199 protein-coding genes, 1 tRNA gene and 2 pseudogenes (1 of these 202 only partly in view) are annotated in these 230686 nt (G+C 63.4%); 112 read left to right on the plus strand and 90 right to left on the minus strand.

Annotation, left to right across the window (positions count from 1 at the left end):
• A protein-coding gene (locus JAB6_RS01145; protein ID WP_070301067.1) for an SGNH/GDSL hydrolase family protein crosses the window boundary here: on the plus strand, positions 1-1116 show its 3' portion. It extends 270 nt beyond the left edge of the window; only the last 1116 of its 1386 coding nucleotides appear in the window; the start codon falls outside the window, past its left edge; the stop codon is at positions 1114-1116.
• A 98-nt stretch (positions 1117-1214) separates the two neighbouring features.
• The gene (locus tag JAB6_RS01150; protein ID WP_083292464.1) at positions 1215-1901 is read left to right on the plus strand and encodes an OmpW family protein; all 687 of its coding nucleotides are present in this window, start codon (positions 1215-1217) and stop codon (positions 1899-1901) included.
• A gap of 40 nt (positions 1902-1941) precedes the next feature.
• On the opposite strand, the gene JAB6_RS01155 is transcribed toward JAB6_RS01150, so the two are convergent.
• On the minus strand, positions 1942-2448 hold the full coding sequence (locus tag JAB6_RS01155; RefSeq protein WP_034746143.1) for a flavin reductase family protein: 507 nt from the start codon (positions 2446-2448) through the stop codon (positions 1942-1944).
• Positions 2449-2625: 177 nt separating this feature from the next.
• Between JAB6_RS01155 and msrA the strand changes: the two genes are divergently transcribed.
• A complete protein-coding gene (gene msrA / locus JAB6_RS01160) occupies positions 2626-3159 on the plus strand; it encodes a peptide-methionine (S)-S-oxide reductase MsrA (protein WP_070301068.1) in 534 nt (177 codons plus the stop codon).
• A 22-nt stretch (positions 3160-3181) separates the two neighbouring features.
• Here msrA and JAB6_RS01165 read toward each other — a convergent pair whose 3' ends face one another.
• The gene (locus JAB6_RS01165) at positions 3182-4429 is read right to left on the minus strand and encodes a cyclopropane-fatty-acyl-phospholipid synthase family protein (RefSeq protein WP_070301069.1); all 1248 of its coding nucleotides are present in this window, start codon (positions 4427-4429) and stop codon (positions 3182-3184) included.
• A 127-nt stretch (positions 4430-4556) separates the two neighbouring features.
• Positions 4557-5756 (minus strand): pyridoxamine 5'-phosphate oxidase, encoded by a 1200-nt coding sequence (gene pdxH / locus JAB6_RS28270; RefSeq protein ID WP_083292465.1) that lies wholly within the window; start codon positions 5754-5756, stop codon positions 4557-4559.
• 112 nt (positions 5757-5868) lie between these two features.
• On the opposite strand from pdxH, the gene JAB6_RS01175 reads away from it, so the two are divergent.
• Positions 5869-6726: a ThiF family adenylyltransferase gene (locus JAB6_RS01175; protein ID WP_070301070.1), complete on the plus strand. Its 858-nt coding sequence runs from the start codon at positions 5869-5871 to the stop codon at positions 6724-6726.
• On the opposite strand, the gene thpR is transcribed toward JAB6_RS01175, so the two are convergent.
• Complete coding sequence (gene thpR, locus JAB6_RS01180; RefSeq protein ID WP_070301071.1) at positions 6723-7241, minus strand: RNA 2',3'-cyclic phosphodiesterase; 519 nt, start codon at positions 7239-7241, stop codon at positions 6723-6725. The genes JAB6_RS01175 and thpR overlap by 4 nt on opposite strands.
• 95 nt (positions 7242-7336) lie before the next feature.
• On the opposite strand from thpR, the gene JAB6_RS01185 reads away from it, so the two are divergent.
• Both JAB6_RS01185 and cysK read left to right on the plus strand, forming a co-directional pair.
• Positions 7337-7801, plus strand: a complete 465-nt coding sequence (locus JAB6_RS01185) for an FKBP-type peptidyl-prolyl cis-trans isomerase (RefSeq protein WP_034746152.1) — start codon at positions 7337-7339, stop codon at positions 7799-7801.
• A gap of 99 nt (positions 7802-7900) precedes the next feature.
• On the plus strand, positions 7901-8833 hold the full coding sequence (gene cysK, locus JAB6_RS01190) for a cysteine synthase A (RefSeq protein ID WP_070301072.1): 933 nt from the start codon (positions 7901-7903) through the stop codon (positions 8831-8833).
• Here cysK and JAB6_RS01195 read toward each other — a convergent pair.
• Positions 8794-10086 carry an SGNH/GDSL hydrolase family protein gene (locus tag JAB6_RS01195; RefSeq protein WP_254671409.1) on the minus strand — a complete coding sequence of 431 codons (1293 nt, stop codon included), beginning with the start codon at positions 10084-10086 and terminating at the stop codon, positions 8794-8796. The genes cysK and JAB6_RS01195 overlap by 40 nt on opposite strands.
• A gap of 99 nt (positions 10087-10185) precedes the next feature.
• Here JAB6_RS01195 and JAB6_RS01200 point away from each other — a divergent pair, with 99 nt between their 5' ends.
• The gene (locus JAB6_RS01200) at positions 10186-11091 is read left to right on the plus strand and encodes a LysR family transcriptional regulator (protein WP_070301073.1); all 906 of its coding nucleotides are present in this window, start codon (positions 10186-10188) and stop codon (positions 11089-11091) included.
• Between the two features lie 100 nt (positions 11092-11191).
• Entirely contained in the window at positions 11192-11593 is a 402-nt protein-coding gene (locus JAB6_RS01205) for a DUF2809 domain-containing protein (RefSeq protein WP_070301074.1), read from the plus strand.
• Between the two features lie 6 nt (positions 11594-11599).
• Here the strand turns inward: JAB6_RS01205 and JAB6_RS01210 are convergent, their stop codons facing one another.
• The 3 genes from JAB6_RS01210 to JAB6_RS01220 form a co-directional block, all read right to left on the minus strand.
• Positions 11600-14419, minus strand: coding sequence for a pitrilysin family protein (locus JAB6_RS01210; RefSeq protein ID WP_070301075.1), 2820 nt, complete (start codon positions 14417-14419; stop codon positions 11600-11602).
• 90 nt (positions 14420-14509) lie between these two features.
• The gene (locus tag JAB6_RS01215; RefSeq protein ID WP_070301076.1) at positions 14510-14851 is read right to left on the minus strand and encodes a hypothetical protein; all 342 of its coding nucleotides are present in this window, start codon (positions 14849-14851) and stop codon (positions 14510-14512) included.
• A complete protein-coding gene (locus tag JAB6_RS01220; RefSeq protein WP_034746168.1) occupies positions 14852-15580 on the minus strand; it encodes a hypothetical protein in 729 nt (242 codons plus the stop codon).
• 191 nt (positions 15581-15771) lie between these two features.
• Here JAB6_RS01220 and JAB6_RS01225 point away from each other — a divergent pair, with 191 nt between their 5' ends.
• Positions 15772-17544, plus strand: a complete 1773-nt coding sequence (locus JAB6_RS01225; protein ID WP_254671410.1) for a GGDEF domain-containing protein — start codon at positions 15772-15774, stop codon at positions 17542-17544.
• Here the strand turns inward: JAB6_RS01225 and JAB6_RS01230 are convergent.
• Positions 17534-18016 carry a CinA family protein gene (locus JAB6_RS01230; protein WP_070301078.1) on the minus strand — a complete coding sequence of 161 codons (483 nt, stop codon included), beginning with the start codon at positions 18014-18016 and terminating at the stop codon, positions 17534-17536. The two genes, JAB6_RS01225 and JAB6_RS01230, sit on opposite strands and share 11 nt — an antisense overlap.
• A gap of 223 nt (positions 18017-18239) precedes the next feature.
• On the opposite strand from JAB6_RS01230, the gene JAB6_RS01235 reads away from it, so the two are divergent.
• From JAB6_RS01235 to JAB6_RS01245, 3 genes are read left to right on the plus strand one after another with little or no spacing between them, the layout of a single operon-like run.
• Positions 18240-18857 carry a YfiR family protein gene (locus JAB6_RS01235; RefSeq protein ID WP_175444472.1) on the plus strand — a complete coding sequence of 206 codons (618 nt, stop codon included), beginning with the start codon at positions 18240-18242 and terminating at the stop codon, positions 18855-18857.
• Entirely contained in the window at positions 18858-20888 is a 2031-nt protein-coding gene (locus JAB6_RS01240; RefSeq protein WP_070301079.1) for an ATP-binding protein, read from the plus strand.
• Positions 20885-23473, plus strand: coding sequence for an EAL domain-containing protein (locus JAB6_RS01245; protein ID WP_034746182.1), 2589 nt, complete (start codon positions 20885-20887; stop codon positions 23471-23473). The genes JAB6_RS01240 and JAB6_RS01245 overlap by 4 nt, the downstream gene beginning before the upstream one ends.
• 1 nt (position 23474) lies before the next feature.
• On the opposite strand, the gene thiL is transcribed toward JAB6_RS01245, so the two are convergent.
• On the minus strand, positions 23475-24455 hold the full coding sequence (thiL, locus tag JAB6_RS01250; protein WP_070301080.1) for a thiamine-phosphate kinase: 981 nt from the start codon (positions 24453-24455) through the stop codon (positions 23475-23477).
• Positions 24456-24544: 89 nt separating this feature from the next.
• Here thiL and JAB6_RS01255 point away from each other — a divergent pair, with 89 nt between their 5' ends.
• Positions 24545-25150: a hypothetical protein gene (locus tag JAB6_RS01255; protein WP_139143240.1), complete on the plus strand. Its 606-nt coding sequence runs from the start codon at positions 24545-24547 to the stop codon at positions 25148-25150.
• Here JAB6_RS01255 and JAB6_RS01260 read toward each other — a convergent pair.
• Positions 25147-25668, minus strand: a complete 522-nt coding sequence (locus JAB6_RS01260; protein ID WP_070301458.1) for a MarR family winged helix-turn-helix transcriptional regulator — start codon at positions 25666-25668, stop codon at positions 25147-25149. The two genes, JAB6_RS01255 and JAB6_RS01260, sit on opposite strands and share 4 nt — an antisense overlap.
• Positions 25669-25788: 120 nt before the next feature.
• Here JAB6_RS01260 and JAB6_RS01265 point away from each other — a divergent pair, with 120 nt between their 5' ends.
• The 4 genes from JAB6_RS01265 to JAB6_RS01280 all read left to right on the plus strand — a co-directional run bounded on the left by JAB6_RS01265 (position 25789) and on the right by JAB6_RS01280 (position 30479).
• A complete protein-coding gene (locus JAB6_RS01265; protein WP_070301082.1) occupies positions 25789-26982 on the plus strand; it encodes an MFS transporter in 1194 nt (397 codons plus the stop codon).
• Positions 26983-27022: 40 nt separating this feature from the next.
• Positions 27023-27616: an SMI1/KNR4 family protein gene (locus tag JAB6_RS01270; RefSeq protein WP_070301083.1), complete on the plus strand. Its 594-nt coding sequence runs from the start codon at positions 27023-27025 to the stop codon at positions 27614-27616.
• Positions 27609-27962: a hypothetical protein gene (locus JAB6_RS01275; RefSeq protein ID WP_217494592.1), complete on the plus strand. Its 354-nt coding sequence runs from the start codon at positions 27609-27611 to the stop codon at positions 27960-27962. Before JAB6_RS01270 ends, JAB6_RS01275 begins: the two co-directional genes overlap by 8 nt.
• 198 nt (positions 27963-28160) lie before the next feature.
• Entirely contained in the window at positions 28161-30479 is a 2319-nt protein-coding gene (locus JAB6_RS01280) for an NADP-dependent malic enzyme (protein WP_070301084.1), read from the plus strand.
• 243 nt (positions 30480-30722) lie between these two features.
• Here JAB6_RS01280 and JAB6_RS01285 read toward each other — a convergent pair whose 3' ends face one another.
• Entirely contained in the window at positions 30723-31742 is a 1020-nt protein-coding gene (locus JAB6_RS01285) for a two-component system response regulator (protein ID WP_070301085.1), read from the minus strand.
• Positions 31739-35086 (minus strand): MHYT domain-containing protein, encoded by a 3348-nt coding sequence (locus tag JAB6_RS01290; RefSeq protein ID WP_070301086.1) that lies wholly within the window; start codon positions 35084-35086, stop codon positions 31739-31741. Before JAB6_RS01290 ends, JAB6_RS01285 begins: the two co-directional genes overlap by 4 nt.
• 294 nt (positions 35087-35380) lie before the next feature.
• Here JAB6_RS01290 and JAB6_RS01295 point away from each other — a divergent pair, with 294 nt between their 5' ends.
• A complete protein-coding gene (locus JAB6_RS01295; RefSeq protein ID WP_070301460.1) occupies positions 35381-36184 on the plus strand; it encodes a class I SAM-dependent methyltransferase in 804 nt (267 codons plus the stop codon).
• Here JAB6_RS01295 and JAB6_RS01300 read toward each other — a convergent pair.
• The 4 genes from JAB6_RS01300 to JAB6_RS29535 all read right to left on the minus strand — a co-directional run bounded on the left by JAB6_RS01300 (position 36181) and on the right by JAB6_RS29535 (position 38777).
• Positions 36181-36681, minus strand: a complete 501-nt coding sequence (locus JAB6_RS01300; RefSeq protein WP_070301087.1) for a hypothetical protein — start codon at positions 36679-36681, stop codon at positions 36181-36183. The genes JAB6_RS01295 and JAB6_RS01300 overlap by 4 nt on opposite strands.
• 133 nt (positions 36682-36814) lie before the next feature.
• Positions 36815-37453 carry an HNH endonuclease gene (locus JAB6_RS28275; protein WP_083292468.1) on the minus strand — a complete coding sequence of 213 codons (639 nt, stop codon included), beginning with the start codon at positions 37451-37453 and terminating at the stop codon, positions 36815-36817.
• A 176-nt stretch (positions 37454-37629) separates the two neighbouring features.
• Complete coding sequence (locus JAB6_RS01305; protein ID WP_139143241.1) at positions 37630-38361, minus strand: M56 family metallopeptidase; 732 nt, start codon at positions 38359-38361, stop codon at positions 37630-37632.
• Entirely contained in the window at positions 38361-38777 is a 417-nt protein-coding gene (locus tag JAB6_RS29535) for a GNAT family N-acetyltransferase (RefSeq protein WP_070301089.1), read from the minus strand. Before JAB6_RS29535 ends, JAB6_RS01305 begins: the two co-directional genes overlap by 1 nt.
• 128 nt (positions 38778-38905) lie before the next feature.
• Between JAB6_RS29535 and JAB6_RS01315 the strand changes: the two genes are divergently transcribed.
• A complete protein-coding gene (locus JAB6_RS01315; protein WP_070301090.1) occupies positions 38906-39298 on the plus strand; it encodes an Imm10 family immunity protein in 393 nt (130 codons plus the stop codon).
• A gap of 110 nt (positions 39299-39408) precedes the next feature.
• Here JAB6_RS01315 and JAB6_RS01320 read toward each other — a convergent pair whose 3' ends face one another.
• From JAB6_RS01320 to JAB6_RS01335, 5 genes are all read right to left on the minus strand, one after another.
• Positions 39409-40458, minus strand: a complete 1050-nt coding sequence (locus tag JAB6_RS01320; RefSeq protein WP_070301091.1) for a hypothetical protein — start codon at positions 40456-40458, stop codon at positions 39409-39411.
• Complete coding sequence (locus tag JAB6_RS01325; protein ID WP_070301092.1) at positions 40445-41875, minus strand: MBOAT family protein; 1431 nt, start codon at positions 41873-41875, stop codon at positions 40445-40447. The genes JAB6_RS01320 and JAB6_RS01325 overlap by 14 nt, the downstream gene beginning before the upstream one ends.
• A 4-nt stretch (positions 41876-41879) precedes the next feature.
• Positions 41880-42941, minus strand: coding sequence for a radical SAM protein (locus tag JAB6_RS01330; protein WP_139143242.1), 1062 nt, complete (start codon positions 42939-42941; stop codon positions 41880-41882).
• A gap of 489 nt (positions 42942-43430) precedes the next feature.
• Positions 43431-44567 (minus strand): acyltransferase, encoded by a 1137-nt coding sequence (locus JAB6_RS28280; protein ID WP_139143243.1) that lies wholly within the window; start codon positions 44565-44567, stop codon positions 43431-43433.
• Positions 44568-44962: 395 nt separating this feature from the next.
• Positions 44963-45049: transfer RNA gene (locus tag JAB6_RS01335), tRNA-Leu, on the minus strand.
• Positions 45050-45222: 173 nt separating this feature from the next.
• On the opposite strand from JAB6_RS01335, the gene JAB6_RS01340 reads away from it, so the two are divergent.
• Complete coding sequence (locus JAB6_RS01340) at positions 45223-45987, plus strand: SDR family oxidoreductase (protein WP_070301094.1); 765 nt, start codon at positions 45223-45225, stop codon at positions 45985-45987.
• A 68-nt stretch (positions 45988-46055) separates the two neighbouring features.
• On the opposite strand, the gene JAB6_RS01345 is transcribed toward JAB6_RS01340, so the two are convergent.
• Together JAB6_RS01345 and JAB6_RS01350 are read right to left on the minus strand one after the other, a co-directional pair.
• The gene (locus tag JAB6_RS01345; RefSeq protein WP_070301095.1) at positions 46056-47372 is read right to left on the minus strand and encodes a hypothetical protein; all 1317 of its coding nucleotides are present in this window, start codon (positions 47370-47372) and stop codon (positions 46056-46058) included.
• A gap of 273 nt (positions 47373-47645) precedes the next feature.
• Entirely contained in the window at positions 47646-50003 is a 2358-nt protein-coding gene (locus JAB6_RS01350) for a DNA polymerase II (RefSeq protein WP_070301096.1), read from the minus strand.
• Positions 50004-50136: 133 nt separating this feature from the next.
• Here JAB6_RS01350 and JAB6_RS01355 point away from each other — a divergent pair, with 133 nt between their 5' ends.
• Positions 50137-51816, plus strand: a complete 1680-nt coding sequence (locus tag JAB6_RS01355; protein ID WP_070301097.1) for an AMP-binding protein — start codon at positions 50137-50139, stop codon at positions 51814-51816.
• A 73-nt stretch (positions 51817-51889) separates the two neighbouring features.
• Here JAB6_RS01355 and JAB6_RS01360 read toward each other — a convergent pair whose 3' ends face one another.
• From JAB6_RS01360 to hutC, 8 genes are all read right to left on the minus strand, one after another.
• Positions 51890-52870 carry a choice-of-anchor A family protein gene (locus JAB6_RS01360; RefSeq protein WP_070301098.1) on the minus strand — a complete coding sequence of 327 codons (981 nt, stop codon included), beginning with the start codon at positions 52868-52870 and terminating at the stop codon, positions 51890-51892.
• 197 nt (positions 52871-53067) lie between these two features.
• Positions 53068-54792, minus strand: a complete 1725-nt coding sequence (locus tag JAB6_RS01365) for a glycosyltransferase family 39 protein (RefSeq protein ID WP_070301099.1) — start codon at positions 54790-54792, stop codon at positions 53068-53070.
• Between the two features lie 151 nt (positions 54793-54943).
• A complete protein-coding gene (locus JAB6_RS01370; RefSeq protein ID WP_034746247.1) occupies positions 54944-55213 on the minus strand; it encodes a type B 50S ribosomal protein L31 in 270 nt (89 codons plus the stop codon).
• Between the two features lie 305 nt (positions 55214-55518).
• On the minus strand, positions 55519-56781 hold the full coding sequence (rho, locus tag JAB6_RS01375) for a transcription termination factor Rho (protein ID WP_034746249.1): 1263 nt from the start codon (positions 56779-56781) through the stop codon (positions 55519-55521).
• A 155-nt stretch (positions 56782-56936) separates the two neighbouring features.
• Positions 56937-57263: a thioredoxin TrxA gene (gene trxA / locus JAB6_RS01380; RefSeq protein WP_034746251.1), complete on the minus strand. Its 327-nt coding sequence runs from the start codon at positions 57261-57263 to the stop codon at positions 56937-56939.
• Positions 57264-57577: 314 nt separating this feature from the next.
• Positions 57578-58036: a response regulator gene (locus JAB6_RS01385; RefSeq protein WP_051990864.1), complete on the minus strand. Its 459-nt coding sequence runs from the start codon at positions 58034-58036 to the stop codon at positions 57578-57580.
• A 70-nt stretch (positions 58037-58106) separates the two neighbouring features.
• Positions 58107-61430 (minus strand): PAS domain S-box protein, encoded by a 3324-nt coding sequence (locus tag JAB6_RS01390; RefSeq protein ID WP_070301461.1) that lies wholly within the window; start codon positions 61428-61430, stop codon positions 58107-58109.
• A gap of 331 nt (positions 61431-61761) precedes the next feature.
• Positions 61762-62481 carry a histidine utilization repressor gene (gene hutC, locus JAB6_RS01395; protein ID WP_070301100.1) on the minus strand — a complete coding sequence of 240 codons (720 nt, stop codon included), beginning with the start codon at positions 62479-62481 and terminating at the stop codon, positions 61762-61764.
• Between the two features lie 229 nt (positions 62482-62710).
• Between hutC and ada the strand changes: the two genes are divergently transcribed.
• The 12 genes from ada to JAB6_RS01455 all read left to right on the plus strand — a co-directional run bounded on the left by ada (position 62711) and on the right by JAB6_RS01455 (position 77592).
• Entirely contained in the window at positions 62711-63766 is a 1056-nt protein-coding gene (gene ada / locus JAB6_RS01400; protein WP_070301101.1) for a bifunctional DNA-binding transcriptional regulator/O6-methylguanine-DNA methyltransferase Ada, read from the plus strand.
• Positions 63763-64452: a 2OG-Fe(II) oxygenase gene (locus JAB6_RS01405; protein ID WP_139143244.1), complete on the plus strand. Its 690-nt coding sequence runs from the start codon at positions 63763-63765 to the stop codon at positions 64450-64452. The genes ada and JAB6_RS01405 overlap by 4 nt, the downstream gene beginning before the upstream one ends.
• 75 nt (positions 64453-64527) lie before the next feature.
• Entirely contained in the window at positions 64528-66183 is a 1656-nt protein-coding gene (locus JAB6_RS01410) for a mechanosensitive ion channel family protein (protein WP_070301102.1), read from the plus strand.
• 134 nt (positions 66184-66317) lie between these two features.
• Positions 66318-66944 (plus strand): N-acetyltransferase, encoded by a 627-nt coding sequence (locus JAB6_RS01415; protein ID WP_070301103.1) that lies wholly within the window; start codon positions 66318-66320, stop codon positions 66942-66944.
• Positions 66945-67002: 58 nt separating this feature from the next.
• Complete coding sequence (locus JAB6_RS01420) at positions 67003-68676, plus strand: amidohydrolase (RefSeq protein WP_083292470.1); 1674 nt, start codon at positions 67003-67005, stop codon at positions 68674-68676.
• Positions 68677-68802: 126 nt separating this feature from the next.
• Entirely contained in the window at positions 68803-70512 is a 1710-nt protein-coding gene (gene hutU, locus JAB6_RS01425; RefSeq protein ID WP_034746271.1) for a urocanate hydratase, read from the plus strand.
• A gap of 8 nt (positions 70513-70520) precedes the next feature.
• Positions 70521-72080 carry a histidine ammonia-lyase gene (gene hutH, locus JAB6_RS01430; protein ID WP_046684340.1) on the plus strand — a complete coding sequence of 520 codons (1560 nt, stop codon included), beginning with the start codon at positions 70521-70523 and terminating at the stop codon, positions 72078-72080.
• 20 nt (positions 72081-72100) lie between these two features.
• Entirely contained in the window at positions 72101-72889 is a 789-nt protein-coding gene (gene hutG, locus JAB6_RS01435) for an N-formylglutamate deformylase (RefSeq protein WP_070301105.1), read from the plus strand.
• Positions 72890-72897: 8 nt separating this feature from the next.
• Positions 72898-74250, plus strand: coding sequence for a formimidoylglutamate deiminase (locus JAB6_RS01440; RefSeq protein ID WP_254671411.1), 1353 nt, complete (start codon positions 72898-72900; stop codon positions 74248-74250).
• The gene (locus tag JAB6_RS01445; protein WP_034746284.1) at positions 74250-74825 is read left to right on the plus strand and encodes a HutD family protein; all 576 of its coding nucleotides are present in this window, start codon (positions 74250-74252) and stop codon (positions 74823-74825) included. Before JAB6_RS01440 ends, JAB6_RS01445 begins: the two co-directional genes overlap by 1 nt.
• 13 nt (positions 74826-74838) lie before the next feature.
• Positions 74839-76065 carry an imidazolonepropionase gene (gene hutI, locus JAB6_RS01450; protein WP_070301107.1) on the plus strand — a complete coding sequence of 409 codons (1227 nt, stop codon included), beginning with the start codon at positions 74839-74841 and terminating at the stop codon, positions 76063-76065.
• 81 nt (positions 76066-76146) lie between these two features.
• Entirely contained in the window at positions 76147-77592 is a 1446-nt protein-coding gene (locus tag JAB6_RS01455; protein WP_070301108.1) for a glycine betaine ABC transporter substrate-binding protein, read from the plus strand.
• Positions 77593-77603: 11 nt separating this feature from the next.
• Here JAB6_RS01455 and JAB6_RS01460 read toward each other — a convergent pair whose 3' ends face one another.
• Entirely contained in the window at positions 77604-77783 is a 180-nt protein-coding gene (locus tag JAB6_RS01460) for a hypothetical protein (RefSeq protein WP_034746290.1), read from the minus strand.
• Between the two features lie 221 nt (positions 77784-78004).
• On the opposite strand from JAB6_RS01460, the gene JAB6_RS29210 reads away from it, so the two are divergent.
• Positions 78005-78142, plus strand: coding sequence for a hypothetical protein (locus tag JAB6_RS29210; RefSeq protein WP_161781466.1), 138 nt, complete (start codon positions 78005-78007; stop codon positions 78140-78142).
• Positions 78143-78367: 225 nt separating this feature from the next.
• Here the strand turns inward: JAB6_RS29210 and JAB6_RS01465 are convergent, their stop codons facing one another.
• The 4 genes from JAB6_RS01465 to JAB6_RS01480 all read right to left on the minus strand — a co-directional run bounded on the left by JAB6_RS01465 (position 78368) and on the right by JAB6_RS01480 (position 81149).
• A complete protein-coding gene (locus JAB6_RS01465; protein WP_070301109.1) occupies positions 78368-78874 on the minus strand; it encodes a GNAT family N-acetyltransferase in 507 nt (168 codons plus the stop codon).
• Positions 78871-79815, minus strand: a complete 945-nt coding sequence (locus JAB6_RS01470; RefSeq protein WP_070301110.1) for a DMT family transporter — start codon at positions 79813-79815, stop codon at positions 78871-78873. Before JAB6_RS01470 ends, JAB6_RS01465 begins: the two co-directional genes overlap by 4 nt.
• A gap of 318 nt (positions 79816-80133) precedes the next feature.
• Entirely contained in the window at positions 80134-80583 is a 450-nt protein-coding gene (locus tag JAB6_RS01475; protein ID WP_034746298.1) for a glycine zipper 2TM domain-containing protein, read from the minus strand.
• 137 nt (positions 80584-80720) lie between these two features.
• On the minus strand, positions 80721-81149 hold the full coding sequence (locus tag JAB6_RS01480) for a DUF962 domain-containing protein (RefSeq protein WP_070301111.1): 429 nt from the start codon (positions 81147-81149) through the stop codon (positions 80721-80723).
• A gap of 93 nt (positions 81150-81242) precedes the next feature.
• Between JAB6_RS01480 and JAB6_RS01485 the strand changes: the two genes are divergently transcribed.
• Complete coding sequence (locus JAB6_RS01485; RefSeq protein WP_083292471.1) at positions 81243-81767, plus strand: DNA-deoxyinosine glycosylase; 525 nt, start codon at positions 81243-81245, stop codon at positions 81765-81767.
• A gap of 3 nt (positions 81768-81770) precedes the next feature.
• On the opposite strand, the gene JAB6_RS01490 is transcribed toward JAB6_RS01485, so the two are convergent.
• Entirely contained in the window at positions 81771-82979 is a 1209-nt protein-coding gene (locus JAB6_RS01490; protein WP_070301112.1) for a hypothetical protein, read from the minus strand.
• Between the two features lie 107 nt (positions 82980-83086).
• The gene (locus tag JAB6_RS01495; protein ID WP_034746307.1) at positions 83087-83953 is read right to left on the minus strand and encodes an HDOD domain-containing protein; all 867 of its coding nucleotides are present in this window, start codon (positions 83951-83953) and stop codon (positions 83087-83089) included.
• A gap of 289 nt (positions 83954-84242) precedes the next feature.
• On the opposite strand from JAB6_RS01495, the gene JAB6_RS01500 reads away from it, so the two are divergent.
• Positions 84243-84821: a DNA-3-methyladenine glycosylase gene (locus tag JAB6_RS01500; protein WP_070301113.1), complete on the plus strand. Its 579-nt coding sequence runs from the start codon at positions 84243-84245 to the stop codon at positions 84819-84821.
• Here the strand turns inward: JAB6_RS01500 and JAB6_RS01505 are convergent.
• Together JAB6_RS01505 and JAB6_RS01510 are read right to left on the minus strand one after the other, a co-directional pair.
• Positions 84818-86512 (minus strand): methyl-accepting chemotaxis protein, encoded by a 1695-nt coding sequence (locus tag JAB6_RS01505; RefSeq protein WP_070301114.1) that lies wholly within the window; start codon positions 86510-86512, stop codon positions 84818-84820. The genes JAB6_RS01500 and JAB6_RS01505 overlap by 4 nt on opposite strands.
• 68 nt (positions 86513-86580) lie before the next feature.
• Positions 86581-87039 (minus strand): cache domain-containing protein, encoded by a 459-nt coding sequence (locus tag JAB6_RS01510; protein ID WP_070301115.1) that lies wholly within the window; start codon positions 87037-87039, stop codon positions 86581-86583.
• Between the two features lie 282 nt (positions 87040-87321).
• On the opposite strand from JAB6_RS01510, the gene JAB6_RS01515 reads away from it, so the two are divergent.
• From JAB6_RS01515 to JAB6_RS01535, 5 genes are all read left to right on the plus strand, one after another.
• Positions 87322-88686: a KamA family radical SAM protein gene (locus JAB6_RS01515; protein WP_070301116.1), complete on the plus strand. Its 1365-nt coding sequence runs from the start codon at positions 87322-87324 to the stop codon at positions 88684-88686.
• Between the two features lie 2 nt (positions 88687-88688).
• A complete protein-coding gene (locus tag JAB6_RS01520; RefSeq protein ID WP_175444473.1) occupies positions 88689-90038 on the plus strand; it encodes a nitrate/nitrite transporter in 1350 nt (449 codons plus the stop codon).
• A complete protein-coding gene (locus JAB6_RS01525) occupies positions 89983-90831 on the plus strand; it encodes a fumarylacetoacetate hydrolase family protein (RefSeq protein ID WP_070301118.1) in 849 nt (282 codons plus the stop codon). The genes JAB6_RS01520 and JAB6_RS01525 overlap by 56 nt, the downstream gene beginning before the upstream one ends.
• Positions 90831-91397: a carboxymuconolactone decarboxylase family protein gene (locus JAB6_RS01530; protein ID WP_070301119.1), complete on the plus strand. Its 567-nt coding sequence runs from the start codon at positions 90831-90833 to the stop codon at positions 91395-91397. The genes JAB6_RS01525 and JAB6_RS01530 overlap by 1 nt, the downstream gene beginning before the upstream one ends.
• 104 nt (positions 91398-91501) lie before the next feature.
• Complete coding sequence (locus tag JAB6_RS01535; RefSeq protein ID WP_254671412.1) at positions 91502-93055, plus strand: S1C family serine protease; 1554 nt, start codon at positions 91502-91504, stop codon at positions 93053-93055.
• 56 nt (positions 93056-93111) lie between these two features.
• On the opposite strand, the gene JAB6_RS01540 is transcribed toward JAB6_RS01535, so the two are convergent.
• The 3 genes from JAB6_RS01540 to yjgA form a co-directional block, all read right to left on the minus strand.
• Positions 93112-93780, minus strand: a complete 669-nt coding sequence (locus JAB6_RS01540) for an alpha/beta hydrolase (RefSeq protein ID WP_070301121.1) — start codon at positions 93778-93780, stop codon at positions 93112-93114.
• Complete coding sequence (mog, locus tag JAB6_RS01545; RefSeq protein ID WP_058048219.1) at positions 93777-94406, minus strand: molybdopterin adenylyltransferase; 630 nt, start codon at positions 94404-94406, stop codon at positions 93777-93779. The genes JAB6_RS01540 and mog overlap by 4 nt, the downstream gene beginning before the upstream one ends.
• Positions 94407-94482: 76 nt before the next feature.
• Positions 94483-95082, minus strand: coding sequence for a ribosome biogenesis factor YjgA (gene yjgA / locus JAB6_RS01550; protein WP_034746337.1), 600 nt, complete (start codon positions 95080-95082; stop codon positions 94483-94485).
• A gap of 96 nt (positions 95083-95178) precedes the next feature.
• On the opposite strand from yjgA, the gene pmbA reads away from it, so the two are divergent.
• On the plus strand, positions 95179-96531 hold the full coding sequence (gene pmbA / locus JAB6_RS01555; protein WP_070301122.1) for a metalloprotease PmbA: 1353 nt from the start codon (positions 95179-95181) through the stop codon (positions 96529-96531).
• Between the two features lie 37 nt (positions 96532-96568).
• Here pmbA and JAB6_RS29845 read toward each other — a convergent pair whose 3' ends face one another.
• Entirely contained in the window at positions 96569-98272 is a 1704-nt protein-coding gene (locus JAB6_RS29845) for a methyl-accepting chemotaxis protein (RefSeq protein WP_070301123.1), read from the minus strand.
• Between the two features lie 378 nt (positions 98273-98650).
• The gene (locus tag JAB6_RS01565) at positions 98651-99775 is read right to left on the minus strand and encodes a M14-type cytosolic carboxypeptidase (RefSeq protein WP_070301124.1); all 1125 of its coding nucleotides are present in this window, start codon (positions 99773-99775) and stop codon (positions 98651-98653) included.
• Positions 99776-99915: 140 nt separating this feature from the next.
• Between JAB6_RS01565 and JAB6_RS01570 the strand changes: the two genes are divergently transcribed.
• The gene (locus tag JAB6_RS01570) at positions 99916-100170 is read left to right on the plus strand and encodes a hypothetical protein (RefSeq protein ID WP_070301125.1); all 255 of its coding nucleotides are present in this window, start codon (positions 99916-99918) and stop codon (positions 100168-100170) included.
• A gap of 97 nt (positions 100171-100267) precedes the next feature.
• Here JAB6_RS01570 and paaX read toward each other — a convergent pair whose 3' ends face one another.
• Complete coding sequence (paaX, locus tag JAB6_RS01575; RefSeq protein WP_070301126.1) at positions 100268-101197, minus strand: phenylacetic acid degradation operon negative regulatory protein PaaX; 930 nt, start codon at positions 101195-101197, stop codon at positions 100268-100270.
• A 267-nt stretch (positions 101198-101464) separates the two neighbouring features.
• Between paaX and paaA the strand changes: the two genes are divergently transcribed.
• The 18 genes from paaA (at position 101465) to JAB6_RS29640 (ending at position 119412) form a co-directional block, all read left to right on the plus strand.
• Positions 101465-102454 (plus strand): 1,2-phenylacetyl-CoA epoxidase subunit PaaA, encoded by a 990-nt coding sequence (gene paaA / locus JAB6_RS01580; protein ID WP_034746354.1) that lies wholly within the window; start codon positions 101465-101467, stop codon positions 102452-102454.
• Between the two features lie 28 nt (positions 102455-102482).
• Positions 102483-102767 carry a 1,2-phenylacetyl-CoA epoxidase subunit PaaB gene (paaB, locus tag JAB6_RS01585; protein WP_034746356.1) on the plus strand — a complete coding sequence of 95 codons (285 nt, stop codon included), beginning with the start codon at positions 102483-102485 and terminating at the stop codon, positions 102765-102767.
• Complete coding sequence (gene paaC, locus JAB6_RS01590) at positions 102767-103534, plus strand: 1,2-phenylacetyl-CoA epoxidase subunit PaaC (protein ID WP_302622636.1); 768 nt, start codon at positions 102767-102769, stop codon at positions 103532-103534. Before paaB ends, paaC begins: the two co-directional genes overlap by 1 nt.
• The gene (gene paaD / locus JAB6_RS01595) at positions 103534-104067 is read left to right on the plus strand and encodes a 1,2-phenylacetyl-CoA epoxidase subunit PaaD (protein ID WP_070301128.1); all 534 of its coding nucleotides are present in this window, start codon (positions 103534-103536) and stop codon (positions 104065-104067) included. The genes paaC and paaD overlap by 1 nt, the downstream gene beginning before the upstream one ends.
• A gap of 40 nt (positions 104068-104107) precedes the next feature.
• Positions 104108-105187 carry a 1,2-phenylacetyl-CoA epoxidase subunit PaaE gene (gene paaE / locus JAB6_RS01600; protein ID WP_070301129.1) on the plus strand — a complete coding sequence of 360 codons (1080 nt, stop codon included), beginning with the start codon at positions 104108-104110 and terminating at the stop codon, positions 105185-105187.
• A gap of 75 nt (positions 105188-105262) precedes the next feature.
• Positions 105263-106054: a 2-(1,2-epoxy-1,2-dihydrophenyl)acetyl-CoA isomerase PaaG gene (gene paaG / locus JAB6_RS01605; RefSeq protein ID WP_034746364.1), complete on the plus strand. Its 792-nt coding sequence runs from the start codon at positions 105263-105265 to the stop codon at positions 106052-106054.
• Between the two features lies 1 nt (position 106055).
• Complete coding sequence (gene paaH, locus JAB6_RS01610) at positions 106056-107624, plus strand: 3-hydroxyacyl-CoA dehydrogenase PaaH (RefSeq protein WP_034746366.1); 1569 nt, start codon at positions 106056-106058, stop codon at positions 107622-107624.
• A 1-nt stretch (position 107625) separates the two neighbouring features.
• Positions 107626-108072, plus strand: coding sequence for a hydroxyphenylacetyl-CoA thioesterase PaaI (gene paaI / locus JAB6_RS01615; RefSeq protein ID WP_070301464.1), 447 nt, complete (start codon positions 107626-107628; stop codon positions 108070-108072).
• Between the two features lie 68 nt (positions 108073-108140).
• Positions 108141-109469, plus strand: a complete 1329-nt coding sequence (gene paaK / locus JAB6_RS01620; protein WP_034746368.1) for a phenylacetate--CoA ligase PaaK — start codon at positions 108141-108143, stop codon at positions 109467-109469.
• Between the two features lie 22 nt (positions 109470-109491).
• Positions 109492-110697: a 3-oxoadipyl-CoA thiolase gene (gene pcaF / locus JAB6_RS01625; RefSeq protein ID WP_070301130.1), complete on the plus strand. Its 1206-nt coding sequence runs from the start codon at positions 109492-109494 to the stop codon at positions 110695-110697.
• A gap of 90 nt (positions 110698-110787) precedes the next feature.
• Positions 110788-111939 (plus strand): ABC transporter substrate-binding protein, encoded by a 1152-nt coding sequence (locus tag JAB6_RS01630; RefSeq protein WP_070301131.1) that lies wholly within the window; start codon positions 110788-110790, stop codon positions 111937-111939.
• Positions 111940-112024: 85 nt separating this feature from the next.
• Positions 112025-112903 (plus strand): branched-chain amino acid ABC transporter permease, encoded by an 879-nt coding sequence (locus JAB6_RS01635; protein ID WP_034780386.1) that lies wholly within the window; start codon positions 112025-112027, stop codon positions 112901-112903.
• Positions 112900-113883, plus strand: coding sequence for a branched-chain amino acid ABC transporter permease (locus tag JAB6_RS01640; protein ID WP_070301132.1), 984 nt, complete (start codon positions 112900-112902; stop codon positions 113881-113883). Before JAB6_RS01635 ends, JAB6_RS01640 begins: the two co-directional genes overlap by 4 nt.
• 1 nt (position 113884) lies before the next feature.
• Complete coding sequence (locus tag JAB6_RS01645; protein WP_070301133.1) at positions 113885-114640, plus strand: ABC transporter ATP-binding protein; 756 nt, start codon at positions 113885-113887, stop codon at positions 114638-114640.
• Positions 114640-115371, plus strand: a complete 732-nt coding sequence (locus JAB6_RS01650; protein ID WP_070301134.1) for an ABC transporter ATP-binding protein — start codon at positions 114640-114642, stop codon at positions 115369-115371. Before JAB6_RS01645 ends, JAB6_RS01650 begins: the two co-directional genes overlap by 1 nt.
• 77 nt (positions 115372-115448) lie before the next feature.
• Positions 115449-116063, plus strand: coding sequence for a phenylacetic acid degradation protein PaaY (paaY, locus tag JAB6_RS01655; RefSeq protein WP_070301135.1), 615 nt, complete (start codon positions 115449-115451; stop codon positions 116061-116063).
• A gap of 62 nt (positions 116064-116125) precedes the next feature.
• Positions 116126-118177, plus strand: a complete 2052-nt coding sequence (paaZ, locus tag JAB6_RS01660) for a phenylacetic acid degradation bifunctional protein PaaZ (protein ID WP_070301136.1) — start codon at positions 116126-116128, stop codon at positions 118175-118177.
• A gap of 119 nt (positions 118178-118296) precedes the next feature.
• Positions 118297-119412 carry an acyltransferase gene (locus JAB6_RS29640; protein WP_070301137.1) on the plus strand — a complete coding sequence of 372 codons (1116 nt, stop codon included), beginning with the start codon at positions 118297-118299 and terminating at the stop codon, positions 119410-119412.
• 7 nt (positions 119413-119419) lie between these two features.
• Here JAB6_RS29640 and JAB6_RS28285 read toward each other — a convergent pair.
• The 13 genes and pseudogenes from JAB6_RS28285 to JAB6_RS01735 all read right to left on the minus strand — a co-directional run.
• Positions 119420-120514: pseudogene (locus tag JAB6_RS28285) on the minus strand (glycosyltransferase family 4 protein); the annotation flags it as partial.
• Positions 120515-120795: 281 nt separating this feature from the next.
• The gene (locus JAB6_RS01680) at positions 120796-122019 is read right to left on the minus strand and encodes a Xaa-Pro peptidase family protein (protein ID WP_070301140.1); all 1224 of its coding nucleotides are present in this window, start codon (positions 122017-122019) and stop codon (positions 120796-120798) included.
• A gap of 45 nt (positions 122020-122064) precedes the next feature.
• Complete coding sequence (locus JAB6_RS01685) at positions 122065-122601, minus strand: type II secretion system GspH family protein (protein ID WP_070301141.1); 537 nt, start codon at positions 122599-122601, stop codon at positions 122065-122067.
• On the minus strand, positions 122588-122971 hold the full coding sequence (locus JAB6_RS01690; protein WP_139143245.1) for a type IV pilin protein: 384 nt from the start codon (positions 122969-122971) through the stop codon (positions 122588-122590). Before JAB6_RS01690 ends, JAB6_RS01685 begins: the two co-directional genes overlap by 14 nt.
• Positions 122972-122976: 5 nt before the next feature.
• A complete protein-coding gene (locus JAB6_RS01695) occupies positions 122977-123447 on the minus strand; it encodes a type II secretion system protein (RefSeq protein WP_302622637.1) in 471 nt (156 codons plus the stop codon).
• Positions 123444-125324, minus strand: a complete 1881-nt coding sequence (locus JAB6_RS01700; protein WP_070301144.1) for a secretin and TonB N-terminal domain-containing protein — start codon at positions 125322-125324, stop codon at positions 123444-123446. Before JAB6_RS01700 ends, JAB6_RS01695 begins: the two co-directional genes overlap by 4 nt.
• Positions 125325-125341: 17 nt before the next feature.
• Positions 125342-125884 carry a hypothetical protein gene (locus JAB6_RS01705; protein ID WP_070301145.1) on the minus strand — a complete coding sequence of 181 codons (543 nt, stop codon included), beginning with the start codon at positions 125882-125884 and terminating at the stop codon, positions 125342-125344.
• Complete coding sequence (gene pilO, locus JAB6_RS01710) at positions 125881-126501, minus strand: type 4a pilus biogenesis protein PilO (protein WP_070301146.1); 621 nt, start codon at positions 126499-126501, stop codon at positions 125881-125883. Before pilO ends, JAB6_RS01705 begins: the two co-directional genes overlap by 4 nt.
• Positions 126489-127031, minus strand: coding sequence for a hypothetical protein (locus JAB6_RS01715; protein WP_070301147.1), 543 nt, complete (start codon positions 127029-127031; stop codon positions 126489-126491). Before JAB6_RS01715 ends, pilO begins: the two co-directional genes overlap by 13 nt.
• Positions 127022-127810 (minus strand): hypothetical protein, encoded by a 789-nt coding sequence (locus JAB6_RS01720; RefSeq protein WP_139143246.1) that lies wholly within the window; start codon positions 127808-127810, stop codon positions 127022-127024. Before JAB6_RS01720 ends, JAB6_RS01715 begins: the two co-directional genes overlap by 10 nt.
• Positions 127797-129494 (minus strand): GspE/PulE family protein, encoded by a 1698-nt coding sequence (locus tag JAB6_RS01725; RefSeq protein ID WP_070301149.1) that lies wholly within the window; start codon positions 129492-129494, stop codon positions 127797-127799. The genes JAB6_RS01720 and JAB6_RS01725 overlap by 14 nt, the downstream gene beginning before the upstream one ends.
• Before the next feature lie 10 nt (positions 129495-129504).
• The gene (locus tag JAB6_RS01730; protein ID WP_070301150.1) at positions 129505-130701 is read right to left on the minus strand and encodes a type II secretion system F family protein; all 1197 of its coding nucleotides are present in this window, start codon (positions 130699-130701) and stop codon (positions 129505-129507) included.
• A gap of 248 nt (positions 130702-130949) precedes the next feature.
• Positions 130950-133481, minus strand: a complete 2532-nt coding sequence (locus JAB6_RS01735; RefSeq protein ID WP_070301151.1) for a M4 family metallopeptidase — start codon at positions 133479-133481, stop codon at positions 130950-130952.
• A gap of 674 nt (positions 133482-134155) precedes the next feature.
• On the opposite strand from JAB6_RS01735, the gene JAB6_RS01740 reads away from it, so the two are divergent.
• Positions 134156-134812 carry a hypothetical protein gene (locus JAB6_RS01740; protein ID WP_034746413.1) on the plus strand — a complete coding sequence of 219 codons (657 nt, stop codon included), beginning with the start codon at positions 134156-134158 and terminating at the stop codon, positions 134810-134812.
• 93 nt (positions 134813-134905) lie between these two features.
• Positions 134906-135874: an IS1595 family transposase gene (locus tag JAB6_RS01745; protein ID WP_070301152.1), complete on the plus strand. Its 969-nt coding sequence runs from the start codon at positions 134906-134908 to the stop codon at positions 135872-135874.
• A 59-nt stretch (positions 135875-135933) separates the two neighbouring features.
• Here the strand turns inward: JAB6_RS01745 and argH are convergent, their stop codons facing one another.
• The gene (argH, locus tag JAB6_RS01750; protein ID WP_070301153.1) at positions 135934-137331 is read right to left on the minus strand and encodes an argininosuccinate lyase; all 1398 of its coding nucleotides are present in this window, start codon (positions 137329-137331) and stop codon (positions 135934-135936) included.
• A gap of 265 nt (positions 137332-137596) precedes the next feature.
• On the opposite strand from argH, the gene JAB6_RS01755 reads away from it, so the two are divergent.
• Both JAB6_RS01755 and JAB6_RS01760 read left to right on the plus strand, forming a co-directional pair.
• Complete coding sequence (locus JAB6_RS01755; protein WP_034746421.1) at positions 137597-137803, plus strand: hypothetical protein; 207 nt, start codon at positions 137597-137599, stop codon at positions 137801-137803.
• Positions 137804-138146: 343 nt separating this feature from the next.
• Positions 138147-139097: a GSU2403 family nucleotidyltransferase fold protein gene (locus JAB6_RS01760; protein ID WP_034746423.1), complete on the plus strand. Its 951-nt coding sequence runs from the start codon at positions 138147-138149 to the stop codon at positions 139095-139097.
• A 132-nt stretch (positions 139098-139229) separates the two neighbouring features.
• On the opposite strand, the gene JAB6_RS01765 is transcribed toward JAB6_RS01760, so the two are convergent.
• Positions 139230-140618 (minus strand): YfcC family protein, encoded by a 1389-nt coding sequence (locus JAB6_RS01765; protein ID WP_034746426.1) that lies wholly within the window; start codon positions 140616-140618, stop codon positions 139230-139232.
• A 9-nt stretch (positions 140619-140627) separates the two neighbouring features.
• Entirely contained in the window at positions 140628-141764 is a 1137-nt protein-coding gene (locus tag JAB6_RS01770; protein ID WP_034746429.1) for a succinylglutamate desuccinylase/aspartoacylase family protein, read from the minus strand.
• Between the two features lie 238 nt (positions 141765-142002).
• On the opposite strand from JAB6_RS01770, the gene JAB6_RS01775 reads away from it, so the two are divergent.
• From JAB6_RS01775 to JAB6_RS01785, 3 genes are all read left to right on the plus strand, one after another.
• Entirely contained in the window at positions 142003-142965 is a 963-nt protein-coding gene (locus JAB6_RS01775) for a MurR/RpiR family transcriptional regulator (protein WP_070301154.1), read from the plus strand.
• A gap of 33 nt (positions 142966-142998) precedes the next feature.
• Positions 142999-145788, plus strand: a complete 2790-nt coding sequence (locus JAB6_RS01780; RefSeq protein WP_070301155.1) for a TonB-dependent receptor — start codon at positions 142999-143001, stop codon at positions 145786-145788.
• A 149-nt stretch (positions 145789-145937) separates the two neighbouring features.
• Complete coding sequence (locus tag JAB6_RS01785; RefSeq protein ID WP_070301465.1) at positions 145938-147191, plus strand: cyanophycinase; 1254 nt, start codon at positions 145938-145940, stop codon at positions 147189-147191.
• Positions 147192-147199: 8 nt separating this feature from the next.
• Here the strand turns inward: JAB6_RS01785 and JAB6_RS01790 are convergent, their stop codons facing one another.
• Both JAB6_RS01790 and JAB6_RS01795 read right to left on the minus strand, forming a co-directional pair.
• Entirely contained in the window at positions 147200-148396 is a 1197-nt protein-coding gene (locus JAB6_RS01790) for a DUF418 domain-containing protein (RefSeq protein WP_139143247.1), read from the minus strand.
• Between the two features lie 8 nt (positions 148397-148404).
• A complete protein-coding gene (locus JAB6_RS01795; RefSeq protein ID WP_070301157.1) occupies positions 148405-149007 on the minus strand; it encodes a TetR/AcrR family transcriptional regulator in 603 nt (200 codons plus the stop codon).
• Between the two features lie 195 nt (positions 149008-149202).
• Between JAB6_RS01795 and JAB6_RS01800 the strand changes: the two genes are divergently transcribed.
• From JAB6_RS01800 to JAB6_RS01855, 13 genes are all read left to right on the plus strand, one after another.
• Positions 149203-150645 (plus strand): IgA Peptidase M64, encoded by a 1443-nt coding sequence (locus JAB6_RS01800; protein ID WP_070301158.1) that lies wholly within the window; start codon positions 149203-149205, stop codon positions 150643-150645.
• Between the two features lie 428 nt (positions 150646-151073).
• The gene (locus JAB6_RS28815; RefSeq protein ID WP_139143248.1) at positions 151074-151259 is read left to right on the plus strand and encodes a hypothetical protein; all 186 of its coding nucleotides are present in this window, start codon (positions 151074-151076) and stop codon (positions 151257-151259) included.
• Positions 151256-152038, plus strand: a complete 783-nt coding sequence (gene fabI / locus JAB6_RS01805; RefSeq protein ID WP_175444485.1) for an enoyl-ACP reductase FabI — start codon at positions 151256-151258, stop codon at positions 152036-152038. The genes JAB6_RS28815 and fabI overlap by 4 nt, the downstream gene beginning before the upstream one ends.
• Before the next feature lie 10 nt (positions 152039-152048).
• Positions 152049-153497, plus strand: coding sequence for an efflux transporter outer membrane subunit (locus JAB6_RS01810; RefSeq protein WP_070301467.1), 1449 nt, complete (start codon positions 152049-152051; stop codon positions 153495-153497).
• A gap of 18 nt (positions 153498-153515) precedes the next feature.
• Positions 153516-154589: an HlyD family secretion protein gene (locus JAB6_RS01815; RefSeq protein ID WP_070301159.1), complete on the plus strand. Its 1074-nt coding sequence runs from the start codon at positions 153516-153518 to the stop codon at positions 154587-154589.
• A 2-nt stretch (positions 154590-154591) separates the two neighbouring features.
• Positions 154592-157336 carry a ribosome-associated ATPase/putative transporter RbbA gene (gene rbbA / locus JAB6_RS01820; protein WP_302622638.1) on the plus strand — a complete coding sequence of 915 codons (2745 nt, stop codon included), beginning with the start codon at positions 154592-154594 and terminating at the stop codon, positions 157334-157336.
• A gap of 1 nt (position 157337) precedes the next feature.
• Positions 157338-158462: an ABC transporter permease gene (locus tag JAB6_RS01825; RefSeq protein ID WP_070301161.1), complete on the plus strand. Its 1125-nt coding sequence runs from the start codon at positions 157338-157340 to the stop codon at positions 158460-158462.
• Positions 158463-158620: 158 nt separating this feature from the next.
• A complete protein-coding gene (locus JAB6_RS01830) occupies positions 158621-160774 on the plus strand; it encodes a DUF3141 domain-containing protein (protein WP_254671449.1) in 2154 nt (717 codons plus the stop codon).
• 9 nt (positions 160775-160783) lie between these two features.
• The gene (locus JAB6_RS01835) at positions 160784-162199 is read left to right on the plus strand and encodes a bifunctional enoyl-CoA hydratase/phosphate acetyltransferase (RefSeq protein ID WP_070301163.1); all 1416 of its coding nucleotides are present in this window, start codon (positions 160784-160786) and stop codon (positions 162197-162199) included.
• The gene (locus tag JAB6_RS01840) at positions 162196-163419 is read left to right on the plus strand and encodes an acetate/propionate family kinase (RefSeq protein ID WP_070301164.1); all 1224 of its coding nucleotides are present in this window, start codon (positions 162196-162198) and stop codon (positions 163417-163419) included. The genes JAB6_RS01835 and JAB6_RS01840 overlap by 4 nt, the downstream gene beginning before the upstream one ends.
• A 214-nt stretch (positions 163420-163633) precedes the next feature.
• Entirely contained in the window at positions 163634-164110 is a 477-nt protein-coding gene (locus tag JAB6_RS01845; protein WP_070301165.1) for a hypothetical protein, read from the plus strand.
• Positions 164111-164273: 163 nt separating this feature from the next.
• Entirely contained in the window at positions 164274-166595 is a 2322-nt protein-coding gene (locus JAB6_RS01850) for a M43 family zinc metalloprotease (RefSeq protein WP_217494594.1), read from the plus strand.
• 13 nt (positions 166596-166608) lie between these two features.
• Positions 166609-166956 carry a hypothetical protein gene (locus tag JAB6_RS01855; protein WP_128141885.1) on the plus strand — a complete coding sequence of 116 codons (348 nt, stop codon included), beginning with the start codon at positions 166609-166611 and terminating at the stop codon, positions 166954-166956.
• Here the strand turns inward: JAB6_RS01855 and JAB6_RS01860 are convergent.
• From JAB6_RS01860 to JAB6_RS01880, 5 genes are all read right to left on the minus strand, one after another.
• Entirely contained in the window at positions 166953-167141 is a 189-nt protein-coding gene (locus tag JAB6_RS01860; protein ID WP_034746472.1) for a helix-turn-helix transcriptional regulator, read from the minus strand. The two genes, JAB6_RS01855 and JAB6_RS01860, sit on opposite strands and share 4 nt — an antisense overlap.
• 188 nt (positions 167142-167329) lie before the next feature.
• Positions 167330-169684, minus strand: a complete 2355-nt coding sequence (parC, locus tag JAB6_RS01865) for a DNA topoisomerase IV subunit A (protein WP_070301167.1) — start codon at positions 169682-169684, stop codon at positions 167330-167332.
• A 48-nt stretch (positions 169685-169732) separates the two neighbouring features.
• Positions 169733-171532 (minus strand): J domain-containing protein, encoded by a 1800-nt coding sequence (locus tag JAB6_RS01870; RefSeq protein WP_139143249.1) that lies wholly within the window; start codon positions 171530-171532, stop codon positions 169733-169735.
• Between the two features lie 12 nt (positions 171533-171544).
• A complete protein-coding gene (locus tag JAB6_RS01875; RefSeq protein WP_070301169.1) occupies positions 171545-173254 on the minus strand; it encodes a molecular chaperone HscC in 1710 nt (569 codons plus the stop codon).
• A complete protein-coding gene (locus JAB6_RS01880) occupies positions 173254-175251 on the minus strand; it encodes a DNA topoisomerase IV subunit B (RefSeq protein ID WP_034746481.1) in 1998 nt (665 codons plus the stop codon). The genes JAB6_RS01875 and JAB6_RS01880 overlap by 1 nt, the downstream gene beginning before the upstream one ends.
• A 462-nt stretch (positions 175252-175713) precedes the next feature.
• On the opposite strand from JAB6_RS01880, the gene kdpF reads away from it, so the two are divergent.
• The 7 genes from kdpF (at position 175714) to JAB6_RS01915 (ending at position 184795) form a co-directional block, all read left to right on the plus strand.
• Entirely contained in the window at positions 175714-175803 is a 90-nt protein-coding gene (kdpF, locus tag JAB6_RS01885) for a K(+)-transporting ATPase subunit F (RefSeq protein WP_034746483.1), read from the plus strand.
• Positions 175803-177608 carry a potassium-transporting ATPase subunit KdpA gene (kdpA, locus tag JAB6_RS01890; RefSeq protein ID WP_070301170.1) on the plus strand — a complete coding sequence of 602 codons (1806 nt, stop codon included), beginning with the start codon at positions 175803-175805 and terminating at the stop codon, positions 177606-177608. Before kdpF ends, kdpA begins: the two co-directional genes overlap by 1 nt.
• 9 nt (positions 177609-177617) lie before the next feature.
• Positions 177618-179702 carry a potassium-transporting ATPase subunit KdpB gene (gene kdpB, locus JAB6_RS01895; protein WP_070301171.1) on the plus strand — a complete coding sequence of 695 codons (2085 nt, stop codon included), beginning with the start codon at positions 177618-177620 and terminating at the stop codon, positions 179700-179702.
• A 10-nt stretch (positions 179703-179712) separates the two neighbouring features.
• Positions 179713-180288 carry a potassium-transporting ATPase subunit KdpC gene (kdpC, locus tag JAB6_RS01900; RefSeq protein ID WP_070301172.1) on the plus strand — a complete coding sequence of 192 codons (576 nt, stop codon included), beginning with the start codon at positions 179713-179715 and terminating at the stop codon, positions 180286-180288.
• A gap of 175 nt (positions 180289-180463) precedes the next feature.
• On the plus strand, positions 180464-183205 hold the full coding sequence (locus JAB6_RS01905; protein ID WP_070301173.1) for a DUF4118 domain-containing protein: 2742 nt from the start codon (positions 180464-180466) through the stop codon (positions 183203-183205).
• Entirely contained in the window at positions 183202-183900 is a 699-nt protein-coding gene (kdpE, locus tag JAB6_RS01910; protein WP_034746496.1) for a two-component system response regulator KdpE, read from the plus strand. The genes JAB6_RS01905 and kdpE overlap by 4 nt, the downstream gene beginning before the upstream one ends.
• Positions 183901-184045: 145 nt before the next feature.
• A complete protein-coding gene (locus tag JAB6_RS01915; protein WP_070301174.1) occupies positions 184046-184795 on the plus strand; it encodes a TorF family putative porin in 750 nt (249 codons plus the stop codon).
• A 56-nt stretch (positions 184796-184851) separates the two neighbouring features.
• Here JAB6_RS01915 and JAB6_RS01920 read toward each other — a convergent pair whose 3' ends face one another.
• The 3 genes from JAB6_RS01920 to JAB6_RS01930 are packed head-to-tail and all read right to left on the minus strand — an operon-like array spanning position 184852 to position 186705.
• Positions 184852-185394: a ParA family protein gene (locus tag JAB6_RS01920; protein ID WP_070301175.1), complete on the minus strand. Its 543-nt coding sequence runs from the start codon at positions 185392-185394 to the stop codon at positions 184852-184854.
• Entirely contained in the window at positions 185372-186409 is a 1038-nt protein-coding gene (dapA, locus tag JAB6_RS01925) for a 4-hydroxy-tetrahydrodipicolinate synthase (protein WP_070301176.1), read from the minus strand. Before dapA ends, JAB6_RS01920 begins: the two co-directional genes overlap by 23 nt.
• Complete coding sequence (locus tag JAB6_RS01930) at positions 186406-186705, minus strand: hypothetical protein (protein WP_254671413.1); 300 nt, start codon at positions 186703-186705, stop codon at positions 186406-186408. The genes dapA and JAB6_RS01930 overlap by 4 nt, the downstream gene beginning before the upstream one ends.
• A gap of 219 nt (positions 186706-186924) precedes the next feature.
• Between JAB6_RS01930 and JAB6_RS01935 the strand changes: the two genes are divergently transcribed.
• Entirely contained in the window at positions 186925-187932 is a 1008-nt protein-coding gene (locus tag JAB6_RS01935) for a gamma-glutamyl-gamma-aminobutyrate hydrolase family protein (protein WP_070301177.1), read from the plus strand.
• Entirely contained in the window at positions 187929-189008 is a 1080-nt protein-coding gene (locus JAB6_RS01940) for an alginate lyase family protein (RefSeq protein WP_139143250.1), read from the plus strand. Before JAB6_RS01935 ends, JAB6_RS01940 begins: the two co-directional genes overlap by 4 nt.
• On the opposite strand, the gene JAB6_RS01945 is transcribed toward JAB6_RS01940, so the two are convergent.
• The 8 genes and pseudogenes from JAB6_RS01945 to JAB6_RS01980 all read right to left on the minus strand — a co-directional run bounded on the left by JAB6_RS01945 (position 189009) and on the right by JAB6_RS01980 (position 198473).
• Complete coding sequence (locus JAB6_RS01945; protein ID WP_083292520.1) at positions 189009-191480, minus strand: TonB-dependent receptor; 2472 nt, start codon at positions 191478-191480, stop codon at positions 189009-189011. It lies immediately after the preceding gene.
• A gap of 95 nt (positions 191481-191575) precedes the next feature.
• Positions 191576-192220 carry a FecR domain-containing protein gene (locus tag JAB6_RS29645; RefSeq protein WP_254671450.1) on the minus strand — a complete coding sequence of 215 codons (645 nt, stop codon included), beginning with the start codon at positions 192218-192220 and terminating at the stop codon, positions 191576-191578.
• A 189-nt stretch (positions 192221-192409) separates the two neighbouring features.
• Positions 192410-192892: pseudogene (locus tag JAB6_RS29650) on the minus strand (sigma-70 family RNA polymerase sigma factor); the annotation flags it as partial.
• Positions 192893-193160: 268 nt separating this feature from the next.
• Positions 193161-194291, minus strand: a complete 1131-nt coding sequence (locus tag JAB6_RS01955) for a YbdK family carboxylate-amine ligase (protein ID WP_070301178.1) — start codon at positions 194289-194291, stop codon at positions 193161-193163.
• Positions 194292-195479: a cation:proton antiporter gene (locus tag JAB6_RS01960; RefSeq protein WP_034746513.1), complete on the minus strand. Its 1188-nt coding sequence runs from the start codon at positions 195477-195479 to the stop codon at positions 194292-194294.
• Positions 195480-195792: 313 nt separating this feature from the next.
• On the minus strand, positions 195793-196962 hold the full coding sequence (locus tag JAB6_RS01970) for a VWA domain-containing protein (protein WP_070301179.1): 1170 nt from the start codon (positions 196960-196962) through the stop codon (positions 195793-195795).
• The gene (locus tag JAB6_RS01975) at positions 196956-197594 is read right to left on the minus strand and encodes a GNAT family N-acetyltransferase (protein ID WP_034746520.1); all 639 of its coding nucleotides are present in this window, start codon (positions 197592-197594) and stop codon (positions 196956-196958) included. The genes JAB6_RS01970 and JAB6_RS01975 overlap by 7 nt, the downstream gene beginning before the upstream one ends.
• Positions 197595-197603: 9 nt before the next feature.
• A complete protein-coding gene (locus JAB6_RS01980; RefSeq protein ID WP_034746522.1) occupies positions 197604-198473 on the minus strand; it encodes a MoxR family ATPase in 870 nt (289 codons plus the stop codon).
• Positions 198474-198706: 233 nt separating this feature from the next.
• Between JAB6_RS01980 and JAB6_RS01985 the strand changes: the two genes are divergently transcribed.
• Positions 198707-199036 (plus strand): cytochrome c, encoded by a 330-nt coding sequence (locus tag JAB6_RS01985; protein ID WP_034746524.1) that lies wholly within the window; start codon positions 198707-198709, stop codon positions 199034-199036.
• A gap of 11 nt (positions 199037-199047) precedes the next feature.
• Complete coding sequence (locus JAB6_RS01990) at positions 199048-199389, plus strand: cytochrome c (protein ID WP_034746527.1); 342 nt, start codon at positions 199048-199050, stop codon at positions 199387-199389.
• Positions 199390-199403: 14 nt separating this feature from the next.
• Here the strand turns inward: JAB6_RS01990 and norR are convergent, their stop codons facing one another.
• On the minus strand, positions 199404-200960 hold the full coding sequence (gene norR / locus JAB6_RS01995; RefSeq protein ID WP_070301180.1) for a nitric oxide reductase transcriptional regulator NorR: 1557 nt from the start codon (positions 200958-200960) through the stop codon (positions 199404-199406).
• 150 nt (positions 200961-201110) lie between these two features.
• Here norR and nirK point away from each other — a divergent pair, with 150 nt between their 5' ends.
• From nirK to JAB6_RS02010, 3 genes are read left to right on the plus strand one after another with little or no spacing between them, the layout of a single operon-like run.
• The gene (gene nirK / locus JAB6_RS02000) at positions 201111-202595 is read left to right on the plus strand and encodes a copper-containing nitrite reductase (protein ID WP_070301181.1); all 1485 of its coding nucleotides are present in this window, start codon (positions 201111-201113) and stop codon (positions 202593-202595) included.
• A gap of 26 nt (positions 202596-202621) precedes the next feature.
• Positions 202622-203299, plus strand: a complete 678-nt coding sequence (ytfE, locus tag JAB6_RS02005; RefSeq protein WP_034746535.1) for an iron-sulfur cluster repair protein YtfE — start codon at positions 202622-202624, stop codon at positions 203297-203299.
• A gap of 14 nt (positions 203300-203313) precedes the next feature.
• Positions 203314-205587, plus strand: a complete 2274-nt coding sequence (locus JAB6_RS02010; RefSeq protein WP_034746538.1) for a nitric-oxide reductase large subunit — start codon at positions 203314-203316, stop codon at positions 205585-205587.
• A gap of 47 nt (positions 205588-205634) precedes the next feature.
• Here JAB6_RS02010 and JAB6_RS02015 read toward each other — a convergent pair whose 3' ends face one another.
• Genes JAB6_RS02015 through JAB6_RS02030 form a run of 4 tightly spaced genes read right to left on the minus strand, consistent with a single transcriptional unit; the run spans position 205635 to position 208069 of the window.
• On the minus strand, positions 205635-206018 hold the full coding sequence (locus tag JAB6_RS02015; RefSeq protein WP_051990782.1) for a DoxX-like family protein: 384 nt from the start codon (positions 206016-206018) through the stop codon (positions 205635-205637).
• The gene (locus tag JAB6_RS02020; protein WP_034746541.1) at positions 206015-206485 is read right to left on the minus strand and encodes a DUF2269 domain-containing protein; all 471 of its coding nucleotides are present in this window, start codon (positions 206483-206485) and stop codon (positions 206015-206017) included. Before JAB6_RS02020 ends, JAB6_RS02015 begins: the two co-directional genes overlap by 4 nt.
• Positions 206482-207600, minus strand: coding sequence for a saccharopine dehydrogenase family protein (locus tag JAB6_RS02025; protein WP_034746544.1), 1119 nt, complete (start codon positions 207598-207600; stop codon positions 206482-206484). The genes JAB6_RS02020 and JAB6_RS02025 overlap by 4 nt, the downstream gene beginning before the upstream one ends.
• 46 nt (positions 207601-207646) lie before the next feature.
• The gene (locus JAB6_RS02030) at positions 207647-208069 is read right to left on the minus strand and encodes a DUF1841 family protein (RefSeq protein WP_034746547.1); all 423 of its coding nucleotides are present in this window, start codon (positions 208067-208069) and stop codon (positions 207647-207649) included.
• Between the two features lie 443 nt (positions 208070-208512).
• Here JAB6_RS02030 and mqo point away from each other — a divergent pair, with 443 nt between their 5' ends.
• Positions 208513-210111 carry a malate dehydrogenase (quinone) gene (gene mqo / locus JAB6_RS02040; RefSeq protein WP_070301183.1) on the plus strand — a complete coding sequence of 533 codons (1599 nt, stop codon included), beginning with the start codon at positions 208513-208515 and terminating at the stop codon, positions 210109-210111.
• A gap of 100 nt (positions 210112-210211) precedes the next feature.
• Here the strand turns inward: mqo and JAB6_RS02045 are convergent, their stop codons facing one another.
• Positions 210212-210844 (minus strand): RNA pyrophosphohydrolase, encoded by a 633-nt coding sequence (locus JAB6_RS02045; protein WP_034746553.1) that lies wholly within the window; start codon positions 210842-210844, stop codon positions 210212-210214.
• Between the two features lie 204 nt (positions 210845-211048).
• Between JAB6_RS02045 and JAB6_RS02050 the strand changes: the two genes are divergently transcribed.
• Together JAB6_RS02050 and JAB6_RS02055 are read left to right on the plus strand one after the other, a co-directional pair.
• Positions 211049-212788, plus strand: a complete 1740-nt coding sequence (locus tag JAB6_RS02050) for a proline--tRNA ligase (RefSeq protein WP_070301184.1) — start codon at positions 211049-211051, stop codon at positions 212786-212788.
• Positions 212785-213402 (plus strand): lytic transglycosylase domain-containing protein, encoded by a 618-nt coding sequence (locus JAB6_RS02055; RefSeq protein WP_070301185.1) that lies wholly within the window; start codon positions 212785-212787, stop codon positions 213400-213402. The genes JAB6_RS02050 and JAB6_RS02055 overlap by 4 nt, the downstream gene beginning before the upstream one ends.
• A 148-nt stretch (positions 213403-213550) precedes the next feature.
• On the opposite strand, the gene JAB6_RS28290 is transcribed toward JAB6_RS02055, so the two are convergent.
• Both JAB6_RS28290 and ffh read right to left on the minus strand, forming a co-directional pair.
• A complete protein-coding gene (locus JAB6_RS28290; protein ID WP_071650146.1) occupies positions 213551-213946 on the minus strand; it encodes an SWIB/MDM2 domain-containing protein in 396 nt (131 codons plus the stop codon).
• 344 nt (positions 213947-214290) lie between these two features.
• Positions 214291-215658, minus strand: coding sequence for a signal recognition particle protein (ffh, locus tag JAB6_RS02065; RefSeq protein WP_034746567.1), 1368 nt, complete (start codon positions 215656-215658; stop codon positions 214291-214293).
• Between the two features lie 239 nt (positions 215659-215897).
• Between ffh and JAB6_RS02070 the strand changes: the two genes are divergently transcribed.
• From JAB6_RS02070 to JAB6_RS02110, 9 genes are all read left to right on the plus strand, one after another.
• A complete protein-coding gene (locus JAB6_RS02070; RefSeq protein WP_070301186.1) occupies positions 215898-216407 on the plus strand; it encodes a sigma-70 family RNA polymerase sigma factor in 510 nt (169 codons plus the stop codon).
• Positions 216404-217408, plus strand: coding sequence for a FecR domain-containing protein (locus JAB6_RS02075; RefSeq protein WP_070301187.1), 1005 nt, complete (start codon positions 216404-216406; stop codon positions 217406-217408). Before JAB6_RS02070 ends, JAB6_RS02075 begins: the two co-directional genes overlap by 4 nt.
• 94 nt (positions 217409-217502) lie before the next feature.
• Entirely contained in the window at positions 217503-219701 is a 2199-nt protein-coding gene (locus tag JAB6_RS02080; RefSeq protein ID WP_217494595.1) for a TonB-dependent siderophore receptor, read from the plus strand.
• Positions 219702-219811: 110 nt separating this feature from the next.
• Positions 219812-220093 (plus strand): hypothetical protein, encoded by a 282-nt coding sequence (locus tag JAB6_RS02085; RefSeq protein ID WP_080698408.1) that lies wholly within the window; start codon positions 219812-219814, stop codon positions 220091-220093.
• On the plus strand, positions 220090-221793 hold the full coding sequence (locus JAB6_RS02090; protein ID WP_070301188.1) for a PepSY domain-containing protein: 1704 nt from the start codon (positions 220090-220092) through the stop codon (positions 221791-221793). The genes JAB6_RS02085 and JAB6_RS02090 overlap by 4 nt, the downstream gene beginning before the upstream one ends.
• The gene (locus tag JAB6_RS02095; protein WP_034746576.1) at positions 221790-222131 is read left to right on the plus strand and encodes a DUF3325 domain-containing protein; all 342 of its coding nucleotides are present in this window, start codon (positions 221790-221792) and stop codon (positions 222129-222131) included. The genes JAB6_RS02090 and JAB6_RS02095 overlap by 4 nt, the downstream gene beginning before the upstream one ends.
• 91 nt (positions 222132-222222) lie before the next feature.
• Positions 222223-223410 carry an efflux RND transporter periplasmic adaptor subunit gene (locus JAB6_RS02100; protein ID WP_070301189.1) on the plus strand — a complete coding sequence of 396 codons (1188 nt, stop codon included), beginning with the start codon at positions 222223-222225 and terminating at the stop codon, positions 223408-223410.
• Between the two features lie 5 nt (positions 223411-223415).
• The gene (locus JAB6_RS02105; RefSeq protein WP_070301190.1) at positions 223416-225410 is read left to right on the plus strand and encodes a MacB family efflux pump subunit; all 1995 of its coding nucleotides are present in this window, start codon (positions 223416-223418) and stop codon (positions 225408-225410) included.
• 184 nt (positions 225411-225594) lie between these two features.
• Entirely contained in the window at positions 225595-226533 is a 939-nt protein-coding gene (locus JAB6_RS02110; RefSeq protein ID WP_223278890.1) for an ABC transporter substrate-binding protein, read from the plus strand.
• Between the two features lie 68 nt (positions 226534-226601).
• Here the strand turns inward: JAB6_RS02110 and JAB6_RS02115 are convergent, their stop codons facing one another.
• Complete coding sequence (locus JAB6_RS02115) at positions 226602-227141, minus strand: hypothetical protein (protein ID WP_070301191.1); 540 nt, start codon at positions 227139-227141, stop codon at positions 226602-226604.
• On the opposite strand from JAB6_RS02115, the gene JAB6_RS02120 reads away from it, so the two are divergent.
• From JAB6_RS02120 to ampD, 5 genes are all read left to right on the plus strand, one after another.
• Positions 227140-227439 carry a hypothetical protein gene (locus tag JAB6_RS02120; RefSeq protein WP_070301192.1) on the plus strand — a complete coding sequence of 100 codons (300 nt, stop codon included), beginning with the start codon at positions 227140-227142 and terminating at the stop codon, positions 227437-227439. The two genes, JAB6_RS02115 and JAB6_RS02120, sit on opposite strands and share 2 nt — an antisense overlap.
• A gap of 34 nt (positions 227440-227473) precedes the next feature.
• Positions 227474-228277: an inner membrane protein YpjD gene (gene ccsA, locus JAB6_RS02125; RefSeq protein WP_046684240.1), complete on the plus strand. Its 804-nt coding sequence runs from the start codon at positions 227474-227476 to the stop codon at positions 228275-228277.
• Positions 228274-228534, plus strand: a complete 261-nt coding sequence (locus JAB6_RS02130; protein ID WP_034746591.1) for a PP0621 family protein — start codon at positions 228274-228276, stop codon at positions 228532-228534. Before ccsA ends, JAB6_RS02130 begins: the two co-directional genes overlap by 4 nt.
• A 119-nt stretch (positions 228535-228653) precedes the next feature.
• The gene (locus tag JAB6_RS02135) at positions 228654-229733 is read left to right on the plus strand and encodes a sigma 54-interacting transcriptional regulator (protein WP_070301193.1); all 1080 of its coding nucleotides are present in this window, start codon (positions 228654-228656) and stop codon (positions 229731-229733) included.
• The gene (gene ampD / locus JAB6_RS02140; protein ID WP_070301194.1) at positions 229711-230322 is read left to right on the plus strand and encodes a 1,6-anhydro-N-acetylmuramyl-L-alanine amidase AmpD; all 612 of its coding nucleotides are present in this window, start codon (positions 229711-229713) and stop codon (positions 230320-230322) included. Before JAB6_RS02135 ends, ampD begins: the two co-directional genes overlap by 23 nt.
• Positions 230323-230686: the final 364 nt, after the last annotated feature.

A 230686-nucleotide genomic window follows, 5' to 3' on the forward strand; every position in this document is an offset into this window, starting at 1 on the left:
GCCGCGCCATGCGCCGCCGAGACGGGGCTGGAGGGGAATGCGGCGCAAGGCCTTTCCGTACCGCGCGTCAAGCATGCCGGCTGCTACGGCTACGCCATGGGCGGTTCGCGCGTCACCAACCCCGTCGGTCCGAACAACAAATTGACGGGCAGTCCGCTGGGCGCCCTGACCGTCCCCGTGGTGACGCAGATCGCGAACCACCTGGCCGTTTCCGGCGGCAAGTTCAGCGGCACGGAAGCCGTTTTCGTGATGGCCGGCGGTAATGACGTGCTGTTCCAGCTGGGCGCATTGCAAGCAGGCGCGACCGCTGCTGGCCAGGCTGCAGGCGCGGCCGCAGGCGCCCAGGCTTTCGCCACCAACCTGGCCATGGCTCTGGCCGCTGGCGCCACCAACCCTGCGACGGCAGCGGCTGCCATCGGCGCCGCCATCAAGACGGCCAGCGCCGCGCCGGGCGCCACGTCGACGACCATCGTCGGCGCCGCCGTGCAAGCCGCCGTGATTGCCGGCAATACGAATGCCCCAACCCTGGCCCCTGCCCTGGCCGCCAAGGCGCAAGCCGATGCGACGGTGACGGGTAACGCTGCCGGCGCCAAGGCCGGTGCCGATTACGCCGTGGCTCAGGGACCGACGCTGGTTGCCGCCATGAAACAAGCGGGTACCGAACTGGTGGCGCTGGTCAAGGACCAGATCATCGCCAAGGGCGCCAACTATGTCATCGTCAACAATCTGCCTGACGTGGCCGGTACGCCGTCGGGTCTGAGCAAGGATGCCAATACCAAGGCGCTCATCAACGCCATGGTCAGCGCCTTCAACGGCGAACTCAGTGGCGGCCTGAACGGCAACGCGAAAGTCTTGCTGGTCGACGTGTTTGCCGTCAGCCATGACCAGGCCACCAACCCTGGCCCGTATGGCTTGACCAACGTCAGCGAGACGGCGTGCGACTTGAGCGCGCCAGGCAATATTCTGGGCAGCTCGCTGGTCTGCAATGGCACGAACCTGAAAGCGGGCGACGTCAGCCACTACTCGTATGCCGATGATGTGCATCCTACGCCGTTCAACAACCTGCTGCTGGCACGTTATGTGGCCAAGGACATGGTTGTGCGGGGCTGGCTGTAAGGATGGCCGCGCCAGCTGCGTCCCCGGGGCGTGGCTGGCGCTGGCAGCGACAAGACTCGATAGCGGAACACTCCGCACACAATGAATCAGGAGACAAGATGAAGAATCGTTTGAATACCGCTGTACGCGTGCTGGCCGTGGCCGCCGCGATGGCCATGGCGACGGGCGCTTCGGCGCAAAGCGCAGGCACCTGGATGGTCAAGGCCGGCGTCAACAAGATCACGCCGCACGTCGACAGTGGCGACATTTCCGCGCCGGCATTGCCGAACACCAAGGCCGACGTCAAGGCGGACACCAAGCCCATCCTGACCTTTGCCTACATGATCACGGACAATATTTCCGCTGAAATGATCCTGGGCGTGCCGTACAAGCATGAGCTGGTCGGCGATGGTTCCATCAAGGGTACGGGCAAGCTGGGGACGGCGGAAGCCTTGCCGCCGACGGCCTTCATCCAGTACCGCTTCTTCCAGCCCAATGCGATGATCCGTCCTTACGTGGGCGCGGGTTTGACATATGCCTATTTCCAGAAAGAAAAAGGCTCGGGCCAGATGACGGCCTTGCTCGATCCGGGTGGAAAACCGGTCACCTACCGCCTGGACAACAAGCTGGCAGGCAGCCTGGTGGTTGGCAGCACCTTGGCGATCAACGAGCGCTGGTTTGCCGACGTGGCCGTGGTCAAGACCTTCCTGAAAACCAAGGCGAAATTCTCGACGGGGCAGACGCAGAGCATCACGCTCGACCCGCTCGCCGTGAGTGTCAGCATCGGGTATAACTTTACCCTGTAAAACAAAAAATCCGCCTCGGCGGATTTTTTTTTTGTCCCGCTCAGGCTGGCGGTGTATTGAACTTCCCATTGTGGAAGATCAAGGGCGGTTGCGCGGCAAACGCGCATTGTTCCACTTCGCCCACGAAAATGACGTGGTCGCCTTCCGGATAGCGGCTGCGGTTGTGGCATTCGAACCAGGCCGACGCGCCTTTCAGGATGGGCTGGCCCGTGCGCGACAGTTCGTATTCGACGTCGTCGAATGGGTTCGGGGTGCGGCGTGAAAAGCGCGTGGCCAGTTCCGCCTGCTCGGCACCGAGCACGTTGATGACGTAATGCGAGTTGCCGCTGAAGATGGGCATGCTGTTCGCCACGGAACCGAGGCTCCACAGCACCAGCGGCGGCGACAGCGAGACGGAATTGAAGGAACTGGCCGTCAAGCCGCGGAAACTGCCGTCGGCCAGGCGCGTCGTAATGACCGTCACGCCGGTGGCAAACTGCGACAGCGCCTGGCGGAAATGTGCCGTATCGAATTCTTGCGCTGGCGCGCGGGGAGAGCGTGTGTTCATGGGTGACCTGTCTATTTGCTGACATTATGCCAAAAATCGGCCACGCCAGCGCAATCGTGGCCGGCATGCCCCTTATGTGCGGTGCACCACGCACCGTTTCAAGCGGCACTGCAGGCCATGGCGCTTTGCGTTACAGTAATGAAATGATACGTCGCAGAGGCGTTGCGGGAGGACATCATGCATCAACAGACGGAAGTGGCGGTATTCGGCGGTGGCTGTTTCTGGTGCCTCGATGCCGTGTACGGGGAAGTGCGCGGCGTGACGCGCGTCGAGGCCGGCTATACGGGCGGCAGCGTACCCAACCCCACATATGAACAGGTGTGCACGGGCGAGACAGGCCACGCGGAAGTGGTGCGCCTGGAATTCGATCCCGCCGTCATCAGTTATCACGACTTGCTGGAAATCTTTTTTACTTTGCACGACCCCACCACCATGAACCGGCAAGGCAACGATGTCGGCACGCAATTTCGCTCCGTCATCCATTACCAGTCGGCGGAACAGGAAAAGGTGGCGCGCAAGGTGCTCGCCGAGATGGCCGGCGTGTGGGATGCGCCCATCGTCACGCAGCTGGCGTCGGCCGCCACCTTTTATCCGGCCGAGGAGTACCACCAGAATTATGTCGAGCAGCATCCCTTGCAGGGCTATTGCGCGCTCGTCGTCGCGCCCAAGGTGGAGAAATTCCGCGCCATGTATGCGGGGCGCCTGAAGTAAGCGCCCCGCACGTGTCCGTCTGTCAGGGCGTGAGCACGGGCGCCGGCCTTGTTTCCTGCGTATTCTCCTGCGCATACATGTAGTTGCGCGACCAGGGCAAGGTGGACGAACGCCGCCCCGCCTTCACGCAGACGATCTGGTACAGGCTGATCAAATCTTGCTCGAAGGCATAGGCGCAGCCGGCCAGGTAGACGTGCCAGATGCGGAAGCGCCGTTCGCCCGCCAGCGGACGGATCTGCTCGGCATGGGCTTCGAAATTTTCCGTCCACAGGGCGCACGTGCGCGCATAGTGGCGCCGCAGGTTTTCCACGTCCAGCACTTCCAGCCCCCCCTGCTGCATGGTTTTCAGGACATTGCCGATGTGGGCCAGCTCGCCATGCGGGAACACATATTTTTCGATGAATTCGCCGCCGCCGTACGGCGTTTCGCCATTGTCCGGATCGGTCGAGGTGATGCCGTGGTTCATCGCCATGCCGTCCGGCGCCAGCAGCTTGTTGATGATGGAAAAGTAGTTGGGCAAATGTTTCAGGCCCACATGCTCGAACATGCCCACGCTGGTGATGCGGTCGAACTGGCCCGTCACGTCGCGGTAATCTTGCAGGCGGATATCGATCAGGTGCGCCAGGCCGGCCGCCGCCACGCGCTCGCGCGCCAGCGCGTACTGGTTTTCCGACAGGGTCACGCCCACGCAACGGGCGCCATATTGCTGCGCGGCACGCATGACGAGCGCGCCCCAGCCGCAGCCGATGTCGAGCAGGGTCTGACCCGGCTGCAGCTGGATTTTTTTCAGGATATGGTCGATTTTCTTGACTTGCGCCTGCGCCAGGGTTTCATCGCCCTGTTCGAAATAGGCGCAGGAATACACGAGGCCGGGGTCGAGAAACTGCTCATAGAAGGCATTCGACACATCGTAGTGATAGCGGATGGCTTCCGCATCCTTGCTCTTGTCGTGCGTAAAGCTGCGCACGATGCGGGCCAGCTTGCCTTCCGGCTTCAGGGTATTGCGTGCCAGGGCATTGCAGATGGAAATCATGTCCTGGGCCGTGCCCTTGACTTCGATATTGCCTTCCACATAGGCCGAACCCAGATTCGCCAGCGACGGGTTCAGCAGATAGCGGGCCGAGGCGACGGTTGGCAGGCGGATGGTGACTCTGGGCGCTTCGCTGGACAGGTCGACGTGCTGGCCGTTCCACAATTCTATGCGTAGCGGCAAGGCGGTTTTGCTGCGGATGCTGGCGATCCAGGACTTGAGTTGGTTTTGTACAAACAAAATGGCCTCCAATGAAGCGGCCCCGGCTGGAGCCGCAAATTGAGAAACAATGTCATTTAGTAACTTCTAACGTCATAGCCTACACCGATATTGACCAGCTTGCTTTGCGCCGCCTTGGCTATCCTGCTTACGGTTGCAAGCGCTGCATGCTCCATTGCCCGTCGGCACCGCGCGTAAACACGATGCGGTCGTGGAAGCGCGAACGGCGCCCCTGCCAGAATTCGATGCGCTCCGGCTGCAGGCGGTAGCCGCCCCAGTGGGCCGGGCGCGGCGGCTGCGCGTCGCCAACGGCGGCGGCCACGGCTTCGTAATTGCTTTCCAGCGCGGCACGGCTGTCGATGGGCGCGCTTTGCTGCGAGGCAATCGCCGACAGCCGGCTTTGCAGGGGACGCACATTGAAATACTCGTCGCTCTCGGCCGCCGTGGTTTTTACCACCGTGCCCTCGATGCGCACTTGCCGCTCCAGCTCGCGCCAGAAGAACAGCAGCGCCGCGTGCGGGTTGTGTTCGAGATGCTGGCCCTTGTCGCTGTGGTAATTCGTGTACCAGGTAAAGCCCCGCTCGTCGAACTGCTTGATCAGCACGATGCGCGAGCTGGGCTTGCCATCAGGGCTGACGGTGGACAAGTCCATGGCGTTCGGCTCCATCACTTGCGCGTTGACGGCCTCGGCAAACCATTTCTGGAACTGGGCGATGGGATCGGCCAGCACGTCCGTCTCGCTCAGGCTGGACTGGACGTAATCGGTGCGCATGGCGGCCAGCACGGCGGCCGCGTCCGCCACTTCTGGCAGATCGGGCGCGATGCCGCGGCGGCGCTGCATGGCCGTGCCCAGCTGCTCCATCTGCTGCGCGCTGAACAGGCGCTTGGCCATGGGCGCCAGCTGGCCCTCTTCCTTGCTCATATGGGCATGGTAGGCGGCAACGTAGGCGGCCACGCCATCGGCGGACAGCTGCGTGCCCGTACCGGCCGCGATCGCGTCCAGTTCCGGGCGCAGGGTCAGCCAGGCCTGGTCCATGCGCTGGTGGTCGGCCAGGATTTCCGGCACCAGGGTCGTCAGCAGGGCGGCATCGTCGCCCGTGGCGGTCGCTTGCAGCATCGGCATCAAGTCCTGCTCTTCATCGTCATGGTGCAGATGGGCGGCTTTATTGAAATATTGCAACACCGCCTTGGCCGCCTGCTGCGCATCCGCCGTGTTGCCGTGCTGCGCCAAATGGCCCAGCAGTTTTTGCAGGGTCGTCAGCTGCTTGCGGATCTTGTCGTGACAATGCTTGAGCACGGCGATGGGCTGGTCAAAGCCGGGAACGGAGTCGAACAGGGGAGAGGTCATGGCGAGTTCTCGTGGTGGGCGGTGTGGGGGCGTGGCGACAGTGCGGCTTGTCGCTGTGTCAATTCGGCTATTTTAGAATATCCGTCAGCGCAGTGTCCGTTAAAATGGCGCCATGCATACCTCCACCAATGAACTAATTTCCATGGACTTGACCGAGATCGATTTTGAGCGGCGTTTCGGCGGCATCGCCCGCCTGTACGGCGCGCCCGCGCTGGAGCGTTTCCGCGCCGCCCATGTGTGTGTGATCGGCGTGGGCGGCGTCGGTTCCTGGATCGTCGAAGCGCTGGCGCGCAGCGCCATCGGCCGCCTGACCCTGATCGATCTCGACAATGTTGCCGAATCGAACATCAACCGCCAGATCCAGGCCATGAGCGACACCATTGGCCAGGCCAAGATCACGGCCCTGGCCGAACGCATCGAGCTGATCAATCCGTTTTGCCAGGTCACGCAGATCGAGGATTTTATTACCCCCGATAATCTGGACCAACTGCTGGGCGGGCGCGATTTCGACTACCTCGTTGATGCCATCGACAATGCCAAGGCGAAAGCGGCCGTGATCGCATATTGCCGCGCGCGCAACATTCCCATGCTGACCATCGGCAGCGCGGGCGGGCAGACGGACCCGACCCTGATCGCCGTGCGCGACCTGTCGAAAACGGAACAGGAACCGCTGCTCAAGCGAGTACGCAAACTGTTGCGTACCGAATATGGTTTTCCCCGTGGCGTGAAAAACAAATTCAATGTCGACGCCGTGTTTTCCATGGAACCGTTGAGCACGCCCGAGAGCGCCGAAGCGTGCGCCATCGATGGCGGCGCGCCCGCCGGCGTGACGGGCCTGAACTGCGCCGGCTTCGGTTCCAGCGTGGTGGTGACGGCCAGCTTCGGCATGGTGGCGGCTGCGCATGCGCTGAAAAGCTTGCGCCAGGACAAATTGTCCGAGGTGCCCGTGTCGATACCGGACGCCGCCTAGCTTAATTTCCTGCTGGCCAGGATGCGGTAGTCGCCGCTGCTCTTGAGCGATTCCACCAGCACCAGCTCGTCCGCCAGCCAGGCGATGGGCGCGAAGTCCCCGATGGCCGGCGGCGGCGCTTGGCGCGCCAGGGTCACGTGCGGCGTAAAACGGTCGTGCTCGAAGCGGGGCGCCAGTCCCTGTTCCGCCAAGTTACGCATGCAGGCCGCGCGCAAGTCCAGCAGGGCGGGCGACGGCTGCGCCAGGGCGGCCCAGGCCAGCGCCAGCTTCGTAAAATGGCTGGCGTGATCGAACAGCAGGGGCATGGGATGCGCCGGTGTGTGCGCCAGAATGTCCAGCAGGGGCGGCAGGTCGCTGGCCGGGCGCTGGCCCAGGAAGGCCAGGGTCAGGTGCAGCTTGTCCGGACGCACGGGTTTGCCTTCCAGGCGCGCCTGCCAGGCGGCCAGGGCCGCGCGCGTGGCCGCATCGGGCCACAGTGCGTAAAACAGGCGGGGGCAGTGTGTATCGGGCGACAAGTTTTTCCTATCGTTGCGGCGGTTTGCTATTATTGACGTTCCCTGCCCACTTGCACTGGCAGGGATCTTACCGAAACTCACTGAAAGAATACATCATGACGCGTAGCTCCGTTTTGTTTGCCCTGATCTGCTCCGTCGCCGCGTCGCTGGCGCAGGCACAGGCGCCAGCGCCTGTTCCCGCCTCGGCCGTCTCGCTGAGCCCCGGCCCTGTCGCCGATAAATTGATCCTGATCGACAACAAGGTCGGCACGGGCAAGGAAGCGTCCGTCGGCAGTAACGTCACCGTGCACTACACGGGCTGGCTCTACCGTCCGCTGGCGAAAGATTCGCGCGGCAAGAAGTTCGACAGCTCCGTCGGTCGTGGCCCGTTTGACTTCCCGCTCGGCAAGGGCATGGTCATCAAGGGTTGGGACCAGGGCGTGGCCGGCATGAAAGTGGGCGGCAAGCGCACCCTGATCATTCCAGGCGAACTGGCCTACGGCCCGCGCGGCGCCGGCAATGGCGACATTCCGCCGAACTCGGCACTGATCTTCGACGTGGAATTGCTGGACGTGAAGTAATTGTTCAGTTTGGCGGCGGCGCATGCCCGCGCCGCCGCCATTTACGCTCTGAAACGCGGTAGACTGGGTTCTCCTGAAATTGCTGTGGAGACCACCCCCATGAACATCGCCAACGACGTCACTGAACTGATCGGCAACACCCCCCTGGTGCGCATCAACCGCATCGCCGCCGGCAGTGTGGCCACCATCCTGGCCAAACTCGAATTCTACAATCCCGCGCACAGCGTCAAGGACCGCATCGGCCTGGCCATGATCGTCGCCGCGGAAGCCGCAGGCAAGATCCATTCCGATACCGTCATCGTCGAGCCCACCAGCGGCAACACGGGCATCGCGCTGGCCATGGTATGCGCCGCGCGCGGCTACCGCTGCACCCTCGTCATGCCCGACACCATGAGCCGCGAACGCCGCATCCTGCTGCGCGCCTATGGCGCCGAGCTGCTGCTTACGCCCGGCAGCGAAGGCATGCTGGGTGCCATCCGCAAGGCCGAGGAACTGGTGGCGGCCGACCCGCGCTACCTGATGCTGCAGCAATTCAACAATCCCGCCAATCCCGCCATCCACCGCGCCACGACGGCCGAGGAAATCTGGCGCGACACGGATGGGCAAGTGGACATCGTCGTTGCCGGCGTGGGCACGGGCGGCACGATTACCGGCATCGGCGAAGTGCTGAAGGAACGCAAGCCCGGCCTGCAAGTGATCGCCGTGGAACCGGAAGCGTCGCCGATGCTGTCGAAGGGCACCAAGGGACCGCACCCGATCCAGGGCATCGGCGCCGGTTTCGTGCCGCAGATTTTGAACACGGCCATCTACGACGAAATCATTTGCGTCAAGAACGACGACGCCTTCGCCACGGCGCGCCTGGCCGCCAGCGATGAAGGCTTGCTGGTCGGCATCTCGTCGGGCGCCGCCCTGTGGGCTGCCCTGCAAGTGGCGCGCCGTCCGGAAAACGCGGGCAAGCACATCGTCACCATCATCCCGTCGTTCGGCGAGCGCTACCTGAGCACGGCTTTGTACGCGGGCTTGGGCGACTGATTTGTAAATAGTAGGGACAGATCTGTCCCTTCCGCCAGCGCCCGGTTGCCTGCGTCGCCCGGGTGCAGGTGGTCGCCCGAGTCGTAAGCGGGCAGCAGGCGCAGCGGGTGCGCAGGGTCGCGCGCCAACGCGTCGAAGTCGAGCACTGCATCAAAGCTGCCGCTGGCGCGTATCCACGCATTCAATTGCTGGCGCAGCGCATCTTTTTCCGGCTGATAATAGTTGCTCAAGGGCGTGCCGGGCAGGGCGCCGGCGAACGGCGTCAGGGTGGCAGCGATCACGCGCACGCCGCGGCTGCGTGCCTGGGCGACCAGTTGGGTGTAGCCGTTTGTTAACTCCTCCAACGTCGGCCGTTTTGACCGTGGTGCAAACGCCGTGCCGGGCCAGCTGATGTCATTGATTCCCAACAAGACGATCACCGTGCGCACGCCTGGTTGCGCCAGCACGTCGCGCTCGAAACGGGCCAGGGCATTGTCTCCCATGCCATCGGACAACAGCCGCGCACCGGAAATGCCCGCATTGATCACGGACACGCCGTGCGGCGCCAGACGCTTGGCCAGGAAATCGGGCCAGCGCGCATCCATCCCCAGGCCGGCAGTGGCGCCATCGGTAATTGAATCGCCGAGGATGGCCACGGCTTGCGCCCCCGGCGCCGCCTCCACCTGAATCGCACTGAGTAAAAGGCGCGCCGTGGTGGTCTGCATGCCAGGCGCGTCATCGATGCGCGCGGCCCGCGTCTGGTCCTGCGGGGCGATCCACGCCGTCTCGCGCCCATCCCAGTGAAACGTGGAGACGGGACTGGCTTGCGGCAGGTGGATGCTCACCGTCAGGCGAGCCAGGTCCGGCACGGACAGGTCGACGGGGTCGCTGACGAGCGGCGCGCCCGGCGCCACGCTGGCCGCCGGCTGGCCGGAAAACGTCAGCGTGCGCAGGCTGCCCGCTTCGATGGCCGAACCGGAAGAGGCCAGCGCCACGGTGGCCGCGCCGATGCGTAGCGGCACCTTGCCATACGCATTCGACAGCACGATGCGCACGCGCGGGCCGCCCACGCTGAGGCGCGCCACCTGGCGCACGGTGTGCCCGTGCAGCACGGCGGGCACATTGCTGGGGAACAGGAAATCGCTGCTCCACACGGCTTGGGGGCTGGCCGTCCAGCTGGCCAGCCAGGAGGTATCGCCATTGGCTGCCTGGACGGGGCTAGTGCTCAGCGCCAGGCTCAGCAGGATGGCGGGGAAGAGGGACAATCGTTGCATGGCGGCTCGCTTCATCAAGGGGAATGTCAGCATGATGAAAGCAAAGCCATTTATGCACTAGACTATCTCATCGAAGAACATTTATGAGTTGAATTCACAATGGCCAGATTGGAAGTGAACCGCTCCGGCGAGCTGGAAGTGTTCGTGCGCGTGGTCGAGCTGGGCGGCTTTTCCGCCGCCGCGCGCGCTTGCGGCATGACGCCGTCGGCCGTCAGCAAGCTCGTCTCGCGGCTCGAAGAGCGCCTGGGCGCGCGCCTGCTGAACCGCTCCACGCGCCAGCTGCAGCTGACGGCCGAGGGTTGCGGCCTGTACGAACGGGGACAGCACGTGCTGGCGGCGCTGGACGAGGCGGAGCGCTGCGCCGGCGTGCAGGATGTGCCGCGCGGCAGAATCAAGGTCAATGCGAACGTGCCCTTCGGCCAGCATTTCTTGTTGCCGCTGGCGCCGTTGTTTCTCGAACGCTATCCGGAGGTGACGCTCGACATCGTGCTCACGGACGCCGTCGTCGATATCCTCGAGCAGCGCACGGACGTGGCCGTGCGTGCGGGGCCATTGAAAAGCTCCAGCCTGCTGGCGCGCAAGCTGGGCCAGACGCGCATGGTCATCGTGGCATCGCCAGCCTACCTGGCGCGGCGCGGCACGCCGTTGACGCCTGCCGAGCTGGCCGCGCACAACTTGCTCGACGCCAATTACGCGCGCGCCCGCTCGGGCTGGCCGCTGCGCCTGCCCGAGGGCGACATCGTCGTGCCGGTCACGGGCAATGCACAGGCCAGCGATGGCGAAGCCTTGCGGCAACTGTCGCTGGCGGGGCTGGGACTGGCGCGCCTGGCCGCCTTCCAGGTGCGATCCGATATCGCGGCTGGCCAGCTGCAGGCCGTGCTGGAAGAGTGCAATCCCGGCGACAGCGAGGAAGTGCATGCCGTGTTCGTGGGGCAAGGCGGGCATGTGCCGCTGCGCGTGCGCGTGTTTCTCGATTTCCTGGCGCAGCACGTCGAGCTGGGCTGAGGTTGTCCAAGCGCATTAGGCTACAGGCAGGCACGGCCGCGCAGTACAATATCGGACGGGCCGCAATGGTTCGGCCCGTATTGTGCCTTTGAATGGAAATATGTTCCTGGTAAAACCTGAACGCCGCCGCCTGCTGCAGGTGGGCGCAACCGTGGCTGTCATCGCGCTGGGCCTGGCCTCGCGCGCCTTTCCCCAATTCGTCCCTGCCGCGCTCGGCAAGTATCCGGGCGACGCCCTGTGGGCCATGATGATCGTCTTTGCGCTGGGCATTGTCGCCACGCGCATGCGCACGTGGCAGCTGGCGCTGACGGCCTTGCTGATCTGCTTTGCCGTGGAATTCGGCCAGCTATACCAGGCGCCGTGGATCGTCGCGTTGCGCGCGCATCCGCTGGGACACCTGGTGCTGGGCTCCGCCTTCGGCTGGGTCGACCTGATCGCCTACACGGCGGGCGTGGCGATCGCGGCGCTGGTGGATCAAGCGGCGCTGTTCAAGCGCCGCTAATCCTGATTACTTGACGTTACCTTCCGCGTCGCGCAATTCGACGGGCGCCAGCTTCAGCTTCGACAATTGCGGAGCGATCTTCGCCTTGTCGCCCACGCCGATGACGATCAGCTTTTCCGGCTGCAGGTATTTCTTCGCCACCTGCTGCACCTGCTTGTCCGTCACGCTGGCAAAGCGCTGCGGCAAGGTCGTGTAGTAGTCGAGGCCCAGGCCGTAGATATACGTGTTGGCCATGCTGGCGCTGATGCTGGCATTCGTGTCGAACTGGCCGGGCAAGGACAGCACTTGCGAGTTGCGCGCATTCGCCAGTTCTTGGCGAGGCAAGGGTTTTGCGATCATGGCGCGGATTTCCCTGACGGTTTCCGATACGGCCGGGCCCGTCACATCGGTGCGCACGCTGGCGGCAATCGAGAACGGTCCAGGCTGATTGCGGTACTGGAATTGCGAACGCACGCCATAGGTGTAGCCCTTTTCTTCGCGCAAGTTGGTGTTCAGGCGGCTGGTAAACAAGCCGCCCAGCGCCGCGTTCATCACTTGCAGCGGTGCGTAATCAGGCGTGGCGCGCGGCACGGCGATGGTCGACAGACGCACGGCCGTTTGCGGCGCGCCTGGCTTGTCGACCAAAATCAATTTTGCCTTCGTCGTCTGCGGCGCTGCGGCCACGGATGGCGCCACCGTGCCTGCCTTCCAGCTGCCAAACTTCGCTTCGGCCAGCGCCTTCAATTCCGCCTCGCCGATATCACCCGAAACGATCAGCGCCGCATTGTTCGGCAGGTAATGCTGCTGCCAGAAACCTTGCAAGTCGGCGCGGCTGGCCGCTTTCAGCGCCGCTTCCGTGCCCAGCTGAATGTAGCCATACGGATGCTGCGGGCCATACAGCGCCGCCGCTTCCACTCTGGCCGCCACCGCGCCCGCGTTTTCGCGCTGCTGCGCCAGTTCGCCGATGCGGCTGGCGCGCTGGCGCTCGACTTCTTCCTGCGGGAATTGCGGATGCAGCACCACGTCGGCCAGCACGTCGAGCGCTTGCGGGAACGTCGCTTTGAGCGACGTCAGCTGGGCGAACGAGGCATCCACGCCGGAGCCGGTATTGAGCAGCGCGCCCAGCTGCGCCACGTCGTCGGCGATCTGCGGCGCGCTGCGCGTGGCCGTGCCTTCCTGCAGCAATTGCGCCGTAAAGCTCGACAAGCCCGGCTGCGCCAGCGGATTGGCGCCCGAGCCGCTTTTCACCACAAGCTGGCTGGACACGAGCGGCACGGCCCCGTTGTAGTGGTGGATCACGGTCAGGCCGTTCGCCAGGGTGAACGATTTTCCTTGCGGTAAAACAATCTTCGGTGCGGGACCGGCCTTCGGCACGGCATTGCGCCATGGTTCGTCCGCATTGATGGCCGTGCCAGGCGCAGGCTTGACCTTGCCCGGCGCCGGCGTCGGCACTTCCGCGCCCAGGTCCGGCGTGCCGGGCACGCCATAGACCACCACGCGCGACTGGTTCTTCAGGTACTGGTCGACGGCGCGCTGCACGCCAGCCGCCGTCACCTGGCGGTAGCGTTCGATATCCTTGGCCAGGTAGCCGGGGTCGCCCACGTACTGGTTGTATTCGTTGAGCAAGTTGGCCACGCCGTGGCCGCCCATTTTTTCCACCTGGCTCAGCATGCTCGTCTCGATGCTGTTGCGCGCGCGTTCCAGTTCCTTCTCGGTCGGGCCCTTGGCGCGCAATTGTTCCAGCTCCGCCTGCAAGGCTTGCTCGATTTCCTCGGGCTTGCGGCCCGGGCGCGCCGTCGCGTCGATGGTGAAAATCGACGTGAGAGCGTTCGAGCCCTGGCTGGCGCCCACGTCCTGCGCGATCTGCTTGTCGTACACGAGGGATTTATATAAACGGCTGGACTTGCCGCCGGCCAGGATGTGCGCGGCCATCGACAGTTCCGCGTCGTCCCTGGTGTAGGCGGACGGCGTCAGCCAGGCCATGAAGACGCGCGGCAACTCGACCCGGTCCTGTACCACGATGCGGCGTTCCTGCGTGATGGGCGGCGTCACGACATTCGGTTTCGGCACGGCCGGGCCGCTCTTGAAGCTGCCGAAGTATTTATTGACCAGTTCCTTGGTCTTCGCCTTGTCGATGTCGCCCGCGATCACGAGGCTGGCATTGTTGGGCCCATAGTATTTGCTGAAGAAATCCTTGATGTCGGCCAGCTTCGCGTTCTGGATGTCCGCGTGCGAACCGATGACGCTGGCGTAATACGGGTGGGTCTTGGGAAACAGCTGGTGGTACAGCGCTTCCTGCACGATGCCGTACGGCGCATTCTCCACGCTTTGGCGGCGCTCGTTGCGCACGACGTCCTGCTGGTTCGTCAGCGCCGTCTGGTCGAGCACGTCGAGCAGATAGCCCATGCGGTCGGAATGCGTCCACAGGGCCAGTTCCAGCTGGTTCGACGGCACCGTGTCGAAATAATTGGTGCGGTCGAAATCCGTGCTGCCGTTGGAATCGGTGGCGCCCGCGCCTTCGAGCAACTGGTCGGCCATGCCGCGCGGCACGTGCTTGGTGGCGGCAAACATCATGTGCTCGAACAAATGCGCAAAGCCCGTCAGGCCCGGCGCTTCATTCGCCGGTCCCACGTGGTACCAGATGTTGACGGCCGTGACGGGCAATTTATGGTCTTCCACGAGAATCACGTCGAGGCCGTTCGGCAAAGTGTATTTTTCGTAGGCGATATGGGGCACGGACGTCGCCCCTGTCGTGACGGCGGCATCGGCGACATGGGCGAGGGTGAGCGGGGCGCCGTACAGCGACAGCAACAGGGCGGGGAGGGCCAGCAGTTTGATCGGTTTCATGCATGCTTCCAGGGATGGGTGGAGAAGACGCTGCGGCTCGCTCGTGGCTGGCGCAGCGCGACGGTGCTACGGTCGTTACTACGGCCGGTGCTACAGTTTATACAGGAGGGCCGCGCCGCCCAGCACCAGCAGCGCGCAGGCGACGGAGACGATGGCCGCCGCGCCCAGCAAGCGCCATTCGCGCGGAGAAAACCAAGCGGCGGACAGGGGCGCTTGCGGCGCAGGCTGGGGCACGGCCGCAGGCAAGCCGCCAGCCGCGCGCGCCTGGACCGCCAGCGCCTGCGTGGCGGCGTCGAGCAGGGCCAGCTGGCGCTCGACGGTTTCCGCCAGCACGGCTTCGTTCAGCGCCACGAGGGCGAATATCGGGTCATCGACGTCGACCTTGATGCCCGTCTTGTCGAACACGTGGCTGCGCAGTTTGTGCTGGTCCATCTACCACTGCACCTTGTCGAGCTGTTCGAAGATGTCGCGGTAGACGACCTTGATGCGCTGCTTTTCCATGATGTTGAACTTGTCGTTCTGCAGTACTTCCTGCATCGTCAGGCGCGCCGTGTTCATTTTCTTGACGTCCGCGCCAAAGGTGTCGGGATTGCGCTGGCTCAGAGTGATGCTGCCTTTCACGCGCGCGCGGTTGTCGCTGTACGACTGCGATTCGACGAATTGCTTGCCGGACGCCGATTGCAGCAGGCCGAAGTGTTCGTTTTGCCACAGCACCAGCGGCACCTTCGTCGATTGGGCTGTCGCGACAAAACCCGTGGCCGTGTCGTGCAAGGTATCGCCGCCGCCGACGATGGTGTGGATGTAGACCTTGCGGCCCGATTCTTCCAGCAGCGAAAAACAGTCGTTTTCCAGCAGGTAGCCCATCAGCGGCGAAAACGTGTTCGCGCCATTGTCGATCACGCAGTTGCCGTCCGTGTCGAGAATGTCGATCATCAGCGCGTCGAAGCGTTTCGGGTCGATGTTGCGCGCATCCGTCATCACGGGCACGTGCTTGACGTTCATCGCCTTGTAGCGCGAGAACGTGGCGTTTTCCTGATCGGTGTCATAGCAGCGCAAAGGCGTGTCGTCCTTGCCGCCTATCCACTGGGCCAGCAGGGTCGAGACGAGGGTCTTGCCGATGCCGCCCTTGCCCTGCAGGATGAAATGTACCGTGTTTTGCATTGCGACTACTCCAAGTTGTTGCGTCAGTGACAATCAAAGATCCGTGACAGCGGCGACTGGCATTTTTACCACAATCCTTTGCAAATATGCCATGCGGAACAGCGAATCTGGTTATGATGTTAATCAGGATACCATTGATGTAGAGCAAGTTTTGTGTGAAAAATCCACCCCAGAGTGTGAACGAGGACGCAGTGCCGATCTCCAGTCTCGATAAAGCCGACATTGACCGTCTGAATCAGCAAGCCCTGTCTTGCCTGGTCGGCAACCGCCGCCAGGCGCGCCGGCTGGCGCAGATGGCGCTGGCGGCGGCGCAACGGCAACAGTATGCGCGCGGCGGTGCGTATGCGGAACTCAATCATTGCTGGCTCGCGTATTACGCGGGCGAGGCCGAACCGTCATGCGAGCGCCTGGGCGCGTATTTCCAGCACAGCGGCGACCTGGAAGGGGGCATGGAAGTGGCCGCCCTGCAGGGCGCGTATGCGAGCCGGCGCGGCGATTTTGCCGATGCCGAGCAGCATTTCCTGCAGGCGCGCAGCCAGGCCGCGCAGATACCCGACTCGCTGCACAAATTCATGCTGTACGCGCGCCTGGGCGTCGATGCCCTGAACCGTGGCGATACGCAGGACGGCCCGCGCAATTTCCTGCTGGCGCTGGACATCGCCGAGCGCTTCGGCAGCCCCGCGCACCGGGTCAACAGCCTGTCAAACCTTGCGTCGTCGCAGCATGACCTGGGCAACGATGAAGACGCGATTCCCCTGCTGGTCGAGGCGCTCGAAATCATCGGCACGCAAAAGCTCAAATACCAGCAAACCATCGTGTCGGCCAACCTGGCCATGTGTTTCTTGGCCACGGGCAAGCCGGCCGAGGCGCTGGCGCTGGTGGAACCATATTACGAGTGGCCGGAAGAAGACTTGGCCGTGCGCGCCTTTCTTTTCTGCATTGCCGCCCACGCCGCGATCCTGTTACGCCAGCCCGACAGTGCCCTGCAACTGCTGTTGCGGGCCGAAGAGTACGCGCGCCGGGGCCAGGACCTGGAAGAGCAGATGCATGCGTGGCTGGTGCGCGGCAAGCTCGACTTGCACGCGGGCCAGACGGCGCAGGCGCTGGCGTCCCTGACGCAGGCGCACAGCCTGCTGAGCTGGACGCGCAATCCGTTTCACCAGCAGCAGATCCTGCGCGGCTTGTCCGACATCAATGCCCAGCTGGGCGAATGGCAGGCCGCGTATGGTTTCCTGCAGCAATACCAGGCCGCGTACGAGGCCAGCAGCAAGTCGGCGCGCGCGTCGCGCAGCCTGATGCGCAATCTGGAAAAGGAAATGCACAGCCTGAAGGCCGAGCGCGACAAGGCGCTGGAGCTGCAGGCGGCGCGCGAATCGGAAAACGTCAAGCTCGAACACCTGAACCGCGAACTGGCGCACCAGATCCTGCACGTCAATTCCCTGCAGGACAGCCTGAAGGAGCAGGCCATGCGCGACCACCTGACGGGCCTGTACAACCGCCGCCATTTTGAAACCTGCCTCAATGCCATCCTGCACGAGGCCGACGCGGATGCGCCCGTGGCCATCGCCATCATCGACCTGGATTTTTTCAAGCGCGTCAACGATACCTACGGGCACAACTTTGGCGACGAAGTGCTGATCCAGTTCGCGCGCCTGGTGGAAGGCCAGCTGCGCGGCACCGATATGGTCTGCCGCTATGGCGGCGAGGAATTCTGCCTGCTGTTGCGCGAAGCCGACAGCCTCATCGCGGCGCACAAGATCGACGATATCGCCGCGCGCTACCGCCAGTTGCTGATCCAGCAGGCGCCGCACAGCTTGACGGGCTGCACCTTTTCGGCCGGCATCGCCGAATATCCGCGCCACGGCGCCGGCCGCCACGAATTGCTGATGCGCGCCGACAGCGCGCTGTATGCGGCCAAGCAGGCGGGCCGCGACCGCGCCTGCATCGCCGACGCTACTGGATAAAGCGCAGCAGTTCGCGCAGCGCGTGCGCCACGGCCTGCTCGCGCACGGCCTGGCGGTCGCCGGCAAACACGAGCCGCTGCGTCTGCACGCGCCCGTCCATGGCCCAGCCGAAGCAGACGGTGCCGACGGGCTTGCCCGGCACGCCGCCCGTGGGGCCGGCGATGCCCGTGGTCGAGACCGCCACCTGGGCTGCACTGTGGGCCAGGGTGCCTTGCGCCATGGCGGCGGCCACTTCCTCGCTGACGGCGCCGTGTGCGGCGATCAGTTCGGCAGGCACGCCCAGCATGCCGCTCTTGGCCCCGTTGGAGTACGTAACGAAACCCCGTTCGAACCAGGCGCTCGAGCCCGGGATATCGGTGACGGCCTGCGCCACGCCGCCGCCCGTGCACGATTCGGCCGTGGCCAGCAGCAGGCCTTTCGCCTGCAAGGCCAGGCCGACTGCGGTGGAGAGGGGGACGAGTTCCTTGCTCATGGATGACTCCTGCATGCGGTGAAAATGGTGGCAAGACTGTAGCATGGCCGACGGCAAAAGAAACTTTCCCCGGTACCAGCGAAAATGCGTACACTCTTTTATACATTTGCTACCACTTCGGGCCGGCAGGCGCTCTGTCGCTGCGCCACCCAGGTGCGCATCGCTCGAACAGGCAAGCGGCATGGTGCCGCGCCTTCGTATGCATTATCTTTACTCGGTTGTCATGGTAATTCTGAACTGGACCTGGTGGCGTCATCCTGGCCCCTTGCGCCGCCCCGCGCGCGGCGCCGCTTGCCGTTCCCTGCGCTGGGGCTGGCTATTGCTGCTTTTGGGCGTGCTGTGCGCCGATGCGCGATCGCAGGTGCCGGGGGAGCTGGAACGCCAGGTCAAGGCCGGGTATCTGTACAAGTTCGCCGGCTATGTCGAATGGCCCGACGGCAGCTTTGCCCGGCCCGACTCGCCGCTGGTGATCGGCGTGGCGGGCGCCGATGCGCTGGCCGAGCAGCTCGAACAGAGCGTGGCCGGGCATAGCGTCAACGGCCGTGCCGTGCAGGTGAAGAAAGTACGCCGCGGCGAAGCGCTGGCCGGGCTGCACGTGCTGTACCTGGGCGCGCTGGAGAAAACGGCGCTGCAGGAAATGCTGGCCGCCAGCCGTGGCCTGGCGTTGCTGACGGTGTCCGATTCGGATGAGGTCTACGCGATGGGCAGCATGATCAATTTTGTGATGGCCGAAGACAAGGTCCGCTTCGACGTGGCCTTGAAACCCGTGGCGCAGGCGCATATCCGCATCAGCGCGCGCATGCTGCTGGCCGCCTACCGCGTGCAGACTGGGGGCGCCTAGATGATCAGACTGCGTTCCATCCGCCACAAGCTGATGTCGGTGGTCTTGCTGACCACCCTGGTGGCGCTCGTCATTTCGCTGGGCACCATCGTCGTCTACGACTTGCGTGCCTACCACCGCAACCTGGTGGCCGACATCAGTACCCAGGCCGAGCTGCTCGGGCATATGAGTTCGGCCGCGCTGGCCTTCGACGACGAACGCCTGGCGCTGGAAAACCTCAATTTGATGCGCATCCGTCCGCGCGTGACGGCCGGCGCCCTGTACAAGGCCGACGGCAGCCTGTTTGCCAGCTACCGTGCGCATCAGCACGTGGGCGAGCTGCCGGCGAAGGCGGGCCAGGAAGGCGTCAGCATCGCGGGCAAATCCGTCGAATTGTTCAAGCCCATCGTCGACAATGGCGAATTGCTGGGCACCGTGTATCTGCGCGCCGATTACGAGCTGGCCGGCCGCACGGCCGATTACCTGGCCATCGCGCTGGGCGTGACGGTGCTGGCGCTGCTGGTGGCCTTGCTGCTGCTGCGCCGCCTCGATTTCGTCATCACGCAGCCGATCCTCGACATCGCCGACGTGGCGCGCGAAGTGATCGAGACGGGCGATTATTCGCGCCGCGCGCGCAAGCTCAGCGTCGACGAAGTGGCGCAGCTGGTCGATTCCTTCAACAAGATGCTGGCCGAGATCGAGCTGCGCACGCAGGCGCTGGAGCGCTCGAACGGCGAGCTGGCGCGCGAAGGCGAGCAGCGCACCGAGGCGCAGCAGGAAGTCATGCGCCTGAACCAGGAACTGGAAGTGCGCGTGCACGAGCGCACGATGCAGCTGGAAATGACGAATGGCGAATTGGCCATGGCGATGGAAGAGGCGCGCAGCGCCAACTACGCCAAGTCGGCGTTTTTGTCGTCGATGAGCCATGAATTGCGCACGCCGCTCAACGCCATCCTGGGCTTCGCACAAATCCTCAGTTCCGACCGCCTGCCGTCGACCCTGGAACAAAAGAAGGAGTTCGCCGGGCATATCCTGAAATCGGGGCGCCACCTGCTGACACTGATCAATGAAATCCTCGACCTGGCCAAGGTGGAGTCAGGCACGGTCAGCCTGTCGCTGGAACCGGTGGGTCTGGACGCCATCTTGCAGGAATGCCGCGACATGATCGCGCCGCTGGCCAGCCAGCGCGGCATCGGCATGACCTTCCCCGACGCCTGCCCCCTGAACGTGCTGGCCGACCGCACGCGCCTCAAGCAAATCCTGTTGAACCTGTTATCGAATGCGCTCAAGTACAACCGCGAGCAGGGGCAGGTGGCCATCGATTGCGCGCCGCAGGCGGGCGGCCGGGTGCGCATCAGCGTGCGCGATACGGGCGTGGGCCTCGACGGCGAGCAGGTGGCGCTGCTGTTCCAGCCGTTCAACCGGCTGGGGCAGGAGGGCGGCACGGAAGAAGGCAGCGGCATCGGCCTGGTGGTCACCAAGCGCCTGGTGGAGCTGATGGATGGCAGCATCGGCGTGACCAGCGCACCCGGCGAGGGCAGCACCTTCTGGATCGAGCTGCGCGTGGTCGATGCCTTGCCCATGCCTGCGGCACCCGCCTTGCCGCGGCCGGACCTGGCCGGGGCGCTGCTCGATCACAGCGCCCCCGTGACCTTGCTGTACGTGGAAGACAATCCCGCCAACCTGACCCTGGTCGAGGAAATCGTGCGCTACTGCCCGCAATTGAAGCTGCTGACGGCCACCGACGGCCGCCTGGGCGTGGAAATGGCGCGCACGCACCTGCCGCAGCTGATCCTGATGGACATCAATCTGCCGAACGTGAACGGCACGGACGCGCTGAAACTGCTGCGCGCCGATCCGCGCACGGCGCACATTCCCGTCATCGCCCTGACGGCCAACGCCATGCCGGGCGACGTCGAGCGCAGCATGGCGCTGGGCTTCTACCGCTATCTGACCAAGCCGATCAACCTCGATGAATTTACCGAGGCGATCAACAGCACCCTGGCCTATGTGGCGCAGCAGCGCCGGCAGAAGGGAACGGGCGCGCCATGATCAGCCAGGCCGATATATACGCGGCGAAAATTCTCCTCGTCGATGACCAGGAAGTCAATCTGCGCCTGCTCGAGCATTTGCTGCAAAGCGGCGGCTACACGGCCATCACCAGCACCCTCGACGCGCGCGCCGTGGCTGGCCTGCACCAGCGCCACCAGTTCGACCTGATCATCCTCGACCTGGTGATGCCCGGCATGAGCGGCTACGAGGTGATGGATGCCCTGCGCCCGCTGGAACTGGAAGGCTACCTGCCCGTGCTGGTGATCGCGGCCGACCCGGACGCCAAGCTGGCGGCGCTGGAAGCGGGCGCGCGCGACTTCATCAGCAAGCCCTTCGACGCGCTCGAGGTGCTCACGCGCATCCGCAACATGCTCGAAGTGCGGCTGCTGCACCGCGCCGCGCGCCACTACAACACCCTGCTCGAACGCACGGTGGGCCAGCGCACGGCCGAACTGCAGCGCTTTCGCGGCGCCATGGATGCCACCACGGACGCCATCTTCCTCGTCGACGTGCTGGGCATGACGCTGGTCGACGTCAACGACGGCGCTTGCCGTTTGCTTGGCTATGCGCGCACCGAACTGCTGGCGCTGGCGCCGGGCACCTTGCTGCCATCGCCGCCGGCCCCGCCGCTGGCCGCGCTGCCGGGCGGCGCGGCCCATCTGGCCACGGAAGTGACGGAGTGCGAACTGGTGCGGCGCGACCTGAGCCTGATCCCCGTGGAACTGGGCTGGCACTGGTATGCGCAAGCGCCCGTGACGGGCGGCTATTCTGGCACCCCTGGCGCGGGCGGCCTGCTGCTGATCGCCGTGGCGCGCGACATCAGCGAGCGGCGCCAGGCGCAGGAGCGCCTCAAGCACCTGGCCCATTACGATGGCTTGACGGGACTGCCGAACCGCAGCCTGTTCTACCAGACCCTGGCCCAGGCCGTGGAACTGGCGCAAGAGAAAAGCTGGCGCATCGTGGTGCTGTTCATCGCGCTCGACCGTTTTAAAAGCATCAACGACACCCTGGGCGCGGCGCTGGGCGACGAATTGCTGCGCCAGTTCAGCAACCGCCTCGTCGAATGCGTGCGCCTGCGCGACACGGTGGGTCGATTGGGCAACGACGAATTCGCGCTGATATTGACGATGAGCCGCAACCAGCAGGAAGCCGTCGCCGTGGCCAACCAGGTGCGCGAAGCCCTGAGGGCGCCATTCGACTTGCGCGGCCATGCGGCCACCCTGACGGCCAGCATCGGCATCGCCATGTATCCGGACGACGCCACCGACCCGGAAACCCTGATCAAATACGCGAATACGGCCATGGGCGGCGCCAAGCAGGCGGGCCGCGACGGCTACCGCTTTTTCACGGCCGGCATGAACGTACAGGTGCTGGCGCGCCTGGACCTGGAACTGGCGCTGCGCCATGCGCTCGAACACGACCAGTTCATCCTGTACTACCAGCCCAAAGTGGATTTGCGCACGGGCCGCATCAGCGGCGTGGAAGCGCTGCTGCGCTGGCGCCGTCCCGGCTACGGCCTGGTGGCACCGGCCGAATTCGTGCCCGTGCTGGAAGACACGGGGCTGATCGTGCGCGTGGGTGCCTGGGTGATCCAGGCCGCCTGCCGCCAGATCGCCGATTGGCGCGACAGCGAAGTGGGACCCGTGCACGTGGCCGTGAATGTGTCGAGCCGCCAGTTTGCCGAAGGCGACCTGGAAGGCGAAGTGACGCGCGCGCTGGCGCATCACAACGTGGCGCCGGAATTGCTGGAACTGGAATTGACGGAAACGGCGCTGATGTCGAACGCCGAGCGCACCATCGTCGTGCTGGGCAAACTGAAGAAAATCGGCGTGAAGGTGGCCATCGACGATTTCGGTACCGGTTATTCGAGCCTTGCGTATCTGCAGCGCTTCCCCATCGACAAGCTGAAGATCGACATCGCCTTCGTGCGCAACATCACCAGCAACCCGAACGACGCGGCCATCGCGCTGGCCATCGTCAGCATGGCGCACAGCCTGAAACTGAGCGTCGTGGCCGAGGGCGTGGAATCGCGTCCGCAGCTCGAATACCTGCGGCGCAACCGCTGCGACGAGATCCAGGGTTTCTATTTCAGCCGCGCCCTGCCGGCGCTGGAACTGGGACAGATGATCGTCGCCGGCGCCGGTCTGCCGCCCGGCCACGACCCGGCCGCCCAGCCCGCGCAGACGCTGCTCATCGTCGACGACGACGTCAACGTGCTGTCGTCATTGCACCGCCTGTTCCGTCCCGAGGGCTACCAGATCCTGACGGCCAGCACGCCGGCCGAAGGGTTTGAAATGCTGGCCCTGCACAGGGTCCACGTGATCGTCTGCGACCAGCGCATGCCGAGCATGAGCGGCACGGAATTCCTCAGCAAGGTGAAAGAGCTGTACCCGGAAACCATCCGCATCATCCTGTCCGGCTACACGGGCCTGGAAGCCGTGCTCGACTCGATCAACCGGGGCGCCATCTACCGTTTCTATACGAAACCGTGGGATGACACCCAGTTGCGCGACAACATCCGCCTGGCCTTCCAGCACTACTGGATGGTGAACCAGCCGGGGCTGGCGCGGGTGGCGGTGCGCTAGCTCAATCGGTGAAGTGGTCGAAGGAAGACAGCTGCAGATCGAGCGGCTGCCCGGCCGCATCCACCAGCCGCAAGCCCGCATGCGCCTCGATGCTGCCCACGCGCGTGGCTGGTGTGGCGCAGCTGGCCGCCAGGGCGGCGATGGCGTCGCGCGAGGAAGCGGGCGCCGTGAAGCACAATTCATAATCGTCGCCGCCGGCGGCCGTGTAGCGGCGGCGCAAGCCTGTTTCCTGCTGCGCCAGCACGGGGCCGGCCGGCAGGGCGTCGACGTCGAGCGTGGCGCCCACCTGTGACGCTTTCAAGATGTGGCCCAGATCTCCCACCAGGCCGTCCGAAATGTCGATGGCCGCATGCGCGAGACCCGCTTCGGCCAGCGCGCAGCCGAGCGCCACGCGCGGCGTCGGCGTGTGCATGCGCGCGCCTGCCATGGCCAGGTCGGCTGGCGACAATGCCTGTTCCTTGCGGTAGCCGGCCAAGGCCAGGCGCGCGTCGCCTAAGGTGCCGCTGACCCAGATGTCGTCGCCCGCCACGGCCGCGCTGCGGCGCAGGGCCTGGCCCGGCGCCAGTTCGCCGAACACGGTGATGCAGATATTCAAAGGGCCCCTGGTGGTGTCGCCGCCGATCAATTCGCAGCCGAAGGCGTCGGCCAGCGCAAACAGGCCGTCGGCAAAGCCGGCCAGCCAGGCGCGCTCCGCTTGCGGCAATGCCAGGGCCAACGTAAATGCCACGGGACGCGCGCCCATGGCGGCCAGGTCGGACAAATTCACGGCCAGGCTTTTGTGGCCGAGCATGCGGGCGTCGGCGCCGGCAAAGAAGTGCCGGTCCTCGACCAGCATGTCCGACGAGATGGCGATCTGCTTGCCGGCGCCGGGCGTAATCAGCGCGCAATCGTCACCGATGCCCAGGGTGGCGCGGCCGGGGCACTGGCGAACGAAATATTGTTTGATCAGGTCGAATTCGGAAAGCGCGTCGTGTGGGGCCATGGCGTGGTCAGTTCGTTGAGTGAGGGTGTGGCCCGGCTATTATAGGCTGGCATACAATAGGCGCCTTTGCCACTGCCGAACAGCTTGCCATGCCCCTCCCCGATATTCACGTTCTGTTGCAATCCTGGCTTGATCACGGCTGGCTGCGCGACCCGCAAGCCGTCGGCTTGCGCACCTTCGAGGCACAGGAGCTGGCGGCGCGCGGCTTCGACGCCATCAGCGACGGCAACCAGCTGTGCCTGTATGAAGATGCGCGCCTGTTCCGCCGCGCCGGCCGTCCCGTGCCGGCGTCGTTCAAGGTGTATCTGCAGCGCGGCCAGCTGGGCGCGAATGGCCTGGAACTCGGTTATCAGGTGCATCTGGCCGGTTTTCTGCGCGCGGCGCGGCAGCCCTTGCCGGCGTGTCGCGTGCTGCTGGAACAAGGCGGCCGCAGCGGCGCCCTGCTGTTCGACAACGGCCTGGTGCTGCAGTTTTGCGCCAACTTGCGTGGCAAGCCGCGCCATTACTACCTGACCCTGGTCGAGGGACATGTGGCCGATGCCCAGCTTCCGGACCGCGACAGCGATATCGACTTGCGCGCGGCCAGCGCGCGCCATGTCCAGGCCATCTACGACAGCCGCGACCCTGCCGAACTGCGGCGCCTGGCCCGGCGCGGCAATGCGGCGCTGCGCGAACTGGCGAGTCTGTTCGCCTAGGCTTTCTTCGCCTGCGCCATGCCGTGCAGCAGCTTGGCCAGCAACTGGTCGAGCTGGCGCTGCTCGTCCGCGCTGAGCGCCGACAGCATGGCGCGCTCGTTCTCCACGTGCAGCAGCACCAGCTTTTCTATCAATTCCAATCCCCTTTGTGTCAGGGCCACCAGCACGCCGCGCCGGTCCGTCGGGTGCTTCTGTCGCTCGATCCAGCCGGCCGCTTCCAGCCGGTCGATGCGGTTGGTCATGCCGCCCGAGGACAGCATGGCCGCTTCGTACAGGGCCGTCGGCGTCAGGCTGTAGGGCGCGCCCGAGCGGCGCAAGGTCGCCAGCACGTCGAATTCGCCCGGCTGCAAGCCGTGCTCCGCGAACAGCGGATTGAGCCAGTCGCGCGCCATCAGCTGCGCCACCGTGCTCAACTGGCCCACCAGCTGCATGGCGCGCGTGTCCATCTGCGGCAGCTCGCGCTGCCATTGTGCGGCGGCAAATTGCGCGCGCGTGTGTTCTTGCGGGGTAGTTGTCATGGGCATCCATTTATCTTGACCTCAAGATAGATTTCTATCTTTATGTTAAGATACTTTTCATCGAGTCATATTTGATGACGCATTAAACCATGTGCCTCCCAGCGAGGCAAGGACTATCCCATGCCTTCCGCCCGACCTGCCGCATCCCTTTCTGCTTCAGCTTCTTCGGCCCTGCTGGTGGCCGCCATCATCCTGCTGGGCTTGAACTTGCGGCCCATCCTGGCCGCCATCGGCCCCTTGCTCGACAGTATTCAGGCCGGCACGGGCCTCAGCAATGCCGATGCGGGCTTGCTGACCACCGTGCCCGTGTTCGCCATGGGCCTGTGCGCGCTGGCGGGCGCGCAGCTGCAGCGCCGGCTGGGCGTGGCGCGCGGCATCTCGCTGGGCATCGCCATCATCGCTGCCGCCTGCGCGCTGCGCTGGCCCTTGCATGGCAGCGGCGGCCTGATCGCCACGGCGGCCCTGGGCGGCCTGGGCATCGCGCTGGTGCAAGCCTTGCTGCCCGCCTTCATCAAGCGCCATTTCCCCGAGCGGGCAGGCCAGTTGATGGGCTTTTATACGACGGGCATCATGGGCGGCGCCGCCATTGCCGCGGCGTCCGCTTCACCGTTGGCGCAATCGCTGGGCTGGCAGGTGCTGCTAGCCCTGTGGGCGCTGCCGGCCGTTGCCGCCGCGCTGCTGTGGCGCCGGGCAGCCGCTTCGCGCGTGGAGGTATCCAGCGGCGCGGGCGCCAGCCTGCCCGTGGGCAGTGGCCGCGCCTGGCTGCTGATGGTGTTCTTTGGCATCGGCACGGGCGCGTACACCCTGGTGCTGGCCTGGCTGCCGCCGTTTTATACGGAGCTGGGCTGGAGCGCGGCCGACAGCGGCTTGCTGCTCGGTGGCCTGACCCTCGTGGAGGTGCTGGCGGGACTGGTGATTTCCAGCGTCATCCACCGTTTCCCCGACCGCCGCATCCTGTTGCTGGCCGTCCTGCTGGCCGTGCTGGGCGGCCTGGCCTGCCTGATTGTGGCGCCCGCGCAACTGGCGTTGCCCGCCGTGATATTGCTGGGCTGCGGCATCGGCGCTTTGTTCCCCTTGTCGCTGATCGTCAGCATGGACCACGTGGTTGAGCCGGCCGGCGCCGGCGCACTGCTCGGTTTCGTGCAGGGCGGCGGCTACATCATCGCCAGCAGCATGCCGTTCATCGCCGGCCTGATACGCCAGCACTCGTCCAGCCTGGCCCAGGCGTGGATGGTGATGGCGGCCGGCGTCGTGGTGCTGCTGCTGATCGCCGTGCGCTTCGCGCCCGGGGCGCGGCTGGCCAATGCACGCTAAGGTGCGCGTGCCGTGTGCCGGCAGCTGATATATTTCGCCCATGCACATCGTCGACCACTATTTGGCAGGATTGCGCCAGGCCTTGCCACCAGAGCCGCTGGCGGAGCTGGCACTGGCCAGCGGCGCCAGCGCGGCACAACTGGCCAGCTTGCGCCACGCGTATCCACTGTGCCCGGACAGCCTTCTGCGCTTGCTGGGCCAGTACAACGGCACCTATTATCAGGAGTACGCGGGCGGCATGGTGCTGGTGTACATGCTGGGCTCGGACGTGTTCGAGTATCCGTATTACCTGAGTTCCGTCGAGCAGATCCTGCAGGACGGGCAGGCGAACCAGCGCAGCATCGCCGATATCTACGGCCATTACCTGGAGGAAGATCCCGGCATCGTCGACGCCCGCATCGACGCCGGTATCCAGCAAGGCCAGCGCCTGTGTTTTTCGCATTGCATGAACAATGGCGGCTCCTCTCGGCTGTATATCGATTTCACGCCCACGGTGTCGGGCAAGGTCGGGCAGGTCGTGCGCTTCCTGCATGACCCCGACAATTACCAGGTCATCGCCGACAGCTTCGACGCTTATCTGCAAATGCTGATCGATGGCGACTATGCCTTCCTGATCGAGGACTATTTTGAATAGTCGCGCCACGCCGCCATCCCTGCTGCCCGCCAACCGCCGCATCGTGCTGTCCGGCGAGGATGCGCTGCGCATCCTGCGCGAGATCGAATTTTTGTTAATGTCGCTCAATAACATCGGCCGCCATTATTATCCCGACGGCGATGATGACGGCGCCGATGCCCAGCGCCGCGCGCAGTATTGCGCGGAGACAACGCGCTTCATCGACGCGCAGCAAGCGACGACGCGCCTGGCGCTGATGCGCCGCATCCTGTCCGCGCCGTTCGACGACACCCTGGGCGCGGATGACATGGACGATATCGAGCGCGCCGTCGCCGCGCTGCCGCTGTGGCGCGCTCCCGGTAAGTGATCATAAAAACTAATTGAAATATAAAATTTGATAGTTTTTCCTGTTGAGGACGTTTGTGCCGCCGGACGGCCTTACAATGCTAGGTTATGCGTTTTCGTGATATCAGACTGTGGCTAGCGGAAAATACCTAGCTAATTGAAAGAATCGGTCTGATAAAATCCGGAACACCCGATCGACCAAACAGGAAGGCAGCACAGCATGGATTCGTCATCTGATAAAAAAGAAGAATTGCGTCAACAATTGCGCTTGGCCGCACTCGAGTATCACGAGTGCCCGCGCCCCGGCAAAATCAGCGTGACGCCGACCAAACAACTGACCAACCAGCGCGACCTGGCACTGGCCTACTCGCCAGGCGTGGCGGCACCGTGCGAAGAAATCGTCATCGATCCGGCCAACGCCTATAAATACACGGCGCGCGGCAACCTGGTGGCCGTCATCACCAACGGCACGGCCGTGCTGGGACTGGGCAATATCGGTCCGCTGGCCGCCAAGCCGGTGATGGAAGGCAAGGGCGTGCTGTTCAAGAAATTTGCCGGCATCGACGTCTTCGACATCGAAATCAACGAATCGGACCCGGACAAACTGGTCGACATCATCGCTTCGCTGGAACCGACCTTCGGCGGCGTGAACCTGGAAGACATCAAGGCGCCCGAGTGCTTCTACATCGAGCGCCAGCTGCGCGACCGCATGAAGATTCCCGTCTTCCATGACGACCAGCACGGCACCGCCATCATCGTCGGCGCGGCCATCCTGAACGGCCTGAAAGCCGTCGGCAAGAAAATCGAGGACTGCAAACTGGTCGTCTCGGGCGCGGGCGCCGCGGCGCTGGCCTGCCTGGACCTGATCGTCGACCTGGGCTTCCCGCTGAAAAACATCTACGTCACCGACCTGGCCGGCGTCGTCTACAAGGGCCGCACGGAACTGATGGACCCGGACAAGGAACGCTTCGCGCAAGACACGCCGCTGCGCACCCTGGCCGAGATCATCCCGGACGCCGACATTTTCCTCGGCGTCTCCGCCGGTGGCGTGCTGAAGCAAGACATGGTGCGCAAGATGGCGCCGAACCCGTTGATCCTGGCGCTGGCCAATCCTAATCCGGAAATCCTGCCGGAAGAAGTCAAGGCCGTGCGCAGCGACGCCATCATCGCCACGGGCCGTTCGGACTATCCGAACCAGGTCAACAACGTGCTGTGCTTCCCGTACATCTTCCGTGGCGCCCTCGATTGCGGCGCGACGACGATCACGCGCGAAATGGAAATCGCCGTCGTGCACGCGATCGCCGACCTGGCGCATGCCGAGCAGTCCGACATCGTGGCCACCACGTATGGCATCAGCAACCTGTCGTTCGGTCCTGAATACCTGATCCCGATGCCGTTCGATCCGCGCCTGCTGATCAAGATCGCGCCAGCGGTGGCCAAGGCGGCCGAGGATTCCGGCGTCGCCACGCGTCCGATCAAGGACTTGCAAGCGTACGCGGACAGCCTGCAGCAATTCGTCTACCGCAGCGGCACCTTCATGAAGCCGCTGTTCCTGATGGCCAAATCCACGCCGGCCGAACTCAAACGCATCGTCTACGCCGAAGGCGAAGAAGAGCGCGTACTGCGCGCCGTGCAAGTGGTGGTCGATGAAAAACTGGCGCGTCCTATCCTGGTCGGCCGTCCACCGGTGCTGGAAGCGCGCATCCAGAAGTTCGGCCTGCGCCTCAAGCAAGGCGTCGACTTCGACGTCATCAACCCGGACTTCGACGAGCGCTATCGCGATTACTGGAACACGTATTACGCGATGACGAGCCGCAAGGGCGTCACCGAGGAATACGCGAAGCTGGAAATGCGCCGCCGCCACACCCTGATCGGTTCGATGATGATCCACAAGGGCGACGCCGACGGCATGATCTGCGGCACCTTCGGCACCACCCAGCTGCACCTGAAATACATCGACCAGGTGCTGGGCAAGCGCGCCGGCAGCAATGTCTACGCCGCCATGAACGTGCTGATCATGCCGGAGCGCCAGCTGGTGATGGTCGACACGCACGTCAATGAAAACCCGGACGCCGAGCAGCTGGCCGAGATCACCATCATGGCCGCCGAAGAGATGACCCGTTTCGGCCTGTCGCCGCGCGCGGCCCTGCTGTCGCACTCGAACTTCGGTTCCAGCGACAGCGCCTCGGCGCAAAAGATGCGCGCCGCCCTGGCCATCGTCAAGGAACGCGCGCCGGACCTGGAAATCGACGGCGAAATGCACGGCGATACGGCCCTCGACAGCAAGCTGCGTCAAAAACTGATGCCCAATTCGGCACTGAAAAACGACGCCAACCTGCTCGTCATGCCGAACATCGAGTCGGCCAACATCGCCTACAATCTGGTGAAAACGGCCGCCGGCAACGGCATCGCCGTGGGCCCGATCCTGCTCGGCTGCGCCAAGCCCGTGCACATTCTGACGCCATCGGCCACCGTGCGCCGCATCGTCAACATGACGGCGCTGTGTGTTGTTGACGCCGTCGCCCAGCGCAAAGTCTAAGGCTGTCGCTGTCAGTTAAAAGCCGCGCCATCCGCAAGGGTGGCGCGGCTTTTTACGTCAGTGCGCCATCGGCAAGGCTATCGCGAGGAAAGTGCAAGTTATTTGATGTGCATCAAAATGCTTGGCCCGCTGCCGGCCATAATGGCATCGAGCTCCTTGCCCTTCCAGTGGTCTGCATCGGTGCCGGCGTCATCTGTCCGGCACTGTTTTGTGTGACGCAACAACGCTGGCCGTGGCGGGAGTTCACTTTTCAGGCGGCCGCGTGGCTTCCTCTTTCTCTGCCCAGCGCAGCCGGATGGCGTCGATGGCGGGCAGTTGCTGCACAAACAGCTCGACCAGCCGCGCATCGAAATGGCTGCCTTGTTGCGCTTGTAAATAGCCCACGGCGTCCGTCACCGGCCACGCGCGCTTGTACGGGCGCACCGAGGTCAGTGCGTCGAAGACGTCGGCCACGGCGATGATGCGTCCCGCCAGCGGGATCGCCTCGCCCGCCAAGCCGTTCGGGTAGCCGCTGCCATCCCATTTTTCATGGTGCGACAGGGCGATCTCGCGGGCCAGCGCCAGCATGCCGCCTGCGGCATGTTCGCCGATGATGTCGGCGCCGATGCGCGCGTGCGTCTGCATGATGGCCCATTCGTCCGCGTCGAGCTTGCCCGGCTTTTGCAGGATGCGGTCGGGGATGCCGATCTTGCCCACGTCGTGCATGGGCGCCGCGTGCAGCAGGTCGTCCGCGGCGGCCTCGTCCATGCCGGCGGCCACGCCCAGCAGGCGCGCGTAATGGCTCATGCGGATCACGTGCAAGCCCGTTTCATTGTCCTTGTACTCGGCCGCCAGGCCCAGGCGCTGGACGATCTGCAGCCGCGTTTCCTTCAATTCGTCGATGCGCACCAGCGACAGATGCGTGCGCACACGGGCACGCACGATGGCAGGGCTGAGCGGCTTGGTGATGTAATCGACGGCGCCCGCTTCAAAACCGCTCAGTTCATCGCGCATGTCGTTCAGGGCCGTGACGAAAATGACGGGGATGGCGGCCGTCAGCGGCGCTGCTTTCAGCTGGCGGCAGGTGTCGTGGCCGCTCATGCCCGGCATCATCACGTCGAGCAGGATCAGGGCCGGGCGTTCCTGCTGCGCCAGTTCCAGGGCCCGCGCGCCATCCTTGGCGAACAGCAGCGCGTAGTCGTTCTGCAAGATCTGGCGCAGCAATTGCAAATTGGCCGCTTCATCGTCGACGACGAGAATCACGGGCCTGGCTTGTGCATTCATGGGGACTCCGGGGCGAAGGTGGGCAGCAGGCCGTGCAGGAGCGACTGTGCCAGGGGAAAATCAAAGTCGTCGATGGCGTGCAGCAGCGGCGCCAGCGCATCCGCTTGCGCGCCCATGGCGTGCTGCAATTGGGCTTGCGCCGCGTCATCGAGTTCGCCGCGCTGCAAGGCCTGCAGCAGGGCGCTGGCCGCTTGCCGGGCGGCGGGCGCGTCGATGGCGCTCGTCGTCGTTGCCGCCGGCAATGCAGGCGGTGCCAGCCGGGCGATGGCGGCCAGGGCCGCTGGCCATTGCGTCAGCAGCTTGCCCAGCGTCTCATCGAGCTGCGGCGCCGTGGCGAGGGCTGGACTGGCGCACGCTTGTTCCAGGGCCGCCAGGCTGGCGGCCAGCTGTTCCAGGCCGAGGTTGGCCGCCGCGCCGCGCAGCCGGTGGCTTTGCGGCAGGAGCACCGCGTGGTCGCGTGCCTCGATGGCGGCCAGCAGGGCCGGCGGCAAGCGGGGATGCTCGTGGCCGAAACGGGCCAGCGCCGCGCGGTAGGCGCTGTCGTTGCCGGCCCAGCGCTGCAGGGCGCCCGCATGGTGCAGCACTCTTCCTCCGGCGGGCGCGTGGCTGTCATCGGCCGGCTCCGCCGCCAGGCCCAGCACGCGGGCGATTTCCTGCGACAGCGCTTGCCATTCGACGGGCTTGGTGGCGAAACCGTCCATGCCGGCTGCCCGCGCCGCCTTGCGGTGCGCGTCGAGCACGCTGGCCGTCATGGCGATCACGGGCACGCGCGGGCGGCCATCGCGCAGGGCGGCGGCGCGGATAGCTTGCGTGGCGGCCAGTCCATCCATGCGCGGCATTTGCAAGTCCAGCAGCAGAATGTCGAAGTCGTCCTGCTGCGTCAGCTGCAAGGCTTGCACGCCATCGCCTGCCATGATCACCGTGTGGCCGCGCTTGCCCAGCAGCAGGCTCAGCAGTTCCAGGTTTTGCGGCACGTCGTCGGCGGCCAGCACGCGCAGGGGCGGCAGGCGCACGCTGCGGCGTTCGCTGGCGGGCAGCGCCGCCTGGCGTGCCGGCAGCAAGGGCAGCATGACGTGGAATACGCTGCCGTGCGGCCCGCTGGCGTCGGCCCAGATGCGCCCCTGCATCAGGGTCACCAGCTGCCTGCTGATGGTGGTGCCCAGGCCCGTGCCGCCAAAGCGCCGCGTGGTCGAAGCATCCGCCTGCACGAAGGGATCAAAAATGGCGTCGCGCCGTTCCGCAGGGATGCCGATGCCGCTGTCCCGTACCAGCAGGTGCAGCTGGCCGTCGTCGCGGCGCGCCGTCAGGCTGACACCGCCGCTGGGCGTGAACTTGATGGCGTTGTCGAGCAGGTTGCCCAGCACTTGCCGCATGCGCAATTCGTCGCCATGCAGCACGGCCGGCAGTTGCGGATCGTACTGCACCTCCATGCGCAAACCCTTGTTGCGCGCATGGATGCCATACGTGGACGCCAGTTCATCGACCAGCGCCAGCAGGCTGTAGTCGCGCATTTCCAGCGCCACGGCGCCCTTGTCCAGCTTGGCCGTATCGAGCACTTCGTTGAGCAGGCGCAACAGCGAGCGTCCGGACTGGCGCACGGTGTTGAGGTGGCGCCGCTGCTCCGGCGCCAGCGGCGAGTCGAGCAGCACATCGGTGAAGCCGAGGATGGAGTTCATCGGCGTGCGGATTTCATGGCTCATGTTGGCGACAAAGCTGGCCCGCGTGGCGGCCGCCAGCTCCGCTTTTTCCTTGGCCTTGCGCAAGTCTTCCTCCATCTGCCGCCGTTCGCTGATATCGAGGATGACGCCGTCGACCCAGCGTACGGCGCCCGCCGCATCGTGCACGACGGTGCCACGCTCCCACAGCCAGCGCGCCGTGCCGTCGGCATGCAGCAGCCGGTATTCCAGCAGGTAGGGCTCGCCGCTGGCCACGCTGCGGTTGAAGACGTCGACGACGTAGGCGCGCTCTTCGCTGGCGATCAGGCCCGTGATGCTGCGGCGCGGTGCGGCGCCGAGAAAGTCGGCGGGCGGATAGCCGGTGACGGCTTCCACGCCATCGCTGATGAACAGCATGGGCTGGTTTTCCGCCGTGGTGCAGCGAAAGGCGATGCCCGGAATATTGCCGATCAGCGAGCGCAGCTGTTGCTCGCTTTCGCGCAGGGCGGCCAGCATGGCGCGCCGTTCGCTGATGTCCGTAATGAACAGCACATATAAATCCTGGTCGGCCAGACGCGCACTGGCCACCGAACGCTGCACGGCGACCGGCACGCCATCCTTGCGCAGGTAGACGATTTCCTCGCTGGACTGGAAAGCGTCAGCCTCGCCCGTGCGCAGGTAATGCAGCAGGCCGTGCTGTTCCGACTGGCGCACGTCGCTGACCAGCACACTGACATGGCGACCGACAATTTCCGCCGACCGCCAGCCGAGGATGCGCTCGGCGGCGCCGTTGAAGTCGATGATGCTGCCGTGCCGGTCGATGGTGATGACGCCGTCGACCGTGCTTGTCAGCAGCGAACGGGTCCAGTGTTCGCTCTGGTTCAGGTGACGAAACAGTTCGCGGTAGCGCAAGATGCCTACGGCCGAGGCGACCAGGATCGTCAGGGCAATGGTCAGCAGGGTCACGCTGATCACCAGCATGGGCCGGTTGGCATCGGCATCATTGCCCGGGGGGATCGTACCCACGAAGCGCGCCGCCTGCATGCCCATGTAATGCATCCCGGTAATCGCGCAACCCATGACGCAGGCGCTTATCAGCGTGCGCTGCGACGAGGGCACGCGGCTGCTCCAGCCGCGCAAGCCGAAACGTATCCACAGGGCCAGGGTGGCCAGCGCCACGGCAACGACGAGCGACAGCGCGAACAGCAGCGGATCGTAGCGCAGCGACAGGCCCACACGCATGGCCTGCATGCCCGTGTAATGCATGGCGCCGATGCCCAAGCCCACCAGCAAGCCGCTGCGCAGCAGCAGCGGCGCCGTGACGGCGCGCCGGCTGATGGTGGCCAGGGCCACGAACGAGGCCGCCACGCTGGGCACGATGGACAGCAAGGTCAGGCCCGGATCGTAGGCAACGCTGGTGCCCAGCTCGAAGGCCAGCATGCCGATGAAATGCATGGCCCACACGCCGCAGCCCAGTGCCAGGCTGCCGGCCAGCAGGCACAGCAAGTGCAAGCGGCGGCTGATGCTCGCCTGGGCGCGGCTGTACGCCGTCATCTGGAAAGCCATCCACGACGTGAAAATGGCGATCACGAGCGACAGCAGCACGAGACCCGGCGCATGCTGGCCGTGGTGCAGCTGGGCCGGATCGGCGGGAAGGTGGAACAGGTGCTGGACGCTGGCAGGTATCATCGTAGGCAAACGGGTGGCGCGTTGGCGCTGGCATGGGCGCCTGCCGCCACTGCGGGTGATCGATGCGAATTACCTTACCAGATTTCAGGAAACAAATATCTTAATTGTAATTATTTTCCCTGTCGTGCAAGCCATTCCCGAGCGGGATAGGTGGGTCGCGGACTTGTCGTGCCCGTGGGATGGCGATGCCGGCGGGGAAGTTGCCATCAAGAATTGTGTGGTTTTTTTGCAAGGTGCGACGCCTTGCCGGGTGTCATGCTACATTCGCGTCCTGTTTTTTCTGAAAGGATGACGATGCCTTTAAGTGACAACTTCTTGCGGCATAATCAGCAAGCCTGGGATGCCCAGGCTGTACAGAACAGCCCATGGTCGCAGCCTGTCGACCGCGCCACCATCGCCGCGGCGCGCGCCGGGCAGTGGCAAATCCATTTGACGCCCGGCTCCTTGCCGGCCGGCTGGCTGGGCGATGTGCAAGGCAAGCGTATCTTGTGCCTGGCCGGTGCCGGCGGGCAGCAGGCGCCCGTGCTGGCCGCGGCCGGCGCACACGTGACCGTCTTCGATTTATCTGGGCAGCAACTGGCGAAAGACCGCATGGTGGCTGAACGCGACGGCTTGCACCTGGCCACTGTGCAGGGTGACATGCGCGACCTGCGCCGCTTTGCCGACGCCAGTTTCGACCTCATCGTGCACCCCGTGTCGAACCAGTACGTGCCCGACATTGCTCCCGTGTGGCGCGAATGCGCGCGCGTGCTGGCGGACGGCGGCGTGCTGCTGAGCAGTTTCTTCAATCCGGCCGTGTTCATCGGCGACCGCGATCCGCAATGGGCAAAGCAGGGATTGATACGTCCCCGTTTTGTGCTGCCGTATTCGGATGTGGAGGATATGCCAGCCGATGCGCTGGCGGCCCGCATGGACAGGGGCGAGGCGCTGATCTTCGGCCACGGCCTGGACAGCCAGATCGGCGGCCAACTGGCGGCGGGGTTCGTGCTGGCAGGCTACCACGAGGAAATGCATCCACACCCGCGCTTTGAAATTGAAAAATACCTGCCCAGCTTTATCGCCACGCGCGCCGTCAGGCTGGCGCGCGCGTTAGCTTAATTGTAGGGCTGCAGATCGAGCCATACGGCGTACGACAGGCGCTTGCCATTCCACAGGCCGCCGCCGCGGATGACGGCGTCGCACGAGGTCAACTGGCCCACCAAGTCCATGCGGCCCAGGTTGCGGCGCAGGCGCAGCGCGTCGTTGTGCGACAGGTAGCCGACCAGCAGGCCATCGATGAAGACGGCGATGGCCTTGTCCTGGAACGGATTGGCGTTGTCGCAGACGAGCAGTGCCAGGCATTTTTCTTCCGCATTGCCGGGACCATGTTCGCCGGCCAGTTTGGCGATGGCGGGCTGGTACATCGCTTCGTTTTCCACTTCCGACGCAAAGCGGCCCTCATCGCTCCAGTGGTGCGCGGGTGCGCCGGGAGGAATCGCCGGCACGTACTGGCGTACCGAGACGAGCGGCTTGTGCAGCGGTTTGACGGGCGTGCGGCCACTGAAGACGTAGTACAGCAGGGCGGTGACGATCACGATGGCAAGCAGGTAAAGCATGGTATCTCTCTGATTTCTAAGGGGGGAGCCGGGCTCGCGGGCGCGCCGCGCCGCGTTGCCGCTACTATAGCAAGTTCGCCGTCCTTACCGCCATCAGCATGCTCAGAGCGACCAACAAAAGAAATATCTACTCTTAACAAGATTTGCGGATTTGAGCGTTATGGTAATCAATATATCCTTGACCGATCGTATGGCCATTTTTCTTTACTAATTCTTTTGGATCTAATTCTATTGAGAAATAATCAAGTTTGACATGGCAGTTAGGGCAAACAATGACGATATTTTCTGCAATGTCAGGGCCAAAATGTGGCGATCCAAGGGGCTTAATATGATGCGCTTCCGCATACGACTCACCAGATAAATTTATTCTGGTCAAACATAGTTGACATTGATTTTCATGCAACATCTTAATTTTTTTTGCAAGGATTCCTTCTCGTAAAATACGATAAATTACTTGTTCCCTCTTTTCAGGCTGCATTGTCCCTACAGGTAAAGGCTCCAAATCGTTTGCCAAGCGTGTGAGAGGGATACTGGAGCGGAGTCCCCAAATTCCAGCGCCTAGTCCATGTACGGAAAAGAATAAATCCTTGCCACCGAGATGTGCCTGTGAGTCAGCGGAGTTACGCTCGATTGCCCCTCGGATTGTGGCTTCTATTGCTACGGGGTGAGGTAAGGGTCGAATTCTTTTTACCTCGGCATAAATGGAAGATAAAGGTGCAATGCCAGAAAGATTATTCAGTGCGGTAGTTATGTCTTCAACCCAAGTGGCCATTTATTCTGAATCCCCATATGTATACATTAATATTTGAGGATGATATATCAAGATTTATGTTAAAGCATATTTCCGATGGAATCGAAAGTGCCGTGATGTGAAAAAGATAATCGAATGATCAATTTTTAAGAATTTTTTGAATGGTGGTCCTTAAAAATATAATCATTAATGGCTGGCTAGGACTTATCTATCGTTCTCTGCATGATCTTCCGCCGGCGCCGCAGTGCCAGCGGGTCGCTCAGCACGATGGGCGAGGCGCCCGTCAGCCCCGAATAATACTGGCCGTGTTGGCGCAGCACGATGGCATAGTCGCGCAGCGCGTGGCCGTGCGCCAGCATGCGCGCGTCGCAATCGACTTCGATGGCAAAGCGCAGCCGGTGCAGTTGCCACCACAGGGGCAGGTTCCACGGCATGAGAATAATCAATGCGTACGCCACGGCCAGCAGCAGCGGATCGCGCGCGGCCAGCCGGCATTGTTCGTGCGCCAGCAGCAGCGCTTGTTGCTGCGGCAGAATCAATCGCAGCCAGACGGGCATCACGATGCGGGGCCGCAGCAGTCCCGCCACGCAGGGACCGATGCCGCCGCTCAGGAAGACGGGGGTGCCCAGCAAGGTGCTCTTTTGCCAGCGGCGCTGGTGCGACAGCAGCCAGACGCTGCGCAGCAGCAATATCAACAGCATGCCCATCGACAAGACAAACCAGCCCAGCTTCAGCTGCGCCTGTTCTGCCGGCATGACCGCCAGCACGCCGGGCAGCCATGCCAGCGGCAAGAGGACGGACGCGGCGATGGCCGCCAGCCACAGCCAGCGCGTCGTTCGTCCGCGCCGCTGCAGCAGGCGCTCGGCGCCGCAGGCGGCAGCGCTCAACAGCAGCGCCAGCGCCATGCTGCAAACCAGCCAGACTGGCACTAGCGTGTCAGCGCCATGCCGACCGAGGCGGGCGCCGTGTGCTTGAAACCGAATTGCGCATACAAGTCTTGCGCCTGGCCATCGGCGATCAGGCTGACGTACGCGCTTTCCGGTACCTCCGTCTCGATGAATTGCATGATCTCGCCCATGATGCGCTTGCCCAGGCCCTTGCCTTGGTGGGCCGGCAGCACGGCGATATCGGTGACCTGGAAGAAGCAGCCGCCATCGCCGATGACGCGGCCGATACCCACCACCTCGTCGCCATGCAGGATTTGCACGGCAAACAGCGAGTTCGGCAAGCCCTTGGCCGCCGCCGCCGTGCTTTTCGCGCTCATGCCGGCGGCGACGCGCAGGTGCTGGTAGGTGGCGCTGGAGGGGATGGCCAGGCGGGTGGTGTAGGACGATGCTGCGGTCAAGGCGGTCTCCTGTGCAATATGGATCGAATGGCCATTATAGGCGGCACGCTTTATTCGCCGCGCGCTATGTTGTCCGCAGCGCTTTTGCGCTATGGTGGCGTCATCCATCCATTTGTTGAAAGCACGCCATGTCCGCAGGATTTACCGCCACCGAGTTGTCCGTCATTAATGAAGACGATGCCCTGATCACCACCCTGGCCGCGCCAGCCGGCAAAGGCGAACCCGTCTACCTGATGCTGCAGCGCGCCGAAGAATATGACGAGCAGGACGTGGCCATGGGCATGGACGAGCCCTACATCGAATACGGCGGCCAGGAATTCGCCTGGTATGGCCACATGCACGCCGTGATTTTGCATCCGAACCGATTGTCCGTGCAGATGGATGCCGAGGCCGCCATGCAGATGGATGACGATGGCCAGATCGACGTGCGTTTCAATTTGACGCCAGAGCGCTACGCCCAGCTGCAGCAGGCGCTGCGCACCACGTTCGAGGGTTGCGATTATTATCGCGAGGAACGCTGACGCGTAAATCATGCGATGCAGCCAGGCTAGCGCGGCCAGCTGGCCGGCTTGCTGTTCATGCGAGCGGCCGCCGAAGGCCAGTCGTGGAACATGAGCATGACCACGATGCCCTAGCGCGTGTGGGGAAACCTGCCTACAGGGCTGGCGTATGCCATGTCGTTCAATATATGGTCTCCCAAGCGGTTGGAGAAATGGATTTCATCCCAAAACATGGGCATGGCATGGTTGCTGTTTTCAGCGAGGGTGCTCAAGTCGTTACGCTGTTCATAATCGAGTACTTGCACGTGAAATTGTGATGCGAGCCCAGTGATCTCCGTTTTCCATTGTGCCGCACGTGCTGACAGCCCCACTTGCTGGATGCGTGCTTGCCATCTTGCCGTGACAGGTAAAATCAGCAAAATGACTTCCGTTTCTTCGGTTTTTGCCCGCTGAAACATGTCTGTCAAGTCCTTGATGTCGGCGGCATTGGCTGCGCGACCTTTGCAAGCGCCTATCCTCGTCTGGATGATACGGTTGTAGCGCGATTCATCTATTTCGACTCCTCCAGCATGCGTAGTCCCGTTAACGACCTGGTCATGGAAACGTCCTTGCGCGTCAAAGTAGCTGTCGTAAGAGCTTATATGCAACAGATTTGTTTTCAGCGTTTTTAAGCTTTGCTTGACGGCATCCTTGGGCGAAAGATAATCGAATGGAAAGGCGAGTTTGTTTTTCCCTGTTTCATCGTCATTTTTCGCTTCGCAGGCATTGGATGTCAGGTAACTGACTTCCAGATACAGTCTTTTAATTCGTCCCTGTTGGCTGATGGCAAAAAACAGATCCCTTGCATTTGATAGCGGCAAGGCATCGACGCCAACGACTTGGACGTCGCTGCGGTATAAGCGGGAGGCGAGACGCTCGTTGAAACCGCGCCGCACCCGCGAGGAGCCAAGAATCAGCACGTCAGGTGTGTGCAGCGCGCTGCGCAATACCGCCGAGCCTCGCTGGCTGGCAGATGGGGGTTCCAGTTTGATGGCATTGATCTTGTGGCTTTCCTGCCGCCAGATGGCATATGGATCCACGATAAATACGAATCCGGCAGTCATGAGCAGCAATGCGACCGCAATGAAAAAAATGCAGGTGAAAAAGCGCGCGACGGGGATTTCTTGATTAAAACCCTGCATATTTGAACTCTTTGACAGCGGATAAATTGATGAGCGCCAGACCAAGGCCCAAGGCCACCGCTGTCGCCCATGCCAGGCTGGGTTTCCAGGCCAGCTTGCTGGTAGCCGATTTTTTCAGCTGTATGCTCCAGGCGGGGAGTTCCTTTGCCACCAGGTCGATCATGGAAGGGGCAGACCAGTTGAAAGCAATGGCTGCGAGGATGGCCGTCATGCCAAAGAGGCCAGCTGGCCAGGCTGGAGCGTGGCCGGCACCCAACAAGCCACGGATAATGTGGATGGCTTCATGCCAGTCTGGCGTGGCCCACAGGCTGACGGAAAAGGTGATGGCGGCCAGTGTAAAAACTCTGCCAGCCCAGTGCTGCAGCTTGCCGCCTTTGCGTGATACGAGATTCCAGCGCCGCAAGGCGTGATTGCCCGTGACCAGCAGGCCCTGATAGATGCCGAAGACCAGGAGGGGAATGGTGGCGCCATGCCAGATGGCGACTGCCATCATCACCACGAACAGGGCCGCGTAATGCCGCCATACCTGGCGTTTTTTTGTCAGGGGACGATACAGATAGTCGCGCATGAAAGCGCCCAGCGTCACATGCCAGCGCGTCCAGAATTCGACCGGGCTGGAAGACTTGAAGGGGGCGTGGAAATTGACGGGCAGGTGAATGCCGAACATGCGGCTGATGCCCATGGCCATTTCCGAATAGCCGCAAAAATCGTAGTACGTCTCAAACAGGAAGCCCAGGCAGGCGATCCAGGTCTCGACCAGGCCGATGGGGTCGCCTTGTCCTGCGCGCAGGAAAACGTCTCCTTGGGCATAGTGAAAAATGGGGGCGATGCAGGATTTTTTAAACAGACCCATGGTGAACAGGGTGAGGCCGACGGCGTAGTCGCGCGGTGCCGGACGCAAGGTGGATGATATGACTGGCGCGGCCAGGAATTGCGGCAGCATGTCCTTGTGGGAAAGCAGGGGGCCCGATGGAAGGTGGGGAAACCAGGCCACGAAGAGCGCATATTCGAGTGGGTTGGTGCTGCGGGCTTGCCCCCGCGCCGTATCGATCAGGAAGGCGATTTGCGTAAATGTGAAATACGAGATACCCAGAGGGAGGGCGGGAATCGCCGTGCCGGGCACGGCGAAGAATGTCGCATATTTATAAAACGCGAGAAAACATAAATTCCCCGCAATGGCCAGCGCCAGGTAGCGGGTTTTCTCGCGGTGCCGGCCAATCACGCCGGCGAGCAGCCAGTTGGCGCCCATCGATGCGCAAAACAGCAGCAGGTTTTGCGCATCATTGAGGTAATAAAAAACCAGTGAAATCAGCAGCGGCAGCAGCAGTTTGAAATGGCTTGTTGACAGCAATTGGCGATAGCCGTACGCGGACAGGGGCAGGAAGGCAAGGGCAAACCAGTACGAAGTAAAACTCATCGTATTACAGGCGTGCCTTGGTCGAGTTGTTGGCGTTTAAAAACAGCTTGGCCCAGATTTCTCTTACTTCCAGCCATTTGGCGAGTTCGTCCGGTTTTCTGACGGCTTCGCGGATGCGCGACAGATAGGTCGACTGTCCCATGGCATAAGCGCGACAGTTGCTGCAGTCGATATTCGAACTGCAGCACTTGCCCTTGCCCGGCTGATGATCGACATGGACATGTACTTGCTTGGTAACGCGGAAACCGCAGTTTTTGGCGATCTTGGTAACGGGATCGATGTCATATAGCTTGTCGCCCGTGACCCAGTCGTCATAGTGGAGGGAATATTGCACCGTTTCCGGATAGGCCACCATGGCGCGCATAATTTCCGCGCGCGCATGGGCAAAATCGGCTTGCGTCAAGGCCAGGCTTTGTGTGGCGCTACTGATGCGGAAATATGCCTTGTCGTTATCCACCTTTTTTTCCAGCTTGTCCAGATAGCGGGTGGTCGGGCTGAAATAGCTGAAGGTGAGCGGTAAGCCATGATTATTGGCAAGCTCTGCCATGATCATGATCTGATTGATATTCAGGGATGTAATGGTAAATACGCAGACGGCACGAGGGTCGTTGCGATAATTTTTCATTGCCTTGGTCAGCACGTCGCCGGCGCGCAATGAGCTACCGATTTCATCGACTCCCCAAGAGGAGATATGGATACGATAAAAGATATCGTCCGGCAAGCGTATCGTGCCATTGGTAAACACAATGCCATGTGGGATGTATTTTTGGGCCGCGCGCAGCCTGTCGGGCACCAGGCTCGGTTCCGCGCCCGCCATGTAGGCCAGCGTGACGCCACGCGCCGCATCGGCGGCAAACAGGGCATCCCACTCGGCAAGCGAACGGCTATCTTCGTGTCCCTCGTTTTCCTCGCCTTCAAAGAACAGGCAGCCCTCACAGCGTAAATTGCATTTTGACGCCACGTCATAATTAGCCGCCTTGAGGGTACCCAGTCGTGCGTTCAGCTCACGAAAATAAGCAAAGTCATCTTGCCTGGTGGCGGATGCAAGTTCAGATAGGGAATTCATAAGCACCGGAAGGTAAGAGTGAAAATATTACTGAACATTGGATAACGCATCCTGCGCGAACAGGCATGACAGCAGCTTGTATACTCAGGCGCAAGCCGTAAAGTGGACAATTGCCTGTGGCGCTAGTATGCCGCGTACACAGGCAAAATGAAATATTGGCTTTAAATTAGTTAACTTTTCCGCCACATATTTTTAGCCTAGTGCAAGATTTTCTTGACAGCATGAAATATGCTGTTTTGTATCAACTGCGAGGATCGCGAGGATCGCGATGGCTGGGGCTGTGGCGAAAAGCTGAGATTCATGGGAGGCGTAGTGTGCTTCTGGTTGCCTACCTTGTACGGTAGCGACCTGAACCTGGGAACGTGCAGGCAATGGGTGCATTTCAAAAAGCGCGGCTTGCGGCAGATCACTGGCCGCGCTCATTCTGCCACCTGTCGTGGGCGCTGAACATGGTGAGCGGTCCTTGTTTTGGCCGCTCACCTCATCATGTCAGGTAGCTTTTTCTTTGGTTTTCAATTCACCCTGAAGGGATGTGTCTATATTTGAGATATTAATTTTTGATTTCATTTTACTTTTTATTCTTAGGAAGGGCATTTCTATCAACCAGTAGCTCAGGCTTGCTGCAGCAATAGCTTGCATTATATTGAATGGAAATTTAAATGCAAACGGCGAATTAATGCCAAGGAAAATTTGTTGCCAAAGATATAGGCTAAATGAAATTGTTCCAATGAATATGAATATGCGAGTTCTTAGGATTTTTGATAGCCAAAAATCTTTAATGTTGATAACTGACAACATGAGTATGCTTGCAAGTATTGCTTCAATTGTTCTTCCATAAGTCGCGTTCCAGTAGCCTCCATAATTATTTGCAATTGGTGGGATGGCAAACAGCAAGATGAAAATTGAGATGGTGCAAATGGTGGAAGTATATTTTGAAGAGTCCATGATGCTATTTATTTTATCTTTCTTCATGGCGACATAACAGCCAATCAGCATCGCATCTACACTGGTGTGTAACATCATGCCCAAGTAGTCACGAAGGCCGGGGAACAGTACATAGGTTCCCATGCGCACAAGGGGGATTGTGATAATGAGAGCCGGTAAAATTTGATCATTCTTACGGCGTAGCAAAAAGATCAGCAAGGGAGGCCAGACCCAATAGAACTGCTCTTCTAATGCAAGACTCCAAAAGTGGCCGAAGTACCACACGCCATCTGGATGCGATGCATGTATTTCTTTTAAACCCAAGGGGCCAGAATAGTTCCATAAGTGAAGGGCTGCAAATATTGACTGCTGCCATGCGACATTAATGAATCCAATCGCCGAAAAAATGACGATGACCAGGATGACGGCATAAGAGGCCGGCCAGATTCTTAACGCTCTACGGTAATAAAACCGTGCGTAATCAATTTTCCCGGATAGCGTATATTCTGATTTTAATATGTTTGTAATTAAGAAGCCGCTCAAAACAAAAAATATTAAAACCCCCTGATACCCGTTTGCAAATGGTTTTAGTGGCGATAACCATCCACTATATCCTCCTTGGATTGTTTGTTGGGCATGACCAATCACAACCATCATGACGGCCAGGCATCTCAAGCCTGTTAATTCGGTAATTTTCTTCAAAATTCAATCCAGGATATGGGGATGGTGGACTACTTGCAGGCGTTATCGTAAAAATGCATGCTAGTGTTGCTTGCTTAGGAGCTTACTGCACTTGATAGTCTGAGGCAATTTCTAGCAAGCTTATGTCGTTTCTTATGCGTGCGCTGGCTATCTTCCGATCCCTGGGGTGCAGATTGAAAGCCGCCTGTGGGGCTCGATGGCAGCAACTTGATCGCTCCAGTTCGGCTCAACCAGAATATCTACCGCGTTGCCCTGAGGCCTGGTGTGCTTCGCGTGCTTCCGCCCCGGTGACACTTATTGCTTTTTATCGAGAAAGTACGGATCGGTTGGACAAAAAAAAGCCACTAAATCCTTTTGATTTAATGGCTTTACCTGTACTACTTTGAATTGTTCTGTGGTGCCGGGAGCCGGAATCGAACCGGCACGCTGTTTCCAGCGCGGGATTTTGAGTCCCGTGCGTCTACCTATTCCGCCATCCCGGCAACGCGAGACGCATTATCACTGATTTGTCACAATCTGGCAAGTTTTATGCTTGGCGTGTGTTTTGCACAAGCGTTGAAAGTCTTTGAACGCGCCGATTCCAGCGCAAGAAGCGGAGTGCTGCGCCTGGCCTGCCGTTCTATCGTGTCCCTTCATTCACCTGGAGGGATATCCCATGAAGCAACTGGACAACAAGGTCGCCATCATCACGGGCGCCAGCTCGGGCATCGGGTATGCGGCGGCGCGGCTGTTTGCCCGCCATGGTGCGCGGCTGGTGCTGGTGGCGCGGCGGCGGGCGGAGCTCGATGCGCTCGTGGCGCAACTGGCGGACGGTGGCGCGCAAGCCGTGGCCTGCGTGGGCGATGTGGGCGACGCCGCGTGTGCGCAAGGGGCCGTGGCGCTGGCGCTGCAACGCTTTGGCGGCCTCGATATCGCTTTTAATAATGCGGGCACCCTGGGGCCCATGGGGCCCACGCAGGAAGTTGCCCTGGAAGACTGGCGGGCGACGGTCGATACCAATCTCACGAGCGCCTTCCTGGCGGCAAAATACCAGTTGCCAGCCATGGCGGCGCGCGGCGGCGGCTCGCTGATTTTCACCTCGACCTTCGTCGGCCATACCTTGGGCATGCCCGGCATGGCGGCGTATGCGGCCAGCAAGGCGGGCGTGATCGGCTTGACGAAGGCCCTGGCGGCCGAGTATGGCGCGGCGGGCATCCGCGTGAATGCCTTGTTGCCGGGCGGTACCGATACACCGTTGGGGCGGCAAGTGGCCAGTACGCCCGAGGCGCAGGCCTTCGTGGCGGGACTGCACGCATTGAAACGCCTGGCCACGCCGGACGAGATCGCCCGCTCGGCGCTGTACCTGGCGTCCGATGCATCGAGCTTTACCACTGGCACGGCGCTGCTGGCCGACGGTGGCGTATCCATCGTACGGGCATAACGGGGCGCCGAAAACGCCGACGGCCCGGGGATGAGCCGGGCCGTCGGTGCTGTGCTGCTAGATCAAGCTCAGTTGTGAGCCGAGTTCAGCTGGCGCGCGATGATGTCGTGGTTGAGCCAGACGACCGGTGCCGGCGGTTCCGACATGGTGTGGAACATCAGCGGGCCCGTGCCTTCCAGTACCAGCGAGCTCAGGTGGTCGGTGATCAGTTCCTTGCGGTCCTTGTGCAGCTTGGTGATGTCGTCCGAGGTACCGATCATGACGTCGGCCAGCTCTGGCGTGTTGTCCATCGGCCAGGCGGCGAAGTTGCGGAATTGCACGCTGGTCGCGTCGCCATTGTAGGCGGCGATACGGTCGAGCAAGTCTTGCAGCGAAACGCCATCTTCCAGCAAGCCCTGGCAGATTTTCCATTGCTCTTCGGCCCAGGCGCTGCCGCCTTCTTTTTTCAGCGCGTCGAGCAGCGGGAACAGCGACAGTTCCACGCCGACGAAAATGTCGGACGAGTTCGTGCGGATTTCCGGGCAATTGAAGACGGTGGCCTTGATGCCTTTGTCCCACGCGGCCTTGGCCACGTTTTCCAGGCGCATCTTCGCCAGGCCTTGCGTGTAGTTGCTGTAGGTTTGCCACTGGTACTTGCCGTCAATCAGGATCTCGGTGCCGTGGTAGCCGTAGGCGCTGTAGCGCACCTGGCCGCCCGTTTGCTCGATGCGGGCGCGGATGGCGGCACTGCCGTCGATCAGGTGCTGCAGGGTGTTGGCCGTGACTTCGTCGAAGTTCATCAGGATCAGCTTGCCCAGGTCGCTGTCGAGCAGGGCGCGCGAGGACATGAAGCGCTCGCCGCGGCCTTTGTAGATGCGGTTGGCGATCGCCAGGAAGACTTTGACTTTCGGAATGCCGCCAGCCATGGTGTGGGCGAAATACACATTGCTGCCGTCAGGAATCAGGCTGTCCAGCTCGGCCATGGCTTTGGCCACGGAAGCGCTGAAGCGGGCGATGCCGGCTTCGCGGCAGCGTTCGATCTGCGCCCAGTCCAGCTTGTCTTCTTGCCAGCTCTTCAGGGTCATGTCGGCCAGCAGTGCCGTCGGCGTCGGTTCGCCGGCTGGCGCGTCGAGGTCGAAACCGGCCATCAGCGGCACATTGATGATGCGGCCGCCCAGGTTGGCTTCCGCTTCGGCCAGCTCTTCCGCGTTCAGCGGGCGCAGCGCCATGTTTTCATCGCGGCGGCCGACCGTCATGCCGACGATATTCATGCCCGCCTTGCGTGCTTCGTCCAGCAAGCCATTTACATAGCCGCGGCCGAACAGCTCGCCGAACAGCACAAAGGTGTCGCCCTTGCGGAAGATATTTTTTTGCGGGATGTCTCTTAAGGACGTGATCTCGGTCATGGTGTCAATTCATTCTAAAATTAGCAGGGCAGATGGCTGGTGCGACTGCCCGCTGGTTCAACATAGTTGTAAATTATGCGCCATTTCAGCGAGGAAAATTCTGTTGCGAACGATTCTCGTCTGGAATGGCATCTTCTTCTGCATGCAGCTCTTATTCTTTCGCCATGGCGTATTTTACGCTGCCACGGCGCACAGCGCCCGCGGACAGGGTCAGATAAGCCCGGAAGGCGCCGATATTACCTCAGCTTGGCCGCCCAGGTCAGCAAAATTGATCTAAAACAAATCCTGCTGGCCCGACACGAGGCGCGAAAAATCGTCGCCGAGGAAGGGCAGGATGGCGTCGGCCACCGGTTGCAGCTGGCGCGTCAGGTAATGGTGGTAGTCGATGGGCGAGCGCTGCGTTTCCAGCGGTTCCGGCCCCGCCACCGTGATCACATAGCTGATCCAGCCGCCGTTCTGGTATTGCAGCGGCCGTCCCTGCGCCAGGTTATAGGCGTCGGCCGTGCGCGCCGCGCGCACGTGGGGCGGCACGTTGCGCTGGTAATCATCGAGCGGACGGCGCAATCGCTTGCGGTAGACCAATAAAGCGTCGAACTCGCCGCGCACGGTACGCGCCACGTAGTCGCGCACATAGTCCTGATAGGCGGCGCGCTGGAAGATGCGGCGGTACAAGTCCTGCTGGAATTGCTGCGCCAGCGGCGTCCAGTCGCTGCGCACGGTTTCCAGACCCTTGTAGACCATGTCCTCGCTGCCATCGGGTTTGCCGACCAGGCCCGCATAGCGCTTCTTGCTGCCTTCTTCCGAGCCGCGGATGGTGGGCATCAGGAAACGCCGGTAATGCGTCTCGAATTCGAGCTCCAGCGCATTCTCGAGGCCGAACTCATCGCGCAGATAGGTATTCCACCAGGCATTCACGTGCGCCACCAGGGCGCGGCCGATCTTGCCCGCCTCTTCATCCGTATGCGCCGTTTTCAGCCACACGAAGGTGGAATCCGTGTCGCCGTAGATCACTTGATAGCCCTGCTCGGTGATCAGCTCGCGCGTGCGGTGCATGATGTCGTGGCCCCGCAAGGTGATCGACGAGGCCAAGCGCGGATCGAAAAAGCGGCAGCCACTCGATCCCAGCACGCCATAGAACGCGTTCATGATGATTTTTAAGGCTTGCGACAGAGGCGCGTTGCGTTCGCGCTTGGCCGTCTCGCGCCCCTGCCACACCTGCTTTACGATGGCCGGCAGGCAATGTTTAATGCGTGAAAATTGCGCGCCCCGGTAGCCGGGCACGGTATCGGCTTCATCGCCACTGGTACCCACCACCAGGCCCACGGGATCGATGAGGAAGGTGCGGATGATGGACGGATACAGGCTTTTGTAGTCGAGCACGAGCACGGAATCGTACAGGCCCGACTGGGAATCCATGACGAAGCCGCCCGGGCTGTTTTCGCCGGAGACGTCGCCCAGGTTGGGCGCCACGTAACCTTGCCGGTGCATCAGCGGCAAATACAGGTGCTCGAAGGCGGCCACGGAGCCGCCGCTGCGGTCGGCCGCCAGGCCCGTCACGCTGGCCCGTTCCAGCAAGAAGGTCAGCAGCTCGGTCTTGGCGAAGATGCGCGTGACCAGCTCGCAATCCTTGAGGTTGTAGCGGGCCAGCGCCGGCTTGTCTTCGCGGAAACGCCGGTCGATCTCGGCCATGCGCTGATAGGGATTATCGATGGACTTGCCTTCGCCCAAGAGCGTCTGCGCCACGTTTTCCAGGCTGAACGAGGAAAAATTCCACGTCGCCGATTTCAAGGCTTCGATGCCGTCGATGATCAGACGCCCCGCCGCGGCCGCAAAATAGTGTTCCTGCTTGCCGCCGTGTTCGCGCCATTCCATCACGGCGCCGCCGCGTCCCAGTTTCAACGGTACCTGGCAGCGCTCGGCGTGCTGGCGCAGCACGCGCAAGTCGAATTGCACCAGGTTCCAGCCGATGATGGCGTCGGGATCGTGGCGCTCCATCCATGTGTTCAGGCGTTCGAGGATCTGTGCGCGCGTGTCGCAGTATTCGAGGTCGAAGTCCAAGGCGTCATCGCCGCCGTTTGGCGGCCCCAGCATGTAGACCTGGCGCTGGCCGCAGCCTTCCAGGGCCAGCGAATACAGCTCGCCATGGGCCGTCGTCTCGATATCGAGCGACACCAGTTTTAATGTGGGGCGGTAGCCGGGCGCCGGTTTCAGCTGTACTTCCGTTTCTCCACTGAACGATACCGGTGCCGTGATGAAACGCTCCATCAGGTAGCGCTCGGGCGGGCGGATGTCGGCTTCGTACACGTCGACGCCTTGCGCGCGCAGCTGCTTTTCCAGCTTCAGCAAATGCCGGTATTGCTTGCAGTACAGACCCAGCACGGGGCGGTGGTGAAAATCGCACAGCGACAGGGGACGCAGCTCCGCATGGCGCTCGCCGCGCAGCAGCTGTTGCGCCTGTTCCTGCTGCTCCATGGGAAGGAAGGCGACGGCCGTCTGCACGGGCAGGCGCACGTGGCGGGGCCCGGCATCCGTTGCCAGCCAGAAATCGACTTCCGTGCCGGCGCTGGTATCGCGCCAGTGGCGGGTCAGGATGAAGCCCTGTTCGGGCGTGTGCTCGGTGTTGCCTGTCATGGTGCCGTGAGTGTCGGATGTGCTGGCCTGCACATTACAGCAAGCTGACGCAGGGCGGGGGCGGTTGCGGCTATAATTTTCTGCATCGAAGACGATAACAAGAGCGCGCCGCGCCACCCACCCCGGAGACAGCATGCAAGCAATCAGTTATGTACACGGCGCCCACGAGACGCCGTTGATCGGTGCTACCATCGGTGCCTACCTGGACGGCATCGCCGCCCGCTATGGCCAGCACGACGCCCTCATCGTGGCGCACCAGAACGTGCGCTGGACCTATCTTGAGTTCCAGCAGCGCGTGCACCGGCTGGCCGCCGGCTTGCTGAAACTGGGCTTGCAACCGGGTGACCGGGTCGGCATCTGGTCGCAGAACTGCGCCGAATGGGTATTGACCCAGTTTGCCACGGCGAAAGCCGGCTTGATTATGGTCAACATCAACCCCGCCTACCGGCGCTCGGAACTCGAATACGTGCTCGACAAGGTGCAATGCAGCGCGCTGATCCTGTCGCCCAGCTTCAAGTCCAGCGATTATCTGGCCATCGTGCAAGACGTGGTGCCGGACATCGCCCGTTCGCGCGCCGGCGCCCTGCAATCGCCGCGCCTGCCGCAATTGCGCCACGTCATCCGCCTGGGCGCGGCCGCCACGCCGGGCATGCACAACTTCGACGCCCTGATGGACGGTATTGCCGATGCCGACCTCGCGCACCTGGAAGAAGTGAGCGCTGGCTTGCAGTTTGACGACGCCGTCAACATTCAGTTCACGTCCGGTACGACAGGCGCGCCGAAAGGCGCCACCTTGACGCACCACAATATCCTGAACAACGGCTTTTTCATCGGCGAAGCCATGCGCCTCACCGAACAGGACCGCTTGTGCATTCCCGTGCCCCTGTACCACTGCTTCGGCATGGTGCTGGGCAACTTGGCCTGCGTCACGCATGGCGCGGCCATGGTGTTTCCCGGCGAAGGCTTCGATCCGAAAGCCGTGCTGGAAACCGTGCAAGCCGAGCGCTGCACGGGCTTGCACGGCGTGCCGACCATGTTCATCGCCATCCTCGACCATCCCGACTTCAAGCAATACGATCTGTCGAACTTGCGCACCGGCATCATGGCCGGCTCGCCGTGCCCGATGGAAGTTATGACGCGGGTCATCGAATTGATGCACATGGCGGAAATCACGATTGCCTATGGCATGACGGAAACGTCGCCCGTCAGCTTCCAGACATCGATCGAAGACCCGCGCGAAATGCGCGTGTCGTCCATCGGCCGTGTCCACCCGCACCTGGAAGTGAAAATCATCGATGCGGAAGGCCTGATCGTGCCGCGCGGCGAAAAGGGCGAATTGCTCACGCGCGGCTATTCCGTGATGCAGGGCTACTGGGGCGACCCTGAAAAAACCAGCGAAGCTATCGACGCGGCGCGCTGGATGCACACGGGCGACCTGGCCGTGATCGATGACAACGGCTTTTGCAGCATCGTCGGGCGCTCGAAGGACATGGTGATACGCGGCGGCGAAAACATCTACCCGCGCGAAGTCGAGGAATTCCTGTACCGCCACCCGAGCGTGCTCGACGTGCAATGCGTGGGCGTACCGGACGCCAAGTATGGCGAAGAGTTATGCGCCTGCATCATCTTGCGGCCCGGCACGCAGGCCACCAGCGACGATATCCGCGCCTTCTGCGATGGGCAGATCGCCTATTACAAGATTCCCCGCTACGTGCGTTTCGTCGAGGAATTCCCCATGACGGTGACGGGCAAGATCCAGAAATATGTCTTGCGCAAGCAGGTGGCGACGGATCTGGGCTTGAGCGTGGAATAAGTTTTTCGTCAGCCATAAAAAAACACCGGGACGCTCGCGCGGCCCGGTGTTTTGCATTGATTCAGCGTAAAGCTCAGGCCATCGCGGCTTGCGGTGCGCGCGCTGGCGTACGGCGGCGCATGAAGGCCAGCAAGCCCAGGCCGGCCAGCAGCATGGCGTAGGTGCCTGGTTCCGGCACGGCCGACACGTTGACCGTGTTGAAGCCGGCGCCGTTCATCGCCACGTGGCCATAATTGACCGAGCTGACGGAATTGGCGATCAGGGTGCCGTTCATGTCGCCCGAACCCGAGAACGCGCTGTTCGGCGCCAGGATGCTGCCGTTGATGCCGACGTTCTGCAAGTTGGTGGTGGTGGCGTTGGCGAAGTTGAACAGCGTACGGTTGGCGAAGCTGGCGAAATTGTCGAAGCCGCCGCTCAGGGTGATGTTGCTGGCCGTGCCGTTGATGATGATGCTGGCCGTGCTTTTCAGCGAGGACAGGTCCAGGGTCAGGTTATGCAGGTTCGACGCATCGATGTTGAAAATGTTCACGTCGGCGTTGACGTTGCCCACCAGGGTCATGTTGCCGTATTGCGAGATCACGGTACCGTTCGACTGCAGCTTGGCCACGTCGCCCGACAGGGTCGTCAATTGCTGCTTGGCGCCCGCGAAGTCCAGGGTGGACGCGTTGCCTTTGCTGATGTTGTTGGTTGGGAACCACTGTGGCGCCGTCAGGGTGGCGTTGGGGTTGCTGACGCCGTACACGGCCGAACCGCCTAGCGTGCCCCAGCCCGTGTTCAGGTTGCCGCCAGCAACGACGGAATTGACGGCGCTGCCTGGCTTTTTGTTCGTGCCAACGTTGTAGTTGTCGAGGTAGATATTGCCGCCAGCGGCAATGCTGCCACCGACGCTGGTAAAGCCGCTGGCGCCGCTGCTGCCGATGTTGCCGAAGATGAAGGCCGAGTAGCCATTGGCGACGCCAAGGTCAACCACGGTGGCCTGGGCCGACGCGCTGAAGGAGAAAGCGAACAGGGCGGCGCTGATGAGCGGCAAGGTGCGGGTAGCAAATAATTTCATGGACAATCTCATAGTAAATTGGGGACGATTAGGGCGGGAAAGCAAGACACCGCCATCGCGCAGTCCGCTATTATAATATAAAAAACAATTCTAGTTCAATTTAGGTAATTAACTATATTTTAAGGCAACACTTTTCTTACGGGCAGCAATTGTCTGGCGGACATAAAAAAACCGGGCTGGCCCGGTTTTTTTACTGCTTACCTGACGCGCTGGTACAGGCGGAAACGTTCCACGTCATCCGTGGGGCGGCGCCCTTCCCATAGCTTGATCCAGTCCGCGCCGTGATGCTCGGGCAGCTTTTCCTTGTTGTCGGGAACCTTGATGCTGTCTTGCAACAAGAACACATCGCATTCCTGCTGCCCCACGCTGGCAAACGGCAGGTGGCCGAAGTAGGCGAACGAGGCGCGCTGGGCGGCGCCGACGTTGCTGTTGATGCACTTGCTGCCTGGCGGCAGGTGGACGGAAATCTGGTGCGCCACGCTGGCGTAGCTCTTGCTGTAGTTCAGCGGCGGCAGGAACAAGGTCATGATCAGCACCCAGATCAGGATCAGGCCGCCGGACGACAGCACCACGGCGCGCCACAGCACGGCCGGCTGGCGCGAGATGCGCCAGTGCACGAGCGCCACCCAGCCTGCGCTGGCGCAGGCGGCGACAAAGAAGGCCAGCAAGTCCAGCTCGGGCTTGAAGCCTGGCATGAGTTTCAATGCGTTATGCGACAGTTTCGGCGGCCAGCCCGTCAGGATGGCGAACCAGAACAGCCACAGCGCGAGGGCGCAGATGGTCAGCACCATCACGGAGAACCAGTCGATGGCGTTGATGGCGCCCCGTTTCATGGTCAGCAGGCCGAACGCGGCCATCACGGCCAGCGGCGGCAGCAGCGGCAGCAGCTGGCTCGGGTCCGGATCGGGATGGCACAGGCCCAGGATGGCCAGCATGGCGACAAAGGTCAGCGGCACGACGATGTGCAGCACGTGGTGCTGGCGGCGCCAGGCATACACGGCCCAAGCGGCGAACGGCCAGGCGGGCCAGAAGAACCAGATGCCGACACGCAAGAAATACTGGAGGCTTTTCAGGCTCGGGGCGCTGAACTGGCGGCAATTCCATTCCATCCATGCCTGCAGCGGCGAATGGCCATACGGACGCAGCCATTCGCCCGGCAGCAGCCAGACGAGGGTCAGCGCGGCGCCGATCACGATGGCCAGCGCCAGATGGCGCACGCTGCGCAGCAGCGGCAGGCGCAGGAAGACGGTGCACAGCAGCAAGGCGATGCTCAGCGCCGCCGGCGTGATCCAGCCGCGCGCGAGGGTCAGGCCGCCCAGCGCCAGGCCCAGCAGGGCCGCATTGCGCACGGAAGGGCCTTCCACGTAGCGCACGGCGCGGTACAGCAGATAGGCCATCAGGGACACGTACAGGGCTTCGGCCGTGATGTCGTGGCTGTGCTGCAGCAGACCCAGGCAGCCCAGATAGATGAGCACGGCGGCATCGGCCAGGGTGCGGCCGAAGTCGTCCGGCTCGGGCTGGCCGCCGAAGGCCAGGCGCAGCGGCTGGGCGTCGTTGCGGCGGCCCAGGTTGAAGGCCGTGTACCAGACGGACAGGGTGCTGACGACGAAGATGCCGATGGTCGACATGCGCGCGCCGAAGACGTCGCCGTCGATCCAGCCGAACAGCTTGATGAAGATGGCGCCCAGCCAGAAGGCCAGCGGGCCTTCATCGGGCAGCGACAGGCCGGCGATGTTGGGCCACAGCCAGTCGTTCAGGCCGCCATGCGCCATGGTCCACATGATGCCGAAACTGGCGGCGTCATCGTTCTTCCACGGTTCGCGGCCGATCAGGCCAGGCAGGATGTACAGCAGGCCAAGCGCAAACAAGGCCCATCGTGGCAGCGCGAGTGTGGCAGCGGCGGGAAGGCGGACTGGCTTCATCGATAGTTGTATCAGAATAGTGGCAAGACGCGACGAATGGCGTCGGGTATGCGCGAGTATAAAGTAAAGCGGCCAAAGACAAAAAAGGCAGCCGTGGCTGCCTTTTCTCTGGTAGCCGAAGCTGCCCTTTTTTGCCGCAAAGCGGCAAAAATTAGCCTGCTGCGACTGCGGTTTTCGAACCAACCGAACCGAACTTCTGACGGAACTTCTCGACGCGACCAGCGGTATCGACGATTTTGTGCTTGCCCGTGAAGAATGGGTGCGATTCAGCCGAAACCTCGATCTTCACCAGTGGGTATTCTTTACCGTCGTGGGTGATTTTTTCGCGGGTTTGGATGGTCGAGCGGGTAACGAATTTGAAATCGCACGACAGATCGTGGAAAACAACTTCGCGGTATTCTGGATGGGTATCGACTTTCATGGGATTCTCTCTAAGTAGGTAGCCAAACAGCACTTCGTCGGTCGTCTTGCTTCTTGACCCGATTGCCGATCACTTGCCAGGGTTTAAAATAATGCAACCGTCGATTATATAGCGCTTTCGGGCCGGCGGCAATAAAAAAGCCGCCCGAAGGCGGCTTTGCATGATCGCGTGTGGTCGGCGTGGCGCAACGTAGGTCGGATTAGCGCGCGAGCGCGTAATCCGACAACACCACCGCCTTCGCCAACAATGTTGTCGGATTACGGCCCTGCGGGCCTAATCCGACCTACGATACACGACAGGCGGATTTAGCCACCGCGGCGCATCATGTCGAAGAACTCGGCGTTGTTTTTCGTCGCTTTCATCTTGTCCAGAATGAACTCCATCGCCTCGATCTCGTCCATCGAGTACAGCAACTTGCGCAGGATCCAGATTTTTTGCAGTTCGTTCGGCTTGATCAGCAGTTCTTCGCGGCGGGTACCCGATTTGTTCAGGTTGATTGCCGGGTAGACGCGTTTTTCGGCCAGGCGGCGCTCCAGATGCACTTCCATGTTGCCGGTACCCTTGAATTCTTCAAAGATCACGTCATCCATGCGCGAACCCGTTTCGATCAGCGCCGTGGCGATGATGGTCAGCGAGCCGCCTTCTTCGATATTGCGCGCGGCGCCGAAGAAGCGTTTTGGACGTTGCAGCGCGTTCGCGTCGACACCACCGGTCAGGACCTTGCCCGAGGCAGGGATGACGGTGTTGTAGGCACGGGCCAGACGGGTGATCGAGTCGAGCAGGATGACCACGTCTTTTTTCATTTCGACCAGGCGCTTGGCTTTTTCCAGCACCATCTCGGCCACTTGCACGTGGCGCGTGGCCGGCTCGTCGAAGGTTGAGGCGACGACTTCGCCGCGCACGGAGCGTTGCATTTCGGTCACTTCTTCCGGACGTTCGTCGATCAGCAGCACGATCAGCGTGATGTCCGGGTGATTTGCCGTGATCGCATGCGCGATGTGCTGCAGGATCACGGATTTACCGGATTTCGGCGACGCCACCAGCAAGCCGCGCTGGCCTTTGCCGATCGGGGCGATCAGGTCGATGATGCGGCCGGTGATGTTTTCCTGGCCATTCATTTCACGTTCCAGGCGCAGCGGCTCGTTCGGGTGCAGCGGCGTCAGGTTTTCAAACAGGATGCGGTGTTTCGACATCTCCGGCGATTCGCCGTTGACCTTGTCGACTTTGACCAATGCGAAATAGCGTTCGCCATCTTTCGGGGTCCGTACCTCGCCTTCGATCGAATCGCCGGTGTGCAGATTGAAGCGGCGGATTTGCGAAGGGGAGATGTAAATGTCGTCGGTGGACGCCATGTAGCTGGCGTCGGGCGAGCGCAGGAAGCCGAAGCCGTCAGGCAGCACTTCCAGGGCGCCATCGCCAAAAATCTGTTCGCCGGACTTGGCGCGTTTTTTCAGGATAGCGAACATCAGCTCCTGTTTGCGCAAGCGGGCTGCGTTGTCAATGTCAAGACCGATCGCCATCTCAAGCAGGGCGGATACGTGTAGGGCCTTTAGTTCGGATAAATGCATATGTGTTGAGTGTCCCGAGACGGGATGTAAAGGTAGGGGAGGGGACTGCGTGGCGTTGATTAATTATTGGGGAAGGCTGTGCACGAATGAGGGCAAAGCCGCTTCCCGGTTGTTCAGTCAGGCGGCGCTGCGGGCGCAGCGCTGCCCATCATACATTAAATGTTGCTGTCGACGAAAGCGGTCAACTGGCCCTTGGCCATGGCGCCTACTTTTTGAGCAGCTGCAACACCATCCTTGAACAGGATCAGGGTCGGGATGCCGCGGATGCCGAACTTGGCAGGCACTGCCTGGTTGGCGTCCACGTCCATCTTGGCGATCTGGATGCGGCCGGCGTATTCCTTGGCCACTTCTTCCAGGATCGGAGCGATGGCCTTGCAGGGACCGCACCATTCTGCCCAGAAGTCGACCAGTACTGGCAACTCGGATTGCAGGACGTCTGCTTCAAAAGATGCATCGCTAATGTGTTTGATATTTTCGCTCATATTTTCCTCAAATGAGGGTGGGATCAATAATGCCTGGAATTAACCATACGCTGGTTCGCCATCCATGCTTCCTGGAATGCAATGAGAAGATGGGGACAATGGGCACGAATTCAATGTTCTTGGAAGGTGCGACCAGAGGTATGCAGGCGGGGATGGCTGAAATAATAACCCATTTTTTCAAAGCGTGGCGATTATTGCAGAAAAACTTGAGGCATATCGCCAGCATATCGCTTCCGCGCGTGCTTGCAGGGTGGCAAAGCCGCATGCCTGCTGGCCTGCGGCGCCGTGCCCTCCTCTTCGGCCTGGCCTTGAGATCAGGCTTGGGCGTTGGCTTGACGCGCCGTGTGTTGCAGTTGCAAGTTCACCATCAGCTGCAATTCCGCGCTTTCCATCGGCTTGCGGAAGGTGCCCAATATATGCAGGCCGTTGGCCATGGCCAGGCGCTCGGCCGCCAGGCGCACGGCCGAATGCAGGCCCGACAGCAGGACCACGCCGCCGCGGAAGCCGTTTTCAGCCGCCATGCGCAAGAATTCGATGCCGTCGATGTCGGGCATGGACAGGTCGCAGATCAGCAGGTCGGGCTGGTGCTGCTTCAGGGTCGACAGCGCCTGTTCGCTGTGCGACTCGCAGCGGATGTCGAACGGGCCCATTTGCTCGAGCATGTCGCTGAGCACGTCGAGCATGAAAACGTCGTCGTCCAGCAGCAGCACGCGCAACGGTGCCAGGCCTGCTTCATTGTGCTCCTGGCTTGCTTGGTTTGATACAGTATTCATCGTCATGTCTTTCTGTTGATATGCATCGCTGTCGATGCCGATACCTTGCCATAGCGTAATTTGGCGGTAGCTAATCGTCATTGGCAAAGCTGGTGTTATTCATGATTTGTTCGGTAATCTGTTCCAGCAGGGGCCACAGGCGCTCCACGATGCGCCGTGCCCGCTCCGCCTCGTCGGCCGGTTCGCCCGGCGCCAGGGTTTCCAGGTTGTGGCACAGTTCGGCCAATCCCAGGGCGCCCACGGTGCGCGCCGACGACTTGATGCGGTGCCCCAGTTCGCGCACCTGGTGCACGTCGCCGCGCGCCAGGGCCGCATCGATGTCGCCAAAGCCATCCTGCGTGGTCTGCAGGAACTTGAAGGCGAACTTGCGCACCTTTTCCGGGTTGTAGCCCAGCAACTTGGCCAGGATGGACAGGTCGATCACTTGCGGGTCGCCGGCCAGGGTGGTCTTGAAGGCGGGCGCGGCGCGGCTGCGCGCCGGTGGCGGCGGCGTGTCGCGCGCCGGCAGCCAGCTGGCGATGGTCTGGTACATCATGGCCGGCTGGATGGGCTTGGAAATGAAATCGTCCATGCCCGCGTCCAGGCAGCGCACGCGGTCTTCGCTCGTGGCCGTGGCCGTCATGGCCAGCACGCGCAAATGCGCCAGTTGCGGGTCGGCGCGGATGTGGCGCGTCGCTTGCAAGCCATCCATCAGCGGCATCTGCACGTCCATCAGCACGCAGTCGAACTGCGTCTGGCGCAGCAAATCGAGCGCTTCTTCGCCATTGTTGGCCAGGCAGACGGAAGCGCCCGCTTCTTCCAGCAATTCCAGCGCCACTTGCTGGTTGAACGTATTGTCTTCCACCAGCAGGATGCGCGCATGCTTGAGCGTGCGCATCACCAGGGCCGCGTCGGCGCTGGCGCGCATGGCGGCCGCCGTCTGCACCATGCTGTCGAGCATGGCCGGCGCCGCCTGGTCGGAAATGCCCAGGTTGGCCGTGAACCAGAAGGTGCTGCCGGCGCCGGGACGGCTGTCGACACCCACGTCGCCGCCCATCAGCTGCGCCAGCTGCTTGCAGATGGCCAGGCCCAGGCCCGTGCCGCCATATTCGCGCGTGGTGGAGGTGTCGGCCTGCTGGAAGGACTGGAAAAGCTTGCTCATTTCATCCTGCGACAGGCCGATGCCGTGGTCGCACACTTCAAAGCGCACCAGGCAGTGCTTGGCATCCGCCACCACCTTGCGCACTTTCACGGTAATGCTGCCCTGTTCGCTGAACTTGATGGCGTTATTGGCGTAGTTGATCAGCACTTGCCCCAGGCGCAGCGGGTCGCCCACGAGCACGGCTGGCAATTGCGGGTCGATTTCAAACAGCAATTCCAGATTCTTGCCGGCGGCGCGCGGCGCCACCACCGTCATCAGGGTTTGCACGACATGGTCGAAACTGAAGTTGACGCGCTCGATCTCCAGCTTGCCCGCCTCGATTTTCGAGATGTCGAGGATGTCGTCTATGATGCCCAGCAAGTGTTCTCCGGCAAAGCGGATTTTTTCCAGGTAATCGCGCTGGCGCGGTTCCAGATCCGTTTTGAGGGCCAGATACGCCATGCCGATCACGCCATTCATCGGCGTGCGGATTTCATGGCTCATGTTGGCCAGGAATTGTCCCTTTGCCAGGCTCGCTTCCTCGGCCACCTGCTTGGCCTGGTCGAGCTGTTCGGTACGCTGCGCCACGCGCTCTTCCAGATGTTCATTGAGTTCGCGCAAGGCGCTTTCGCTGCGCTTGTGATACGTGATGTCCGTCAGGCTGGCCACCACCATGCCCACCTTGCCGTACTCATCGCGGATGGCCTCGGTATTTACGGACAGCCACGACAGGCTGCCGTCCGGCTGCTGCACGCCCATCAGCACGTCGCGCATGGCGACACCCGTCGACAGGGTGATGTGCACGGGATGGCTGCGCTGGTCGAAGGGGGAGCCGTCCTCGTGGATGGCTTGCCACAGGCTGTTGCCGGCAGGACTGGCCGCCAGCATGCGCTCGGCGGCGGCGTTGCTTTCCAGAATGTGGCCGTGGCTGTCCTGCACTACCAGGCCATTCGTCACGGCGCCGAAGACGGACGCCATGCGCTGGCTCGAGTTCGACAGGGCGATCGATGCCTGGCGCCGTTCCGTGATGTCGGTGATCATCGCCAGGGTGCCGCCCGGCTCGCCATTGTCCGACTGGATGCTGGTGCTCGACAGCAAGCCCCACAGGCTGGACTGATCCTTGCGGAAGAAGCGGAAATCGACCTGGTCCGGCTGGCTGGCGAAGCTGCCATGGCTGGCCAGGCGGCGCTGCATCAGCAGCTGGCTGTCGCGGTCCATGAAGTCGAGCAGGGGACGGCCCAGCATTTCCTGTACCGTGTAGCCGAGCATGTGCGCCATCTTCGGATTGACAAAGGTGGTCTTGCCGTCCGCGCCCGTCATCCAGATGCCTTCGGCGGCCGTCTGCACGATCAGGCGGTAGCGTTCCGAACTCGCGTGCAGCGCTTCCTCGGCGCGTTGCCGCTGCGTCATGTCGCGCAGCGAGACGATGGAAAACACCTGGCCGGCCATGCGCAGCGGCGACAGGCTGACCTTGGCGGGGAAGTGCGTGCCATCGCGGCGGCGCGCCATCATTACCCGGCCCGGCAGGCTGTGCCGCGCTTGCGGGTCGCCCACGGAATGGCTGGCCGTGCTTTCCGGCACCAATTGTTCCAGCGACATGCCCGTCAATTCGGCCAGCGGATAGCCGAAGCAGCGCGCGCCGATCTGGTTGGCGTAATGCACCTTGCCCTCGACGTCGGCCACCAGCATGGCTTCGGGCGCCGCTTCCAGCATCGAGCGCATGCGCGATTGCTCATCCTGCTTGCGTTCGCTGATATCGCAGATGATGCCGCTGGCCTGCGTGGCGGCGCCATCCGAAGCGCGTGTCAGCACGGCGCCGCGCGCCAGCAGCCAGCGCCAGTGGCCGTCGCTGTGGCGCAAACGGAATTCGCAATTGAAGGTGCCGGGCGCCTGGCCGTCCAGATGCTGGCGAAATGCCAGGCTCAGGCGCGCGCGGTCGTCGCGGTGCACTTCGGCCAGCCACTCGTCCAGTGTATGGTCGAGCTTGGCGCTCTTGTCGCCCAGCACGTCCTGGTACTGGGGCGCGAACTGCAGCCGCCCGGACTGGCGCCGCCAGGTCCAGCCTGCCAAGGCCGCGCCGCGCAAGGCTTGCCCCGCATCCTGTTCGGCCAGGGCGTGCGCGGGCAGGAGCAGGCGGCGCAACTGTTGCCGCAGCCGCCATGCTTGCCAGCAAGCCACTCCCGCCAGGGCGCTGGCGCTGGCGGCAGCGTACGGCCACAGCACTGTTGGAGCCATGCCGTGTACCGCCGCCTGCACCGGCAACGAAAGCGCCATGCCTGCCGCCAGCATCGTATGAGCGAGCCGGTGCAGCGCAGGGCGCCGAGGGCGTGGTGCGCTGAAACTCGTGTGGCTGCAATACGACAAATGCATCCCTTTCTGGGGCATGATGGAACTGGGCTGACAGTGCATGATGCGCGCTCAAATAAACGCCTGCGGCGCTTTCTGGCGGCAACTATAGCATCGAATATTTGCTCGCAGTAGTTAAGTTCAGAAACGGCCAAAACGGGATTTTTTTTGCCCCGGAATGGCTGTTTTTTTCGCGATTTGGTGAGAATCTGAGAGAAAGTTGGCGCGAAATCGTGCTACGGAATGGCGTTGTATGACCTCAGGTAAAACTGCCGGCGAACTGATATCGGTGTCCGGGATGCCACATGGTGGCGATCGAGGCGATCTTGCCGCCTGAGCGCGTCTGGCGGCGCAGCACCAGGCATGGCTGTTTCGTGTCGATGGCCAGCATTTCGGCGATGTCGCGCGGCGCCGACAGCGCTTCGATGCTGTAGGTGGCGCCTTGCAGGGGCGCGGCCGCCATCAGGTATTCGTTCGGCGTGATGCTGGAAAAATCCTGTGTCATGTAATCGGGCGCGCACTCGGGATTGACCCAGCGGTCTTCCACCTGGATCGGTACGCCGTTTTCAAAATGCACGATCAGCGAGTGGAACAGCGGGTGCTCGGGCAACAGGCCGAATTGCTTGGCCAGCAAGTCGGACGCCTTGGTGCGTTCCAGCAACTGCAAGCTGCTGCGGTGGATATGTCCACGCGCGCGCACTTCATCGGCGATACTCTTGATTTCCAACAAGGTCGCCTGGTATTTTTGCTGCGCCACATAGGTGCCGGAACCCTGGCGCCGCGTCAGCACCTGTTCGCTCGTCAGTTCGCGCACGGCGCGATTGACCGTCATGCGCGAGACGCCGAATTGTTTTACCAGTGCTTGCTCGGATGGAATCACGTCGCCTTCCTTCCAGCGTCCGGCGGCGATACCGGCCAGCAGAAAATCCTTGATGCGCTGGAAAATGGGCGTATTTTCTTGTGTATTGTGATCGTCCAATGCGGTTTCTCCGGGGCGCGGGCAGGGCACGCCGCCGGCTGGAGGCGCGATGGCCGATTTTAGCACCGAGCACGATGCCTGCCGCCAGCCTTTTTTTGAATTCAAAAGCAAGCGCCGGAGTGTGGCGCGCGCGCGTGCTGGCTATGCTGGTGACTTGGAGCCTATCCCAGCAGGGGATGTATTCATCTACAGGGATAGGCTCTTAATATTGACTTGCACGGAGTTCGCCATGGAACACGCTTACCTGACTGACGATGAACGCTGGGATGCCCTGCAGCGGCGCGCGCCCGATGCCGACGGCGTCTTTTATTACTCGGTGCGCACGACGGGCGTGTATTGCCGGCCTTCCTGCGCCGCGCGTCCCGCCTTGCGCCGCAACGTGGCTTTCCACGCCAGTTGCGAGCAGGCGGAGGCGGCCGGCTTTCGCCCCTGTTTGCGCTGCAAGCCGAATTTGCCGCCGCTGGCCCAGCGCCAGGCGGCCATCGTGGCCGACATCTGCCGGCTGATCGACGCCAGCGACGAGCTGCCCGACCTCGACAGCCTGGCACAGGCGGCCGGCATGAGCCGCTTTCACTTCCACCGCGTCTTCAAGGCGCACACGGGCATCACGCCGAAAGCGTACGCGGCGGCGCGGCGCGGCGAGCGCCTCAAGGCCGGCTTGCAGGGCGAAGCGAATGTCACGGAAACCTTGTATGCGGCCGGCTTCAATTCCAGCGGCCGCCTGTATGCGGCCACGCCCGGCTTGCTGGGCATGACGCCGGGCGCGTTTCGCGCCGGTGGCAGCGGCGCCGTGATCCGCTTTGCCATCGGTGCCTGCTCGCTGGGCGCCATCCTCGTGGCCAGCACGGACAAGGGCATTTGCGCCATCCTCATCGATGACGATCCGGAAGTGCTGCTGCGCGACTTGCAGGACCGCTTTCCGCAAGCCGAGCTGCGCGGCGCGGAAGCCGACTATGAACAGACGGTGGCGCAAGTCGTCGGCCTGGTCGAGGCGCCGGGCCTGGGGCTGGACTTGCCGCTCGACGTGCGCGGCACGGTGTTCCAGCAGCGCGTGTGGCAAGCCTTGCGCGAGATTCCCGCCGGCAGCACGGTCAGCTATGCCGAGCTGGCGCGGCGCATCGGCGCCCCGCAAGGCGCGCGCGCCGTGGCCGGTGCCTGCGCGGCCAATGCGCTGGCCGTCGCCATCCCCTGCCACCGGGTGGTGCGCAACGATGGCGCCTTGTCCGGCTACCGCTGGGGCGTGGAGCGCAAGCAGGTGCTGCTCGAGCGCGAGGGCGAGCGGTGAAGGCGCTTGATTGGCAGCGGATCGAAGATGAGCTGAATGCGCATGGCTGCGCCGTCGTGCCGGGCTTGCTCGATCCCGCGCAGTGCGCGCCGCTGGCGGCCCAGTATGACGACGCGTCGGGCTTTCGCAGCAAGGTCGTGATGCAGCGCCACGGTTTTGGACAGGGCGAGTACCAGTATTGGGCGCATCCATTGCCGGACGTGGTGGCCGCCTTGCGCGCGAGCTTGTATTCCCCCTTGGCGGCGATTGCCAACCGCTGGCACGCCGCCATGGGCATCGGGACGCGCTTTCCATCCAGCCACGCCGATTTCCTCGCGCGCTGCCATGCGGCCGGGCAAACCCGGCCCACGCCTCTGCTGCTGCGCTACCGCGAAGGCGATTACAACTGTTTGCACCAGGACCTGTATGGCGAGCACGTGTTTCCGCTGCAGCTGGCCGTGCTGCTGTCGCGCCCGCAAGACGATTTCACGGGCGGCGAGTTCGTGCTGACGGAGCAGCGCCCGCGCATGCAGTCGCGCGCCGAAGTGGTGTCGCTGGCGCAGGGCGACGCCGTCGTCTTTCCCGTCGCGCTGCGCCCCGTGAACGGCACGCGCGGCACTTACCGCGTGAACATGCGCCATGGCGTGTCGCGCTTGCGTTCAGGCTTGCGCCACACCCTGGGCATCATTTTCCATGATGCGAGCTGAGCAGTACGTGTGATCCTTGAGTTTCCAGGATTACATGGCATGATGGCTACTCCTTGTCACTCTTTCATTTCCGCCATGTCCGCGTTGCTCCGCCTGTTGTGCCTGTTGACCATTTTCCTGCTGCCCGCAGCCCATGCGGACGATGGCGTGCCCGCGCTCGTTGCGGAGGCCGGGACCGTCGTGGCGCCATCGCAAACCGCAGCCAGGACGGCGCCGCTGATGTTCGCCAATCGCAAGGTATTTGTCTTTCGCGCCGCGCTGGCCGGCTATCCGCCCGATGAGCGGGCCATCGGAGCGCAGCGCCGCCTGGAAAGCGTGCTGGCAAAAAACGGCCCCTTGCAGGCGAGCACGCGCACGATTTCCGAAGGTACACAGGTGCTGCTCGATGGCGTGCAGCTGTTCGTCGTCGTGCCCGGCGACGTCAACCTGCTGGCCGGCGACACGACGGAAAGCGTGGCGAAAGCGGCGGCCGGCGAACTGAGCAAAGCCGTGTTTGACTATCGCGAGCAGAGCAGCTGGCGCTACCTGGCCATCGCCGCCGCCGTGTGCGCGGCCGCCACGCTTGTGTTCTGGCTGGTATGGATGGGCTTGACGCGCTTCTATCGCTGGGCCAAGCGCCGCAGCGGTATCCTGCTGGCCTCGCGCCTGCGCGACGTGCGCCTGAAGAATGTGCGCGTGCTCGATGCCGAACACTACATCGCCTTTGCGTATCAACTGCTGAGCGCCGTGCTGTGGGGCTTGCGTCTGATGGCCACGTATCTGTGGGCCGCCTTCGTGCTGGGCCGCTTGCCCTACACGCGTTCCTGGGGCGAAAGCCTGAACGGCTATCTGTTCGACGTGGCGGCCGACGTCTTCCACGCCATCATCGGCGCCTTGCCGGGGCTGGTGCTGGTGTGCGTGATCTTTGCCATCGCGCGCCTGATCGCCGCCACGGCCGCCTCGCTGTTCAAGCGCGTGGAAAGCGGAGAATTGCAAATCGGCTGGCTCGACAAGGACACGGCCCTGCCGACGCGCCGCATCGCTAGCGTGGTGATCTGGCTGTTCGCGCTGGCCATGGCGTATCCGTATCTGCCCGGCTCGCACACGGCGGCCTTCCAGGGCCTGTCCGTGCTGGTCGGCCTGATGGTGTCGATCGGCGCGTCGAGCATCGTGGGGCAGGGCGCCAGCGGCCTGATCCTGATGTACACGCGCGCCCTGCGCAAGGGTGAATATGTGCGCGTGGGCGACAGCGAAGGCACGGTGGTCGACGTGGGCATGTTCGAGACGCGCTTGCGCACGGGCCTGGGCGAAGAGGTCGCCTTGCCGAACGCGTGGGTGATGTCGCAAACGACAAAGAATTACTCGCGCGCCCAGCCCGGCGGCGGCTTCGTGCTCGACTCCACCGTCACCATCGGCTATGCCACGCCATGGCGGCAAGTGCACGCCATGCTGGAACTGGCGGCCTCGCGCACGCCGGAACTGTCCACTTCGCCAAAACCGTACGTGATGCAACTGGCCCTGCAAGACTATTATGTGCAATACCGTCTCGTTGCCTACGCCAGCGCCGAAGTCCCCCGCCAGCGCGCCGAAGTGCTGAACCGCTTGCACCAGAACATCATCGACGTCTTCAACGAGTTCGACGTGCAGATCACCTCGCCGCACTACATCGATGATCCGAAAGAATCGCAGGTGGTGCCGCCGGAGGAATGGTTCAGGGCGCCGGCGCAAAAGCCGGAGGACGGGGCCAGGTAAGGTCGCGTGACATGGTGCTCGGCCATGGTGCTCCACATGAAATACCAGTGCAGGCCTGTGGTGATATTGGCCAGGCGCAAGGCCTGCGCGCTTGCGCTAAGATGCCGGGCGTTTCCAAAAAAAGAAAGAGAACCATGTCCAGCCCATTTCCTGCCGAAACCTCCCGCACCGCCCGCAGCCTGGCCGCCGCCCTGATCGGCGACCCTTTCTACCGCACCGTCACGGTGGCGTGCGGCGAGGACGAAGCGGCGCGGCTGGCGATGCTGGAAGCGTACTTCGCGCTGGCGCTGGCCGAGGGGGAGCAAGCGGGCCGTGTAGACCTGGCCGGCGATGTGTGCAATGAGGTCGGCAATGGTGCCGCGATCTGGACGACGGACACGCCGACGGCCCTGCGCCAGGCTGCGTATGCGCAGCGCGAAGCAGCTTTGCGCGCGCTGCTGGGGGAGCGCGGCTTCGCCCATTTCACGGCCATCGTCGAGAATATGGAACACGCGCTGGCGCCGCATGGTCTGCAGGATGCGTGGTATCTGTCGATCGCCGGCATCGATCCCGCCGCACAGGGCCGGGGGCTGGGCGCATCCGTGCTGGCGCCAGGCCTGGCGGCCGTCGATGCGGCGGGCGCTGCGTGCTTTCTGGAGACGTATAACGAACGCAGCCTGCCGTTCTATGCCCGTCTGGGTTTCGTGGTGGCGGGGCGGTATGGGGAAGCCGTCACGGGCTGCGATTATTGGCTGATGCTGCGGCAACCCTCTGCTGCCTGATTGACCATTTTGCCAATTTCTATACACTCGTCTTTTCATTCAAGACTTGGAGATGGAAATGCCGATCCCGCGCCGCACCTTGCTCGTTCTCGCCTGCCTGGGCGCCCTGCCCCACGTTTCCGCCCACGCCGACACGGTCATCGACAACGCCAACGGCTACACGCTCGATGCAAACGGCAAGGTAGTGCGCTTCACGGCGCTGGCCTTTGACGATGCGGGCAAGCTGCTTGCCGTCGGCAGCGCCGCGCAGGTAAAACGCAAGGCGGCCAAGGGCGCGACCCACGTCGACGTGCAGGGAAAAACCGTGCTGCCTGGCCTGATCGACGCGCATGGCCACGTGTTCGGCCTGGGGACGATTGCCAGTGGCGTCATGCTGTACGGTTCCGCGTCGCTGGCGGCCGCCGTGCAGGCCGTGGGCGACTTCGCCAAGGTGCACCCCGAACGCAGCTGGGTCGTCGGCAATGGCTGGAATCAGGAAATATGGAAGCTGGGGCGCTTCCCCACGGCGGCGGAACTCGATGCGGCGGAAAGCGCGCGGCCCGTGTGGCTGCGCAGGGTCGATGGCCACGCGGGCTGGGCCAACAGCCGCGCGCTGGCGCTGGCCGGCATCACGCGCGATACGCCGGATCCTGCCGGCGGCAAGATTGAACGCGATGCACAGGGCAACGCCACCGGTGTGCTGGTCGACAGCGCCATGGACTTGATGGATGCCGTGCTGCCCAAGCCGGGCGACGTGGAAAACCGCGCCGCCCTCGATGGCGCGCTGGCGCAGCTGTCGCAAGTGGGCCTGACCAGCGTGCACGATGCGGGCATCGGCCAGATGCAGGACCGGCTGTTCCGCGACTATGCGGACCATGGCAAGCTGACGGTACGCGTGTACGGCATGATTGCCGATACGACGGAAGACTTCGACGCGCTGGCGAAAAATGGTCCCTTGACCAGCTATGCGCGCGATATGTACGCCTTGCGCGCCGTGAAACTGCTGTCCGACGGCGCCCTGGGCAGCCGCGGCGCTGCCTTGCTGGCGCCGTACAGCGACGATCCCTCTACCAGCGGCCTGCTGTTCTACCCGGACGCCGCCATGCGCGCGAAGATGGAAAAAGCCATGCGCGCCGGCTACCAGGTGAACGTGCACGCCATCGGCGACGCGGGCAACCATCAAATCCTCGACGGCTATGCAGCCTTGACCGCGCAATACCGCAGCGTGGGCCTGCGTCACCGCATGGAACACGCGCAGGTGGTGCAATTGAGCGACATCCCCCGTTTCAAGGCGCTGGGCATCGTGCCGTCGATGCAGCCGACGCACGCCACCTCGGACCAGAACATGGCGGAGCAGCGCGTGGGGCACGAGCGCATCAAGGGTGCGTATGCATGGCGCACCTTCCTCAAGCAAGGTTCGCGCATCGCCTGCGGATCGGACTTCCCCATCGAGTCGCCAAACCCGTTCGAGGGCATCCACGCGGCCGTCACGCGGCAAAACAGCGAAGGATTCCCGGCTGGCGGCTGGTACCCGCAGCAAGCCATGACGGTGACGGAAGCGCTGCGCTGTTTCACCCTCGACGCGGCGTGGGCGGCGCACCAGGAAAAGGTCATCGGCACCCTGGAAGCGGGAAAATGGGCGGACTTTATCGTCGTCGACCAGGACCTGTTCACCGTGGCTCCAGCGGCGATTGGCAAGACGCAGGTGCTGCAGACGTGGGTGGCGGGCAAGCGCGTGTTCGAGAAAAAATAAAGGCTGGGGTCAGACCCGCCGGGTCTGACCCCAAAGAAAACCTGTTGACTTGGTTGTATAGACAACCTATGCTGGGAGCACCAGAGCGGACCACGCATGTCCGCTCGCACCCTACGAGGAGACAGCATGAACAGCACAATGGACACCGATCCACGCTTTGATGCCAGCCGTACCATCCGCGCCCCGCGCGGCACGGTCATGGCTTGCAAGAGTTGGCAGGCCGAGGCGGCCTACCGCATGTTGCAAAATAATCTGGACCCGGAAGTGGCGGAAAATCCGCAGCATCTGGTCGTCTACGGCGGCATCGGCCGCGCCGCCCGCAACTGGGCCTGTTTCGACCAGATCCTCGCCTCGCTGCGCGAACTGGAAGACGACCAGACCTTGCTGATCCAGTCCGGCAAACCGGTGGGCGTGTTCCAGACCCACGCGGATGCGCCGCGCGTGCTGATCGCGAACTCCAACCTGGTGCCGAAATGGGCGAACTGGGAACACTTCAACGAACTCGATCGGCAAGGCCTGTTCATGTACGGCCAGATGACGGCCGGCAGCTGGATCTATATCGGCACGCAGGGCATCGTGCAAGGCACGTATGAAACCTTCGCAGAGGCGGGCCGCCAGCATTTCGGCGGCGACTGGGGCGGGCGCTGGATTCTGACGGCGGGCCTGGGCGGCATGGGCGGCGCGCAGCCGCTGGCCGCCACCATGGCGGGCGCTGTCTCGCTCAATATCGAATGCCAGCAAAGCAGCATCGACTTCCGTCTGCGCACGCGCTACCTGGACAAGCAGGCGGCCAGCCTGGACGAAGCCCTGGAACTGGTCAAATATCATACCGAACGCAAGGAAGCGATCTCCATTGGCCTCTTGGGCAACGCGGCCGAAGTGCTGCCGGAACTGGTGCGCCGCGCGAAAGCGGGCGGCCTGGTACCGGACCTGGTGACGGACCAGACGTCCGCGCATGACCTGGTCAACGGCTATCTGCCGCGCGGCTGGAGCGTGTCGGACTGGAAGGCGGCGCAGCAGGATCCGCAGCGCCATGCGCGCCTGACGGTGGCGGCCGCCGATTCCTGCGCCGCCCACGTGCAAGCCATGCTCGATTTCCACGCCATGGGCGTGCACACGGTCGACTATGGCAACAACATCCGCCAGGTGGCGTTCGACCAAGGTGTGCAGAACGCCTTCGATTTCCCCGGCTTCGTGCCCGCCTACATCCGCCCGCAATTTTGCGAAGGGCGCGGGCCGTTCCGCTGGGTGGCTCTGTCGGGCGACCCGGAAGACATCTATAAAACGGATGCGAAGATCAAGGAGCTGTTCCCGCACCACAAGCAGGTGCACCACTGGCTGGACATGGCGCGCGAGCGCATCGCCTTCCAGGGCCTGCCGGCGCGCATCTGCTGGCTGGGACTGGGCGAGCGCCACATCGCCGGCCTGGCCTTCAACGAGATGGTGCGCACGGGCGAGCTGAAGGCGCCCATCGTCATCGGCCGCGACCACCTCGATACGGGCTCCGTCGCCAGCCCGAACCGCGAGACGGAAAGCATGAAGGATGGCACGGACGCCGTCTCAGACTGGCCGCTGCTCAACGCCATGCTCAACACGGCCGGCGGCGCCACCTGGGTCTCGCTGCACCATGGCGGCGGCGTGGGAATGGGGTATTCTCAGCATGCGGGCATGGTCATCGTGGCCGACGGCACGGAAAGCGCGGCGAAACGCCTGGCTAGAGTGCTGGTCAACGACAGCGGCTCGGGCGTGATGCGCCATGCCGATGCCGGCTACGAAACAGCGGCCGCCTGCGCCAAGCGTAACAACCTGAACCTGCCGATGCTTAATACGAAGTGAAAGCAAACATGACACAGCACTCCAAAAGTTGGACCCTGAAACCGGGCGCGATGACCCTGGGCGACCTGCGCGCCGTGTGGGCCGCGCCCGCGAAACTGATCCTCGCCGCCGAGGCCTATCCCGTCATCGAAGCGTCGGCCGCCGCCGTGCAAGCCATCGTCGCCAAGGGCGATGCGGCCTACGGCATCAACACGGGTTTCGGCCTGCTGGCCAAGACGCGCATCCCCGATGAAAAGCTCGAGCAATTGCAGCGCAACCTGATCCTATCGCACTCGGTCGGCACGGGCGAACTGCTGTCGGACGCCGTCGTGCGTCTGATCATGCTGATGAAGATCGGCAGCCTGGCGCGCGGCTTTTCCGGCGTGCGCCCGCTGATCGTCGACACCCTGATCGCGCTGTACAACGCGGGCATCATGCCGGCCATTCCCGCCAAGGGTTCCGTCGGCGCCTCGGGCGACCTGGCGCCGCTGTCGCACATGACTTTGGCCATGCTGGGCGTGGGCGAGGTGCGCGTCAACGGCGAATTGATGGCGGCGCCCGAAGCGCTGGCGCAGGCGGGCATCGCGCCCGTCGTGCTGGCGGCGAAAGAGGGCCTGGCGCTGATCAACGGCACGCAGGTGTCGAACGCGCTGGCGCTGCATGGTCTGTTCATGGCCGAACGCCTGCTGGAAGCGGCCATGGTCACGGGCGCGCTGTCGCTCGATGCGGCCAAGGGGAGCGACTCGCCATTCGACGCGCGTGTGCATGCCGTGCGCGGACAGCCGGGGCAGATCCTGGCCGCGCAGATGTACCGCCAGCTGGTGGCGCACAGCGCCATTCGCGCCTCGCACCTGGAAGGCGACGAGCGCGTGCAGGACCCGTACAGCCTGCGCTGCCAGCCGCAAGTCATGGGCGCCTGCCTGGATCTGATCGGTAACGTGGGCCGCACCCTGCTGATCGAAGCCAATGCCGTCACGGACAATCCGCTGATCTTCCAGGATGGCCCGAACGGGCAGGCGGAGATCGTCTCGGGCGGGAATTTCCACGCCGAGCCGGTGGCCTTTGCGGCCGACACCCTGGCGCTGGCGATTGCTGAAATCGGCGCGCTGGCTGAGCGCCGCATCGCGCTGCTGATCGACGCCACGCTCTCCGGCCTGCCGCCCTTCCTCGTGCGCGACCCGGGCGTCAATTCCGGCTTCATGATCGCCCACGTGACGGCTGCCGCGCTGGCGTCGGAAAACAAGTCGCTCGCCCATCCGGCCAGCGTCGACAGCCTGCCCACTTCCGCCAACCAGGAAGACCACGTGAGCATGGCCACGTTCGCCGGGCGCCGCCTGGACGACATGGCGCACAACACGGCCGTCATCGTCGGCATCGAGCTGCTGGCCGCTGCGCAGGGTATCGATTTCCACCGTCCGCTGAAAACCTCGCCGCACCTCGAGCACGTGCATCAACAGCTGCGCCAGAAAGTGCCGTTCTTCGACGCCGACCGCTTCTTCGCGCCCGATATCGAAGCGGCCAAGCAGATGGTGCTGCAGGGTGAGTTGAGCAGCAAGTGCAAGAATTTGTTCGCCCCGCTGTACGCCTGAGCGGGCGCAAGGAGACAAGCATGGATTTCCGCTTCAACGAAGGCAGCATTCCGCTGCTCGTGTCGATGCCCCACGTGGGCACCGACATACCGGACGATATCGCTGCGCGCATGACGCCCCAGGCCCTGGTCAAGGCCGATACGGACTGGCATCTGCGCGAGCTGTATGGCTTTTTGCAGCAGATGGATGCGTCCGTGCTGTCGGCGCGCTGGTCGCGCTACACCATCGATTTGAACCGCCCGCAGGAAGACACGAATCTGTATCCGGGCCAGGATACGACGGGCTTGCTGCCCAACGATACCTTCCACCGCGAGCCGCTGTACCTGGCCGGCAAGGAACCCGATGCGGCCGATGTGCAGCGCCGGCTGCAGCGCTACTGGGCGCCGTATCACGCGCAGCTGCGCGCGGAACTGGACCGGCTGCTGCGCGTGCACGGCGCCGTGGTGCTGTGGGATGCCCATTCCATCGCCTCGCATGTGCCGCGCTTCTTTGACGGCAAGCTGCCCGACCTGAACTTCGGCACGGCCGATGGGGCCAGCTGCGATGGGGGCCTGACGTCGGCCGTGGTCGATATCGCGCGCGCGCAGGATCAATTTACGGTCGCGCTGAATGGCCGCTTCAAGGGCGGCCACATCACGCGCCATTACGGCCAGCCGGACAGCCGCATGCATGCGATCCAGCTGGAGATGTGCCAGTGCCTGTACATGGACGAGGCGGCGCCCTTTGGCTACCGGCCCGACCTGGCGGCACAGGTACAGCCGCTGCTGCGCCAGATGATGGAAGCGGCCGTGGCGTGGGTGGGGCGTTGAGCGGCTGCTTGTTTGCGCGCCACGCGCTGCTGCCGCAAGGCTGGCGCCGCGACGTGCTGCTGGAATGGGATGCGGCCGGCGATCTGACGGCGGTGGCGGACAACGCCGCGCCGCCGCCCGGCGCGGAAGTGGCCGAATACGTCTTGCCCGGCATGGTCAACCTGCATTCGCATGCGTTCCAGCGGGCGCTGGGCGGCATGACGGAAGTCGCCGGTGATGGTTTGGACAGCTTCTGGACCTGGCGCGAGCTGATGTACCGCTTCGCGCACCACATCACACCGCAGCAGATGGAAACCATCGCCGCGCAGCTGTTTGCCGAATGCCTGCGCCATGGCTACACGGCCGTCTGTGAATTTCACTACCTGCAGCGCGATGCGGCCGGCGCGCTGTATGCGCGCCCTGCGGAAACGGCGGAACGGGTACTGGCCGCGGCGCGCCTCAGCGGCATCGGCGTGACCATGCTGCCCGTGCTGTACAGCCATGCGGGTTTCGGCGCACAGCCCCTCAAACCTGAGCAGGCGCGCTTTCGCACCGGTGCGGATGACGTGCTGCGCATCGTCGAAGCGCTGGCGCCGCAGCGTGGCGGGCAGGTGGAGGTGGGCTTTGCGCCCCATTCCCTGCGCGCGGCCGGCGTGGCGCAGATCCGTGAAGTGGCGCAAGCGCTGCCCGCGGACCGCCCCATTCACATCCACATCGCCGAGCAGCAGGGCGAAGTGCGCCAGAGTCTCGATGTCACCGGCCTGCGCCCGGTGCAGTATTTGTACGATCAGATCGACGTCGATGCGCGCTGGTGCCTCGTGCATGCCACGCATGTGCAGCCGGATGAAGTGGCGCTGATGGCGGCCAGCGGCGCCGTGGCAGGCCTGTGCCCGACGACGGAAGCGAACCTGGGCGACGGCCTGTTCCCGCTGGCCGAATTCATCGCCGCCGGCGGGCGTTTCGGCGTCGGCAGCGACAGCCACGTGTCGCAGTCGCCCGTGGAGGAATTGCGCTGGCTCGAATATGGCCAGCGCTTGCAGCGCCAGCAGCGCAATGTGGCCGCCACGCCGGATCAACGCCATGTGGGCGACTATCTGTGGCAAACGGCCTTGCGGGGCGGCGCGCAGGCGGCCGGGCGCAAGCTCGGTGCGCTGGCACCGGGCTGCCGCGCCGACTTGCTGGTGCTCGACGACGCGCATGTGAACCTGTGCGGCGTGGCCATCGCCGATGTGCTGGGCAGCGTACTTTTCTGCGGCAACGACAACCTGGTACGCGACGTGCTGTGCGGCGGCCAGTGGCAGGTGCGCGATGGGCGCCACGTGGCGCAGGACGCCATCGCCGCCTCCTACAAGCGCACTCTGGCGCAACTGAGGGCACTCTGATGGCAACCTTCATCCCGCAGGAATACCTGCGCGCCGCGCCGTGGAAAAACGGCGGCGGCAGCACGACGGAAATTGCGATTGCTCCCCCTGGTGCCGGCTTCGACGATTTCGACTGGCGCATCAGCCTGGCGACGATCACGGCCAGCGGGCCATTTTCCAGCTTTCCCGGTATCGACCGCAGTCTGATGCTGGTCGATGGCGACAGTGTGCAGCTGACGCTCGATGGCGCGCGCAAGGTGACCTTGAGCGCGGCGCAACCGATGCTGTGGTTTCCCGGCGAAGCGGCCGTGGTTGCGCAGGTCAAGGGGCCGACGACGGATTTCAATGTGATGACGCGGCGCGACCGCTGCCGCCACCAGCTGGAAAAAATCACGGCGCCGGGCAAGCTGGCGCGGCGCAGCGCGGCGACCCTGCTGTTCGTCGCCGGCGAAGGCCACGTGCTGGCACGCGGTGGCGAGCAGCAGTTCGCGCTGGCTCGCCATGACGCGCTGCTGCTCGACGCCGACGATGCGCCGGACTGGCGGCTCGACGCCTTGCAGCGCACGGCCGTGTTCCGCGTCGACCTGTTCATCTAGGAAGGAAACCGCCATGCAAGACTGGGATATGGTCATCCACAACGTCCACCTGGCCACGATGGAGCATGGCTATGGCGAGCTGCTCGACGCGGCCATCGCCGTCAAGGATGGCCGCATCGCGTGGTTCGGCCCCGGCGACGAGCTGCCGGCCAGCGGCGCAGTGCTGCACGACGGCCAGGGCTGCTGGCTGACGCCCGGGCTGATCGACTGCCATACGCACATCGTCCACGCGGGCAACCGCAGCGACGAATTCGAGGCGCGCCTGAATGGCGCCAGCTATGAAGACATCAGCCGCGCCGGCGGCGGCATCATGTCCACCGTGCGCGCCACGCGCGCGGCCAGCGATGACGAATTGCTGCGCCAAAGCCTGCCCCGTGTGCTGGCGCTGCTGGCCGAGGGCGTGACGACCCTGGAGATCAAGTCCGGCTACGGTCTTGACGCGGACAGCGAGGCGAAGATGCTGCGCGTGGCGCGCAGGATAGGGGAACAGCTGCCGGTCACTGTGCGCACCACCTTCCTCGGCGCGCACGCGCTGCCGCCCGAATATGCGGGCCGCGCCGACTCTTATATCGAACTGCTGTGCGCGCGGATGCTGCCCCAGCTGGCGGGCGCTGGACTGGTCGACGCCGTCGACGCGTTTTGCGAGCGCATCGGCTTTACGCCGGCGCAAACGCAGCGCATGTTTGACGCGGCGCAGGCGCTGGGGCTACCCGTCAAATTGCATGCGGAGCAGTTGTCGGACCTGGGCGGCGCGGCGCTGGTGGCCCGTTACGATGGCCTGTCGGCCGACCACCTGGAATTCCTCTCGGAAGAGGGCGTCGCCGCCATGGCGCAACACGGCACGGTGGCCGTGCTGCTGCCGGGCGCGTATTACTTTTTGCGTGAGACGCAGCCGCCGCCTGTCGCGGCCTTGCGCGCGGCCGGCGTGCCGATGGCCGTGTCCACCGATTGCAACCCGGGCACGTCGCCGATGACGTCCCTGCTGCTGGCGATGAACATGGCGTGCACCTTGTGGCGCTTGACGCCGCAGGAAGCACTGGCCGGCTGCACGATCCATGCGGCGCGCGCGCTGGGCTTGCAGGATCGGACGGGCAGTCTGGTGGTGGGCAAGCGCGCCGATTTCGCCCTGTGGCGCATCGCGCGCCCGGCCGACCTGGCGTATGCGCTGGGCCTGAACCCGTGCGCGGGTGTGGTGCATGGCGGTGTCTGGCGCGCGCCGGTGGTAAGCTTGCCGGATTGATCATCCGCCCTGGAGCGCCGCGTGCGTGTTGTTTACTCGTTGTCTTCCCTGCTGTTGTTGCTTGTTTTTGGCGCCGCGCCCATGTCCTCCCTTGCCCAGGATGGCGGCACCCTGAAGGTGGGTTCGAAGCGCTTTACGGAATCGTACATCCTCGGCGAAATCCTCCAGCAGAGCGCCGCGCCGCACGTCAAGGCGGAGCACCGCCAGGGCCTGGGCAACACGGCCATCGTGCTCGCCGCGCTGCAGGCGGGCAGCATCGACGTGTATGCCGAATACATGGGCACCATCGGCAGCGAAATCCTCAAGCACGATAAAGCCATCGATCTGGCGCAGATGCGGCGCGAGCTGGCGGCGCTGGGCCTGGGCGTGGCCGTGCCGCTGGGCTTTAACAATACCTATGCGCTGGCCGTGCGCAGCGACGAAAAATCGATTGCCAGCCTGGCGCAGCTGGCCCAATACCCGGCCCTGACATTCGGCCTGTCGCATGAATTCATCGGCCGTGTCGATGGCTGGCCGGGCCTAGCCGCCCGCTATGGCTTGCCGCAGCGCCCGCGCGGCCTCGATCACGGCATCGCCTATGAAGCGCTGGCGCAGCGCCAGGTGGACGTGATCGATATTTACTCGACGGATGCGAAGATCCGCCAGTACGGCCTGCGCGTGCTGGCCGACACGCAGCAGTACTTTCCCCGCTACGACGCCATGCTGTTGTACCGGCTTGACGTGCCGCAGCGCTTTCCCGCAGCATGGCAGGCGTTGCAAGGGTTGCAGGGACGTATCAGCGAGAGCGACATGATCGCCATGAATGCGGCCGTGGAAATCGATGGCAAGCGTTTTTCCGAGGTGGCGCGGCAGTGGCTGGCTTCCGGCACGCAGGCGAACAAGCCAGCCGCTGCGCGCGGCAAGCTGCTCGATAAAATCATCGGCGACGATCTGTGGACCCTGACGCGCCAGCATCTGACCCTGGTATTGTTGTCTGTGGCTTTGGCATGTCTGATCGGTATTCCGCTGGGCGTGCTGGCGGCGTTTTCGGCGCCGCTGCGCCAGACGGTGCTGGCCTTCGTCGGCGTGCTGCAGACGGTGCCCTCGCTGGCCCTGCTGGCGATATTGATCCCCTTGCTGGGCATGATCGGCACCGTGCCGGCGCTGGTGGCGCTATTCGTGTACGCGTTGCTGCCCATCGTGCGCAACACGTGCACGGGCATCTTGCAGGTGCCGCAAGGTTTGCGCATGGCGGCGCTGGCGCTGGGCTTGAGCAAGCGCGACCGCCTGCTGCACGTGGACTTGCCGCTGGCCTTGCCCGTGATGCTGGCGGGCGTGAAAACGGCGGCCGTGATGAGCGTGGGCACGGCCACCATCGCCGCCTTCATCGGTGCGGGCGGCTACGGCGAACGCATCACCATCGGCCTGGCGCTCAATGACAACGACATGCTGCTGGCCGGCGCGATCCCCGCAGCCGTGCTGGCCCTGCTGACGCAGGGCTTGTTCGAGCTGGTGGAGCGCTGGGCCGTTGCCGGCCGGCAGCGCTGACGGCATCACGGTTACAGCGAGTGCAGTTTCGAGCGCACCGAGACGACGGCCTGGTGCAGGATGCGTTCGGCCTGGAAGTCGTTTTCGCGCTGTTCGGCGATGGCTTGCAAGTCGCGCGTGTAGCGCTCCAGGCGGGAGCGCAGGTAGGCGCGGTAGATTTTCATGACGAGCGGTTTGGCAGAAACATTCATGATGTGGCTCCCGTATGCGATTCGTTCATTGATTCGTTCATTGTGTGTGAGCGCATTGCCGCCATTTTGCGTCGCATCAAACCCCAGCGTGCCGTCACTTTGGCGCGTTTGATCTTCCGCAATGTCTCCCAGGCCGAAGATGCCACACTGAATTTTCCCTGCTCGCCTGGTCATCATCAGCCGCAGGCCTGATTCCTTCAAGCATACTCAAGGAGCGTCGCATGGTCATTTTTGCCGTGGTTGCTGGCTGCATCGCCTGCCTGACAGTGTACCAAATCTATAAAAAATCGCAGGGTGGCAGTGGGGTTGCGCAACAACATATCGGCTTGCACGGCACATTGATTGAGCCACGGAAATAATCAGTGGCATCCGAGCGACACTGGGTGACACTTGGTTAGCGGATTTAAGTCAAATGTAAGGCCCGGTAAGCAAATGTAAAGGTCTGCGCCATCGCAAGCGGCAGCGTTTATATTGATAACCGTTGATTGCATTCTCCCCCTCCCACTTGACAATGGGTTCTGCCCCGCGGTGCCGCTAGCCCGCGGGGATTTTTTTTGGAACTTACGCTTACAGTTCCCCTCCAATCAGGCAAGCTTTGGAGTGCCCGCCGACAACTGCGTCAAGGCATCGCCAGCGACCCTGCAGATGCGCCAGTCCGGCATCACGTCCGCACCCATGCCCTTGTAGAAGTTGATCGCGTTTTCATTCCAGTCCAGCACCGACCATTCGAAGCGGCCGCAATCGCGTTCGACGGCCAGTTGCGCCAGCGCCACCAGCATCTGCTTGCCATAGCCTTTGCCGCGCACCGATTGCTTCACGTACAGGTCTTCCAGGTACAAGCCCTTGCGGCACAGGAAGGTGGAAAAATTATGGAAGAACAGGGCGAACGTCACGACTGCACCATTTTCCTCGCCGACCAGCGCTTCGCACGCGGGATGGGCGCCGAACAGGCTGTCGTGCAGCATCGATTCCTTGGCGATCATCATGTGTTCGAGTTTTTCAAACACGGCCAGTTCATGGATCATGCCGAAGATGGCGGCCACGTCGGATGCTGTTGCGGGGCGGATGGCGAGGGAGGAGGAGGTGCTCATGTTGCCTTTGCTGATGGAGTGGTGGAAAGGGAAGCGATGGTACTCGTCTTGCGCGCGCCCGACGTCAAGGCCCAGGCCACGCTGGACAGGCACAGCACCATGCCCGCCCATTCGATGGCGGCAGGCCGGTAGTGTTCGAACTGCACCGACAGCAGCACGGAAATGACGGGCGTGACGACGCCGATATACACGGTCTTTTGCGTGCCGATGCGGGCGATTAACGTGAAATACGCGCTGAATGCGATCACCGAACCGAAGATGGCCAGGTACACCAATCCCATCCAGTAACTGGGGCGCGTCGGCAACTGCCAGGACTGGCCCGTGACGATGGCCCAGGCGGCCACCATCAAGGTGCCCCACAACATGGTCCAGGCCATGGTCAGCATCACGTTGCCCGAATGTTCGCGCACTTTCATGACGAGGGCGTTGCCTGCCGTGCTCGACACGGTTGCGACCAGCGCCAGGATAAAGCCCAGCAGGAAATGGCCATTGCCGCCGCCCAGAATATCTTGCAGCGCCGCGCCGATGGACTGGTAAAACAGCAGCACGATGCCGCAGATGGCGACGAATGCCGCGCAGCAGGTGCTCCAGGTGATCGGTGTGCCGAAGGCGATGCGGTTGAGCAACGGCGTCCAGAACACCATCAGCGCAAACAGCACGCTGACGAGGGCCGACACCAGATACTGTTCGGAACTATACGTGCACACATAGCTGAGTGCAAACGAGGCCAGTCCCTGTAGCAACATCCATTTTTGCGCGCGCCAGGGCAGGCGCAAGCGGTCGCCGCGCACGGCGCACCAGGCAAACAGGGTGGCGGACGCGAGGCCGAAGCGGTAGACCACGGAAACGGCGGGGGCGACATCGCCCAGCTGCAAGGTGATGGCCCAGAAAGTGGAGCCCCAGATCAGGCAGGCAATGATGAACAGGATAGGAGATGACATCGCGCAAGTATACGGGCATCGCGCGGGGATGGCGAGTGCGGTCGAGTTTGCTCAATGTGGCGTCAGGAGACAGCCAGGATTGAGCCAGCGCAGTGCTTCTGGAAAATGTTGAATTTATGAAAATATTTACTTTATTATCAAGTAAATATTTTCCCGATTGCATCTTTGAAGGGGACCGCCATGCCAGCCTCACTGCAGATCAAAGTATGGAGCGTGCTTGTGTATGTCGTCGTGACGGCGGTGATTGCCATCTGGCTGCACCCTTCAGTCTTGCTCGCTGCCGGCGCATTCGGCTGAGCGCGTGCGCCGGCAAGCGGATCAGTGCGTGACGCGGGTCTTGCGGCCGTCCGACAGCAGGCGCACACGCTCGCCCGGGCGGAACAGCTCGTCGGCGTCTTGCACGATGGCGCGCATGTCGCCATTGTCCAGGCGCACGGTGATTTCCAGGCCGGCCTTGTTCGAGGCATTCGCTTCGATGCTCTTGCCGGCCATGCCGCCAGCGACGGCACCGAGGATGCTGGCCGCGATGGCGCCCTTGCCGCCACCGACTGTCGAGCCGGCCACGCCGCCCAGCGCCGCGCCAGCCAGCACGCCTGTGCCCGTTTCGCCCTTGTCGATGGTTACCTGGCGCACGGATTCAACCGTGCCCATGCGAACCGATTGTTCGTTCTGCGCCTGGCGCGCATTGTAGACATTTGCCGAATTCGGTTGTACGGCGCAGCCGGCCAGGGTGGCGAGCAATGCCACTGCAATAATTGGTGCTTTCATGTGGGACTCCCTTGGACAAAAGTTGGTTGCCGATTGCGTCGACCGGCAGATGATGACTTATCATAAGGACACTTGCCTCAGATAACTAGTTGCGAATAGTAAAAATCTGTTACTGCTTTCGCATAACCGCTTGCCGCTCAATACGCCAGCCGCAGGCGCCGGTACAAAAATCCCAGCACAAACAGCGGCCCCACCAGTAAAAAGCGCAAGTCGTCGAGGAACGACGGTTTCTTGCCTTCGATCTGGTGGCCGATGAACTGGCCTATCCAGGCCAGCACGAACAGCGCCAGCGACACGGGCAGGATGGTCAGCGGTGGCATGAGCAACAGCAGACCCAGCATGGCAGCCAGCATCGCCAGCATGCCCACCGCAAACGGGCGCGACAGCTTGTAATAATAGTATAAGGCGAGAATACTGCCGAGCAGCGCCACGCTGGGATGCACGCTCCACAGCAGCCCCAGCAAGCTGAAAACGATCAGCGGCACGCACACGATGTGCACCCGTTCATTGACGTGGTTGCGGTGGCTTTCGCCATACTGGGCCAGCAGGGTGTCGATGGTGCGCATGGGCGGTCTCGTGGGCAGGAAGGTTGTGCGGGGATTCTACACCGTCGCGTGGCCGGGTAAAATGGTCCTTCGTTTTCCCTTCCGGACCGTCCATTGAATAGCCCAGTTATCCTGCCAGAGCAAGCCGCAGATGCGCGCAAGCGCTGCTTCGATCCCGTCGTCGACGCCAACACGCGCTTGCTGATACTGGGCAGCCTGCCCGGCGAAAAATCGCTGGCGCACAGCCAGTACTATGCGCATCCGCAAAACAAGTTCTGGATGCTGCTGGGCGAGGTGCTGGGCGTGGGTTTGAAAAGCCAGCCCTATGAGGAACGTCTGGCGACCTTGCTGGCGCACGGCGTGGGCTTGTGGGACGTGGTGGCGCAGGCGCAGCGTGCGGGCAGCCTGGACAGCAATATCCGTGCGCGCGACGATAACGACCTCGTGGCCCTGGCCGCCAGCCTGCCGCAGTTGCACACGATCGCCTTCAACGGCGGCACGGCGGCAAAGCTGGGTATCAAGGTGCTGGGCGAACACGCGCAGCGCTACCGCATCGTCAGCTTGCCGTCGAGCAGCCCCGCCTACACCTTGGCATATGGCGCCAAGTTGCTGCAGTGGAAAACACTTCAGCCCTTGTAAAGCTTATGCTGGCGCGTACGGCTGCGCTTCCAGCGGCTGTCCCTTGGCATCGAATTTCAGCGCCACGGACAGTTGCGTCACGCCGATGGTGGCCAGTGCGTCGCAGATGTCGTCGACTTCGTCCTGCAAGTCGGCGGCCAGGTCCAGCGGCTTGTCGGCGCTGTGCAATAGTTGGCCGTTCGCCGTGCTGACATTGACGCGCAACAGCATTTCGCCATGTTCATCGGCCGGGCCGACGACCACCGAGACGTCGCCGGCGTCTACCTTGTTTTCCGCCAGTGCATGGTTGATGCCGGACATCATCTGCAGCATCGCGTACTCGCTCATGCCTTGTTCCTTGCCGCCGTGGAACATATCCTGGTAGAGGAAGCTCACTTCCAGGGGGCTGCCGGCCGGCGCCAGGCAACGCTTGACGAGTTCGCCCACTTCCGTCGTCCACTGCTGGTAGCGGGCCATGCGCGCATCGAACCAGGCGTCGAGCGCCGCTTCGTCCTTCGGTTCCGCATAGAACGGATCGTCCACGCGTTTCAAGGCAAAGCCCAGCAGGAAGCGCAGTTCGACGGCCGTGTCCTGCGGGCCGAAGGCCGTTTCGCTCCAGCCGACGATGCTGCTTTCCAGGCCCGGCGTGGCGACGATCTTCTTGTCCGTCATCGAGCTATACGCATCGCGCACCATCTCGTGCAAATGGCTGTAGGTGATGCGGTCGATTTCATCGAGGTCGTAGGCATGGCTCATCAGGACCACCTTGGCCTTGGCGCTTTCCAGTTCTGCCTGTTGGAAACTTTTCACCAGCGCTTCAAAAGCGTCCTGGTCCTGGAAACTGTCCGCTTCCTTCAGGCCGCCCGTGCTTTGCACCAGCAGGGGCACGACGAAGGCGTTGATTTCCATGGCCGGGGCATTGTCGCGGCGGATCACGGAAATAGATGCCGCTTCCTCGATGTGGCTGCGCAGGTACTGGTAGGCGCCCACGTCTTCGTACTTGGCGCGCTCGATGGCGTCGTACAGGATTTCATCCTTCTTTTGATTCAAGGCCTTGCGGATCAGGCGGCCGAACTCGACGGCTTGCTCGGCCAGCACCGTGCCCTGCGATTCGCTGTCTTCCTGCTCCGCCAGGTTCAGGGCCATCGTGCACAGCATGCGCGTGACGGACTCATCCTTGTCTTCAGGCGTGTTGGCGGATTTACGGGGGACAGGGCGCTTATTTTTGGGCATGGCGATCAACAGGTTAAGAAATACGGGTCAGGCAAACGGAAACGGGCGCCATGGCTCAGGCCAGGCGCCGGGACAGATCATACAGGCGGACGCGGCCGCCTGATACCTCAATGGTCGGTATCGAACATCTCGTGCAGTTCGTCGAGCAGGTCGGCGGCTTCTTCCTGCGACAGGCCAAGATGCTGGCAGGCAAGTTCGCCGCCCTTGTCCCACTCGAGCGAGGTACTGTTGCCATGGTAGCGCTGAATACCCTTTTCGGCCAGCAGCGACAGGGCGACGAGCGAGCGGATGGCGTCGTCCGTGGACGGGTCGGCCAGCACCGTGTAGTCGTGGTGGTGCAAAATCGCCCAGGAGACGTCGGAGGACAGGCCCCAGTTGCGCGCCAGCAAGCAGCCGATGGCCGCGTGGTTGGTCTGGTGGCGCGCGTCTTCCAGTGCCGTAAAGCAATTGTGCGCATCGTTGGCCGCCGCCGCGTACGTGTTGACGTAGTCGGGGAAGCGGTTCATCAGCAGGGGCACGCCGATGTCGCAGAACAGGCCGAAGGTGTGGGCGATGTCGGGCGGGGCGATGCGCAGCTTGCGCGAAGTAAATACCAGGGCGCGCGCGCGCTTGGCCGACACATCCCAGAAGTTGGTCAGTTCCACGCCTTCCGCTTCCAGTGCCTGGCGTGCCAGCAAGCCCGTCATCATGGCGCTGCACTGGTTGATCCCAAGAAAGTTGATGCCTTGCTCTACGGACTTGGCCTTGCGCGCGGCGCCATAGAATGGCGAGTTGGCCAATTTCAGCAGGGCACCGGACATGCCGACGTCATCGGCGATGATGCGCGCGATGCGGCGCGGCGACGGGTCTTGTTCCGCCAGTTCGCGCTGCAAGTCGACCAGCAGGCTGGGACGCGGCGGGATACGGATGGAACGCATCAGGGCGTCAACCGGATCTTCCTGCACTACCTGCTTTTGCGCTGCCGCTCTCATCATCACGCTTTCATCATCATTTTTGTGCCCGGTGCTTATTCTGTGCGCGCTGCCGCTGCCCGCTGCATGAGCGTCTGGCGCAGTGCCCGACGATTATCGCTGTTTATGCACGGCAATAGTTCATCTCTGCAATATTTTGTCGCAAAAATCCCCGTTTTGGCCTGCTCCAGCTGCGATTTTCGTCATTTTACGACGCTGCCCATCGCGATATTTGTGATGGAAAGGTCAAGTTTTATTTGTTTTCAAGACGAAGCGAGGCGTGTGGCGCGATGCGCGGCGGTACAATTGCCCGATGAAAAAAATCCTCGCGGGTATCGATTTTGCGGACGATTCCAGCAGCGTGGCGCGCCAGCTGATCGGCGTGACCGTGCTGGTCGACGGCGTGGGCGGGCGCATCGTGGAAACGGAAGCGTATGACCGGCTGGACCCGGCCTCGCACACGTATGGCGGCATGACGCCACGCAATGCGGCCATGTTCGGCCCGCCCGCGCACGCCTATGTCTACCGCTCGTACGGCATCCACTGGTGCCTGAACTTTGTGTGCCGCGAAGCGGGCCATGGCGCGGGCGTGCTGATCCGCGCCATCGAGCCGCTCGTGGGACTCGATGTCATGCGCGAGCGGCGCGGCGTCGAGGATGCGCGGCTGCTGTGCTCGGGGCCGGGCAAGGTGTGCCAGGCGCTCGGTGTCACGCATATGCATAACCGGCTGGCGCTCGATGCGCCGCCATTCATGCTACTGGCGCGCGAGGAAGAGGTGACGGTACACGCTGGCCAGCGCATCGGTATTTCCAAGGCGATGGAGACGCCGTGGCGTTTCGTGCTGGCCGGTTCGCCTCACTTGAGCAAACCGATGCGCGCGCCGGCCAGCTAGCTGCGCCGGCGCTGTGGCGTCGTGTTTGCGCCGTGCAAGCCGGGCATGCCGCGTAGCGGGCTATGCAGTGCCCGCCGCTCCTGCAGCGCACTGGCCGGATGCCGGAACGCTTCCTCGTTCGGCGAGGCGGGCTGCGCGGGCGCCAGCGGGTCGAGGGTGAACACGGCCACGGCCGCCGACAATTTGACGGCCTGGTCCTGCAAACTGGCAGCCGCTGCCGCCGCCTGCTCCACGAGGGCCGCATTTTGCTGGGTGACGTCATCCATTTGCGTGACGGCCTGATTCACTTCCGTGATGCCGGACGCCTGCTCCGCGCTCGCTTCTTTCACGCGCTGGATGATTTCATTGACTTGCTGCACCGAGGCCACGATGGCGCCCATGCTGTCGCCCGCTTGCTGCACGGCCACGCTGCCGCCATCGATGGTGGTGACCGAGGTGGCGATCAGGGTCTTGATTTCCCTGGCGGCCTGGGCCGAGCGCTGCGCCAGGGTGCGCACTTCGGACGCCACGACGGCAAAGCCGCGGCCCTGTTCTCCTGCGCGCGCCGCTTCCACCGCCGCGTTCAGCGCGAGGATATTGGTCTGGAAGGAAATGCCGTCGATCACGCCGATAATATCCACGATCTGGCGCGAATTGGCGCGTATCGTCGCCATCGTCGTTACCGCCTGCTGCATCGATGCGCCCCCTTGCACGGCCAGGGTCGAGGCTTGTCCCGCCAGCTCGCAGGCCAGCTGGGCGTTGTCTGCGTTGTCATTGACGGCTTGCGTCAGTGCCTCCATGGCGCTCGACGTTTCTTCCAGCGAACTGGCTTGCATTTCCGTGCGCGCCGATAAGTCCAGATTGCCGGTGGCAATTTCACGCGAGGCCGTGTCGATCGATTGCACGGCGTCCATGATGGTGCGCAAGGTCTGATTCAGGTGGGCGATGGTCTGGTCCAGCACGCGCGACGTGGCGGCGATTTCGTCATTGCCCTGCTTGGGCGCGCCCGCCATCAGCTTGCCCGCCGCCAGGTCTTGCACGGCGTCGGCAATGCCGCGGATTTCCGCCAGCATGGCGCGCCGCACCAGCATGGTCACGACGATGGAAACAAGGATCGACAGCAGCACCGTCAGCAGCAAGCTCCAGCCCAGGCTGCGGAACTCGGCGCTGGCCGTCGCATGGGCCTCGCTGCTGAGGCTTGTTTCCAGGGCCGACAGTTGCGCCAGCTGGGTGTTGAGCTGGACGAATTGGGTTTCCGCCTTGAGCATGGAATTGGTGGCGATCGACTGGTCCATCTGCGCCATTTCCATGGTTTCCAGCACGGCCTTGCGATAGCCGGCCAGCGCCGTGATGGCCGCATCGACCAGGGCGCGCTCGGCACCCGTGGCCGTGGCGCGCAGCGTGGCCAGCTGGGCGCCGATGGCCGCGTGGCGCGCCTTGATCTGTTGCTCCAATGTATCGAGGCGGGCCTTGGCAAAGCTGCCATTCGTCCACGACAGCAACTGGTACATATTGCCGTGCACCTGCTTGGCCTCTCCTAGTACGTCGGCGGCCGCCTTCAAATGCGTGATGCGTACCCGCACCATGTTTTCCAACGAGGCATTTTGCCGCACCATGCCATACCAGGCGCCGCTCGAGCTGAGTATCAGCAGCAGCAAGACCAGGGTGGGCGCCAGCAATAATTTTGGTCCGATGCGTAATTGATTGAGCATGCTTGACTCCTGGCGATGGCTGTTCCAACCGCAGGCGGCGCACGGCGTGCGTGCGCGCCGCCCCCGTCTTATTTTTTGTAGATGCCCGCTTCCAGCACCACATCGTTGACGCGCAGAATGTAGGTGGTCTTCGGCTCGATCTTGCCGCTGACGGGATTCTTGTACTGGTAATCGACCCAGCCCTTGCCCTGCTTTTGTGCCAGTTCAATGATTTCACGGCGATATTTCTTGCCGTTCGCATCGGGCACATCCGTCAAATCCTTGCCCACGATGGAAGGATTGATGGGGTGGGCCAGCACGATGCCCGTCTTGATGTCGCGCATGTCCACATATAGCGAGCCCTGCACGAAGTCCGGGTCTTTCGCCGTGATTTTCTTCATCATTTCTTCCTTGCCATGCGCCTTCATGAAGGCGGCGCCCCGTTCGGCCATGGCGATCGCATCTTTTTCCGTTGGTTCGACCGCGGCACTGACGCTGCCGCCGGCAAATGCCAGGCACAGCAGGCTGCCCGTGAATAAGCGTTTCATGAAAGCTCCTTGTGATATCGAGGGAAGTGTTGCCAAGACGTAATTTACGTCGCCGAAGTTCGTCTCAGCTTGCGTTGGAACAAACTAAGGTGTTGCTTGTAGGCAGCATGCAACGTCTCGACGGCTTGTTGATATGCAGCAATTTGGTTCCGAATGGCAAGAATTATGATGACTTTTGCAGCATGCCTGGGTGATCTGGCATGCGGGAGAAAAAGGCTGGGATTGGCCGATATACGGTCAATTTCATAAAAGTTATCGCTATTTACAGGCAAGGAGCCGATCGTGTCCGCACTCATTACCGAGCCGTTTTCACCCAAGTTCAAGCCGTATACGCGGCAAACCATTCAGCAGGCGCGGCAGTGGGAATGGCTGCCGGAAGAGCAGCGCGAAGCCGTGCAAGTGGTGTCGCACGTCTTGCCATTTCGCACCAATGAATATGTGCTTGATCAACTGATCGACTGGAACAACATCCCTGACGACCCCATCTACCGCCTCGTCTTCCCCCACCGCGACATGCTGCCACCCGAGCAGTACGCGCACCTGCGCGACTTGGTGCTGGTGCAGCGCGACAAGGCGGCCATTGATGCCTATGTGCATGGCTTGCGCCTGGGCATGAATCCTCATCCTGCCGGGCAGATGACGCATAACGTGCCCCGGGTTAACGATGCGCCCGTGCGCGGCCTGCAGCATAAATATGCACAAACGGTGCTGTTCTTCCCCAGCGCGGGGCAGACCTGCCACGCGTATTGCACTTTCTGCTTCCGCTGGCCCCAGTTCGTCGGCATGGACGACATGAAGTTCGATGCGCGCGAGTCGCATGAGCTGGTTGCTTACCTGAAACTGCATCCGGAAGTGACGGACGTGCTGATCACGGGCGGCGACCCGATGATCATGAACACGCGGCAACTGGCCGCCTACCTGGAGCCGCTGCTGGCGCCGGGCCTGGAACACATCCAGAACATTCGCATCGGCACCAAGGCGGTGGCGTATTGGCCGCAGCGTTTTGTATCGGACCGCGATGCGGATGAGTTGATGCGCCTGTTCGAGCGCATCGTCAAGGCGGGCAAGAACCTGGCCGTGATGGGCCATTACAGCCATGCCGTCGAGTTGCGCCAGAACATTGCCCAGCAAGCCGTAAAACGCATCGTCTCCACGGGCGCCACCTTGCGCATGCAGGGGCCGCTGATCCGTCACATCAATGAAGACCCGGCAAGCTGGGCCGAGCTGTGGCAGACGGGCACGCGTCTGGGGGCGATTCCGTATTACATGTTTGTCGAACGGGACACGGGTCCGCGCGGCTATTTCGAGTTGCCCTTGGCAAAGGCGCACGAGATTTTCCAGGCCGCCTACCAGATGGTGTCGGGCCTGTCGCGCACGGTGCGCGGACCGTCCATGAGCGCCTTCCCCGGCAAGGTCGTCATCGACGGCATCGTCACCATCAATGGCGAAAAACTGTTTGCCCTGCAATTTTTGCAGGCACGTAACCCGGACTGGGTGCGCCGGCCGTTTTATGCCAAGTTCGACGCGGAAGCGACGTGGCTGGACCATTTGAAACCCGCATTTGGCCACGACAAGTTTTTCTTTGAAATGGATGAGCCCGTGCCGCAGTTGCCGCATAAAATCATCCGCCTGGCACAGGCCGCCTGAGCATGCACGCGGCCGTTGCGCCTGCCCGCTCCGGCGTGGCCGTGTTTTGCCTGGTGTTCCTGCCGTTCGCGCTCGGGCATTACCTGTCGTGTCTGCTGCGCGGCGTCAATGCCGTGCTGACGGCCGAGTTGCTGGGCGCCATCGCCCTGACACCAGCCCAGCTGGGCCTGCTGACCAGCGCTTTTTTTCTCGCCTTTGCGCTCGTGCAACTGCCGATCGGTATGGCGCTCGACCGCTACGGTCCCCGCGCGGTGCAACTGTGGCTGCTGGCGCTGGCGGCCTTGGGCGTGTGGCTGTTCAGCCGGGGTCACAGCTTTGCCGAGCTGATGTGGGCGCGTGCCTTGATGGGCGCGGGGCTGGGCGGCTGTTTCATGGCCGCCGTGAAAGCGGTCTCGTGCGCCATCGCGCCATCGCGCCTGCCGTCCGTGCATGGCTATCTGATCGCTGTGGGTGGCCTCGGTGCTGCCACGGCCACCATGCCCGTCAAGCTGGCGCTGCACTACACGGACTGGCGCGGCGTCTTCCTGGGCCTGGCGCTGGCGGCACTGGCCATCGGCTTGCTGATCCGCCTGCTGTCGCCAGCCATGCCCGCGCCTGCCGCTGGCACGAGCAAGGTGAGCAAGGTCAGTGTCTGGAGCGTGTACCGCGATCCCGGCTTTCGCCGCACCATCGCGCTGATCCTGCTGCCGCACACTGTGTTCTTTGGCGTGCAGGGCTTGTGGATAGGCCGCTGGCTGGCCGACGTGGGCGGCTTGTCCGACGATAACGTCGCGTATTTGTTGTACCTGGGCATGGCGGCCGTCATCTTCGGCGCCATCGGCATGGGCATGCTGACGGAGTGGGCGGGGCGGCGCGCGATTGAACCAATGCAGGTGGCGGGCGCCGGCATCGTCCTGTTTGTCGGCGTGCAAGTGGCGATGGCCAGCAATATGGTGCCCAGCCTGCCTTTGCTGTCCGTGCTGTTTACCTTGCTGGGCACGGTGACAGGGCTCGAGTATGCGATCGTCGCGCAAAGCATGCCGGCCAGCTTGACGGGCAGGGCGGCCACCTGCCTGAATTTGCTCATTTTCACGGGCGCCTTCCTGGTGCAGGCGGGCTTTGGCTTGATCCTCGGCTGCTGGCCTCTGAACAGCCAGCAGCAGTATCCGCCGCAGGCCTACCAGGCGGCGTTCGGCGTGCTGGCGGCCTTGCAACTGCCGGGACTTGCGATGTTTTTCATTGACCGCTACAGGCGTGCCGGGCCATCCGGTAAAATGGCAGCCTGCACAGCGGCAATGATCAACTCCAAGGAAGACTATGAAACTCGTTCGTTATGGACGTCCAGGCAAGGAAAAACCGGGCCTGATCGATGAAGAAGGCAAACTGCGCGACCTGTCCGGCGTGATTGCCGATATTGACGGCGCACAACTGTCCGACAAGGCCCTGCGCAAGCTGGCCAAGCTCGACGAAAAGACCTTGCCCTTGGTGCGCGGCAATCCACGCTTCGGCGTGCCGCTGGCGAAAGTCGGCAAGTTCATCGGCATCGGCCTCAATTATGCGGATCACGCGGCCGAGTCCGGCATGGCTATTCCCGCCGAACCCATCGTTTTCATGAAGGCCATTACGTGCCTGAATGGCCCGGACGACAATGTCGTGTTGCCAAAAGGTTCGAAAAAAACGGATTGGGAAGTGGAGCTGGGCGTGATCATCGGCACGCGCGCGCAATACGTGAGGGAAGAGGACGCCTTGAAATACGTGGCCGGCTATTGCGTCGTCAACGACATTTCCGAGCGTTCGTTCCAGCTGGAGCGGGGTGGCCAGTGGGATAAAGGCAAGGGCTGCGACACCTTCGGCCCTGTCGGCCCGTGGCTGGTGACGCGCGATGAAGTCATCGACGAGCAGGACCTGGACCTGTACCTGGAAGTCAACGGCAAGCGCATGCAGACCGGCAATACGCAAACCATGATCTTCACGGTGGCGCAGATCGTCAGCTATTTGTCGCAATTCATGACCCTGGAACCGGGCGACGTCATCGCCACGGGCACGCCGCCGGGCGTGGGCCAGGGCCGCAAGCCGCAGCGCTTCCTCAAAAAAGGCGACAGCATGCGCCTGGGTATCGCCGGCCTCGGTGAACAGCAGCAGGACGTGGTCGCCTGGACCGCTTGATGGCCGGTAGCGATATCGACCGTTTGCCCGCGTTGCCGCTGGACCAGCTGGACCCGCAGCAGCGCGCGGCGGCGCAAGCCATCATCGACGGCCCGCGCGGGGCGCTGTACGGCCCCTTCGTGCCGCTGATCCGCAGCCCCGAGCTGATGGAAACGGCGCAGCGCATGGGAGAGTACCTGCGCTACCGCAGCGCGATCGGCACGCGGTTGTCGGAACTGGCGATCCTCGTGACGGCGCGCCAGTGGGACCAGCAAGTCGAGTGGGCCATCCACGCGCCGCTGGCCGTGCAGAACGGCATCGCGCAAGCGGCCGTGGACGCCATTGCTGAACGGCGCGTACCGCTTGCCCTGAAAGACGATGAGCAAGCCGTGCACGACTTTTGCATCGAGTTGCAGCAGAACAAGCGGATCAGCGCCGCCACGTATGCGCGGGCGCTGGCCCTGTTTGGCGAGCACGGCGTGGTCGACTTGATGGGCATCAATGGCTACTACACCTTCCTGGCCATGGTGATGAATGGGGCACAGACGGCCGTGCCGGCATTGGGCGTGCCGCCCATGCCCGCCTGATGAGATGAGTTTAGAGGAGTTCTTCGGCAAAGATGGACAAAGTGTAATGAAGTTGCAATTATTCAATATATAATTTTACTTCCCTTCCATTGCCAACAAGCTCAATGAAAACTCGTCCGTGCTTCACCCTGATGGGCCGCGCCTTCCTGGCGCTGGCCCTTTCTTTTTGCCCCTTGATGACGGTGCGTGCGCTTGCCGCCGAGACGGCCGCCAGCGCCAGCGCTTCCGCCCTGGAAAACTCCGTCGTCAAGGTGTTTTCCACCCTGCGCGGGCCTGATCCGTACAAGCCGTGGAGCAAGGCCGCGCCGCAAGAGGTGACGGGCTCCGGGGTTGTCATCGAAGGCCGCCGCATCCTCACCAATGCGCACGTGGTCGGCTATGCCAGCCAGGTGCAGATCCAGGCCAACGGCGCCGGCGACAAGATCCCGGCGACCGTGCTGGCCATCTCGCGCGGCATGGACCTGGCTTTGCTGAAAATCGACGACGACAGTTTTTTCGCCAGCCACAAAGCCGTGCCGCGCGCCAATGTGTTGCCCGACGTGCGCGATGCCGTGCTGGCGTATGGCTATCCGACGGGCGGCACGTCGCTGTCGATCACCAAGGGCATCGTCTCGCGCATCGAATTCGTGCGCTACAACTTCCCCGTCTCCGGCCTGCGCATCCAGATCGATGCGGCCATCAACCCGGGCAATAGCGGCGGCCCCGTGATTGCCGGCGACAAGATGATCGGCCTGGCCTTTGCCGGCATGCTCAATGCGCAAAACATCGGCTACATCATCCCCAACGAGGAAATCGAGCTGTTCCTGCGCGATCAGGAAAGTGGCGCGCCCAAGGGCAAGCCGGCCATGCGCGATGTGACGCAAACGCTGGAAAACCCCGCGTTGCGCACCTATCTGAAGCTGGCCAAGGGTGTCGAGGGCGCTGTCGTGATGACGCCGGCCAGCAAGGATGCGGCCTACCCGCTCAAGGAGTGGGATGTCATCACGCATATTGGCGATTTTCCCATCGACAACCAGGGCATGGTCAAGCTGAATGCCAACAGCCGCGTGCGCTTCCAGTACCGGGTGCAGCAGCTGGCGAAAGACGGCGAACTGCCGCTGACGGTGGTGCGCCAGGGAGCACCCCTGAAAATCAAGGTACCCGTCTCGGCCGCGCATCCGATGCTGATCGCCGGGCTGCAGGGCAATTACCCGTCCTATTTCATCTTCGGCCCGATGGTGTTTTCGCGCGCCACCACGGAATTCATGGCGGCGCCGAATGGCAACCCGGCGATCCTGGGCGGCATGGCGTTTGCCGGCAATCCGCTGGCCACGCGGCGCGGCGATGCGCCCGATAGCGAGCGCGACGAGCTGGTGGTGATCGCCGCGCCCTTCTTCCCGCACAAGCTGATGAATGGCTACAGTACCCGTTTCTTCTCGGTCGTTGATTCCGTCAATGGCGTGCGCGTGCGCAGCCTGGCGCATCTGGTGGCCTTGCTGCGCGACCAGACCGATGACTTGCTGACCTTCCGCTTCCAGCAGCGCGATGCGGAAATGGTCGTCGTGCCCCGCAAGGACATGCTGGCGGCGACGGAATCGATACTGACGGACAACGGCATCCGCTCGGAAGCATCGCCCGACATGCTGAAAATCTGGAATGAAAAAACGCCGGTGAACTGATCGTTCCCGGCGTTTCGCAAGACAACAGGCGCGGCGCACACCGCGCCTGTTTTATTTTATGCCAGCACTTTTTTCAGCCACGCGCCGATGGCGTCGATCTCTTCCTGGCACAGCGAGTGCTGCATCATGTATTCGTGCCATTCCACCTTGTAACCCATGCCGGTGAGCAAGTCACGCGACTGCTGTGCGCGGCCGACCGGCACCACGGGGTCGGCCGTGCCGTGCGCCATGAAGACCGGCGTCTGCATGCTTGCCGGCGTGCGTTCGGCCGCCGTCTTGTCGGCCAGCGGCAGATAGCCGGACAGGCACATCAGGCCGGCCAGCGGTTCCGCGTGGCGCAAGCCCGTTTGCAAGGTCATGGCGCAGCCTTGCGAGAAGCCTGCCAGGATGATGCGGCTGGCGGGAATGCCGCGCGCCTTTTCGCGCGCGATCAGCGCTTCGATCTGCGCCTGCGAGGCACGCAAGCCAGCCTCATCTTCGCGGCGCACGAGGTCGTTCACGAGAATGTCGTACCAGGCGCGCATCACATAACCGTTGTTGATGGTGACGGGCATGGTGCCGGCGCTGGGGAAAATGAAGCGGATGGCGGGGCAGCCGCGCAAATCGAGTTCTTTTACCAGAGGAACGAAGTCGTTGCCGTCTGCGCCCAGGCCGTGCATCCAGATGATGGCGACGGTAGGATTCGGTGCGCTGTCGAGTTCTATGGTTTCCAGCAAGTTGCTCATGTGTTTTCCTCTGGTAATGGTTGCGCCGGACGCAGCGCTGATTTGGGGCGGAAGGCCTTGCAGATGGCCGGATCGGTTTCCATGTAGGGGCCACCGATGAGGTCGATGCAATATGGCACGGCGGCAAAGATGCCGTTCACCAGTTGCACGCCAGCGGCGTCTTTCAAGCCTTCCAGGGTTTCCTTGATGGCTTTCGGCTGGCCCGGCAAGTTCATGATCAGGGCGGCGCGCTCGGGCGTTTCGCGGATCACGGCCACCTGGCGCGACAGGATCGCCGTCGGCACGAATTGCAGGCTGATCTGGCGCATCTGTTCGCCGAAACCGGGCATTTCCTTGGTCCCGACGGACAAGGTGGCGTCCGGCGTGACGTCGCGCCGCGCCGGTCCCGTGCCACCCGTCGTCAGGATCAGATGGCAGTGGCTCAGGTCGACCATGTCGATCAGGGTGTTTTCAATTTGCGAACGCTCGTCCGGGATCAAACGCTTTTCCAGGCGGAATGGCGTGCGGATGGCGGCGGACAGCCAGCTTTCCAGGGCCGGGATGCCCAGGTCTTCATATACGCCGCCGCTGGCGCGGTCCGAGATCGACACGAGGCCGATAATCAATTCGTCTTCTATCGTGGTCATGGGGCACCTGTCTATGTCGTAAAAAAACCGGGCTGATCCCGGTTTTTCGTCAATGCTGGGGTCAGCCCCCAGTTTTTTACTCGTCGTCTTCGCCTTCAACGTCATCTTCGTCGGCATCTTTCTTGCCGCCGTTTTTCTTCTTGGCGATCTCTTTCAAAATCTGGAAGATTTCACGGTAGGCTTTTGGCGGCTTGTTCTCGGCTTGCTCCTTGCGGGCATTGCGGATCAGGGTGCGCAGGTGCTGAACGTCCAGTTCCGGGTTTTCCGACAGCAAGACGGTCAACGCCTTGTCGTCCGTCAACAGCTTGTCGCGGCGGCGTTCCATCGCGTGCATATTGGCCGTGTCGGCTTTCGACAAGCCTTTCCAGCTATCGATGGTGCGTTGGATGGCGGCAACTTCTTCTTCATCCAGGGTGCGCATCTTCTTGCCCACGTATTGCAGCTGGCGGCGGCGGCCTTCGTGGTCCTTGATTTGCTGGCATTCGAGAATGGCGTCGCGCACGTCTTCCGGCATCGGGACGCGCTTGACGCGGTCGCGTGCTTCATTGACGAGTTCTTCGCCCAGCTTTTGCAGGACGGTCATCTGGCGTTTGAGTTCCGATTTCGACGGACGTTCATATTCCTGTTCGAATTCGGTCGATTGGAAGCCGCAAGCTCCCCGGTTTGGATTTGGCATGATATATAAGGCGGGAGAGGACTTGTGGACCGCTCCTGTAAACTGTAAACGACTGCTATGATAACCTTTTTAGCGGCTTTCCGAAGAAAACAGCGCATGAACGACTCCGTATTTACCCATAGTCAAGAGCAATTGCAGCAACTAGCCCGTGATGTGTTGTCTTTTGCGCGGGAAGCGGGCGGCACCGACGCTGCCGTCGAAGTCAGCGAAGGCGGTGGCCTGTCCGTTTCTGTACGAAAAGGCAAGATCGAGACGATCGAGCAAAACAAGGACAAGGGCATGGGCGTGACCGTGTTTGTCGGCAAGAAGCGCGGCAATGCCAGCACTTCCGACTTTTCGCCGTCCGCCCTGCGCGCCACGGTGGACGCGGCCTACAACATCGCCCGCTTCACGGCCGAGGACGATTGCGCGGGCCTGGCCGACGCGGACATGCTGGAAATGTCCCCCCGCGACTTGCAACTGTTCTATCCGTGGCTCATTTCCACCGAGGAAGCCGTCGCACTGGCCCAGCGGGCCGAAGCGGCCGCGTTCGCCGTCGACCCGCGCATCACCAACAGCGAGGGCGCCAGCGTGCACGTGCAGCAATCGCACTTTGTGTCCGCCAATTCGCGCGGCTTCATCGGCGGCTACCCGTTTTCGCGCCACACCCTGTCCGTGGCGCCCATCGCCGGCAAGGGCGCCAAGATGCAGCGCGACGACTGGTATTCATCCGTGCGCGACGCGTCCAAAATGTCGAGCCCGGAAGCCATCGGCCGGTACGCCGCCGAGCGCGCTCTGTCGCGCCTGAATGCGCGTAAACTCGGCACGCGTACTTGCCCCGTGCTGTTCGAGGCGCCGCTGGCGGCCGGTTTGCTCGGTACTTATGTGCAAGCGACCTCGGGCGGCGCCCTGTACCGCAAGTCCACGTTTCTGAACGACTCGCTGGGCACGCAAGTGCTGCCGTCGCATGTGCAGATCTTCGAAGACCCGCACGTGATCGGCGGCGTCGGTTCGGCGCCGTTCGATGAAGAGGGCGTGAAAACCGTCAGCCGCGACGTCGTCAAGGATGGCCTGGTGCAAGGCTATTTCCTGTCGACTTACACGGCCCGCAAGCTGGGCATGCAGACGACGGGCAACGCGGGCGGTTCGCACAATCTGTACCTGACCTCCAAGCTGACGGCCGCCAGCGACGATTTTGTCACCATGCTGAAAAAGCTGGGCACGGGCTTGCTGGTGACGGAACTGATGGGGCAAGGAACCAATTACGTGACGGGCGACTATTCGCGCGGCGCCTCCGGTTTCTGGGTCGAAAACGGCGTCATTCAATACCCGGTGGAAGAAATCACCATCGCCGGCAACATGAAGGACATGCTGCGCAACATCGTGGCCGTGGGCGCCGACGCCTTGCGCCGCGGCACCAAAGAGACGGGGTCCATTCTCATCGAGAGCATGGTGGTGGCGGGCGGCTGAGGCGCAGGCTGATGTATGCCTTGCGGCAGGTCCTGCCTTAGTACTGTTCCCACTCGGCATCGGCGACCACGGCCAGGGTGCCCGCCTTGCCTGCTTTCCTCGCGAGCGCTGCCGTAACGCGCGGCGCGGCGGCCGGCTTGGCTGGCGCGCGTGCCGGAGCGCGGATGGCTTGCACCTGCGCCGGCGGCAGCGCCTGCGTGCCGTCGAGCTTGAACACGCTGACGGCTTCGGCCAGGATGCCGGCCTGATCCTGCAGGGCTTCGGACGCGGCGGCGGCCTCTTCCACGAGGGCCGCATTTTGCTGTGTCACGGCATCCATTTCCGTGATGGCCTGGTTGATCTGTTCAATGCCCGTTTCCTGCTCGTTGCTGGCGGACGTGATCTCGGCCATGATGTCCGTGACGCGCCGCACGCTGCTGACGATCTCTTCCATGGTGCTGCCCGCCTGGTTCACGAGGCTGCTGCCGAGGTTGACCTGGTGCACGGAGTCGTCGATGAGGATCTTGATTTCCTTGGCGGCGGAGGCGGAGCGGTGGGCCAGGTTGCGCACTTCCGTGGCGACCACGGCAAAGCCCCGTCCCTGCTCGCCCGCCCTGGCCGCTTCCACGGCCGCATTCAGGGCCAGGATATTGGTCTGGAAAGCAATGCCGTCGATGACACCGATGATGTCGACGATTTTCTTCGACGAGGCATTGATGGAGTCCATGGTCGTGATCACTTCGGCCACTACCTGCCCGCCCTTGCTGGCCACGCTGGAGGCCGATTGCGCCATCTGGTTGGCCTGGCGCGCATTTTCACCATTCTGCTTGACGGTGGACGTCAGTTCCTCCATCGACGAGGCCGTTTCTTCCAGCGAGCTGGCTTGCTGTTCCGTGCGCGACGACAGGTCCATATTGCCGGAGGCGATTTCACGCGAGCCGTGGGCGATGGCATCCGTGCCATGGCGTACGCGCGCCACGATGCCTTGCAGATTGTCATTCATCTCTTTCAAGGCCCGCAGCAGCAGGCCTGTTTCATCGTTGCCGCGCACGTCGATGGTGAGCGACAAGTCGCCGGCTGCCACCCGCTGCGCTACCTTGACGGCTTCGGCTATGGGGCGGCTGATGGAACGGCTGATCAGGATGGCCAGCGCGATGGCAATGGCCGTCGCGGCGATCGAAAGGGACAGGCTCAGGATGATGGCCATGCGCCCATCGGCGCCGGCTTGCTTGCCTTCGCTTTCCATCAGCGATTCCTGGAAGCTGGCCATGGCCGCCAGTGCCGTCAGGAATTTTTCTTGCGGATAACGCAGCTGCGTCAGCAGGAAAATGCCCGCCGTTTCCGATTTGCCTTCTTGTAACAGCTTGATATTCGCATCGCGCGTCTTGCCATAGCCTTCGTGGCCGTTCGCCACGGCCTGGAACAGCTCCTGCCCCTTGGGCGTGTTGACCAGGACTTTCAGGCGCGCCAGCAGTTCCACGTTCTTTTTGACCGACGCCTGTACCTTGTTCACGGAACTGCTGACTTCATCGGCATCGTTGGCGCCGATGATGGCGATACTCAGGAGGCGAGCCTGGATATTGACCTCGGACTGTATCGCATTGGACAGCATGACCTTGACATAGCGGTCATTGAGGATTTTTTCCGTCGAGGCATTGATATTGCGGATGCGGCTGATGGAAACAAATGCCACCATGATAAGCAGGACAATGATCAGGCCGAAACTGAAGGCCAGGCGGGTACTGATTTTAAGCTTGGACATAGGGTATTCATCCTCGGCGGAAAGCGGAAAGCGTGCACTGGGCATCGTTCTTGCGGACAGGTGGCGTCCGTCCGTGACGATGCTGATGCGGTCAGTGTGCGTTACAGAGAGCTAGCTCGGCAGGTATGGGGCCGTGATGTCAAGGGCAATGCCATGGATGCGCACTGCAGGGCGCCGGCGAGGTGGCCAGCGGCGTATTCTTGAGGGGCCGCGCAGAAGGGCACGGTCCGATTTTGTTGTTTAGTGTAGGACGATAATTTCTGACAGGCAAGATGTTCGCGCAAAAAATCACCGGACCAGCAACGCTTGCCGCGCGGGCAAAAAAAATGCCCCGGCGAGCGGGGCATGGGATCAAGCGGGCCGATCTGGCCCTGGCGTTCAGGCGCGCAAGGTGGACAGGATAGGCTGCAGCACGGCCGCACCCAGGGCGGCGCTGCGGGCGCCGCTCCAGCCCGTTTGCGGGTCGGGATCGTTGGCATTGTCCTTGAACGGCAATTCCAGGGTCAGCGACAGGCAGCCGAAGGCGTGCGTGATGTGGGGCGAACCCATGGTCAGCACTTCCGGCGTGAACGGGCCGTCTTCGTAGCCGTGCTCATCCTGGAAGTCGGGGCTGGCCACCTTGAAGTCGGCGATGAAGCGGTCTTGCTCGGCTTTTTGTGCTGGCGTGAAATTTTCCAGCGCATCGCTGCCAGCCACGAAGACGTAAGGCAAACCTTCGTCGCCATGCACGTCGAGGAACAGGTCGCAGCCGATTTCATGCATTTTCTGTTTCACCAGGAATACTTCCGGGCTGCGTTCCATCGTCGGCGTCATCCATTCGCGGTTCAGGTTGGCGCCGGCCGCGTTGGTGCGCAGGTTGCCATGCACGGAACCGTCCGGGTTCATGTTCGGCACCACGTAGAAGACGGCGTCCTGCAGGCACTGGCGGGCAAACGGATTGGCCTGGTCCAGCAAGGCTTCGAGCATGCCTTCGACAAACCATTCGGCCATCGTTTCACCGGGATGCTGGCGCGCGATGATCCAGACTTTTTTCTCGGCATCGGCGTCGCCGACCACCAGCAGATTCATGTCGCGGCCTTCGATGGTGCTGCCCAGGTCGATCAGGCGCACCAGCGGCGACGCTTGCGCGCTGTCGATCAGGGCCAGGTGGCGGTCCCATGGGTACGGCTCGAAGTAGGCGTAGTACACGCTTTCTTCTTCGGGCGTATGTTCGATCGTCATCACGGTGCCGTCAAAGCTGGTCGGCACGCGGAACCAGGTTTCGCGGTCGTAGCTGGCGACGGCCTGGTAATCTTTCCAGCCGTCCGGGTAGGCCGACTTGCCTGCGTTCATGAAGCGGATCGTGCACGCCTCGCCTTGCGCGCCTTGCAGGCGGAAGTAAAACCACTGCGTGATGTCGGCGTGGGAATCCTTGCGGATGTTCAGCTCGATGGAGTGGGCATCGTCGGCGCGCAGCACCTCGATCGCGCCGGCGTCGAATTGCTGGCTGATTTTAATGGTCATGAGTGTTCCTGATAAAAACGTATGGGTTTTGCATCGTGTGCAATGGCCCGATGATACCCGTTTTACCCGTGCCTTTGTGCTGGCGCAAACGATGACGGACATGCTTTGCTAACGTGGAAGCTCCAACATGGGAGATCATCATGGATGACAACGGCAAACACATACGCGAACTGGAAAAGAAAGTCAGCGCCCTCAGCGACGCCCTGGCGCATCTGGGCAAGGGCACGACCTTGCAGGAATTGCTGCGCATCATACGTTTCCCCGGCTATACGACGCCGGCCGAATACACGTTCAACGTCGCCATCCTCGACACCATGCTGGTGCAGGTCAATGCGCTGGAAAAGCTGGGGCAGGATTTGCTGGCAGGGGCCAAGCAAGTAGTGGTGAAGCAGTGAACGCCTGAGAAAATGCCCATGGCGGCGTTGCGTGGCCTTGGCGTACTAGTCGTACTGCCTGCGGCCACGCGCCTGGCCCTGAACATTTTTCAGACGTTCAAGTAGTCAGACCGCCAAAACGTTCAAAAAACCACGGCTCGACGTCGGGGGCATGCGCATCCTCGCGCCGCAATGTCGCCAGGATATGTTCCTCGGCCGCCGCATACGTGATGCGGTACAGGTCGCGCGCCAGCGTATACGCTTGCGTGCCGGGCCACGGTTCGGGTAGCAGTTCGACGGGCAGTTGCGGGTCGTGCAACTGCACGCGGCGGTAGGCGTGCGTCAGCAGCGAGCGGATGACGAACGCCTGCTCCGCGTCGAACACGGGTTCTTCTTGCAGCAGGGTCAGCAGCGGCTGGAAGCTGGCGATGAATTTTTCGTAGCCGGCCATCACTTCCGACAAGTCCCAGCAGTCGCCCACCATGTCGCGCAGGGGGCGCGTGCTCACGCCCGGCAATTCCGTGGTGTGGCAGACGTACAGCTTGCCCTGCACCTCGTTGCGCACGAGGATATCTTCCAGCGCTTCCGCATTGCTGGCGGGGTGGCCGAAGATGCCGGGAGAAATCAAACCATAGCCGGCCCACAATAATTCCTTGCGCAGCGCTCCCCGCTCGGCGGCGCCGATGCTGCCGGCCGGTCCGATCACCAGGGTCCAGCTGCCATCCCAATGCACGACCAGTGGCGCATAGATGCGGCGGTAGGCGCGTTCGAAGCGGGCCAGCGCCTCCGGGCGTATCGTATAGGCACTGCGGCGGCCGTCGCGTTGCGAGCTGAGCCAGCCTTCCTGCGCCAGGCGGAACACGCTGGTGCGCAATAGCCGGTCATTGACGCCGAATGGCGCCAGCAGTTCGATCAGGCTGCCCAGCCAGATGGCGCCGCCGCGCGGCACGATGGCGTCGCCAAAGATGGTCATCACCAGGGACTTCGAGCGCGGTGGGTCGCTTTCCAGGAAATCGGCTATCCATGCCGTGCAGCGGGTGTTCTTCATGTGGTTCCGGTCTGGCCGTGTTGCGGTCGAATCAATAAAAGCAGCAGTTTACTTGGCTGCGCGGGTAGCGCGGCAATAATTTGCCGGAAGCGCTGGTGGCGCTTTATGGTGTTTTCTCATAAGCAATATCATACGCACAAAAAAGCGGCACAAGATACGATTTTTTAAAATGATTCATATCAAGTGTATGCAAATCGTTTTTTGTATCGTATTATCTGTTCATCGCACCGCGTTGCTGCGCAAAATCAAAGACATGGGAGACACATCATGTACGCACAAATGGTTGAAACCGGCCTCAAGAACGTCCGTTCCCTCGACGACATGGGTCAAGAAGAGCGCGCTTTCCAGGCGCGCATCGACGAAGGTATCAAGATCGAGGCCAAGGACTGGATGCCGGACGCCTACCGCAAGACTCTGATCCGCCAGATTTCGCAGCACGCACACTCGGAAATCGTCGGCCAGTTGCCCGAAGGTAACTGGGTCACGCGCGCCCCGACCCTGAAACGCAAGTCCATCTTGCTGGCGAAGATCCAGGACGAAGCGGGCCACGGCCTGTATCTGTACAGCGCCGCGGAAACCCTGGGCGTGTCGCGCGACGACTTGCTGGCCGCCTTGCACTCGGGCAAAGCCAAATATTCGAGCATCTTCAACTATCCGACCCTGTCGTGGGCCGACATGGGCGCCATCGGCTGGCTCGTTGACGGCTCCGCCATCATCAACCAGATTCCCCTGTGCCGCTGCTCATACGGTCCATATGCGCGCGCCATGATTCGCGTGTGCAAGGAAGAATCGTTCCATGCGCGCCAGGGCTACGACATCATGATGTCGCTGTGCAAGGGCACGCCCGAGCAGAAAGCCATGGCGCAGGATGCGCTGAACCGCTGGTGGTGGCCATCCCTGATGATGTTCGGCCCGTCGGACGCCGCCTCCGTCAACAGCGCCCAGTCGGCGCAATGGCGTATCAAGCTGTTTTCGAACGATGAACTGCGCCAGCGCATGGTCGACCAGACCGTGCCGCAAATCGAATACCTGGGCTTGACCGTGCCCGATCCCGACCTGAAGTTCAATGCGGAGACGGGCCACTATGAATTCGGCGAGATCGACTGGTCCGAGTTCAACAACGTCCTGAAGGGCAATGGCCCGTGCAACCGCGAACGCCTGCAAACGCGCGTCAAAGCGTATGAAGACGGCGCATGGTTCCGCGATGCCTTGGTCGCGTATGCAGACAAGCAAGCTGCTAACAAAGCGGCAGCGTAAATACATAAGACAGATAGGGGATAGCAACATGAGCAAAGAATGGCCATTGTGGGAAGTTTTCATCCGCAGCCAGCACGGCCTGGCGCACAAGCATGTGGGCAGCCTGCACGCGTCCGACGCCACCATGGCGGTCAACCATGCGCGCGACGTCTACACGCGCCGCAATGAAGGCGTGAGCATCTGGGTGGTGCGCGCGGCCGATATCGTCGCCAGCAGCCCCGGCGACAAGGGCGCCCTGTTCGAACCGTCGAACAGCAAGGTGTACCGCCATCCCACCTTCTTCCCGATGCCGGAAGAAGTCAAGAACCTGTGATGGGAGCGCCTGCAATGGATGACAAGGTCAATTACCTCTTGCGCCTGGGCGATAACGCCCTGATCCTCAGCCAGCAGCTGTCGCAGCTGTGCGGCAAGGGGCCGGCGCTGGAAGAAGACATGGCGCTGACCAATGTGGCGCTGGACTTGCTGGGCCAGACGCGCTTGTGGTTCAGCTATGCGGCCGAACTGGAAAACGCGGGCCGCGACGAGGACGACATCGCCTTTTTGCGCGACGCCCACGACTTCAAGAACTGCCTGCTGGCCGAACAGCCGAACGGCAATTACGCCGACACCATGATGCGCCAGTTCTTTTTCGACAGCTGGCATTACTTTCAGCTGCTGGAGCTGACGAAATCGACGGATGCGCGCATCGTCGAAGTGGCGCAAAAGTCGATCAAGGAAGTCACGTATCACTTGCGCCGTAGCGGCGACCTGATCGTGCGCCTCGGCGATGGCACGGCCGACAGCCACGCGAAGACGCAGGCCGCCGCCGACAAGCTGTGGATGTACACGGGCGAGATGTTCACGTACGACGCCGTCGACCAGGCCATGGTCGCCGCCGGCATCGCGCCGCCATCGGACGTGCTGCGCCGGGCTTTCCTCGAACACGTGGCCGAGATCTTCGCCGAAGCCACCTTGACCATGCCGGCGCCCGACGCCTGGATGCAAAAAGGCGGCAAGCAGGGCACGCACACGGAACACCTGGGTTTCATCCTGGCCGAGATGCAGTTCCTGCAGCGCGCCTATCCCGGGGCGGAGTGGTAATGAACACGGTCGCTGGCGCCACGGCGCTGGACGCCGCCCAGGTCTGGGCCTGGCTCGGCGACGTGCCGGACCCGGAAATCCCCGTCATTTCGGTGGTGGACCTGGGCATCGTGCGCGCCGTCGAAGTCACGGATAGCGATGCGTGCATCGTGACGATCACGCCCACGTATTCGGGCTGTCCGGCCATGCAGGTGATCGCCGACGCCGTCACGGAAGCCTTGCGCAGCCATGGCGTGGCCAAGGTGACCTTGGTGAACCAGCTGGCGCCCGCGTGGACGACGGATTGGATGAGCGAATCGGGCAAGGCCAAGCTGAAAGGCTATGGCATCGCCCCGCCGCAGCAGCAGGTGATCGATATCAGCGGTTTGCGTGGCGGCGTCAAGCGCCAGGCCATGCCGAAGCTGGACGTGATTTGCCCGAACTGCGGCTCGACGCACACGCAGCTGACCAGCCAGTTCGGCTCCACGCCGTGCAAGGCCCTGTACAAATGCATCGATTGCCGCGAACCGTTTGACTACTTCAAGTGCCACTAAAAAAATCAGGCACACGTTCCGAAGAAACTGGAGATGAAGCATGAGTAAATTTTATCCGCTGTGCGTGGCCAACGTGCGCAATGAAACGCGCGACACCATCGCCGTCACGTTCGACGTGCCATTTGAATTGCAGCAGCAGTTCCGCTTCCAGCAAGGCCAGCACCTGACCCTGCGCGCCAATATCAATGCGGAAGACGTGCGCCGCTCGTACTCGATCTGTTCGGCGGTGCAGGACGGCACCCTGCGCGTGGCCATCAAGCGCACGCCCGGCGGCGCCTTTTCCACCTGGGCGAACGACACCCTGAAAGCTGGCGCCACCATCGAGGTGATGCCGCCCATGGGGCACTTCAACGTGCCGCTCGATTGTGTCAACCGCAAGCACTACCTGGCCTTTGCGGCCGGCAGCGGCATCACGCCCATCCTCTCCATCATCAAGACGACCCTGCTGACGGAACCCCTGAGCCGCTTTACCCTGTTCTACGGCAACCGCGCCTCGTCGTCCGTCATCTTCAAGGAAGAATTGACGGACTTGAAAGACGTGTACCTCGAGCGTCTGAACCTCGTGTACGTGATGAGCCGCGAGCAGCAGGACATCGAATTGTTCAACGGCCGCATCACGCAGGAAAAATGCGAGCAGTTTCTGCAGCACTGGATCAAGGTGGAAGACTACGACAATGCGTTTATCTGCGGCCCGGAAGACATGATGCTCGGCGTCTCCGCCGCCCTGCAGGCGGCCGGCATGCCCAAGCAGAACATCAAGATCGAACTGTTCGCCGCCAGCATCCCGAAAAATGCCCACAAGCCGCGCGCCCAGTTGGCCGCCGACGCCGTGCAGGAAACGGAAGTGACCGTCATCATGGACGGCAACCACACCACCTTCACGATGGACAAGGACAAGGAATCCATCCTCGACGCGGGCCTGCGCGCCGGGCTGGACATGCGCTACTCGTGCAAGGGCGGCGTATGCTCGACCTGCCGCTGCAAGATCCTCGACGGCAAGGTCGAAATGGACGTCAACTACGCGCTGGAAGACTACGAAGTGGCGCGCGGTTTTGTCCTCAGCTGCCAGAGTTTTCCTGTCACCGACAAGGTGATTGTCGATTTCGACCAGGCTGAATAAATGCCGGGGTCAGACCCGCCGGGTCTGACCCCAGATTTCCGCTGCGGGCCAATAAATAAAATAGCGAGACACGCCATGACCTACCAAAACATCCTCTTCACCATCGAGCAGGGCATCGCCACGTTGACCCTGAACCGTCCCGACAAGCTCAATAGCTTTACGCAAGCCATGCACGAGGAAGTGCGCGACGCGATCGCCAAGGTGAACGCCGACAGCACCGTACGCGTCTTCGTGCTGACGGGCGCGGGCCGCGGCTTTTGCGCGGGTCAGGATTTGTCCGACCGCGCCGTGGAGCCGGGTTCGAAGGGCGTGGACCTGGGCGAATCGGTGGAAAAGAACTATGCGCCGCTGGTGCTGGCCTTGAAGGCTTTGCCCATGCCCGTGATTTGCGCCGTCAACGGCGTGGCTGCCGGCGCGGGCGCCAACCTGGCGCTGGCCTGCGACATCGTCATCGCCGGCAAGTCGGCCAGTTTCGTCGAAGTGTTCTGCAAGCTGGGCCTGATCCCGGACACGGGCGGCACCTTCTTCCTGCCACGTTTGATCGGTTCGGCGCGCGCCATGGGACTGGCCATGCTCGGTGAAAAACTGACGGCGGAAAAAGCGGAAGACTGGGGCCTGATCTGGAAATGCGTCGAGGATGCAGAACTGGCGCAGGAAACGCGCAAGCTGGCCGTGCACTTTTCCACGGCGCCGACCAAGGGCCTGGCCTACACCAAGCAGGCGCTGGCCGCCAGCGGCGCCAATACCTTGCCGCAGCAGCTGGCGCTGGAAGCGCGCATGATGAGCGATCTCGGTAACAGCGACGATTACCGCGAAGGCGTGGCCGCCTTCATGGAAAAGCGCGCACCGCAATTCAAGGGACATTGATATGGCAGCTCTGGACAACAACAGTATCGTCGCCGTCATCGGCAGCGGCGCCATGGGCGCCGGCATCGCGCAGGTGGCGGCCGCCGCCGGCTACCGCGTCAAACTGTACGATACGCGCGCGGAAGCCGTCAGCAAGGCCTTGCTCGACATCGGCAAGATGTACGCGAAGCTGGCCGAGAAGGGGCGCATGACGGCAGACGAAGCCACGGCCGCCACGGCGCGCCTGCAGGCGGCCGGCAGCCTGGCCGATGTGAGCGATTGCGCCCTGGTGGTGGAAGCCATCGTGGAAAACCTCGACGTCAAACGCGGCCTGTTCGCCGAACTCGAAGCGCTGGTCGGCGACGACTGCATCCTGGCGACGAACACGTCGTCGATTTCCGTCACGGCGATTGCCGCCAAACTGCGCCGCCCGGAACGCCTGGTCGGCATGCATTTCTTTAATCCCGTGCCCCTGATGGCGCTGGTCGAAGTGATCAGTGGCCTGGCCACCAGCGAGCAGGTGGCCGCCACCGTCTACGACACCTCGCTTGCCTGGGGCAAGAACCCCGTGCATGCGAAATCGACACCGGGCTTCATCGTCAACCGCGTCGCCCGTCCGTTCTACGCGGAAGGCTGGCGCCTGCTGAACGAGCAGGCGGGCGACGCCGCCACCATCGACACGGTGCTGCGCGAAGCGGGCGGTTTCCGCATGGGGCCCTTTGAATTGATGGACCTGATTGGCCATGACGTGAATTTTTCCGTCACGCAATCCGTGTTCGGCGCCTATTTCAACGACCCGCGTTTCACGCCATCCGTGCTGCAACAGGAAATGGTCAACGCTGGTTTCCTCGGCCGCAAATCGGGCCGCGGCTTCTACCCGTATGGCGAAGGCGCCAGCGCGCCTGTGGCGCAGGCGGAAGGCGCGCAGCCGACACCGGAATTCGTCGCCTTGTCGGCCGCCATCGGCGGCGATGGCCGTGGCCACAGCGGCATCATCCACAGCCTGGTGCAGCGCCTGGAGCAGGCCGGCATCACCGTCAGCCGCCGCGTGACGCAGGAAGGGCAATCGCACGACGAAGCGCCGGCCCTGCATTGCCATGGCGCCGCGATTTATCTGACCGATGGCCGCAGCGCCACCCAGCGTGCGCACGACAACCAGCATCCGGATACGGTGCTGTTCGACCTGGCGCTCGATTACGCCGGTGCCAAACGCATCGCAGTGGCCCGCGCCGACCAGTGCAGCGACGCCGCCTACGCGGCCGTCGTCGGCCTGTTCCAGGCGGCCGGTTTCATCGTCACGCGCCTGGACGACGTGCCTGGCCTGGCCGTCATGCGCACGGTCGCCATGCTGGCCAACGAGGCGGCCGACGCAGTCAACCAGGGCGTGTGCACGGTGGCCGCCGTCGATATCGCCATGCAGAAGGGCGTCAACTATCCGCGCGGACCGCTGGCCTGGGCCGATGCCGTCGGCGTCCAGCACATCGTCACCGTATTGCAGCATCTGGCGCTGGGCTATGGCGAAGACCGCTACCGGGTCTCGCCGCTGCTGCGCCGCAAACTCGCCAATGGAGCACCGTTTCATGCCGAATGATATGTCCAATAAGGACCACAACATGACCGCGCAAACCCTGGCCGAAGCGGCCGCCGCCTCGATGCTGTCGCGCGATAACGCCACCGCCGCCATGGGCATCTCCCTGGCCGATGTAGGCCCCGGCCATGCGCGCATGACGATGACGGTGCGTGCCGACATGCTCAACGGCCACCAGACCTGCCACGGCGGTTTCATCTTCGCCCTGGCCGACAGCGCCTTCGCCTTTGCCTGCAACAGCTACAACATGAATACCGTGGGCGCCGGCTGCACCATCGACTATCTGGCGCCGGGCCGCGAAGGCGACGTGCTGACGGCGCACGCCGTCGAACAGGCGCTGGCCGGCAAGAGCGGCGTCTATGACGTCAAGGTCAGCAATCAGGAAGGCCGCGCCATTGCGCTCTTCCGCGGCAAGTCGATCCGCGTGGCGGGCGAAGTGATTAGCGTTTGAAATTACAAGAGCAGGTTTGAACTGCCGGTACAAATTACACAGTGATAGAAACGATTCAGGAGACAATGATGGTCCAACGTACGCCTTCCCCGAATGACCTCGAGCCGATCGAGCGCGCCAGCAAGGATGAACTGCAGGCGCTGCAGCTCGAACGCATGAAATGGACGCTCAAGCACGCGTATGACAACGTGCCCCATTACCGCGCCGCTTTTGACGAAGCGGGCGTGCATCCGGACGACCTCAAATCCCTGGCGGACCTGGCCAAATTCCCGTTCACCGATAAGAAGGTCTTGCGCGACAATTACCCGTTCGGCCTGTTCGCCGTGCCGCGCGAGCAAGTGGTGCGCATCCACGCGTCGAGCGGCACCACGGGCAAGGCCACGGTGGTCGGCTACACGCAGAACGACATCGACACCTGGGCCAACGTGGTGGCGCGCTCGATCCGTGCAGGCGGCGGGCGCGCCGGTGACATGGTCCATATCTCGTACGGCTACGGCCTGTTCACGGGCGGCCTGGGTGCGCACTATGGCGCCGAGCGTTTGGGCTGCACGGTCATCCCGATGTCGGGCGGGCAGACGGAAAAGCAGGTGCAACTGATCCAGGATTTCAAGCCGTCTATCATCATGGTCACGCCATCGTACATGCTCAACATCATCGAGGAATTCACGCGCCAGGGCCTCGACCCGGCCGAATCGTCGCTGAAAGTGGGCATCTTTGGCGCCGAGCCGTGGACGGACGCCATGCGTTCGGAAATCGAAGCGCGCGCCGGCATCGACGCCGTGGATATATACGGCTTGTCCGAAGTGATGGGCCCTGGCGTGGCGTCCGAATGCATCGAGAGCAAGGACGGTCCCGTCATCTGGGAAGACCATTTTTACCCGGAGATCATCGATCCGGAAACGGGCGAAGTGCTGCCGGACGGCGAAGAGGGCGAACTGGTGTTTACCTCGCTGTCGAAAGAGGCGCTGCCCATCATCCGCTACCGCACGCGCGACCTGACCCGTTTGCTGCCGCCGACGTCGCGCTCGATGCGCCGCATCGGCAAGATCACGGGCCGTTCCGACGACATGCTGATCATCCGCGGCGTGAACGTCTTCCCCACGCAGATCGAAGAGCTGATCCTCAAGATGCCGCGTCTGGCGCCGCAATACCAGCTGGTGGTCACGCGCGACGGCCACCTCGACAAACTGGAAGTGATCGCCGAGCTGCGCATCGACCTGACCGCCACCATCTCGGCCAGCGAAACGGACGCGCTGGCGCGCGAACTGGAACACCGCATCAAGACCCACGTGGGCGTGAGCACCCGCGTGCGCCTGGTGGCCGCCGCCGGCATCGAGCGCACCTTGACGGGCAAGGCCCGCCGCGTGGTCGACCAGCGCCCGAAGATTTTCTCCTGATAGCCCGAACAAGGAAGCAGACATGAACGAAGCCTTTATCTGTGACGCCGTACGTACCCCGTTTGGCCGCTACGGCGGCGCGCTGTCCAGCGTACGCGCTGATGACCTGGGCGCGCTGCCGATCGCGGCGCTGATCGCCCGCAACCCATCCGTCGACTGGTCCGCCATCGACGACGTGTTCTACGGCTGCGCCAACCAGGCGGGCGAAGACAACCGCAACGTGGGCCGCATGGCCGCGCTGCTGGCCGGCTTGCCGGTCGACGTGCCGGCCAATACCATCAATCGCCTGTGCGGCTCCAGCCTGGATGCCGTGGGCATGGCTGCCCGCTCCATCAAGGCGGGCGAGGCGGAACTGATCATCGCCGGCGGCGTGGAAAGCATGACGCGCGCGCCTTTCGTGATGGGCAAGGCCGACAGCGCATTTTCGCGCGCGGCGAAAATCGAGGACACGACCCTGGGTTGGCGTTTTGTGAACGGCAAGATGAAAGCGCAGTACGGCATCGACACCATGCCGGAAACGGCGGAAAACGTGGCCGTGGAATTTGGCATCAGCCGCGCCGACCAGGATGGTCTAGCCTTGCGCAGCCAGCAGCGCTGGGCCGCCGCCCATGCTGCCGGCGTGTTCGAGCGCGAAATCGTGCCCGTCGCCGTGCCGCAGAAAAAGGGCGATCCTAAGATGGTCACCAGTGACGAACATCCGCGTCCCGATACCTCGCTGGAGATGCTGGCAAAGCTCAAGGGCGTGGTCAAGCCGGATGGCACGGTCACGGCCGGCAATGCCTCGGGCTTGAACGACGGCGCTTGCGCCATCCTGCTGGCGTCCGCCGCCGCCGTCGACAAATACAAGCTGACGCCGCGTGCAAAAGTGCTGGGCATGGCCACGGCCGGCCTGGCGCCCCGCATCATGGGCTTTGGCCCTTCGCCCGCGTCGCGCAAGGTGCTGGCGCAGACGGGATTGACCATAGAGCAGATGGACGTCATCGAACTCAATGAGGCGTTTGCGGCGCAGGCCCTGGCCGTCACGCGCGACCTGGGTCTGGCTGACGATGCGGCCCACGTGAATCCGAATGGCGGCGCGATCGCCATCGGTCACCCGCTGGGCGCATCGGGTGCGCGCCTGGTGATGGCCGCGCTGAACCAGCTGGAACGGATTGGCGGGCGCTATGCGCTGTGCACCATGTGCATCGGCGTGGGGCAGGGGATTGCTGTCGTGATCGAACGCGTATAAACGCGTATAACAAAGTAAAAACAAAAGGCGCAGGCTTGTAAAAAAGCGCCAACCAAAATTGACCGTAGTGCCAACCTGGTGGAGACCATAATGATTGCCAATATCTTCAAGAAAACCCTGATCGCCGGCGTGCTGGCCATGTCCGCAGCGGGTGCGTATGCGGCCGAGAACATCAAGATCGGTTCCGTGCTGTCCGTCACGGGACCTGCCGCCTTCCTGGGCGACCCTGAACTGAAAACCCTGCAGCTGTATATCGAGAAGATCAACGCAGCCGGCGGCGTCCTGGGACGCAAGCTGGAACTCGTGCATTACGACGACGGCAGCGATGCTGCCAAGGCCAACGGCTTTACCAAGCGGTTGATCGAGTCCGACAAGGTCGATGTGCTGATCGGCGGCACGACCACGGGTGCGACGATGGCGATGGCGCCGCTGGTGGAGCGCGCCAGCATGCCGTTCATCTCGCTGGCGGGCGCCGTGGTGATCATCGACCCGGTCAAGAAATGGGTCTTCAAGACACCGCACACGGACCGCATGGCGGCCGAGAAGGTGTTCGAGGACATGAAGAAACGCGGCATCAGCAAGGTGGGCCTGCTGTCGGAAACGAGCGGCTTTGGCGCCTCGGGCCGCAAGGAATCGCAAATTGTCGCCTCCAAATACGGCATCACCCTGGTGGCCGATGAAACCTACGGCCCGAAAGACACGGACATCACGGCGCAGCTCACGCGCATCAAGAATACCAAGGGCGTGCAAGCCGTCTTCGTGTTTGGCCTGGGCCAGGGCCCGGCAGTCGTGACGAAGAACTATGGCCAGCTGGGCATGGCCGCGCTGCCGCTGTACCAGTCGCATGGCGTGGCGTCGGATGAGTATTTGAAACTGTCGGGCAAGTCCGCCGAAGGCGTGCGCCTGCCAACGCCGGCCCTGTTGATCGGTGCCATGCTGCCCGACAGCGACGCGCAGAAGGCCGTCGTCGTCGGCTACGACAAGACGTATAAAGACCGCTACAAGATCGACCCATCGACCTTCGGCGGCTATGCGCTCGACGCCCTGAACCTGTCGGTGGACGCCATCAAGCGCGCCGGCGGCACGGACCGCGAAAAAGTGCGCGCGGCGCTGGAATCGACCAAGGGTTTTGTGGGTACCACCGGTGTCTTCAACATGTCGGCCAAAGACCACATGGGCCTGGATCTGTCGGCGTTCCGCATGGTCGAAGTGAAGAACGGCGAATGGCAATTGTCGAAGTGATGTTCGAAACAAGGTAAGCCGGAAGTACCTGCGCGAGGCCGCCCTCGAAGGCGGCCCGCGCATCGCCGAACATATTGGAGACACCATGGAAGTCGCACAATTTCTACAATTTCTGTATTCCGGGATGACGGTCGGTTCCGCCTATGCGCTGGCGGCGCTGGGCTTTACCATCATCTACAACACCAGCGGCGTGATCAACTTCGCCCAGGGCGAATTCATCATGCTGGGCGGGATGCTGGCCGCCGTGATGTCGGCCGCCGGCGTGCCGCTGCCGCTGGCCATCATCCTGGCCGTCATCGCCACCGGTATCGTTGGCCTGCTGATGGAAAAAACCGTGATCGAGCCGGCGCAAAATGCGCAGGTCATCACGCTGCTGATCATCACCATCGGCGCCTCGCTCGTGCTGCGCGGCCTTGTGCAAATCTGGCTGGGCAAGGATACGCACTCACTGCCAGCGTTTTCCGGCGATGCGCCGATCGAATTCCTGGGCGCCAGCCTGCTGCCGCAAAGCCTGTGGGTGCTGGGCGTGACGGTCGTCATCGTGCTGGTGCTGGGCTGGTTCTTCGGCCGCACCTTGATGGGCAAGGCCATGCTGGCCACCTCGCACAACAAGCTGGCCGCGCAACTGGTGGGTATCAACACGCGCAAGGTACTGCTGTTCTCGTTCGGCCTGTCGGCCCTGCTGGGTGCTGCGGGCGGCATCCTCGTCGCACCGATCACTTACACGTCCTACGACGCTGGCATCATGCTGGGCCTGAAAGGCTTTGTCGCCGCTGTTCTCGGTGGCCTCGGTGGCGGCGCGGGCGCGATTGCCGGTGGCCTGATCCTCGGCATCGCCGAAGCCATGACGGCCGGCTACATCTCGTCGGCCTACAAGGACGCGGTGCCCTTCGTGCTGATCCTGCTGATCCTGTTCTTCCTGCCGCAAGGCTTGTTCGGCGCTAAAAATTCGGAGCGTGTATGAAGAATTTATTTACCCGCTCGCGCCATGGCGGCCTGCTGGTGCTGGCACTCGTGCTGGCCATTCTGCCCCTGTTCCTCACCAACGCGTTCTACTATGACGTGGCGATCCGCATTGCGCTGAACGCCATCGTCGTCATCGGCCTGAACCTGTTGATGGGCTACACGGGCCAGATCAGCCTCGGTCACGCGGGTTTCTATGGCCTGGGCGCGTATGCGTCGGCCGTGCTGACCACGCACTACAACTGGCCGCCGCTGGCCGCGCTGGCCGCCGGCGCCGTCGCGACTGGTCTGCTGGCACTGCTGCTGGCCCGCCCCGTCTTGAAGCTCAAGGGCCATACGCTGGCCATGGCGACCCTGGGCCTGGGCATCATCATTTCCATCGTCATCAACAACGAGACGCAGTGGACGGGTGGCCCGGACGGCATCGGCGTGTCCGCCTTCAGTGTCGCCGGCCTGGAAATCGCCGGTGAAAAATCGTGGTACCTGGTGTGCGCCGTATTGCTGCTGCTGGTCACATGGCTGGCGTTGAATCTGATCGACTCGCCTGTCGGGCGCGCGCTGCAGGCGATTCACGGTTCGGAAGTGGCGGCCCGCGTCGTCGGCGTCGATACGACGCGCTTCAAGGTGCGCGTGTTCGTGCTGTCGGCCGTCATTGCCAGCATCGCGGGCAGTATCAGCGCCCATTACATCGGTTTCATCACGCCCAACCTGGCCGGCTTCTTCCACTCGATCGAGCTGGTGACGATGGTGGTGGTGGGCGGCATGGCGTCGATCTTCGGTTCCATCATCGGTGCGGCGCTGCTGACGATTCTGCCGCAGCTGCTGTCCAGTTTTGAAGGCTGGGAAACGGTGGTGTTTGGCGTGATCCTGATGGCCACCATGATCTTCATGCCGAAAGGCCTGGTACCGAGCCTGGCCAGCCGTTCGCGCAAGCGGGCAGCCACGCCGAAAGCACCGCCTAAATCTGCACAGGAGGTCTGAGATGTTGACAATTAACAAGCTGAGCAAGAGCTTCGGCGGCGTGCACGCGGTGCAGGACGTCAGCTTTACGGTCAAGGAAGGCAATATCCACTCCGTGATCGGGCCGAACGGCGCAGGCAAGACGACTCTGTTTAACCTGATCACCGGCGTCTATACGCCGACCAAGGGCGAAATTTTGCTCAATGGCGAGAACGTGGCCGCCATGTCGCCCGATGCGCTGGCGCGGCGCGGCATGAGCCGCACCTTCCAGAACCTGCAGGTGTGCATGAACATGACGGCCATCGATAACGTGATGGTGGGCGCGCATCTGCGGCTGAACCAGAACCTGTTCGCCTCCATGCTGCGTTTGCCGTCCGTGCGTCGCGCCGATGCGGCCTGCCGTGATGAAGCGGCCAGCCTGATGGAATTCGTCGGCGTGGGCCGGCATGTCGATGACGAGGCGGGGCAGATGTCGTATGGCGCATTGAAGCGCCTGGAAATCGCCCGCGCGCTGGCGGCCAAGCCGAAGGTGCTGCTGCTCGATGAACCGGCGGCCGGCTTGAACCACACGGAGACAGGCGAGATCGAAGCCCTGATCCGCAAGGTGGCGCAATCGGGCGTGACGGTGGTGCTGGTCGAGCATGACATGAAACTGGTGATGAATCTGTCGGACCATATCCTGGTACTCGACTATGGCAAGAAGCTGGCCGAAGGGACCGCCGCCGAAGTGCGCGCGAACCCCGACGTGGTGGCGGCCTATCTGGGAGTGGCGGCATGATGAAGATGGAAAAACCTCAGACACCGCTGGTGCTCGACATCCAGGGATTGACTAGCCACTATGGCCGCATCCAGGCCCTGCACGGCATCGACCTGCAAGTGCGCCAGGGCCAGCTGGTGGCGCTGGTGGGCGCGAATGGCGCCGGCAAGACGACCCTGCTGCGGGCGATCTCCGGTGTGCAGCCGATCAGCGCCGGCAGTATCGCCTTCGCCGGCCAGGACGTCAGCCGCATGAGCGCCGACAAGCGCGTGCGCGCCGGCATCTGCCAGGTGCCGGAAGGGCGCCAAGTATTCGGCCCCATGACGGTGGAAGACAATCTGCGCCTGGGCGCGTTTACCCGTCCGCCGCAAGACGTGGCCGGTGACATGGAGCGCATGTACGGCCTGTTCCCGATCCTGAAGGAAAAGCGCTTGCTGCTGGCCGGGACGCTGTCGGGCGGACAGCAGCAGATGCTGGCCATGGCGCGCGCGCTGATGGGCCGTCCGCAACTGCTGCTGCTCGACGAACCGAGCATGGGCCTGGCGCCGCTCCTGATCGCGGAAATCTTCCGCATCGTGGCCGAACTGCGCGACCAGGGCATCACCATCTTCCTCGTCGAGCAGAACGCGCATGCGGCCCTGTCGATCGCCGACGTGGGTTATGTGATCGAGACGGGCGCCATCACCTTGTCCGGGCCCGGTCCTGAATTGCTGCATAACGAGCAGGTGCAGAGCGCCTACTTGGGTATGTGATGACGTAGGTCGGATTAGCGCTTGCGCGTAATCCGACATCAGCCGCTACGGCTGGCAATAATGTTTTGGAGAGCAATATGGTCAAAGTCTACGAAATCAACGGCGTCACCCCCGTCGTCCACCCCAGCGCCTACGTGCATCCGTCGGCGGTGCTGATCGGGGACGTGATCATCGGGCCGCGCTGCTATATTGGCCCGCTGGCCTCGATCCGCGGCGACTTCGGCCGCCTGATACTGGAAGAAGGTGCGAACCTGCAGGACACGTGTGTCATGCACGGCTTTCCCGGCTGCGACACGGTGGTCGAAGTCGACGGCCATGTCGGCCACGGCGCCGTGCTGCACGGCTGCCGCATCGGCCGCAATGCGCTCGTCGGCATGAACGCCGTGGTGATGGACAACGCCGTCATCGGCGAGGAATCCATCGTCGCTGCCATGAGTTTCGTCAAGGCGGGCATGATCGTCGCGCCGCGCAGCATGGTCGTCGGCACGCCCGCCAAGATCATCCGCGCACTGACCGACGATGAAATCAAATGGAAAAGCTCGGGCACGGGCCAGTACCACGAACTGGCCGTGCGCTCCATGCAGACGATGCGCGAGGTGGAAGCCCTGACGGAAGTCGAGGCGAACCGCCAGCGCCTGAATTTCGAATCCGCCTTGCCGCTGCACCTGCACAAGAACGCAGCGGCGCAGTAACCTTTAACCCTTTAAATGCTGGGGTCAGACCCGACGGGTCTGACCCCTAACGGAGAAACCACATGGCTCAAATATCCACCCTGCAAAGCCTGATCGCCGGCCGCTGGCTGGGCGAAAGCGCCGCCGTGCCCCTGCACAGCGCCTTGAACAACCGCGTCATCTATCACACGCATGCGGAAAAGATCGACTTCGACGAAGCCGTCACCTATGCGCGCAAGACGGGCGTGTCGGGCCTGATGGCGCTGGACTTCCAGCAGCGCGCCGCGCGCCTGAAGGCGCTGGCCCTGTACCTGGTCGAGCGCAAGGAAGAGCTGTATGCGATCTCGCATCTGTCGGGCGCCACGCGCGCCGACAGCTGGGTCGATATCGAAGGCGGCACGGGCACCCTGTTCGCCTATGCCAGCATGGGCAGCAACGAGCTGCCGTCGTCGAACGTGCTGCACGAAGGCCCGGCCATCGCGCTAGGCAAGAAGGGCGGTTTCGCCGGCACGCACATCCTGGTGCCGCGCGGCGGCCTGGCCGTGCATATCAACGCCTTCAACTTCCCCATCTGGGGCTTGCTGGAAAAATTCGCGCCCAGCTTCCTGGCGGCCATGCCCTGCATCGCCAAGCCGGCCACGGCGACGAGCTATCTGACGCAGGCCGTCGTGCGCATGATGCATGAATCGGGCTTGCTGCCGGCCGGCAGTTTGCAGCTGGTGATCGGCTCCACGGGCGACTTGCTGGACCGCCTGAACGGCCAGGATTTCGTCACGTTTACGGGTTCGGCCGCCACCGCCGCCAAGCTGCGCACGAATCCCAACCTGATCGGCCAGTCCGTGCCCTTCAACGGCGAAGCCGATTCGCTCAACTGCGCCATCCTGGCGCCGGACGTCACGCCAGACGATGTGGAATTCGACCTGTTCGTCAAGGAAGTCGTGCGCGAGATGACGGGCAAGTCGGGCCAGAAGTGCACGGCGATTCGCCGCATCATCGTGCCCGAGCATCTGATGGACGCCGTCGGCACGCGCCTGCGCGAGCGCCTGGCCAAGGTGGTGGTGGGCGATCCGTCCATCGAAGGCGTGCGCATGGGCGCGCTGGCGTCGAAAGAGCAGCAGAACGACGTGGCCGAACGTGTCGCCACCCTGTCGCAGGGTAACGAGGTGGTGTTCGGCGCGGCCGACGGTTTCAATCCTTTGGGCGATGGCGCCTTGGATGGCAGCTTCTTCTCGCCGACCTTGCTGATGTGCCGCGACGCCTTCGGCAACGACGCCGTGCATGACGTGGAAGCGTTCGGCCCTGTCAGCACCATGATGGGTTACCACGATATCGACGAAGCGCTGGCCCTGGCCGCGCGCGGCAAGGGCAGCCTGGTGAGCACCCTGGTGACGCGCGATCCGAAGATCGCCGCGCGCGTGGTGCCGCAAGTGGCGGCCACGCATGGCCGCGTGCACGTGCTCGAGCGCGTCGCTTCCGTCGATTCGACGGGGCATGGTTCTCCCTTGCCGCAACTGAAGCACGGCGGCCCTGGCCGCGCGGGCGGCGGCGAGGAGCTGGGCGGCGTGCGCGCCGTGCGCCATTACCTGCAACGGGCGGCCGTGCAAGGCTCGCCGACGATGCTGGCGGCCATCACCGGTGAATACGTACGCGGCGCGGATGTCAATGAAAGCCCGATCCACCCGTTCCGCAAGCACTTCGAGGACTTGAAGACGGGCGACTCGCTGCTCACGCACCGCCGGACCGTCAGCGAAGCGGACATCGTCGCCTTTGGCGGCATCTCGGGCGACTTCTTCTACATGCACTTCGATGAAATCGCGGCCAAGGAATCGCAGTTCGGCAAGCGCATCGCCCACGGCTATTTCGTGCTGTCGGCCGCCGCCGGCCTGTTCGTCTCGCCCGGTGTCGGTCCCGTGCTGGCCAACTATGGCCTGGACAACCTGCGCTTCGTCGCGCCGGTGGCGATTGGCGACACCATCCGCGCCCGCCTCACGTGCAAGCGCAAGGTCGACCGCAACCGCAAGGACGTGTTTGGCGTGGGCCAGGGCGTGGTCGCGTGGGACGTGCAGGTGACGAACCAGAACGAGGAACTGGTGGCCAGCTATGACATCCTGACCCTGGTGTCGAAGCGCGAATAAGCGTCTGCCGCAGCACTGGCGTGAACGGCGCCGCCCGCGATCTTCGCGCGGGCGGCGTTTTTTTTTCGCGCACGGCGATTTACAGATGATTTAAAAATATTAAATGTTAATATTATGGAATGCTAAAAATACTACAAGCTGGGAGGGCGCTGGCGGCCATCAGTGTCGCCGCCTTTCATCTGTCGATCGCCATGGGAGTGCCGCGTTACGGTGGCGAGCCGGTTTTTTATGAATGGACACGCCACATCGGCGGGGTACGGTTTTTCTTTGTCCTTTCCGGCTTTATTATTCTATTTGCCCATTACCACGAGATAGGCCAGCCGTCGGCGTGGCGGCCCTTTATCTTCCGGCGCTTTATTCGGCTGTATCCCATTTATTGGCTATATACCGTCCCATTTTGCCTGCTGGTGGCTGCCGGCCTGGGCACCGATGCGCGCATTCCCTCTGGCTGGGCCGATTGGCTAACATCATTGACCTTGATACGATTCACCGCTGCCGTACCGCCATTGACGGTGGCTTGGAGTTTGTTTCATGAAGTGGCTTTTTATGCGATGTTTTCGCTGTTGATTCTTAACCGGCGCCTGGGCATGGCGGGATTTGCAGCGGTCGCCCTGTTCAGCGTTATTTACTATAACTATCCGGCTGTAGCGCAGCGCAGCGCGGGCAATGTTTATACTGCTGCCTATAATTTGTATTTCCTGTTCGGCATGGGGGCCTTCTACCTATACCGGCGCGGCGGGCGCGGCTGGATCGAGCTGGCGGTGGGGAGCGGGATATCGGCAGCCGCATTATTGGTCGCGCCACTGCCCCAAGAATTATCGTATCTGCTACTGATACTGGGCTTTGCTTTCTTGCTGGCCGGCGCGGCCAAGCTGGAGACGGCACAATATATCCGCGTGCCAACCGTCCTGGTCGCGCTGGGAAATGCCTCGTATACCATTTACCTGATCCACGAGCAGCTCCAGGGCTTGCTGCTGAAGCTGCTGATCAAGAGCCAATTGGCGGCGCTGCTCGGCCCCCGCTGCACCTATCTGCTGGTACTGCTGGGTGCCATCGGTCTGGGGTATGTGGCGTACCTGCTTATCGAGCGGCCGCTGACGGCGGCTTTGCGCCGACGCTTTCAACCAGCTCGCGGTAGCGCGAGTGTAGCCTATGCAGTATCGTCTGGGCCGTGTACGGAGCTGCCTGCTGCTGACAGGCCCAAGGATCCGACGGCTGCGACAAAATCTGCATGATCGCCAGCATGAAGGGCAGGGGTGCGTGCTCGCGCACGAGGCGCCCGATGTTGTCGTTGGGAATCAGGCGGGCTGCCTCGCCAGCATCGGTGCTGACCACCGGCACGCCGCAATAGAGGGCTTCCAGGAGAACCACTGGCATACCCTCGAAGGCCGATGACAGGCAAAGGCAATCAACGGCATTCATCCATTCTGAAATCTGCTGATGGGAACGGGGAGCGAGTATGCGAACGTCTGCCCCCAGCCCTTGCTCGAGGATAAAGCGTCGCATGTCCGATTCCAGCTCGCCCACACCTATCATGATCAGAATGGTGTCGTCGCGATGGCGTTTGAATTCCTGGTATGCCTGTAACAATAACAGCGGATTTTTTTGACCGACAAAGCGCCCCACGAACAGCAGTATTTTTTTGCCCCGGTCAAATTGGTGCTGGCGGGCGAATTGCTGTTTCAACTGCCGGCGTCCGCTCACCGGCAACGGATGGAAGACCGTCTCATCGACCCAGGTGGGAATGAATTGAATGCAATCGCGCATGGCCGGATAATGTTGTTGGTAATGCGTGACCGCGTCGGCTCTGACGATATAGACCTGCTTGATCCGTGCGATCAAATGGCGTTCGAGCCAAAAATAGATGGCCGGGAAGCGTGACCATTTCACTTCTGATTTTGGATTGTAATAGTCTTTCCCGTGATGGCCGTGCAGGAACAGAATTTTATGGTTGGACGCCAGCCAGAATACGGCGCTGGGCTCGATCCGGTGAAATTCCAGCAGGGCGCCGTGCAAATCAATTTGCGCGCGATGACGCCACAAGGCCCAGGCGAATTTCAGCGTGCGCGGTATCTTTTCGCGCCGGCCGATAGGGGCCTCCATCACCGGGAGGAAATGAAAGCTGCGTCCATCCAGTTCCAACTGTTGCCAGCGGCCGACCGGGTGGAGCTGAATATCGACGCTGACGCCGACGAAATAGATATCGAAGTCGTGCGGTGCAAATTTAATCAGTGCGCGAATAATGCTGCCTATGCCGCCCACATTGGGGTGGGTTGGATCATAAGGATGAAATTGAATCACGCGTATCTTGGCCATATTTTCTCCCTGGATGGCCATTACATCAGAATGTGGTAAAAATGTAAATTAATTATTTGAAAGTTAATTTATATTTATTGGTAATATCGCCGCACCAGGAGGCGGCAGGCCGTCAAGCTGCATGAGAAACTGGCCGTCTTTGCAGCCATTCCCGGCCAGCATGAGCATGACGCGTAGCTGGGCGGGGAATTCGATGCCGGATATGCCGCGGTGGCATCCGAAGTGCGCAACTTGGCGCGGGGAGGCGCGCCAGTGGCTGCCACCGTGCCGGCGGCACGGCGGCTGGCGTTAACGAAGGCTGCTTAAGCCCGCAGCCCGAACGGATCATCAATGCTGTGCGCGGGCTGCGTGAACCAGCGCGGACCGTTTTCCGTCATGTAAAAATGGTCTTCGTGGCGGATGCCGAATTCGCCCGGGATGCAGATCATCGGTTCGTTCGAGAAGCACATTCCCACGTCGAGCGGCGTCGTGTCATTGCCCACCAGGTAGGGCCACTCGTGGATATCGAGGCCAATGCCGTGGCCCGTGCGGTGCGGCAGGCCCGGCAGCTTATAGCCGGGGCCGTAGCCGTCCGCTTCGAGTGACACGCGCGCGGCGCGGTCCACGTCGCCGCAGGGCACGCCTAGCCGGGCGGCAGCGAAGGCGGCGGCCTGCGCGGCCTTTTCGCTGTTCCACACGCTGCGCTGGCGTTCGCTAATGGCGCCAAACACATAGGTGCGCGTGATGTCGGAGATGTAGTTCATCACCTGGCAACCCGTGTCGATCAGCACCGTGTCGCCCGCTTTCAGGGTTTGCACATAGTTGACGCCATGCGGATAGGCCGTCGCCTCGCCGAACAGTACGATGCAGAAATACGAGCGGGGCGCGCCTACCTTGCGGTGCGCGCGCTGGATGAATTCTTCCACTTCCACTGTCGTGATGCCTTCGACCAGCATGCTGGCCGTGGCCACGTGCACGGCCAGGGTCATGTCCATCACGCGCTGCATCAGGGCGATTTCCGCCGGGGACTTGCGGCTGCGGCAGTACGCCGTGACGGTGCGCGCGTTTTCCAGCGCATAGCCGGGGGCCAGCGGCTTGATGCCATCGTAGATGAAGAAGGCGGCGCTTTCGCAGATGCCCACGCGCGGCGGCGCCGCCGCATCCTGCGCTATCCCTATGCGCGCCAGCACGTCGACGAACAGCTGGTACGGGCTTTCATGCTCTTCCCAGCAATTGACACGGCCTTCAATGAGCATGAAGCCTTGCAAGGTGCTTTCCTCGAACGCGGGAGCGATGTATTCGATGTCGCCATTGGCCGGCAGGATGGCGCCCACCATGCGTTCGCTGGCATACCATTTGGTGCCCGTGAAATAGGTGAGGTTGGCGCCCGCGTTCAGGTAGATCGCGGCGATGCCCTGCTGGCGCATGAACGCTTGCGCCCTGGCGATGCGTTGCGCATGTTCGTCCTTGCCGATGGCGACCATGCCGCCCGTCATGTCCGACAGCGATGCCAATGCCTGTTCGATGGATGTGCCACCTATGCTCATGCCTGCTCCTTTGCTCGATGCTGAATATGGAATGCGGGCATGATATCAGTTCGCGCCTTTCGGCTTGAGCCCGGGCGCGCCGCCGGCCGCGTCGGGCGGGGCCAGCACCAGGTCGTGCGGATACGTGAAGTGCCAGTCCGCGTAGCGCTGCTTGCGGCGCAGCCTCGCGTCTTCATCGAGAAAATTGTCCTGCTTGATGGGCAGCTGCGGCGACAGCGAATGGATGCCGACGATGCGTCCCTCCTGCCGCAGCAGACCCCATTCCGCCTTGCCCGTGACGGGATCCGCATACACGCGGCGTAGATGACGTCGGGCGTTGGCGAAGCGCGGGTCGCGCAGCAGTTCCTGCAGGGTCAATGGATAGCGGGGCCGCCCGTCGCCCGGCGTGCTGTCGTAGTAGCGGCCCAGCGCATTGCGGAATTCATGGCCGATGAACAGCAGCTCGCGCTCCTTGTCGCGCCGCGCGGCCGTGGCATGCAATTCGCTGGCCAGTACCAGGCCCACGCCCATGAAGGCCACCAGCATCAGGGTCCAGATATACGCGAAGCCCTGTGCGCGGCGTTGAAAACTAGAGCTGCTCAAAGGGGATGCCCTCGCGCGTCTTGCCCTTGGCGCCGCTGCGCACGTCTGCCACGCCGCCGATCTCGCCATTGGGCGAAGGGATCAGCTGCCAGGTGACGGCGGACTCCGTGACGGGGTCGAGCGGCACGCTGCGGAAATAATGGTGGGTCACCAGGTCGGCCAGCGCGGCCGGATACTCGCCCTTGTCGGCATAGTATTTATCGAGGCCGCTCCTGAGTACTTGCAGGTTTTCCTTCAGCGCGACTTCCTTCGATTTTTCCACGGAACCGAAATAGCGGGGGATGGCGATCGTCAGCAGCAGCGAGATGATCGCCAGCACCACCAGCAGTTCGACCAGGGTAAAGCCGCGACGTAGAGAGGAGGCAGGCATCGGGTTCACCATTGATTGAGCGGCACGCCGTTCAGGCCTGCCTTGGTCGAGCGCGAGGCGACGTCGAACACGTCTTCGCCTTCGCTGGGGTTGTCGGGCGGCGAGGCATAGGCGCGCTTGCTCCAGCTGTCGGCGGCGCTGCCTTCTTCCCTGGGCTGGAACGGGTCGCGCGGCAGGCGGCGAAGGAAATAGATGTTTTGCTTGGACGGGCTGCGCTGGTCGGGCACGCCCTCGACCAGTTCCTCGAGTTTTTTCGGATAGCCGGAGGCGCCCAGCGCCAGCTTGATGCGGCCATTGTCCGAAGCGCGCTTGTAGGCATCGATCGCTTCGCGCATCTCGATCAGGGCGCTGCGCAATTGCTGTTCCTTCGCCCGTTGCAAGGCCACCTGCGCCATCGGCACGGCCACCGTGGCCAGGGTCGCCATGATGGCCAGGGTGATCATCAGCTCGATGAAGGTAAATCCCCTTGGTTTCACTGGCCACCCTTGCCTGATTTTTCGCCAGCCGCAGGCGCCTCGTCGCCGCCCGTCATGGGCGAGCCGGCGCGTGGCGCGGCCTGCTCGGGCGCGGCGATCGCCTCGGGAGAGCCGCCCACGCTGGCGCGGCCACCCACGGATGCTTCGGTGCCCGAGTTGAATTCGGCCGTCATCAGGTCCGGGCGGCGGATGCTGCGCAGCAGGCGCGGCGTGATCGACAGTACGATCTCGCTGCGCATGGCGTCGTCCTTCTGGCTGCCGAACAAACGGTTCAGCACGGGCAGTTCGCCCACGCCCGGCACCTTGTTGGCCGTACCCCGGTCTTCATCGCTGATCAGGCCGGCCAGCACCTGCGTTTCGCCATCCTTCAGGCGCAGGACCGTGGACGCGCTGCGCGTGCCGATCTGGTAAGCCTGCGTGCCCGTCTTGCTGATGACTTCCTTGACGACGTTTGACACTTCCAGGTTGATCTTGATGGCCACCTCGTCGTCCAGGTAGACGTTCGGTTCCACGTCGAGTTTCAGGCCCACGTCGATGTAGTTGACGCTGTCGGAGCTGACGCCGTTATTCGTCGTGACGGTAATGACGGGCACGCGGTCGCCGATGAGGATCTTGGCTTTTTCCTTGTTGCGCACGCGGATGCGCGGATTGGCCAGGATATTGCTGTCGCTGTCCGTCTTGTTGGCGTTCAGGGTGACGCCGCCGATGCCCAGGTTGATATTGTCGCCATTGATGCGGTGCAGGTCCGCCACTTTCAGGCCGCCCAGGCCTCCCGTGCTGCCTGCAACGCCGGCCAAGGTCAGGCTGGCCTGGTCCGGCCAGCGCACGCCCAGTTCCATCAGGCGCGTGCGCTTGACTTCCAGCACCTCGACTTCCAGCATCACTTCCGGATCGGCCAGGTCCTGCACATTGATGATGCGCTCGGCCATGCGCACCATTTCCGGCGTATCGCGCAGCATGATGATGCCCAGGCGTTCATCGGTGACGACGTCCTTGGCCTTGAGCAGGGTCTTGATGGAAAACGCCACCGTCTTGACGTCGGCATTGGCGAGGAAAAAAGTGCGCACGACGAGCTGCTGGTAATCCTTCACCTTTTGCGGCGTGTTCGGATAGATCGTGATCGATTTGTCGCTGGTGACGCTTTGTTCCAGCTGGTTGGCGCCCAGCAGCATGGCAATCGCCTCTTCGATGCTGGTGTCGCGCACGGAGATCGTGGCGCGCAGGGCCGGGTCGACTTCCTTGTCGAAGACGAAGTTCAGGCCCGACACTTTGCTGATGAAATCGAACACGGAGCGCAGCGGCGCGTCGCGAAATTCGAGGGTGACGGGTTTCCTGTAGGCGGCCGCCAGCTTGCCGCCGGCCGGCAGGCTTTTCGACGACGCTTCGCCGATGCGGCTTTTCAGGGCCAGCGCCTCGCGCTGCGCGGGGCGTTCCTGCAGCACCTGGCGCAAGGCTTCCTGCGCCTGCGCGACATTCGCTTCGCCACCGCGCTGGTAGCTGGCCTGCGCTTCCTGCACCAGCTTGCGGTGCCGTTCATCCTGCGCCACGCCGGCCAGGCCCCGCTGCGCCACGTCGTTGCTGGCGTCCAGCGCCAAGGCCTGCTGGTACAGCGCTTGCGCTTCGGGCAGCTTGCCCTGCTGGCGCAGCGCCTCGGCGCGGCCATTCAGATTGTTCAGCGCGCGCATCCTGCCGTTGGTGACGGCGATGCGGTACTTGGCGTTGGTCGGTTCGGCCTGCGCCGCCTGTTCCAGCAGGGCCAGTCCCTGTTCCGTGCGCCCCGCGCCCAGCATGGCCTGGCCATCGTTATAGGCCTGGTTGCCGGCGCAGGCGGCCAGCAGGGACAGCACCGGCAGCAGGGTGATGAGATTACGAGACATACGTGCGGCGCGTCGTTTCAATTGAGGTCCCCTACGGCGAGTGTCTGTTTCAGGTTGAGCGGCAGATAGGTAAATTGCAGGGCGCCTTGCACCACGCCGTCGAAGCGGTAACGCTCTTCGAGCGTGTCGCCGGGGCGCGCCACCACGTTGCGTTCGCCCGCTTGCAGGAAGTAGGCCGCCTTGCCTTCGTCGACAAAGCGGCCCAGGAATTGAAATGGCAGCGGTGGCGGCGCGTTCGCATCGACGCGGGCGGCGGGCAGCGCGGCCTGGGCCGCCTGCTGGTCGAGCATGATTTTTTTCGGCGTCTCAGGTTGCCAGCTTTGCTTGGCGAACAGGCTGGCCGCTTCCTCGTCGTCGAGTCCACGGCGCGGTTCGATGGCCAGTGCGCGATTCGTTTGCGCAGCAGCGGCAGTGGCGACGATGATAGGGGGCGGCGCCACCCGCTCCACCTGGCGCGGCGTGGCCGTGGCCGGTCCCACGATGCTGCCTTCGTCCTCGGGGGCGAAGAGGGCGGTCAGCAAGGTCGCCACGGCGGCGCCTCCCAGTACGGCTTTTTTCATCGGCGCACCTCCGCCTTCTTCACCAGCAGGATGAACTGGATGCGCGCGTCGATCTCGCCCGCCTCGATCTGCTCGCGCTTGAAGAGCACGGAGTCCAAGGTCAGGGTGGGCAGCGCCTGCAGGGCGTCGACGATAAAGGTTTGCAGCTGCGCGTATTCGGCCTTGACGGGCAGGGTGATCTGGTAGCGCAAAAAGGCCGTGTTGCCGTCTTCCTGCGGCTTGTAGTCGGCCTTGGCCAGGGTGACGCCGCTCTTTTGCGCCACTTCCAGCAAGGCTTTCAACTGGTCGGGAATGCTGTCATGCGCGGGCAGGTAGGCGTGAAAGGCGGCCAGGCTGTCGGCATCCGCATCGAGCGTGACGGGTGCCGACGGCAGCGCCGCCTGTCTCGCCATCATGGCCAGCTGCGCGCGCAATTGCTGCTGGCGTCCGGCCAATGCATCGCCCTGCTGCACGGCGAAAGCGGCCAGCGCCAGACAGGCCGCACCGATGGCGCTGGGCCAGCCCAGCATGCGCCACAGACGCGCGGCTTCCCACGCCAGCCGCGGAGGCACGTGCAGCTGCAGACGCGCGCGGGCCACGGGCGTGCCGGCTTTTAACACGGGTTTTATTGCCGCCATTGCGCCTCCAGCTGAAAACGGTAAGGGTGTTCCGGAGTGTTCGCGTTCATCTCGTGCTTGAGCAGATACACGGAGCTGAACATCGGTTGCTGGTTCAGGAAGGCCAGGTAATTGAGCATGTCCTGCGGCGTTTCCGCTTCGGCGGCGATCTTCAGGACGCTGGCGCCATCCTGTCCCTGCTGCGCGTTCAGGTCCAGCCCCAGCAGGGCCACGCGCACGTCGCGCGGCGCCTGCACCGTCTTGACCAGGCGGGTGACGGGCAGGTTAAGCTGGCGCACGGCGGCAGCCACCTGTTTCAGTTCGAGGTCGCGTTCGCGCTGCTGGCTCGCCGAGAGGGGCGCGCGCTCGGGACGCGCGGGCTGCAGCTGCGCCAGTTGCGCTTCCAGGCGCCGCGTTTCCTGCGTCTGCACCAGCCAGTACACGGCGGCCGGCAGCAGCATCAAGCCGCCCGCCAGGCACAGGGCCAGGCGCCAGCCCTTGAAGGTTTGCGCCGCTCCAGGCGGCAGGAACTCCAGGCGGCTCAGGCCCATGCGGCCTCCCGCATCAGGTGGGCGCCGCTGGCCACGGCGACGGGCACGAAGCGTTCCGGCACGTTCGTTTGCGGCACGCCGCTCAAGTCGATCAACGCCACCTGGTCGATGGCGTCAAGCTGTGGCGCACGCAAGTTCCAGCGCCGCCAGGCCCGGTCCAGTTCATCGCCCCAGTCCGCGGCGCAGGACTGGCTGTGCAGGGCCGTGATGCGCCCGCCGCTCGCCGTTGCCAGCAGCAGCCGTCCCGCTTCCACCAGGGCGAAGGCGTCGGGCTTGGCACCGGCGATGCTGCGCCAGGCCGGTCCGGCGATCGGTTCGATGGACAGGCAGCGCCTGCCATGCGCGGCCGCCGCATCCTGCACGCCTTGCAGCAGAGCCGCATCGATGCCGCAGGCCAGGCGCGGCTTGCCATAGGGCGCGTCGTCGGCGGCCAGGCGCCAGGCGCGCGCGCCATCGCCGTAGACGGCGGCGAACTGGCTATGCAGGAAGCGCTGTGCGCTGGCCCGGTCGAGCAGTGCTCCGCTCCACGGCACCACTTGCATGGCGCACCAGCGGCTGGCCAGGCTGACGGCCAGCGGCAGTTTTTTTTCACTATGCTGTTCGAGCCAGCCGCGCAGGGCCGCCAGCGCCACTTCCCAGCTGGCGTCGGGATTCGCAATGGATAGGTGGAAGGCGCTGTCCGCCACGGGAAGGCCGGCGCGGCGCAGTACGCCGTGCAGCCCGTGCGGCGCCAGGTGCAGGCACACGGTGGCGCGGGCAAGGTGTTCAATAAGTGACACGATTGAGCTCCGCTAAAGTGGTTTCCCCGCGCCGCACCAAGTCCAGGCCCGCTTCGCGCGCCAGGCGAAAGCCGTTGCGCGCCGCTTCTTCCTTCATCTGGCTCAGGGGCGCGCGCGTGCAGATCATTTCGCGCATCGCGTCGCTGAGCATCAAGACTTCGGCGACGGCCTTGCGGCCCTTGTAGCAGGTGCCGCGGCAGTGGCCGCAACCCTTGCCGGCCATGAACTGCCAGTCCTGCACCTGGTGCAGGGCCAGGCCGCTGTCGCGCAATTGCTGCGCATCGGCCAGCACTTCGGCGCTGGCGTCGACGGCGCAATGGGCGCAATTGAGGCGCAGCAGGCGCTGCGCCACGATGCCGTTCAGGGCCGCCGCAAAGCTGTAGGCGTCGACGCCCATGTGCAGGAAGCGGCCCACCACATCAAAGACGTTGTTCGCGTGCACGGTGGTAAACACCAGGTGGCCCGTGAGCGCGGCTTGCACGGCGATCTGCGCCGTTTCATCGTCGCGGATTTCACCGATCATGATCTTATCGGGGTCGTGGCGCAGGATGGAACGCAGGCCGCGCGCGAACGTCAGCCCCTTCTTTTCGTTGACGGGAATCTGCAGCACGCGCGGCAAGCGGTATTCGACGGGGTCTTCGATGGTGACGATCTTGTCGCGTCCCGTATTGATTTCCGTGATGGCCGCGTACAGGGTGGTGGTCTTGCCGGAACCCGTGGGCCCCGTCACCAGCAGCATGCCGTGCGGCTTGGCGGCCAGGCGGCGGATCTGCTCGATGGCGTCCTCGTTCAGGCCCAGGCTTTCCAGGCGCAGCGCCTGCGCCGCCTCCGTCAGCGCGCGCCGGTCCAGCAGGCGCAATACGGCGTCTTCGCCAAAGATATTGGGCATGATGGAAACGCGAAAATCGATCTCCGCCCCTTTTACACGCACCTTGAAGCGGCCATCCTGCGGGACGCGCCGCTCGGCGATGTCGAGATCGGCCATGACCTTGATGCGCGAGATGATCTGCTCGGCCATCGCCAGCCCCTGCACCTGGCCCGCCTGCACCAGCACGCCGTCGACGCGGTATTTGATGACCAGGCTGGCCACGTCGCATTCGAGGTGGATGTCGCTGGCCTGGAATTTCAGGGCGTCGTAGATGGTGGAATTCACCAGTTTGACCACCGGGCTGCTGTCCTCGCTGATGCGGATCAGCGAGATGTCTTCGATGCTCTGGTCCAGGCCAGGCACATCGTCCCCATGCTGCATTTCCTGCATCGCCTGCTGCACGCTTTCCTGCTGCAGCAGATAGGCGGCCAGATCGTCCGGATGCGCCAGCGCCACCGTAAACGGTGTGGACAGGGCGAAGTCGGCCCACTGCAGCAAGTCTTCGGCAAACGGGTTGCCGATGACGAGCACGGGCGGCGCGCCGGGAACGCCAGGCTGCAGCAGCACGCAGTCGCGCTGGGCGCAATCCGTGTAGGGCAGCAGGCCAAAGGCGGGCAAGGCGGCCTGCAGCTCGGCCATCGTCCAGGCCGGGTAGCGGAACAGGGCGGCCAGCTGGCGCAAAAAGACTTCGGGCGGCAGGGCCGCCGTTTCCTGCAGCACGGCCATCTGCGGGCGGCCCTGTTCCAGCGCGCTGGCGTGGGCGCGGCGCAGCATGGCGGCATCGAGCACGGCCCGTTCTTCGTCGCGTGCGTTCATGGCATGCTCCTCACGATAAGCTCCCGGCCAGTTCAAAGATCGGCATGTACATCAGCACCACCACGCCGCCGATGACGACGCCGATGATGGTCATCAAGAGCGGTTCGAGCAGGCGCGACGCCCAGTCCACCCAGCGGGCGAATTCCTCGTCGTGGAACTTGGCCGAGCGTTCCAGCATGTCGCCCAGTCGGCCCGTGTTCTCTCCCACTTTCAGCAGCGATTGCGCCACCGGCGTGGCCATGCCGGCCTGTTCCAAGGCGGTGGAAAACGGCATGCCTTCCTGCACCGCGCGGCGCGCCTGCGCCAGCTGCTCCTGCTGCGCCGGCAGCAGCATGGGGCCGACCATGGCCAGCGCCTTGTGCAGCGGGATGCCGGCGTGCAGCAGCAGGCTGAGGGCACGGTAGAAGCGGGCCAGGCGGAATTCCGCCGCCTTTGCTGCCAGCACGGGCAGGCGCAAGAGGCGCAGCACCAGCGCCATGCGCATGGCGCGGTTGGCGATGCCGAAGACCACGGCGCCGACCACGGCAGCCAGCGCGCCGGCGCACAGCAGCGGATGCGCGGCCAGGGTCTGGCCAAAGCCGAGCAGCATTTGCGACATCCACGGGATCTCGCGGCCCGAGCTTTCGTAGACGACGCTGAACTTGGGCACTACGTAGCCGAGCAGGAACAGGGTCACGAGGCCGCCGACGACGAGCAGCATGCACGGATAGATGGCGGCGGAAATGAGTTTTTTGCGGATGGCGTCGAACTGCAGCTGGTAGGCGACGAAGCGCGCCAGCGCCTCGGGCAGGTTGCCCGAGCGTTCGGCCGCGTGCACGGTGGCGATGTAAATGTCGGGGAAGATGTCGGGAAAACCGGCCAGGGTGTCGGAAAAGCTTAGGCCCTGCTGTAGGGTGAGCACGATGGCGGCCAGGGTGGCCTTGGCGCCCGCGCGCGTTTCCTTGTTGTGCAGGGTGGCCATGGCCTCGCCCAGGTTCAGGCCCGCTTCGAGCAGGGCCAGCAGCTCCTGGCTGAATTGCAGCAGGGGCAGGCCCTGCTTGCCGGGACGCAGCGCCGCGGCGCCCGTGTCTGACGTGGCGCCAGCGTCGACGGCCAGCACGCGCCAGCCGCCGCGCACGGCCGCGCGGATCGCCTCGGCCTCGCTGGCGGCGTCGATGGCCAGCGCCTGGCTGCCCGCCGGGCCCTGCACCTGGAGGTGGAACTGCATCGTCGGCTCAGGCGAGCATGGCGAGGGCCTGGGGCGTGAAAATGGGGTGATGTGAAAAGGGGACAGCGCGTGCGGACAAGGTCGAAGTAGGCATCGGTCAGGAACAATCCAAAAAAAGTTCAATTCGTCGCGGGTACCGGCAGCAGGCAAGAGGCAATCACTGCCTCAGGGTAGACTGGAATTGCCAGGAAATCAATCGTGCCGTGCGGGCAAGCCTTGTATCGATGGCTTGCCCGCAATTCAGCCGCTTACTGGGTAACCAGGCTGACCTTGTCGATCACGAACGAGGTTTGCAGCGATGCATCCTCGGTAGCGGCAAACGAAATCTGCACGGTCTGGCCCTTGTAGGCGATCAGGTCGAAGGTGCGGATCTGGTAGCCGGCGGCCTTGTTCACGTTCGAATACGAGGCCAGGGTGCCCAGCACCGTACCGGCGCTGTTCTTCACGGTGACGACCAGCTTGTCGTACACGGTGCTGCCCGTTTCTGCCGTGTCGATATGCAGCGCGAAGCTCAAGCTGGCGGACGTGGCGGCGGCCGGAATGGCCACGCTTTGCGTCAGCGATTCGCTGGCCGTGGTGCCATTGCCGCCCAGCCAGGCGTACTTCGTGCCTTCGTACGCGGTTTGGCCCGTGAAGGTGCCGATGGCGCCCGTGGTGCCGCTCCAGCCCGTGGCGCCGGACTCGAAGCCGCCGTTCGTCACGCGCTCGGTGGCGCTGCTCGTGCCGACCGTCAGGGTGGCGTTGTTCGACGTGGCCGTCACGGCGGGCGACGAGGAATCCGTCACTGTGGCCTTGAAGACGGCGCCGCTGTCGGCCGCTACGGCCGTGAAGCTGTAGGCCGGCGACGTGGCGCCACTGATCACGGCGCCGTTGCGGAACCATTTGTAGGTGTACGGTGTCGTGCCGCCGCCCGCGCCCACGGCGAACGAGGCGGTGGCGCCCGGTGCGACGGTGATGCTGGCCGGCTGGCTGGTGATCGTCACCGCGCCGCCCGTCGTCGATTCATCGACGTCGGCGCCCACGTTGATGGCCGCATACGCGCGCTTGACGGCGATAGACTCGGCGCTGCCCACGCCATACAGTTCCTCGGCTGCCTGCAGCACCTTGTTGCGCGCGTCGGCGTAGTTGGTCGACGAGGTGAACTTGGTGGTGGCTGCCTTGAACCAGATGCGGTAAGCCTTGTCGCTGCCGATACCGGTCATGGCCAGCGGGCTTTTGTTCAGGTAGGAGCTGTAGTAGTCGCTGCTGGACGTGGAGTTCGAACCTTGCGACAGGAAGTAGAACATGCGGTTGTTCGGGCCGCTGCTGTAGTGGACGTCGAGGTTCTTGATGGTGCTGCTCCACGCATTCGGGCTGCTGCCATCCTTGCTCGGCTTGTACAGCCAGCGCAGCGGCTGGCCATTCTTGGCGATTTCCTTGCCCGTCATCCAATCGTTGCCCGTGTTGGGAATCGTGGTGCCCGTGCCGCCGGCGCGCGCATACGCTTCCACCATTTCGCCGGCGATGTCCGAGCTCGATTCGTTCAAGCCGCCCGACTCCTGCGAGTAGATCAGGCCCGAGGTGGCGTCCGTGATGCCGTGGCCCATTTCGTGGCCGATCACGTCGATGGATCCGAGGTTGTTGAACGAGCTGCCGCCGTCGCCGATGTACATGCACTTGCAGCTGCTGTCGTAGTAGGCGTTGTCGTAGGCCGTGTTGACGTGGGCGGCGATGTGGGTGGCCGTGTTGTTGCCGTCCAGGCTGGACCAGCCCAGCACATTCTTGTGCGTGTCGTAGGTATTCATCAAGCCCCACATCGCGTTCACGGCCGCCGTCTGGCCGTTGGCGTTGGTGGTGCTGCCGCCGTTGATGTATTGCTGTCCGTCGCCCCAGGTATTGCTGGTGCTGCTGTACACGCTGCCCGAACTGGTGCCGTGGTTGGCATTCGTGATGGCCATGCCGCCGAAGCTGCCGCCCGTGCCGCGGCTCGGGTCCTTCATGGTGTAGGTGCTGCCCGTGAGCGTGGTGTTGAGCGGCACTTGGCCGTTGTACTGGCTGTTGCCGATGCCGGCCACGGTTTTCAGGGCTTTCCATTGACGCAGGATGCGGCCATCCTTGGCGCTGACGACGGTGTCGTAGTAGACCGGCTTGTTACCGCTGATCATGCGCGTCTGCACCAGGTAGGCCAGCTCGTAATGGTCGACCACGTCCTGCACATCCAGGGCGTTCAGCGCGGCTTCCGATTTGTTCTCGGCGCCGGCCACGCGCACGGTTTTCATGACGGGATAGATCAGCAGCTGCGCATGCGGCGGCACGTGGTCGACGGCCCGCACGCCGATGTTATTCACGGCGGCGGCGATGGCGGCTGCCGCGCTGATGGCGGGCGTGGTGTCGATATCGGTGGTGGCGCTGCGGGTGACGGAATTGACGCCGCCGCTACCGAGGCCGGACGCGCGGTCCGACACGGATTCGCTGACGATGTCGCCGGCGCTGTTGCTGACCACGACCGTTTCGGAACCGAAGACGGGCAAGCCCTTGTAGGTGTGCTGTACGCGGCTCACGCGCGTGCCGCTGACACCAGGATGCTGGGTGCCGACGGCAAAGCCATGTTCGGTATTCAGGCCACGGCTGCGCGCCTGCGCGGCCAGCTTGTTGACCAAGCTGGCGGTCTCTTGTGGAGAAGCCAGGGCGACCGGGGCGGCCATCAAGGTCTGTGGCAGCGGCGTGGCGGCGTCTGCCGTGGTGGCCATCAGCGGCAGGGCGGCGATGGATGCGGCAACTATTGTCAAACGTAAATTCATTTCTGCTCCAGGGTATCGGTTAAGGAAATGGTGAATGAGCTGGCCGCGATGCCTGATGGCCACCCCGGCGTGCCTGGCGGCGGGCGGATAGCCTGCCGTTTTGTTGTGGCATGACGCCGGGTAGGGGGACACTAAACTTGTCGAGATCGCCATGTCAAAAAATTCAAGAAATGGGTCACTCCGCGATTTTTTGTTAAGAATTGAACATTTATCGGCATCGCATCGGTGGAAAGTTTGATCTACCACAAGCTGCAACTTTTGTTATGGACTACTTCCCCTAATGGAGCGTTCTGTTGGAAAAACACTGTTGCCTTTTCTAAATGTTGCGATCTACACTAGCTCTTCGCGTTGTTCCCTGCGGACCACGCGAAGACAAAAAAAGCGCACGCGGCAATGACCGCGTCCAGATACAGCGCATCGGGAAAAAAATCGGGAGTTTCACATGACGTCAGTTCTGTTTTCTGCTGTTGGTTTCAGCCATTTCCCCTCTGGAGCGGCATTCATGCTGCATCCGCCTTCCTAGCCGCCGCCAGCCGGCTCTTCCCCCCGCGAGGGGGATCTTTTCCGCGAGTCCGACCGCGCCGCCCGGCGTGGCCGCTGGCGCAGTGCATCCTTTTTTCAGGAAGGGTTGCCGGCTCCTGGTGCGTGCACCGGAATCACCGGCCCGAAGAACTATGCTTTCGATAGCGACCAAAGTGGAACAGATCGTGATGGAATCGGCCTTTCTCAGCGAGGGATTGGGCCGTGGCTTGCTGAACCTGTCGGAACTGGCGCGCCAGCTGCAGCCGCAATTGCAGACCGACTTGTGGAAACCGGTGGGGCAGGCCGCCGTGGTGATGGCGCTGCGCCGCCTGGCCGAACGGATGCCGCAGCAGAAAAGCGGCGAGATCGTGCTGGCGCACCGCGCGGGAGAGCTGTCCACACGCAGCGAATTGATGATTTTTACCTACCGCTATTCCGACCAGACCTATGACTGCCAGCGCCAGTTGCTGGCGCTGGCCGCACCCCAGCGCGGCACCTTCATTACCGTGACGCGCGGCGTCAACGAGGTGATGGTGATCTGCAGCCGTTCGCTGCATGCGCTGGTGGAAGAGGTGTTCGGCGAAGAGCAGGAACTGGCGCGCCTGGAGCGGGTGACGGCCGTGACCCTGCACCTGGCGCCAGAGACCTGCTACACGCCGGGCGTGTATCACGCCATCCTCAAGCGCCTGGCGTGGGAGCGCATCAATTTGATCAACATCATCTGCACGTATACGGAGCTGACTTTGCTGCTGGAAGCGTCGCAGACGGGGGCGGCTTTTTCCGTGCTGTCGAAAATCGTCGCGCAATGAAAAGGCTCTGTCCCCGCTAAGTAGGGGAAGTCCTAGGAATCTTCCTGTGCCCCTGCTGTCTGACTGTACATCGCAGACAAACGGGAGCCTTCCATGCAGCCAAGCCAGTGGAAAACCTTCATCGCCCAGTTCGCCGCTTTGAGCCACCGCCAGCGGCAGGCAGGCATTGCCCTGCTGCGTGGCGGCGCGCTACACGACGCGACCGTCGCGCTGCTGGAAAATGTGGCCCAGCCGCGATTGGCCTGCCCCGCCTGCAACAGCAACCATGCTCACCGGCACGGCCATGCACACGGACTGCAGCGTTATCGTTGCGTGCCATGCGGCCGCACCTTCAATGCGCTGACCGGCACGCCGCTGGCCCGATTGCGGCATAAATCGTTGTGGCTCGACTACGCCGATTGCCTTCTGGCATCCGATTCCGTGCGCAAGGCGGCGTTACAGCTGGGCGTACACCGCAACACCACGTTCCGCTGGCGTCACCGTTTCTTATCACTGGCAAAGACAGACCGGCCCCATCGACTGCATGGTATTACCGAAGCGGACGAGTTGTATGTGCTGGAATCGGAAAAGGGATCGCGGCATCTGACGCGTCCGGCCCGCTGCCGGGGCGGCCATGCCCACAAGCGCGGCATTTCCAATGAACAGGTCTGCATCCTGGTGGCCCGCGACCGCACGGGACAAACCCTCGATTTCGTCACGGGCAAAGGAACGTTGACGAAAGCGCAGCTGCATCATTGCCTGTTGCCCGTCATCGACAAAGACATCTTGCTGGTCACCGACGGCCATGCCGCCTACCGGGCCTTCGCTCGAGAATCGGGCATCAGTCATCAGGCCGTTAACTTGCGCGCCGGCATCCGTGTGCAGGGTGCCGCCCATGTGCAGAACGTCAACGCCTATCACAGCCGACTGCGGCAATGGCTGGGTCCCTTTCACGGCGTCGCGACGCGCTACCTGCCGAACTACCTGGGCTGGCGCTGGATACTAGATGCCGGGCGCATCCGTTCGCCAGAAACATTATTGAAGGCAACGCTGGGAGCGTTTCCACACCTGACGGTGACATAGCCAATGAAAAACGCCCCGCTGCAGCGATGCAGCGAGGCGTCCGAAGGCGCAGGCGCCGTTTATTTTTCCAGCTGCTTACGCACGCGGGCGATCGCGGCGCGTACCTGGCGCGGCGCAGTGCCGCCCACGTGGTCGCGCGCGGCGACAGAACCTTCCAGGGTCAGCACGGCAAACACGTCTTCGTCCGTCAACGGGGAAAACGCGCGCAGCTGCTCGAGCGACAGGTCGGCCAGGTCGCAGCCCGCGTCGACGCAGGCGCGCACGGCCAGGGCCACTGCTTCATGGGCGTCGCGGAACGGCAAGCCCTTCTTGACCAGGTAGTCGGCCAGGTCGGTCGCCGTCGCATAGCCTTGCAGGGCGGCCGCGCGCATCGCTTCCGGTTTCACCGTGATGCCGCCAGCCATATCGGCGAAGATGCGCAAGGTGTCAATGACGGTGTCGACGGTGTCGAACAGCGGTTCCTTGTCTTCCTGGTTGTCCTTGTTGTAGGCCAGCGGCTGGCCTTTCATCAGGGTCAAGAGGCCAGTCAGGTGACCGTAGACGCGGCCCGTCTTGCCACGCGCCAGTTCCGGCACGTCCGGGTTTTTCTTTTGCGGCATGATCGACGAGCCGGTGCAGAAGCGGTCGGCGATGTCGATGAAGCCGATGCGTGGGCTCATCCAGATCACCAGTTCTTCGGCCATGCGCGACACGTGCATCATCAGCACGGCGGAGGCGGCGCAAAATTCGATGGCGAAGTCGCGGTCCGACACGGCGTCGAGCGAGTTGTGGCACACGTCGTCAAAGCCCAGCGTTTTTGCCACGCGCAGGCGGTCGATCGGGAAGGTGGTGCCGGCCAGGGCGGCGGCGCCCAGCGGCAGGCGGTTGACGCGCTTGCGGCAGTCGGCCATGCGTTCGGCGTCGCGGCCGAACATTTCGACATACGCCAGCATGTGGTGGCCGAACGTGATCGGCTGGGCTACCTGCATGTGGGTAAAGCCCGGCATGATGGTGTCGGCATGCTGCTCGGCCAGATCCGTCAGCGCGCTGCGGAAGGTCGCAAGCAGGGCGGTGATGTCGTCGATGGCGGAGCGCACGTACAGGCGGATGTCGGTGGCCACCTGGTCGTTGCGCGAGCGGCCCGTGTGCAATCGCTTGCCCGCGTCGCCTACCAGTTCGGTCAGGCGTTTTTCAATATTCAGGTGGACGTCTTCCAGGTCCAGCAGCCATTCGAACTGGCCGCTGGCGATTTCCTGCGAGATTTGCGCCATGCCGCGCTGGATTTCCGCGTAGTCGGCCGGGCTGATGATGGCTTGCGCATGCAGCATTTCCGCATGGGCCAGCGAACCTTCGATGTCGAACAGCGCCAGGCGCTTGTCAAAAAATACAGAAGCTGTGTAGCGCTTGACGAGGTCCGAGACCGGTTCGGAAAACCGGGCCGACCAGGCTTCGCCCTTTTTGGAGAATTGATCAGTCATGAAAGAAGTCCTTTAGTGTACGGCGATTATAAACAAGGTTGGCTGGCGGTAGGGCTTTTAGGGGCTTGCAAGGCGCTGAAATGGCCAGGAATGGGGCCGGCAAGCCTCAAATGCCACGGCGATGGCCCGTTGCGCGTTTCATCCGGGCTGTTTGTATTCTGTCCCGCAAATCGTGCGTTTGGTCGCAATCCGATGGCAGTTCAGGGGGGATCGGCCTACAGTTCAATCATCGCAGCACACAACCAGCCACTCAAAGGACACCATCATGAACATCGCTAAAAACATGGAAGCCATCTTCGTTGCCATCATCGCCGTCGCCGCCGCCACCAGCCTGGCCACCGCCGCCGTGCCGAAGTTCCGCGCCGCGCCAGCCGCTTCCGCCGCCCTTGTCGCCAGCGCCGATCAAGCCACCATGCACACCGTGTACGTCAGCGCCAAGCGTTTGAATGCCGAAGAAAAAGCCGCCCTGTAAGCGCGGCCATGCATTGTCTGCAGTATCAGTAAGCCATACCAGTAGCGCCATCAGCTTCAGCAATACAGCATCATCGGCAGTCACCCCGCTTCTTGCCAGCCCACGTGACAGCAACGTCAATACAGCGAGCATTGTCCCTTGCACCATCAGCACGGCTCGGTGGCATGGGCATCCCGTTGGCATCCGTGCAGCGTGCGATCAACCATCGCTTGTGTTCTGGTGCTAGTGTTCTTTTCAGGTTCTATAAAATATCAACACCCGAATATTGCTTTGTAAGTAATTGATTATTATATTTTTTCGGCATAAAATCAAAAAATAGATAAATGTACCGAGGAGCCTAGTCATGCGAGAACGGCCTGCCGACGCCACGCGACAATATATTGATGCGGTCGCCACTTTTGAGGCCTATGAAGATGCTCTTGCCGAGGCCGCCAAAGTGCGAGGGGGTATGTATTGGCATAAGGGGCCTGCCTCAGCGCCTGACGATGCCTATCTGGTACGTACCAGTGCCTCCGGCAGTGAGAAAAGTCTGGGGCGGCGCTCGCCGGAAACGGAAGCAATGTACGCCAGTTTCCGTCAGAGAAAGGAAATGGCTGCCGAGCGGCGAGATGGTCTGAAGGCTTCATTGCTCAAGCATAAACGCATGAACCGTGCACTTCGCGTTGGACGCGTCGCGCCGATTATTGTGGATATTTTGAACCGCCTGGCGGCTACCAGGCTCGGTGAGCACTTTCGCGTGGTTGGTACGCACGCGCTGTATGCCTATGAATCGGCTGCCGGCATGACCTTTGAAGACGATGCGGTAGCAACACGCGATATTGATCTGCTGTGGGATGTACGAAAACGCGTCGCATTCGCTACCGCCTTGAGCAAAGTTGACGTTTCCATGCTGGGCGTGCTTCAGAAAGTGGACCCGACGTTCCGGATCCGGGACGCGCAGAAATATACCGCCGTCAATAAAGATGGATTCGAAGTGGATATTATCCGCCGCGTGCAGGTCGGTGATGATCCGCATCCCATTCGCTTAAGCGATGAGGACGACGATTTCTGGGTGGCGCAAGCACCGCGTGCCCAGGAGTTGCTCGATTCAGCGCAATTCTCTGCGGTCATCGTCGCCACCAACGGTGCTATGGCCAGGATGAATACGCTCGAGCCGATGGCCTTTGTCCGTTTCAAACAATGGATGAGTGCATTGCCCGAGCGCGATCCGCTCAAGCGTCGCCGCGATGCACTGCAGGCGAGTTCAGTCGAGGATGTTGTGCAAGAGTACCTACCGCAGTGGAGCCAGAACTGAGTTGGCAGTGTATGCGCGCAGTAGGGCAGGGCGTCTGGCATCGACGCTGATCATCGCAATCCGGTGGAGACGGTGGGCCATTCACAGCATTTTTCAACTCGCCATCGGCATCGGTCAATGGCGTGTTCCGTTTTACTGCCAGTGCATCAGGCAGGGCGGAATCAATAGCAGCAGCGCCAGCACCAGGTAGATCAGCTGCAGCGGGATCATCCACTTGGCCCACGTGATCCACGGTACGCGCGCCAGCGCCAGCACGCCGACGGTGATGCCGGACGTGGGGATCATCGGCGTGGTGAATTCGCCGAACTGGAAGGCCAGAATGGCCGTCTGGCGCGTCACGCCCACCAGATCGGCCAGCGGCGCCATGATGGGCATGGTCAGCGCCGCCTGGCCGCTGCCGGAATGGATGAAGAAGTTGATCACCGACTGCATGAAGAACATCTTTTGCGCGGCGAAGACGGGGCTCGACGAGGCCACCAGCGGCGTCAATGCATGCAGCATGGTGTCGATAATCTGCGCATCGCGCGCCAGGATCATGGTGCCGCGCGCCAGCGCGATGACCAGCGCCACGCTGACCATGTCGCGCGCACCCTGCACGAACGACGCCACCAGGCTATCCATGTCGAGCCGGCCAACCAGGCCGACGACGATGGCCATCACCAGGAACAGGGCGGCGATTTCATCGATGAACCAGTCGTACTTGACGACGCCGACGACCATCGTCAGCAAGGTCGCCATGAAGATCCACAGCACGGCGCGGTGCGTGCGCGTCATGCCGGCAAAGCTGTCCAGGTCCATCGAGTGCTCGCTGCGCTTCTCGATATCGAGCAGGTAGGTCGGGCTTTTCTCCGGATGGCGCTTGATGCGCGCCGCGTACCACATCAAGAACACGATGCTGACCGCTGTGGCGATGGCCCACACTATCAGGCGATAGCCGATGCCGGAAAAGATCGGCACGCCCGCGATACCTTGCGCGATGCCGACGTTGAACGGGTTCAAAAAGGCGGCGGAAAAGCCCACCTGCGAGCCGATGAAGGGAATCGACACGCCCGTGATGGTGTCATAGCCCAGGGCCAGGGCCAGCGGCACGAAGATCAGGATGAAGGGGATCGCTTCCTCGTTCATGCCGAAGGTGGCGCCTCCCAGCGAGAACATGGTGAAAAAGACGGGGATGATGGCGGCGCGCACGAAGCGCGAACTGGTGTGCGCCTTGGCGATGGCCTTGATCAGCGAATCGAAGGCTTCCGTTTTTTGCAGCACGGCGAAGGCGCCGCCGACGATCAGCACGAAGCCGATGATCAGGCTGGCGTCGACGAAGCCCTTGATGGGCGCCATCATCAGCGCGGCCAGGCCTTGCGGCTTGTTGTCGACATAGTGAAACGTGCCGGGGATGATCAACTGCTTGCCGTTCACCAGCTGGGTGTCGAATTTCCCGCCCGGCACCAGCCACGTGGCCACAGCGATCATGGCCAGGATGCCGCACAGCAGGACGAAGGTATTGGGGAGCTTGAATTTTCTCATGGGTGTCACTTATTGGCTCAGCAGGCTGCCGCCGCGGTAGGCGACGGCTCCGGCGACCTTGCCGACGTTCATGCCGCGCAGGACGTGGCGGTGGGCGCTGCGCGCAAAAAAGACACCGGCGACCGTGCAGCGCAAGGTCGTCGTCTCGCCGCTGACGGGGTCGATCAGGTCGGCCACCGCATCGCCGGCGGCCAGCACCTCGCCCATTTCGCGCAGGTAGACCAGCACACCGTGATGCGGCGCGAGGATCGGCTCCACGCCGGCCAGCGGCGTCGGCTCGCATTGCGGCGCGGGCAGGTTGTCGTCGGCGCCGTCGATCTCCAGCACGCCCTCGATGGCGAGAAAACGCAGCAGGGCGGCGGCGTCGCGTTCGGCCAGGACGTAGCTCACTTCCACTTCGCCGCGCAGTTCGACGGTGGTCGACAGGCAGGCGGCGGGAATCGGATAGCGGCCGCCGAAGTGCGCGTCGAGATCCCACCACAAGCGGCTGCAGGCTTCGTCGAACGGCTCTTCGCCGGCCGCCAGTTCCAGCAGCACGGCGCGCGCGCCCAGGAGCGCGGACAGGGGCGCGATCTGCGCCGCCAGCGGCGTGCCCGTATAGATGTGCAGTGCGGCCTCGTTATCGCAGTGCAGGTCGAGCACAATGTCGGCGTCGATGGCCATGCCCAGCAGGGTTTTCTTCAAGGTTTCCGCATCCGTGCCCGGCCGCCAGGCGGCGATGGCGGCGCGCGCATGCTCGCGTATCAGCGCCACGTTGGCTTGCGCATCCTGTCCCAGCTGGCCAGCCAGCGTGATTTTCAGTTCATCGGCCACGTGGCGGTAGGCGCGGTTGAAATTGATGCCGGTGGTCAGGTCGAAGCGGCCGAACGGTGCGCCATGGATGGCTTGCGCCAGGCCGATCGGGTTGGCAGCCGGCACCAGGATGATTTCGCCGTGGACCTTGCCCGCCGCTTCCAGCGCCAGCAGTTCGCGGCGCAAAAACTGCGACACCAGCATGCCCGGCACCTCGTCCGCGTGCAGGGCCGCCTGGATATACACCTTCTTGCCGCTGCGGCTAGTGGCGGCCGCGGCGCCGAAGTGGAAGCTGCTCAATTGGCAGGACATGCTGGCGTGCGCGGTGGAGATGGGATGCTGTTGTACTTGCATGGTGGGCGCCCCGGAAAGGTGCATGGTTGATGGATTCCGGTCGATTATGTAGCAATATTTTCACGAAGTAAATCAATGAAAATCCTTTTACAAATATTTGTTGAGTTTTCTTTTTGATATGAGTACAGTAAGTTCCAGCGACCCGATTTCGCCTTCCACCAGTGATCCGCAGTGCCCAAGAATACAGGCCGCCAGTGATATGAGAGCATCCGCCAGTCCTGCCAGAAGCAACGCCCCCATGCCATTTGCCACCACGCTGGCGTCGCCCGATGCCGCGTTCGCGCAATCGCCGCTGGGGCAGGCGCTGCTGCACGTGCTGGCTGGCGGCTCGGCTTCGCAGCGGCAGATCGCCGATTACCTGCTGCGCAACCAGATGCGCGTGACGGCGCTGGGCATCGAGGAACTGGCCGACAGCTGCCAGGTGTCGACGGCCACCATCAGCCGCTTCGCACGCGATATCGGCCAGAAGAATTATTCTGCCATGCGCGGCGCCATGGCCGAAACCCTGCAATCGCTGTTGCAGCCGGTCGACAAACTGCGCCGCACGATAGAACGGCGCGCGCGCGCCACCTCGCCCATCACGCAAAGCCTGGAGTATGCGGCCGCGAATATCGCCGCCACGTCCGATGCCCTGTCGCCGCCCGCCATGCAGGCCGTGGTGCGCCGACTGACGCGCGCCAGGGTGGTGTATGTGATGGGTTTTGGCCTGTCGGCCAACCTGGCGGGCATGCTGGTGCAGCACCTGCAACCGTTTTGCCCGCATGTGGTGGAAGTGGTGGGCATCGGCGGCTCGGAAGTAGCGGCCGGCCACCTGGTCAACCTGACGGCGCACGACGTGCTGGTGGTGATCGCGTTTCCCCGCTATACGCTCGACTGCATCGGCCTGGCCAGCTTCGCGCGCGACCGCGGCGCCTGCATCGTCGCGCTCACCGACTCGCCCGCGTCGCCGCTGGCCGAACTGGCCGACCACGCGCTGTACGCGCAAAGCACGCATCCTGTCCTGCCCAGCAGCGCCAGCACGGCGCTGGCCATGATCGAGGCGCTGGCCGTGGCGCTGATGGTATCGAACAAAAAGAACGTAGAAAAAGCGGCCCGCTTGAGCGACGTCATCGCCGCCTATCTGTATGGCGGCGAACATGGCGTGCAGGGCCCACGAAAAACAGCGGCGAAGCAGCGCAAGGCAGTCCAAAAATCATTATAAAAATCAGACATCAACATCAGGGGGAGAGTGACAATGCAGATGAAAAGACAGGACGGCGCCTTGCCACGCGAGTCGGTGCTGGCGCAAGGCGTGCGCGTGGCGCTGGGCGCGCTGAGCGTATCGGCGGCGCTGGGCATGCTGGGCAATGGTGCGCAGGCGCAGGCGCAGGAGCAGGAGACAGAACCTGCACCGAAAAAAATGCAGCGCGTGGAGATCACGGGGTCGGCCATCAAGCGCCTGGAATCGGAAACGGCGCTGCCCGTGCAGATCATCACGCGCGCCGCAATCGAAAAGGCAGGCGTGACGACGGCGGCCGAGCTGATGGCGCGCGTGTCGGCCAACGTGGGCGGCCTGACGGACGGCGCCAGCATCAACGTGGGCGGCGACCAGCGCGGCTTCAACAGCGCCAACCTGCGCGGCGTGGGCACTTCGTCGACCCTGGTGCTGCTCAATGGCCGGCGCATGGCCAACTTTGCCTCGCCCGGCGACGATGCGGGCGTGGACCTGAACAACATCCCGGCCGCCGCCCTGCAGCGCGTGGAAGTGCTGCTCGATGGCGCCTCGGCCCTGTACGGCACGGACGCCATCGGCGGCGTCATCAATTTTATTACGCGCAAGGATTACCAGGGCGTGGAGCTGAACGTCTACGGCAGCCGCACCGATGAAGGCGGCGCGGGCAAGCGCACGGCCAGCATCACGGCCGGCACGGGCGACCTGGCTGCGGATGGCTACAATATCTTCGCCGTGGTCGACCTGCAAAAAACGGACGGCTTGCGCTCCTCGCAGCGCAAGTTCATCCCGAACCTGCAGATTCCGCAGCGCCTCGGGCATTTGCTGTCGAACTTTACCAGCCCGGCGAATATCCGCCTGTCCAGCGCCCAGCGCGAGCACCTGCAGGACAACGGCTTCCTGCTCAATGGCCAGCCGATCACCAACCGCCAGATCAATTTTGGCATTCCGAACTGCGCGCCGCCGGCCAATCTGTACCTGCCGGCGGGCACGGGTGGCGTCGATGCCTGTACCTATAACTATATGGGCGACACGGAGCTGTATCCGAAGACGGACAAGCAGAACCTGCTCACGCGCGGCGTGCTGAAATTGAATAACGATCACCAGCTGTATGCGGAAGTGGCGCTGAGTCGCTCGCGCAGCCATTACGTGGGGTCGTCGGCGCGCGTGATCGGCTACCTCGATTACAGCAAGGTGCCGCAGCTGGCCAATGCGGGTTTCGACACGCTGCTCGATGACGATGGCAAGCAGGTGGAGCGCGAACTGGAACTGCGCATGCGGCTGAACGAGGCGGGCATGCGCACCAGCCAGCTGACCAGCGAGAGCCAGCGCTACGTCGTGGGCGCCACCGGCACGCTCGCCGGCTGGGATTACGACGTGGGCTTCAATCACAGCGTCAATGTGGTGAAGGACCGCGATACCCACGGCTACGTCTTGTACGACAAGCTGCAGGCAGGGATAGCCGCCGGCGACATCAATCCCTTCGGGCCTTCCGGCGCGAAAGGCCGGGGGCTGCTCGACAGCATCCAGGTCGACGACGAGGTGCGCCATGCGCGCGGCGTCATGGACTCGCTCGATTTCAAGGTGTCGCGCGCCTTGATGCCCATGGGCGGCGGCGACATGGCGCTGGCCGTGGGCGGCGAAGTGCGGCGCGAACGCACCGAGTTTCGCCCATCGGCGCTGCTCATGAGCGACAACATCAGCAACGATGCGGCGCCGGAAGGCGGCAGGGGCACCAGCGACAGCCGCAATGTACAAGCCGTCTATGGCGAATTGCTGCTGCCGTTGACCAGGCAATGGCAGGCGCAGTTGTCAGGCCGCTACGACCATTACGAGCAGGTGGGCGGCGCCCTCAGTCCCAAGGTCGGCCTGACCTACATGCCCAGCAAGCAGGTGCTGCTGCGCGCTTCGGCCGGCAAGGGTTTCCGCGCGCCGTCGATGTCGGACTTGCACCGTCCCACCGTCTACAGCAGTACGGCGACCCTGCCCGATCCCGTGCTGTGCGCCACCGTGGACAACAATTATGCCGATTGCGCGCAAGACTGGGATACGCGCCGCTACAGCAACGACAAACTGAAACCGGAACGCAGCCGCCAGTTCTCGGTGGGCCTGGTGCTCGAACCGAGCCAGCACTGGACCTTCAGTGCCGATTACTGGAACATCAGGCGCACGAACCTGATCAGCGAAATCGGCGACGACATCATCCTGGGCAACCTGGCCAAGTACGGCAACCTCGTGCACCGCAACGAGGACAATGAAATCGACTATATCGAGCTGCGCAAGGAAAACCGCGGTGCGCAAAAAGCTGCGGGCATCGATATCACGGCAGACCTGCATGGCGTGCAAACGGCGTGGGGACGCTTTGGCGGCCACCTGAGCGGCACGTATGTGCTGGGCTCAAAAATCCAGACCAGTCCCGGCGACGATTTCATCAGCAATCTCAATCGCTTCGTCACGGACGGCGTGGTGCAGCGCTGGCGCCACACGATCACACTCGATTGGGATAGCGGCCCGTATTCGGCCAGCCTGTCGAACACGTATTCGAGCGGCTACCGGGATCAGAACTCGGCCATCAACATCGATGACGGCAGCTTGGTCAAGCCGAACCGGGTGAAGGCGTACACCTTGTGGGACATGTCGGCGGCCTATGCGGTCAGCCAGCAGTTCAAGCTGCGCGCGGGCATACAGAATCTGTTCAATACCAGTCCGCCATACTCGAACCAGGCCTATTTTTTCCTGTCCGGCTATGATCCCAGCTACACGGACCCGCGCGGCCGGCGCTTCTATGCGAGCGCCAATTACAGCTTCAAGTAAAAAAAGTCGGGGATGCCGCAACAACGTTGTCATATGCGGCAGGTAGTATCGTCGTTCGCTGGAGTTGGGTTGCAAGCAGCAGTTTGGCAGCAAGGGCGCGCGCCGGTATCGACAAGTGCGCGCCACTTTTCTTGTATTCGAAAGGCACCATGAAATCATCTTCAAGCCTGTACCACACCTTCCGCGCCGCGCTGCTGTTCGTGCTGGCATTGTGCAGCGTCCATGCCGTGGCGGCGCCGGCCGGCAGTGCCATCGGCAGCGCGCCGCAGGGCACTCTCGTCATCATCGGCGGCGGCCTGCGCGCCGACAATGCCGAAGTCTGGCAACGTATCGTCAAGCTGTCGGGCGGGCCGGGCGCGCGCATCGCCGTGCTGGCGTCGGCCGCGATGAACCCGGAAAAATCCGGTGAAAACATCATCAAGAAACTCAATCAATATGGCGCCGAGGCCTTTTTCGTGCCGCTGGCCGTCAAGCTGGCCAATCGCGATTACCGCAAGGCGGCCGAAGACCCTGCCATCGTCACGCAGATCAAGTCGGCCACCGGCATCTATTTTGCCGGCGGCGACCAGGGGCGCATCACGCAAGCCCTGCTGCGCCCGGACGGCAGCCGCACGGCCGCGCTGGAAGCCATCTGGTCGGTCTACCGCAACGGCGGCGTGATCGCCGGTTCCAGCGCCGGCGCGGCCATCATGAGCACGACCATGTTCTACGATGCCAAACCCGTGCTCGACATGCTCAAGATGGGCGTGACGGATGGCCGCGAGATCGCGCCGGGCCTGGGCTTCATCGGCAGCGACGTGTTCGTCGACCAGCATCTGCTGGTGCGTGGGCGTTTTGCCCGCATGATTCCCGTGATGCTGAAAAAAGGCTATCACCTGGGGCTGGGCATCGATGAAAACAGCGCCATGGTGGTCGACGCCATGCGCGACGTGGAAGTCATCGGCTACAGCGGCGCCCTGCTGATCGACCTGTCGGGCGCCATCAGCGACCGTGGTGTGAAAAATTTCAATATCAGCAACGCGGCCATCAGCTATCTGGACCGTGGCGACAAATTCAATCTCGTCACGCGCGTGTTTACGCCGTCGCCGGACAAGGCCGACAACAAGCTCGATCCGAACCAGCCCGACATGCGCGAACCTGTGTTTACCAACGATATCCTCGGCAACAACGCCGTGCTCGACCTGATGGGCAATTTGATCGACAACGCGCAGCAGGAAGCCATCGGCATCGCCTTCGGCAACCCGCGCGACCCGTACCCGGACCTGGGCTTCGAGTTCCGCTTCAGTAAAACCGTCAACAGCGTCGGCTACAGCTCGACCGAGGCGGAAGCGTACTCGGTGCTGAAGCTGCGCCTCGATATCCGCCCGATCCAGCTGCGTCAGCCCCTGTACCGCTACAAGTAAGTGGCGCGTTAGCGCCGCCAGCGCGGCCACGCGGCGACCGTCAGGGCCCGCAGCAGCCACTCGACAGGGCCATAAGCGTGGCCGCGCAGCCACCAGCGGCTCAATGGCAGCTGCGCGCAAAAGATGATGGCGGCCAGCGCCAGGGCGCCCAGCGGCGAGACGCTGCCCATCAGCCGCGCGCCATACGCGAGGAACAGCACGGCGCAGATGGCCGACTGCAGCAGGTAGTTCGACAGGGCCATGCGGCCTGTATCGCCCAGCAGCGCAAACAGCGTGCCGTCGCGCAGACGCTCGAACAGAGATAGGGCTAATGCCAGGTAGGCGCCCGCCAGCAGCGGAGCGGTGGCCAGTCCCACGGCCAGTCCCGCCACCTGCCATGCCTGGCTGTCACCATACACGGAGGTCCACGCATAGAAGGCGGCGCCGGGCAATCCCGCCAGCGTGCCGGCCCGCAGCAGGCGGCCGCGCAGCGGCAGATAGTCGCTCGCATGCAGCAGCATCTCGCGCTTGCCGGCGGCCAGGCCGCACAGGAACATGGCCAGCGCACACGGGGCCTGCACCAGCAGCAGGACGAGCCAGATGTCATTGAGTTCGCGCAGGTGCTGATGGACGACGGCGGCTGGCGTGGCGCGGTAGGCGGCCAGCGCGCTTGCCGCTTTTTGCGCCATCGCCACGGCCAGCTGCGCGGCGTCGCCCGGCGGCTGCAGGCTTTGCAGCCAGGCCATGCCTGCCCAGAATGCGACGCAGACGGCGACGAGCACCAGCGCCAGGGACAGTGCCTGGCGTTCGCCGCAGCGGTGCAGCGCCAGCAGCATGATGCCCAGCAGAGCGTAGGTGGTCAGTATGTCGCCATGAAACAGGAACACGGCGTGCAGGGCGCCGATCAGCCACAGGCCCGCTTGCCGGCGCAGCATGCGCGGCACGAATGGCGCATCGGCGCGCGCGGCCGCCTGCAACTGCAGGGTGAAGCTGTAGCCGAACAAAAAAGAAAACAGCAGGTAGAACTTGGTTTCGAACAGCAGGGCGACGAGGAAGTGCGTGGCGCGGTCCACGCCGCCGTGAAAGGCGGGATCGGTCAGGCCCAGGCCGAACCAGGGCGTGGCGAAGGCGCCGATATTGACGACCAAAATGCCGAACAGGGCGCAGCCGCGCAGGGCGTCGACGTCGGCGATGCGCGCGGGCGGCGTACTCGGTGAGCGGCTCATGGCGGCGCTCATACCAGGGCAGGGCGCAGGAAGCGCGCCAATAACAGGTGCAGGCTGGCCCGCTGCGCCAGCGGCGCGTAATCGGGATCGACGGCGACGCGGTTGAAGATGCCATCGATCAGCGCGGCGATCCAGCCGGCCGTTTGCGCGGGGGCCAGCGCGGCGTCGACCTGGCCCTGCGCGGCCGCCTCTTCCAGCAAGGTTTGCACGCCGCCGCGCAGGCTGGCGTCGTTGCGCGCCACCCTGACCGCGATGTCCGTATCGCGCATCGCCTCGGCGGCAATGTCCAGCGCCAGTCCCGCAAAGTCCGCGTCGGCCGCCAGCGCCAGCACCAGGTCCATGAAGTCGAGCAGGGCGCCGTAGGCATCGGCACTGCCTTGCACGCCCGCGAAATAGGCGGCCGTCTCGCTGCCTTCCTGGTCGACGATGGCGGCGATGATCGCTTGCTTGGTGGGGAAGTAATGAAACAGGTTGCCGGGGCTCATGCCCGCCTGCGCGCAGATGGCGGCGGTGCTGGTCTGGTGAAAGCCCTTGTGCGCGAAGCAGTGGCGCGCGGCGGAGAGAATGGCGTCGCGGCGTGCCGCGTGTTTATCGGGATCGATGGTGCGCATGGACTTACCTTTAATTAATCGACTGGTCAGTCTAATATATGCCGATTGCCTTGCCGGGTCAAGCTGGCCACTTTGCACGTCCCCTTCCTGTCGCTACAATGTGCCGCAGCGGTTTTTCCCGCGCCTGCCGGCAGGCCCGCCGATTGTTTGGAAAACCGATCCCTTCACCTGTTTTTCTACCGTTTTAGGAATGACATGCAGCAGACCCCGATTCGATCCTTCCTCTGCGCGCTGGCGCTGGCCGCCGGCATCGCCCCTGCCGCGCAAGCGGCCAGTGCCGCCCAGCCGGCCACCATGCGCCTCGATTACCAGCACAGCGGCAATGCGCTGGGCGAGCATTATGCGGTCGAGCGCGTGCTGGTCGAGCCCCTGCCATGGGCGGGCAACCTGGCGCGCCCCATCGATGACAGCAACCGCGGCAACAATATGCTGGAAGTGGTCGACATCAAGTCGGGCAAGGTGCTGTATTCGCGCGGTTTTTCCACCATCTTCGGCGAATGGGCCAGCACGGATGAAGCGAAAACCACCACGCGCGCGTTCCAGGAATCTGTGCGCTTCCCGCAGCCCGAGCAGCCCGTGCGCGTGCGCATTCTCAAGCGCGACGAGCGCGGCCTGTTTTCCATTGTGTGGAGCACGGACGTCGATCCGGCCGCGCAGGACGTGATACGCAAGCAGCCGCCGGCGCCCGTCAAGCCGATACCGATCCGCATCAGCGGTCCATCGTCCGGCAAGGTCGACCTCTTGATCATGGGCGATGGCTATACGGCGGCCGAAATGGGCAAGTTCGAAGCGACGGCGCGCAAATTGGCCGAGCACTTGTTTACCGTGTCGCCGTTCCGCGAGCGGGCCAATGACTTCAATGTGTGGGCCATGGCCGCGCCGACGCCGGAGTCGGGCGTGTCGCGCCCATCGACGGGCGTGCACCACGCGTCGCCGCTGGGCACGCGCTACGACATCTTCGGCAGCGAGCGTTATGTGCTGACGACGGACAACCGCGCGCTGCGCGACCTGGCCCAGTACGCGCCGTATGAATTCATCGAAATCCTCGTCAATAACGATACCTACGGCGGTGGCGGCATCTTCGGCCAGTTCAGCACGGCGGCGGCCAACAGCGACTGGGCCAATTACCTGTTCGTGCACGAATTCGGCCACCATTTCGCCGGCCTGGCCGACGAGTACTACACTTCGCCCGTGGCCTATCAATCGAATGGCGAGCGCCAGGAACCGTGGGAACCGAACGCCACGGCGCTGCGCGATCCGGCCAAGCTGAAATGGAAAAACCATGTGAAGGCGGGCACGCCGCTGCCGACGCCATGGCCGAAGGAGGCGTACGACAGCCATGCGCGCGAATACCAGAAGCAGCGCGCGGCTTTGCGCGCGGCCAACCGCACGGAAAGCGAAATGAGCACCTTGTTCAAGGCCGACCTGGCGTACACGCAGCAGCTGTTCTCGAAAGCGCCGCAGCGCCATGCGGTGGGCGCCTTCGAAGGCGCGCACTACGAGTCGTCCGGCTACTACCGGCCCGAGATGCAGTGCATCATGTTCGACCGCAGCGAGACGTTCTGCTCCGTTTGCCAGGATGGCATCAGCACCATCATCGATTTGTATTCGCGTCCGGCCCCGGCGCCAGGCAAATAAGGCCGCTCCTGTCATTCCAGTAGTGCATGGGGGCCATGTTGCATCGCAATAGCATGGCCCCGATTTTTCCCGCTCCCCGCCTGGCGCCTCGCGCCAAGTCGCCCCACCGCTTGTTTTCCAGGCAATCCCCCTTCTTTTTGTGCGGCCGCTTTTCTGTGCGCCAGCCCCACGATGTTGTCAAACAAGCACTGCGATTCGCTTGCTTGTCAATTAGTTCATTTAAATAATATTGATGTAGAATTTGATGTATATCAATGTTGCATTGCCGCAATCGCACTTATAGTTGACCTAGCTCAAAACGATAAGCATGCGGACCGGACTCATCGCGAATCACGTATCTAAATGCTGTAGAGTAATTTTCGCCCTGTACCAGTTCCCCGAGAATGCACTGGTGCCGGCCTCGAATTTCAGTGACGGAAGCCAGATTCATGAAGATGCAGACCCCCGCGCCTGACGCGTGCAGTACCCTCCATCCCCACACTCCGATTGCTTTGCCGTATGCGCGCGCCGGCGGCGTTACGCTGGCCATGTGCGCCGCCGCCATGCATGCGGGCGCCGTGCGCTGCGTTCAGGCGGCCACGCCGTGGCCCGCCCTGCGTCCAGTCCCGGCATGACGGCCCCCTTGCCGCACCTGCCCTTGCAGGGCAAGCGGGGGCTTGTGGTGGGCATCGCCAACGCGCAAAGCATCGCCTGGGGCTGTGCCAACGCCCTGCGCGCGGCCGGCGCGGAACTGGCCGTCACCTGGCTCAATGACAAGGCGAGAACGCACGTGGAACCGCTGGCGCAGCAAGTGCAGGCGTCCATCATGGCGCCGCTCGACGTGGCCGTGCCGGGGCAATTGGAGGCGCTGTTCGCGCAGATCGAACGGCAGTGGGGACGCATCGACTTCGTCGTCCATTCCATCGCCTATGCGCCGAAACACGATTTGCATGGTCGCGTGACGGACAGTTCCGCCGACGGTTTTGCGCAGGCGATGGATGTCTCCTGCCACTCCTTCATGCGCATGGCGAAACTGGCCGAACCGCTGATGCCGGACGGCGGCAGCTTGATGACCATGAGTTATCTGGGCGCCGAGGAAGTCATCGCCGACTACGGCCTGATGGGGCCCGTGAAGGCGGCGCTGGAAGCGTCCGTGCGTTACCTGGCCGCCGAACTGGGCCCGCAAGGCATCAGAGTCAACGCCATTTCGCCGGGGCCACTGGAAACGCGGGCCGCTTCCGGCATCGCCCATTTCGACCGCCTGATGGCCGACGCCATCGAACGTTCGCCCATGCGCCGCCTGGCCACCATCGAGGACGTGGGCGCGCTGTGCGCCTTCCTCGCCGGCGACGGCGCGCGTGCCATCACGGGCGGCACCCTGTACGTCGATGGCGGCTACAACATTCTGAATTGACTGGAAGATGATGACCATGGCTGTTTTTACCTTGCCACACCGCGCCATGCTGGCCGCCCTGGCAGCCACGCTGGCCCTGGCCGGCTGCGCCTCGATGGCGCCGCCGTATGCGCCACCGCCGCTGCCCGTGGCGGCGCAGTATCCGGAAACCGATCCGGCCGGCGCGCACGCGCCCGACGTCGCCTGGCAAAGCTACTTTGCCGACCCGCGCCTGCAGGCGCTCATTGCGCAGGCGCTGGCCAGCAACCGCGACATCCGCATCGCCGCGTTGCGCGTGGAAGAGGCGCGCGCCGCGTATGGCATCCAGCGCGCGGAGCAATTTCCCACCATCGCGCTGGGCGCCTCCGGCAGCCGCGCACGCGTGCCAGATGACCTGAGTCCGACGGGCCGCGCCATGACCAGCGCGCAGTACCAGGCGGGCTTGAACGTGAGCGCCTGGGAACTCGATTTCTGGGACCGGGTACGCAGCCTCAAAGACAGCGCGCTGCAAACCCTGCTGGCCAGCGACGAGGCGCGCCGCGCCGTCGGCGTGGCCCTCGTGGTGCAGGTGGCCAATGGCTACCTGGGCTTGCGTGAACTCGACGAAAGGGTGGAACTGGCGCGCGCCACCGTCGACAGCCGCGCCGAATCGCTGCGCATCTTCACCCGCCGCTTTGAGGTAGGCTCGATTTCCAAGCTGGACCTGACGCAGGTGGAAACCCTGCTCAGCCAGGCCCTCTCGCTGTCGGCCCAGCTGGAACAGGCGCGCGCCGTGCAGGCGCACGCGCTGGCCCAGCTGGTGGGCGGCCCCGTCGATCTGACGCCGGTGGCTGGTGAGGTGCGCCGCTTCGACGACGCCAGCGTGCTGCAGCCGCTGCATGCGGGCCTGTCCTCGGCCTTGCTCACGCAGCGCCCCGACCTGATCGCGGCCGAACACCAGTTGCGTGCCGCGCAAGCCAATATCGGCGCCGCGCGCGCCGCCTTCTTCCCGACGATTTCACTGACGGCCGCCTACGGCACGGCCAGCGCGGAATTGAACGGTTTGTTCGACTCGGGCAGCGGCGCCTGGAATCTCGCGCCGCGCCTGGTGCTGCCGATCTTTGACGCGGGCCGTTTGCGCGCCAATATGGACCTGGCCGAGGTGCGCCGCGACGTGGCCGTGGCCAATTACGAAAAGAGCGTGCAGGGCGCGTTCCGCGAAGTGGCCGACGCGCTGTCGAACCGGCGCTGGCTGGCGCTGCAGGTCGACATCGGCAAGACGACGTTGGCCGCGCAGAGCGAACGGGCACGCCTGGCCAAGCTGCGCTACGACAATGGCGCCGCGCCCTACCTGGAAGTGCTCGACGCGCAGCGCGACCTGCTGACGGTGGAGCAGCAGCTGGTGCAGACGCGCCGCGCTCTGCTCTCGAGCCAGGTCAGCCTGTATGCGGCCCTGGGCGGCGGCGCGCCCGTCGCCTCCGCCGCCGCTTCCACCCACTAATTTGATCGCCCCGATACCATGAATGCTCAACTGAAGAAAAAACTTATCCCCGCGGCACTCGTCGTGGCCGTTCTCGTGCTGGGCTATGTGGCCTGGCAAAAAATGCGTCCTACGGGTCCTGGCGAAGGTTTTGTCAGCGGCAATGGCCGCATCGAAGCGACGGAAATCGACGTCGCCACCAAGCTGGCCGGCAGGGTCAAGGAGATCCTCGTGCGCGAGGGCGACTTCGTCAAGGCGGGCCAGCCGCTGGCCACCATGCAGGTCGATTCGCTGATGGCCCAGCGCGACGAAGCGCGCGCGCGCCAGCAGCAGGCATCCGATGCGGTGGTCGGCGCGCAGGCACAGGTGGCCGTGCGTGAGAGCGACAAGGCGGCCGCGCTGGCCATGGTGGCGCAGCGCGAAAGCGAACTCGATGCGGCCAAGCGCCGCCTGGCCCGCTCCGAGACCCTGTCGAAAGAAGGCGCGTCCTCGGTGCAGGAACTCGATGACGACCGTGCCCGCGTGCGCAGCGTGGCCGCCGCCCTGAATGCGGCCAGGGCGCAGGTGACGGCGGCGCAGGCGGCTATCGACGCGGCCAAGGCGCAGGTGGTCGGCTCGCGTTCCGCCGTCGTGGCGGCCGAGGCGACGACGGCGCGCATCGATGCCGACCTGGCCGATGGCCAGCTGGCGGCGCCGCGCGACGGCCGCGTGCAATACCTGGTGGCGCAGCAGGGCGAAGTGCTGGCCGGTGGCGGCAAGGTGCTCAACCTGGTCGACCTGTCGGACGTCTACATGACCTTCTTCCTGCCCGAGACGGCGGCCGGCAAGGTGGCGCTGGGCGGTGAAGTGCGCATCATCCTCGACGCGGCGCCCCAGTACGTGATTCCCGCGACGATCTCGTTTGTCGCCGCCAGCGCGCAGTTCACGCCGAAGACCGTGGAAACGGCCAGCGAACGCCAGAAGCTGATGTTCCGCGTGAAAGCGCAGATCAGCCGCGAGCTGCTGCAAAAGCATCTGGCCCTCGTCAAAGTGGGCTTGCCCGGCGTGGCCTGGGTGCGTCTCGATACCAAGCAGGCCTGGCCCGCTGAATTGACGGCGAAGGTTCCGCAGTGACTGTGGCTTCCACTTCCCCTGTCGTCAGCATCCGCGGCGTCAGCCAGCATTACGGCAAGACGGTGGCGCTGGACGGCATCGACCTCGATGTGCCGGCCGGCCGCATGGTGGGCTTGATCGGTCCCGATGGCGTGGGCAAATCGAGCTTGCTGTCGCTGGTGGCGGGCGCGCGCGCCGTGCAGCAGGGCACAGTGATGGCGCTCGGTGGCGACATGCGCGATGCGCGCCACCGCGACGACGTTTGCCCCCGCATCGCCTACATGCCGCAAGGCCTGGGCAAGAATCTGTATCCGACCCTGTCGGTCGAGGAAAACCTGCAGTTTTTCGCGCGCCTGTTCGGCCACGACGCGGCCGAGCGCCGCCGCCGCATCGACCAGCTGACCCGCAGCACGGGCTTGCAACCGTTCCTCGCGCGCCCGGCGGGCAAGCTGTCGGGTGGCATGAAGCAGAAGCTTGGCCTGTGCTGCGCGCTGATCCACGATCCTGACCTGCTGATTCTCGACGAGCCGACCACCGGCGTCGATCCGCTGGCGCGCGCCCAGTTCTGGGACCTGATCGCCGGCATCCGCGTGCAGCGCCCGCAAATGAGCGTGATGGTGGCCACGGCCTACATGGACGAGGCGCAGCGCTTCGATTGGCTGGTGGCCATGGATGACGGCAAGGTGCTCGATACGGGCACGCCGGCCGAACTGCTGGCGCGCACGGACAGCGGCAACCTGGAAGCGGCTTTCATCAAGCTGCTGCCGGAAGCGAAGCGCGCGGGCCACCAGCCCGTCCTCATCACGCCGCTCGATGCCGCCAGCGCGCAGGACGTCGCCATCGAGGCGCAGGACCTGACCATGCGCTTCGGCGATTTTACGGCCGTCGACCACGTGAATTTCCGCATCGGCCGCGGCGAAATCTTCGGCTTCCTGGGCTCGAACGGCTGCGGCAAGTCGACCACCATGAAGATGCTCACGGGCTTGCTGCCGGCGACCGAGGGCAAGGCCTGGCTATTCAGCAAGCAGGTCGATTCCAGCGACATCGATACGCGCCGCCGGGTCGGCTACATGTCGCAGGCGTTCTCGCTGTACAGCGAACTGACGGTACGCCAGAACCTCGTGCTGCACGCGCGCCTGTTCCACGTGCCAGAGGGCGAGATACCTGCGCGCATCGACGAAATGGCGCAGCGCTTCGACTTGGGTGCGGTGATGGACGACTTGCCCGACAGCCTGCCGCTGGGCATACGCCAGCGGCTGTCCTTGGCCGTGGCCATGGTGCACAAGCCGGAAATGCTGATCCTCGACGAGCCGACGTCCGGCGTCGACCCCATCGCGCGCGACAATTTCTGGCGCCTGATGATCGAGCTGGCGCGGCGCGACCACGTCACCATTTTCATCTCCACCCACTTCATGAACGAGGCCGAGCGCTGCGACCGTATCTCGCTGATGCATGCGGGTAAAGTGCTGGTCAGCGATGCGCCGGCCGAACTGGTGCGCAAGAAGGGCGCGCCCTCGCTGGAAGCGGCTTTCATCGCCTACCTGGAAGAGGCGGGCGGCGGCACGGCGCCGGCGGTGCAGGAAAGCGAGGCGCCCGTGCAGAAGGCGGAAGCGGTCGCACCGCAACAGGAACACCGGCGCAGCCGTTTCAGCCTGGGCCGCATGCTCAGCTACATGTGGCGCGAGACTTTGGAATTGCGCCGCGATCCCGTGCGCCTGACCCTGGCGCTGGGCGGCTCCGTGCTGCTGCTGTTCGTCATCGGCTTCGGCATCAGCCTCGATGTGGAAGACTTGAGTTACGCGGTGCTCGACCACGACCAGACGACGTTGAGCCAGAATTACACGAACAACCTGGCCGGCTCGCGCTATTTTATTGAGCGAGCGCCGCTGCGCGACTATGCCGATATCGACAAGCGCATGCGCAGCGGAGAACTGTCGCTGGCCATCGAGATCCCGCCCGGCTTCGCGCGCGACGTGCAGCGCGGCGCGCCGGCTCAGGTGGGCGCGTGGATCGACGGCGCCATGCCGATGCGCGCGGAAACCGTGCAAGGCTACGTGCAGGGCATGCATCAGCTGTGGCTGGCCGACCAGGCCTTGCACCGCTATGGCATCACGATGAGCAACCCCGTCGCCATCCAGACGCGCTACCGCTACAACCCCGACGTGAAAAGCCTGCCCGCCATGGTGCCGGCCGTGATTCCCTTGCTGCTGCTGATGCTGCCGGCCATGCTGGCGGCGCTGTCCGTCGTGCGCGAAAAGGAACTGGGTTCCATCATCAACCTGTACGTGACGCCCGTCACGCGCCTGGAATTCTTGCTCGGCAAGCAGGTGCCCTACGTCGTGCTGGCCATGTTCAACTTCCTTCTCATGGCGCTGCTGGCGGTGACCGCTTTTGGCGTGCCGGTCAAGGGCAGCCTGGCGACCCTGATCGGCGCCACGTTCATCTTCAATATCTGCGCCACCGGCATCGGCCTGTTCGCCTCGACCTTTACGCGCAGCCAGATCGCGGCGCTGTTCGTGACCATGATCGGCACCATGATCCCGGCCATCCAGTTTTCCGGCCTGCTCAATCCCGTCTCGTCGATGGAAGGCGTGGGCAAGGCCATCGGCCTGATGTACCCGGCCACGCACATGCTCAATATCAGCCGGGGCGTGTTCAACAAGGCGCTGGGACTGGGCGACCTGCACGCCTCGTTCTGGCCATTGATCATCGCCATCCCCGTGATCCTCGGCGTGACCGTGGCGCTGCTGAAGAAGCAGGAGAGCTGATATGCGCCATCTTGAAAACATCTACCGCCTGGGCGTGAAGGAAATCTGGAGCCTGATCCGCGATCCGATGATGCTGATCCTGATCCTCTACACGTTCACTTTGGCGATCTACGTGGCCGCCACGGCCAAGCCGGAAACGCTGCACATGGCGTCGATCGCCATCGTCGACGAGGATGGCTCGCCGCTGTCCGGGCGCATCGCCTCGGCCTTCTTCCCGCCCCAGTTCACGCCGCCGGCCATGATCAACCAGAGCCAGGTCGACGCGGGCCTCGACGCGGGACAGTACACCTTCGTGCTGACGATCCCGCCCAAGCTGCAGGCCGACGTGCTGGGCGGACGCCAGGCGGAACTGCAGCTGAACGTGGACGCCACGCGCATGAGCCAGGCTTTCAGCGGCAGCGGCTACATCCAGCAGATCGCCGCCGGCGAGATATCGGAATTCGCCAAGCGCTACCGGGGCGCAACCGTCTCGCCCGTGGAGCTGGTGATGCGCGCGCGCTTCAACCCGTCGCTGAGCCAGGCCTGGTTTGGCTCGCTGATGGAGCTTATCAACCAGGTGACGATGCTGTCGATCATTTTGACTGGCGCGGCGCTGATCCGCGAGCGCGAACACGGCACCATCGAGCATTTGCTGGTGATGCCCGTGACGCCGGCCGAAATCATGCTGGGCAAGGTATGGTCCATGGGCCTCGTGGTGCTGCTGGCCGCTGCCCTGTCGCTGAACCTGGTGGTGCGCGGCATGCTGCACGTGCCGATCGAAGGCTCGATCGCGCTGTTCCTGTGCGGCGCCGCGCTGCACCTGTTCGCCACCACGTCGATGGGTATTTTCCTCGCCACCGTGGCGCGCAGCATGCCGCAGTTCGGCATGCTCTTGATCCTCGTGCTGCTGCCGCTGCAGATGCTTTCGGGCGGCAGCACGCCGCGCGAAAGCATGCCTGAACTGGTGCAGAACATCATGCTGATCGCCCCGACCACGCATTTCGTCGAATTGAGCCAGGCGATCCTGTACCGGGGCGCCGGCATCGACGTGGTGTGGAAACCGTTCCTGGCCCTGCTGGCCATCGGCACGGCCCTGTTCACGTTTGCCCTTGCCCGTTTTCGCAAGACCATCAGCCAGATGGCGTAGCTCCCGCGCCGGAATGGTCCGGCGTTTTTTGCATGAAAAGGATAGCCATGAAAACCGAAGCTGCACCATTTTTCTCCACCGGCGGCTTGCCGTCGCTGGGCGTGCTGGGCGACTATGCGCGCGATTCGTGGCAGCGCATCGTGCTGTACGCGGACGTGATGCGCCGGCGCGGCAACCAGTACCAGGAACACATGGCCGAGGAAGTGCCGAACGTGCTCGACTTCCCCGCCGAACTGGTGATGTCGGGCCTGGAACTGGCGCGTCCCGTCAACTACGGCCTGGCGCGCATCCTGACGCCCGATGCGCCCGAACCTGATCCATCGAAGCGGCCCTTCGTCGTCGTCGATCCGCGCGCCGGCCATGGTCCCGGCATCGGCGGCTTCAAGGCCGAGAGCGAGATCGGCGTGGCCCTGCGCGCAGGCCATCCATGCTACTTCATCGGCTTCCTGCCCGATCCCGTGCCGGGACAGACGGTGGAAGACGTGATGCACGCCGAGGCGGCCTTCCTGGAAAAAGTCATCGCCCTGCATCCGCACAGCGAGGGGAAACCCGTCGTCATCGGCAATTGCCAGGCGGGCTGGCAAATCCTCATGACGGCGGCCATGCGCCCGGAATTGTTCGGTCCCATCATCGTGGCAGGCGCGCCCGTCTCGTACTGGGCCGGCTGGCATGGCCGCAATCCGATGCGCTACGCGGGCGGCCTGATGGGCGGCAGCTGGGCCACGGCGCTGGCGGGCGACCTGGGCAACGGCCGCTTCGACGGCGCCAGCCTGGTGCAAAATTTCGAGAAGCTCAACCCGGCCAACACGCTGTGGAGCAAGCAGTACAACTTGTACGCGAACATTGATACGGAAGCGCCCCGTTACCTGGAATTTGAAAAATACTGGGGCGGCCACGTCTTCCTCAACGACGTCGAGATGCAGTACATCGTCGACAATCTGTTCATCGGCAACCGCCTGGCCACGGCCGAATTGATCACCTCCGACGGCGTGCGCCTGGACTTGCGCAATATCCGTTCGCCCATCGTCGTGTTCTGCTCGAATGGCGACAACATCACGCCGCCGCCGCAGGCGCTGGGCTGGATCACGGACCTGTACCGCGACGACAAGGACGTACTGATGCACGACCAGACCATCGTCTACGCCGTGCATGACAGCATTGGCCACCTGGGCATCTTTGTATCGGCCAAGGTGGGGCACAAGGAACACCAGAAATTCGCCAGTAATATCGACTTGATCAACCTGCTGCCGGCCGGTATCTACGAAGCGCGGATCGTCGACAAGACGCCCGATACGCCGAACGCGGACCTGGCCAGCGGCGACTACGTGCTGCAGGTCGAGCACCGCGGCATCGACGACGTGCGCGCCATCGTGCAGCCGAGCGTGGAAAACGACCGCAAGTTTGCCGCCGCCGCGCGCGTGTCCGAAGTGAACCTGGCCCTGTACCGCACGTTTGCGCAGCCGTGGGTGCGCGCCATGGTCACGCCGCAGACGGCGCGCTTCCTGCAGCTGGCACACCCGCTGCGCGTGTCGTACGAGCGCTGGACCGACCATAATCCGCTGGCCAGGCTGGTGGCCAAGGAGGCGGAAAAAGTGCGCGCCCAACGCCAGCCGGTGGCGCCCGACAACCCGCTGCTGGCCATGCAGGAAGCCATTTCCGGCGCCATCACGGCCGGCTTGAACGGCTGGCGCGACTGGCGCGATACGGTGCAGGAAACCACCTTCGACCTGGTGTACGGTTCGCCGCTGGTGCAGGCGCTGACGGGACAGGCTATTGGCGATACGACGCCGCCGCGCCCCCATCCCGGCATCTCGCCCGAGCATTGCGAATACGTGCGCTGCGAAACGCGCAAGATGGACGAGGACATGCAGCGGGGCGGCCTGGTGGAAGCGGCCGTGCGCGCGCTGTTCTATATCTACCGCTTCCGCATGATCGCCGACGAGCGCAGGGTCAACCTGGCCCTCAAACTGATCAAGCCGCAATACCGGCAGGACGTCGGCATGGAGGAGTTCCGCGGTATCGTGCGCCAGCAGGCACGCCTGATGCTGCATGATTTCGATGCGGCCATCGCCGCCTTGCCGGCCTTGCTGTCGCGCGCCGACCCTGACGACATCGGTGCGCTGGCCGAGTGGCTGCAGCAAGTGCTGCAAGTGCCCGAGGCGCCGACGCCGGACGAGGAAGCGAGCCTGCAGCAGATGCTCGATGTTTTCGACCGCGCGGTCAAGGCACAGGCGAAGGCGCTGCCGCCGGACGCGCGCACATCCGCTGTCGGCCCGAAAGCCAAACCGGCCAAACACATTACCCCTGTATAGAAGACCACGATGACTACTTCCCAAGACGATGAGCTGAATATCGTACGCAACCGTACCTTCGACCAGATCGCCATCGGCGACACGGCCAGCATCACGCGCACCCTGAGCATGGACGATATCGCCCTGTTCGCGGTGATGTCGGGCGATGACAACCCGCAGCACCTCGATACGGAATTTGCCGCCGCCACCCGCTACCAGGGCGTGATCGCCCACGGCATGTGGGGCGCGTCCCTCATTTCCGCCGTGCTGGGCACGCGCCTGCCCGGCGCCGGCACCGTCTACACGGGGCAGACTCTGCGCTTTTTGCAACCGGTGCGCGTGGGCGATACCCTGGCCATCAGCGTCACCGTCACGGCGCTCGAGCCGCGCAGCCGCCACGTGACGCTGGCTTGCCGCTGCGTCAACCAGCTTGGCGCCGTGGTGCTTGAGGGCGAGGCGCAGGTGATCGCACCCGCCGAGCAGATCGAGCGGGCGCGCGCCACCTTGCCCGAAGTGCGCCTGCATAACGGCGACGGCACGCGGCGCCTGCTCGAGCACGCGCGCACCCTGGGCCCGATCAGGGTAGCCGTGATCCACCCTTGCGATGAACTGAGTCTGTCCGGCGCGCTCGACGCGCATGCGGCCGGCCTGATCACGCCCGTGCTGGTGGCGCCGCGCGCGCGCCTGGAAGCGGTGGCGTTGGAGGCTGGCCTGAGCCTGGAAGGTATCGCCATCGAGGATGTCGAGCATAGCCATGCGGCCGCCGCGCGCGGTGCCGAACTGGCGGGCAAGGGCGAAGTGGAAGCCTTGATGAAGGGCAGCCTGCACACGGATGAACTGATGTCGGCCGTGCTGTCGGCCAGCGCCGGGCTGCGCACCAAGCGGCGCATCAGCCACTGCTTCCTGATGCAGACGCCCGCGTATCCGCGTCCCTTCATCATCACGGATGCGGCCATCAATATCGCGCCCAACCTGGCCATGAAGGCCGACATCGTGCGCAACGCCATTGACCTGGCCCACGTGATCGGCGTGGCCTGTCCGCGCGTGGCCATCCTGGCTGCCGTGGAAACGGTGAATGCGGACATGCCCGCCACCCTGGACGCGGCCGCCCTGTGCAAGATGGCCGACCGTGGCCAGATCACGGGCGCCATCCTCGATGGCCCGCTGGCTTTTGACAATGCCGTGTCGATCGCCGCCGCCACCGTCAAGGGCATCGTCTCGGAAGTGGCGGGCCGCGCCGATATCCTGCTGGTGCCCGACCTGGAAAGCGGCAACATGCTGGCCAAGCAGCTCGAATACATGGGCGACGCGGACAGCGCCGGCATCGTGCTGGGCGCGAAAATTCCCGTCATCCTCACCAGCCGCGCCGACTCGCGCGCCAGCCGCATCGCCTCGTGCGCCATCGCCGTGATGCTGGCCAACCATTACCGGAGCACGCCGCCATGAACGCACCAATCACACATGCCGATGGCGCCCTGATCCTCGTGCTCAATTGCGGTTCGTCGAGCATCAAGTTCGCCCTGTTTGAGCAGGCGGGCGGCGTGCTGCCGCAGCAGGCGCAATGGAGCGGCAAGGTCGAAGGCATCGGCCGCGAAAACGCCACCTACCGCGCCGGCGGCCTGCCTGCCGTCGCCCTGCAGCTCGATCCGCAGCAGCCGCATCATGCGGCGCTCGAATACATCCGCGCACAAGTGGTGGCGCAGCTGGACGGGCGCCCCTTGCGCGCCGTGGCGCACCGCGTGGTGCATGGCGGCAGCAAGTATTTCGCCCCCGTGCGCATCGATTTTGCCGTGCTGGCCGACCTGAAAAGTTATGTGCCGCTCGCGCCCCTGCACCAGCCGTTCGCGCTGGAAGCCATCGAAGTGCTGCTTGAATCGCGGCCCGACATCGCCCAGGTGGCGTGCTTCGACACGGCCTTCCACCACACGGTGCCGCAGGTCGAGCAGATGCTGGCCCTGCCTTACGATGCGTGGGAGCGGGGCTTGCGCCGCTACGGTTTCCACGGCCTGTCGTACGAATACCAGTCGCTGGTGCTGGAGCAGCGTTTTGGCGCTGCCGCGCGCGGCAAGGTCATCGTGGCCCACCTGGGCAGCGGCGCCAGCCTGTGCGCGATGGAGAATTTGCACAGCGTGGCCACCACCATGGGCTTTTCGGCGCTCGATGGCCTGATGATGGGCACGCGCTGCGGTTCGCTCGATCCGGGCGCCGTGATCTACCTGATGGAAATCGAAAAGCTGTCGCTGGAAAAAGTGGCGCACGTGCTGTACCACGAGTCGGGCTTGCTGGGCGTGTCGGGCGTGTCGGCCGACCCGCCCATCTTGCTGGCGCAGCAGGACCGGCAGGATGCCACGGGAGAACGCATCCGCGCCGCGCTGGCTTTATATATCCGCCGCATCGTGCGCGAGATCGGCGCCCTGACGGCCGTGCTCGGTGGGTTGGACATGCTGGTGTTTACGGCCGGTATCGGCGAACACAGCGCTGAGCTGCGCCAGCGCATCTGCGACGAGCTGGGGTTTATCGGCCCCGTGCTCGACGGGGAGGCGAATGCGCGCAATGCCAGCCGTATCTCCACCGATGCCAGCCGCATTGTCGTGGGCGTGGAGCCGGCCAACGAGGAATGGGTGGCTGCCCGCCACGCGGCCCTGGCCCTGGCCGTGGGCGCATGAGGAACTGAGACCTGCATCGCACCCAATGGGAAATTTGCTGATTTGCACATATTTTCCGTTGAGTGCGCTAACGCACTGTGTGGTTTGCCGGATATCTTTACTATGAAGTCATGCCATTGCGCTACATCAAGAAACAGCGCGATGCCTGGCAAATTTTGAGCATTTTGCCCGCCTTTAGTAAGAATAAAATTAAACCATATTGAAAGGTCTCATCATGAACAAATTACTCGCCACCCTGATCGCTACCCTGTTTGCCACCGCTGCCATCGCGCAAACGGCGCCAACTACCCCAGCCGTTGCCAGCGCCCAGGCGTCTGCGCAGCATGACATCAACAAGGCTGCCAACAAGGAAGCCAAAGTCGATGCCAAAGCTGACGCCAACGTCGCCAAGGCTGAAATGAAGGCCGACGAAAAGAAAGCCGACGCCCAGCACAAGGCAAATAAAACCAAGGCCAAGGCTCACGACAAAGTGGTCGACGCCGATCCGGAAGACAAGATGAAGGCGCAAGCCAAGGCTGACAAGGCCGCCGCCAAGGCCGATGCGAAAGCGGGTAAAACCGCCGTGAAAGCGGACGCCAAGGTCGCCAAGGAAAAAGTGGAAGCGAACCAGGATAAAGCCATCGCCGCCACCAAGACGGAAGAAGTCAAGGCCAAGGCCGACGCTGAAGTCAAGGCCGCCGCCGCCAAGTAATACACCGTTTGCGGGCTTCGGCCCGCAGGCCACAAGACAGCTTCGGCTGTCTTTTTTTTCGTCCGCCACTTTTCCCTGGCACCGCTTGCCAGTCTTGATCTCGCGCAAGTGCTCCTCTTTTCGCCGTGCCATAGTGAATTGGCACATAGACGAAGGAGACATCATGAGCACCGCTAAAACGAAAAAATCACCGGCCACCAGTTCGGCCGAAGACATGCCTGCCATGCCATCCATGCCGGTCGAAGGTGACATGCACGCCGACGCAGGGGCTGCGGATGCGATGCCGGGGCCGCGCCTGGGCATGTCGTACGCGGACCAGGCGGCGCTCGCCCAGGGTGCGGCCGCCGGGAATGCCGGCGCCATGCCGGGCGGCGGCATGCAGCAGGCGCCGCAGGGCATGGCGGGCGCCAGTTGCATGCAGGTGGGCGTTGGCGGTGGCATGGGCGGCGATGGTGGCGGCAGTGGCGGCATGGGCGGCGGCGGTGATGGAGGACAGGGCGGCGGGCAGGGGGGCGGCACTCCGCAGAAGCGCACCTGCGCCACGATGGACGTGCACCGCCGCCTGCTGACCGAAGATCCGTCGTACGCGAACGTGCGCGCCGATATTGAAAACCTGGCGGGACTGTACGAGGGCGACGCCAGCATTGCCGGGCGTTCCGGCGTGACGCACATTCCGGTGGTGGTGCACGTGGTGTGGAATACGGCCGAGCAGAATATCTCGGATGCGCAGATCGCCAGCCAGATCGATGTGCTCAATCGCGACTTCCGGCGCGTCAACCCCGATGTCAACAGCACGCCGGCGCCATTCCTGCCGCTGACGGCCGATGCGCGCGTGGAGTTTGCGCTGGCCACGACCGATCCGCATGGCGCGGCCACCAGCGGCATCGAGCGGCGCCAGACGACGGTAGCCTCGTTTGGCGCGGACGATGCCGTCAAGTCGCAGGCGACGGGTGGCATGGATGCCTGGCCGGCCGACAGTTACCTGAATATCTGGGTATGCCAGTTGGGTGGCGGCTTGCTCGGTTACGCGCAGTTTCCCGGCGGCCCGGCCGCCACCGATGGCGTGGTGATTTTGCAATCGGCCTTTGGCACGATGGGCACGGCGGCGCCGCCGTTTCACCTGGGCCGCACGGCCACGCATGAAATCGGCCACTGGCTGAACCTGAACCATATCTGGGGCGACGACGGCACCGGATGCTCGGGCACGGACAACGTGGCCGACACGCCGAACCAGGGCGGGCCGAACACGGGCCAGCCTTCGTTTCCCCAGGTGTCGTGCAATAACGGACCGAATGGCGACATGTTCATGAACTACATGGATTACGTCGACGATCCCGCCATGTTCATGTTCACGGCGGGCCAGGTGGCGCGCATGCAGGCTTGCCTCGATGGCCCGCGCGCCAGCATCGGTACAGGTGGCGGGGGCGCAGGCGCCACGCCGCGCCAGAGCTCCTCTCCCGTCGTGGCCTGGGGGGCAAGCCGCCTCGATGTCTTCGTCGTTGGCATGGACCGCGCCCTGTATCACAAGGCCTGGAATGGCACGGCCTGGGCGCCGTCCGTCAGCGGCTATGAAGGGCAGGGCGGCATCTGCACCAGTGCGCCGCAAGTGGTGTCGTGGGGGCCGAACCGGCTCGACGTGTTCGTCACGGGCACCGACAGCGGCTTGTTCCATAAGTGGTGGAACGGCACGGCTTGGGGACCGTCGCTGACCGGCTATGAAGCAATGGGCGGCCTGTGCGTGGGCGACCCGCGCGCCGTGGCCTTGGGGCCGAACCGCCTCGACGTGTTTGTCGTCGGCACGGACCGCGGCCTGTATCACAAGTGGTGGAACGGGTCGGCCTGGGGGCCGTCGCTGACCGGTTACGAAGCCATGGGCGGCATCTGCCTGGGCCAGCCGGAAGCCGTGGCATGGGGGCCGAACCGCCTCGATGTCTTCGTCGTCGGCACGGACCGGGCCCTGTACCACAAGTGGTGGGATGGCACGGCCTGGGGACCGTCGCTGACGGGCTATGAACGCCTGGGCGGCATCTGCACCTCGTCGCCGAAGGCCGTGGCGTGGGGACCGGACCGCCTCGACGTCTTTGTCACGGGTACCGACGGCGCGCTGTACCATAAATGGTGGGATGGCGCGAAATGGGGGCCTTCCAACGATGGTTTCGAGCGCCTGGGCGGTATCTGCGTGGGCGAGGTGGAAGCCGTGTCGTGGGCGCCGGACCGGCTTGACCTGTTCGTCATCGGCACGGACAGCGCCCTGTATCACAAGGCCTGGAATGGCACGGCCTGGTCGCCTTCCCTGACGGGCTTTGACAACCTGGGTGGCGTGTGTACTTCGCGTCCGCGCGCCACGGCCTGGGCGCCGGACCGCCTCGACGTGTTTGTCACGGGCACGAATGGCGCGCTGTTCCACAAGGCTTGGAACGGCACGGCCTGGTCGCCCTCCGTGACGGGCTATGAAAACCTGGGCGGCGTGGTATCGTGCTTCTGAGGGAGGGATCGCCATGCATGGCATGACAACGGCACTGCCCAGCGGCAGCTGGACGCACTCGTTCGAGGAGGATGCGGACGGCATCGAGGTGTACCGGCCCACGGCCACGTTTGTCTTTCCTCCCAGCCGCAAGGGGCGCAAGGTGCTGGAATTCGGCGCGCCCGCCGGCGCCATGGCGCAAGGGGCGGCGACCTTGACGCCGATGGCGCCCGGCCCCGACGACCGGCCCCGCGCCGGCCCCGTGACCCGGCTCGTACCCCTGGGCATGGGCCGTTATGCGCTCGGTGATGGCGCCGGGGCGCAGGACGTGATCGATATCGTCGAAGCGACGCCCGACGTGCTGCGCCTGGCGCGGCGCTAAGGCTGGCCGCGCAGCTTGTGCGCAAGCGCCGTGCGGTTGCCCACGTCCAGCTTCTGATAAATCGCGTGCAGCTGGTTGCGCACGGTGGCCGGCGACTTGCCCAGTTCCCTGGCGATGCTTTTGTAGGGCAGACCTTCGGCCGCCATGGCCGCCACCAGCCGCTCGGCCGGTGTCAAACGCTGCATGGCGGCCTGCCTGAAACGTTGTTTGTCATCGCTGTTCTCCTGTCCGTGGGCGGCATGCCGGTGGCATGCCTGCAGGGATAACGGGAGCACGGGGCGTATCTGTAAAACTATTTTTCCTGCTTCGATACGCTGCGATAGGCGAAAAAAAAAGACAGGCGAACCTGTCTTTTCGTGTAGCGCGATGGTGATCAGCCGATGGCCGCTATCGACACCGGTTTCAGCTTGGCCGCCAGCGCCTTGCCTTTCTTGGCGCGCTTGCCGAAGTGGTCGGCCAGGGCCGTGGCGCCCAGAGACGCATCCTGCGGTTTCGACGCCCGGCCGATGCCGGAGACGACCACGCCGCGCTGGGTGATCGGCTGCACGGCCAGCAGCTTGTCCTTGGCATCGAGGTCGATCAGCTTGACGCCCGTGCCGCCCTTGGACAGGGTCTTCATTTCATCGAGGCCGAACACCAGCAAGCGCGCGCCTTCCGTCAGGCAGGCCAGGGCGCTGGCCGCTTCGGCGATGACTTTCGGTTCGAGCGGCACGTCGCCGTCATCGAGGGTGATGAAGGCCTTGCCGCCTTTCAGACGGCTGACCATGTCGCCCGCCTTGGCGATGAAGCCGTAGCCGGCGCTCGACGCCAGCAGCAAATTGGTGGCGCCATTGCCCGCAAAGTAGTGCAAGATGCGCACGGCATTGCCCGGGGTACCGCCGCTCAGGTCGCACAAGGTCGTGATCGGCACACCGTCGCCGCGCGCGTTGGGCAGCGCCGAAACGGGAACCGAGTAAATCTTGCCGTTGTTGCCAAAGCCCAGCAGGGTGTCGACCGTGCGGCACTCGAAGGCGCCATGCAGGCTGTCACCGGCCTTGAACGTGAATTGCGCCGCATCGTGGCCGATGCCGGTACGCGCGCGCACCCAGCCTTTTTCCGAAATGATGACGGTGACCGGTTCATCGACGACTTTCTGTTCCGCCACGGCTTTCTGCGCTTCCTCGATCAGGGTGCGGCGCGCGTCGCCGAACTGCTTGGCGTCCGCTTCGATTTCGCGGATGATGGCGCGCTTCATCGAACCCGGGTTGTCGAGCAGGTCCTGCAGCGACTTTTCTTCCCTGCGCAGCTCGGCCAGCTCCTGCTGGATCTTGATCGTTTCCAGGCGCGCCAGCTGGCGCAGACGGATTTCCAGGATGTCGTCGGCCTGGCGTTCGGACAGGTTGAACGCGTCGATCAGGGCCGCCTTCGGTTCATCCGAATTGCGGATGATCTGGATCACCTTGTCGATATTGAGCAGGATCGCTTCGCGCCCTTCCAGGATATGGATGCGGTCCTTGACCTTGCCGAGTTTGTAGCCGGTGCGGCGTGTGACGGTCTCGAAGCGGAAATCGATCCACTCGCGCAGGATGTCGCCCAGGCCTTTCTGGCGCGGACGGCCGTCGCCGCCTATCATCACCAGGTTGATCGAGGTCGACGATTCCAGCGACGTATGCGCCAGCAGCATCAGCATGAATTCCGTCTGGTCCTGGTTCTTCGACTTCGGCTCGAATACGAGGCGCACGGGAGCGGCGCGGCCCGATTCGTCGCGGATGGTGTCGAGCGAATTGAGGATCAGCGCTTTCAGGGCCACCTGGTCCGGCGACAGCGCCTTCTTGCCCAGTTTGATCTTCGGATTCGTCAGCTCCTCGATTTCTTCCAGCACTTTTTGCGACGAGGTGCCCGGCGGCAGTTCCGTCACGACGGCTTGCCACTGGCCGCGCGCCAGCTCTTCGATCTTCCAGCGCGCGCGCACCTTCATGCTGCCACGGCCGCTCGCGTACATGTCCTGGATTTGCGATGGCGGCGTGATGATCTGGCCGCCGCCGGGGAAGTCGGGGCCGGGAATGATGGCCATCAGCTCGGCGTGCGTCATCTTCGGATCGCGGATCATGGCGACGGCCGCTTTCGCCACTTCGGCCAGGTTGTGCGACGGGATTTCCGTCGCTAGGCCTACGGCGATGCCGGAGGCGCCGTTCAGCAGCACCATGGGCAGGCGCGCCGGCAGCAGTTTCGGTTCTTCCGTCGAACCGTCGTAGTTGGGCTGGAAGTCCACCGTGCCCATGCCGATTTCATCCATCAGCAGCTTGGCGATCGGCGTCAGACGCGCTTCCGTGTAGCGCATGGCCGCAGCACCGTCGCCGTCGCGCGAGCCGAAATTGCCCTGGCCGTCGATCAGCGGGTAGCGCAGCGAGAAATCCTGCGCCATGCGCACGAGCGCGTCGTACACGGACTGGTCGCCGTGCGGATGCAATTTACCGAGCACGTCGCCGACCACGGCCGCCGATTTGCGCGGCTTCGCCGTGGAGTTCAGGCCCAGCTCGTTCATCGCATACAGGATGCGGCGCTGCACGGGCTTTTGGCCGTCGCACACGTCGGGCAGGGCGCGGCCCTTGACGACGGAGATGGCGTAATCGAGATAGGCGCGCTCGGCAAAGGTGGACAGGGTCAGCGCTTCGCCGTCGAATACCGGTTCATCCGGCTCGATCGGCTCAGGCTGGGCATCGTCAAATAAATTCGTTTGTGTGGACATGGCGCTTGTTTCGGTGTTGAGTGGTTGCGGTTGAATTCGTGGGGCTGATTATGACAGCCCGGATTTGGAAAAGGACTTGCCGTACGTCAGATACATATAGCGCAAGGTCAGATACAGCACGGCCAGGGCCAGTTCGACGCTGTGATGCATCATCGGCATGGCGCGGATGGCCGGGGCGTGGCCGGCCAGCACGACGCTGGCGAGGGACGGCACCAGCACCACCGGCCAGATCGTCTTCCATTTGAAATCGGTGGGGGAAAACAGCAAGCCGGCGCACGACCAGGCATACAGCGCGGCGCCGACGAGGGCGGCTGGCAGCTGCTGCACATACAGCAAGGACAGCAAGCCCGCGCAGCCGATCAGCCATGCGGCGCGCAGGCGGGGCAAGAGCGCCTCGGGGAAGCCGCAATCGCCATACAGGCCGGTGGCGCAGCGCAGGGCCAGCGCCGCCAGACAAAACATCATCGGCATGGCATCGCCGATGGCCAGCGCCGACGGGCCTTTGCCGCTCATGAACATGGCCGCGAACAGCGACAGGCCCAGACACAGGAGCAGCAGCATGCCATGCAGCAGCTGGCGGTTCATCGCGTACGCGAGCAGGGCCGACGCGCACAAACCGGCCGCGGTAACGAGGCGCACGGTGTCGCTGCGCTCGGGCAGGAACAGCAGCAGCGCCAGCACGAGGTAGGGCACGATCCAGCCCAGTTGCCGCAAGCCGGGCCGCTGCCACAGCGCGGGCAGGCGTTCCTGCAGCGCTTCTTGCATTGCTTCCAGGCGCGCGAACAGGGGCGCCGGCCAGCGCAAGGCATGCATGGCCAGCAGGGAAAAGGCCAGCGCCTGGAAGCCCAGCAGGCTGGCATAGGCCGCCATGTCGCCGAGCTTGAAGCCGGCCGCATCGAGCACGCCCGCGAGCATGAAGTGCAGCACGAAACCGAGGCCGCCCGAGGCCAGTGCCGTCTGCTTGAAGTAGCGCTTCGCATGGACGGCGTGTTCCCACCGTTCGAACAAGTCCGTATCGAGCTTCCAGGCTAGCATCTCGCCGTGCTGCCAGCGTATCGTGTGCAGCAGTTCGCGCAGCTGCAGCGTGAATTTTTGGTCGAACAGCTGGCGCGCGTAGGCCGAAGGCGACTGCTGCGACATGATGCAGTCCAGGCCCGGGTAGCTGTCGCGGTTGTCGCTGAAGTGGGCGAACGAGCGGTCGGCCCGGTAGCGCTGCACGGCGCTGCGCACCAGATCCCCATGGCTGCGCGCCAGGTAGGAAAAATCGCGGTCCCAGCCCAGTTGCTCGAACAGGGCCTGGCGCAGCGCCAGGTCATAGCCGGCGCTGGCGCAGTAGCGCAGCGCGCACAAGTCGAATTCCTCGCGCACGTCGAGGTTGAGCATGGCGTCGTCCTGCAGGATGCCGGCCACTACCTCACCGCCATCCGTGTGCCGAGACTGTTCCAGGAATGCCTGCCACAGGCTGGCCGCTTCCTGCGCCGGATCGATGGCGACCACGCCCCATAGTTCCGGCGGCGGTGCGGGCTCCTGGGCAATGACGCCCCACAGTTCCGCAGGCGGCTCCTGCGCTTCCTGCGCGGGTTCGTCGATGACGCCCCACAGCTCGGCCGCTTCGATGGCCGGCGCTTCTGGCGCTTCGACCTCTTGCGGTTCCGGAAATTCCTCGGCAAACAGGTGCGCATGGCGCAGCGCGTATTCATACGCGTCGCGCAGTTCCTGGAAGGCGGCAGGATCGTCTTCGGGGCGCGTCACCTTCAGGCGCTTCGCATACGCGCGCTTCAGCGCGCGCTCGTCGCCCGTCGGCTCCGTGCCCAGGATTGTCCACAGGCTGCGCTGTCCGTTGTCCATGCCGCCGTCCATTTACAGGAAGCTCTCGCTCTCGACCTGGCGCAACACGTCATCCAATGCCTGGCGGGCCTTGCGGATGGTGTTCGGGTCCTGCGTTTCCAGCGCGGCCTGGAAGTTGGCCGTGTGCGCAGCCAGATACTGGCGCACGTCGCCCAGCGACTGTTCGTACAGCCGGTCGGCGCGCGTGACCAGGGTGCGGTTTTCCAGCTGCTCGCGCGGGTGGATCTTCAGGTCGGCCAGTTCCGCAAAGCGCTGCTCGATCTGTTCCGGCGTCATCACGCCCGCGTTGTCGCTGATGATCATCTTGTGGCGTTCCTGCGTGGCCAGCACCGTCACTTCCGCTTCCAGCACGCCGCTGATGTCATAGGTGAAGCGCACGTCGATGCCGATCTCGCCAGCCTTTTTCGCGGGGATCGGGAAGCTGATCTTGCCAAGGAAGACGTTGTCGGCCACCAGGCGCGATTCGCCCTGGAAGATCGCCACGTTGATTTCCTTCTGGTTGTCGTAGATGGTGGTGATGTTTTCCGTACGCGAGACGGGTACCACGGAGTTGCGCTCGATGATGGGCAGGTAATGGCCGCCTTCATACTGGTTCGCACCGACCTGGCGCGAAATGGAAATGCCCAGCGAGTATGGCGCCACGTCCGTCATGACCACTTCGTCGAGGGCCGCGTCGCGCATTTTCAGGCCCGCCTGCACGGCGGCGCCCAGCGCCACTGCTTCGTCCGGGTCCAGGTGGATGGCGGGGAAGCGGCCGAACATGCGCGACACGAGTTTGCGCACCAGCGGCATGCGCGTGGCGCCGCCGGCCAGCACCACTTCATTCAATTCCGCGGCGCGGATGGTGGCGTCGCGCAGCGCCCGTTCCACGGGCAGGCGCAGGCGCGCCAGCAGCGGCTCGCACAATTGCGCCAGCTTGTCTTCGCCGATCTCCCAGCTGTATTCCTTGTCCTGGTAGCGCGTGGCCATGCGCACGGACGGCTGCTCCGACAGCAAACGCTTGACGCGCTCGGCCTCATCGCGCAGCAGCTGTTGCTGGCGCGGGTCGAGCAGGCGGCTGCCGACGGCGTCGCGCAGGCCGCTGCCTTCGAGGAAGGCGTCGACCAGCACGGTGACGAAGTCTTCACCGCCGAGGAAATTGTCGCCGGCCGAGGCGCGCACTTCCATCACGCCTTCGAACAGCTCGAGGATCGACACGTCGAACGTGCCGCCGCCCAGGTCGAAAACGAGGAATTTGCTTTCCTGTTCCTTGTCGCGGATGCCATAGGCCAGCGCGGCGGCCGTCGGCTCGTTGAGCAGGCGCTCCACGCGCAAGCCCGCCAGCTGGCCGGCGATGCGCGTGGCCTTGCGCTGCGCATCGCTGAAATACGCGGGCACGGTGATGATGGCTTCCTCGACCTTGTGGCCGAGGAAGGCTTCGGCATCTTCCTTCAGCGCGCGCAGCACCATCGACGACAGTTCTTCCGGGCGGAATTGCTGCGTGCCGAGGGTGATCTTCTTTTCGCTGCCCATGTAGCGCTTGAAGACGGCTGCCGTCAGCTGCGGGTGCGTCTGCAGGCGCTCGCGCGCCGCTCGGCCCACGAGCACAGTGCCGTCGTCATCGATGCTCACGCATGATGGCGTCAGGTGTTCACCGAGCGCATTCGGGATGATGGAAGCCTTGCCGTCGCGCCAGATGGCGACTAGGCTGTTGGTGGTGCCCAGGTCGATGCCGATGATCATCAGATATCCGCCTCCGCCTCATTGCCGTGTTCTTCGATCCAGGCGCGGCGTCCTGCCGCTTCGCCCTTGCCCATCAACATATTGAAGCGCAAGGCCGAAGCCATATGATCGACTTCACCGAGCGTCACGGGCAGCAAACGGCGCGTGTCCGGGTTCATCGTCGTTTCCCACAGTTGCTCGGCGTTCATCTCGCCCAGGCCCTTGAAGCGCGAGATCGACCAGGCGCCCTGTTTCACGCCTTCCTTGCGCAGCTTGTCTTCGATGGCCACCAGCTCGCCGTCGTCGAGCGCGTAGATTTTCTGGATCGGCTTCTTGCCGCGCGCGGGCGCATCGACCCGGTACAAAGGCGGGCGGGCGATGCAGATGTGGCCCTTGTTGATCAGGACCGGGAAGTGCTTGAAGAACAAGGTCAGCAGCAATACCTGGATGTGCGAGCCATCCACGTCCGCATCGGACAGGATGCAGATCTTGCCGTAGCGCAGGCCGGACAGGTCGGGTGTATCGCCCACGCTGTGCGGATCGACGCCGATGGCCACGGCGATATCGTGGATTTCGTTATTGGCGAACAGGCGGTCGCGGTCCGTCTCCCACGAGTTCAAGACCTTGCCGCGCAGGGGCAGAATCGCCTGGAATTCCTTGTCGCGGCCCATTTTGGCCGAACCGCCCGCCGAGTCACCCTCGACGAGGAACAGTTCATTGCGCGCGATGTCCGACGATTCGCAGTCGGTCAGCTTCCCGGGCAGGACGGCCACGCCCGACGATTTTTTCTTTTCCACTTTTTGCAGCGAGCGCTGGCGCGACTGCGCCTGCTTGATCACCAGTTCGGCAAGCTTCTTGCCGTAGTCGACGTGCTGGTTCAGCCACAGTTCCAGCGGCGGCTTGGTGAAGGTCGACACGAGGCGCACGGCGTCGCGCGAGTTCAGGCGTTCCTTGATCTGGCCCTGGAATTGCGGGTCCAGCACTTTCGCCGACAGCACGAACGAAGCGCGCGCGAACACGTCTTCCGGCAGCAGCTTCACGCCTTTCGGCAGCAGCGAGTGCATTTCGACGAAGTTTTTCACGGCGCCGAACAGGCCGTCGCGCAAGCCCGATTCGTGCGTGCCGCCATTCGAGGTGGGGATCAGATTGACGTACGATTCGCGCACGATGGCGCCTTCTTCCGTCCACGCCACCACCCAGGCCGCGCCTTCGCCTTCGGCAAAGCCTTCCGAGTCCGGCCCCGCGTATTGCGCGCCCTCGAAAAGGGGAATCAGGGTTTCGCCATTCGATACCTGCGCCAGCGTTTCGGTCAGGTAGCCGCGCAAGCCTTCCGCGTACTGCCACGTCTGCGTATCGCCCGTCTTCGCGTTGGTCAGGGTGACGGTGACGCCCGGCAGCAGCACGGCTTTCGAGCGCAGCAGGCGTTGCAGCTCCGTTTGCGAGATGTTCGGCGAATCAAAATATTTTGCATCGGGCCAGGCCGTGACGCGCGTGCCCGACTTCTTGCCGTCGCGCGGGGCGGGGCGGGAATTCAATGGCTCGATCACGTCGCCATTCGCAAACACCATGTGGTGCAAGCCGTTGCCGTCGCTTTCTTTGCGCCAGACGGTGATTTCCAGGCGTGTGGACAGCGCATTGGTGACGGACACGCCGACGCCGTGCAGACCGCCCGAGAACGCGTAGGCGCCGCCCGAACCCTTGTCGAACTTGCCGCCCGCGTGCAGCCTTGTAAACACGATTTCCACGGTCGGCACGCCTTCTTCCGGGTGCAGGCCGACGGGAATGCCGCGGCCATTGTCTTCCACGGTGATGCTGCCATCCGTGTTTTGCGTGACGGCGATGTGCGTGCAATGACCGCCCAACGCCTCGTCGGAGGCATTGTCGATCACTTCCTGAATGATATGCAGCGGATTTTCAGTGCGGGTGTACATCCCCGGGCGCTGCTTGACGGGTTCCAGTCCTTTCAGGACACGGATGGATGATTCGCTGTAGTCGGATGCTGGTTTTTTAGTGGCCATACGTGTTCAAGCTAAGTAAAGACAGTGGTTGGAACGCCAGGCCAGGGCACTGCGGGCGCAATGACAGCGGCGGCGATAACTGTATGAATATACAGTATATCCCGTCCAGCGTCACTGGGGGAGGGCAGTGCGGCAGGCCAGGCGTCCTTGTGCGGACGCTCGCGCATTCTATCTTGTCCCGCGAGCAATAGCGCTACTCCAGGGCAACAACAGTGCGCCTCAGGCGTGGTTTTGCGCCAATTGTGCTGGATTTTATGCGGTAAAGCCCCCGTTTTTACATCTTGTTTACATGCGCCTCCCCAGTCTTTACGAATTTTTTAGACCCTTTTGGCTAATCTGCTCACTATCAAAACAAACCTGAATGAGGGTGGGAATGGATCTCGTGTATCTCGGCTTGATTGCCGTGTTTTTCGTCCTGGCGGCCGGCTTTGCCGTCGCCTGCGACAAATTAGGGAGCGTCAAATGAACGCGTTTTATGTGCTGGGCGCCGTCGTCTCGGCTGGTTTGCTCGTGTACCTGCTGGTGGCGCTGCTGAAGGCGGAGGAACTGTGATGACGACGCAATCGATACTGTTATTGGTGGCCTTCCTGGCCGTGCTGCTGGCCGCCGGCTATCCGCTGGGCCTGTACATGGCCAAGGTGGCCGGCGATGCGCCCGTGCGCGGCCTGGGCTGGCTGCAAAAGCTGGAAAACCTGCTGTACCGCTGGTCCGGCCTGCCCGACGACAAGGCCATGGGCTGGAAAAGCTATGCCATCGCCCTGATCGTCTTCAATACCGTGGGCGCCGTCTTCGTCTACGGCCTGCAGCGCCTGCAGGGCATTTTACCGTTGAATCCACAGGGCCTGGGCGCCGTCAGCCCCGATTCCTCGTTCAATACCACCGTCAGCTTCGTCGCCAATACCAACTGGCAGGGCTACGGCGGCGAACAGACCATGAGCTATCTGACCCAGATGCTGGGCATGGCATGCCAGAACTTCTTTTCGGCGGCCACCGGCATCGCCGTGATCTTCGCGCTGGTGCGCGGCTTCGCCTCGCGCTCGGGCAAATCGATCGGCAATTTTTGGGTCGACCTCGTGCGCTCGACCCTGTACATCCTGCTGCCGCTGTCGCTGGCCCTGTCCGTCGTCTTCATGGGCGAAGGCATGATCCAGAATTTTTCCGCCTACAAGGAAGTGACCCTGCTCGATCACGTGGCGTATGAAACGCCGAAGGTGACAGCCGACGGCCAGCCCGTGCTGGATGCGGCCGGCAAGCCCGTGATGGAAGCGCAAGTGGCGGCGACGCAGACGATCGCCATGGGCCCCGTCGCGTCGCAGGAATCGATCAAGCTGCTGGGCACGAACGGCGGCGGCTTCTTCAACGCCAATTCCTCGCACCCGTATGAAAACCCGACCGTGCTGTCGAACTTCCTGCAGATGCTGGCCATCTTTATCATCCCCGCCGGCCTGTGCTTCACCTTTGGCAGCATGGTGGGCGACATGCGCCAGGGCTGGGCCGTGCTGGCCGCCATGACCCTGATCTTTGTCGTCATGACGGCCGGCGTGATGAGCGCCGAGCAGCAAGCCAATCCATCCTTGCAAGCGCTGGGCGTGGATCAGCAGGCCAGCAGCCTGCAATCGGGCGGCAATATGGAAGGCAAGGAAACGCGCTTCGGCATCAGCTCCTCGACACTGTTCGCGGCCGTGACGACGGCCGCATCGTGCGGCGCCGTCAATTCCATGCACGACTCCTACATGCCTTTGGGCGGGATGGTGCCGCTGCTGCTGATGCAGTTCGGCGAAGTGATTTTCGGCGGCGTGGGCACGGGCCTGTACGGCATGCTGATGTTCGCCATCCTGGCTGTCTTCATCGCCGGCCTGATGATAGGCCGCACGCCTGAATACCTGGGCAAGAAAATCCAGGCCTATGAAATGAAGATGGTGTCGCTTGCCATCCTGATCACGCCAGCCCTAGTCTTGACGGGCACGGCGATCGCCGTGATGGTCGAACCGGGCAAGATCGGCGTGGCCAACCCGGGCGCGCACGGTTTCTCCGAAATCCTGTACGCGTTCACATCGGCCGCCAACAACAACGGCAGCGCGTTTGCCGGCCTGTCTGCCAACACGCCGTTCTACAACGTGATGCTGGCGATCGCCATGTGGTTCGGCCGCTTCGGCGTGATCGTGCCCGTGCTGGCGGTGGCCGGTTCGCTGGCGGCCAAGCAGCGCCTGTCGGCCAATGCCGGCACCATGCCCACGCACGGCCCCATGTTCATCGGCCTGCTGATCGGCGTCGTCGTGCTCGTCGGTGTATTGAATTACGTTCCCGCGCTGGCCCTGGGCCCGATCGTCGAACACCTGCAACTTTTCATCAAATAAGAGGCTACCATGTCACGCACAAGCCTGACTTTGTTCGATTCCGCACTGATCGGCCCCGCCGTCGTCGATGCGTTCAAAAAACTCGACCCCCGCACGCAGTGGCGCAGCCCCGTGATGTTCGTCGTCTACGTGGGCAGCATCATCACGACCCTGCTGGCGACCCAGGCCGGGATCAGCGGCGGCCAGGGCGAAGCGCCATTCGGCTTCATCGTCGCCGTCGCCGTGTGGCTGTGGTTTACCGTGCTGTTCGCGAACTTCGCCGAAGCGCTGGCCGAAGGCCGCAGCAAGGCGCAGGCGGCCTCGCTGCGCGCCCTGAAGCAAACGGTGATGGCAAAGAAAATGCAGACACCGAAATACGGCACTTCCTGGCTGCCCACGCCGGCCACCGACCTGCGCAAGGGCATGACGGTGCTGGTCGAAGCCGGTGACGTGATTCCCGCCGACGGCGAAGTGACGGCCGGCGTGGCTTCCGTCGATGAAAGCGCCATCACGGGCGAATCGGCGCCAGTCATCCGCGAATCGGGCGGCGACTTTTCCGCCGTGACGGGCGGCACCCGCGTGCTGTCCGACTGGCTGCTGGTGCGCGTCTCCGTCAACCCCGGCGAAGCCTTCATCGACCGCATGATCGCCATGGTCGAAGGCGCCAAGCGCCAGAAGACACCGAACGAGATCGCCCTGACGATTCTGCTCGTGGCCCTGTCGATTGTCTTCCTGATCGTCACCGTGACCCTGTTGCCATACTCGCTGTTTTCCGTGGCGGCGGCTGGCACTGGCACGCCCGTGACGATCACGGTGCTGATCGCGCTGCTCGTGTGCCTGATTCCGACCACCATCGGCGGTTTGCTGTCCGCCATCGGCGTGGCCGGCATGAGCCGCATGATGCAGGCCAATGTGATCGCCACGTCGGGCCGCGCCGTGGAAGCGGCCGGCGACGTGGACGTGCTGCTGCTCGATAAAACGGGCACCATCACCCTGGGCAACCGCCAGGCGTCGAGCTTCGTGCCTGCGCCCGGCGTGACGGAGCAGCAGCTGGCCGACGCGGCGCAACTGGCCTCGCTGGCCGATGAAACGCCGGAAGGGCGCAGCATCGTCGTGCTGGCCAAGCAGAAGTTCAATATCCGCGAACGCGAGATGGCCAGCCTGCACGCTACCTTCGTACCGTTCACGGCGCAAACGCGCATGAGCGGCGTCGATATCGCGGGCGAACAGCAGGTGCGCCAGTTGCGCAAGGGCGCGGCCGATTCCATGAAAAAGTATGTGGAAGCGCTGGGCCAGCCGTATCCCGATGAAGTGGCGCGTGCCGTCGACGACATCGCGCGCCGCGGCAGCACGCCGCTGGTGGTGGTCGACGATGGCCGTGTCATGGGCGCCGTGGAACTCAAGGATATCGTCAAGGGCGGCATCAAGGAGCGCTTCGCGGAATTGCGCCGCATGGGTATCAAGACCGTCATGATCACGGGCGACAACAAGCTGACGGCTGCCGCGATTGCGGCCGAAGCGGGCGTGGACGATTTCCTCGCCGAAGCGACGCCGGAAGACAAGCTGAAACTGATACGCAGCTACCAGTCCGAAGGCCGCCTGGTGGCGATGACGGGCGACGGCACCAACGACGCGCCCGCGCTGGCGCAGGCCGACGTGGCTGTGGCCATGAATTCAGGCACGCAGGCGGCCAAGGAAGCGGGCAATATGGTCGACCTCGATTCGAACCCGACCAAGCTGCTGGAAATCGTTGAAATCGGCAAGCAGATGCTGATGACGCGCGGCTCGCTGACGACGTTCTCGATTTCGAACGACATCGCCAAGTACTTCGCCATCATTCCGGCCGCCTTCGTGGGCACCTATCCACAGCTGAAGGCGCTGGACATCATGCACCTGGCCAGCCCCGCGTCGGCCATCATGTCGGCCGTGATCTTCAATGCCCTGATCATCGTCGTGCTCATTCCGCTGGCGCTCAAAGGCGTGCAATACCGGGCCATCGGCGCGGCCAGCCTGTTGCGCCGCAATTTGCTGATCTATGGCCTGGGCGGCATCGTCCTGCCCTTCATCGGCATCAAGCTGATCGACATGCTGCTGTCCGCACTCAATTTAGTCTAAAGGAACCATCATGAGCACCATCGTACGTCCCGCCCTGGTCCTGTTTGCCGCGCTGACCGTGATCTGCGGCGTCGTCTATCCATTCGCCACGGCCGGCATCGGCCAGCTGGCCTTCAGCGATGAAGTCAACGGCAGCATCGTCGAGCGTGGCGGAAAACCCGTCGGCTCGACCCTGATCGGCCAGTCCTTCACGTCGCCCAAGTACTTCTGGGGCCGTCCATCGGCCACCGCGCCGATGGCCAATAACGGCGCCGGTTCGGGCGGCTCGAACCAGGGACCGACCAATCCGGCCCTGGTGGACGCCGTCAAGGCGCGCATCGCCGCCCTGACGGAAGCGGATCCCGGCAACATGCGCGCCATTCCCGTCGACCTGGTAACGGCGTCGGGCAGCGGCCTGGATCCGGAAATCAGCCTGGCCGGCGCCCTGTACCAGGCGCCGCGCGTGGCCCGTGTGCGCGCCATGCCGCTGGCGCAAGTGGAAAACGCCATCGCCAAGGTGCAGAAAACCGCATATATCGGCTTTTTCGGCGAACCGCGCGTGAATGTCCTGGAACTGAATCTGGCGCTCGATGCCATGGCAAAGTAAGCTGACAACGGCGCGTAGGTCGGCTTAGCGCAGCTTAAGCCGACACCACCACCAGCCAGGCCAACAATGTCGTCGGATTACGCGCAAGCGCTAATCCGACCTACGTGCTTACGTCGCCGCTTGGCGCCACGGCAAAATAACAAGATAGCATTAAGCAAGAAGATTAAAATACAACATGCTCCCCAACGACAGCCAACGCCCCGACCCTGATGCCCTGCTGGCGCAAGTGCAGGCGCAGGAAAAGAAAGCCGCGCGCGGCCGGCTGCGCATTTATTTTGGCGCCTCGGCCGGCGTCGGCAAGACGTATGCGATGCTGGCGGCCGCGCGCAAATTGCTGGCCGATGGCCAGGACTTGCTGGTGGGCGTGGTGGAGACGCATGGGCGCCAGGATACGGCGGCCCAGTTGGACGGCTTGCCCGTGCTGCCCCTGAAGGCCATCGAGTACCGGGGCAAGACCCTGTACGAGTTCGACCTCGACGAAGCGCTGCGTCGCGCGCCGCCTTTGATACTGATGGATGAACTGGCCCACTCGAACGTGGCCGGTTCGCGCCATCCGAAGCGCTGGCAGGATGTCGAGGAATTGCTGGCGGCCGGCATCGACGTGCTGTCGACCGTCAACGTGCAGCATCTGGAAAGCCTCAATGACGTGGTGGGGGGGATCACGGGCGTGCGCGTGGCCGAAACCCTGCCCGACACGGTATTCGACCGCGCCGACGAAGTGGTGCTCGTCGATATCCCCGCCGATGAACTGCTGCGCCGCCTGAAGCAGGGCAAGGTGTATCAGCCGTTGCAGGCCGAGCGGGCGTCGCAGCATTTTTTCCGCAAGGGCAATCTGATCGCCCTGCGCGAACTGGCCTTGCGCCGCACGGCGGACCGGGTGCAGGACGACGTGCAGGCTTACCGCGTCGAGAAATCGATCAACCCCGTATGGAAGACGGGCGCCGCGCTGCTGGCCTGCGTGGGACCGCACGCGGGGGGCGAACACGTAATCCGCAGCACGGCGCGCCTGGCCAGCCAGCTGAATGCGGAATGGCATGCGCTGTACGTGGAAACGCCACGTTTGCAGCGCCTGCCGGCGGGCCAGCGCGAACGTATTTTGAAAACCCTGAAACTGGCGCAGGACCTGGGCGCGCGCACGGCCATTGTGCCGTCCGCCGACATCGCCGGCGCCGTGGTCGAGTATGCGCGCAGCGCGAATATCTCCAAAGTCATCGTGGGCCGTGGCCGCGCTGGTGTGCTGGCGCGCCTGTGGCAGGCGCCGCCGGCCGCGCGCATGGCCAGTCTGGCGCCCGATATCGATCTGATCGAGGTGGGCTTGCCGCCAGCCGATGCGGCGCCCCGGCGCGCAAGCGGCGACGATGCGGAAGCGCCGCGCCGGTCCTCGCGCCATTGGCGCTACATCGTGGCCGCCGGCGTCAGCCTGGCCACGGCCCTCGCCTCGGTTCCATTACAGCCTTATCTTGACCTGGCCAATATCGCCATGCTGTCCCTGCTGACGGTGGTGCTGGTGGCCGTGCGCCTGGGGCGCGGGCCGGCGGCGCTGGCCAGCCTGGTGGGCGTGGCCAGCTTCGATTTCATCTTCGTGCCGCCCCGTTTCTCGTTTGCCGTGGGCGATTTCCAGTATGTGATCACGTTTGGCGTGATGCTGGCCGTGGGCCTGATCACGGGCCACCTGACGGCCGGCCTGCGCTTCCAGGCGCGCGTGGCCTCGCACCGCGAAGCGCGCGCCCGCGCCCTGTACGAATTTTCGCGCGAGTTGTCCGGCGTGCTGCAGACGGAGCAGATTTTCGACATCACGAAAAGCGCCATCGAACGGGCTTTCCGCGCACGTGCCACCTTGCTGCTGCCCGATGACGAAGGCAGCTTGCAAGCTGCGAACGGCGGCGAGGCGCTCGATATCGGCATCGCCCAGTGGGCCTTCGACCATGCGCAGGCGGCAGGCACGGGTACCGACACCTTGCCGGCGTCACCCATTTTCTACCTGCCGCTGATCGCACCGATGCGCACGCGCGGCGTGTTGGCGCTGCTGCCGCTCGAGGGCGCGCAGCGCGGACGCTGGCTGCTGGTGCCGGAACAGCGCCAGCACCTCGATACCTTTGCCGCTCTGGCGGCCATCGCCCTCGAGCGCGTGCACTACATCGACGTGGCCCAGGGCGCGCTGCTGCAGATGGAGTCCGAGCGGCTGCGCAATTCGCTGCTGGCGGCCCTGTCGCACGACTTGCGCACGCCCTTGACGTCGCTGGTGGGCCTGGCCGAATCGCTGGCCTTGTCGCGGCCGGCGCTGTCGCCCGCGCAGCTGGACATGGCGCGCTCGCTGCAGTCCGAAACCGTGCGCATGAGCGCCCTGGTGGCGAACTTGCTGGACATGGCGCGCATCGAGAGCGGCCAGGTGCGCCTGAACCTGCAATGGCAGGCGCTGGAAGAAGTGGTGGGCAGCGCGCTGCGCGCCAGCGGCCCGCAATTGCAGCAGCATGCCGTGCAGACGCAGCTGGCACCGGACTTGCCGCTGGTGCGCTACGACGCCGTGCTGGTCGAGCGTGTGCTGTGCAACCTGCTGGAAAACGCGGCCAAGTACACGCCGCCCGGCAGCACCATCACGGTCGCGGCTGGAGTGCACGGCCAGTTCCTGCAGGTGACGGTGCTGGACGATGGCCCGGGCTTGCCGCCCGGCCGCGAAGAAGCCATCTTTGAAAAATTCACGCGCGGCGAACGCGAATCGAACAAGCCTGGCGTCGGCCTGGGGCTGGCCATTTGCCGCGCCATCGTCGAAGCCCACGGCGGCACCATCCACGCACAGCCGCACGTGCCGGGACAGGGGGCCTCCATCGTCTTCAGCCTGCCGCTGGGTACGCCGCCGGCGCCGCCCGAGCTCGAGTTCGATGACGCCAACGACTATGAAACAGGAAAATCAATATGAACGAACCTTCCGCCACCGCCTTGCTGGTCGAGGATGAGCCGCAAATCCGCCGCTTCGTGCGCGCCGCGCTGGAAGACGAGGGCTGGCAGATTTTCGAGTCCGCCACCATGCAGCGGGGCTTGATCGATGCGGGCACGCGCCGGCCCGACCTGATCGTGCTGGACCTGGGGCTGCCCGATGGTGATGGCATCGATTTCATCGCCGACATCCGCAAATGGTCGGCCGTGCCCATCATCGTGCTGTCGGCGCGCGTCGACGAGCAGGACAAGATCCGCGCGCTCGATGCGGGCGCCGATGACTACTTGACCAAGCCGTTTGGCGTGGGCGAATTGCTGGCCCGCGTGCGCGCCACCCTGCGCCGCCAGCGCCAGCCCGCCGCCAGCGACGATGGTGTGGTGCAGTTTGGCGACGTGCGCGTCGACCTGAAGGACCGTCTGGTGACGCGCAACAAGCAGCTGGTGCACATGACACCGACGGAATTCCGTTTGCTGTCCGTGCTCGTGAAAAACGCGGGCAGGGTGGTCACCAATCCACAACTGCTGCGTGAAGTGTGGGGGCCGTCGAACAGCGAAAACGGCCACTACCTGCGTATCTACATGGGCCATCTGCGCCAGAAGCTGGAAGCCGATCCGGCCCAGCCGCAGTACCTGCTGACGGAAACGGCCGTCGGCTACCGGCTGCTGCTGCCGCTCTAGCCAACTTTATATCCCCTGTTTGAAAACAGGCGCCGCGCGCGCCAGGGGGACGCTTTACTTAAAATTTTTGCAGCGATTTTTTGCAGCGGCGGGCCAGCTGCGCCATGTTGGCAAAGGCCCATACCACCGATGAAGAAGAACAACCATGAACAAAATGCTACTTGCACTTGCCGTCGCCACAGCCTTGACGGGCAGCCTGGCCCACGCGGACGAGGCCAAGCCCGATAATGAAGTGAGCTTCAACGTGGCCGGCGTATCCGACTACCGTTACCGCGGCATCTCGCAGACGCGCTTGAAACCGGCGCTGCAGGGCGGCGTCGACTACGTCAACAATCCGACGGGCCTGTATGCAGGCGCCTGGGCTTCCACCATCAAGTGGACCAAGGACGCGGGCGGCAGCGGCGACGTGGAAGTGGACCTGTATGCGGGCAAGCGCGGCCAGTTGAGTAGCGATGTTGGCTATGACGTGGGCGTGCTCGCCTATGTGTATGCGGACAACGGCTTGAAGCACGTCGCCGGCTTGGCCGACGCGGACACGCAGGAAGTCTACGGCCAGCTGTCGTATGGCCCCGCCTATATCAAGTATTCGCACGCCGTTTCGAACCTGTTCGGCATCGTCAACAGCAAGAACAGCGGCTACCTGGACATCGGCGCGAATATCGACCTGACGAACGGCTGGACCGGCAACCTGCACGCGGGCCACCAGAAGGTCAAGAACAATGATGCATCGAGCTACACGGACTGGAAAGTGGGCGTCACGCGCGACTTCGGCATCGTGACGGGCGCGCTGGCCGTGATCGGCACGAACGCGGGCAAATCGGCCTATGCCTCGCCCGTGAATGGCAAATTCATGGGCAAGACGGCGCTGCAGCTGACGGTCAGCAAGACGTTTTAATTGACAGAGAAGAGAGGCGGCGCATGCGCCGCCTTTTTTTTGCGTGCCCGGCCCGGCTAGGCGGGCAGGTTGAAAACGGCGCAGTACAGCTGCCCCAGGCTGACCACGCGGGCGGCCGGGATCTGCGCGGCCAGGGCATGGGCGGGCACCGCTTGCGTGTCCGCTGCCAGCAGCACGCGCAGGCCCGGATTGATGCTGCGCGCATGTGCGATGCGGCGCGCCAGGCCCGATTGCGCGGCGGCGTTGACGACACCGTCGAGCGGCACCACCAGTACGCGCGCGGCGACCAGGGCCGAACGGCTGCCCATGGAGTCGCGGCCTTCGCTGTCGATGACGATGTCGTGGTAGCAGTGCACCAGGTGTTCCAGCTCCGGCTGCAAACCCTTGGCGCTGATGGCGCGCGCCATCAGGCGCGGCCGCGTCAGGCTGCCGTGCATGGCGCCGTCGTGCATATTCCTCGCCTGCGCCATGGCGCCCTGGCGCGGATCGGCGTCGAGCAGCAATACCTTGCGCCCGGCCAGCGCGCGCGACGCGGCCAGCCGCCCGGCCAGGACGGATTTCTCCATCCCTCCGCGTTCATCCGTGATGGCGATGATCATCTTGGCGCACGGCTGGCATGATGTTGGCAGGGGAAACCAGCTGCAGCAGGCAGCCTTCGCGCGGCGCATCCCTGTCGCTGGCCGTCCATACGGGCAGTTCCAGCAGGGGCTCGAGTGCCGCGGCCAGGGCGGCCTGGCCGGCGGAAGACATCGGCGTCATCGGCAGGCGCAAGGCGTTGCGCACCTTGCCCTGTATGGCTAGCGCTGCTTTGACGGGAGCGGGATTCGGTTCGGCAAACAGCAGGCGGATGACGGGCAGCATGGTCTTGAACAGGGCGCCGGCGGCGCCGTGGCGGCCCTGCCTGACGAGGTGGTACAGCTGCGCATACAGGTCGGGGCGCACCTGGGCGGCGGCCGACATGGCGCCGTGGCCGCCCATGGACAGGCTGGCCAGCAGCAGGGCATCGTCGCCGCACAGCACGTCCAGGCGCGTGTCGAGCAGCAGTTCGCCCAGCTGCTGCAGCTTGCCGCCCGCTTCCTTGATGGCGACGAAGTGCGAGTCGCGCGCCAGCAGGGCGGCCGTCTGCGGTTCGATATTGACGCCCGTGCGGGCCGGCACGTTGTACAGCACGATGGACTGGTCGGTGGCGCCGGCGATGGCCTGGAAGTGGCGCACGATGCCGTCCTGCGACGGGCGCACATAGGCGGGGGCGGAGACCAGCAGACCGGCCAGCGGATGGTCGTTGTAGCGCTGAACCGTGGCGACGACATTGCGCGTATCGCTGCCGCCTATTCCCATCACGACGGGGAAGCGTGGACCGACGGCTTCGAGCACGCTGTCTAACAGCATGGTCTGTTCGGCGGCGCTCAGCATGGCCGCTTCGCCCGTGGTGCCGCACACCACGAGGCCGTCGATGCCGCTGGCGGCCAGCTCGCACGCGAGCTGCTGGGCCGCGTCGAAGTCGATGTCGCCGTCGTCATCCCGGAAGGGCGTGACCATCGGCACCCAGATGCCCTGGAAGTGCGTGGTGATGCGCATCGAGGACATCGCCTGCTCGCAGGAATACTGGTTCATAGCGATTTCCCCTGGCTGATGCGGCCAAATTCCGCCGCCGGCAGCAGGCGCATGACGGCGTCCATCGTCAGGCGCAGGGCCGGTTCCGTCACGCACAGCCAGACTTTCATGCGCTCGGCGTGGTCGACCGCCTCGACGCGCATGAACGACAGCATGCCGCCGCACGTCCTGACGACCAGCTGGCGCAGCTCGGCCAGGCAGGCTTTGTCGACCGTGATATGCATGAGGACAGTGGGCAGGCGCGGGTGGCGGTGGGGCAGGGCTTGATGTGCGGACAGGCGTGAATGGGGTTCCATGGTGGCTTTGCAGCGGTGGTTGAGGTACGTTCAAGATTAGCAGCGGGGGCGTAAAGATTCTCTAAAAAGCGGGGCCGCCAGCGTAAACGGGGCGTATGCGTTTGCCGCCGGCGTGTTGCGTGGATGCCCCGCAGGTATGCTTTTGTTACAAAATTGAATCGTGCTTTCGGAAGCAGGGGTTTATATTGAAACCGTTCTCCGCTTTCAGTCAGCCCCGCCATGTCAGACGAAAAAGATCCCCAGCAGCCCCCGTCCACCGACCCAGCGCCGCCAGAGCCAGCACCGGCGCGGCCCGACCGGGTCGGCCGCCGGGCACCCGATGACGAGCACCGCGCGCGCGACGCCGCCCCCCGCTACCTGAAGGATAACGACACGCCGCTGGCGCTGGCCTGGCGGGTGATCTCGTCGCGCTACCGCTCCATGCGCGACAAGGCCAGCCGCGATTTCATGCGGCGCACCCTGCGCATCGGCATCTCGGCACGCATTTTCCACCCCGAGCCGGGCGCCACTGGCCTGCGCAGCAAGAACCTGCAATACCTGGAAGAGTCGATCGCGCAGTGGGTCATGTCGCGCGACGTGCTGGTGTTCATGATCCCGACCGTCAATACCAACGGTCAGCTACACCCGAGTAACATCACCCTGCGCCACTATGCGCGCCACCTGGACGGCCTGGTGCTGCAGGGGGGCGCCGACGTCTCGCCGCAGACGTATTCCGAGGCGGCCACGCGGCCCGAATGGAACGGCGACCGCGCGCGCGACCTGTACGAACTGGAACTGCTGCACGAATTCGTCGATGCGGGCAAACCCGTGCTGGGCATATGCCGCGGCTGCCAACTGATCAACGTGGGCTTTGGCGGCACACTGTACCAGGACATCGCTTCGGACGTGGAAGGCGCCACCTCGCACGTCAACGACCTGTATGACCGTCACCGCCACACCATCGTCTTCCCGAAAGGCTCGTCGCTGGCGGGCATGTTCCCGAAGGCGGGCGAGGCGCTCGTCAATTCCATCCACCACCAGTCGGTCAAGGACCTGGGGCGCGACGTCACCGTGGAAGCGTATTCGCAAGGGGACAACATCGTCGAAGCCATCCGCTACCAGCGGGCGCGTTTCGTCATGGGCTTGCAGTGGCACCCGGAATTCCATTCGGCGGGCGGCGTCGAGCTGCTCGATTGCACGCCCATCCTCGATAATTTCTTGCGCGCGGCGCGGGAGACGCGGTTTTGAGTGCGCACCTGATGCGCCGGCGCATGGTGCTGACGGGCCTGCTGGCATTGCCCCTGGCGGGCTTGCGCGCGGCGCCGCGTCCGCACGACGGCCCGCTGGCGTTTGCCTTGACCTCCGCCGCGCGGGCCCGCATGCTCAAGGCGAAGGTGGCGCCGGCCATCGCCGAACAGGTGCTCAAGGCGGCGCGCAAGGATGCGGCGCGGCCCGTGCATCTGATGGCCGAAGTGCGCACGGGCGGCTTGCTGAAGGGCGAGGGCGGGCGCGAGACCAGCCAGCAGGCGCAGGAAGACTGGCGCCAGGCGCGCTTGCAGGCGCTGGCCTGGCGGCTGTCTGGCGAGATGGCGCATTTCGAGGCGGCGCGCCAGCTGCTGCTGGCCTGGAGCGGCAGTTATCAGCCCTCGTTCAGTCCCGTGGACGAGACGGAGCTGGCCAGCCTGCTGATGGGCTTTGACCTGGTACAGGAACGCTTGAACGGCGTCGAGCGCGAGCAGGTGCAGGCGTTTTGCCGCACCCTGGCGAACGGGTATCTGAGTGATCCCATCAAGGTGGGCGGCCCGTCCACGGCGCGCAACAACTGGCACAGCCACCGCATCAAGATCGGCACGGCCGCCGCGTATGTCACGGGCGACGCCTTGCTGATCGCGCGCGCGAAGGAGCGCTTCCTGGCGCACGTGCCGCGCAATATCGGCGCCGGCGGCGTGCCCTTCGACTTCGAGCAGCGCGACGCCCTGCACTACACCACCTACAGCCTGGAGCCGCTGCTGACGACGGCTCTGATGGCGCAGGCGCATGGCGACGACTGGTATGGCGCGCCGGAAGCGAAGCGCCTTGCCGAGGCGCTGGCCTGGCTGTCACCGTATGCGCAGGGCAAAAAGACGCACGAGGAATTCGCGAAAAGCGCCGTGCCCTTCGACCGCAAGCGCGTGGCGGCCGGCGAAAAGGGCTTTACGGGGAATTGGGAACCGAAGGGCGCCGCCAATGTGTATTTGCTGGCGGCGCGCTTCGATCCCGCTTACCAGTCCCTGGCGCTGGAATTGCATCCGCCAGCCTGGGCGCTGGCGCTGTACGGCAACTGATTAAAACTTCGTGCGCAAGGTCAGCATGACATTGCGCGGTTCGCCGTAAAAGCCCGTCTGGAACAGGCCCAGGCCCGTGAAGTACTTTTTACCCGTCAGGTTGTTCACGTTCAGGCTGGCCGTTGTGTTCTTGCTGATTTCGTAGCGGGCCAACAGGTTGACCAGGGCAAAGCCGCCTTGTTCAATGCGCGCATAGTCATTGGCGGCCGGGTTCCAGATATGGCCGTAGAAGCCGCTTTGCCAGTTGACGCCACCTCCCACGGTGATTTTATTCAGGCTGGCCGGCAGGCGCCATGTCCCCTGCACGCGCAGCAGGTGCGGCGGCTGCGTCGTTTGCAGCATGGTGGAAAACACTTCCTGTCCATCCTTGTCGCGGATACGCGTATAGGTATAGCCGGCGCTCAGTTTCACATCGTTCAGCACTTCGCCGGTCACTTCCATTTCCAGGCCGCGGCTGGTGACGCCGTCGATGCCTTCATACGCTTCCTCGCCATTGACCTCGCCCACATAGTTGGCCACGTTGCTCTGGCGGATCTGGTACAGCGAGGCGCTGGCGTTGACTTTACCTTCCAGGAATTCGGCTTTCACGCCCGCCTCGAAACCCTTGCCGCGCACGGGGGCGAGGAAGTTGCGGTTCATGTCGCGGTTGCTTTGCGGCGCGAAGATGCTCGTGTAGCTGCCGAAGAGGGAATAGGTTTTGTCCAGGTCATACACGACGCCCGCATACGGCGTGATGACATTGCTTTCGTCGATACGCGAGGTGATGTGCGCTGTGCCGCTGTCGAAGAAGGTACGGTCCTGGTCCTGCTTGTAGTTGCTGACGCGCGCGCCGACGATGACGGACAGCGCATCCAGGGGACGCAGGCGCAGCGCGCCATACAGGCCACTCTGGCGTGTCTTGTCGTTGTCGTTGCCCAGGCGCGTGAACGCCGGTTCCGCGTACTGGCCGCGCCAGTCGAAGTAGCTGCCTTCCACGGGCGGATAGACCGACTCATATACGGGGCCATCCTGCTTTGCCGTCGATGAAGAATAGCCAAGCATCGCTTCGTGGCGGCGGCCGAAGGCCGTAAATGGTCCGCTGGCGTCCACGTTGACGGTGGTCTGGCGGCGGTCGCCCTTGTATTTACCCATGAAGAAGTAGGCGCCTTCGCCCGTGACGGGATCGGGATTGCCGCCGCTGGCTGAACCGAGCACGCTGTCATGCTTGCTGCGCAGCTGGTTGGCGCTCAATTTCAGTTTCCACTCGTTGGCGAACGTATGTTCGAGCGACGAGAACAGCGTGGTGTTCTGCATGTCGCGGCGGCTCCAGTCCGTGGCCGGGTTCCACGAGGTGGGGAAATCCGTGCGCGAGCCGTCGGCCAGCAGCACGGGGAAGCCGGTCCACGTCGAGCCGCGCGGCTTGTAGTCCTGGTGCGTGAAGCCGGCCGTCAGCAGGGTGACGGGCGTCAGGTCCGCTTCGATGATGCCGTAGGCGACGGATTTCTGCTGTGTGTAGCGGTCCAGGTGGGAATGCTTGTCCTGGTAGGCGCCCACCAGGCGGCCGCGCACCGTGCGGCTGTCGTTGAGCGGGCCGGAAACATCGGCTTCGCCGCGGTAGTTGTCCCAGGATCCCGCACCCAGGGTGGCCGAGCCCTCGAAGGCTGCGGTGGGGCGCTTGCGCACCATGTTGACGGTGGCCGACGGGTCGCCCGAGCCGCTCATCAAGCCCGTTGCACCCTTGAGCACTTCGATGCGGTCGTAGATGGCCATGTCGCTGTTCGTCGTGCCCCAGTCGTAGACGCCGTCATAGATGGCCGACACGCCGTCATACTGGAAATTGGTGACGGAAAAGCCGCGCGCCCAGAAGCTCCAGCGGTCGCTGTCATAGTTTTGCACGTTGACGCCATTGACGTTCTTCATGACGTCGGAGACGGCATTGCTGTTCTGGTCATCCATCTGCTGGCGCGTGACGATGGTCAGCGATTGCGGCGTTTCGCGCTGCGTCAGGGCTAGGCCCATGGCGCCGCTGGCGGGGCCGCCCGTATAGCTGCCCGTGCCGCTGGTGACGGCGCTGCGTTCGGCTGCCGCCACCACGGTGACGCCGCCCATGACGGCCACGCCGCGGCTGCCCGCCGAAGGGGCGCCGGCGCTGGCGGGGATTTTCTGCAGCAGGTAGCCGCCATTCGCCTGCGGCACGGCTTGCAGGCCGCTGCCGGCCAGCAGCATGCGGAAACCATCGTGCACGCCATAGCTGCCTTGCAGGCCGGCGCTGCGCAAGCCTTGCGTGGCATCGCTGGAGAACGACAATAAAATGGCGCTGTCGCTGCCGAAGCGCGTCAGCACGTCGCCGAGCGCACCGGCGGGAATGCTGTAGGTGCGCACTTGCCGGGTTTGCGCCTGGGCCGATGCCGGCAGGGCCAGGGCCATGCCGATCTGCGACAGGGCGCAGGCGAGGACGGTGCGGGTAAGGAGGGAACGCGAAGCGTGGTGCATGGAATAAAACCTTTCGTGGATGCGCAAGATGGAGACTGCCTATCTTCCAGGTCACGCAAGCACGGCGAAACAGCTCACTTTGCAGAAAATATTTTTCAGCGGGCCGCCAGTTCGATCCTGACGACTTGATGGCCCCAGAAGCGCGTGACGGTATGGCGCCGCAGCTGCAGGCTGGCGCCGACGGCGTCGAGGATGGCATCGACATCGGCCAGCGGGTAGGAGCCGGAGACGCGCAGGCCGGCGATGGCGGGCGCGCAGCTCAATGGATGGTCGCTGTAGCGCGACAGCTCGGCGAGGAAATCGGCCAGGCGCATGTCGCGCGCCACCAGCATGCCATTGAGCCACGCGCCGCCATACGGCGCCAGGGCCTGGCGGTGCACGCCCGTGCCGTCGAAATGGGCGCCTTCGCCGGGACGCAGCACCATGCGCTGCGCGCCATCATCGGCCAGCACGGCGACGGCCCCTTCGAGCACGCCGGCGCTGGCGTATTGCTCGTGCAGGCGCACGGTGAAACGCGTGCCCAGCGCCTGCAGGCTGCCGTGCGGCGTACCGACGAAGAAGGGGCGCTGCACCGCATCCTTGCCGGTGGCGATGAAGATTTCGCCAGCCAGCAGTTCGATGCGGCGCTGTGCGCCGTCGTAAGCGATATTGACTGCGCTATTGGTATTGAGCGTGAGCTGCGTGCCGTCATCGAGGGTCACGACGCGGCGCTGGTTGACGGCCGTGCGGTAGTCGGCCATCCAGCCGCGCCATGGGCTGCGGCGTTCGAACGCATACAGCGAGGCACCGCAGGCCAGCAGCAGTGCCAGCGTCTTGACGGCGTGGCGGCGCGGCGCGTTCGCTTGCACGCAGGCGCGCAGCAGGGTCGCGTGCACGGCGGACGGCAGGTGTTCGTGCTGCGTTTGCAGCTGCTGCCACGCCTGCGTGGCGCTGCCGGCGCGCTGCAGATGGCGTTTCACGGTGGCCAGCGAGATGCCGAGCTGGCGCGCGATGTCTTCCTGCGGCAGTTCGTCGAGCTGGCGTAGCAAAAAAGCCCGTTTCACGGGAGGCGGCAAGCCGTCGAGCATGCGGTCGAGTTCAAACACGGTGGCCAGCAGCAGCGCCCGATCCTCGGGCGACGGCGCATGCAGGGGCGGCAGCTGCGCCAGCACGTCGAGATAAGCCTGTTCCAGTTTCTGGCGGCGGTAATGGTTGAACAGCACGCGCTGGGCGACGGTGGCGAGAAAGGCGCGCGGCTCGCGCGCGGCGACGGCGTCTTCGCGGTCGAGCAGGCGCATGAAGGTGTCCTGCGCCACATCGGCCGCGCACGCCGTGCTGCCCAGTTTCTTGCGCAGCCAGCCCTGCAGCCAGCCGTGGTGGTCGGCATACAGTGTCGCGATGTCCTGGCGTTGTAACGGCTTTGCCAGCGGCATCGCATTCCCCTTGCATGACCGGCCCGGTGGGCTGGCGTTTTTAAACAATAATAAGAATCATTCTCACTTATTGTAACAAGCGGGGGATGGCGCTGTAAATAACGGGGAGGCGCGGTGTGGTTTTTTGGTTGACGTTATTGAATGCTGGGGTCTGACCCGGCGGGTCAGACCCCAAGGACCGTAATCCGACGCCAACCACTGGCGCTAACAATGTTGTCGGATTACGCCCTACGGGCTAATCCGACCTACGTTACCATGCAGAGCAGCCTTAGTAGTTCATCGCTTCGCCACGGAAGCAGCGGATCGCCGAATCGACCATGCCCTCGGCGCTGCCCTGCAAGCTGTGCTGCTTGCGCAGATATTGCGCGTCGCTCCATTGCTTGGCCACGTCCGACAGGTGTTTCAGGGCCGGCGTGCTGCCCAGCGCCTCGGCGTGCGGTTCCATCTTGCGCAGCGTCGTCATGATGTCTTCGCGCAGCGACATCGTCTCGTAGGTTTTCGGATGCGTGATGGCGCCATCGAGGCCGAAGCGGCAAGCCTGGAAGCGGTTGTAGTTATATACGAGGTAATCGTCTTCGACCGGCGGCACCTCCTTGCGTTCGAGCAGGTAGCGGCACAGTGCCTGCAGGTAGGCGGCCAGTGCGGCGGCACGCTCCACCGTCAGCGGCGTGTCGCACACGCGCAGTTCGATGGTGCCGAATTCCGGCTTGGGACGGATATCCCAGTAAAAGTCCTTCATGCTCTTGATGATGCCCGTGTTCTCCATCTTGGCGAAATACTCGTTGGAGAACTGGTCCCAGCTCAGGGTGAACGGCGCGCGCCCGCTCATGGGAAACGCGAACACGGAGTTCAGACGGGCCGAGTCGAACAGGGTGTCGCGCCCCTGCACGTAGGGCGAGGAAGCCGACAGGGCGATGAAGTGGGGGATGTAGCGGTTCAGCGAATGCAGCAAAAACATGGCGTCATCGCCCGAGGCGCAGCCGATGTGCACGTGCTGGCCGAAGATGGTGAACTGCTTGGCCAGGTAGCCGTACAGCTCCGAGATTTCCTGGAAGCGGGGCTTGGAAAAGATCTTTTGCGACGACCATTGCTGGAACGGGTGCGTGCCGCCGCCCGCGATGCCGATATTGAGCTTGTCGCCGGCCGTGATCAAGGTGTCACGGATTTCCTGCAACTGCGCCAGCAGGGGGCCGTGATGCGTGTGCACGCTCGAGTTAATCTCGATCATGCTCTCGGTGATTTCCGGCGTGACGTTGCCGGGGAACGGCTTTTTATTCAGCAGATGCAGCAGGTCGGGGCTGGCGGCCGTCAAGTCATAGTCCGACAGGTTCACCAGTTGCAGTTCGAGTTCGACGCCGAAGGTCAGCGCGGCCGATTGGCCAAAGGGTTCCAGCGGCATTTAGCGCTCCTTGATTTCATGGGTTTCTTTGGCCAGCATCAGCACGCGCTGCACCAGCACGGGGCCGACCAGTTCCAGGCCCAGGGTGATGGCGGCCAGGGCGTTCAATTCGTCGCCGAAGTTCACGCCGTGCTGGCGCGCGTGTTCGAGCAGCAGGATGATGAAGACGGAAACGGGCGTCAGCGCCACGCCCGTCAGCACGCCCTTGCGCCAGGAAATGCCGCTCACGTGCGAAAACGCGGCCACGCCGGCGACCTTCGTCAGCAAGCGTCCGCCGACGACGGCCAGGGCCAGGCCCGCGCCGGCCGTCACGCTGGCCCATTCCAGGGTCGAGGCGGCATACACGAACAGCAGCACCGTCAGCAGCTCGCCCATGGCGCCGAAATTGCGCTGCGCCTGGCTGAAGGCGACACGGCGGTGGCGCGCCACCAGGCCGAAGGTGAGCGTGGCCAGCAGCGGCGACAGGCTGGTGGTGTAGGTCAGGGCGACGAGCAGCATCACCGACAGCGCGAACGCCACGGTGGCGTCCTGCGCCATATTGCCCAGGCGGCGCAGCATGGCCGGCACGACGATGCCGAAGACGGTGCCGGCGGCAACCGAGGCGGCCAGCACGGCGGCGCTGCTGCTGCTCGCCTCGATCAAATCGGTGGAGCTCTGGAACATCCAGAAACCGACGATGATGTTGAACGTGAAGACGGCCAGCACGCAATTCAAGGCCGTGAGGTGGACGATGCGTTCCGTGACCTGGCCCGAGCTGCGTTCCTCGTTGATGACGCGCATGATGGTGGCCGGCGAGGTGGACATGGCCAGCGACGCAAGCAGCAGCGCCGTCATCGAAGTGCTGCCGAATTCGATGCCGATGAAGTAGACGACGGTAAAGGTCAGCAGGGACTCGACCAGGCCCGTGACGGCGATCCACGGGTTGTTCTTCAGCCAGCGCAGGTTGATGCGGTAGCCTACCTCGAACAGGATCAGGCCGAAGGCCACGTCGGCCAGCACCAGCATGGGGCCGGCGTCCGTCTGCGGCAGGATGCCGACCTGCGTCTGCGCGAGGACGAAGCCGATCACGCCGTAAAAACTGATGCGCGGCAGGCCCGTCCAGCGGTGGCCGAATTCGCCCACTACCCAGGCCAGGGTAATGGCGAACGGCCAGGACAGGTCGGCGGCGATCGAGATCAGACTTTGCATGCTCATTCCTTTGAAAATGGCGCTGGCACCGGCCGGCAGCACGGGGGCTGGCGCGGCAATGTCGTGGTGCAGCGATGGTGCATTGTTTGCGCAGAGCGATGCGCCGATTCTACCGGAGCAGAAGGCGCGCACGATGTGCGCAATCGAACAGTGTCGCGGCCATGGCGGCCGCGCACAGGATGCAGCAGGGTAGGGCAGGACTGGTACCAGCGTATGGTACCCGCCCGCGGCGGAGATGCTCCGCACGGTAGTGCCGTGTCGCAGTGTACGGCATGGCGGCCCCCTGCCGCCATGGACTTTTTGTTAGGCGTTTTTATTTACTGAGCAGGCGCATGCCCCGCTCCAGCCCGTCGATCGACAGGGGGAACATGCGGTTGTTCATCAACTGCCGCATCACGCCGATCGACTGGCGGTACTGCCACAAGCCCTCGGACTCTGGATTGAGCCAGATGAATTTCGGGAACGCCTGGGTAAAGCGCGCCAGCCACGTCGACCCCGCTTCCTCGTTGTTGTATTCGACGCTGCCGCCCGGCTGCAGGATTTCATAGGGACTCATGGTGGCGTCGCCGACGAAGATCAGTTTGGTGTCTGGCGGGTATTTGCGCAGCACGTCCCAGGTGGGAAAACGCTCGGCGTTGCGGCGCCGGTTGTTCTTCCACAAATAGTCGTAGACGCAGTTATGGAAGTAAAAGAACTCCATGTTCTTGAATTCCGTCTTCGCCGCCGAGAACAGTTCCTCGGTGCGCTCGATATGGTCGTCCATGCTGCCGCCCACATCCAACAGCATCAGCACCTTGATGCGGTTCTTGCGCTCGGGCCGCATCCTGATGTCGAGGTAGCCCGCGTTGTTCGCCGTGGCGGCAATGGTGGCGTCCAGCGCCAGTTCGTCTTCCGCGCCTTCGCGCGCGAACTTGCGCAGGCGGCGTAGCGCCACCTTGATGTTGCGCGTGCCCAGTTCGCGCTCGCCGTCGTAATCCTTGTAGCTGCGCGCTTCCCACACTTTCACGGCCGTGCGGTTGCCGCCCTTGCCGCCGATACGGATGCCTTCCGGATTCGTGCCGCCATTGCCGAACGGCGACGTGCCACCCGTGCCTATCCACTTGCTGCCGCCTTCGTGGCGCTCCTTCTGCTCCTTCAGCAGTTCGTTGAGGCGGTCCATCAGCTTGTCGTAGCCGAATTTTTCCAGCTGCGCCTTCTGCTCCTCGGACAGCTCGCGCTGCATGCGCTTGAACAGCCAGTCGAGCGGAATCGCCGCGTTCGTGTCGAAGGCCGCGTTGACGCCCTTGAAGTACTGGGCAAATGCGCGGTCGAACTTGTCGAAATGGGCTTCATCCTTGACCAGGGTCAGGCGCGACAGATAGTAAAAATCATCCATCGAAGCGTCGATGACGTTCTTTTGCAGCGCCTCGAGCAAGGTCAAAAATTCCTTGATCGAGACGGGAATCTTCGCATCCTTGAGCGTGAAGAAGAAATCGATCAGCATGGCGACCGCTCTCCCGCGCGCGGCAGTGCGGCGATGGGGCGCTGCGCCAGCTTGTAGCGCAAATGGGCGGCAATTTCCGGCCACTCGCCGCGCGTGATGCTGTACATGACCGTGTCGCGCACGGTGCCGTCGCGGCGCAGCGCATGGTGGCGCAGCACGCCATCCTTTTTCGCGCCCAGGCGTTCGATGGCCGCCTGCGAGGCGTGGTTGAAATTATCGGTGCGCAGGCCCACCAGCGCGCAGCCGAGCGTGTCGAAGGCGTGCGCCAGCAGCAGCAATTTGCAAGTGGTGTTGACGTGGCTGCGCTGGCAGCGCTTCGCATACCAGGTGTAGCCGATTTCCAGGCGCCCGATGGCCGGTACCACGTCGTGGTAGCTGGTGGTGCCCAGCACCTCGCCGCTTGCCGCGTCGACGACGGCAAAGGCGAAGCGCGTGGGGCGCATCTCGATGCCCTTGAAAATGTACTGGTCAACCTGGTCCGGCTCGGGCACGGAGGTGACGCGCAGATTCCACAGTTCGCCATCCATGGCCGCCGCGCGCAGGCCGGCCGCATGGTGCGGCGCCAGCGCTTCGAGACGGATGCCGTGCAGTTCCAGGGGGACGAAGACCTTGTCGGGGCTGATGTCGTTCACCGGCGCTCCTTAGCGGTTGGTGCGCGACATGAACATCAGGCGCTCGAACAGGTGCACGTCTTGCTCGTTTTTCAGCAGCGCCCCGTGCAGCGGCGGCACGACGGCCTTGTTGTCCTTGCTGCGCAAGGCTTCGGCCGGAATGTCCTCGGCCAGCAGGAGTTTCAGCCAGTCGAGGAATTCCGACGTCGACGGTTTTTTCTTCAGGCCCGGCACGTCGCGCACTTCATAGAAGGTTTGCAGCGCCTGCGCCAGCAATTCCTGTTTCAGGTGTGGGTAGTGGACGGCGACGATCTGCTCCATCGTGTCCTTGTCCGGGAATTTGATGTAGTGGAAGAAGCAGCGGCGCAAAAAGGCGTCCGGCAATTCCTTCTCGTTGTTCGAGGTGATGATGACGAGCGGACGGTGGCGCGCCGTGACCATTTCGCGCGTTTCATACACATAGAATTCCATGCGGTCCAGTTCGCGCAGCAGGTCGTTCGGGAATTCGATGTCGGCCTTGTCGATTTCATCGATCAAGAGCACCACCGGTTCGGGCGCCGTGAAGGCCTGCCACAGCACGCCCTTGACGATGTAGTTCTGGATGTCGCGCACGCGCTCGTCGCCGAGCTGCGAATCGCGCAGGCGCGAGACGGCGTCGTATTCGTACAGGCCCTGCTGCGCCTTGGTGGTCGATTTGATATGCCATTGCATCAGCGGCATGTTCAGCGCGGCGGCCACTTCCTCGGCCAGCATGGTCTTGCCCGTGCCCGGTTCGCCCTTGATCAGCAGCGGGCGTTGCAGGGTCAGCGCCGCATTCACGGCCAGTTTCAGGTCGGCGGTGGCGACATAGCTGTCGGAACCTTCGAAGCGTTGGCCTTGCTGGGTGTGCTGTGCTTGCATGAGCGGTCTGCCAAAGTGGGGAAATGGTGAGTATAAACAGAACTGTGGCCCAGCGTCACGCGGACGGCCTGTGCCTGCGTGCCTACAATGCGGGTTTTATAGGTGGACTTGCAAGAATATCTTGGCTAGAATCGGCAAGCAGCAGATTAATTGGCAACCTTAATTGTCAACACATAAAATCAAAAAAAACCAGCTCTGGCGTTTCTCCGATTACCTTTGTTCACATTGCCACTATGAAAAAAATATTTGCACTTCTCGTGCTTGCCGGCATAGCAAATGCCGTCACAGCGGCTGACATTGTAGGAAACGCCAAGGCAGCCCCTGCCAAGGTGGAAATGTGTATCGGCTGCCACGGCATTCCCGGTTACAAGGCAACCTTTCCTGAAGTATTCCAGGTGCCGATGATCGGCGGCCAGCCGGCAAAATATATCGAGAATGCGCTGCAAGCCTACAAGAAGGGCGACCGCAAGCACCCCAGCATGAAGGGCATCGCCAGCAGCCTGTCGGACCAGGATATCGCCGATGTCGCCGCGTATTATGCGCAACAAGCCAAGACGAACTGAGGACCAGCCTGATGAAAAAACTACTCGCCGCCCTCGTTTGCGCCACCGTCTCGTTTTCCGCCAGCGCCGCCGGCAATATCAACACGGGCAAGGCCTTGGCCGAAAAATACAGCTGCGCCACCTGCCACGGCAAGGATTACAGTTCGCCCATCGACCCGTCGTACCCGAAACTGGCGGGCCAGCACAAGGATTACCTGGAACATGCGTTGACCGCGTATAAACGGGGCGACAAGGCCAACGGCCGCAACAACGCCATCATGACGGGCCAGGTAAAACCGCTGAGCAACCAGGACATCAAGGACCTTGCCGCTTACCTGCACAGCTTGCCGAGCAGCCTGGTCACTCATCGCTGAGCGGTAACGCCGGCTCAGGCTTTCAGCCCCACCCGGCGCGCCAGTTTGTGCAAGTTGCTGGCGTCGAGTCCCAGCTGCCGCGCCGCAGCGGCCCAGTTATCCTGATGCAGGACCAGCGCTTGCCGGATGGCCTGGCGCTGGCTCGCTTCCACGATCTGATGCATCGATAGCAGCGGCGCCGCCGGCGTGCCGCACGCGGCTGGCGCCAGCGGCAGCGCGTCCGTGCCGGCCGGCGCTTCCAGCGCATCGAGGTCGAGCATATCCGTTTCCAGGGTCACGATGTCCTTGCGGTCAGCGCCGCGTATCACGGCTTTCAGCGCGGCCCGGCTGATCACATGTTCCAGTTCGCGCACATTGCCCGGCCAGCGGTAGTGGCACAAGGCGTTTTCCGCCGCGGCGGACAGGCGCAGGCTGCGCAAGCCCAGGCGCGCGCGGTTCAGTTCCAGGAAACCCCCGGCCAGCAGCAGCACGTCATTGCCCCGCTCGCGCAGCGGCGGAATCGGCACGGGATACACGGATAAACGGTGGTACAGGTCGGCGCGGAACGAGCCGTCGCGCACGTGTTCGCGCAGGCTGCGGTTGGTGGCGGCGATCACGCGCACGTTGACCCGGCGCGGCCGGTCCGCGCCCAGGCGCTGGATTTCGCCATTTTGCAAGGTGCGCAGCAGCTTGGCCTGTATCGACAATGGCAATTCCCCCACTTCATCGAGAAACAGGGTGCCCCCTTCGGCCGCCTCGAAGCGCCCGGGCCGGTCGCTGACGGCGCCGGAAAACGCACCGCGCACATGGCCGAACAATTCGCTTTCGGCCAGTGACTCGGGCAAGGCCGCGCAATTGACGTGGATCAAAGGCTTGCCCGCGCGGCGCGACAGCCGGTGCAGGCGGTGCGCGCACAATTCCTTGCCCACGCCCGTCTCTCCCAGCAGCAGCACGGGCAGTTCGGAATCGGCGACCACCTGCAATTCGTGCAGCAAGTGCGTGATGGCGTTGCTCTGGCCCACGAAATCGTGTTCCTCGCGCGGCGCTTGGGCATCGGCCAGCATGGCGCCGCCCGACAGGCGCAGGGCGCGGATTTCCGTCTCCAGGCGCGTGACGCGCACGGCCGCCTCGATGGCGCAGGCCAGTTCGCCCAGGTCGCGCTGTGCCTGCGTATCGAAGGTGCCCACCTGCAGCGCGTCGAGCGTGATCACGCCCCAGCGTTCGCCTTCCAGGTCCAGCGCCATGCCCATGCAGTCGTGCACGGGCAGCGGCTCGCCGGCCCGCTCGGCGATCAGGCCATCGTAGGGATCGGGCAGCGAGCTGTCGTGATGGAAGCACAGCACGCCGCGCCGCTGCAGGATGGCGGCCAGGCGCGGATGGTCGGCGACGGCGAAGCGGCGTCCCAGCGCGTCGTTGGCCAGGCCGGCCATCGCCACGGGGCGCAAATGCTCACCATCGAGCTTGAGCAAGGCCACAGCCTCGCAGCCGAAGTGGGCGCGCAGGCTGCCGACGAGGCGCTGCAGGCGCACGGCCACGGGCAGGTCGGCGACCAGGTCGGTGAGTAACAGCAGGTGGATGGCGGTGGTGGTCATAAGTACCATGCAGGGTACAACGGACCATGCTTGAACAGGGTCATATCGACCCTGCATTTTTCAAATCGTTGATTTAAAACAAGTTTTTCCTGGCACACGGATTGCCTAGGTAAGGGTGCCGAACCGGCATACAAGACCAAGGAAAGCTTGATGAAAACGACTCCCTCCCTCCGCGCCATTGCCGCCGCCGTCTGCGTACTGGCCATGCCCCTGTCCGTGCAAGCTCAGGCCAGCCTGCCGGCCAGTGCCGCCGCCACCGCCGCCAAACCCGCTACCGCCGCAGTCAAGCGCTATGAACTGCAAACCAATATCGTCGACGGCAAGATGGTGTTCATCGACGCCAAGGGCCAGGTCAACCCCGTGCTGGCGGCCAAGGTGGGCGACACGGTGGAACTCGTGCTGAAAAGCGGCGAAGGCGCCGAGCACGATCTGCTGATCCCGGAACTGAATGTGGCCTCGGCCAAGTTCAGCGCCAACAGCGGCAGCACCACCGTGCGCTTCAAGGTCACGCGCGCCGGCACGTTCACCTATTACTGCTCGATCCCCGGCCACCGCCAGATCGGCATGGAAGGCAAGCTGGAAGTGAGCGGCACGTCGCTGGCCGAAGCCGGAGCACCGAAGGCCGCTGGCGCCGGCAGCGCTGCCAGCGAATCGAGCCAGGCCGCCGCGCTGGCCCTGTACACGCCCGCGCCGTCGCCGATGCGCGGCCCCGATCCCTCGGCCGTCAATGTGGCGGCCAATCCCGCCTCCGTGCCGAACGCCATCGGCGCGCGCGCGCCGCAAACCCTGAAATACCGGATGGAGACGGTGGAACTGCCGGGCAAGCTCGATGACGGCACCAGTTTTACCTACTGGACCTTCAACCGGCAAGTGCCCGGCCCGATGCTGCGCGCGAAGGTGGGCGACACGGTGGAGCTGACCCTGTTCAACGCCAAGGACAGCAAGATGATCCACTCGATCGACCTGCACGCCGTGACGGGCGGCCATGGCGGCGGACAGCACACGCAGGTGGCGCCGGGGCAGGAAAAAACCGTCACGTTCAAGGCGCTCAATCCGGGCCTGTATGTGTACCACTGCGCCACGCCGCTGGTGCCGCAGCATATCGCGGCCGGCATGTACGGCATGATCCTGGTCGAACCGGAAGGCGGCCTGTCAAAAGTCGACCGCGAGTACTACGTGATGCAGGGCGAGATGTACACGGGCCGTCCGCACGGCGCCCCCGTGCACCAGGAACCGAACCTGGAAAAAATGGCCAATGAGCTGCCCGACTACTACGTCTTCAACGGCGAAGTGGGCGCCCTGAGCAAGACGCACAAACTGCAGGCAAAAGTCGGCGAAACGGTGCGCATCTATTTCGGCGTCGGCGGCCCGAACAAGATTTCATCGTTCCACATCATCGGCGAGATCTTCGACAAGGTGTACAGCGAAGGCTCGATCAGCAGCCCGAAACACGACGTGCAAACCACCCTGGTGGCACCGGGCGGCGCGACCATCGTCGAACTCAAGGTACAGCATCCTGGCAGCTATCTGCTGGTCGACCATGCGCTGTCGCGCGCTGGCAAGGGCGCCGTGGGCGTGCTGGAAGTGACTGGCGAACCCGTGCCCGGCGTCTACCACGCCGGTGCCCGTCAATAAACCCCATTCATCATCAAGGAACCATTATGGAAATGATCGACCAATCCCTGGGCCAGCTGGCCCGCCGCATCCCTGGCGCCACGCGGCTGTTTGATGCGCACCGCCTGGATTTCTGCTGCGGCGGCAACAAGACCCTGCGCGCGGCGGCCGAGGCGGCCGGCGTGGACACGGCGCCCATCGTCAAGGAACTGCAAGTGCTGGCCGGACGGACTGACGCCAGCGGCGAGCGTGACTGGCAGGAAGCTTCGGCCACCGAGCTGGTGGAACACATCCTGTCGCGCTACCACGCCGTGCACCGCGAGCAGCTGCCCGAGCTGATACGGCTGGCGCGCAAGGTCGAGCAGGTGCATGGCGACCGCGCCGACTGTCCGCACGGGCTGGCGGAACACCTGTCGGCCATGGCGCAGGAACTGGAAAGCCATATGCGCAAGGAAGAAGACGTGCTGTTCCCCATGATCGTGCGCGGCCAGGGCCCCCGCGCCGGCGCGCCCATCAACGTGATGCGCATGGAGCACGACGACCATGGCGTGGCGTTGCGCGCGATGGAGGAAATGACGAACGACATCACCGCGCCGGCCGGCGCCTGCACCACCTGGCGCGCGCTGTACACGGGCTTGCGCACCTTCCGCGAAGACCTGATGGCGCACATCCATACTGAAAACAATATCCTGTTCGAGCGCTTTGCGCCGGCCGTGGTGCACTGACAAAGGAAAGACCCATGGGTCCCTACAAAAAACTCTGGTTCACCCTGATCGGTGTACTGATCGTGACGTTTTCGCTGCTCGGCTACTACGGCGCCGAAGTGTACCGGCAGGCGCCGCCCATCCCCTCGCAAGTGCTTGCACAGGATGGCCGGCAACTGTTCGACCGCGAGGGCATCCTCGATGGCCAGACGGCCTGGCAATCGGTCGGCGGCATGCAGCTGGGCTCCATCTGGGGCCACGGCGCCTACCAGGCGCCCGACTGGACGGCCGACTGGCTGCACCGCGAACTGACGGCCTGGCTGGAACTGGCCGCGCAAGAGCAGCATGGCAAGGCGTACGCGGAGCTCGACGGCCCCGCGCAGGCGGCGCTGCGCGAAGCGCTCAGGCTCGAATACCGCGGTAACCGCACCGATGATGCGCAAGTGCTGCGCCTGTCGCCGCGCCGCGTGCAAGCGATCGCCAACACGGCGCACTATTACGACCAGCTGTTCTCCGACGCGCCGGCGCTGCAAAAAAGCCGCGAACACTTCGCCATGAAGGAAAACACCCTGCCCAGCGCCGAGCGGCGCGCGCAGATGACGCAATTCTTCTTCTGGACGGCATGGGCCGCCGCGACCGAACGTCCTGGCCAGAAAGTGACCTATACGAACAACTGGCCGCACGAACCGCTGATCGGCAACCAGCCCAGCGGCGAAAACCTCGTCTGGTCGGTTGCCAGCGTGGTGGTGCTGCTGGCCGGCGTGGGCTTCCTCGTCTGGGGCTGGGCCTTCTTGCGCGACCATGACGAAGCGCTGCCGGCGGCCGGTCCGCGCGACCCGCTCACCACGTTCGCGTTGACGCCTTCGCAGCGGGGACTGGGAAAATATCTGTTCCTGGTCGTGGCGCTGTTCATCTTCCAGGTCTTCATCGGCGGCTTCACGGCGCACTACACGGTGGAAGGGCAGCAGTTCTACGGCATCGACGTGTCGCGCTGGTTCCCGTATGCACTCACGCGCACCTGGCATATCCAGGCCGCGCTGTTCTGGATCGCCACGGGCTTCCTGGCGGCCGGCCTGTTCCTCGCGCCCCTGATCAATGGCGGCAAGGATCCCAAGTGGCAGCGCCTCGGTGTCGACGTGCTGTTCTGGGCCCTCGTCGCCGTGGTGGTCGGCTCCTTCATCGGCAACTACCTGGCCATTGCGCAAGTGATGCCGCCCGAGTGGAATTTCTGGCTCGGTCACCAGGGTTATGAATATGTGGACCTGGGACGCTTGTGGCAGATCGGTAAATACATCGGCATCCTGCTGTGGCTCGTGCTGATGCTGCGCGGTGTCGTGCCGGCCCTGCGCAAGCCGGGCGGCGACAAGAACCTGCTGGCGCTGTTGACCGCATCCGTGGGCGCCATCGGCCTGTTCTACGGCGCCGGCCTGTTCTACGGCGAGCGCACGCACCTGTCCGTGATGGAGTACTGGCGCTGGTGGGTGGTGCATCTGTGGGTGGAAGGCTTCTTTGAAGTCTTCGCCACGACGGCGCTGGCCTTCATCTTCTCGACCCTGGGCCTGGTGTCGGTGCGCATGGCCACGGCGGCCAGCCTGGCCTCTGCCTCGCTGTTCATGCTGGGCGGGATACCCGGCACCTTCCACCACCTGTACTTCGCCGGCACCACCACGCCCGTGATGGCCATCGGCGCGAGCTTCAGCGCGCTGGAAGTGGTGCCGCTGATCGTGCTGGGACACGAAGCGTGGGAAAACTGGCGCCTGAAGGAACGCGCGCCATGGATGGAAAACCTGCGCTGGCCGCTGATGTGCTTTGTCGCCGTCGCCTTCTGGAACATGCTGGGCGCTGGCGTGCTGGGCTTCATGATCAATCCGCCCGTCGCCCTGTACTACATCCAGGGCCTGAACACGACCCCCGTGCATGCGCATGCTGCGCTGTTCGGCGTGTACGGTTTCCTGGCGCTGGGCTTTACCTTGCTGGTGCTGCGCTATCTGCGTCCCGACTACCGCTTCAGCCCTGCCTTGATGAAGACGGCGTTCTGGGGCTTGAATGTGGGCCTGGTGCTGATGATCTTTACCAGCTTGCTGCCGATAGGCATCATCCAGTTCCACGCCAGCGTGACGGAAGGCCTGTGGTATGCGCGCAGCGAAGCGTTCATGCAGCAGCCGCTGCTGCAGAACCTGCGCTGGATACGCACCTTCGGCGACGTGGTCTTCATCGGCGGCGCCATCGCCATGGCGCTGCAGGTGGTGCTGGGATTGATGGGCAAGGCGAAGGCACCCGCGCTGCCACAGGCGGTACGGCCAGCCTGATCGGTTGCTGCGCCGCCGAGTGTTGTGATTGCTCTCCCGAAGCCGTGCTAGCCACGGCTTTTTTCATACAGGGCCAGGAAGACGAGGCCGGCGGCCAGCGGGATATTTTTCGTCAGCGGCCCGAAAGGGTGTATCAGGAATTCCGGCAGGAAGACGGCGATCACCAGTGTATAGCCGGCCACCAGCGCGCACTGCGTCCACCATAGCAACGGCCTGGCATGGAACAGCGAGGCGATGCCCATCGCCAGGTCGGCCAGGCAGGAGGCGGCAAACACGTGTTCCGTATGCAGCGTGATGCCGCTGCGGCGCAGCCATGCGAGCGATTCGGCATGCGGATACAGATACCAGGACACAAACGCCGTCCATAGCCAGATAAAGGCCATGCCGAGGCGCATGGCCCAGTACAGCCCTTGCAGCTTGGCTGGCGTCATGGCGCGGGCTTGGCAACCATCAGCCAGTAGACCAGCATGAGCGCGGCAAATGCGGGCACGCCGAGCCAGAACCAGCAGCGCGCATAGACCCAGTACAGGCGCGGCAGCGGTGTGCCCGTGTCGTCAGCCAGGCGGGCCAGGCTGCGCATGCGGATCTGCAGCCATACCACGGGTAGCCAGCAGGCGCCGGCCACCGCATACAGCAGCATCGAGGCGAGGACCCAGCCGGACAGGATCGGATAGCCGGCCAGGTGCGCCAGGGCCAGTCCAGACAGCGGCTGGACAATGACGGCCGGCGTGGTGAACAGCCAATCGGCCAGCACGGTCTTTTCGGCCGACAGGCGGATCGCACGCACCTCGCCACTCCGGTCGTTGATCCACTTGAAGAAAGCGATGCCGATGCCCGTGCCAAACAGGATGGTGGCGCTGAGGATGTGCAGCCATTTGACGAACAGGTACCAGCTCATGCCGGTACCTCGGTCACGTCATGGCCTTGCAGCGCGGCCAGGTAATTTTCCACCGTGAGCAGGCCGACGCAGGGCATCGCGCCGCGCGGTAGCGGCGCACCACCGCTGCTGGCGCTGGCCAACCGGTTCGCCAGCGCGATCGACGCGCCGCACGGGATATGCGGGCCGTGGTTTTGCGCCGCCAGCAATTGCCAGCTCAGCGTCAGCGGCAGGCCATCGAGTCCCGTGCCTTGCAGCGTCACGAACATCGCGCCTTTGTCGCTGACCAGCGGTTCCACCCATTGGCTGATGGCGTGCAATGGCCTGACCAGCGGCAGCAGGCTGCGCAACAGGCCCAGGCGCACCAGTTGCGCGGCGGCCCAGACGAACAGATGGCCGGGCGCACCGGCAAAACCGGCGTGAAAAGTGACGGTGTCGAGGCCGGGATAGCGTTGCGGGAACAGGGCCAGGTCGGGAACGTCGCAGCTGCCCAGCAAGCGCGGTCCCACGGGCGCGGCAAAGCGGTGGCGCTTCAGGTCGAGCCAGCCGTGCGTGGTCTGCTGGCTGCCGGCAACCAGGCGCTGGAACGGTTTGCCACAGTACGAGAAGATGCCGGCCATGGTGGCGATGCCCGGCGCGCGGGCGCCGGAGGCGATGCCGTGGCGGATCGATGTGAGCTGGCGAAAGCGCGGCAGGTAGCGGTCCACCACGGCCGAGGACAGCGCTGGCAGCGAGCTGGCGCCGCTGGTGATGAACACGCCGCGCTGGCGCGCCAGGTCGTCGAGGCTGACGATGCCGGCGACAAAATCGCGGCCGTCGGCCAGGTCGATATAGTTGGCGCCGGCCTCGATCGCCGCACGGGCGACGCGGTAATCCTGGCCCTGGAACGGGCCTGCGGTATGGATCAGCGTATCGACGCCCAGTTCGGCCAGGCGCCGCGCCAGATCAGGTGCATCGGCATCGAGCGCCAGTGCTTGCCGCGGTGGCAAGCCCAATTGCGCCGCCAGTGCCTTGGCCCTGGCGGCGTCGCGCCCGGCCACCAGTAGATGGATATTCTGATTGCCGGCTAGCGCCTGGCAAATGCGCGTGCCGAAAAAACCGTAACCGCCGAGTACGAGAATGGTGTGATGGGCCAAGATATCCTTCAGTGGCTGAGTTTCTTGGCAACATGATACTACCTGATCAGCGGCGCCGCACGCAGTCGATATACGCCTCTGTATCCGGCGGCAAGCCCGAGCGCTGCGAAGCCCAGATCATCTGGCCCAGGCATTCCATCACTTCGTGCTGGGCGGCATGGGCCGAATCGAGGCGCTGGGTCAGCTGCTGGACGGCCGGGCGGATGCCGCGCGGCTGGTCCACCTGCACCTGCTCCGTGATCGACAGATGCATGGACAGGTGCAGGAAGGGGTTGGCCTGGCCCCCTTCGACGGAATAGTCGCGCGCCAGCGCCGCTTCGACGTCGGAGAGCTCGTTTTCATACTCGGGGTGTTCGAGTATCCAGTCGAGCGCGATGGCTTCCATCGGCGTGAGGATTTCATGGGCGCGGTGCTTGCGCAAGGTGTCGCAAAAGAAGCGGCGCACGTCGTCGGAAGAGGGGTTGAACATGGCTGAATGGCTATGGCTAAAGGGCAGCCGGCATTGTACCGCGTACGTCAACGAAGGGCATCGAGGATGCTCTTTTTGCCGTCTGGCGCCCGCTTTCATGACCTGATAGTCACCGCAATTTAATACCCTGCAGTAAGTATTATCCACTACCGCCACGGCCCGGCGGCGCCAAATAACGGTGATAAAATCGCCGCTCTTGATATTTGCTCTGGACATGACGGCGATTTTATTGCCATTTTTCTGTTTCCATTGCCCGCACCTTTGCCACCAGATCTTGCTCCTGGTTTATCCCGGAGCGCGGCAGCATGCCTATCACCATCGACATCGAGCTGTCCGGCCGCCCTGGCGTTCCGGCTGGCTGGCTGTTTGCATTCCATACAGCGATGGTGCCGCCACGGTGGCGCGCAAGAATCATCCTTCAGTATTCATAAACGGAGTTACGTATGCGTAAATCGCTATTACTTTTGATGTCGTGCCTGATCCTGGCGGCATGTAACAAGACCCCTCCGGCCTCGTCCGAAAAACCGGTCGACGTGCTGCTGATCGGCGCCGGCACCATGAGCGCCACCCTGGGCAGCATGCTCAAGGAACTCGATCCGTCGCTGACGATGGAAATGGTCGAGCGCCTCGATTCCGTGGCCGCCGAAAGCTCGGACGCGATGAACAACGCTGGCACGGGCCACTCGGCATTCGCCGAATTGAACTACACGCCGGAAGCGGCCGATGGCAGCATCGAGACCAAGAAAGCCGTTGCCATCAACGAGCAATTCGAAATCTCCAAGCAATTCTGGGCCTATCAGGTGGCCAACAAGCACCTGGGCGCGCCGCAAACCTTCATCAATAATGTGCCGCACATGGCCTTTGTCTGGGGCGACGACAATATTTCCTTTTTGAAGAAGCGCTATGCCGCGCTGCAAAAGGAAAACCTGTTCAAGGGCATGCTGTTCTCGGAAGACCAGGCGCAGATCGAGCAGTGGGCACCGCTCGTCATGCAAGGCCGTGACAAGGGCCAGAAAGTGGCCGCGACGCGCATGGAAATCGGTACCGACGTCAATTTCGGCAACCTCACGCGCGGTCTCGTGAAATACCTGACGGACAGCCACGGCATGGTCCTGCACCTGCGCCACCAGGTGGAAGACATCCAGCGCGGCGCCGATGGCGTGTGGAACGTGACGGTGAAAGACTTGAACGCAGGCAAGGAAAAAACCATGCGCGCCAAGTTCGTCTTCATCGGCGCCGGCGGCGGTTCGCTGCCGCTGCTGGAAAAATCGGGCATTCCTGAAGCCAAGGGCTACGGCGGCGTGCCGGTCGGCGGCCAATGGCTGGTGACGACCAATCCTGAACTGGTGGCGGCGCATGCGGCCAAGGTCTACGGCAAGGCATCCGTCGGTTCGCCGCCGATGTCCGTGCCGCATCTGGACACGCGCATCATCGATGGCAAGAAAGCCCTGCTGTTTGGCCCGTTTGCCACCTTCTCGACCAAGTTCCTGAAAAACGGTTCGTGGATCGACTTGCCTGCCTCGATCGGCACGGGCAACGTGAAACCGATGCTGCAAGCCGGCTACGACAATATTCCGCTGACGAAATACCTGGTGGAACAGGTCATGAACACGCCGGAAGACCGTTTGAAGACCCTGCGCGAATACCTGCCGAACGCCAAGATGGAAGACTGGACCCTGCAAAACGCCGGACAGCGCGTGCAGATCGTCAAGGATGACCCTGTCAAAGGCGGCTTGCTGCAGTTCGGCACGGAAGTCGTCGGCGCCGCCGATGGCAGCATCGTCGCCCTGCTGGGTGCATCGCCAGGCGCTTCGACCGCGCCGCCGATCATGATCAAGGTGCTGCAAACGGCATTCAAGAGCCGCCTGGCAACACCGGAATGGCAAGCGAAGATGGTGGAAATGGTGCCGTCGTACGGTCAAAAGCTGAATAACGACCCGGCCCTGGCCAACAAGATCCGCCACTACAGCAGCAATATCCTGGGCCTCAAAGCCATCACGCTGGATGTTCCCGCCGCTGCGCCAGTTACTGCAGCAAACTAAGCCAGCCTGACCGGCAGGGGAGTTTCCTGCCGGCATGAAAAAAGGGGCAGCCTGTTCAGGCTGCCCCTTTTGCGTGGGAGAGTGCGTTCATTGCGGCAGACTACTCCTTGCCCGGCAGAATCAGCTCCGGCGTACATCCTTCGGCGGCAATGCCGTCGCAAGGCTTGGCCACAGCCGTACCGTCCTGTGCCCGTGGCGCATGGGGCTGGCGCAGGTAGCGCGACGTGTGGCGGTGCGCTTGCTGTGCGTTGCCATGCACGGGCCAGGTCAGGAAGCGGGACAGCTCCTGCAAGGCGCGCTGGTACACATCGCGTTTAAATTCAATGACGACATCGAGCGGGACCCAGTATTCATGCCAGCGCCAGGCGTCGAACTCGGGATGGTCGGTCAGGCGCAGATTGACGTCGTTATCGCGCGCGCACATTCTCAGCAGAAACCAAATCTGCTTCTGGCCACGGTAATGGCCGCGAATCTCGCGCTTGATGAAGTGGTCTGGCACTTCATAGCGCAGCCAGTCGCGGGTGCGGCCGACAATTTTGACGTGTTCCTGTCTGAGTCCGATTTCCTCTTCAAGTTCGCGAAACATGGCTTGTTCCGGTGTTTCGCCATATTTGATACCGCCTTGCGGAAACTGCCATGAGTGCTCGCGCACCCGCTTGCCCCACCACACCTCGTTCTGGGCGTTTAGCAGGATGATGCCGACGTTGGGCCGAAACCCTTCACGGTCGAGCATAATGCACCTCAAACTTTCTGCGACAGTGCGTCCTTTTTTACATAATTACCCACAACTTCGCAAGCCGGTGACCTTTTCGGGGTGCGAAAAGCGCCGGAATCGCACCAATTGAGCGCATTTGTGTAAAGTATGGACGCATCAGCCAGCTAATCCTTTAAAATTAGGTTGATTATAACCCTCTCTTTTTAAAAAGAATTCACCGTTATGCGCGCCTCCCGTTTTTTTATTTCCACACTTAAAGATGCACCTTCTGACGCGGAAATCGTCAGCCACCAATTGATGATGCGTGCAGGCATGATCAAACGCCTCGGTTCCGGCATCTATACCTACATGCCGATGGGCTTGCGCGTGATCCGCAAGGTGGAAGCCATCATCCGTGACGAGATGAACAAAGCCGCCGGTATCGAACTGCTGATGCCGCTCGTGCAGCCAGCCGAACTGTGGCAAGAGACGGGCCGCTGGACCAAGATGGGCGACGAACTGATGCGCGTGAAAGACCGCCACGGCCGCGAATACGCGATTCAGCCGACGTCGGAAGAAGTCATCACGGACGTCGTGCGCACGGAAATCAAGTCTTACCGCCAGTTGCCGTTGAATTTTTATCATATCCAGACCAAGTTCCGCGACGAGCGCCGCCCACGCTTCGGCCTGATGCGCGGCCGCGAATTCACGATGAAGGACGCGTACTCGTTCGACCGCGACCTGGCCGGCATGCAAGCGTCGTACAAGGTCATGTTTGACGCCTACACGCGCATCTTCACGCGTTTCGGCCTGAAATTCCGCGCCGTGGCAGCCGATAACGGCGCCATCGGCGGTTCCGGTTCGCACGAATTCCACGTCATCGCCCACACGGGCGAAGACGCGCTCGTGTACTGCCCGACGTCCGACTACGCCGCCAACATGGAAGCGGCCGAAGCGCTGCCGCCAGTGGGCGAGCGCCCGGCCGCCGCCCAGGCACTGACGAAAACTGCCACGCCGGACACCGTCAAGTGCGAAACCGTGGCTACCCTGCTCGGTATCGAGCTGTCGCGCACCGTGAAAACCATCGCCCTGACCGTGGAAACGACGGGCAAGGACGAGAAAGTCACGAAACAGCATTTCATGCTGCTGCTGCGCGGCGACCATGAATTGAACGAGATCAAGGTGGGCAAGGTTGCCGGCCTGGCCGGTCACCGTTTCTCGACGGAAGCGGAAATCCTGGAAGTCTACGGCACGATTCCCGGCTATCTGGGCCCGATCGGCACCAAAGCGCCCGTCACCGTGGTGGCTGACCGCACTGTCGCCCACATGAGCGACTTCGTGTGCGGCGCGAATGACGCCGGTTTCCACTACACGGGCGCCAACTGGGGGCGCGACGTGGCCGAACCTGCCATCGTGGCCGACTTGCGCAATGTCGTCGCCGGCGACGCTTCGCCGGACGGCCAGGGCGCGCTTGCCATCGAGCGCGGCATCGAAGTGGGCCATGTGTTCCAGCTGGGTACGGCGTACTCGGAAAGCATGAAAGCCACCTTCCTCGATGAAAACGGCAAACCTGCGCCGCTGCAGATGGGTTGCTACGGCATCGGCGTGACGCGCATCCTGGGCGCCGCCATCGAACAGAACTTCGACGACAAGGGCATCATCTGGCCCGCGTCGATCGCGCCATTCGAGGTCGTGCTGTGCCCGATGGGCATGGACCGCAGCGAGCTGGTCAAGGAAGAGACGGAGAAGCTGTACGCGGCCCTGCAAGGCGCTGGCGTGGACGTCATCGTCGACGACCGCGGCTTGCGTCCAGGCGCCATGTTCGCCGACTGGGAGCTGATCGGCGTGCCGCACCGCATCGTCATCGGCGAGCGCGGCCTGAAAGAAGGCAAGCTGGAATACCAGGGCCGCCGCGACGCGGAAGCGACCGGCGTGGCGCCGGACGAGATCGTCGCCTTCATCCAGGGCCAAATGGCGCAGTGAAGCGTCTATCCGTAAGCAAGACGGCTGGCGCGCTCGCGCTGGCCGCCTGCCTGGCCTGCGTCTCTCCGGCGCAGGCCGGCAACCAGAAGGAGGAGGCGCTGGCCGACTCCGTCCGCCTGGCCCTGTCGCATGCGATCCGCGACGAACGCCCGCCGCAACCCAAATTTGCCACGCCCGCCGACTTGCAGCGCTACCAGCAATGGCTGGCGCAGATGTCGTCGCGCCTGCAGCGCAAGCTGCCGGATGCCCAGCTGCGCACGGAATTCCTGGAAACCGTATGGTACGAATCGCGCCGAGCGGGCCTCGAGCCTGCCCTCGTGCTGGGCCTGATCCAGGTCGAGTCGGCCTACCGCAAATACGCCGTCTCGCTGGCCGGCGCGCGCGGCTACATGCAGGTGATGCCATTCTGGACGGGCGTCATCGGCGATCATGACCGCAGCAAGCTGTTTCATATGCAGACGAATCTGCGCTACGGCTGCGCGATCCTGCGCATGTACCTGGACATGGAAAAGGGTGATTTGTACCTGGCGCTGGGGCGGTATAACGGCAGCCGGGGCAGGGCCGAGTATCCGAATGCGGTGCGGGCGGCTTGGCGGCAGTGGGAATTCAAATGAAGGCTGGGGTCAGACCCCCGGCAGCGTTGGCGCAGAGCTCTGTGTTAACGGTGTTGAGGGTCTGACCCCAAAATGCCCAAAAAAAATGCCCCGCTCGCAGTAAAGCGGCGGGGCACTCACACGGCGTAGACGCCCTGTGCGTATCTGATTATTTCAAATGATCGGAGATCAGTTTGGTCATTTCAAACATGGAGACTTGGGCTTTGCCGCCGAAAACTGCTTTCAGCTTGTCGTCCGCATTGATCATGCGGCGGTTGGCCGGATCTTGCAGATCGAGTTTTTTGATGTAATCCCATACCTTTTTGGTCACTTCCGTGCGCGGCAGTGGTGCTGCGCCAACAACGGCGGCCAGATCTTTCGATGGCGTCATTGCTTTCATGAATGCTGCGTTTGGCTTGCGTGGTGTTGCCGGTGCTGCCGCTTTCTTCGCCGCTGCTGGTTTAGCTGCTGCCTTGGCTGCGGGTGCTGCTTTCTTGGCGGCTGCAGGCTTGGCTGCTGCTGCTTTGGCTGGCGCTGCTACTGGGGTTTTTTTGGCTGTTGCCATCTTCGAGCCTCCTTAACAAACACATGGGAAATTGCGCAATTAATCGCACGGCTAATATTGGTGTGGATTTACCTAGTATGCAAGTGTTTTTCACGTTTTCACGAGGAAAAAGCAGGGAAATGGCAATGCTGTCGCCCGGGCGCACCGCTTGGGAGCGCAGAACGGCGTTTTTGCCCGTAAATGGCATGGTTGCTTGCTATGCGGGGAGGGGGGCTGCTGAGGGAGGGAACAGTGATGCCGGACACATGAAAATGCAATCCGGCATTATTTAGAACGATGTTTTTACTTGGGTGTGCGGCGTAATGAATGCCGTCGAAGTCCCCGCGAGCGGGGACTTCGACGCCTTACCTCATCCCAGGCATCATGCCCTTCATGGAGCGCATCATCTTCATCATGCCGCCGCCCGACAATTTCTTCATCATCGTCTGCATTTGCTCGAATTGCGTCAGCATGCGGTTTACTTCCTGCACTTGCACGCCGGCGCCGGCGGCGATGCGGCGCTTGCGCGTGGCCTTGATCAGTTCAGGCTTGGCGCGTTCCTGCGGCGTCATCGAGTCGATGATGCCGCACATGCGGCGCACCTGTTTATCGGCTTGATCCATGTTCTTGCCGCCTGCCGCCTGCTGGAACTGGGCCGGCAGCTTGTCCATCAGGTTGGCCATGCCGCCCATTTTCTTCATCTGGCCCAGTTGCGCCTTGAAGTCGTTCATGTCGAACTTGCCGCCGACCTTGATCTTTTGCGCCAGGTCGGCCGCCGCCTTGCTGTCGACGCCCTTGCGCGCTTCTTCCACCAGGGCGAGGATGTCGCCCATGCCCAGGATGCGGTTGGCCATGCGGGTCGGGTCGAACGCTTCCAGGCCGTCGAGTTTTTCCGAGACACCGGCAAACTTGATAGGTTTGCCCGTGATGTGGCGCACGGACAGGGCCGCACCGCCGCGCGCATCGCCATCGAGCTTGGTCAGCACGATACCGGTCAGCGGCAGGGCATCATTGAAGGCTTTCGCCGTGTTGATGGCGTCCTGGCCCAGCATGGCGTCGACGACAAACAGGGTTTCGATCGGTTTCACGGCGCCATGGACGGCGGCGATTTCGCGCATCATCTCTTCGTCGATACCGAGACGGCCCGCCGTATCGATGATCAGCACGTCGTGGTAATGCTTTTTCGCCCAGTCCAGCGCGGCCAGCGCGATATCGACCGGCTTGTCCGTGCTGGTGGACGGGAAGAAGTCGGCGCCCACCTGGGCGGTGACCGATTGCAGCTGGGCGATCGCGGCTGGGCGGTACACGTCGGCCGAGACGGTCAGCACTTTCTTCTTCTTTTCTTCTTTCAGGTATTTCGCCAGCTTGCCGACGGTGGTGGTTTTACCCACACCCTGCAGACCGGCCATCAGGATGATGGCGGGCGGCTGCTGCGCAAAGCTGATCTGCGACGCTTCCGGTCCCAGGTCGGCGCCCATCAGGGCGGCCAGCTCGCGCTGCACCACGCCCACCAGGGCCTGGCCCGGCGTGAGCGAGGAAATGACATCCTCGCCCATGGCTTTTTCTTTGACTTTGGCGATGAATTCGCGCACGGCGGGCAGGGCGACGTCGGCTTCGAGCAGCGCCAGGCGCACTTCGCGCAGCATGTCGGCGGTGTTCGCTTCGGTCAGGCGCGCCTCGCCGCGCATGGTCTTGACGACTTTGGCAAGCCGTTGGGTGAGATTATCTAGCATGATGAACCTGCAATGAAAAGCTTGGGAGTGGGCGGCGAAAGCCGGACGATGGCCGCCATTTTACCCCATCGCGGGTGGCTGGCGGTCCCGCGCTGCACCGCCTGGCGGTTGGCCGGCGTTTGAATTACTTGGTATTTCTGGCAATGCCGCGATTGCATGAATGGCAGGAACGCGGTTAAAATGAGAATAATTCTTATTTACATTCTCGGGCGCCGCACGCCCGGGCGGAAAGGGATGCCATGTCGGCCGCCGATTTTGCACAGCAACAAGACCTGCACGCGCTCTACAGCAGCCATCACGGCTGGCTGCAGGGCTGGCTGCGGCATAAGCTGGGCAATGCGGGCGAGGCGGCGGACCTGGCGCAAGACACCTTCGTCAGCGTGCTGACGGCCGATGCCGCGCCGCAGATCCGTGAAGCGCGGCCTTTTCTCGCCACCATCGCGCGCCGCCTGGTGGCGCATCGCCACCGCCGGCAAGTGCTGGAAGACGCCTATCTGGAAGCGCTGGCCTGCCTGCCGCCCGAAGTGGCGCCCGCGCCGGAAGAGCGGCTGCTGGCGCTGGAAGCCTTGCAGGAAATCGACCAGGCCCTGGCTGGCTTGCCCGCGCCCGTGCGCACGGCGTTCCTTATGGCGCAACTGGAAGGACTCAGCTATGCCGAGATCGCCGCGCGCCTGAACGTGTCGGCCAGCTCGGTCAAGCAATACCTGACGCGCGCCAACCGTCAGGTGTTTTTCTCGCTGCCGGCATGAGCAAGGTGGGCAATGCTGCGGCCCCGGCGGCCATCCGCGAGGACGTGCAGCAGCAGGCGGCCGAATGGCTGACCATGCTGATGTCGGGCGAGATGGATTCGGCGCAACAGGCCGCTTGGCAGCGCTGGCGCGAGGCCGATCCGGAACATGAGCGGGCTTGGCGGCATATCGAAGCCGTGTCGCAGCGCTTCAACGGCTTGCACCGCGGTGCGGCCGCGCAGGCGCTGGCCGGCACGGAGCAGAAAGCCGTCAACGGCAAGCGGCGCCAGTTGCTGGCGTGGCTGGGCGTGGCGGCCGGCGGCGGCATGCTGGCCGCGCAGACGGATGCCTGGGATGGCGTGCGCGTCCTGCGTGCCGACTACCGCACGGCCACGGGCGAGCGGCGCGAGGTGGCGCTGGACGACGGCAGTGTGCTCAGCCTGAATACGGGATCGGCCGTGAACGTGCGTTTCGATGCCAGCCGCCGCCTGATCGAGCTGCTGGCCGGCGAAATCCTCGTCACCAGCGGCCATGGCGCCGGCAGCGGCGCGCCTTTGGTGGTGGCCACGCGCGAAGGCCTGGTGCGCGCGCTGGGCACGCGCTTTGCCGTGCGTCAGCAGGATGACTACAGCACCGTGGACGTGTTTGACAGCGCCGTTGAAATCCGTCCCCGCGACGGCGGCGCACCCTTGCTGCTGGCGGCCGGGCACGGCGTGGCATTTTCCCGCCACGCGCTGGACGCGCCGCACGCCCTCAGTGCGTATGCGGACGCCTGGTCGCGCGGGCAGCTGATCGTCGACGACGTGACCTTGGGCGATTTCCTGGCCGACCTGGCCCGCTACCGTCCCGGCGTGATCGATTGCGCACCGGCGGTGGCCCAGCTGCGCCTGTCGGGCGTGTTCCCGCTGGCCGACACGCAGCGCATTTTGAACATGCTGCCCAATTCCCTGCCCGTGCAGGTGCGCAGCCGCACGCGCTACTGGGTGACGGTCGAACCGGCCATGTCATTAAAAAATATTTAGCCATCCGGCTGCCCGTTTTTCGTTTTCGCGGCACCTACAGAGTAGGGCGCCTGTTTTTCACCGTCTGATGACGCCACTACTATCAGGAACTTGCATGTCTCACGCTTTGAATTTTGTCAGTTTGCCGTCTCCTCATTCCGCATTGCGTCCGCTGGCGCAAGCGGCTGCGGCCCTGTGCCTGGCCGCCAGCTTGCCGGCCATCGCGCAGCAGGCGCCAGCCACCCCCGCCACCGAACAGACCATGCTCGGCGTGTCCGTCACGGCGGGGCGCGATGCGACAACGGAAGGCAGCGGCTCCTACACGACGGGCGTGAGCAATACGGCAACCAAGCTGAACCTGTCGCTGCGCGAGACGCCGCAGTCGGTCAGCGTGCTGACGCGCCAGCAGATCGACGACCTGGGCATCACGACCCTGGACGACGCCGTGCAGTCGATCACGGGGCTGGTCATGCAAAAGGGCAACTTTACGGGCGATTCGGGCAGTTTCAGCGCACGCGGCTTTCCAATCGATAACATCCTGTTCGATGGCTTGCCCACCAGCCTGGGCGCGAACGGCACCTTCAATGGCGACAATGACGACCTGGCCATCTATGACCGCATCGAGGTGGTGCGCGGCGCCACGGGCTTGATGACGGGCAGCGGCACGCCCAGCGCGGCCATCAACATGGTGCGCAAGCGTCCGACGGCCGCGCCGCAAGCGTCATTCTCGGCCAGCGTGGGCAGCTGGAGCAACTACCGCCTGGAAGCCGATGCGGCCAACGCGCTCAACGAAGCGAAGACCCTGCGCGGGCGCATCGTCGTGACGGTGCAGGACAAGAAGGATTTTGTCGACGTGCTGCATGGCCGCAACCACCAGCTGTACGGCATCATCGAAGCGGACCTGCGCCCCGACACCACCTTGACGGTGGGCGCGCATTACCGCAAGACGGACAACGACGGCGTCTCGACGGGCGTGGTGACGGCCGCAGACGGCCGCTTTTTGAATTTGCCCCGTTCCACTTACCTGGGCAGCGACTTCGATGACTGGCGCCAGACGGATAAAACCATCTTCGCCGAACTGGAACACCGCTTTGCCAATGGCTGGAAAGCCAAGCTGGCAGCCACGCGCAAGACGCCCGAGATCGACACGACGTTTTCCGGCATCAACCGCCGTGGCGACACCCTGCGCTTCAATTCGCAAAGCTACCGCGCCGAGCTGGCCAACACCAGCTACGACGCGTATGCGAGCGGCAGCTACAGCCTGTTCGGCCGCGAGCACGAGCTGACGGTCGGCGCCAGCCACCGCCGTTCGTCGAAAAACAGCTATGGCGGCTGGGCACCGTACAGCTGGGGCGCGGCGGCGCCGGTGCTCGACCCGTTCAACTGGGATGCGGGCAGCGTGGCGCGTCCCGTCATCAACTACGCGCAGTGGCGCACGGCCAGCATCACCGAGCAAAGTGGCGTGTATGCGGGCACGCGCATGCGCCTGGCCGACCCGCTGTCGCTGGTGCTGGGCGGTCGCGTCAGCTGGTACAAGGACGATGCCGGCTACTCGGTGGCGCGCGAATTCACGCCGTATGCCGGCGTCGTGTATGACCTCGACAAGCAGCATTCCGTGTACGCCAGCTGGACCGAAATCTTCCAGCCGCAGGCGGCCACCGACGCCAATGCGCAGCCATTGAAGCCGATCAGCGGCACCAACTATGAAGCGGGCGTGAAGGGCGAATACTTCGGCGGCGCCCTCAATGCCAGCGCGGCCGTGTTCCAGATCCGCCAGCAAAACCGCGGCGTGGACGACCTGGCCGGCCCGAACCCCTGCCCGGGTAGCACGTGGGGCTATTGCCAGCGCGCGTCGGGCGAAGTGCGCAGCGAAGGCGTGGAGCTGGACGTGGCGGGCGCGCTGACGCCCGACTGGCAGCTGTCGGCCGGTTTTACCTATGTGAAGGCGCAATTCAAGCGCGACAGCGATCCGGCCAATATCGGCAAGGATTTCAACAGCCGCTATCCGCGCCAGCAGCTCAAGCTGGCCACCAGCTACCGCCTGTCCGGCGCGGCGCAGGGCTGGCGCGTCGGTGCTTCCGTATACGGGCAGGGCGCGACCGAATCAAACGACGGCACCTACCATCTGCGCCAGGGCCGCTACGCGATCGTGGGCTTGAACGCGGCGTGGCAGATCGACAGCCGCGCCGAGCTGCGCCTGAACGTGAACAATGCGCTCGACAAGCGCTATTACCAGAGTATCTATTCCGATGTCTTCGGCAACATGGTGGGCGCGCCGCGCAACCTGATGCTGACCTTGAACTACAAACTGTAAATAACCGCTTTTGAATGATCTATCTTGATGAAGGATGCATGGCTTATGGAAGTGCAGTTGAATCTGGCCCGCGACGGTGTGAGCCAGCGTATGCCACAGGGAGCGCCGCGATGATGAAATCGGCCCACATGATGTTGTTCTCGCGCGTGCTCGCCGCCATCTTTGGCGGCTATGCACTGACGTCCGGCGTGGCCGTGCTGCTGGCGGCCGTGCTGCCGCTGTCGCGCGCCGAAGCCGTGCTGACGGCCACCCTGAGCGCCTTCGTCGTCTATACCTGCGCCGTCATCTGGGTCTTTGCCGTGCAGGACCTGCGCCGCGCCTGGCTCGGCATGCTGCTGCCGGCCATCGCCTGCGGCGGCATCGGCCTGCTGCTGTCGCGGGGTGCCGCATGAACGCCGTCAAGGTAGACAAAGTGGCCAAGATGCCGCAGCAGGGCGGCTTGCGCCAGGCCATGGCCTGGCTGCATACATGGAGTGGCCTGTGGATTTCCTGGCTGCTGTTCGCCATTTTCCTGACCGGCACCCTGGCCGTCTTCGACGAGCCGATCACCCACTGGATGACGCCCGAACATGCACTGGAAGAGGCGGCGCATGCGAACGATCCGCCGCTGCCGAAGGTCACGGACCGTGGGCACCGCCTGGAACTGGCGCTCGACTTCATGGCGAAGGAACACCCGAAGGCGGACATGTGGGAAATCTGGCCCGTGCAGCGTCCCGGCCACGGCCTGTCCGCCTACTGGTTCCAGCCCGCCGGCGGCTATGGCTCGGCGGACCTCGATCCGCTGACGGGCGCCGTCATCGAACATGCGCGCGAGGCAACGGAGCGCGACACCATCGGCGGCCACCATTTCGTCGATTTCCACTACGAGCTGCACGCGGGACGCATCGGCGTGTGGATCGTCGCCATCACCACCATGATCATGCTGGTGGCGCTGGTGAGCGGCGTCATCACGCACAAGCGCATCTTCAAGGATTTCTTCACCTTCCGCCCGGCCAAGGGCCAGCGTTCGTGGCTCGACGCGCACAACGCGGTGGCCGTGCTGACCTTGCCGTTCCAGTTCATGATCGCCTACACGGGGCTGGCGTTCTTCAGCGATGATTATGTGCCGGCCCCCGTGGTCGCGCAATACGGCATGGACAACGCCAAGAAGGCCTTCCTGGCCGACTGGAACGATGTGGGCAAGCCCGCGAAGACAGGCCAGCCGCTGGCCATTCCCGCGCTGGAACCGTACGCGCTGCGCGCCGAGCAGGCCATCGGCCAGGAAATCCGCGCCGTGGTATTGGACAACCCGAACGACGCCTCCATGCGCGTGTGCATGTACGGCTGGAATGAAGAGACGGACACGATGGAACGCATCAGCGCCAACACGGGCAGGGCCTGCTATGCGCTGGCCACGGGCGAACAGGTCGCCTTGCGCCGTCCCGGCGAGTCGGATACGGGCGGCGCGGGCCTGACGCGCGCCGTCATGTCGAACCTGCACATGGTGGGCTTCGGCGGCACGCCGATGCGCTGGCTGTACTTCTTCTGCGGCCTGGCCGGCACGGCCATGATGGGCACGGGCGCCATCCTGTTCATGGTCAAACGCCGCCAGAAGTCGGGCGGCGAGTTCGGCACCTACACGCAGCGCGTGTACCGCATCGTCGCCTGCCTGAACGTGGCGGCGATTGCCGGCCTGTCCATCGCCTGCGTGGGCTTCCTGTGGGCCAACCGCCTGATTCCCGTCGGCGTCGAACACCGCGCCGGCTGGGAATTGCGCGCCTTCTTCGGCGTGTGGTTTGTGATGCTGGTGCACGCCTGCCTGCGCGCGGAAAAGCGTGCGTGGATCGAGCAACTGGGCTTGCTGGCGGCCCTGTGCCTGCTGCTGCCCGTGCTCAATGTACTGAGCACGGGCGATAACCTGGCGGCGCAGATCGCGCGCGGCGACTGGGAAAGCGCCGGCGTGGAACTGGGCAGCATGGCCTTCGGCCTGCTGGCCGCCTGGGGCGCATGGAAAGTCCACAAGCGCAAGGAAAAACCGGCCAGCAAGGCCGCCGCCAGGGAAAGCGCCGCGCCCTCGGCCAGCCTGCACATCACTACGGAAGGACAGTCATGATCCCTACCATCCTGTGCGCGCTGGGCCTGTCGTATGCGGGCATGGCCAGCCTCTCCTTGGCGATGGACCGCCACCATGGCCAGGTCTGGGGCAGGGATGCGGCGCCGAACGTGCGGCGCGCGCTGCAGCTGGCGGGCGCGGTCCTGCTGGCGCTGGCCATCTGGCCCTGCGTGGCCGGCTGGAGCGCGACCGTCGGCGTCGTCGCCTGGCTCGGTTTCATATCGGCCGGCGCCCTGCTGGTGGCCCTGCTGCTGCCGTATGCGCCCCGCTTGCTGTTTCGTAGTTCCCTGCTGGCAGCCGTCGCCGCGCTGGCAGGTCTTGTGACGTTCCTGCGGTGATATTCACCGCCATTTTCAAGGATAGACCGATGCACTTTTCACGTTTGGCGACACCGATTGATGTTGTGACTATATTGAAAGCGGCTGCCTGATGGCGGCCCGCCTGCCTTCCCGCCGCGCCCGCATCCTGGGCGGCGTGGTCTTGCTGGCGCTGTTCGGCGCCGGCGGCCTGTGGGCCACGCGCGGCCCGAGCACCGTGTTCGACACGGCGCCCGTCAAGCGCGGCAACATCGAAGCGAGCGTCACGGCCATCGGCACCCTGCAGCCGCAAACCTATGTCGACGTGGGCGCGCAGGTGTCGGGCCAGATCACGCGTTTGCACGTGCAGCCGGGCAGCGACGTCGATAAAGGCCAGCTGCTGGCCGAGATCGACCCCAGCGTGCAGCAAGCCACGGTCGACGCAGGCCGCGCCGCGCTGGCTGGGTTGCGCGCGCAGCTGGCCGACCAGCAGGCGCAGCATCGCCTGGCGGGCCAGCAGCACGTGCGCCAGAAACAGATGGCCAAGTTCGATTCGACACCGCTGGCCGACCTGGAAACTGCCGAAGCCACGCTGGCCTCGGCCGGCGCCAAGATCGACCACCTGAAGGCGCAGATCGACCAGACCCAGGCCAGCCTGAAGGCGGACGAGGCGCGCCTCGGCTACACGCGCATCTACGCGCCGATGGCCGGCAAGGTGGTGGGCCTGGACGCGAAGGAAGGGCAAACCCTGAACGCCACGTACCAGACGCCGAACATCCTGCGCATCGCCGACCTGTCGGCCATGACGGTATGGACGGAAGTGTCGGAAGCGGACGTGCGCCGCGTGCGCCCGGACATGCCCGTGTATTTCACCACCCTGGGCGGCGACCAGCGGCGCTGGAGCGGCAAGGTGCGCCAAGTCCTGCCTGCGCCGCCAGTGCCCGGCGGTTCCGCCGCCGGCACGGCCCTGGCGCCGTCGACCAGCAAGGTGATCTTGTATACAGTGCTGTTCGACGTCGATAACGCGGACGGCGAACTGATGCCGCAGATGACGGCGCAAGTGGTGTTCGTCACGGCGGCGGCGAACAATGTGCTGGCCGTGCCCTTGCCGGCCCTGAAACCGTCGACGGAAGAAGGCGCCAAGCCGGGGCAGTTCACGGCCCGCGTGATGGGTGCGGACGGCAAGGTCGATACGCGCGCCGTCACCGTCGGCGTGCGCAACCGCCTCAGCGCGGAAGTGCTGCAAGGCTTGCGCGAAGGCGAATTGCTGGTCACGGGCGAGCAGCCATCCAGCAGCGGCGCCAGCAGGTTCCAGCTGTGAGCGCGATGAGCGAGGCCGCGTCGCTGGGGCAACCCGGAGAATCTGGCCAGCCGGCGCCTTTGATTGAGCTGCAAGGCATCCGCAAGCGCTACGGCGGCCACGATGGCGCGCCAGCCGTGGAAGTGCTGCGCGGCCTGACCTTGTCGATTGGTGCCGGTGAATTCGTCGCCATCGTCGGCGCCTCCGGTTCCGGCAAGTCGACCCTGATGCATTTGCTGGGATGCCTGGACCGCCCCAGCGATGGCACCTACCGCTTCGCTGGCCAGGACGTGGCCAGCCTGAACCCTGATGAACTGGCGTGGCTGCGGCGTGAAGCGTTCGGCTTTGTCTTCCAGGGGTATCACCTGATCGCCACGGAATCGGCGCGCGAGAACGTGGAAGTGCCGGCCCTGTACGCGGGCATGCCGGCAGCGGCCCGCCATGCGCGTTCCGCGGCGCTGCTCAAGCGCCTGGGTCTCGGTGAACGCCTGGATCATCGGCCGAATCAATTGTCGGGCGGGCAGCAGCAGCGCGTGTCGATCGCGCGCGCGCTGATGAATGGCGGGCGCATCATCCTCGCCGATGAACCGACGGGGGCGTTAGATAGCAGCAGCGGCGCCGAAGTCATGGCCCTGCTGGGCGAACTGGCCGACGCGGGCCACACCATCATCCTTATTACGCATGACCGCAAGGTGGCGGCCCAGGCGCGCCGCGTGATCGAGATCAGCGATGGCGAAATCGTCGAAGACTCTGGCGCCATCGCCATTCCCGCCACGTCGACGGCCCTGCCGCCGCTGGACATGTCGCGCGCCGCCCATGACACGGGCGCTTCGCTGGGCACGGAATTGCTCGATGCGGCGCGCGCGGCCTGGCGCGTGCTGTGGATCAACCGCTTCCGCACGGGCTTGACCTTGCTCGGCATCGTCATCGGCGTCGCTTCCGTGATCGTCATGCTGGCCATCGGCCTGGGCACGCGCCAGCAGGTAATGGCCCAATTAGGCGCGTTCGGCTCGAATCTGCTGTACATGGCGTCGCGTGGCGAAAGCTCGCGCATCCCCGGACGCAGCATCACCCTGGCCGACCTCGATGCGCTCAAGGACGTGCCGGGTATTTCCCACGTGCTGCCGAATGTCACTGGCAACAAGGTGATACGCCACGGCAACCTCGACGTGCAGACCTATGTGCGCGGCACGGGGCCGGCCCTGCCGCAGATCCAGACCTGGCCCGTGGCCAAGGGCGGCTTCTTTACCGAGGAAGACGAGCGCGAGATGGCCACCGTGGCCGTGCTGGGCGCGCACCTGGCGGAAAAACTGATGCCCGACGTGGCCAATCCCGTGGGGCAGAGCATCCTGATCGGCAACGTGCCGTTCCAGGTGATCGGCGTGATGAGCGCGAAGGGCGCGCTGACGGGCGAGAAGGATGAAGACGACGTGCTGCTGCTGCCGTTTTCCACGGCCGGCATCCGCGTCTTCGGCCAGCGCGAGCCCACCTACACGGTGATGGCGGTGGACGACGTCAAGCGCGTGACGGAGGTGGAGGCGGCGGTCGACGCCACCATGTTCGAGCGCCACCGCATCCGCGACTACGGCATCAGCAACGCGGCCGCCTCGATCGCCGCCGAAGCGAAGACGCAGGACAATATGACCATGATGCTCAGCCTGATCGCGGCCGTCTCGCTGGTGGTGGGCGGCATCGGCGTCATGAATGTGATGCTGATGACGGTGCGCGAGCGCACGCGCGAAATCGGCATCCGCATGGCGACGGGTGCGCGCCGGCGGGACATCCTGCGCCAGTTCCTCACCGAAGCCGTGCTGGTGTCGGTGGTGGGCGGCGTGGCCGGCATCGTGGTTGGCGTGACGGTGGCCGGCTTGCTGCTGGTGTGGGACGTGCCGGTGATCTTTTCCCTGAGCGCCATCGCCGGCGCATTCGCCTGCGCCGTGGTGACGGGACTGGTGTTTGGCTTCATGCCGGCGCGCAAGGCGTCGGGACTCGATCCGGTGGTGGCGCTGGCGGGGCAGTAATAACAACGCCGGCAGCGTGGCTGCCGGCAAAAAAATGTTGCCCTGGCTCTAACACGCGGTACTATCTCCTGATAATAAAAGCAGTGTTTCGCGTAGTTTTGCCCTTGCGGGCACACACCAACCACCACAGGAGAACCCGATGCAGAAAAAATCAACCCTGAAGACCGGTATCGCCGCCGCCCTCATGCTGGCCTTCGGCATGGGCGCCGTGCAGGCGCAGGAAGTCGTGCGCCTGGGCAATTTGAAATTCGCCCATTACGGCGCCGTGTCGTACATCAAGGAAATCGCGCCCAAGTGCGGCATCAAGGTCGAAGAGCATATCTTTGCCAAGGGCCTCGACGTGATGCAGGCGATTATCGCGGGCGAGCTGGACGTTGGCGCGACGGCGTCCGAAGCGGCCATTTCCGGCCGCGCCGGCGGTGCCCCGATCTATGTGGTCGCCGGTTTTGCCAAGGGCGGCGCGCGCCTGGTGGGCGGGGCGGGGCAAAAGATCACCAGCGTCAAGGAGTTGAAGGGCAAGCGCGTGGGCGTGACGCGCGGCGGCATCCAGGAAGTGCTGCTGCTGGCCGAGCTGTCGCAGGCGGGCCTGACGTACTCGGAAACCAAGGGCAAGGATGTGCAGCTGGTATTTCTCGCCTACGCCGACTTGAACCAGGCGCTGATGGGCAAGAATATCGACGCGATGATGCAGTCCGAGCCGCAATCGTCGCAGGCGATCAACAAGGGTTTCGGCACTGAGGTCATCAAACCGTACGACACGCCGATCGGCGAGCCCGTGCGGACCATGGTGATGACGGAAAAGTTCTACAAGGAACGCCGTCCCGTGGCGGAAAAATTCATGCGCTGCTTCGTCGAAGCGACCAAGACCTTTATCGACAACAAGGCGACGGCGGAAAAATATGTGCGCGAAGTCGTGTTCCGCGGCCAGATCACGAAGGATGACTTCGACGACGCGATCAGCAATTCGCCGTATTCGTACGATATCTCGCCCGAGCATATCCAGATCACCACGGACGTGATGGTGAAAACGGGCGTGGGCCGCATGACGAAGCCGCCCGTGGCCAAGGACTGGGTCAAGACGGACTTGCTGGAGCAGGCGAAAAAGAGCCTGAACGTGAAGTAAATCAGGCAGCCATGAAAAAAACCTCCGCACCAGCGATGGCGCGGAGGTTTTTTTATGGAAGGGTGGCCTTAGCGGGCGTTAAAACCCATCCAGCCCTTCTCCGTCTGGCGGAAGCTCAGCGTGTAGATGCGGGTCAGCTCATCGCCTTTCTTCAGCTGGCGGCTGATGATGGCGCCGTAATTGTCTTGCACGAGCTGGTCCGACCATTGCATCAGGTTGTCGAAACGCTCGGCCGTCATCGCCGCCTGGCGCGCCAGCAGCGGCGCGGGAATCGCCTTCTTTTCCTGCTGCTGCACCCAGAATTCGCGGAAGACCTTGTTCTCTCCGCCCATGCCGCGCGCCATCAGGCCCAGGCCCATGGTCATGCCCACGGAGCCGTCCGTCTTTGCCTGCGTTTCGAGCTTGTCGGCCACGTCGGCCAGCAATTCCAGGTAGCCCACCTTGGCGCGCAGCACGGCCGAGCCCTTGATTTCGTACTGTTCGTTCTCTTTCCAGCCGTTCAGCTTTTCCAGCTTTGCAATGTCGAAGTACTCCTTGTACAGGTCATAGCTTTGGATGGACGTGCGGAAATACTCCTCGTATGTGGATTGGGAAGGCGCATCTTTCATGCAACCGCTTAATACGGTGCAGGCGGCCAGCAGGAGACAGGTCCAGGAAATTTTTTTGAAAGAAAACATGGCGGTGGTGGGCGAGTGGCGAAAAGTGAAATATTGTTGCTCTATGGACATAATTATAGGGCTGGCTCATCCAGATGGCAACGTGGCCGTGACGCGGCGGCAGTGCGCCGCAGGAAAGATTGCCAAAATCTTGAGGGTGCGCCACCCCGCCGCGCCCGAGGCGCGATATCATGGCAGGCTTGCGGTGTCGGCTGGCGGCGAATTGCCTGTAGCCCATACTGTCGCTTGAATCGCGCTTGCCGGCTATGGTGTAAACTTAAACTATGCAGATCTATTTCTTTTTCATCGCAGCCCTGTTGTATGCGGCGTGCGCGGTGCTTCCCTCGTCCCGTGCCCGGCTCATCGCCGGCCTGACCGGCGTCGCCTGGCTGGCGCACGCCGCCACCCTGTGGTTCGACCTGATGGCGCCGGGCACCTTGCGCTTCGGTTTTTCCGCCATGCTGTCGGCCGCGCTGTGGGTCTCCGTGGGCGCCTACTGGATAGAGAACCGCAATTTCAGCCTGGACGGACTGCGCCGCATGGTCATGCCCAGCGCCGTCCTCGCCATTGGCCTGGCCTGGGCCTTTCCTGGCAGCCAGGTCAGCATGGAAGGCAAGTCGGCCGTCTTCGGCTGGCATATTGCCGTGGCCGTGCTCGCCTACAGCACCCTGACGATTGCCGCCTTTCACGCCGTGCTGATGGCGCTGCAGGAATCGCGTCTGCATACGCGCAGCGAAAGCCGCGGCTTCATCGGCACGGCGCTGGACCAGCTGCCAGCCCTGCTGACGATGGAAAAGCTGCTGTTCCGCATGATCGGCCTGGGTTTTATTTTGCTCAGCCTGACCGTGCTGTCGGGCATCGTGTTTTCTGAGCAACTGTTTGGCAAGGCGCTCAACTGGGATCACAAATCCGTGTTTACCATGCTGTCGTGGCTGCTGTTTGCCTCGCTGCTGGCAGGCCGGCGCTTTCGCGGCTGGCGCGGCAAGACGGCCCTGAGCTTTACCCTGGCCGGTTTCGCCACCTTGCTGCTGGCCTATGTCGGCAGCCGTTTTGTACTGGAAGTGGTTTTACACCGAGGATTCGCATGACACGTGTTTTATTCTGGCTGGCGCTGGTGTTCCTGGTGCTGTTCGCTATCCGCAGCAAGATCCGTGGCATGCAGCAACGGGCCCGCGCGCAGCAGCAACAGCAGCCGAACCCGTTTGCGCCGCCCGGCCGGCCGCAGGAATTGCCTGATGCCGAGCTGATGCTGTGCTGCGCCCACTGCGGCGTGTACTACCCGGCCTCCGAAAACGTACAGGCCAAGGGCCACGATTACTGCAGCCACGCGCACGCCACCTTGTAAGGGCAAGCCCGCAGGTACGCTGGCGTTTCTCATCCGTATCGTAACGTCCTCCGGCCTCCGTCCGGCGTAGCATCTGCATGAGGCGGTTCGTCGCCGCCATTGCGGAAAGGCGCGCTTCCATGTCCCGTCCCAATCCTGGTCCGGATACCGTGACCGCCACCGGCATGCCGCCGGCGCCGCAACTGAGCGGCAACTCGCTGCCCATGCAGGCGCTGCGCGCGCAGATCGGCCGCATCGCCCGCTGTGGCGCGCCGGTGGCCATCCGCGGCGAATCGGGTACGGGCAAGGAACTGGCGGCGCGCGCCATCCATGCCCAGGGCGCGCGCGCCAGCTTCCCGTTTATCGCCGTCAACTGCGGCGCTATTCCCGAAGCGCTGATGGAAGCGGAATTCTTTGGCTGCCGCCCGGGCGCTTATACGGGCGCGCTGCACGAACGCCAGGGTTTGTTCCAGGCGGCCCATGGCGGCAGTTTGTTGCTCGATGAAGTCGACGATCTGCCGCTGGCCATGCAGGTAAAACTGTTGCGTGTGCTGCAGGAGCGCCGCGTACGCAAGCTGGGCGGCAGTAGCGACGAAGCCGTCGACGTGCGCATCCTGTGCGCGAGCCAGCATGGCCTGGCGCGCGGCGTGGCCGCCGGCACGTTTCGCCAGGACCTGTTTTACCGCCTGCATGTGATCGAGCTGGCGCTGCCGCCGCTGCGCGAGCGGCGCGGCGATCTGCAGGTATTATGTGAGGTGATCCTCGCGCGCCTGTCGCCACGCCGGGCCGTGAGCCTGGCGCCGCCCGTGCTGGCGGCCCTGGCCGCGTATGCGTTTCCCGGCAATGTGCGCGAACTGGAAAACGTGCTGGAGCGGGCGCTGGCCTTTGCCGACGGCGGCGTGATCGCGCTTGACGGGCTGGCCTTGCCATCCACGGCGGGTACTATGCCTTTGCGGGCGGCGCCGGCATTGCCGGACTTGCCGGAACGGCAACTATGCCTGCCCGGCATGGCCGCGCATGGCGTGGCCCCCGTCCTGCCGCTCGACGTGTATTTGCGCCAGGCCGAGCGCGACATGATCATGCTGGCGCTGGTGCAGGCGCGCTACCACCGGGCACGGGCGGCGCGCCAGCTGGGCCTGAGCGTGCGCCAGTTGCGTTACCGCATGCAGAAATTGACGATACAGGAAGCTTTACTTGATGAGCGTATGGACGATAGATGAAGACGGCTGGTGCGACGGCGCGCTGCGCTATGACTCGCCGCACCACGATGCGCGCCCGGACGGTGCACAAGTCGACTTGCTGGTGATCCATAACATCAGCTTGCCGGGCGGCCACTTTGGCGGGCCGCATGTGTCGGACTTGTTTACGGGCCGGGTAGATTATAATGCCGATCCTTCTTTCGCCGACCTGCGTGGCTTGCAGGTGTCGGCGCACTTTTTTGTGCGGCGCGATGGTGCGTTGTTGCAATATGTTTCTACTGATCAACGTGCCTGGCATGCGGGCGCGTCCATGTTCGAAGGACGCCCGCAGTGCAATGGCTATTCCATCGGTATCGAAATGGAAGGCGCGGACGATGTGCCCTTCCAGCGGCGGCAATACCATGTGCTGGCGGCGCTGACGGCGGCGCTGGTGGCGCGCTACGGGCTGTCGCAGGTGCGCGGCCACGAGCATATCGCGCCGGGGAGGAAGACGGATCCGGGGCCGTTTTTTGACTGGCATTTTTATCAAAAATGCTGGCTGGAAACCTTGCAAGGGCAGCCTGCGTTAGCGCTTACTTCGCGGGGATTTGGCTTTCCATCCACACCCTGAAAAGTCAACCGAAATCGTATATGAAAATACAAAAAATTACGCTGGCGGATGCCGGAAAACTATTGCATCACCCTCCGATGGGTACTACAATTAGTGCAGAAGTTGGATGTAAAGACTATATCTAGTGCCATCACAGACGTTTTCAGAATTATTGTCAAAGCTACCCGGATTGCTGATAAAGCACTGGAACTGGCGGTTTATCACCCTTGATCGTGTTTCGCGCCAGCCGGGCAGTACGGTGTGGCGATATGGCGTCTGACTCTGTTTTATGCATTAAGAATTTACTATTTAGCAACAAATACCTGAAGAAACCCTGACCATCGGGCGTTCTATTCAACAACACACGCGGCAGCAAAACTGCAGG

Origin of the sequence: Janthinobacterium sp. HH104 (genome assembly GCF_001758715.1) — a bacterium.
Classification (GTDB): Bacteria; Pseudomonadota; Gammaproteobacteria; order Burkholderiales; family Burkholderiaceae_D; genus Janthinobacterium; species Janthinobacterium aestuarii.

What these genes read in the sequence shown, in the direction of transcription:
- JAB6_RS01150 (WP_083292464.1), top strand. Translation starts at nt 1,215, where the DNA reads ATGAAGAATCGTTTGAATACCGCTGTACGCGTGCTGGCCGTGGCCGCC.
- JAB6_RS01155 (WP_034746143.1), bottom strand. Translation starts at nt 2,448, where the DNA reads ATGAACACACGCTCTCCCCGCGCGCCAGCGCAAGAATTCGATACGGCA.
- msrA (WP_070301068.1), top strand. Translation starts at nt 2,626, where the DNA reads ATGCATCAACAGACGGAAGTGGCGGTATTCGGCGGTGGCTGTTTCTGG.
- pdxH (WP_083292465.1), bottom strand. Translation starts at nt 5,756, where the DNA reads ATGACCTCTCCCCTGTTCGACTCCGTTCCCGGCTTTGACCAGCCCATC.
- JAB6_RS01175 (WP_070301070.1), top strand. Translation starts at nt 5,869, where the DNA reads ATGCATACCTCCACCAATGAACTAATTTCCATGGACTTGACCGAGATC.
- JAB6_RS01185 (WP_034746152.1), top strand. Translation starts at nt 7,337, where the DNA reads ATGACGCGTAGCTCCGTTTTGTTTGCCCTGATCTGCTCCGTCGCCGCG.
- cysK (WP_070301072.1), top strand. Translation starts at nt 7,901, where the DNA reads ATGAACATCGCCAACGACGTCACTGAACTGATCGGCAACACCCCCCTG.
- JAB6_RS01195 (WP_254671409.1), bottom strand. Translation starts at nt 10,086, where the DNA reads ATGCAACGATTGTCCCTCTTCCCCGCCATCCTGCTGAGCCTGGCGCTG.
- JAB6_RS01200 (WP_070301073.1), top strand. Translation starts at nt 10,186, where the DNA reads ATGGCCAGATTGGAAGTGAACCGCTCCGGCGAGCTGGAAGTGTTCGTG.
- JAB6_RS01205 (WP_070301074.1), top strand. Translation starts at nt 11,192, where the DNA reads ATGTTCCTGGTAAAACCTGAACGCCGCCGCCTGCTGCAGGTGGGCGCA.
- JAB6_RS01210 (WP_070301075.1), bottom strand. Translation starts at nt 14,419, where the DNA reads ATGAAACCGATCAAACTGCTGGCCCTCCCCGCCCTGTTGCTGTCGCTG.
- JAB6_RS01215 (WP_070301076.1), bottom strand. Translation starts at nt 14,851, where the DNA reads ATGGACCAGCACAAACTGCGCAGCCACGTGTTCGACAAGACGGGCATC.
- JAB6_RS01220 (WP_034746168.1), bottom strand. Translation starts at nt 15,580, where the DNA reads ATGCAAAACACGGTACATTTCATCCTGCAGGGCAAGGGCGGCATCGGC.
- JAB6_RS01230 (WP_070301078.1), bottom strand. Translation starts at nt 18,016, where the DNA reads ATGAGCAAGGAACTCGTCCCCCTCTCCACCGCAGTCGGCCTGGCCTTG.
- JAB6_RS01235 (WP_175444472.1), top strand. Translation starts at nt 18,240, where the DNA reads ATGGTAATTCTGAACTGGACCTGGTGGCGTCATCCTGGCCCCTTGCGC.
- JAB6_RS01240 (WP_070301079.1), top strand. Translation starts at nt 18,858, where the DNA reads ATGATCAGACTGCGTTCCATCCGCCACAAGCTGATGTCGGTGGTCTTG.
- JAB6_RS01245 (WP_034746182.1), top strand. Translation starts at nt 20,885, where the DNA reads ATGATCAGCCAGGCCGATATATACGCGGCGAAAATTCTCCTCGTCGAT.
- thiL (WP_070301080.1), bottom strand. Translation starts at nt 24,455, where the DNA reads ATGGCCCCACACGACGCGCTTTCCGAATTCGACCTGATCAAACAATAT.
- JAB6_RS01255 (WP_139143240.1), top strand. Translation starts at nt 24,545, where the DNA reads ATGCCCCTCCCCGATATTCACGTTCTGTTGCAATCCTGGCTTGATCAC.
- JAB6_RS01260 (WP_070301458.1), bottom strand. Translation starts at nt 25,668, where the DNA reads ATGACAACTACCCCGCAAGAACACACGCGCGCGCAATTTGCCGCCGCA.
- JAB6_RS01265 (WP_070301082.1), top strand. Translation starts at nt 25,789, where the DNA reads ATGCCTTCCGCCCGACCTGCCGCATCCCTTTCTGCTTCAGCTTCTTCG.
- JAB6_RS01270 (WP_070301083.1), top strand. Translation starts at nt 27,023, where the DNA reads ATGCACATCGTCGACCACTATTTGGCAGGATTGCGCCAGGCCTTGCCA.
- JAB6_RS01280 (WP_070301084.1), top strand. Translation starts at nt 28,161, where the DNA reads ATGGATTCGTCATCTGATAAAAAAGAAGAATTGCGTCAACAATTGCGC.
- JAB6_RS01285 (WP_070301085.1), bottom strand. Translation starts at nt 31,742, where the DNA reads ATGAATGCACAAGCCAGGCCCGTGATTCTCGTCGTCGACGATGAAGCG.
- JAB6_RS01290 (WP_070301086.1), bottom strand. Translation starts at nt 35,086, where the DNA reads ATGATACCTGCCAGCGTCCAGCACCTGTTCCACCTTCCCGCCGATCCG.
- JAB6_RS01295 (WP_070301460.1), top strand. Translation starts at nt 35,381, where the DNA reads ATGCCTTTAAGTGACAACTTCTTGCGGCATAATCAGCAAGCCTGGGAT.
- JAB6_RS01300 (WP_070301087.1), bottom strand. Translation starts at nt 36,681, where the DNA reads ATGCTTTACCTGCTTGCCATCGTGATCGTCACCGCCCTGCTGTACTAC.
- JAB6_RS28275 (WP_083292468.1), bottom strand. Translation starts at nt 37,453, where the DNA reads ATGGCCACTTGGGTTGAAGACATAACTACCGCACTGAATAATCTTTCT.
- JAB6_RS01315 (WP_070301090.1), top strand. Translation starts at nt 38,906, where the DNA reads ATGTCCGCAGGATTTACCGCCACCGAGTTGTCCGTCATTAATGAAGAC.
- JAB6_RS01320 (WP_070301091.1), bottom strand. Translation starts at nt 40,458, where the DNA reads ATGCAGGGTTTTAATCAAGAAATCCCCGTCGCGCGCTTTTTCACCTGC.
- JAB6_RS01325 (WP_070301092.1), bottom strand. Translation starts at nt 41,875, where the DNA reads ATGAGTTTTACTTCGTACTGGTTTGCCCTTGCCTTCCTGCCCCTGTCC.
- JAB6_RS01330 (WP_139143242.1), bottom strand. Translation starts at nt 42,941, where the DNA reads ATGAATTCCCTATCTGAACTTGCATCCGCCACCAGGCAAGATGACTTT.
- JAB6_RS01340 (WP_070301094.1), top strand. Translation starts at nt 45,223, where the DNA reads ATGAAGCAACTGGACAACAAGGTCGCCATCATCACGGGCGCCAGCTCG.
- JAB6_RS01345 (WP_070301095.1), bottom strand. Translation starts at nt 47,372, where the DNA reads ATGACCGAGATCACGTCCTTAAGAGACATCCCGCAAAAAAATATCTTC.
- JAB6_RS01350 (WP_070301096.1), bottom strand. Translation starts at nt 50,003, where the DNA reads ATGACAGGCAACACCGAGCACACGCCCGAACAGGGCTTCATCCTGACC.
- JAB6_RS01355 (WP_070301097.1), top strand. Translation starts at nt 50,137, where the DNA reads ATGCAAGCAATCAGTTATGTACACGGCGCCCACGAGACGCCGTTGATC.
- JAB6_RS01360 (WP_070301098.1), bottom strand. Translation starts at nt 52,870, where the DNA reads ATGAAATTATTTGCTACCCGCACCTTGCCGCTCATCAGCGCCGCCCTG.
- JAB6_RS01365 (WP_070301099.1), bottom strand. Translation starts at nt 54,792, where the DNA reads ATGAAGCCAGTCCGCCTTCCCGCCGCTGCCACACTCGCGCTGCCACGA.
- JAB6_RS01370 (WP_034746247.1), bottom strand. Translation starts at nt 55,213, where the DNA reads ATGAAAGTCGATACCCATCCAGAATACCGCGAAGTTGTTTTCCACGAT.
- rho (WP_034746249.1), bottom strand. Translation starts at nt 56,781, where the DNA reads ATGCATTTATCCGAACTAAAGGCCCTACACGTATCCGCCCTGCTTGAG.
- trxA (WP_034746251.1), bottom strand. Translation starts at nt 57,263, where the DNA reads ATGAGCGAAAATATCAAACACATTAGCGATGCATCTTTTGAAGCAGAC.
- JAB6_RS01385 (WP_051990864.1), bottom strand. Translation starts at nt 58,036, where the DNA reads ATGAATACTGTATCAAACCAAGCAAGCCAGGAGCACAATGAAGCAGGC.
- JAB6_RS01390 (WP_070301461.1), bottom strand. Translation starts at nt 61,430, where the DNA reads ATGGCGCTTTCGTTGCCGGTGCAGGCGGCGGTACACGGCATGGCTCCA.
- ada (WP_070301101.1), top strand. Translation starts at nt 62,711, where the DNA reads ATGGAACACGCTTACCTGACTGACGATGAACGCTGGGATGCCCTGCAG.
- JAB6_RS01410 (WP_070301102.1), top strand. Translation starts at nt 64,528, where the DNA reads ATGTCCGCGTTGCTCCGCCTGTTGTGCCTGTTGACCATTTTCCTGCTG.
- JAB6_RS01415 (WP_070301103.1), top strand. Translation starts at nt 66,318, where the DNA reads ATGTCCAGCCCATTTCCTGCCGAAACCTCCCGCACCGCCCGCAGCCTG.
- JAB6_RS01420 (WP_083292470.1), top strand. Translation starts at nt 67,003, where the DNA reads ATGCCGATCCCGCGCCGCACCTTGCTCGTTCTCGCCTGCCTGGGCGCC.
- hutU (WP_034746271.1), top strand. Translation starts at nt 68,803, where the DNA reads ATGAACAGCACAATGGACACCGATCCACGCTTTGATGCCAGCCGTACC.
- hutH (WP_046684340.1), top strand. Translation starts at nt 70,521, where the DNA reads ATGACACAGCACTCCAAAAGTTGGACCCTGAAACCGGGCGCGATGACC.
- hutG (WP_070301105.1), top strand. Translation starts at nt 72,101, where the DNA reads ATGGATTTCCGCTTCAACGAAGGCAGCATTCCGCTGCTCGTGTCGATG.
- JAB6_RS01445 (WP_034746284.1), top strand. Translation starts at nt 74,250, where the DNA reads ATGGCAACCTTCATCCCGCAGGAATACCTGCGCGCCGCGCCGTGGAAA.
- hutI (WP_070301107.1), top strand. Translation starts at nt 74,839, where the DNA reads ATGCAAGACTGGGATATGGTCATCCACAACGTCCACCTGGCCACGATG.
- JAB6_RS01455 (WP_070301108.1), top strand. Translation starts at nt 76,147, where the DNA reads ATGTCCTCCCTTGCCCAGGATGGCGGCACCCTGAAGGTGGGTTCGAAG.
- JAB6_RS01460 (WP_034746290.1), bottom strand. Translation starts at nt 77,783, where the DNA reads ATGAATGTTTCTGCCAAACCGCTCGTCATGAAAATCTACCGCGCCTAC.
- JAB6_RS29210 (WP_161781466.1), top strand. Translation starts at nt 78,005, where the DNA reads ATGGTCATTTTTGCCGTGGTTGCTGGCTGCATCGCCTGCCTGACAGTG.
- JAB6_RS01465 (WP_070301109.1), bottom strand. Translation starts at nt 78,874, where the DNA reads ATGAGCACCTCCTCCTCCCTCGCCATCCGCCCCGCAACAGCATCCGAC.
- JAB6_RS01470 (WP_070301110.1), bottom strand. Translation starts at nt 79,815, where the DNA reads ATGTCATCTCCTATCCTGTTCATCATTGCCTGCCTGATCTGGGGCTCC.
- JAB6_RS01475 (WP_034746298.1), bottom strand. Translation starts at nt 80,583, where the DNA reads ATGAAAGCACCAATTATTGCAGTGGCATTGCTCGCCACCCTGGCCGGC.
- JAB6_RS01480 (WP_070301111.1), bottom strand. Translation starts at nt 81,149, where the DNA reads ATGCGCACCATCGACACCCTGCTGGCCCAGTATGGCGAAAGCCACCGC.
- JAB6_RS01490 (WP_070301112.1), bottom strand. Translation starts at nt 82,979, where the DNA reads ATGCCCAAAAATAAGCGCCCTGTCCCCCGTAAATCCGCCAACACGCCT.
- JAB6_RS01495 (WP_034746307.1), bottom strand. Translation starts at nt 83,953, where the DNA reads ATGATGAGAGCGGCAGCGCAAAAGCAGGTAGTGCAGGAAGATCCGGTT.
- JAB6_RS01500 (WP_070301113.1), top strand. Translation starts at nt 84,243, where the DNA reads ATGAAAAAAATCCTCGCGGGTATCGATTTTGCGGACGATTCCAGCAGC.
- JAB6_RS01505 (WP_070301114.1), bottom strand. Translation starts at nt 86,512, where the DNA reads ATGCTCAATCAATTACGCATCGGACCAAAATTATTGCTGGCGCCCACC.
- JAB6_RS01510 (WP_070301115.1), bottom strand. Translation starts at nt 87,039, where the DNA reads ATGAAACGCTTATTCACGGGCAGCCTGCTGTGCCTGGCATTTGCCGGC.
- JAB6_RS01520 (WP_175444473.1), top strand. Translation starts at nt 88,689, where the DNA reads ATGCACGCGGCCGTTGCGCCTGCCCGCTCCGGCGTGGCCGTGTTTTGC.
- JAB6_RS01525 (WP_070301118.1), top strand. Translation starts at nt 89,983, where the DNA reads ATGAAACTCGTTCGTTATGGACGTCCAGGCAAGGAAAAACCGGGCCTG.
- JAB6_RS01530 (WP_070301119.1), top strand. Translation starts at nt 90,831, where the DNA reads ATGGCCGGTAGCGATATCGACCGTTTGCCCGCGTTGCCGCTGGACCAG.
- JAB6_RS01535 (WP_254671412.1), top strand. Translation starts at nt 91,502, where the DNA reads ATGAAAACTCGTCCGTGCTTCACCCTGATGGGCCGCGCCTTCCTGGCG.
- JAB6_RS01540 (WP_070301121.1), bottom strand. Translation starts at nt 93,780, where the DNA reads ATGAGCAACTTGCTGGAAACCATAGAACTCGACAGCGCACCGAATCCT.
- mog (WP_058048219.1), bottom strand. Translation starts at nt 94,406, where the DNA reads ATGACCACGATAGAAGACGAATTGATTATCGGCCTCGTGTCGATCTCG.
- yjgA (WP_034746337.1), bottom strand. Translation starts at nt 95,082, where the DNA reads ATGCCAAATCCAAACCGGGGAGCTTGCGGCTTCCAATCGACCGAATTC.
- pmbA (WP_070301122.1), top strand. Translation starts at nt 95,179, where the DNA reads ATGAACGACTCCGTATTTACCCATAGTCAAGAGCAATTGCAGCAACTA.
- JAB6_RS29845 (WP_070301123.1), bottom strand. Translation starts at nt 98,272, where the DNA reads ATGTCCAAGCTTAAAATCAGTACCCGCCTGGCCTTCAGTTTCGGCCTG.
- JAB6_RS01565 (WP_070301124.1), bottom strand. Translation starts at nt 99,775, where the DNA reads ATGACCATTAAAATCAGCCAGCAATTCGACGCCGGCGCGATCGAGGTG.
- JAB6_RS01570 (WP_070301125.1), top strand. Translation starts at nt 99,916, where the DNA reads ATGGATGACAACGGCAAACACATACGCGAACTGGAAAAGAAAGTCAGC.
- paaX (WP_070301126.1), bottom strand. Translation starts at nt 101,197, where the DNA reads ATGAAGAACACCCGCTGCACGGCATGGATAGCCGATTTCCTGGAAAGC.
- paaA (WP_034746354.1), top strand. Translation starts at nt 101,465, where the DNA reads ATGTACGCACAAATGGTTGAAACCGGCCTCAAGAACGTCCGTTCCCTC.
- paaB (WP_034746356.1), top strand. Translation starts at nt 102,483, where the DNA reads ATGAGCAAAGAATGGCCATTGTGGGAAGTTTTCATCCGCAGCCAGCAC.
- paaC (WP_302622636.1), top strand. Translation starts at nt 102,767, where the DNA reads ATGGGAGCGCCTGCAATGGATGACAAGGTCAATTACCTCTTGCGCCTG.
- paaD (WP_070301128.1), top strand. Translation starts at nt 103,534, where the DNA reads ATGAACACGGTCGCTGGCGCCACGGCGCTGGACGCCGCCCAGGTCTGG.
- paaE (WP_070301129.1), top strand. Translation starts at nt 104,108, where the DNA reads ATGAGTAAATTTTATCCGCTGTGCGTGGCCAACGTGCGCAATGAAACG.
- paaG (WP_034746364.1), top strand. Translation starts at nt 105,263, where the DNA reads ATGACCTACCAAAACATCCTCTTCACCATCGAGCAGGGCATCGCCACG.
- paaH (WP_034746366.1), top strand. Translation starts at nt 106,056, where the DNA reads ATGGCAGCTCTGGACAACAACAGTATCGTCGCCGTCATCGGCAGCGGC.
- paaI (WP_070301464.1), top strand. Translation starts at nt 107,626, where the DNA reads ATGTCCAATAAGGACCACAACATGACCGCGCAAACCCTGGCCGAAGCG.
- paaK (WP_034746368.1), top strand. Translation starts at nt 108,141, where the DNA reads ATGGTCCAACGTACGCCTTCCCCGAATGACCTCGAGCCGATCGAGCGC.
- pcaF (WP_070301130.1), top strand. Translation starts at nt 109,492, where the DNA reads ATGAACGAAGCCTTTATCTGTGACGCCGTACGTACCCCGTTTGGCCGC.
- JAB6_RS01630 (WP_070301131.1), top strand. Translation starts at nt 110,788, where the DNA reads ATGATTGCCAATATCTTCAAGAAAACCCTGATCGCCGGCGTGCTGGCC.
- JAB6_RS01635 (WP_034780386.1), top strand. Translation starts at nt 112,025, where the DNA reads ATGGAAGTCGCACAATTTCTACAATTTCTGTATTCCGGGATGACGGTC.
- JAB6_RS01640 (WP_070301132.1), top strand. Translation starts at nt 112,900, where the DNA reads ATGAAGAATTTATTTACCCGCTCGCGCCATGGCGGCCTGCTGGTGCTG.
- JAB6_RS01645 (WP_070301133.1), top strand. Translation starts at nt 113,885, where the DNA reads ATGTTGACAATTAACAAGCTGAGCAAGAGCTTCGGCGGCGTGCACGCG.
- JAB6_RS01650 (WP_070301134.1), top strand. Translation starts at nt 114,640, where the DNA reads ATGAAGATGGAAAAACCTCAGACACCGCTGGTGCTCGACATCCAGGGA.
- paaY (WP_070301135.1), top strand. Translation starts at nt 115,449, where the DNA reads ATGGTCAAAGTCTACGAAATCAACGGCGTCACCCCCGTCGTCCACCCC.
- paaZ (WP_070301136.1), top strand. Translation starts at nt 116,126, where the DNA reads ATGGCTCAAATATCCACCCTGCAAAGCCTGATCGCCGGCCGCTGGCTG.
- JAB6_RS29640 (WP_070301137.1), top strand. Translation starts at nt 118,297, where the DNA reads ATGCTAAAAATACTACAAGCTGGGAGGGCGCTGGCGGCCATCAGTGTC.
- JAB6_RS01680 (WP_070301140.1), bottom strand. Translation starts at nt 122,019, where the DNA reads ATGAGCATAGGTGGCACATCCATCGAACAGGCATTGGCATCGCTGTCG.
- JAB6_RS01690 (WP_139143245.1), bottom strand. Translation starts at nt 122,971, where the DNA reads ATGCCTGCCTCCTCTCTACGTCGCGGCTTTACCCTGGTCGAACTGCTG.
- JAB6_RS01700 (WP_070301144.1), bottom strand. Translation starts at nt 125,324, where the DNA reads ATGTCTCGTAATCTCATCACCCTGCTGCCGGTGCTGTCCCTGCTGGCC.
- JAB6_RS01705 (WP_070301145.1), bottom strand. Translation starts at nt 125,884, where the DNA reads ATGAAAAAAGCCGTACTGGGAGGCGCCGCCGTGGCGACCTTGCTGACC.
- pilO (WP_070301146.1), bottom strand. Translation starts at nt 126,501, where the DNA reads ATGGCGGCAATAAAACCCGTGTTAAAAGCCGGCACGCCCGTGGCCCGC.
- JAB6_RS01715 (WP_070301147.1), bottom strand. Translation starts at nt 127,031, where the DNA reads ATGGGCCTGAGCCGCCTGGAGTTCCTGCCGCCTGGAGCGGCGCAAACC.
- JAB6_RS01725 (WP_070301149.1), bottom strand. Translation starts at nt 129,494, where the DNA reads ATGAACGCACGCGACGAAGAACGGGCCGTGCTCGATGCCGCCATGCTG.
- JAB6_RS01730 (WP_070301150.1), bottom strand. Translation starts at nt 130,701, where the DNA reads ATGCAGTTCCACCTCCAGGTGCAGGGCCCGGCGGGCAGCCAGGCGCTG.
- JAB6_RS01735 (WP_070301151.1), bottom strand. Translation starts at nt 133,481, where the DNA reads ATGAATTTACGTTTGACAATAGTTGCCGCATCCATCGCCGCCCTGCCG.
- JAB6_RS01740 (WP_034746413.1), top strand. Translation starts at nt 134,156, where the DNA reads ATGCTTTCGATAGCGACCAAAGTGGAACAGATCGTGATGGAATCGGCC.
- JAB6_RS01745 (WP_070301152.1), top strand. Translation starts at nt 134,906, where the DNA reads ATGCAGCCAAGCCAGTGGAAAACCTTCATCGCCCAGTTCGCCGCTTTG.
- argH (WP_070301153.1), bottom strand. Translation starts at nt 137,331, where the DNA reads ATGACTGATCAATTCTCCAAAAAGGGCGAAGCCTGGTCGGCCCGGTTT.
- JAB6_RS01755 (WP_034746421.1), top strand. Translation starts at nt 137,597, where the DNA reads ATGAACATCGCTAAAAACATGGAAGCCATCTTCGTTGCCATCATCGCC.
- JAB6_RS01760 (WP_034746423.1), top strand. Translation starts at nt 138,147, where the DNA reads ATGCGAGAACGGCCTGCCGACGCCACGCGACAATATATTGATGCGGTC.
- JAB6_RS01765 (WP_034746426.1), bottom strand. Translation starts at nt 140,618, where the DNA reads ATGAGAAAATTCAAGCTCCCCAATACCTTCGTCCTGCTGTGCGGCATC.
- JAB6_RS01770 (WP_034746429.1), bottom strand. Translation starts at nt 141,764, where the DNA reads ATGCAAGTACAACAGCATCCCATCTCCACCGCGCACGCCAGCATGTCC.
- JAB6_RS01775 (WP_070301154.1), top strand. Translation starts at nt 142,003, where the DNA reads ATGCCATTTGCCACCACGCTGGCGTCGCCCGATGCCGCGTTCGCGCAA.
- JAB6_RS01780 (WP_070301155.1), top strand. Translation starts at nt 142,999, where the DNA reads ATGCAGATGAAAAGACAGGACGGCGCCTTGCCACGCGAGTCGGTGCTG.
- JAB6_RS01785 (WP_070301465.1), top strand. Translation starts at nt 145,938, where the DNA reads ATGAAATCATCTTCAAGCCTGTACCACACCTTCCGCGCCGCGCTGCTG.
- JAB6_RS01790 (WP_139143247.1), bottom strand. Translation starts at nt 148,396, where the DNA reads ATGAGCCGCTCACCGAGTACGCCGCCCGCGCGCATCGCCGACGTCGAC.
- JAB6_RS01795 (WP_070301157.1), bottom strand. Translation starts at nt 149,007, where the DNA reads ATGCGCACCATCGATCCCGATAAACACGCGGCACGCCGCGACGCCATT.
- JAB6_RS01800 (WP_070301158.1), top strand. Translation starts at nt 149,203, where the DNA reads ATGCAGCAGACCCCGATTCGATCCTTCCTCTGCGCGCTGGCGCTGGCC.
- JAB6_RS28815 (WP_139143248.1), top strand. Translation starts at nt 151,074, where the DNA reads ATGAAGATGCAGACCCCCGCGCCTGACGCGTGCAGTACCCTCCATCCC.
- fabI (WP_175444485.1), top strand. Translation starts at nt 151,256, where the DNA reads ATGACGGCCCCCTTGCCGCACCTGCCCTTGCAGGGCAAGCGGGGGCTT.
- JAB6_RS01810 (WP_070301467.1), top strand. Translation starts at nt 152,049, where the DNA reads ATGACCATGGCTGTTTTTACCTTGCCACACCGCGCCATGCTGGCCGCC.
- JAB6_RS01815 (WP_070301159.1), top strand. Translation starts at nt 153,516, where the DNA reads ATGAATGCTCAACTGAAGAAAAAACTTATCCCCGCGGCACTCGTCGTG.
- JAB6_RS01825 (WP_070301161.1), top strand. Translation starts at nt 157,338, where the DNA reads ATGCGCCATCTTGAAAACATCTACCGCCTGGGCGTGAAGGAAATCTGG.
- JAB6_RS01830 (WP_254671449.1), top strand. Translation starts at nt 158,621, where the DNA reads ATGCGCCGGCGCGGCAACCAGTACCAGGAACACATGGCCGAGGAAGTG.
- JAB6_RS01835 (WP_070301163.1), top strand. Translation starts at nt 160,784, where the DNA reads ATGACTACTTCCCAAGACGATGAGCTGAATATCGTACGCAACCGTACC.
- JAB6_RS01840 (WP_070301164.1), top strand. Translation starts at nt 162,196, where the DNA reads ATGAACGCACCAATCACACATGCCGATGGCGCCCTGATCCTCGTGCTC.
- JAB6_RS01845 (WP_070301165.1), top strand. Translation starts at nt 163,634, where the DNA reads ATGAACAAATTACTCGCCACCCTGATCGCTACCCTGTTTGCCACCGCT.
- JAB6_RS01850 (WP_217494594.1), top strand. Translation starts at nt 164,274, where the DNA reads ATGAGCACCGCTAAAACGAAAAAATCACCGGCCACCAGTTCGGCCGAA.
- JAB6_RS01855 (WP_128141885.1), top strand. Translation starts at nt 166,609, where the DNA reads ATGCATGGCATGACAACGGCACTGCCCAGCGGCAGCTGGACGCACTCG.
- JAB6_RS01860 (WP_034746472.1), bottom strand. Translation starts at nt 167,141, where the DNA reads ATGCAGCGTTTGACACCGGCCGAGCGGCTGGTGGCGGCCATGGCGGCC.
- parC (WP_070301167.1), bottom strand. Translation starts at nt 169,684, where the DNA reads ATGTCCACACAAACGAATTTATTTGACGATGCCCAGCCTGAGCCGATC.
- JAB6_RS01870 (WP_139143249.1), bottom strand. Translation starts at nt 171,532, where the DNA reads ATGGACAACGGACAGCGCAGCCTGTGGACAATCCTGGGCACGGAGCCG.
- JAB6_RS01875 (WP_070301169.1), bottom strand. Translation starts at nt 173,254, where the DNA reads ATGATCATCGGCATCGACCTGGGCACCACCAACAGCCTAGTCGCCATC.
- JAB6_RS01880 (WP_034746481.1), bottom strand. Translation starts at nt 175,251, where the DNA reads ATGGCCACTAAAAAACCAGCATCCGACTACAGCGAATCATCCATCCGT.
- kdpF (WP_034746483.1), top strand. Translation starts at nt 175,714, where the DNA reads ATGAACGCGTTTTATGTGCTGGGCGCCGTCGTCTCGGCTGGTTTGCTC.
- kdpA (WP_070301170.1), top strand. Translation starts at nt 175,803, where the DNA reads ATGACGACGCAATCGATACTGTTATTGGTGGCCTTCCTGGCCGTGCTG.
- kdpB (WP_070301171.1), top strand. Translation starts at nt 177,618, where the DNA reads ATGTCACGCACAAGCCTGACTTTGTTCGATTCCGCACTGATCGGCCCC.
- kdpC (WP_070301172.1), top strand. Translation starts at nt 179,713, where the DNA reads ATGAGCACCATCGTACGTCCCGCCCTGGTCCTGTTTGCCGCGCTGACC.
- JAB6_RS01905 (WP_070301173.1), top strand. Translation starts at nt 180,464, where the DNA reads ATGCTCCCCAACGACAGCCAACGCCCCGACCCTGATGCCCTGCTGGCG.
- kdpE (WP_034746496.1), top strand. Translation starts at nt 183,202, where the DNA reads ATGAACGAACCTTCCGCCACCGCCTTGCTGGTCGAGGATGAGCCGCAA.
- JAB6_RS01915 (WP_070301174.1), top strand. Translation starts at nt 184,046, where the DNA reads ATGAACAAAATGCTACTTGCACTTGCCGTCGCCACAGCCTTGACGGGC.
- JAB6_RS01920 (WP_070301175.1), bottom strand. Translation starts at nt 185,394, where the DNA reads ATGATCATCGCCATCACGGATGAACGCGGAGGGATGGAGAAATCCGTC.
- dapA (WP_070301176.1), bottom strand. Translation starts at nt 186,409, where the DNA reads ATGAACCAGTATTCCTGCGAGCAGGCGATGTCCTCGATGCGCATCACC.
- JAB6_RS01930 (WP_254671413.1), bottom strand. Translation starts at nt 186,705, where the DNA reads ATGGAACCCCATTCACGCCTGTCCGCACATCAAGCCCTGCCCCACCGC.
- JAB6_RS01935 (WP_070301177.1), top strand. Translation starts at nt 186,925, where the DNA reads ATGTCAGACGAAAAAGATCCCCAGCAGCCCCCGTCCACCGACCCAGCG.
- JAB6_RS01945 (WP_083292520.1), bottom strand. Translation starts at nt 191,480, where the DNA reads ATGCACCACGCTTCGCGTTCCCTCCTTACCCGCACCGTCCTCGCCTGC.
- JAB6_RS29645 (WP_254671450.1), bottom strand. Translation starts at nt 192,220, where the DNA reads ATGGCCGACTACCGCACGGCCGTCAACCAGCGCCGCGTCGTGACCCTC.
- JAB6_RS01955 (WP_070301178.1), bottom strand. Translation starts at nt 194,291, where the DNA reads ATGCCGCTGGAACCCTTTGGCCAATCGGCCGCGCTGACCTTCGGCGTC.
- JAB6_RS01960 (WP_034746513.1), bottom strand. Translation starts at nt 195,479, where the DNA reads ATGCAAAGTCTGATCTCGATCGCCGCCGACCTGTCCTGGCCGTTCGCC.
- JAB6_RS01970 (WP_070301179.1), bottom strand. Translation starts at nt 196,962, where the DNA reads ATGCTGATCGATTTCTTCTTCACGCTCAAGGATGCGAAGATTCCCGTC.
- JAB6_RS01980 (WP_034746522.1), bottom strand. Translation starts at nt 198,473, where the DNA reads ATGCAAGCACAGCACACCCAGCAAGGCCAACGCTTCGAAGGTTCCGAC.
- JAB6_RS01985 (WP_034746524.1), top strand. Translation starts at nt 198,707, where the DNA reads ATGAAAAAAATATTTGCACTTCTCGTGCTTGCCGGCATAGCAAATGCC.
- JAB6_RS01990 (WP_034746527.1), top strand. Translation starts at nt 199,048, where the DNA reads ATGAAAAAACTACTCGCCGCCCTCGTTTGCGCCACCGTCTCGTTTTCC.
- norR (WP_070301180.1), bottom strand. Translation starts at nt 200,960, where the DNA reads ATGACCACCACCGCCATCCACCTGCTGTTACTCACCGACCTGGTCGCC.
- nirK (WP_070301181.1), top strand. Translation starts at nt 201,111, where the DNA reads ATGAAAACGACTCCCTCCCTCCGCGCCATTGCCGCCGCCGTCTGCGTA.
- ytfE (WP_034746535.1), top strand. Translation starts at nt 202,622, where the DNA reads ATGGAAATGATCGACCAATCCCTGGGCCAGCTGGCCCGCCGCATCCCT.
- JAB6_RS02010 (WP_034746538.1), top strand. Translation starts at nt 203,314, where the DNA reads ATGGGTCCCTACAAAAAACTCTGGTTCACCCTGATCGGTGTACTGATC.
- JAB6_RS02015 (WP_051990782.1), bottom strand. Translation starts at nt 206,018, where the DNA reads ATGACGCCAGCCAAGCTGCAAGGGCTGTACTGGGCCATGCGCCTCGGC.
- JAB6_RS02020 (WP_034746541.1), bottom strand. Translation starts at nt 206,485, where the DNA reads ATGAGCTGGTACCTGTTCGTCAAATGGCTGCACATCCTCAGCGCCACC.
- JAB6_RS02030 (WP_034746547.1), bottom strand. Translation starts at nt 208,069, where the DNA reads ATGTTCAACCCCTCTTCCGACGACGTGCGCCGCTTCTTTTGCGACACC.
- mqo (WP_070301183.1), top strand. Translation starts at nt 208,513, where the DNA reads ATGCGTAAATCGCTATTACTTTTGATGTCGTGCCTGATCCTGGCGGCA.
- JAB6_RS02045 (WP_034746553.1), bottom strand. Translation starts at nt 210,844, where the DNA reads ATGCTCGACCGTGAAGGGTTTCGGCCCAACGTCGGCATCATCCTGCTA.
- JAB6_RS02050 (WP_070301184.1), top strand. Translation starts at nt 211,049, where the DNA reads ATGCGCGCCTCCCGTTTTTTTATTTCCACACTTAAAGATGCACCTTCT.
- JAB6_RS28290 (WP_071650146.1), bottom strand. Translation starts at nt 213,946, where the DNA reads ATGGCAACAGCCAAAAAAACCCCAGTAGCAGCGCCAGCCAAAGCAGCA.
- ffh (WP_034746567.1), bottom strand. Translation starts at nt 215,658, where the DNA reads ATGCTAGATAATCTCACCCAACGGCTTGCCAAAGTCGTCAAGACCATG.
- JAB6_RS02070 (WP_070301186.1), top strand. Translation starts at nt 215,898, where the DNA reads ATGTCGGCCGCCGATTTTGCACAGCAACAAGACCTGCACGCGCTCTAC.
- JAB6_RS02075 (WP_070301187.1), top strand. Translation starts at nt 216,404, where the DNA reads ATGAGCAAGGTGGGCAATGCTGCGGCCCCGGCGGCCATCCGCGAGGAC.
- JAB6_RS02080 (WP_217494595.1), top strand. Translation starts at nt 217,503, where the DNA reads ATGTCTCACGCTTTGAATTTTGTCAGTTTGCCGTCTCCTCATTCCGCA.
- JAB6_RS02085 (WP_080698408.1), top strand. Translation starts at nt 219,812, where the DNA reads ATGATGAAATCGGCCCACATGATGTTGTTCTCGCGCGTGCTCGCCGCC.
- JAB6_RS02090 (WP_070301188.1), top strand. Translation starts at nt 220,090, where the DNA reads ATGAACGCCGTCAAGGTAGACAAAGTGGCCAAGATGCCGCAGCAGGGC.
- JAB6_RS02095 (WP_034746576.1), top strand. Translation starts at nt 221,790, where the DNA reads ATGATCCCTACCATCCTGTGCGCGCTGGGCCTGTCGTATGCGGGCATG.
- JAB6_RS02100 (WP_070301189.1), top strand. Translation starts at nt 222,223, where the DNA reads ATGGCGGCCCGCCTGCCTTCCCGCCGCGCCCGCATCCTGGGCGGCGTG.
- JAB6_RS02105 (WP_070301190.1), top strand. Translation starts at nt 223,416, where the DNA reads ATGAGCGAGGCCGCGTCGCTGGGGCAACCCGGAGAATCTGGCCAGCCG.
- JAB6_RS02110 (WP_223278890.1), top strand. Translation starts at nt 225,595, where the DNA reads ATGCTGGCCTTCGGCATGGGCGCCGTGCAGGCGCAGGAAGTCGTGCGC.
- JAB6_RS02120 (WP_070301192.1), top strand. Translation starts at nt 227,140, where the DNA reads ATGCAACCGCTTAATACGGTGCAGGCGGCCAGCAGGAGACAGGTCCAG.
- JAB6_RS02115 (WP_070301191.1), bottom strand. Translation starts at nt 227,141, where the DNA reads ATGAAAGATGCGCCTTCCCAATCCACATACGAGGAGTATTTCCGCACG.
- ccsA (WP_046684240.1), top strand. Translation starts at nt 227,474, where the DNA reads ATGCAGATCTATTTCTTTTTCATCGCAGCCCTGTTGTATGCGGCGTGC.
- JAB6_RS02130 (WP_034746591.1), top strand. Translation starts at nt 228,274, where the DNA reads ATGACACGTGTTTTATTCTGGCTGGCGCTGGTGTTCCTGGTGCTGTTC.
- JAB6_RS02135 (WP_070301193.1), top strand. Translation starts at nt 228,654, where the DNA reads ATGTCCCGTCCCAATCCTGGTCCGGATACCGTGACCGCCACCGGCATG.
- ampD (WP_070301194.1), top strand. Translation starts at nt 229,711, where the DNA reads ATGAGCGTATGGACGATAGATGAAGACGGCTGGTGCGACGGCGCGCTG.